This window comes from Escherichia sp. GZ89 (assembly GCF_019366485.1).
GTDB classification, from domain to species: domain Bacteria; phylum Pseudomonadota; class Gammaproteobacteria; order Enterobacterales; family Enterobacteriaceae; genus Escherichia; species Escherichia fergusonii.
The window spans coordinates 226,803-396,446 of the sequence record NZ_JAEOHX010000003.1 but is presented as its reverse complement, the minus strand read 5'-3'; the positions used below and the strand labels follow the sequence as shown (position 1 = coordinate 396,446).

The window sequence follows — 169,644 nt, the reverse complement described above, 5'->3', positions numbered from 1 at the left end:
AGTGAAACGCCGTAGCGCCGATGGTAGTGTGGGGTCTCCCCATGCGAGAGTAGGGAACTGCCAGGCATCAAATTAAGCAGAAGGCCATCCTGACGGATGGCCTTTTTGCATTGGTGCAGAAAATAATGCCGGGTGCAACGCATGGCGCGTTTTATCCAGCCTACTCTTGCTTATCCGTCCTGATTTTGCATCCACTCCACTACAAAATCAGCCAGCCCCTCAACATCATTGATATCCAGTAATGTGGCATTAAGCTTAAGCGGCACATCGCTGGCCACAGCAATAACATGTCTGTCTATTACTAATTCTTCCGGTCGATGTCCGGCCCCTTCACGAAAAAGCACAATCTTTGCGATCTCTTCATGCTTAAACCCTTCGACCAGAATCAAATCCAGCTTTGAGGTATCCATCCGGCTTGCGAGAAAATGTAGATCCAGTTCTTCTTCGTCTGGCGTTTCCGTCATCAAAGCCCATCGTTGCTGGCTGGCAACGATGGTTTGCGCCGCGCCAGCCTTGCGCAGTTCATAGCTATCTTTGCCTGGCTTATCAACATCCATATCATGATGCGTATGCTTAATCAGTCCCGGACGGATCCCTCTGGCGCATAATGCCGGGATCAGTTTTTTCAGCAGCGTAGTTTTTCCAGTGCCACTCCACGCGGCAAAGGCGAGTAGCGGTATCATTACTTTTCTTGCCATCGGGCAAGCTCCTCTGGCGTATTCACGTTCACAAATGCATCTTTATGATCGCTGAAATCAACCGCATGGCCGCCAGCCAGACGCATAAATGCCATTACCCGGCGTTCTCCTGCTTGCAGATATTCTAGTAATAAAGGCTCAATAGCGCGGTTTACCAGAGCAATAGTCGGGTGATCACGTTCACCGTCATGGACCCACACGACAGGCGCATCTTTGCGCTGATGATTAAGCCGGGCGGCTAAATCAGGGGGAATGTAAGGCGTATCGCACGGGCAAAACAAAAACCACTCACCAGGTTCCTGCTGCATTACTGAAAGCATTCCTGCCAGAGGGCCTGGGTAATCCGCCAGTGAATCTTCAATCACTTTCAGACCGCTTGCCTGATAGATTTCCTGATGACGATTAGCATTAACCACGACGTGAGAGAGCTGCGTCATAAGCGCGTCAGCGACATGTTGCCATAATGGTTTGCCGTTTAATTCAAGCAATCCTTTATCTACGCCGCCCATTCGTCTGGCTTTACCGCCCGCCAGCACAACGCCTGTTATCGTCGTCATCAGATTCACCGATATCGCCTCTTTTATTGTGGGATTGACCCTGCTAACGTGTCTGTCTCAAGAGTAAGGAGCATTACTATGAAATGTAAACGTCTGAATGAAGTTATTGAACTCCTCCAGCCAGCCTGGCAAAAAGAGCCAGACCTTAACCTGCTGCAATTTTTGCAGAAACTGGCGAAAGAGTCAGGTTTTGACGGCGAACTGGCGGATTTGACGGATGACATTCTGATCTATCACCTGAAAATGCGTGATTCCGCGAAAGATGCGGTGATCCCGGGTTTGCAGAAAGATTATGAAGAAGATTTCAAAACGGCGCTATTACGCGCACGTGGCGTAATTAAAGAGTAAAAGCTTGTAAGCGGCGCAACCAAAATCATCGTGAAATGATATCCTTCATCATTCGTAATGTTTTCCGGATGATGGGATGAACAACAGCGCTTTTACTTTCCAGACACTACACCCGGATACCATCATGGACGCTCTGTTTGAGCATGGGATCCGGGTGGATTCCGGTCTTACCCCGCTTAACAGCTATGAAAACCGTGTCTATCAATTTCAGGACGAAGAGCGTCGACGTTTTGTCGTCAAATTTTATCGCCCTGAACGTTGGACAGCCGATCAAATCCTCGAAGAACATCAATTTGCGTTGCAGCTGGTTAACGATGAAGTTCCGGTCGCAGCACCTGTGGCCTTTAATGGTCAGACTTTATTGAATCATCAGGGATTTTATTTCGCTGTTTTTCCAAGCGTCGGTGGTCGCCAGTTCGAAGCTGATAATATCGATCAGATGGAAGCGGTGGGGCGTTATTTAGGGCGTATGCACCAGACGGGGCGCAAACAGCTTTTTATCCATCGCCCGACCATCGGTCTGAATGAATACCTCATTGAGCCACGCAAGCTGTTTGAGGACGCTACATTGATACCTTCCGGGTTAAAAGCGGCATTCCTGAAAGCGACAGATGAGCTGATCGCCGCCGTTACAGCACACTGGCGGGAAGATTTCACCGTTCTGCGGCTACATGGAGACTGCCACGCCGGGAATATTCTCTGGCGCGATGGTCCAATGTTCGTTGATCTGGATGATGCACGTAATGGTCCAGCCGTTCAGGATTTGTGGATGTTGCTCAATGGCGATATAGCTGAGCTGCGGATGCAACTGGAAACTATTATTGAGGCTTATGAAGAATTTAGCGAGTTCGATATCGCTGAAATCGGACTGATTGAACCTTTACGCGCCATGCGTTTGGTTTATTATCTTGCCTGGCTAATGCGGCGTTGGGCTGATCCCGCGTTCCCGAAAAATTTCCCGTGGTTAACCGGGGAAGATTACTGGCTGCGACAGACGGCGACTTTTATAGAACAGGCAAAAGTTCTACAAGAACCCCCTTTGCAATTAACACCTATGTATTAATCGGAGAGAGTAGATCATGAAAAAGATTTGGCTGGCGCTGGCTGGTTTAGTTTTAGCGTTTAGCGCATCGGCGGCGCAGTATGAAGATGGTAAACAGTACACCACCCTGGAAAAACCGGTTGCTGGCGCGCCGCAAGTGCTGGAGTTTTTCTCTTTCTTCTGCCCGCACTGCTATCAGTTTGAAGAAGTTCTGCATATTTCTGAGAACGTGAAGAAAAAACTGCCGGAAGGCGTGAAAATGACTAAATACCACGTCAACTTCATGGGTGGGGATCTGGGCAAAGAACTGACTCAGGCATGGGCAGTGGCGATGGCGCTGGGCGTGGAAGACAAAGTGACTGTTCCGCTGTTTGAAGGCGTACAGAAAACCCAGACCATTCGTTCTGCATCTGATATCCGCGATGTATTTATCAACGCAGGTATTAAAGGTGAAGAGTACGACGCGGCCTGGAACAGCTTCGTGGTGAAATCTCTGGTGGCTCAGCAGGAAAAAGCCGCAGCCGACGTGCAATTGCGTGGCGTTCCGGCGATGTTTGTTAACGGTAAATATCAGCTGAATCCGCAGGGTATGGATACCAGCAATATGGATGTTTTTGTTCAGCAGTATGCTGATACTGTGAAATATCTGTCCGAGAAAAAATAATTCATTGTGAATTACATAAGGCCCGTGAATATTCACGGGCTTTTTTATTATTTAATAAATATAAATATATTCTGATATTTTACGTCGTTGCTGGACAATATAAACTCTGTAGAGGATATTCGCATAGCGATATACCAAATCGCGTTACTCTTCAGGGATAAAATATGATACGTAAATCAATTGCTGGTTCGGTTATTGCTGTTGTTGTCATTCTGGGTGGTGGTACATGGTTTTCTGGTATGAAAACTCAAACCAGTGTTGAGCAGTTTATTGTTGGTTTTAATAAAGCTAATAAAAGTAGTAATGGCGCTCATGATATGACGCTAAGTTGTAAAGATTATAAAAGAGGTTTTTTTAGTTCATCTTTTCAAGTAGCTCTGACCTTTAATAATGGTATTACAGATAGCGAAATTAAACCGGGTCAGAATATTATACTGGATGTAAATGTTGATCATGGACCATTTCCACTGGGTCAGCTTTCAAAGGGTAATATAAAGCCAACTATGGCAACGGCAAAGGTATCTCTGGCTAAGAATGAGGTTACACAATCCTACTACACTGCAACGAAAGGTAAGTCACCGTTCGTTGCTGATATCGTGGTTGCAATGGGTGGGGCGCTAACCACTGAAGTGAATATCACTCCGGCAACATTTCAGGAAGTCTCTTATAAAGATGGTAAGTTCACGTTTCGTGGTGATGACAGTTCGCCGTCAAATATGGAAGTAACTGGATACCTGAATAATATCATTGTAAATCTGGACTCCATAACCAAACTTACTGCAAAGTCGATGACTTTTAATTCATTATCTCGTATAGAGGAAATGAGATATCCAGTAGGAAAAGGTGATGTAAAATTTAATCAGGTTACGCTTCAGGGACTTGATGATGACATTACTAAAATTAATTCTTTTGCTTCAAAAATAATATTTGAACGCGCTAAGGATAAAAAATATATCAATACAAATTTCTCCTACGGCATTGATACCTTAAAAAAAGGCGATCAAAATTTTGGCAGTGGAGATATGTCGTTGCAATTTAATGCTATTGATCCACTCGCTTTTAGAGTTTTTATTGAACACTACAATATTTTATTACGCAAGCAATTGGCAAATAATCCAGATGTAATGAAAGATGAAAATGCGATGGATGATCTCCGGGTTGGGGTACTTGCAGAGAGTTTACCAATCTTGTTCAAAAGTGAACCTGTTATCCAGATCCCTGTTAAATGGAGAAATGCTGTAGGGGAATTGAAAGGTGATCTGAATATTGCGATGGCTGATGCTAAATCTGTTGATAATAGTATAAAGTCGTTAGATCTGAATATTTCTCTGCCACTTAACGTTATCGGGGAATTAGCGAAACAAATTCGTTTATCAGAAGGTAACAGCAGAGAAGCAGCACAGATAAAGGCCGAACAGGCGGTCGCAGAATTTAAGGATGTGGGTCAACAACTCGATTTACTTAAGTTTGATGAAAATACGGGGTCATTGCAAATTCACTATGGACAGGGAAAAGTAAATTTTAACGGTAAAGAAATGACGGATATGGAGTTTTTCATGCGCATGGCACGTTTGATGCCTTAATATTTATTACTCGCCTCGGGGATTTTCGGGGCGAGCAACTATGGTCAATCTCGCTGTTCGGAAGAGATAAGCGTATTCAGATACTGATCTTTCTCATGCCAGAGTGTATTTAACCATAGCTGAAAGCGGCGCTTAAACGCTTTATCGTTCACATAATCGCCATGTAATTCCTCAGCTATGGGCTGCAATTCAACCTTTACAACAATTCGCGTTAACTTCCCACTCAGCATATCGAAAAAAGGCTGACGATTGTTTTCTGGGTAACAGAGAGTGATGTTAAGCAATTTATCAAATTGTTTGCCCAGCACATTCAGTGCCATTGCGATCCCAGCTGCTTTTGGTGGTAACAGGTTTTTATAGGGGGAACGTGTCTGCTGGTGTTTCTCTTCAGTGAAGCGGGAGCCTTCGACAAAATTAACAATTGTGGTGGGATGCAGGCGAAACTTCTCACATGAGCGTCGGGTGGTTTCCACGTCCTTACCGCGCCGTTCCGGGTGACGGAGTAAATATGCCCGTGAATAACGTTTCATAAAAGGCATATCTAATGCCCAGCATGCGAGACCGATAAAAGGTACCCAGGCTAATTGCTGTTTAAGAAAGTACTTATTCATGGGAATGTGTTTACGGAACAGGACACAAAGCACAACAATATCTGCCCAACTGCGGTGATTGCAGATAAGCAAATACCAGTTTTTTTTGCTCAACCCTTCAAGCCCTTCGACCTTCCACTGGAGATGGGGATTGAGGTGCAACAATGCTGCTAATCCTTCACACCAGCAATACATCATGAAATTGCAAAAGAGCGACACTTTGCGCCAAACAATCGGTATAGGCAGCAAAATTTTCACAATTCCTGCAAGGATGATGGGAACGGAACAGAAAACAGTGACCAGGACGGTCAATACGATACTCAGCAAAATCGTTATCGCAGCGAGTATTCTCGTCATAATTTTATTTTTCAAAAAGTTAGCCATAGACAAGGCGCGAAAGCCGCGCAAGTGGCCGATTCTAACAGAAAACGGCGCAAATGATGGGTCTTAGTGACCAGGAACATGGAGTATATCTATCCACATTACAGTAATCATTAATATTGATAATGATGAAAGCAGGAAATTATATAATTAATTGAAAAATAGAGATAAATAGAATGATTCATCTATCATAGGAATATTAAAAATGAGATGTAAATAATTTATGCACAAAGTTATCCACAATATGTTTTGCGAGCGGGGCCGGAGAATAGCAAAAGATTTGCCCTAAAGAGAGTGAAAAACTCAAGTTTTGCCCCCGTATGTGGCATCCTTTACCCATAATCTGATAAACAGGCACGGACATTATGGTTCAGATCCCGCAAAATCCCCTTATCCTTGTAGATGGTTCATCTTATATTTATCGCGCATACCACGCGTTTCCGCCACTAACTAACAGTGCAGGCGAGCCGACCGGTGCGATGTATGGTGTCCTCAACATGCTGCGCAGTCTGATCATGCAATATAAACCGACGCATGCAGCGGTGGTCTTTGACGCCAAGGGAAAAACCTTTCGTGATGAACTGTTTGAACATTACAAATCACATCGCCCGCCAATGCCGGACGATCTGCGAGCACAAATCGAACCCCTGCACGCGATGGTTAAAGCGATGGGGCTGCCGCTGCTGGCGGTTTCTGGCGTAGAAGCGGACGACGTTATCGGTACTCTGGCGCGGGAAGCCGAAAAAGCGGGGCGTCCGGTGCTGATAAGCACTGGCGATAAAGATATGGCGCAGCTGGTGACGCCAAATATTACGCTTATCAATACCATGACGAATACCATCCTCGGCCCGGAAGAGGTGGTGAATAAGTACGGCGTGCCGCCAGAACTGATCATCGACTTCCTGGCACTGATGGGTGACTCCTCCGATAACATCCCTGGCGTACCGGGCGTCGGTGAAAAAACCGCGCAGGCACTGCTGCAGGGTCTTGGCGGGCTGGATACGCTGTATGCCGAGCCGGAAAAAATTGCTGGCCTAAGCTTCCGTGGCGCGAAAACAATGGCGGCGAAGCTCGAGCAAAACAAAGAAGTGGCTTATCTCTCTTACCAGCTGGCGACGATTAAAACCGACGTTGAACTGGAGCTGACCTGTGAACAACTGGAAGTGCAGCAACCGGCGGCAGAAGAGTTGTTAGGGCTGTTCAAAAAGTATGAGTTCAAACGCTGGACTGCTGATGTCGAAGCGGGCAAATGGCTACAGGCTAAAGGGGCGAAACCCGCAGCCAGGCCGCAGGAAACCAGTGTTGCAGACGAAGCACCAGAAGTGACGGCAACGGTGATTTCGTATGACAACTACGTCACCATCCTTGATGAAGAAACACTGAAAGCGTGGATTGCGAAGCTGGAAAAAGCGCCGGTATTTGCCTTTGATACCGAAACCGACAGCCTCGATAACATCTCTGCTAACCTGGTCGGGCTTTCTTTTGCTATCGAGCCAGGCGTAGCGGCATATATTCCGGTTGCTCATGATTATCTTGATGCGCCCGATCAAATCTCTCGCGAGCGTGCACTCGAGTTGCTAAAACCGCTGCTGGAAGATGAAAAGGCGCTGAAGGTTGGGCAAAACCTGAAATACGATCGCGGTATTCTGGCGAATTACGGCATTGAGCTGCGTGGGATTGCGTTTGATACCATGCTTGAATCCTACATTCTCAATAGCGTTGCCGGGCGTCACGATATGGACAGCCTCGCGGAACGTTGGTTGAAGCACAAAACCATCACTTTTGAAGAGATTGCGGGTAAAGGCAAAAATCAACTGACCTTTAACCAGATTGCCCTCGAAGAGGCCGGACGTTACGCAGCCGAAGATGCCGATGTCACCTTGCAGCTGCATCTGAAAATGTGGCCGGATCTGCAAAAAAACAAAGGGCCGTTGAACGTCTTCGAGAACATCGAAATGCCGCTGGTGCCGGTGCTTTCACGCATTGAACGTAACGGTGTTAAGATCGATCCGAAAGTGCTGCATAATCACTCTGAAGAGCTCACTCTGCGTCTGGCTGAGCTGGAAAAGAAAGCGCATGAAATTGCAGGTGAAGAGTTTAACCTTTCTTCCACCAAGCAGTTGCAAACTATTCTGTTTGAAAAACAGGGTATTAAACCGCTGAAGAAAACGCCGGGTGGTGCGCCGTCAACGTCGGAGGAGGTACTGGAAGAGCTGGCGCTGGACTATCCGTTGCCAAAAGTGATTCTGGAGTATCGTGGTCTGGCGAAGCTGAAATCGACCTACACCGACAAGCTGCCGCTGATGATCAACCCAAAAACCGGGCGTGTACATACCTCTTATCACCAGGCCGTAACTGCGACGGGACGTTTATCGTCAACCGATCCTAACCTGCAAAACATTCCGGTGCGTAACGAAGAAGGTCGCCGTATCCGCCAGGCGTTTATTGCGCCAGAGGATTATGTGATTGTCTCGGCGGACTACTCGCAGATTGAACTGCGCATTATGGCGCATCTCTCGCGTGACAAAGGCTTGCTGACCGCATTCGCGGAAGGAAAAGATATCCACCGGGCAACGGCGGCAGAAGTGTTTGGTTTGCCACTGGAAACCGTCACCAGCGAGCAACGCCGTAGCGCGAAAGCGATCAACTTTGGTCTGATTTATGGCATGAGTGCTTTCGGTCTGGCGCGACAATTGAACATTCCACGTAAAGAAGCGCAGAAGTACATGGACCTTTACTTCGAACGCTACCCAGGCGTGCTGGAGTATATGGAGCGCACCCGTGCGCAGGCGAAAGAGCAGGGCTACGTTGAAACACTTGATGGTCGTCGTCTTTATCTGCCGGATATCAAATCCAGCAACGGCGCGCGCCGTGCAGCAGCTGAACGTGCAGCCATTAACGCGCCAATGCAGGGAACCGCCGCCGACATTATCAAACGGGCGATGATTGCCGTTGATGCGTGGTTACAGGCTGAGCAACCGCGTGTGCGTATGATTATGCAGGTACACGATGAACTGGTATTTGAAGTTCATAAAGATGATCTTGAGGCGGTAGCGAAGAAAATCCATCAACTGATGGAGAATTGTACTCGTCTGGATGTGCCGTTGCTGGTGGAAGTGGGTAGTGGCGAAAACTGGGATCAGGCGCACTAAGATTTGCCTGAATAAGCCTTTTTTTCGTAAGTAAGCAACATAAGAAGACGCATTTTGTGATGGGTATTAGAAATTCCTATGCAACAGCTGAAAAAAAATTACAAAAAGTGCTTTCTGAACTGAACAAAAAAGAGTAAAGTTAGTCGCGTAGGGTACAGAGGTAAGATGTTCTATCTTTCAGACCTTTTACTTCACGTAATCGGATTTGGCTGAATATTTTAGCCGCCCCAGTCAGTAATGACTGGGGCGTTTTTTATTGGGCGAAAGAAAAGATCGTAATGCCTGATGCTTATCAGGCCTATGCCAGAGCCGGATACGCCACATCCGGCACAAGCATTAAGGCAAGAAAATTATTCGCCGTCCTGCATTTCTTCTACTGGCTGCATCTCGCTAAACCAGGTATCCAGTTTCTGCCGCAGCTTGTCCACGCCTTGTTTCTTCAGCGAAGAGAACGTTTCAACCTGCACATCACCGTTAAACGCCAGCACCGCTTCACGCACCATATTCAATTGCGCTTTACGTGCGCCGCTTGCCAGTTTGTCCGCTTTGGTCAGCAGCACCAGAACGGCGATATTACTGTCTACCGCCCACTCAATCATCTGCTGATCCAAATCTTTCAGCGGATGACGAATATCCATTAGCACCACCAGACCTTGCAGGCTCTGACGTTTTTCGAGGTACTCGCCGAGCGCGCGCTGCCATTTGCGTTTCATCTCTTCCGGAACTTCTGCGTAGCCATAGCCCGGTAAGTCAACAAGACGCTTTCCATCCGCGACTTCAAATAAGTTGATTAATTGAGTACGTCCAGGGGTTTTCGATGTTCTCGCCAGGCTTTTTTGATTTGTCAGTGTATTCAGTGCGCTGGATTTGCCCGCATTGGAACGGCCAGCAAATGCCACTTCGATCCCTGTATCAGAAGGTAAGTGGCGAATATCAGGCGCACTCATCACAAAATGCGTCTGTTGATAATTCAAGTTATTCAAAGCGGTCGTCTCCGTCAGTCAAAGCTTTGGGGCGATTATACCTGAACGGCAGCAAAAGACTGGTTTTTCGGCCAGGGGCTGGTGTAAGTTAAAGCCCTGCACTTTGTAAGACATTGACCATTGTACTTATGCGAAATTTAGGTGTGATTATCACGCTGAGTCATAATTTATATTAGTTAAATCATGTGATTACTTTTATATCTCATTCCTAAAATGTGGGCTTAAAGCCCCAGGGTTCTTGTGAGTTTTAGCGAATCGCGTAGAGTAACACCCATCGAGCGAGGACGCAGACAGGAATGATGACTCAGGACGAGGGTCAGGAACGCCAGGAGGCGAAGACACAGGAAGGTCAGGAAGACAAACGTCAGGAGACGTTAGAAAAGGGAAATGGAAATAACACGGAAGTTCCAGGCTAAGGGAAAAACAGGGCGTGTTGATAGCCAACAGGGATTGTAAGGCCCGCTGAGGGTTTTGAGTCAAGAAAAAAGGCGACAGAGCAATCTGTCGCCTTTTTTCTTTGCTTGCTTTCTGTTAGATTCCGCCGCAAATCTATACTGAATAAAACGGCTAAAAGACGAACCATTATGAAACCATCTTCACCATCACGCAGCAAAGGTCATGCAAAAGCGCGTCGCAAAACGCGCGAAGAGCTGAATCAGGAAGCTCGTGACCGCAAGCGTCAGAAAAAACGTCGTGGCCATGCGCCGGGCAGTCGCGCAGCGGGCGGTAACACCACGTCGGGCAGCAAAGGCCAGAACGCACCGAAAGATCCACGTATTGGCAGTAAAACCCCTATTCCATTGGGCGTGACTGAAAAAGTCACCAAACAGCACAAACCGAAGAGTGAGAAACCTATGCTTTCACCGCAGGCGGAGTTGGAGTTACTGGAAACGGATGAGCGTCTGGATGCGCTGCTGGAACGTCTGGAAGCAGGAGAAACCTTGAGCGCTGAAGAGCAATCCTGGGTTGATGCCAAACTGGATCGTATCGATGAGCTGATGCAGAAACTCGGCCTCTCTTATGACGACGACGAAGAAGAGGAAGAAGACGAGAAGCAAGAAGACATGATGCGTCTGCTGCGGGGCAACTAACGGATTGCCGCCGTGGGCCTTCCCGTTCTGCTGATAACCCTTCCGGTTATATGTTATCTGGTGTGGTTATTCGTTAAACTACAGCGGTTGTCGCGGCGACAAAAGTGGCTGCGCAACCGGCTGATGACTCGAAACGGGCATCCGCCGGTACGCCGTAGCCGCCAGAGACGCCATCGGAAGGAGTGAGCATGTCTGTACAGCAAATCGACTGGGATCTGGCCCTGATCCAGAAATATAACTATTCCGGGCCACGATACACCTCGTACCCGACCGCGCTGGAGTTTTCAGAAGACTTCGGCGAACAGGCGTTTTTACAAGCCGTGGCGCGCTATCCTGAGCGTCCATTATCTCTCTACGTACATATCCCGTTCTGCCACAAACTTTGTTACTTCTGCGGTTGCAATAAGATTGTTACTCGCCAGCAGCACAAGGCCGATCAGTATCTGGACGCACTAGAGCAAGAAATCGTCCATCGTGCGCCGCTGTTTACCAGGCGCAAGGTGAGCCAGCTGCACTGGGGCGGTGGAACGCCGACATATCTGAACAAAGCGCAAATCAGCCGACTAATGAAGTTGCTGCGCGAAAACTTCCAGTTCAATACTGATGCGGAGATTTCGATCGAAGTCGATCCGCGCGAAATAGAACTGGATGTACTCGATCATTTACGCGCCGAAGGCTTTAATCGCCTGAGCATGGGCGTGCAGGACTTCAACAAAGAAGTGCAACGTCTGGTTAACCGCGAGCAGGATGAAGAGTTCATCTTTGCACTGCTTAACCATGCGCGTGAGATTGGTTTTACTTCCACCAACATCGACCTGATTTACGGCCTGCCGAAGCAGACGCCGGAGAGTTTCGCTTTTACCCTGAAACGTGTGGCGGAACTTAACCCCGATCGTCTGAGTGTCTTTAACTACGCGCATCTGCCGACCATTTTTGCTGCTCAGCGCAAAATCAAAGATGCTGACCTGCCGAGTCCGCAGCAAAAACTCGATATCCTGCAGGAAACCATCGCCTTCCTGACGCAATCGGGCTATCAGTTTATCGGGATGGATCACTTTGCTCGCCCGGATGACGAGCTGGCGGTGGCCCAGCGTGAAGGCGTGCTGCATCGTAACTTCCAGGGCTACACCACTCAGGGCGATACCGATCTGCTGGGGATGGGCGTTTCAGCCATCAGCATGATTGGCGACTGCTACGCGCAGAACCAGAAAGAGTTGAAGCAGTACTATCAGCAAGTGGATGAACAAGGCAATGCGCTGTGGCGTGGTATTGCGCTAACGCGTGATGACTGTATTCGCCGCGATGTGATTAAGTCGCTCATCTGCAACTTCCGTCTGGATTACGCCCCTATTGAGCAACAGTGGGATTTGCACTTCGCTGATTACTTTGCGGAAGATCTCAAACTACTTGCCCCGTTAGCAAAAGATGGGCTGGTGGATGTGGATGAGAAGGGGATTCAGGTGACGGCGAAAGGTCGCTTGCTGATCCGCAACATTTGCATGTGCTTTGATACCTATCTGCGTCAGAAAGCGCGGATGCAGCAGTTCTCACGGGTGATTTAAAGAGTGAATGGCGCTTCGTTTACAAGGTAGAAAACGAAAGCGCCATCAATGTGCTGGGAACAAAGTTGCCTGGTACGCTACGCGTATCAGGCTTGCATGGCTGGAATCCCAGCTCTTTTCTCTGAGGATAATCTGTTAAATATGTAAAATCTTGTCAGTGTAATAAAGAGTTCGTAATTACTCTATTCTCTTATATTGCTGTTCTCATTCTCTCTTTAATCTGACGTTACGCTAATTCGTAATAATAATATCTCGCCCACTTAATAGTTTCTTAATACAAAGTCTGTACAAAGACAGGGTAACTTCAGAGGTAGTCGGTAATTTATGATGAACAGTGCAAATAAACTTAGTGTTATTATCCCGTTATATAATGCGGGAAATGATTTTAACGCCTGCATGGAATCTTTAATCGCGCAAACCTGGACTGCTCTGGAAATCATTATTGTTAACGATGGTTCAACAGATAATTCCGTTGAAATAGCAAAATATTATGCAAAAAATTATTCGCATGTTCGTTTGCTGCATCAGGCGAATGCTGGCGCATCGGTAGCGCGTAATCGCGGGATCGAGGCAGCGACGGGCAAATATGTCGCTTTTGTCGATGCTGATGATGAGGTCTATCCCACCATGTACGAAACGCTGATGACGATGGCGTTAGAGGATGATCTCGATGTGGCACAAGGTAACGCCGACTGGTGCGTACGTGAAACGGGCAGAACATGGCAATCTATTCCAGGTGATCGTATTCGTTCAACAGGCGTTTTAAATGGCCCGGAATGGCTGCGATTCGCGCTTGCTTCTCGCCGCTGGACACACGTGGTGTGGATGGGCGTTTATCGCCGGGAAATTCTTATTAAAAACAATATTAAATTTATTCCCGGTTTGCATCATCAGGATATTATCTGGAGCACCGAGGTCATGTTTAATGCCTTGCGTGTACGTTATACCGAACAATCTTTATATAAGTACTTTTTACATAATAACTCAATAAGTCGTTTGAAAAGACAAGGGAATAAAAACCTTAATTATCAACGGCACTATATTAAAATTACCCGCTTGTTGGAAAAGTTAAATCGTGATTATGCTGATAAAATTCCGATTTATCCAGAATTCCATCAGCAAATAAGTTATGAAGCATTACGTGTTTGCCATGCAGTACGAAAAGAACCCGATCTTTTTACCCGTCAGCGCATGATTGCCGAAATTTTTACTTCCGGTATGTATAAACGCATGGTGACTAATGTGCGCAGCGCTAAGGTCGGTTATCAGGTCTTGCTGTGGTCTTTGCGTCTGTGGCAATGGCGCGACAAAACATTGTCGCACCAACAAAATGCACGCAAAGCGCTTAATCTGAATTAGCGTTTGCGGTATTGGCGGGTGTCCTCCCCCAGCCTTGCCATTGATTGCGGATGTAGTTCACCAGCGTACTCTGACTGATGCTTTCGCTCAGCACGCTAAAGAATCGGTCAGCATAAACCGGCTCCAGCGGCTTCTTCGGTTTGCAGAGCTTCACGCCACGGAACGGATTACGCGGTGCGTCGGGCACAGTGTTTTTCGGCGGTGTAGACGTATCAACCTGCGGTTCATTCAGCAAGCTGCTGGCTTTCACCAGCGTAATGTCTGGCGGCAGGTTATAAACCATCTGTTGTAGCACGCGTACCGTTGAAGGGTGAGGATGCCCAATGGCAATGGTTGAACCGTTGCGACGCGCCAGGTCAATTGCGCGATTGAACTGCACACGGATGTCTGCTTCATTTTGCGAATCGTCGAGGAACACCTTCCGTTTAATAACCTTCACGCCAGTACCTTGCGCGGCGCGCATCGCCTGGGTATTACCGATGGTTACGCTGTCGAGGAAGTAAAGATTGTAACGCTCCAGCGCCTGCATCACTTTCTGCATACCAAACAGGTTAGAGGTCATCTTGCTACCCATGTGGTTGTTGATCCCCACGGCATAGGGCACGTTATTGACCGCACTACGAATAATGCGCTCAATTTCGTCGCTGCTCATCTCCGGGCGCAGCGTATTTTTCTCCAGCGGCTGTTTACTCAACGGTGCCATTGGCAGATGAATCAACACTTCGTGACCGCTGTTATGCGCTTTGGTCGCCATCTCTCTGGCGTGCGGTGAATCGGGTAATACAGCGACGGAGATAGCGGAGGGCATCGCCAGCACCTGGTTTTCGTTGTGCGGGCGATACCCAAAATCATCAATGACGATGGCAAGTTTGCCAGCAATTACGGGGGAGGAGAGCGCCAACAGAGCGGCAAGTGAAAGAATGTTACGACGAAATGGAAACAAAACTTATCTTCCCAACCACGGCTGTGGATTGACGGCCTGACCCTGGCGACGAATCTCAAAATAGAGTGAAGGTCTGCCCTGACCACCACTGCTGCCCACCAGTGCAATTGGCTGGCCCGCACGAACCTGCGAACCAACGCTCACCAGCGCGCTTTGATTATAGCCGTAAAGACTCATGTCGCCTTTACCATGCTCAACCACTACCACCAGACCGTAGCCTTGCAGCCAGTCAGCCAGAATCACCCGACCATCGGCAATGGCTTTAACTTCAGTACCTTCAGAGGCACCGATAACCATCCCTTTCCAGCGTAGTTCGCCCTGTAGCTGTTCACCATAGCGATGCAGCGTCGGCCCGCGAACCGGCCAGAATGCCTGACCACGCGGTGCACCCAGGCCACCAGTTCGGGACATCAGCGATTTTTCGCTTTCGGTAGGTTTGTAGGTGGTGCCTTTGCGCGTCGCTTCTTTCTGGCGGTCGCGAACCGCCTGGGCTTCGCGCGCTTCACGTTCAGCACGCGCTTTCGCCGCCGCTTCCGCACGGGCAATGCTGTTACGCAGACGAGATTCGTTGGCGCGCAGCTCGCTCAACTGTTGCTGACCTTGCTGGATGGAAGACTCCAGCCCTGTCAGCGTCTTTTTACGCTCGTTCAGCGCCTGAGTCAGCTTCGCCTGTTGGGCGCGCTGCTCATATAACAGCGTTTGCTGCTCGCTCTGTTTCTCTTCCAGCTCGGCGCGTTGCATAGCGACTTCTTCACGCGTTTGTTTCAACTGAGCAATGGTTTCTTGTCGTGCCTGGTTGAGATAACCGAAATAAGCCTGTAAACGCTGACCACGCTGGCTTTCTTCACCGCTGAGAATGAGCTGAATACCGGTATGCTCGCCCTGACGAAACGCGGCATCCAGTTGCGCGGCGAGGCTACGTTCTTGAGCGGCTTTTTGCTGCTCTAGTTTGGCAATCGACGCGTTCATCTCATCAATCTGTTTATTCAGTTGATTGAGTGTGTTTTGCGTTTCGCGCAGCTTGCGAGTGGCTTCGGAGATCGCTTCTTCCTGCTTTTTCAATTGTGCGAGCAGGCTTGCGCGTTGTTGTTGCTTTTGGCGTACCGCGCGCTCTTTCGCGGCGATATCGGCCTGAATAGATTTGAGTTGGTCGCGATCATCCGCGTGGGCGGAAAAGGCGCACAACAATACGCCAGCGCTAAGAACGCTGGCGTAGATGATGGGCCTGATTGCAAACCTGCGCGGTTTCACGGCCCGTGTCATGGTATTAATCGCCTTTCCCCTCATGGGGAGGGATTATTCCACGATGAACAGCGGCTTACCAGTCATCTCTTGCGGGATTTCCATACCCATCAGCGACAACATGGTCGGCGCGATATCAGAAAGTTTGCCGCCTTCAACCGCTTTCACGTTCTTATCGCCAACGTAAATCAGCGGAACTGGCAGGTTGGTGTGCGCTGTGTGCGCCTGACCCGTTGCCGGATCGCGCATCTGTTCAGCGTTACCGTGGTCAGCGGTGATCAGCAGTTGTCCACCTACAGACTCAACCGCTTTCGCAACTTCATCCACGCAGTGATCCAGCGCTTCAACGGCTTTAACCGCTGCTTCCATCACCCCGGTGTGACCTACCATGTCGCCGTTAGGATAGTTACAGATGATAGTGTCGTATTTGCCGCTCTTAATGGCCGCAACCAGTTTTTCGGTCAGCTCTGCGGAGCTCATTTCCGGCTGCAGGTCGTAAGTTGCCACTTTCGGCGAGTTGATCAGAATGCGATCTTCGCCTTTGAACGACTCTTCTACACCACCGTTAAAGAAGAAAGTGACGTGAGCATATTTTTCGGTTTCGGAAATACGCAGTTGAGTTTTGTCGTTTTTCGCCATCCACTCGCCGAAGGTGTTAACCAGAGAAGCTGGCGGGTAAGCAACCGCAGTTTTGATGTCAGCGGCGTATTCGGTCAGCATCACGAAATCGATGTTAACCACTTTCTTACGCGCGAAGCCGTCGAAATCAGCGTTCACGAAAGCACGAGTGATTTCACGCGCACGGTCAGCACGGAAGTTCATGAAAATCAGAGCATCGCCGTCTTCCATTGCCGCGTCTGGCTGACCTTCTGCACGAATAACGGTCGCTTTCACGAACTCGTCGTTTTCGTCACGAGCATAAGCAGCCTGCAAACCGGCAACAGCAGTGTCGGCCTGGAACTCACCCTGCGCCAGAGTCAGCAGGTCATACGCTTTTTCAACGCGATCCCAACGGTTATCACGGTCCATTGCATAGTAACGACCAATGATGGACGCTACGCGGCCTTTGCCCAGCGCGGCAAATTTCTCTTCGAATTTTTTCAGCGAGGATTCAGCACTGCGCGGTGGGGTGTCGCGACCGTCAAGGAATGCGTGCAGGTAGATTTTTTCTGCGCCGCGTTCCGCTGCCAGTTCCACCATCGCCATGATGTGATCTTCGTGGCTGTGTACACCACCTGCGGAGAGCAGACCCATAATGTGTACTGCTTTGCCTGCGTTTTTCGCTTTATCTACCGCGCCAGTCAACACCGGATTAGCAAAGAAAGCGCGATCTTTGATTTCAACATCCAGACGAGTCAGGTCCTGATACACGATGCGGCCGGCACCCAGGTTAACGTGACCTACTTCGGAGTTACCCATCTGACGGTCAGGCAGACCGACTTCCAGACCGGAAGCGTCGATCAGGGTATGCGGACGATTGGCCCACAGTGCATCCATTACCGGGGTTTTAGCACTAAAAATGGCGTTATCCTGCTGTTCTTCGCGATAGCCATAGCCATCCAGAATCACCAGTACCATAGGTTTTTTAGAAACCGACATTGCGACAACCTCATACTCAAGAGTCAAAATTTGCGTAATTTTACTACAGCTGAATCGATAAAATAGCCTCAGAAGATCAAATAAAGGAGAAGCTCGGGGAACGGCAACCACTCTTTTGTGATTTTTTTTCCGTGGCACCCCGCAAAAATGCAATCCAGTTAACGCGCTGGCTGTATTTGCCGCACCGCGCAGGTATACTCCTGTCCTGGTTTTTTTAATCACTACGTCGGGAGTTGTTACCCCCCATGCAAGAAATTATGCAATTTGTTAGCCGTCATCCCATACTGAGTATCGCCTGGGTTGCGTTACTGGTGGCGGTTTTATTCACCACCTTCAAAAGCCTGACCTCAAAAGTGAAGGTAATTACCCGTGGTGAAGCAACGCGTCTTATCAACAAAGAAGACGCCGTTGTGGTGGATTTGCGTCAGCGAGATGACTTCCGTAAAGGTCATATCGCGGGCTCCACCAACCTGTTGCCGACCGAGATTAAAGCCAACAATGTTGGTGAACTTGATAAGCACAAAGATAAGCCGATTATTGTGGTCGACGGTTCTGGTATGCAGTGTCAGGAAGCTGCAAATGCATTAACCAAGGCCGGTTTCGAGAAAGTGTTCGTGCTGAAAGAAGGCATTGCTGGCTGGGCTGGCGAGAATTTGCCTCTGGTGCGCGGAAAATAAGCTGTAGATTAACAACAGGAGCGAAGTCATGGCCAACATTGAAATCTATACCAAAGCTACCTGCCCCTATTGCCATCGTGCTAAAGCACTGTTGAGCAGCAAAGGTGTGAGCTTCCAGGAACTTCCGATTGACGGTGATGCCGTAAAACGTGAAGAGATGATCAAACGCAGTGGCCGTACAACGGTTCCGCAGATTTTTATTGATGCGCAGCACATTGGTGGCTGTGATGACTTGTATGCGTTGGATGCGCGTGGTGGACTGGATCCCCTGCTGAAATAACGTCTTATCGTTTACAGATTAATGAGTAGTTTTAAGGACAACACTAAAGGGTTTTTCAAACATGTCAGAACAAAACAACACTGAAATGACTTTCCAGATCCAACGTATTTATACCAAGGATATCTCTTTCGAAGCGCCGAACGCGCCGCATGTTTTCCAGAAAGATTGGCAACCAGAAGTTAAACTTGATCTGGATACGGCATCTTCCCAACTGGCAGATGACGTATACGAAGTGGTACTGCGTGTAACCGTAACGGCCTCTTTGGGCGAAGAAACTGCGTTTCTGTGTGAAGTTCAGCAGGGCGGTATTTTCTCCATCGCAGGTATCGAAGGAACTCAGATGGCGCATTGCCTGGGTGCATACTGCCCGAACATTCTGTTCCCGTATGCTCGTGAGTGCATCACCAGCCTGGTTTCACGCGGTACGTTCCCGCAACTGAACCTTGCGCCGGTTAACTTCGATGCGCTGTTCATGAACTATTTGCAGCAGCAGGCTGGCGAAGGTACTGAAGAACATCAGGATGCCTGATGAACCAACGTAATGCTTCAATGACTGTGATCGGTGCCGGCTCGTACGGCACCGCTCTTGCCATTACCCTGGCAAGAAATGGCCACGAGGTTGTCCTCTGGGGCCATGACCCTGAACATATCGCAACCCTTAAACGCGACCGCTGTAACGCCGCGTTTCTCCCCGATGTGCCTTTTCCCGATACGCTCCATCTTGAAAGCGATCTCGCCACCGCACTGGCAGCCAGCCGTAATATTCTTGTCGTCGTGCCAAGCCATGTCTTTGGTGAAGTGCTGCGCCAGATTAAACCGCTGATGCGTCCTGATGCGCGTCTGGTGTGGGCGACCAAAGGTCTGGAGGCGGAAACCGGATGTCTGTTACAGGACGTGGCGCGTGAGGCGTTAGGCGATCAAATTCCGCTGGCGGTTATCTCTGGCCCAACGTTTGCGAAAGAACTGGCGGCAGGTTTACCGACGGCTATTTCGTTGGCCTCTACCGACCAAACCTTTGCTGATGATCTTCAGCAGTTGCTGCACTGTGGTAAAAGTTTCCGCGTTTACAGCAACCCGGATTTCATTGGCGTGCAACTTGGCGGCGCGGTGAAAAACGTCATTGCCATTGGCGCGGGGATGTCCGACGGTATCGGTTTTGGTGCGAATGCGCGTACGGCGCTGATCACTCGAGGTCTGGCTGAAATGTCGCGTCTTGGCGCGGCGCTGGGGGCCGATCCTGCCACCTTTATGGGCATGGCGGGGCTGGGTGATCTGGTACTTACCTGTACTGACAACCAGTCTCGTAACCGCCGTTTTGGCATGATGCTCGGTCAGGGCATGGATGTACAAAGCGCGCAGGAGAAAATTGGTCAGGTGGTGGAAGGCTACCGTAATACGAAAGAAGTTCGCGAACTGGCGCATCGCTTCGGCGTTGAAATGCCAATAACCGAGGAAATTTATCAAGTATTATATTGCGGAAAAAACGCGCGCGAGGCAGCATTGACTTTACTAGGTCGTGCACGCAAGGACGAGCGCAGCAGCCACTAAACCCAGGGAACCTTTGTTACCGCTATGACCCGGCCCGCGCAGAACGGGCCGGTCATTATCTTATCGTGTGGAGTAAGCAATGTCGTGTGAAGAACTGGAAATTGTCTGGAACAATATTAAAGCCGAAGCCAGAACGCTGGCGGACTGTGAGCCAATGCTGGCCAGTTTTTACCACGCGACGCTACTCAAGCACGAAAACCTGGGCAGTGCACTGAGTTACATGCTGGCGAACAAGCTGTCATCGCCAATTATGCCTGCCATTGCTATCCGTGAAGTGGTGGAAGAAGCCTACGCCGCCGACCCGGAAATGATCGCTTCTGCGGCCTGTGATATTCAGGCGGTGCGTACCCGCGACCCGGCAGTCGATAAATATTCGACTCCATTGTTATATCTGAAAGGTTTTCATGCCTTGCAGGCGTATCGCATCGGTCACTGGCTGTGGAATCAGGGCCGTCGCGCGCTGGCTATTTTTCTGCAAAACCAGGTCTCTGTGACGTTCCAGGTGGATATTCACCCGGCAGCAAAAATTGGTCGCGGTATCATGCTCGACCACGCGACGGGCATCGTTGTGGGTGAAACGGCGGTGATTGAAAACGACGTGTCGATTCTGCAATCCGTTACCCTTGGCGGTACGGGTAAATCTGGCGGAGACCGTCACCCGAAAATTCGTGAAGGCGTAATGATTGGCGCAGGCGCGAAAATTCTCGGTAATATTGAAGTTGGGCGCGGTGCGAAGATTGGCGCAGGTTCCGTGGTGCTGCAACCGGTGCCGCCACATACCACCGCCGCTGGCGTTCCGGCACGCATTGTCGGTAAACCAGACAGCGATAAGCCATCAATGGATATGGATCAGCATTTCAACGGCATTAACCATACGTTTGAATATGGGGATGGGATCTGACGTCCTGTGATTGTGCCGGATGCGATGTAATCATCTATCCGGCATACAGTAACTAATCTCTCAACACCGCTCCCGGATACCCCAGCTGCCGCCAGGCTTCATACACCACGACCGACACCGCATTGGACAGGTTCATGCTGCGGCTGTCCGGCACCATTGGAATGCGAATTTTTTGTTCAGCGGGCAGGGCATCGAGAATGCTCGCGGGCAGGCCGCGTGTTTCCGGGCCAAACATCAGATAGTCGCCATCCTGATAACTTACGGCGCTGTGTGCGGGCGTGCCTTTCGTGGTGAGGGCAAACAGACGCTGGGGATTTTCTGCTTCCAGGAACGCAGCATAGTTATGATGACGCGTAACGGCGGTAAATTCGTGGTAGTCCAGCCCCGCACGGCGCAGGCGCTTATCGTCCCAGGCAAATCCCATCGGTTCGATGATATGCAGGCGAAAGCCGGTGTTGGCGCAAAGACGGATGATGTTGCCAGTGTTTGGCGGAATTTCTGGTTCGTAAAGTACGATGTTTAGCATACTGCCCCCTTAGTGCGGGGGCAGGATAGCAGATATTCATCTAACCCTTAAGCTGCATTCCCTTTCGCCAGTGGAGCCAGCGCCGCAGGCAGTGCTTTATCCAACTCCTGCACCAGCGAATCCTGACTAATTTCACTGATCGACTTCGCACCTGTCAGCGTCATTGCGACTTTCATCTCTTTTTCGATCAAATTGAGTAAATTAGCCACGCCCGCCTTACCAGCCGTCGCCAGGGCGTAAAGATATGCACGACCCAGCAGTACGGTATCGGCACCGAGGGCAATCATGCGTACCACGTCCAGCCCGTTACGAATCCCGCTATCTGCCAGAATGGCGATATCACCTTTCACTGCATCCGCAATAGCAGGGAGTGCGCGGGCAGAAGAGAGTACACCGTCTAGCTGGCGACCACCGTGGTTAGAAACCACAATGCCATCTGCGCCAAAACGTACCGCATCACGCGCATCTTCTGGATCAAGGATTCCTTTGATCACCATCGGGCCATCCCAGAAGTCGCGGATCCATTCAAGGTCTTTCCATGAGATCGAGGGATCGAAGTTATTAGCCAGCCAGCCGATGTAATCTTCCAGTCCGGTCGGTTTGCCGAGGTAAGCCGAGATATTACCGAGATCATGTGGACGACCATTCAGGCCTACATCCCACGCCCATTGCGGATGCGTCACCGCCTGCCAGTAACGGCGCATTGCTGCGTTCGGGCCGCTCATACCGGAGTGCGCATCACGGTAACGCGCGCCAGGCGTTGGCATATCCACGGTGAAAACCAGCGTCGAGCAGCCTGCTGCTTTTGCTCGCTCCAGCGCGTTACGCATAAAGCCGCGATCGCGCAGCACATACAACTGGAACCACATCGGGCGCTTAATGGTTGGTGCAACTTCTTCAATCGGGCAGACCGAAACAGTCGATAGCGTAAAGGGGATACCGTGCGCATCTGCAGCGCCTGCGGCCTGCACTTCACCGCGCCGCGCGTACATGCCGCATAATCCGACAGGTGCAAGTGCAACTGGCATCGACAGTTTTTCATTAAACAGCGTGGTTTCCAGGCTTAAATCAGACATATTTTTCAGAACACGCTGGCGTAGTGCCACCTGGGATAAATCTTCCACGTTACGGCGCAAGGTGTATTCCGCATAAGCGCCACCGTCGATGTAGTGGAATAAGAAAGGGGGCAAAGTGCGTTGCGCTGCGGCGCGATAATCGCTGGCTGCTGAAATAATCATGCTTCGTTCTCCCTGGAAATATCATTCTGGTCACCGGGCAGACGGGTAATACGTGCCTGGCGGGCCTGGTCTTCATCAAATCGTTTAATGGTGGTGTGGACAAAACTAAGGTGCGCCATCATTGCTTTACGCGCGCCATCGGCATCGCCAGCAAAAATGGCTTCCATCACCGCCTGGTGTTGCTCCGTGAGTTGTGAAAATACGGGCGGAACAAGGTACATACGCTGGCGACTCTGTTTTACCGATGAGTGCAGCACATCGAAGAAGCCGCGCATGGTTTGTAAAAGCACCACGTTGTGTGAGGCTTCAGCAATCGCCAGATGAAAGCGAACGTCGGCCTGGGAGGCGAGATCCGGGTCTTCGCTGAGCGTTGCGTCAAAGCAGAGTTTGATTTTCTCTTTATCGGCAGTTGTGGCACGCATTGCCGCATGCCATGCGGTGCTGGCTTCAATGGCGTGACGGGCTTCCAGAATATCAAAGCCATAATCGGGATCATCTGCCATCAGGCTTTTCAGCGGTTGGACGATATTTTGTTCAGACCACGCTTCATGTTGCCAGCGAACAAACGTGCCGCCACCACGACGGCTAAGCAACACCCCTTCGCTAATCAACTTAGCCAGCGCCTCGCGCAGGGAATTGCGCGAGACACCCAGTTGTGCCGCTAACTGGCGTTCGGCGGGTAATTTCATACCCGCTTCCAGTTGCTGCTCTTCAATCAGCGCTCGCACACGAGAGGCGACCTCGTCTGACAGGCGTCTGGGTATAACAATCATTACGGGATCATCCAGGTTAAAACATAGGCCTGAAGCGTGGTGATCACGCCGACCATGCAGGTGAATATCAGGCTGTGTTTGACGGTAAAGCGGAACAGGTCTGACTCCTTGCCAACAAGGCCAACCGCGGCGCAGGCGATAGCGATAGACTGCGGGGAGATCATTTTTCCGGTAACTCCGCCTGTGGTGTTAGCTGCCACCATCAGAACATCCGAGACGCCGATTTGCTGGGCTGCGGTAGCCTGTAAGGCAGCAAACAGGGCGTTTGATGATGTATCTGATCCGGTCAGGAATACCCCCAGCCAGCCAAGGAACGGCGAGAAGAAAGTAAATGCGCTTCCGGTATGCGCCAGAGCCAGAGCCAGCGTTGAAGAAAGCCCCGAATAGTTAGAGATAAAGGCGAACGCCAGCACCATGCCGATGGAGTAAATCGGCAGCGCCAACTCTTTCAGCGTGCTGCCAAAAGTCTGGATAGCCGCTGAGGGTTTCATTTTCAGCCAGACAATAGAGAGCAGGGCGGCAAACAAAATGGCAGTACCCGTTGCTGAGAACCAGTCGAACTTATACACCGCAGCGTAGGCTGTCGCTTCGTGTACCACCGGAGGCATACGGGCAACCAGTTTGTCGAGGAACGGAACCGGAATGTTAATCACCCAGTCATACAACGCGCCGCCAGGTGCAAACAGCGCTTTGAAGGGAGGAATACTCCATAAGGTGACAGTTGCTGTCAGGAACAGGAATGGTGACCAGGCGCGAACAACTTGCCCTGCGGTGTATCCGGTACGAGCCAGTGTCTGATCGACCTGCGACGCACCCAAATCGCCAAAGCGGAAAATACGCACTGGCTGCCAGCGTTTCAGGAACAGTGTCAGGCAAACCAGCGATACCAGCGAAGAGATGATGTCTGGCAGTTCCGGGCCGATAAAGTTAGAGCTGAGATACTGAGCGATAGCAAACGAACCGCCAGCGACCATTACTGCAGGCCAGGTTTCTTTCACACCTCGCCAGCCGTCCATAATCGCCATAATCCAGAACAGAACGATAATGGTCAGGAACGGCAGCTGGCGGCCTACCATCTGGCCGATTTCAAAGCTGTCCAGCCCGGTCACTTGCCCGGCAACCAGAATCGGGATACCCATCGCACCAAAGGCGACAGGCGCGGTATTGACGATCAGACACAAACCAGCAGCATACAACGGGTTAAAGCCCAGTCCGACCAGCAGAGCGGCGGTTATCGCCACTGGCGCGCCAAAGCCAGCAGCCCCTTCGAGAAATGCGCCGAAGGAGAAACCGACAATTAGCATTTGCAGACGTTGATCCGGCGTTATCGAAAGTATTGATGAACGGATAATGTCGAACTGCCCGGTTTTCACAGAGATTTTATAAACAAAGACCGCAGCGATAATAATCCAGGCGATGGGCCACAACCCGTAGAAGAAGCCATACACCACCGAGGCCAGCGCATTAGCGACAGGCATTTTGTAGAACAACAGGGCGACGGCAAGGGCGATAGCCACCGTCCACGACGCGGCGATATAGCCTTTTAACTTCAGCTTTATCAGCGCGAAGAAGAAAAAGAGAATCGGAAGCGATGCGATCAGGCTGGAAAGCCAAATGTTGCCAGCCGGATCATAGTTTTGTTGCCAGAGATTCATTGCAGGTCTCCTGAGGGCCGTGCGCATAGTGCAATGAGTCTGTGCTCACTTCTTCGTCACACTATGTGTAAAAGTGGCCCTGCCAATATTGTATTGTAGGGATAATGACAATGAATGGTTAATCAAATGTTATGTGATGGCAACATTAACAACGATGATTATTAATGAATTGTGAACCAATGGTCAGATAGGCGAGTAATTGGTAGGGCCAATTTTGGCGAGGCTTAAGGTTGATAAAGAAAAAGATTGGCAACGAAAAGGGCAATTCTCATCAGAGAATTGCCCTGGATTGTTGGCGACGTGAACGCCTTACCCTGCCTGCAAGAATGTGCAAATTTAAGTATTTGCGAACCATCTTCCAGGCTTGATAAGGTAACGTCTCAGGTAATTTGGCGTTTACCCTTAGCCACACTCATTCAATGGATGATTACCACTGAATACCAGCACCAATTGCGGCTGAGTAATCGCCCTGGCTATTGGTACTACCTTGTAATTTGTAGACCCAACGACCGTTGTCACTGACCATTGACACACCTAATGCCACGGCAGATTCACCGTTATATGTACCACCACCAATGGAGGCCATGTTAGCACCCGGTTCGTAAGCTTGCGGCAAGCCTGTCATCGCCATTGCAGAAGCGATACCACCGCTTAACTTGCTTTCGGTTTTCGACAGTTTGTGATCCATCTGAGCCATACGCTGATCGGTGTATTGCTTGTTTTCCTGAACGCTTTGCTTCAACTGCGCATAGTTCACTGCGTCGTTGTTGTTTACGCCAGCAGAAACATTGCTGATACGCGTTGTACCGCCACTGCCACCACCGAGGGTGATGTTGCTGTAGTCAACAGAACCATCGGCTTTGGTGTCGTAACGCACACCGCCTGCTTCGGAAGACTTCAACTGTGCCACGTTAACAGCATCGGTGTCGTTTTTACCTGCGGCTACGTTGGTGATACGGCGTTGATTGGTAGAGGAACCCACAGAGATCGTATTTTCTTCGGTTGCCACGGAGCCTGTACCCAGTGCTACGCTGTTATCTGCGGCAGCAATGGAGCCAGAACCAATCGCAACACTGTCTTTACCCTGGGCGTTAGCATCTACACCATCGGTGTTGGTCTTGAAGTACTTGGTGCTACCTGTGGTGACGATATCGCCAATACCATTTTCGATATTGGTCACGCGAGTATCCAGGTTAGTAACCTGAGTGTTCAGGTTAGTAATGCTCTGGGTATTTTGCGCTACGCGCTCATCGGTGACTTTCAACTGACCCACGTTAACTGCATCGGTATCCGCCGAACCTGCTGCGACGTTGGTGATCTGACGTTGACCGTCTTCGTTGCCGACAGAGAATTCACCTACAGAGTTCTGCGGTGCATCCATATTGTAGGCGGTGTAATTGGTTTGAGCGCCACGAGTGGTCGTAGAACCATTACCTATCGCAATACTGTTGACATGAATGACTTGCGCATTGCTACCGATGGCAATGCCGTTAAGTGCATTGGCCTCCACATAGGCACCATAACCGATACCAATACCTTTATCGCCATTCACAATGGTTTTCGCACCCATTGCCAGCGAGTCAGTACCTACAGCCAGTGAATCTTCTTCCGTTGAATTAGCGTGGTAGTATTTAGTCGGCGTGGTCGCGACTGCACCAATCGCATTCTGCAACTGGCGAACCGTAACAGCATCATGGGCCTCGGAACCATCGGCTACGTTGATGATTTGACGATATTTACCGTCATCACCAATAGACAACGCACCAAGCAGTTCACCGTCAGTTGTGTCATAACCAATCACAACACCTTCTTCCGACACGCTGGTGTCACGAGAACCTTTAACTATTTCGCGCTTGGAGACTGAACTGCTACCCAGAGCGATACCCGTATCAACGTCGCTGTAGCTGCCCTGACCGATGGCTACGCTGCTATCGCCTTTGGCAACAGAGTTATAACCCACAGCGGTAGAGCCAATACCTGCTGCGCTGGCATCGGTGAAGGTTAAACCGGTGTCATTGGTACGCACATAGTTAATACCTGCACCGTTTTCTTCGATGTAGTCCGTATTGGTGTTTCCGGCAAGCTGATTGATGATTTGGCTATTTTGCTCGATCAGCAGGTTAGCGGCATTCAGTTGAGAACCGTTAACTGCGTCGGTGCTGCCTTCACCAATGTTACCATCAGCAACGTTTGTGATGATGCTGGCTTTGCCATCATGGCTGGCGTTGTAGGCACCTTTGCCGTCATTGGCTGTTGCATCCCACAGCAGAGCGTTATCATCGAGTGCATCCAGAGCTTCACCGACATTGTTGTACTCGGCATTCGCAATGGTGTAAGTCGGCGCAGTGATAGTACCGTCAGCGTTAACTTCTGCATCACCGCCCAGAGCATCTGCGATATATTTATTAGTGGTATAGAGTTGTGAGCCGTTAATGGCATCGCTGCTGGTGGCGGAAATTGCACCATTTGCGACGTTAGTAATCTTACTGGCAGTGTTATCTACCCCACGACCGGCGCTGAATGCACCTTTACCGCCATTAGCTGTTGCATCCCACAGCAAAGCATCATCGAGAGTGGTGTCAATTGCCTCCAGAGCTTCACCGACGTTATCGTAATCAGCATTAGCAATGGTGTAAGTCGGTGCAGTGATAGTACCGTCAGCGTTAACTTCTGCATCACCACCAAGGGCATCAGCAATGTACTTGCTCGTGTCATAGAGTTGCGAGCCGTTTACAGCATCGCTACTGTTTTCAGAGATTGCACCGTCAGAAACGTTAGTGATCACGCTGGCTTTGCCATCATGCATGGCGCTGAATTTTTTCGCTGTAGCGTCCCACAGCAGGGCATCACCAAGTGAAGTGCTGAACGATGAGTTAATTGCATTCAGGGCATCACCTACGTTGTAGTATTTCGTCGAACCGATGGTGTAGGTCGGGCCGGTGAGAGCTCCTGTATCGCTGATATCGGCACCACCGCCGAGATAGGTTGTGAATGAATCGGCTAAACTATAAAGCTGGCCACCATTAATGGCATCGGTGCTGGTGGAAGATACAGTGCCTGCCAGTACGTTGGTGATTTTGCTGTCAGTACCGTTGGTGCCGTGTTTGGCGCTGAATGCTGTGCTATTCCACAGCAAGGCATCTTGTTTCAGGTCATACAACTGCGAGCCGTTCACGGCGTCAGAGCTGTTTTCATTAATCTGACCATCAGCAACGTTGGTAATGATGCTCGGAGTATTGTCTTTTCCATGTCCAGCACTGAATGCGCCAGCATTGGATTTAGCGGTTGCATCCCATAACAGGGCGTCGTTATCCAGTGCGGTAAGGGCCGCGCCAACATTAGTGTATTCATTGCCACCAATATTATATTTAGGGCCGGTAAATACGCCGGTATCACTTACTGTGGCACCGCCACCAAACGAGGTTGCAACTGAGTTACTTACACTATAAAGCTGGCTACCGTTAATGGCGTCATTGCTGTCAGCTTTGATCGTGCCATTTTTCACATTTACGATCTTGCGTTTTAATGAGTCGTTGCCGACAGAAACGCTATCCTCCAGATCTGCAATAGAGCCAGCCCCCAGTGCGACGGAGTTAATACCGACAGCGCTGGTATTACTACCAAGTGCAAGACTATTATCGCCTGATACAGCACTGGCCTTACCTAAGGCAATAGAGTTTAAGCCGCTTGACTGGCTGCCATTGCCCAACGCAATCGTATTTGCATCGCTGGCTTTGCTATTATGACCTATAGCAATGGCGTCAATGCCAGATGCTATAGCGGTTGCCCCCATAGCGATACTATATTCAGATTCGGCCTCACTGGCATCGCCGAGTGCCAGGCTGGAATCACCCAATGCCAGGCTTGCATTACCCAAGGCTGTAGAATTAACCCCCTTAGCTTGCGTTGCGGTCCCCAGTGACAAAGATTGATTACCCAATGCAAAACTGTTTACACCTAATGCGATGGTGTTATTACCTTGAGTGGTGCTGCCAGCGCCCAGCGCTATGCTATTAGCCCCTTTTGCCTTCGCACTATTGCCAATGGCGGTAGCATTTTCAGCTGCTTGGGTCTCTGCACCTATCGCAATCGCGTCGGCGCTGCTCGCCAGCGCACTCCGCCCAAGCGCTAAAGCATCTTCGCCAGTAGCTTGTGAAGAGTCGCCCAATGCCGCGCTACTCTTGCCTGAGGCGACAGCGTTATATCCTACAGCTGTCGCGCCAGCTCCCGAAGCACTGGCATCTTTAAAGGTCAGGCCTGTGTCGTTGGTGCGAACATAGTTGATGCCTGCGCCATTATTCTGGAGATAGGTTGTGCTGGTATTCCCGGCAATTTGGTTAATGAGCGTATTTGTGGCGTTCAGTTGAGAGCCGTTAACGGCGTCTTTACTGGTAGCCGAAATATCGCCATCTTTTACATTGATGATTTTGTTTTCTTTTTCAGAGCTGGTAATCGTACCATCGGCATTTTTGACAATATAGCTGGCGCTAAAAGCTGAGTTATTTTCATCCCAATGAAGAGTGTCATTGTCAATTCCTTGAAGCGCATCACCAACGGTGCTGTACTCACTGCGTTTAAGCTTGAAGCTTATAGCGGTTAAAGTTCCGTTCGAGGCGACACCGGCTCCACCTCCTAATCTTGTTGCTACCGATTGGCTGATGGCGTAAAGCTGGGAACCATTAATGGCTTCTTTACTGTCTGACGAAATCGCACCTGCCGCCATATTGACGATTCGACGCTGTAGCAAGCTAGAGCCTACCGACACAGTATTATCTTCACTTGCTTCAGAATCTGCACCAAGCGCAATACTGTTATTACCACCTGCAGAAGACTTACTACCTAAGGCAATGCTTCCCGTTCCGCCTGCTTTACTTTCGAAGCCTATTGCAATAGTGCTGTCTCCAGAAGATTTGCTATCAGTACCCAAAGCGAGAGCATTTATTGTAGACGCGTTACTGTTTAACCCTATTGCAACAGAGTTTGTGTTAGTTGCTTTGGCATTTTGCCCCAATGATAAAGAGCTCGTGCCGGACGCAGTTGCCATATATCCCATCGCAGTTGCATAATCAGCACTTGATTTCGTATTGCGTCCTAATGCGATAGTGTAATCTTTGTAAGCTTTCGTACCAGAGCCGATAGCCAAGGCGTACCCCGTATTTGATTCACCTACCCCTTGTGTCGCAGCTTCTGTATCTCGTCCAATAGCGATGCTATTCATATTTGCGGTTATAGCATTCGTACCCATAGCGATGTTGTACTCACCAGTAGCTTTTGCAACGTGGCCTACAGCAAGGCTTTCTGTCCCGGACGAAACACTATAGCCGCCAAGAGCCATGGAGTGGCTACCCGTAGCTTGAGCAAAATCCCCGACAGCGGTTGTATTTTTAGCGGTAGCCTTTGCTTCAACCCCTATGGCGGTTGAGTTTTCACCACTTGCCTCGCTCCGCGATCCGATTGCAGTACTCCGCGCGCCCAGAGCTTCTGCGTAATAACCCAATGCTACCGATGCGGCATCTTCTGTGGCACCTGTTAATGGGTTTTCTACGTTTGTAGTACCTGCATCTACTTTTGAGTTCTCCCCAAAAGCAACCCATTTATCGCCAGAACCAACTGGGGTACCTGGTGCGTTACCTGTAGCACTTGCCCCAAACGACGACCACAACCCACCCGCAACCAACGCAGAAATTAACAGCTTACTGCGCCCGCTCTTTTTCCCACGGCTTTTCGCCGTTTCACTGGCAACGCTGTAACTGCCCGTTGCTGGATTCCAGATAACTTTAAATATTTTGTTCATTATTGATGCTCTCTATTCCTTGATAGTAAGCGCAGAAGCTGCATTTATTTTTTGTTTTTTCGCTGCTGAGTTTCAGCAGGTTGAACAGTGTCGAACTGGATATTGGCCATATTGATGGACAACTTCAGATACTTCAGGTTATTAGGCGAAACTCCTTTTAATGTCAGATTAATGTCTTGCCATTGACCTGGTGTTAATTGCAGGGTGGAATTCATGGTGGTGTTGAAAAGTAATTGCTGCCACTTTGCCAGCGCTTTGGTATCGGTGGGTCTTTCATTGCCCCATGTAGCATGAAAGCCAATGTTTGATACGGGAACGCTTAAAAGGTTGACCAGTGAAATACGAATAACACTGCCATTTTCAACCGCATCAATAGCCAGCACTCGGCCTGCTAAACCGACAGAACCGTTATTTAAAATGAAGTATTTTGTTTGTGTCGGGTTAAATTCTGTGAAGACAAAGGTATCTTGCTGACTTTTAATGTCTTTAACGATTTGAGTTAGTGCTTTGGTGCTATTAATGAGTAATGTTTGCTGTTTATCAACTGTTGAAAAGCTAGTAGTTTGTTGTTTTTCAATGAGATCTAATCTTGCGCTTAGCTTTTCTTGCTGTAGTTGTAATTCATCTATTCGTTTGATTTTATCGACATAATCACAGCCTGTTAACGTACCCACCAACGATACAGTTAACAAACAAGTCAGTATTTTATTAACAGACATGGCAACATTTCCTTATCTAAATTCATCATGGTGAATGCTCACAAGATGAAAGGTCCGTGATATTAATGCTCAGCAACGAGCTATAAATCCTTCGAATGTATTGGGAAGGAAGTCATACAAAATATTTGTTTTACGAATATTAAAAGTTACTTAAACAATAAAATATGTCTGATTGTAGTTAAAAATATTAAATTTTTGCAGGATGCTAATAGTTATGGGTATAGGATGTCAAAAAATTAATTCCTGGACGGGCATGTATACGGTCTAATTATTTATTATCTAAATATATCCCGGCAGCATTCAATAAAAAAAGAGTGTTATCGTGAATGAATATGCATATGTTTAAGAGGATGAAATATTAAATTATTGATGGGGTATATGATTTGAGGGGGATTGAAATGATTTTTCAGATTATGGCTTATTACATGAAAGTTTGCTTGCCTGGAGGCGACAAAAGTTCGGGGTGAATACGGAGGGGAGGAGAGTTCCCGCACTTAACCTGTAGAGGATATGAATGCGGGAAGGTGTAAATCAGAATTCCGTTTTCGAAAAACCGGTCATCTCTTCAAGGCCCATTTCACGGCCTAACGCAGTCATTGGGTGGACGACAACCAACCCACGAACGCTTTTCTTAAGTTTGCCCATATCGGCTTGCTCTTTACGTGTGATGGCCCGGCGAAACGGCATTTTCATCAGCTTTTGCGCTTCTTTACTGAGTTTCTTGCTATGTACTTCACGCAGACGAGCAATTTCCGCTTCCAGCGTCGCTTTCTCTTTTTCCAGCTCAGCGTATTTATCGGCGGCTTCAACCAGCGACAGCTCTGCCTGCTGGTGACGGATCGCATCAAGACGATCGCTCAGGCGCTTAATTTCGTTTTTTTCGACTTCTTTCATGTGGTGTCTTCTGATAGATATAAGAATAACAATCCATAGTATGCGCGCAGAGCGACTTTAATCACAACTCATCGATTGAAAACCATTGCTTTTGTTAATCATCTTTTAACTGATCAGCCTGGTAATTTTATGATAGATAAGGATTTAAACTTAAAAAGCTGATGATAAAAGGCGTAGCCCCAGGCAGGGAGATAAAGCACGTTTTCCTTAATGTCACACTTTTTACCATCTACACTACAATCAGCGGCCGCGCATCCCGACGCGGAGAAACACGGAGGCCCGATCATGACAAAATTAGGTGAAAACGTTCCGCTTCTTATTGATAAAGCTGTCGATTTTATGGCATCAAGCCAGGCATTCCGGGAATATCTGAACAAGACGCCCCCGCGTAATGTCATTCCTGACAGCGTACCGAAGGAAAACGCGCAGGTGTATCTACAACGCCTTGATTATTATCGACAGCTCTATCGACCAAAACAGGAAGAGAAACTGTAAGCGGGAGTTTGTTTACTTCTGAAAGGCTTTTTTCAAGCTGATTGTTGAAATCAGCTCGGTCAGGGAAAGCACCATCGTTGAACGTACCGCCTGTTGATAGCGCTGAATCTGCATTGCGTACAGGCTGGGATCAGAAAGCTCAAACTGCGGTGGCGGCGGCAGTGCCGCCACACAGTGTAGCTCGCCAAATGGCCCCAGAATCTCGTCATCGGTAAACGCGTATTCGTTGCCGTCATGATTTAACTCTTCACGTAACGCCATCAGCAACTCTGCATCTTCATATTCATGGCGGCTAATTACGCCAAGCCCATAGATAAGTTTCAGGCGGACGGAGAGATCGCCCAGCGGACCGTCGCCGTCAAGCAACGGTTCAACTGCGTATTTCACCGCGTAATCGTCTTTACGGAAGACCTGGAGCACCAGAATATTCACCGCGTCGGTCAGGAGATCGACAGCGGTGATCAAAAAGCTCCGTACGGTTTTGCCAGCATTCAGACGCTCCAGCACACGGTTTTCAAAGGCCTGGGTTTGTTCCATTGTTGCCTGCATATCTGACAATCTATGTTTCAGGCGCAGGTTACCCTGCGGCCTGGTCTTACATCATTGCTTTTCGTTATAAACGCGTACCGCCTCAATGACGACATCGCTGTTAGCATCAAGCCCGGAAATCTCTGCCAGTGCGGCTTGCGGGCCTTTGTCAGCGATCAGTGCTGCCAGTTCCTGAGCCTGCGGATCATCTTCACTGCGGAAGTGCATTGCAGCGGCAATACCTTCAATCAGGTTTTTATGTGGCAGACCATATTCCAGCGTACCCAGCAGTGGCTTGATCAGACGGTCGCCTGCGCTCAGTTTACGCAGCGGCTGACGGCCTACGCGCTCTACATCATCTTTCAGATACGGGTTCTCAAAACGACCAAGGATTTTCTGGATGTACGCCGCATGTTTGTCCGCGTCAAAACCGTAACGCTTAATCAGTACCGCGCCGCTTTCTTCCATCGCCCCTTTTACCACCGCGCGGATTTTCGCGTCGAGAATCGCATCACGAATGGTCTGATGACCCGCCAGTTTTCCGAGGTACGCGGTTATAGCATGACCCGTGTTCAGGGTGAAGAGTTTACGTTCGACAAATGCCATCAGGTTGTCGGTTAACTCCATGCCTGGAATGTTCGGCAGCGCGCCTTTGAACTGGGTTTTATCAACAATCCATTCGCTGAAGGTTTCTACCGTCACTTCCAGCGGATCGTGAGTTGCCGAAGCCGAAGGCGGTACGATGCGGTCAACCGCGGAATCGACAAAGCCAACGTGTTCTTCTACCCACGCTTTGGCGTCTTCCGGCAGGGCGTTCATCACATGGCCTTTCAGCTGCGTGGTGCCGCGTACCATGTTTTCACAGGCGATAATGTTCAGTGAGGATTCATTACCTTGTTCTTTACGTTTCACCAGCCCTTTGGCGATTGCCGGGGCAATACGTTCCAGCACAACCGGGCCCACGGCGGTAGTGACTAAATCGACCTGAGTAATCAGATCAACGACATCATCACCAATGCTGCTGACAGCATTGACGCCAGAAACGGTATCTACCTGCTCGGTTTCACCGACCACATGAACCTGATAGCTATGACGGGCATTCAGGGCATCAAGTACCACCTGATTGACATCGGCAAACGTCAGTTGGATACCCGCGTCTGCCAGCAGTTTACCGATAAAACCACGACCGATATTACCTGCGCCAAAATGTAATGCTTTCATAGTATTAACCTTCATCAATGTTTTTACCCGAGAGGGCTGGGGTGAGGCATTTCCCTCACCCAAACCCTCTCCGTGAGGAGAGGGTAGGGTTGGATTACTTACGACCTGCCAGCAGTTCCAGCACTTCATCCACGCTGGTGGTGTGCGCCAGACGCTCGATGACAGACTCATCATCCAGTGCGTTGGTCAGGCTGGTGATAACCTGAATGTGCTCGTTGTTACGGGCAGCAATACCAATCACCAGACGGGCAATGTCATCTTCTTCTTCACCGAAGCGCACGCCTTCCGGGTACTGGCAGAACACCACGCCCGTTTTCAGTACGCGATCTTTCGCTTCAACCGTACCGTGCGGTACTGCGATGGACTCACCCAGATAAGTCGGGGTCAGTTTTTCACGATCCAGCATCGCCTGAATGTATTCCGGCTCAACGTAACCGCCTTTCACCAGCTGCTCGCCAGCAAAACGAATCGCTTCTTCTTTGGTTGCCGCTTTGCGACCAAGGAAGATGTTCTCCGCGCCGAGCTTGAACAGATTAGCACTGGAATCGTCAAAGCTGTCTTTCAGGCTGTCTTTTACTTTCTCTTCGTTTGCAGAGTGGCGCTGGGCAGCAACCAGACGTTCGGTCAGGCTGGTGTACAAGCCACTGTCGAGGAAGTTGGTCAGCGAAATATGCTGTGCCTGCGGAACCTGACGCATAGCGCGTTCGGTCAGGTCACGGTGAGTGATGACCAGGTCCACATCTGGCGGCAGGTTGTTGATCGCGCTGTTAGTAACAGAAATCTGCGACAGACCTGCATCCTGAATTTTCTTACGCAGCACGCCTGCACCCATCGCACTGGAACCCATACCGGCGTCACAGGCAACGATGATTTTACGTACGTGGCTCAGGTCGTTAGTCACATCGCCCGCAGACAGCGGAGACGCGCCTTTAGACTCAGCTTTCATTTCCTGAACGCGACGTGCAGCAGCTTCAATATCATCTTCTTCTTTCACTTTGCTGGTTTTCAGCAGAATGGCAGAGACAACGAAGGAGACTGCCATCGCCGCACACACACCCGCGATGTTAGCGAAGTAAGCACCTTTTGGCGTCATCGCCAGTACCGCAAGGATAGAGCCCGGAGATGCCGGAGAAACCAGACCACCACCCAGGATAGTCAGCGTGAACACGCCAGTCATACCGCCGAGGATAACGGCCAGGATCAGACGCGGATTCATCAGCACATACGGGAAGTAGATTTCGTGGATACCACCGAGGAAGTGGATGATTGCCGCACCGCCCGCAGACTGTTTAGCGCTACCACGACCAAAGAACATGTACGCCAGCAGCACGCCCATACCAGGACCTGGGTTAGCTTCAATCAGGAAGAAGATGGATTTACCCAGTTCATGGGACTGCTGAATACCCAGCGGCGAGAAGATACCGTGGTTAATGGCGTTGTTGAGGAACAGGATTTTCGCCGGTTCAACAAAGATAGACGCCAGCGGCAGCATGTCATGGACAACCATGAAGTTAACGCCCGCAGCCAGCATTTTGGACAGGGCTTCAACAATCGGACCAATGCCGAGGAATGCCAGAATGGCGAGGATCATCCCGATGATGCCAGCGGAGAAGTTATTCACCAGCATCTCAAAACCGGATTTGATCTTACCGTCTACCCAGCGGTCGAAGTGCTTAATGCACCAGCCGCCCAGCGGACCTGCAATCATAGAACCGAGGAACATCGGCATGTCTGCGCCGACGATAACGCCCATGGTGGTGATGGCACCGACTACGCCGCCACGTTCGCCGCCTACCAGCTTACCACCGGTATAACCGATCAGCAGCGGCAGGAGATAAGTGATCATCGGCCCGACCAGCTTCGCCAGCGTCTCGTTCGGTAACCACCCTGTTGGAATAAATAATGCGGTGATAATACCCCACGCGATAAACGCGCCGATATTTGGCATCACCATGTTGCTGAGGAAACGACCAAAGCTTTGCACTTTGATCTTAATATCGGATGACATAAAAACACCCCTTCTTATGTTTGCTGTCGCGCAGGCTGGAAGCCCGAGGTTTTTTGTTAATGTGGCGGCAGAGGTAGCCGGACCTTGTTGATAGTGCGAAATCTGGCACTGAATCGATCAACTGTCCAGTCGACGGCCTTTTGTGTGATTTTGATCACATAAATATAGGGGGTAGAGAGGTATTTGATGTGACCGTCGTCACAATAATGCTGTGTAAGAAAACCACAAACGGCTAAATTTGACCAAAAATGGCATATAAATGTGAAGTTACTCACATTTTTGTTTTGAAGGTTTGTTGATTGTTTGTGATCTGCATCACAAGATATTTTTACCTGCAATTATCCGAATGTGATCCCCGGCAAATTTTGCTGACTGGTTTCTTTCGCTCTGAAAGTGAGCAACTTCTCGCCAGCAAAAATTATCCTTTCGTTGGATGGCGAAAATTGCTGCCTGCAATTATGTTCAAATTATCAGCCTGACTTTCATCCGGCTGCCAGCCCACAACAACCCTGATTAACGTGAATCTGAGGCAGATATGTTTCTAAACTATTTCGCGTTGGGAGTGCTGATATTCGTCTTTCTGGTGATTTTTTACGGCATCATCGCCATTCATGACATCCCCTATCTGATCGCCAAAAAGCGCAACCATCCCCATGCCGACGCTATTCATACCGCGGGCTGGGTAAGCCTGTTTACCCTGCATGTTATCTGGCCGTTTTTGTGGATCTGGGCAACGCTCTACCAACCGGAGCGCGGCTGGGGTATGCAGTCACATGTTACGCCGCAAGGCAACGAGCCAGACCCGGAAATCGCCGCACTTTCGGCGCGAATTTCCCGGCTGGAGCAGCAGCTCGCCACTGACAAAAAACCTGATTACTCCGCGTTCCCGGAGATCTAATTATGGATCTATTGATTGTTTTAACTTACGTGGCGCTGGCGTGGGCGGTCTTTAAAATCTTCCGCATTCCGGTGAATCAGTGGACGCTGGCGACCGCGGCGCTCGGCGGTGTGTTTCTGGTGAGTGGTTTAATTTTATTAATGAACTACAACCATCCTTACACCTTTACGGCACAAAAAGCGGTGATTTCAATTCCGATTACGCCGCAAGTCACGGGGATCGTCAGCGAAGTCACTGACAAAAATAATCAACTTATTCACAAGGGAGACGTGCTCTTTAAGCTTGATCCGGTGCGTTATCAGGCGCGAGTGACACGGCTTCAGGCTGACCTGATGACAGCAACCCACAACATCAAAACGCTAAGGGCACAATTAGCGGAAGCCGTGGCGAACACGACGCAGGTATCAGCAGAGCGCGATCGTCTGTATAAAAATTATCAGCGTTACCTGAAAGGCAGTCAGGCGGTGGTAAATCCTTTTTCAGAACGAGATATTGACGATGCCCGACAAAACTTTCTCGCTCAGGATGCCCTGGTGAAAGGTTCGGTGGCGGAACAAGCACAAATTCAAAGTCAGTTAGACAGCATGGTCAATGGTGAGCAATCGCAAATTGTCAGCTTAAGAGCACAGCTGGCGGAGGCGGAATATAACCTGGCGCAAACTGTTGTGCGGGCGCCGAGCAATGGCTACGTCACCCAGGTGCTGATTCGCCCTGGTACTTACGCTGCTGCATTACCCCTACGCCCGGTGATGGTGTTTATCCCTGAACAGAAACGGCAAATTGTCGCTCAGTTCCGGCAAAACTCGCTGCTGCGTCTGGAGTCTGGCGATGAAGCCGAAGTGGTGTTCAATGCGCTGCCAGGGCAAGTCTTTCGTGGCAAGTTGACGCAAATTCTGCCCGTTGTTCCTGGCGGCTCGTATCAGGCGCAAGGGGTATTGCAATCGCTGACGGTCGTGCCAGGAACAGACGGCGTACTTGCGCTGATTGATCTGGAACCTAACGCTGAGGTTGATGCTCTGCCCGACGGCATCTACGCGCAAGTTGCTGTTTATTCAGACCATTTCAGCCACGTTTCCGTTATGCGCAAAGTACTCCTGCGTATGACCAGTTGGATGCACTATCTTTATTTAGATCATTGATATTTTATTGGCTGCCTTTTTTTTAACCCTGAGTCATACTCATATTTTGTTAACAAAAAGGAAACATAATGAAGCTCATCGGTAGTTACACCAGTCCGTTTGTCCGCAAAATTTCCATTCTCTTGTTAGAGAAGGGCATCACGTTCGAGTTTGTTAACGAACTGCCTTATAACGAGGGAAACGGCGTGGCGCAGTACAACCCGCTGGGAAAAGTCCCCGCGCTGGTGACCGATGACGGTGAATACTGGTTTGATTCACCCATTATTGCGGCCTATATCGAACATTTGAATATTTCCCCGCCGATGCTGCCAGATTCACCGCGAGAAGCTCTGAAAGTTCGGCAAATCGAAGCACTGGCAGATGGCATCATGGAGGCTGCGCTGGTCTCTGTACGCGAGCAGGCGCGCCCTGCCGCTCAGCAGTCGGAAGCCGAGTTGCTGCGCCAACGTGATAAAATCAACCGTAGCCTGGATGTGCTGGAAGGATATTTGCTGGATGGCACATTGAGGCACAACTCGTTTCATCTGGGGACAATCGCCATTGTCTGTGCGATTAGCTATCTCAATTACCGCCGTGTTGCCCCTGGCTGGTGTGTGGATCGCCAGAACCTGGTAAAACTGGTTGAAATACACTTAAATCGCGAAAGTTTTGCCCGCACCGAACCACCAAAGGCTTGATGCGCAATATGTCCGCCTGAACAATCTCACGTTACAATCCCCTTCATGTCGCAATCCCTCTCCGTTGGGGAGAGGGCACCAACTGCCGGGCCTCGTCATGACTACCGAAACGCGTTCTTTATTTAGCCAGCTTCCTGCTATCGATCGTCTGTTGCGTGATAGTGCATTTCTCACTTTGCGTGAAACTTACGGTCATACCCGAGTTGTTGACCTGCTACGTCAAATGGTTGACGAAGCGCGGGAAATGATTCGTGCAACCCAGGCCTTGCCCGCCTGGTGCGATAACTGGGCGCGTGAGGCAGATGCTCGCTTACAAAAAGAGGCGCAAAGCGCGTTACGTCCGGTAATTAACCTTACAGGCACGGTATTACATACCAATCTGGGAAGGGCGTTACAGGCAGAAGAGGCGGTAGAGGCCGTTTCTCAGGCGATGCGCTCGCCAGTGACGCTGGAATATGACCTGGATGGTGCCGGTCGTGGGCATCGTGATCGTGCTCTGGCGGAGTTACTTTGCCGCATTACGGGCGCGGAAGATGCCTGTATCGTCAATAACAATGCTGCTGCAGTGCTGTTGATGTTGGCTGCAACCGCCAGTGGTAAAGAAGTGGTAGTTTCACGTGGGGAGTTGGTGGAAATTGGCGGTGCGTTTCGCATTCCTGATGTGATGCGTCAGGCAGGATGCGCATTACATGAAGTGGGTACCACCAACCGCACCCATGCAAAGGATTATCGACAGGCCGTAAATGAAAATACGGCATTGTTGATGAAAGTTCACACCAGTAATTACAGCATTGAAGGTTTCACCAAAGCAGTGGATGAAGCAGAGTTGGTGAGTATTGGTAAAGAGCTTGATATCCCGGTGGTCACGGATTTGGGTAGCGGTTCGCTGGTTGATCTCAGCCAGTACGGCTTGCCAAAAGAGCCGATGCCACAGGAGCTTATCGCCGCAGGCGTGAGCCTGGTAAGTTTCTCTGGCGACAAGTTACTCGGCGGGCCGCAGGCGGGGATTATCGTCGGGAAAAAAGAGATGATTGCTCGCCTGCAAAGCCATCCGCTGAAACGAGCGCTACGGGCAGATAAAATGACCCTCGCCGCGCTAGAGGCCACTCTGCGTCTGTATTTGCATCCAGAAGCGCTTAGCGAAAAATTACCGACATTACGTTTACTGACTCGTCAGCAAGAGGAGATTCAGGTACAAGGGCAGCGGTTACTGGCACCTTTACTTGCACATTATGGCGAGGAATTTGCGGTTGCGGTAATGCCGTGTCAGTCGCAAATTGGTAGCGGTTCGCTGCCTGTTGATCGCCTGCCCAGTGCGGCATTAACGTTTACCCCACATGACGGACGCGGAAGCCGCCTGGAGACTCTGGCTGCCCATTGGCGCGAATTGCCCGTGCCGGTTATCGGACGGATTTACGATGGCCGCCTGTGGTTGGATTTGCGCTGCCTCGAAGATGAGACCCGGTTTTTGGAGATGTTGCTGAAATGATTATTGCTACTGCCGGACACGTAGACCACGGTAAAACCACGCTATTACAGGCAATTACAGGAGTTAACGCCGACCGCCTGCCAGAAGAAAAGAAGCGTGGCATGACCATCGATCTCGGTTATGCCTACTGGCCGCAGCCAGATGGTCGCGTGTTAGGTTTTATTGATGTTCCTGGTCACGAAAAATTTCTCTCCAACATGCTGGCTGGTGTGGGCGGTATTGATCATGCGTTGCTGGTGGTGGCGTGTGATGATGGTGTAATGGCACAAACCCGTGAGCACCTGGCTATTTTGCAGTTAACAGGAAATCCGACACTGACGGTGGCACTCACTAAAGCGGATCGCGTAGATGAAGCGCGTGTTGGTGAGGTTGAACGCCAGGTAAAGGAGGTGCTGCGGGAATATGGTTTTGCTGATGCAAAACTGTTTGTCACCGCAGCAACCGAAGGGCGGGGAATTGATGCCCTGCGTGAACATTTGCTCCAGTTGCCGGAACGCGAACATGCCAGTCAGCAAAGTTTCCGTCTGGCCATCGACCGTGCTTTTACGGTTAAAGGGGCAGGACTGGTGGTGACGGGCACGGCACTGAGCGGTGAAGTGAAAGTCGGCGACACGTTATGGCTGACTGGAGTGAATAAACCGATGCGTGTGCGTGCGCTTCATGCGCAAAATCAACCTACTGAATTCGCCCATGCCGGGCAGCGTATTGCCCTGAATATTGCTGGTGATGCAGAAAAAGATCAGATTAGCCGTGGTGACTGGTTACTTACCGATGCACCGCCAGAACCATTCACCCGGATTATTGTTGAGCTACACACTCACGAGCCGCTGACCCAGTGGCAGCCACTGCATATTCATCATGCTGCCAGCCACGTTACTGGGCGCGTGTCACTGCTGGAAGATAACCTTGCAGAACTGGTCTTCGACACCCCGTTATGGCTGGCGGATAACGACCGCCTGGTATTGCGCGATATCTCTGCCCGCAACACGCTGGCCGGAGCGCGCGTCGTGATGCTTAACCCGCCGCGTCGTGGGAAGCGTAAACCAGAGTATTTGCAATGGCTGGCTTCCCTTGCCGGGGCACAGAATGATAGCGAAGCGTTAAGCGTTCATCTGCAACGCGGCGCGGTTAATCTTCCTGATTTTACCTGGGCGCGGCAGCTGAGTGGTGAAGGATTGCGTCACCTGATTCAGCAGCCGGGCTTTATTCAGGCCGGTTATAGCTTGTTAAACGCTCCTGTTGCTGCACGCTGGCAACGGAAAATTCTCGATACGCTGGCAACGTACCATGAACAACATCGTGATGAGCCAGGCCCTGGACGCGAGCGTCTGCGTCGCATGGCACTGCCGATGGAAGATGAAGCTCTGGTGCTGTTGCTGATTGAAAAGATGCGCGAAAGTGGGGATATCCATAGCCACCACGGTTGGCTGCATCTGCCCAGTCACAAAGCCGGGTTTAGCGATGAACAGCAGGTGATCTGGCAAAAAGCCGCACCGTTGTTCGCCGATGAGCCATGGTGGGTACGCGATCTGGCAAAAGAAACCGGAACAGAAGAGCAGGCAATGCGTCTGACGCTGCGTCAGGCCGCGCAGCAAGGGATGATTACTGCGATCGTTAAAGATCGTTACTACCGCAATGATCGGATTGTTGAATTTGCCAATATGATCCGCGATCTCGATCAGCAAACCGGATCAACCTGTGCGGCAGATTTCCGTGATCGCTTAGGTGTTGGACGAAAACTGGCGATTCAGATTCTGGAATATTTTGACCGTATTGGATTTACCCGTCGTCGAGGAAATGATCATTTATTACGCGATGCGTTATTATTTCCTGAAAAAGAATGAAACAATTAATTCAAAATTAAAATGAATTAATACAAATATCTTATTGATATGAATAAAGCACAATAGATTTTTTAATCTAATGTGCTTTTTTATTCTTCTCATTCCATAAATAACAATGCTGATCATATTTTTGAGTCATACAACCTTGTAAGCTCCCCTTCCTTTATTATAAATAATCAGGAGAGTGTTATGGCAGCTTCAACCTTTTTTATTCCTTCTGTGAATGTAATTGGTGCTGATTCATTGAACGACGCAATGAATATGATGGCGGAATATGGTTTTCGCCGGACATTAATTGTTACTGACAGCATGCTGACTCAATTAGGTATGGCGGGAGATGTACAAAAAGCATTGCAAGAGCGTGATATTTTCAGCGTTATTTATGATGGTACTCAGCCTAACCCAACGACAGAAAACGTTGCTGCAGGTCTCAAACTGCTGACCGAAAATAATTGTGATAGCGTAATCTCCCTGGGCGGTGGTTCTCCGCATGACTGCGCAAAAGGTATTGCGCTGGTAGCGGCCAACGGTGGTGATATCCGTGATTATGAAGGCGTTGACCGCTCTGCAAAACCGCAGCTGCCGATGATCGCCATCAACACCACTGCGGGTACTGCATCAGAAATGACTCGTTTCTGCATCATCACCGACGAAGCACGTCACATCAAAATGGCGATTGTTGATAAGCACGTGACTCCGCTGCTTTCTGTCAATGACTCCTCGCTGATGATCGGTATGCCGAAGTCACTGACCGCTGCAACGGGTATGGATGCTTTAACACACGCTATTGAAGCGTATGTTTCAATTGCTGCAACGCCGATCACTGACGCTTGCGCACTGAAAGCGGTGACCATGATTGCCGAAAACCTGCCGTTAGCCGTTGAAGATGGCAGCAATGCTAAAGCGCGTGAAGCAATGGCTTACGCTCAATTCCTCGCTGGTATGGCATTCAACAACGCATCTCTGGGTTATGTTCATGCGATGGCGCACCAGCTGGGCGGTTTCTACAACCTGCCACACGGTGTATGTAATGCTGTTCTGCTGCCACACGTTCAGGTGTTCAACAGCAAAGTCGCTGCTGCGCGTCTGCGTGACTGCGCTGCTGCCATGGGCGTTAACGTGACAGGTAAAAATGACGCAGAAGGTGCAGAAGCGTGCATCAATGCCATCCGTGAACTGGCGAAGAAAGTGAATATCCCGGCAGGCCTGCGTGACCTGAACGTGAAAGAAGAAGATATTCCGGTGCTGGCAACCAATGCCCTGAAAGACGCCTGCGGCTTTACTAACCCGATCCAGGCAACTCACGAAGAAATTATGGCGATTTATCGCGCGGCGATGTAATCATCATTCCCCAATGGCTGGCAAATTGTCAGCCATTTTTTTCAGCTATCTCAAAATTTGCTATTTTTGAGAGAGTTTTAGTTATCTCTGTAATCCTTGCGCGTAAATTCGTGATAGCTGTCGTAAAGCTGTCACTGGCTGGCGAAGATTTGGCCAGTCACGTCTACCCTTGTTATACCTCACACAGCAAGGAGACGATCATGACCAACAATCCCCCTTCAGCACGTGTTCAGCCCGGCGAGTATGGTTTTCCTCTTAAGTTAAAAGCACGCTACGATAACTTTATCGGCGGCGAGTGGGTCGCGCCTGCCGACGGTGAGTATTACCAGAACCTGACGCCGGTGACCGGGCAGCTACTGTGCGAAGTGGCGTCTTCGGGCAAACGTGACATCGATCTGGCGCTGGATGCTGCGCATAAAGTGAAAGATAAATGGGCGCATACCTCGGTGCAGGATCGAGCGGCGATTCTGTTTAAGATTGCCGATCGGATGGAGCAGAACCTCGAGCTGTTAGCGACGGCTGAAACCTGGGATAACGGCAAACCTATCCGCGAAACCAGTGCAGCCGATGTGCCGCTGGCGATTGACCATTTCCGCTATTTTGCCTCGTGTATTCGGGCGCAGGAAGGCGGTATTAGTGAAGTGGATAGCGAAACCGTGGCTTACCACTTCCACGAACCGTTAGGCGTGGTGGGGCAGATTATCCCGTGGAACTTCCCGCTGTTGATGGCGAGCTGGAAAATGGCCCCTGCGCTGGCGGCGGGCAACTGCGTGGTGCTGAAACCCGCACGTCTTACCCCGCTCTCAGTACTGCTGCTAATGGAAATCGTCGGTGATTTACTGCCGCCGGGCGTGGTGAACGTGGTCAATGGCGCAGGTGGGGAAATTGGCGAATATCTGGCGACCTCGAAACGCATCGCCAAAGTGGCGTTTACCGGCTCAACGGAAGTGGGCCAACAAATTATGCAGTACGCCACGCAAAATATTATTCCGGTAACCCTGGAGCTGGGCGGCAAGTCGCCAAATATCTTCTTTGCTGATGTGATGGATGAAGAAGATGCCTTTTTCGATAAAGCGCTGGAAGGCTTTGCACTGTTTGCTTTTAACCAGGGCGAAGTTTGCACCTGTCCAAGTCGTGCCTTAGTGCAGGAGTCTATCTACGAACGCTTTATGGAGCGCGCCATCCGCCGTGTCGAAAGCATTCGCAGCGGTAACCCGCTCGATAGCGTGACGCAAATGGGGGCGCAAGTTTCGCACGGGCAACTGGAAACCATCCTCAACTACATTGATATCGGTAAAAAAGAGGGCGCAGACGTGCTCACCGGTGGGCGGCGCAAGCTGCTGGAAGGCGAACTGAAAGACGGCTACTACCTCGAACCGACGATTCTGTTTGGTCAGAACAATATGCGCGTGTTCCAGGAAGAAATTTTTGGTCCGGTGCTGGCGGTAACCACCTTCAAAACGATGGAAGAAGCCCTGGAGCTGGCGAACGACACGCAATATGGTCTGGGGGCTGGTGTCTGGAGCCGCAACGGTAATCTGGCCTATAAGATGGGGCGCGGCATTCAGGCCGGGCGAGTGTGGACCAACTGTTATCACGCTTACCCGGCACATGCGGCGTTTGGTGGCTATAAGCAGTCGGGTATCGGGCGCGAAACCCATAAGATGATGCTGGAGCATTACCAGCAAACCAAGTGCCTGCTGGTGAGCTACTCAGATAAACCGTTGGGTCTGTTCTGATGTGAAAAGCTGCCCGGTGTGTATTGCCGGGCACACTCAGGCATGGTTACTGCCCGTAATAGGCATTGGCCCCATGCTTACGCAGGTAATGCTTATCCAGAAGTTCGTTTTGCATCGCAGGGAGCTGTGGCGCAAGCTGGCGCGAGAACAGGCCCATATAGGCGCACTCTTCGAGTACCACGGCATTATGCACCGCATCGGCGGCGTTATTGCCCCAGGCGAACGGACCGTGAGAATGCACCAGTACCGCCGGGATTTGTGCCGGACTCCTGCCACGTTCTTCGAAGGTTTCAATGATCACTTTGCCGGTCTGGTATTCATACTCGCCGTTAATCTCCGCTGCGGTCATCTGTCGCGTGCAGGGGATTGCGCCATAGAAATAATCGGCGTGCGTAGTACCCCAGGCGGGGAGATCCAGCCCGGCCTGCGACCAGATGGTGGCGTGGCGCGAGTGGGTATGCACAATACCGCCAATTTCTGCATAGCGACGATAAAGCGCCAGATGCGTTGGCGTATCGGACGAGGGCTTTTTGCTACCTTCCACCACCTTGCCGCTGACTATCTCAACCACCACCATATCGTCGGCGGTCATCACGTCGTACTCGACGCCGGAAGGCTTAATTACCAGCCATTGCCGCGTCTTGTCTACCGCACTGACATTGCCCCAGGTAAACGTCACCAGATGGTGAGCGGGAAGCGCCAGATTTGCCGCCAGTACGTCGGCTTTCAGTTGTTCTAACATATAAATCCGGCCTCCTGCATACGCGCTTCAATCCAGCGCCGTGCCTGAATAATCTCCAGCACCGGCTCTTTGGCTTTTTCGGTCCACATCTCAATCAGAAATGATCCGCGATAGTTCAGTTCATGCAGCGTTTTGAAGATACCAACGAAATCGACGCAGCCTTCGCCAAACGGCACGTCGCGGAACTGTCCGGGGCTATGCTCGGTCACTGGCTGGGTATCTTTCAGGTGGATGGCGGCGATACGGTCAATGCCCAGTTTCAGTTCAGCGGGAACATCATTGCCCCAGGCGCTAAGGTTGCCGACGTCCGGGTAGACGGTGAACCACGGCGAGGCGAGCATCTCGTCCCATTTTTTCCATTTGCTGATGGAGTTCATAAACGCGGTATCCATAATCTCCACCGCCAGCATCACCTGCGCGGCGGCTGCCTGTTCAACCGCCCACGCCAGCCCTTCGGCAAAACGTTGCTGCGTGCCTTCGTCATGGGCTTCGTAATAGACGTCGTAGCCCGCCAGTTGAATGGTGCGAATACCGAGATCGCGCGCCAGACGAATTGCTTTACTCATGATCTCCCGTGCTCGCTGGCGTACCGCGTCGTCACGGCTACCAAAGGGAAAACGACGATGTGCGGACAGGCACATCGACGGGATCCCAACACCCGTTTCGATCATCGCGGCAACCAGCGAAGTCCTTTGTGCGGCGCTCCAGTCAAGGCGCGACAGACGCTCGTCAGTTTCATCCACCGACATTTCGACAAAATCAAAACCGCAGCTTTTTGCCAGCACCAGCCGCTCCGGCCAGGAGAGATCTTTCGCCAGCGCTTTTTCATAAATCCCTAACGGATGATTACGCACGCGCGCCTCCCCAGATAGCGTCGATTTGCGCATGGAAGTCGGCAGCTACCTGTGCCGGATTTGCTGCGCCTGCCAGTGCTCGTCCGGCAATAAATGCCTTCACGCGGCTATCTTTAAACAGCGGCAGGTCAGCAGGCGTAATCCCGCCGGTAATGGAAAGCTCAAGGCCGATATCGGAAAGCGCCTTCATGCGTGCCAGATCGGCTTCGCCCCACTGTTGCCCGCTGGCTTGCGCGTCACGGCCACGATGATAAATGGCCTGCCGCACGCCAATACGATGCCAGTCGCGGGCGTCGTCCAGCGTCCAGTTACCAAAAAGCTCTATCTGGATTTCACCACCGCAGCTTTGCGCCATTGCGTGGCCTTTTTCTACCGTCGCGAGCGGCGCAGCGCAGATGATGGTCATCCAGTTAGCGCCTGCGCCAAACGCCTGTTGCGCGAGCGTTTCACCAGCATCGGCGACCTTCCAGTCAGCAACGATGATTTTGTCCGGGCACTGTTCGCGCAAGGCTTTCACCGCGCCAAGCCCTTCGTTTAAACAGAGAATGGTGCCCGCTTCGACGATATCGACGCTGTCTTTTAACAGCGCAACGTCGCGCTGTGCGGCTTCAAGTGATGAGTGGTCGAGGGCCAGTTGCAGAAGTGGTCTGCTCATAATGTGTTCTCCTTAACGCGGGCATGAAAGCCCTGTAGTGCGGCAATGAGGTGCTGATAGCGTTGGTATTTTTGTTGGTAAAGCTGATGGGCGGTCATATCCGGTAACAGGGTGCGCACCGGGTGCTGTTGATCGCGCTGGGCTTCGCTGAAATCACGATAAACACCGGTGCCGACGCGGGCTGCAAGCGCCGCGCCAAAACAGCCGGTTTCTTCCACCTGCGGCAGTTCGATACGTAAGCCGCTGACGTCCGCCAGCATTTGCATCCAGACATCGGAGTGCGCCGGGCCACCAGTCACGCGCAGGGTGTGAACATCAGTAAAACGTTCGCGCATCCGGTTGAGATGGGTCATATGGCTGAACACCACCCCTTCATAGATGGCCTGCAACAGGTGCGCGCGGGTGTGAATAGCCTGCATCCCGTAGAAACCGCTGGTCATCTCAAGTCCGGCGTTGCTGCCGTACAGGAACGGCAGGAAAAAGAGATCGCCACCGGCTTTCGGTAAGCTGACAACAGCCTGGTTGATCTCAGCAAACGAGATTTCTCCCCACTGCGCGGTAAACCATTCGAGATTGCCGGAAGACGTAGGGCTGGCTTCGTGAACGATAAATTCATCGTCGTTAACGTAGCGGCCATAGACATACGGATGCGCTTCACCGTCACGCAAACCGCAGGTTATGCCGCTGGTCACCGCCCAGGTCCCCATCACCGCATTGAGGGTAAATTCGTCTTCGATTCCGGCGCAGAGTGCGGTAGAAACCACATCAAACAGGCCGCCGACAACGGGCGTACCCGCTTTCAGACCGGTCAGTGCGGCTGTCTGAGCGGTGATTTCCCCGCAGATTTCGGCAGATCCAACAACAGGCGGCAGGGCGTGATTGATTTCACTGATCCCCAGCCAGTCGGTGAGGCACGGGTCATATTCCCCGCGACTCATGTTGTAGAGATTGGATTCGGAAATATTGCTCTCTTCACAGCCTTTGACGCCGGTTAAACACCAACGCAGGTAGTCGTGCGTCATCATCACGCAGCCAATTTGCGCGTAGCGTTCTGGTTCGTGCTCTTTCAGCCAGCGTAACAGCGACACCGGATGCCCGGTCCACAAGGTTTGTCGGGTCAGCGGGTAGAGTTTTTCCGGGATGCTATCTTCCTGCCAGCGACGAACGATTTCCATCGCCCGGCGATCCGAGGACAAAATGGCGTTACCGAGCGGCTTGTCGTTTTTATCCAGCAAAAACAAGCCCTTTCCCTGTGCGGAGATACCGATGCCGACAATTTGCTCCCCGCTAACGCTGGAATGGGTAAGCAGGGAGCGAATGACAGCCATGCAGCATTGCCACAGTTCTGCCATATCGCGCTCTGCCCAGCCTGGCTGCGGGCTTAATGCGCACAGCGGCAGGCGCTGTACGCCTGCCTCCCGGCCTTCGCGGTCATACAGGCCGGCTTTCAGCCAGCTACCGCCACAATCTAACCCCAGCCAGTATTGCGTCATGGCTTATTGCACCTCATCCACGGCTTTCAGCAGGTCAGCGCCCTGCGGAACATCTTTTACAAACATGTCGCGGACCTGAGTACCCAGAGCGTCGCTAAAGGCTTTGCGATCAAGTTCGGTGATGACTTCCACGCCAGCGTCTTTCATGCCGTCGATGATTTTTTGCTGATTTTCGGCGACCAGTTTGCGCTGGTAGTTACCTGCTTCTTGTGCTGATGAGATAAGCACTTGCTGGAACTCCGGGCTTAAGCCATCAAATTTCGCTTTGTTGATCACTACCAGAAGCGGGGAATAGGCATGGTGAGTCAGAGATAGGTACTTCTGCACTTCATAAAATTTTGCCGACCAGACGACGTTGATGGGATGTTCCTGAGCGTCGATAGTGCGTGTTTCCAGTCCGGTATAGACTTCGGCAAACGGCATCGGGATAGGGTTAGCGCCAAATACTTTAAATGCGGCGATATTCATCGGGCTGTTGTTGGTGCGGATTTTCAGCCCTTTCAGGTCGCCAGGCGTTTTAACCGGTTGGCGTGAGTTGGTGACATCGCGCCAGCCGTTTTCCCAGTAGGCCAGTACTTTCAGTCCCTTACCTTCAAGGGAGGCCTTCAGTTCATCGCCGACTTTGCCGTCGAGTGTTTTATGCGCGTGGGCGGTATCGCGGAACAGGAAAGGAACATCAAGCAGGTTCATCACAGGTGATAATCCGGCAAAGTTATTCGAGCCAGACATCTCCATATCAATAGTGCCGCCACGCACGCCACTGATCATCGCTTGTGCGTTACCGAGAGTACTGTCCGGGAACAGTTTTAATTTCAGCTCGCCTTTGGTTCTCTCCTGCAATAAATCATTAAATTTTTTCGCCGCAATATGTTGAGAGTCGGTTTGCGATGTTTCATAACCGAAACGTAATGATTGTGTCGCCAGTGAAGATGTACTGAATGCAGCCAGGCCAGCAATGAATAATGCGTAGGTTACAGAACGTAATTTCATAATATTTTCCTTTTAATTAATCCATTTCAACGGGAGGATGATGAGATCGGGAATAAAAACAAATAAGGCTAATAAGGAATATAAAACCAGGACGTAAGGGAAAACGCCTCTGACTGCATCATCGAATTTGAGTTTAGCCACCCCTGAAATAACGTTAAGCACATTACCGATAGGCGGTGTAATTAAGCCGATTGAGCAGTTGATGATAAACATGACACCGAAATAAATCGGATCGATTCCTGCCTCTTTAACTAAAGGCATTAATACCGGGGTAAGAATTAACACCGTCGGCGTTAAATCCATGACCATGCCGACAATCAGGATAGCCACCATAATGACGATAAACAGCAGACGCGGTGAATCGACCAACGGTTGCAGTAAATCAGAAACCATCATCGGCAATTCAGCAATGGTAATCAGCCAGGCAGAAACTTGTGCCGAGGCCACCAGAAACATCACCACTGAGGTCGTTTTCGCCGCGCCAATGAGTACATGCCAAAGTGTGGCGAAGGTCATTTCACGGTAAATAACTGTGGCGACAAACAACGCATAGAAAGCAGCAACGGCCCCGGCTTCGGTAGGGGTAAACAGACCGGAGCGAAAGCCGCCAATAATAATGACCGGAAGAAATAGCGCCCAGATACCGGAAACAAAAGAGTGCCAGATTTCTCGTTTCGTTGCTTTTTGCTGACGGGGTAAATTAAGACGACTGGCCTGCCACCACCATGTGAGCATCAGCGTTGCGCCCATCATAATGCCTGGGGCAATACCCGCCATAAACAGCTTGCTGATGGATAATCCGCTGGAAACGCCGAAGATAATAAACGGAATGGAAGGGGGAATAATTGGCGCGATAATCCCGCCAGAGGCAATCAGCCCCGCAGCCCGGTTGACCGGGTAATTGGCGCTGCGCATCATCGGCACTAATAGCGCGGCAACGGCGGCGGTATCAGCAACAGCAGAACCAGAAAGGCTCGCCATAATCATAGCCGCCAGCACGCCGACGTAGCCCAGCCCGCCTGGTTTATGCCCCACCAGTTTCATCGGCAGGTCAACAATGCGTTTTGATAAGCCGCCCGCATTCATGATTTCACCCGCCAGTACAAAGAACGGAATCGCCAGCAGGGAGAAGCTGTCAGCACCGTTTACCAGCGTTTGCGCCATGATCTGGACATCAAACATATCCAGCCAGAACATAAGCGCCGCCCCGCACAACAGTAGCGACCAGGCAATAGGCAAACCGATAGCAATGCCACCCAACAGGCAGCCCAGAAAAATCAGCACAGCCATGATTAAGCTCCTTGCGGTGGCGGCGTTAGAGAATTGCTACGCGTGATGAGTTGATATAAAAGGCGCAGCTCAAAGAATGCGATAACGAGGCTGGTGGGCAGACAAGCGGCATACATCAGGCCGATGGGCAAGCCGAGGATCGGTGAATAATCGCTCCAGTCCTGAATTGTTTTTAGCGTTGCGCCCCAGGCCAGTGCGCCACAAATAAATAATATTAAGGAATGGGTGATCAGAGCGACTCGTCGCTGCCACGCGGGGGAGAGTTTCTCCACCAGAAAGGTAACCTGAACGTGGGCGTTATCCATAAAAGCCACAATCGCGCCAATAAAGGTTAACCAGACAAATAAATAACGCGACAATTCATCTACAGATAAAATACTTGTCTGAAAACCATATCTTAAAATAATGTTTATAAACACAATACAGGAAAGTACGGCGAGATTAATCGCCAGTATTGCTTCAAGTATTTTTTTCATAGCTATTCCTTGAGGCTATGTTTGTCATAATTCAAGTTGCATGTGCAGCAACCTGAATTATTAATATAGTTAGAGCAATAACATTACCCAGGCGTTCTGGCGTAGACGATTATTCGATTAATTTAGCGCCGTTAATGCGACTTTAACCACAACTTTTCGTATCTCAGAGGCTGTTTGCAGAATACAGCCTGGTCGATGAACATCCTGAGGAAAGAAAATAGCGTAGCTACCCGGTATCATTTCTATAAATGATTCATGTTCACTATCGTGATAAAAAATAATATCGCGCTGCTCTAATAGTGATTCGCTGACTTTATTATTTCCTGTATCAATAGCAATGCCGATTTTCTCTTTGCCCCACGCCAGAAATTGAATATCGATATACCGACGATGCACTTCCGGACGGTTTTCCTCTACTGCACGCGTCGTTAAGTCGATAATTTGTGCGTAAATATTTTTGCCGTCGATTTCGACAACGCCCGACTCCAGGACGTTGAAATCAGTGGCGCGCAGAAAATCGAGCGCCTTTTCAATAGCAGCGGGCAAACGGCACGGGTTAGGCTGCGCGATATGTCCAAAAATCATGGCTTATCTCCTTATAACGCCTGGATTTTTGCCCATACGCTGTCATCAACGGTAATACCGTTACGGCGGTTTTCTGCCAGCAGGGTGGTAAATTCGTGGCCGGGTAAGCGAATGGCCTGGTTTTCATCGGCGCGTTCAGCGGTAGTAACATAATCCATGATGCGTTGTAGCTTGGCATCGCGGGTGGCGCCGTCGATAAGCTTGTCCACTTCAATGGCGATAAAGATTTGCGATACGCCATATTCGTCGCTGTTATCCTGGGTGACTTCGGCAACGGATGCGCCGTCGGAAAGGAGAGTAGCGATCATATCCAGCACGATCGACATACCAGAACCTTTCCAGTAACCCATCGGCAAAATACGGCGATTTTTCTCGATAATGCCAGGTTCTTTGGTCAAATTGCCCTCATCATCAAAGCCACCATCGACCGGGAGCTGACGACCTGCAAGGCGGTTAACTTCTAACATGCCGTAGGAAAACATCGACATCGACATATCGACCATGGTGATTGGGGTAGAAGGAATGGCGACGATCAGCGGGTTAGTGCCGATGCGACACTCTTTTGCGCCCCACGGTGGCATTACGGCGATGGAGTTGGTCCAGCAAATGCCAATATAGCCTTTTTCTGCCGCCTGCCAGCCGTAGCTGCCGCCGCGCATCCAGTGGTTGGCATTACGCAACGCCACCAGACCAATACCGTGATCGGCAGCCAGTTCAATGGCGCGATCCATCATCTTTTTCGCCGTCAGATTGCCGATTGAACGCTGAGCATCCCATTGCTCGATAGCGCCAAGAGTGGTTATACGTTTGGCCTCGGCATCGGGAATGATATCGCCATTATCCAGTTGTTGGATGAAGCGTGGGAAGCGGTTAACACCGTGAGAATAAACGCCTGATTCGGTGGTGCGGGCAAACATTTCAGCACAGGCATCGGCGGTTTCAACAGCCACTCCCCGGGAAAGTAATACCCGATTGAAGGCTGCTTTTAACTGTTCAAATGACACTTTCATCCCTGGATTCCTTATTTTTGTGTGATCGCTTTTTTATCGCTAAATTTCACTATGCGAAATTTGATTTCAAATATATCGATCGCTATTTAACAAAGCAATCTGATTCATGGTTTTAAAAAATAAACAAAATCAATGTGTTGTAAATTATCTGTCGAGATCGTGAACTGCGACACACTTTGCGCTACCATCAGGGCGCGACAAAATGGGAAGCCGAATATGGGGAAAAAAGAGGGCGATATGACGCAAGAAAAAGAAAGGCCAGCCGGAAGTCAGAGCCTGTTTCGCGGTTTGATGTTGATTGAGATCCTCAGTAACTATCCCAACGGATGTCCACTGGCGCTTCTCTCTGAACTGGCAGGGCTGAACAAAAGTACCGTCCACCGTTTATTGCAGGGGCTACAGTCCTGCGGTTATGTGACAACAGCTCCGGCAGCGGGTAGCTACCGCCTGACCACCAAATTTATCGCCGTTGGGCAAAAAGCATTGTCATCGCTGAATATCATTCATATTGCCGCTCCGCATCTTGAGGCGTTGAATATTGCTACCGGTAAAACGATTAATTTCTCCAGCCGCGAAGATGATCACGCGATTTTGATTTATAAACTGGAACCCACCACCGGGATGCTGCGAACCCGCGCTTATATTGGTCAGCATATGCCGCTCTACTGTTCGGCGATGGGCAAAATCTACATGGCGTTTGGTCAGCCGGAATATGTGAAATCTTACTGGGAAAGCCATCAGGAGGAGATCCAGCCATTGACGCGTAATACCATCACTGAATTGCCTGAGATGTATAAAGAGTTAGCGCAAATTCGTGAAAGCAGCATGGCGATGGACCGGGAAGAGAATGAAATAGGTGTTTCCTGTATTGCTGTACCTGTATTTGATATTCACGGGCGGGTGCCGTACGCAGTTTCTATCTCTCTTTCGACGTCACGTCTTAAACAAATCGGCGAAAGCAATCTGCTTAAGCCGCTACAGGAAACCGCTCAGGCAATTTCCCACGAGCTTGGCTTTACGGTACGTGATTGAGCGAACGATCAAAACTTGATGAAATTCTGACAAATTTTTCTCGTACCCCTTTTTTGATCAAGGCGAGAATGATATTTCGTCTGGCACTCTTAGCGTTTTACGACGGGGGGAAGGGAATGAACCGATTTATTATGGCCGATGCTGGTAAGTGTATCGGCTGTCGCACCTGCGAGGTGGCTTGTGCGGTGTCGCATCAACAAAATCAGGATTGTGCCGCACTGTCGCCTGCCGAAATGGTGTCGCGTATTCGGGTAATCAAAGATCAAGCCTTTACCACGGCGGTTGCCTGTCATCAGTGCGAAGATGCCCCGTGTGCAAATGTCTGTCCGGTACAGGCGATTCGCCGTGAACGAGGGCATATCTTTGTAGAACAGTCGCGTTGTATTGGCTGCAAGAGCTGCATGTTGGCTTGCCCGTTTGGGGCGATGAGAGTTGTTGCGCAGGAATCTCAGGTGCAGGCGATTAAATGCGATCTCTGTTGGCATCGGGATAACGGGCCTGCCTGCGTTGAAGCTTGCCCGACACATGCGTTGCAGTGCGTGGATGCGATGCAAGTACAGCGTCAGCGGCTGCGGCAACAACCTGTTTAAAACATCCCCGGCCTGTTTCAGTGCCGGGGTGCTTGATTAATGACTTTCCGCCCAGGCGCGTTCAATCTCTTCTGCCAGAATCTTCACGCCCTCTTCAATTTTCTCCGGCTCTGGTACGTAGTTCATGCGCATACATTGGTGCGTATGCGGCCACGGTTTATCCAGCCCAGGGAAGAAGTAGTGACCGGGCACCATCAGCACCCCACGTGCTTTCAGGCGTTGATAAAGCTGCTCGGTGGTAATGGGTAAATCTTTAAACCATAACCAAAGGAAGATCGCGCCTTCAGGCTTGTGAATCAAACAGCGATCTTCTGGCAAATAGCGGCGAATAATCGCGATTGTCTGTTGAACGCGCTGAAAGTAAAACGGCTTAATCACCGTTTCCGACAGGCGCAGCAAATCATTACGTTTGATCATTTCACTCATCATCGCCGGGCCAATACCGCCAGGTGCGAGACTGATAATACCGTTCATATTGGTAATGGCAGTGATGATCTTTTCATTGGCAATAATAATGCCGCAGCGGGAGCCGGGTAGCCCCAGTTTGGAAAGACTCATGCATAACACGATATTGGGATTCCACAGCGGACGTGCTTCGCTGAAGATAATTCCGGGGAATGGCACGCCATAGGCATTATCAATCACTAATGGAATACCGTGTTGATTAGCCAATGCATCCAGCTTTATCAATTCGTCATCAGTGATCACATTCCCTGTCGGGTTAGTTGGTCTGGAGACACAAATCATCCCCGTTTCTTCGCCAATACGCAGATGTTCAAAGTCCACGTGATACTTAAACTGGCCTTCTGGTAAGAGTTCGATATTAGGGCGTGCAGAGACAAACAGATCCTCTTCCAGCCCGGAATCAGCATAGCCAATGTATTCAGGGGCTAACGGGAACAGCACCTTTTTGACGCGACCATCAGCGCGTCGTCCGGCAAACAGATTAAACAAGTAGAAAAATGCACTCTGGCTGCCATTTGTTAGTGCAATATTCTGAGGTTCAATATCCCAACCCAGCTTCTCACGTAGCAGTCCGGCCAGTGCTGTCAGCAGTTCTGTCTTGCCTTGCGGTCCGTCGTAATTACACAAGGCATCGGTGGCTTTGCCACTTGCCAGCATGTCTGTCAGCAGCGTCTGGAAGTAGTCGTGCATTTCCGGGATCTGCGCCGGATTTCCACCACCAAGCATAATCGCGCCAGGTGTACGTAAACCGTCGTTAAGATCTTCCATCAGCTGGGTAATGCCAGAATGGCGGGTAAATTTGTCGCCAAAAAGTGAGAATGTCATAGCGGATTTTCTGTCGAACTCAGTATCAAGGAAGGTAACAATAACGCTACATTTGGTGGGGTGCAAATCAGCTGTAAGCGGCGTGAGTGGCGGTTTATGCTGGGTACTTTCTATTATATAGAATTTGATTCTGATAAGGCTTCCCGGCAGTTTGCCACACGGGAAGCCAAAACCATTAATGTTGTCCCGCCCAGATAACCATCACTTTATCGTCGCCATGTTCGCGAACAAATCCGTAACCTTGTGGCAAAGATAACGTGGTTTGTTTGCCTGCGCCTATTGCCAGGTGACGGGCGCGGAACTGGCTGATGCGCTGCCAGTGCTTGACGCTGGCGGCGGATTTATTGCTGACATCCTGCCAGTTCATATCCGAACGAGTGCCTTGCAGCGGATCTGAACCTGTGGGGCCAAACGGACGTAAGGATTCATCACCATAAAAAATTTGCACTGCACCAGGGGCGAGTAAAAGCAGTTCTGCTGCTTTATTACCACCTTCCCGGAACAGACGAGTATCGTGTGAGGAGAGATAACTTAGTACGTTGAAATCCTGCAATTTCTCCGCCATTTGCTGCCAGATGTTGTCCATCTGTGCCAGACAATCGACCGCTTTCGCTGCTTGATCCTGATAATCGAAATTGATCATCGCGTCGAAGCCGTTGCGGTAGTAGTCGCTTTGCATCACGCCATGACCCCAGGCTTCTCCGGTCATCCAGAAGGGATTGTCATCTAACGCTTTTTCGGGATTAGCTTTCTTCCACTCGTTAAGTGCAGCACTGGCTTCGGTTTTTAGTTGTTGCCAGGCGGGCAACTCAACATGTTTGGCCGTATCCACCCGGAATCCGTCGATACCATAATCGCGTACCCATTGGCTTAGCCAGTGAGTTAAATAATCGCGCGGCGTATAACCATCGATGGCTTTGGCGTGGGTATCCGGTTTGTTTTTATAGAACACCGGCAGGCCAGAAGGGGTAGTGGATTCAGTTTTTATATCCGGTAGAAAGGCCAGCGACATGGTGAGATCGTCAAAACCGGGATTGTCGTAATCACCAATATCGGTACGGATCCAGTTTTTCCCCCACCACTTTTCCCAGCCTGTTTTGTCGCTGAAATTGATGTAATCGTTAAAGCTATGCCATGTTTGCCCGGCAGCAGGCTTCCAGTCACTCCAGCGGTTGCCCAGCGTTTTTTTCAGCTCGTCACCGGAAAGATATAACGCGCCGAACTGAAACTCCTGCATATCCGCCAGCGTGGCATAACCGGTGTGGTTCATCACGACATCAAAGAGAATACGAATACCGCGCTGATGCGCACCATTAATTAGTGTTCGCAGATCGGCTTCGTTACCCATATTGGCATCCAGATTCGTCCAGTCCTGGGTGTAATAACCGTGGTAGGCATAATGCGGGAAATCGCCTTTTGTACCGCCACCAACCCAGCCGTGGATTTGCTCAAACGGGGCGCTAATCCATAAAGCATTGACGCCCAGTTGCTGGAGATAATCCAGTTTGTTGGTCAGCCCGCGTAAATCACCACCGTGAAAGGTGCCAATTTCCTGCATGCCATCTTTATGGCGTCCGTAACTTTGGTCATTGCCGGGATCACCATTTTCAAAACGGTCTGTCAGTACAAAGTAAACCGTGGCGTTATGCCAGTCGAAAGAGGCGGGAGTATGCGTTTCCGCGCGTTCCAGGAGCAGTAAGCCGTTACTTTCATCTGCCGGTTTTAAGGTGATATGGCCATTTTTCACCGTAACGATTTGCTGACTGTAGTATTCACGTATCGCAGCGCCTTCAGGAAAGGTTTGGCTAACGTCCAGAGTGAGCGGTTGCCCATCCCATTTCGGGCATTCACGGATCAGATTTACTGCTGGTTGTGCTGTGCTGGTCACCGAAATCATCAACGTTGGCGTACCAGAGCGTGTATCAACTTGTAAGGTGTACTCGCCATCGCGGAATAATCGCCACTGGGGAGGTGTGCTGTCACAAGGTTTCAGGGAAAGCATCTGATTGAGTTTTATGGCATCCGCAGGTTGCCAGCACTGTTGGTCAAAATTTAACGTTAACGTGCGCGTACCTTTGGTCAACTGCGCGTGACTGGCATATGTACCTGTACTTTGTTCGTCAAAGGTGGGAAATCCCCCGGAAGTCCAGGTGGCGGCAACGGCAACGCCAGGCAGAAGTAGCAGAAAACAGGCGGCAAGTTTCATAATGGATGAGCTCTTATTGCTGCGAATTTCACCAGTTTGCCAGTGATAAGTCCGGTAAAACTCCTCCCTGGTAATCATTGCACGAGGATGAGGCGAAAGGGTGAGTATTTGGCCCGGGATTTAAGCGTATTTTTTGCGATAAACCCCACATTTTCTGCGATTTAGCACCAATCTGAATCGTTAGCACGTGACATAGTTTCAGAATTGGACTATTCCTTGGGGTGCTTTTGAGGGCTATTTTTGATATGATTTGAGATTCAACTCTCAAATTTGTGAAAAAGATAAGGTGTTGGAATGATTAAATCCGACCAGGAGACCTGATGATATTGACTCCCATGCGAAGATATGGGGCGATGATTCTTATGTTACTCACTTTGGTATTTTCGAGTGAGGTGTTAGCGAAGACGCACACGACAACAACGAGTCAAAAGTCCCACATAACTAAGGCTAGTAATAAGCAGGTAAGCAGTAAACAAGAGTATTCTCGCAATAGTGTAAAGAGCAGTTCACTTCCTGATTTGCGAAAATACCCTTCCGGAACACCAAGGAAAAAAGCGTTTCTCCGGACGGTTATGCCTTATATTACCAGTCAAAATGCTGCTATCACGGCGGAGCGTAACTGGCTGATTTCAAAACAGTACCAGGGCAAATGGTCGCCTTCAGAACGGGCTCGTTTGAAAGATATCGCCAAACGCTACAAGGTGAAGTGGTCTGGCAATACGCGAAAAATCCCGTGGAATACGCTGCTTGAACGTGTAGACATTATTCCTACCAGCATGGTAGCGACGATGGCTGCAGCAGAAAGCGGTTGGGGTACGTCGAAACTGGCACGTAGCAACAACAACTTGTTTGGCATGAAATGTGGCAAAGGTCGTTGTAATAATGGTCCGGGTAAAGTGAAAGGCTATTCTCACTTTGATTCTGTCAAAGAGTCGGTGAGTGCTTATGTCACTAACTTGAATACGCATCCAGCCTACTCGTCGTTCCGTAAATCACGTGCGCAGCTGCGTAAAGCGGATCAGGAAATCACCGCTACCGCGATGATTCATAAGCTGAAGGGGTATTCTACAAAAGGGCAGAGCTACAATAACTATCTGTACGCGATGTACCAGGATAACCAGCGCTTAATTGCCGCACATATGTAACCCTAAAAGCCGGAAGAACACGCTCAATGCGCTCTCCGGCTTTTTTGTATCTTTTAAATCACCAACACTTCACTATGCCGATCGCGATACTCTTTGGGTGTCGTGTCGTACTCTTTTTTAAACACTGAATAGAAATACTGTAGTGAAGGATAGCCACACATCTGCGAAATTTCGTTGATCGACAATGTGGTAGAGACCAACAGGCTACGTGCTTTCTCCAGTTTTTCAGCGTGAATGACGGCATGAATGGTTTCGCCCACTTCCTCTTTAAAGCGCTTCTCCAGGTTTGAGCGAGAAATTCCCACAGAATCAAGCACCTGATCAACCTTTATCCCTTTGCAGGCATGATTACGAATAAAGTGCATCGCCTGAATAACAGCGGGATCGGTCAGGGAACGATAGTCAGTGGAACGGCGCTCAATGACACGAACAGGAGGAACAAGGATTCGCTGTAACGGCAGTTCTTCTTTGTTCAGCAAGCGATGTAGCAATTTTGCCGCCTGATAGCCCATTTGCCGCGCTCCCTGAGCCACGGAGGAGAGTGCCACACGCGATAAGTAGCGCGTCAGTTCTTCGTTATCGATCCCAATAACACTTAATTTTTCTGGCACCGGGATATGCAGATGCTCACAAGCTTGCAGGATATGTCGGGCGCGGGAATCTGTGACGGCAATTATGCCTGTTTGCGGCGGCAAAGTTTGTAACCAGTCCGCCAGTCTGTTCTGGGCGTGTTGCCAGTTTTCTGGTGCGGTTTGTAGGCCCTGATACACCACTCCACGATATTTTTCTTTCGCAACCAACTGGCGGAAGGCATGTTCTCGCTCGGCAGCCCAGCGTTTGCCACTGGCAGCAGGCAAACCATAGAAAGCAAAACGATTGATCCCTTTTTCTTTTAAATGCAAAAAGGCGCTTTCAACCAATGCATGGTTATCTGTGGCGACATAATGTACATAAGGATAATTTTCTGCCAGATGGTAAGAACCACCAACGCCGACAATGGGAACATGAACATCGGCCAGTAAGTGTTCAATTTCTTCATCGTCGTAATCCGCTATTACGCCATCGCCGAGCCAGTCTTTAATGTTATCAATCCGGGCCCGAAAATCCTCTTCAATGAATATGTCCCATTCTGATTGTGATGCCTGTAAATATTCTCCCACGCCTTCAACAACCTGCCGGTCGTAGGCTTTATTGGCATTAAATAACAGAGTGATACGGTGACGTTTATCAAACATGTGAACATATCCTGCACGGCTAAATATGGGCGAAATGATATTATCACTACGATGATGCATTGCGAATTCACCATACTCAAAACTGGAAAGCAATTCCCATTTTTTATCTTCGGGTTATGGTTTTTTGTTTATTTTTTAATATTCGACAGCGATCAGCTTTTAATTTGTTGTTTTTGCGAGCCAGCGCACAATTGCGTATTCTCTTAATTCGGGTGTGAAATAACGTAATTGAGCATCAAATCAGGAAATTCCAGTATTAAGGCATCGAAGTTACTCGCCGTATTACCTGATTAGGGAGTTCAATATGCAGGCTTATTTTGATCAACTCGACCGTGTTCGTTACGAAGGCCCGAAAACCACTAACCCGTTAGCATTCCGCCATTACAATCCTGATGAGCTGGTACTGGGTAAACGTATGGAAGATCACTTGCGTTTTGCTGCCTGCTACTGGCATACCTTCTGCTGGAACGGTGCGGATATGTTTGGTGTTGGCGCGTTTGATCGCCCATGGCAACAGCCGGGTGAAGCGCTAATGTTGGCGAAACGTAAAGCTGACGTAGCCTTTGAATTCTTCCACAAACTGAATGTACCGTTCTACTGCTTCCATGATGTTGACGTGTCACCAGAAGGCGCATCGCTGAAAGAGTACAAAAATAACTTCGCTGAAATGGTTGATGTGCTGGCAGCGAAACAAGAACAAAGCGGTGTGAAACTGCTATGGGGTACAGCGAACTGCTTTACTAACCCACGCTACGGCGCAGGGGCGGCAACTAACCCGGATCCAGAAGTCTTTAGTTGGGCGGCAACACAAGTGGTTACCGCGATGGAAGCAACCAAACGCTTGGGTGGTGAAAACTATGTACTGTGGGGTGGTCGTGAAGGTTATGAAACCCTGCTGAATACCGATCTGCGTCAGGAGCGCGAACAACTTGGGCGCTTCATGCAGATGGTTGTTGAGCACAAACACAAAATTGGCTTCCAGGGCACACTGCTGATTGAGCCGAAACCGCAGGAGCCAACCAAACACCAGTACGATTACGATGCCGCCACGGTATATGGCTTCCTGAAACAGTTTGGTCTGGAAAAAGAGATCAAACTGAATATCGAAGCTAACCATGCGACGCTGGCAGGTCACTCTTTCCACCACGAAATTGCCACCGCCATCGCGCTGGGGCTGTTCGGCTCTGTTGATGCCAACCGTGGTGATGCGCAATTGGGCTGGGATACCGACCAGTTCCCGAACAGCGTGGAAGAGAATGCGCTGGTAATGTATGAAATCCTTAAAGCGGGTGGCTTTACCACCGGTGGTCTGAACTTCGACGCCAAAGTTCGTCGTCAGAGCACCGATAAATACGATTTGTTCTACGGTCATATTGGCGCAATGGATACTATGGCGCTGGCATTGAAAGTGGCTGCCCGTATGATTGAAGACGGTGAACTGGACAAACGTGTGGCGCAGCGTTACTCCGGCTGGAATAGCGAGCTGGGTCAGCAAATTCTGAAAGGCCAGATGTCACTGAGTGACCTGGCAAAATATGCCCAGGACCATAATCTGTCTCCGGTCCATCAGAGCGGTCACCAGGAATTACTGGAAAGTCTGGTGAATCATTATTTGTTCGATAAATAATCGTTAACAAAGACAGTCCCTGAGCCCGGTAAGCGGTAGCGATACCGGGCATTTTTGTAAGGAATGATCGCTATGTATATCGGGATAGATCTTGGTACATCGGGTGTAAAAGCTATTCTGCTCAATGAACAGGGTGAGGTTGTCGCGTCGCATACAGAAAAACTTACCGTATCACGCCCCTATCCTCTCTGGTCAGAGCAAGATCCAGAACAGTGGTGGCAGGCAACCGACCGTGCTGTAAAAGCATTGGGGCAGTTGCATTCACTACAGGGTGTTAAAGCGTTAGGTATTGCCGGGCAGATGCATGGAGCAACGCTTCTTGATTCGCAAAATCAGATTCTGCGCCCGGCTATTTTGTGGAATGACGGTCGATGCGGTGAAGAGTGTGCTTTGCTGGAGCAAAAAGTACCACAGTCTCGGGCTATCACCGGCAACCTGATGATGCCTGGCTTTACTGCGCCAAAACTGCTTTGGGTTCAACGTCACGAACCGGAGGTTTTCAGCCGGGTGGCAAAAGTGTTACTGCCGAAAGATTATCTGCGTCTGCGTATGACGGGCGATTTTGCCAGCGATATGTCTGATGCCGCAGGAACGATGTGGCTGGATGTGGCGAAGCGTGACTGGAGCGATGTCATGCTGGAGGCCTGTCAGTTAACCCGTGATCATATGCCTGCGCTTTACGAAGGCAGTGAAATCACCGGCACGTTATTACCGGAAGTTGCCCGTGCATGGGGAATGCCATCTGTACCTGTTGTTGCGGGTGGGGGCGATAACGCCGCAGGGGCCGTCGGCGTGGGAATGATTGACGCAAACCAGGCGATGTTGTCGCTCGGAACATCTGGTGTGTACTTTGCTGTTAGCGAAGGCTTTTTGAGCAAGCCGGAAAGCGCCGTGCATAGCTTTTGCCACGCATTGCCGGAACGCTGGCATTTAATGTCAGTGATGTTGAGTGCGGCATCATGTCTGGATTGGGCGGCGAAATTGACTGGTATGGAATCTGTTCCGGCACTGATTAACGCAGCACAACAGGCTGACGAAAAGGCCGATCCTGTCTGGTTCTTACCTTATCTTTCTGGCGAGCGCACGCCACACAATAATCCACAGGCGAAGGGTGTTTTCTTTGGACTAACCCATCAGCATGGTCCGGCGGAGCTGGCAAAAGCAGTGCTTGAGGGAGTGGGATATGCCCTGGCCGATGGTATGGATGTGGTCCATGCATGTGGTGTTAAACCGCAAAGCGTAACGTTAATTGGTGGTGGTGCGCGTAGTGCGTACTGGCGTCAGATGCTGGCGGATATTAGTGGTCAGCAACTGGATTATCGTACAGGCGGTGATGTTGGTCCGGCACTCGGCGCGGCCAGGTTGGCACAAATTGCCGTCGGCAAAGACAAGTCGCTGGCAGAATTGCTACCACAACTCCCACTGGAGCAAACCCATACCCCAGATGCTCAACGTCATGTGGCATATCAGCCACAACGTGACACTTTCCGTCGTCTCTATCAGCAATTGCTGCCTCTTATGGGGTAATAAATTCCCCTGTCTGTCCGGGCAGGGGAATTTATCCAATCTATATATTTTTTAAATCAATAAAAATTTAATATGAATGTATTCTGAAAATCATTTGTTAATGGTATTTTTCAGTTTTGTCTTGTGTTAGTTGCTCGTAATGTATCCCCGTCATAGAGATAGGGAGGTCACAATGCAAATTTCAAAGGCAGTAGCAAGAGTATTATTTTTTACTGGTGCGTTGGTCTACCTGGCGGGGCTATGGTATTCATGCCCTCTGTTGAGTGGGAAAGGCTATTTTCTGGGCGTGTTAATGACAGGCACATTTGTGACTTACTCATATCTACGTGCAGAAAGATTCAGCAATATAGATGAAACATTTTCTCGTATCTGCCAGTTCGTTGCACTACTTACTGTTGGTCTGTTGTTTCTCGGTGTCAGGAATGCCCCCATTAATGTTTATGAAATGGTGATATATCCTGTTGCTTTTTTCGTCAGTATATTTGGTCAAATAAAGTTAATGCGTGCGGAGTAATGTTATATTCTCACTGGTTCGAGTATAAGCCTGAAAGGTATTCTACTTTTCAGGCTAATGGTTGCTAACTGACCAGTCTTCTGCGATCAATTTTTTGTAATATTACAGAAAGTAATAAGCTACTGATCAGCGTAATACTAAATATCCAGAGTATATCCAGCAATGGCGATGTTTTAAATTCAAGACCACGGGTACGCAAGGCATGAATGATAAAAGCATGAAAGCCATATATTCCCAGAGAATGACGGGATATTAAGTTAAGTCCCGGAACTGTATGGGTATTAAGCGTATTTTTTACGAATGTCAGTAATGACACCGCACAAATAAATACCATCGGTCCACAGTAAAGATACCAGGTATCCGCAAAGTTGCCACGCCACTGTAATTCATACAGTGTGCCTCGTGAGATGATAAACACTCCTGCAACAAACAGTATTGCGCTTATCCAGGTTAGCGACCTCTTTTGGGTATTCATCATGCCGATAGCTCTACCTAACATGCCGTACAGAATGTAATAGACAGTATCACCGTTGATATATAAATTTATTGGTAGCCATTCGACTCCATCGATTTTTTGCGGTACTGTATTTGGATTAGCAATGATTCCGATAATAACCATCAGTATCAATAACATCTTACCGCTTATGTTTTTCACTTGAATAATCGGGGAAACGAGATATATCACAATAATGGCGAAGAAAAACCACAGGTGATAAAAAACGGGTTTTTGCAGCAGATTTTTGAGTGATAACTCAATATTAATCGATGTGAACAGCGAGATATATAACAGTGCCACAAGGCTATAAAAAATCAGGCACAATCCAATGCGTAAAAAATGGCGTGTTTGAGCGCTTCGTTCACCAAAGAAGAGATAGCCTGAGATCATAAAAAACAATGGTACGCTAACACGAGACGCGGAGTTTAGTACATTTGCCAAATCCCAACTTTCAGGGCTAATGCTATGAGCATTAGTGACATACCATGTGGTGGTATGAATCATCACCACCATTAAACAGGCTATTCCTCGCAGGTTATCAATCCAATAAATTTTGGGTGGCATCTGTGTCTCTGTGTCTGGTTAAAAAAATTCTGACCGATAAATCATTGAAGCATCGCACTGGATTAATCTGAGTTTTATGGCTACAGATTATAATGGCTTGAGTAAAATCTTACCCCTCAGCCACTATACAGAACTCAATAATAAGACTCACCTGCAAAAGACGGTAATTTGATGATGATGAAGTATTGCTTTCCAGCAATAGTACTTATGTTGATGGCAGGATGTTCAACACCACCACCAGAACAGAAAGCTCAAAGGGTTAAAGTTGATCCCATTCGGTCATTGAATATGGAAGAGCTATGCAGAGATCAGGCGGCAAAACGCTATAATACAGGTGCGCAAAAAATCGACGTCACCGCCTTCGAACAGTTCCAGGGAAGCTACGAAATGCGCGGTTATACCTTCCGGAAAGAGCAGTTTGTCTGTTCTTTTGACGCGGATGGCCATTTTTTGCATCTTTCCATGCGCTAAGGCCTGCCTTTTTCCCGTTTCGTACTGTATATCTTCCATCCAGCGGGTATACTGATCCCTTCCTTTAAATCCACACGTATCCAGCACGAAATAATATGCAAAAGTTTGATACCAGGACCTTCCAGGGCTTGATCCTGACCTTACAGGATTACTGGGCTCGCCAGGGCTGCACCATTGTTCAACCATTGGACATGGAAGTCGGCGCGGGAACCTCTCACCCAATGACCTGTCTGCGCGCGCTGGGGCCAGAACCGATGGCGGCTGCTTATGTTCAGCCTTCTCGTCGCCCGACCGATGGTCGCTACGGCGAAAACCCCAACCGCTTACAGCACTACTATCAGTTCCAGGTGGTTATTAAGCCATCGCCGGACAATATTCAGGAGCTGTACCTCGGTTCTCTGAAAGAGCTGGGCATGGATCCGACCATCCACGACATCCGTTTCGTGGAAGATAACTGGGAAAACCCGACGCTGGGTGCCTGGGGGCTGGGCTGGGAAGTGTGGCTGAACGGCATGGAAGTGACGCAGTTCACTTACTTCCAGCAGGTTGGTGGTCTGGAGTGTAAACCGGTTACCGGCGAGATCACCTACGGTCTGGAACGTCTGGCAATGTACATTCAGGGCGTAGACAGCGTTTACGACCTGGTCTGGAGCGACGGCCCGCTGGGTAAAACCACCTACGGCGACGTGTTCCATCAGAACGAAGTGGAGCAGTCCACTTACAACTTCGAATACGCGGATGTGGACTTCCTGTTCACCTGCTTCGAGCAGTACGAGAAAGAAGCGCAGCAGCTGCTGGCGCTGGAAAATCCGCTGCCGTTGCCAGCCTACGAGCGTATTCTGAAAGCCGCCCACAGCTTCAACCTGCTGGATGCGCGTAAAGCCATCTCCGTCACTGAGCGTCAGCGCTATATTCTGCGCATTCGCACCCTGACCAAAGCAGTGGCAGAAGCATACTACGCTTCCCGTGAAGCCCTCGGCTTCCCGATGTGCAACAAAGATAAGTAAGAGGCGGCTATGTCTGAGAAAACTTTTCTGGTGGAAATCGGCACTGAAGAGCTGCCACCAAAAGCACTGCGCAGCCTGGCTGAGTCCTTTGCTGCGAACTTTACTGCGGAGCTGGATAACGCTGGCCTCGCACATGGCACCGTTCAATGGTTTGCTGCTCCGCGTCGTCTGGCGCTGAAAGTAGCTAACCTGGCGGAAGCACAACCGGATCGTGAAATCGAAAAACGTGGCCCGGCAATTGCTCAGGCGTTCGATGCCGAAGGTAAACCGAGCAAAGCGGCAGAAGGTTGGGCGCGTGGTTGCGGTATTACCGTTGACCAGGCTGAGCGTCTGACCACCGATAAAGGCGAATGGCTGCTGTATCGCGCCCATGTGAAGGGCGAAAGCACCGAAGCACTGCTGCCGAATATGGTCGCCACTTCGCTGGCGAAGCTGCCGATCCCGAAACTGATGCGTTGGGGCGCAAGCGACGTGCACTTCGTGCGTCCGGTTCACACCGTGACCCTGCTGCTGGGCGACAAAGTCATTCCGGCAACCATTCTGGGCATTCAGTCCGATCGCGTGATTCGCGGCCACCGCTTTATGGGCGAGCCGGAATTTACTATCGACAATGCCGATCAGTATCCGGAAATTCTGCGCGAGCGCGGGAAAGTTATCGCCGATTACGAAGAACGTAAGGCGAAGATTAAAGCCGATGCCGAAGAAGCCGCGCGTAAGATTGGCGGTAACGCTGACTTAAGCGAAAGCCTGCTGGAAGAAGTGGCTTCGCTAGTGGAATGGCCGGTTGTGCTGACCGCAAAATTCGAAGAGAAATTCCTCGCGGTGCCGTCTGAAGCGCTGGTTTACACCATGAAAGGTGACCAGAAATACTTCCCGGTGTATGCGAACGACGGCAAACTGCTGCCGAACTTTATCTTCGTTGCCAACATCGAATCGAAAGATCCGCAGCAAATTATCTCCGGTAACGAAAAGGTTGTTCGCCCACGCCTGGCGGATGCCGAGTTCTTCTTCAATACCGACCGTAAAAAACGTCTGGAAGATAACCTGCCGCGCCTGCAAACCGTGCTGTTCCAGCAACAGCTTGGCACGCTGCGCGACAAAACTGACCGCATTCAGGCGCTGGCGGGCTGGATTGCTGAACAGATTGGCGCTGACGTGAATCATGCCACCCGTGCGGGCCTGCTGTCTAAGTGTGACCTGATGACTAACATGGTCTTCGAGTTCACCGACACTCAGGGCGTTATGGGTATGCACTACGCGCGTCACGATGGTGAAGCGGAAGATGTCGCCGTAGCGCTGAATGAGCAGTATCAGCCGCGCTTTGCCGGTGATGACCTGCCGTCTAACCCAGTGGCTTGTGCGCTGGCGATTGCTGACAAGATGGATACCCTGGCGGGTATCTTCGGTATCGGTCAGCATCCGAAAGGCGATAAAGACCCCTTTGCGCTGCGTCGTGCCGCACTTGGCGTGCTGCGTATTATCGTTGAGAAGAACCTCAACCTTGATCTGCAAACGCTGACCGAAGAAGCGGTGCGTCTGTATGGCGATAAGCTGACTAATGCCAACGTGGTTGATGACGTTATCGACTTTATGCTCGGTCGCTTCCGCGCCTGGTATCAGGACGAAGGTTATACCGTTGACACCATCCAGGCGGTACTGGCGCGTCGTCCGACTCGCCCGGCAGATTTTGATGCTCGTATGAAAGCGGTATCGCACTTCCGTACGCTGGATGCAGCGGCAGCACTGGCGGCGGCGAATAAGCGTGTATCTAACATCCTGGCGAAATCAGACGAAGTGCTGAGCGACCGCGTGAATGCCTCTACTCTGAAAGAGCCGGAAGAAATTAAACTGGCGATGCAGGTGGTTGTGCTGCGCGATAAACTGGAGCCGTACTTCGCCGAAGGTCGTTACCAGGATGCGCTGGTCGAACTGGCTGAGCTGCGTGAACCGGTCGATGCTTTCTTCGATAAAGTGATGGTAATGGTTGATGACAAAGAATTGCGTATCAACCGTCTGACCATGCTGGAGAAACTGCGCGAACTGTTCCTGCGCGTTGCGGATATTTCGCTGTTGCAGTAATAACGTCGTTATTAAAAAGCCTGCCATCTGGCAGGCTTTTTTATCGCTAAATAATAGAGCAACCTTTAATAATCTTCTGCTGAATAAAGATTGTCTCATATATTAATTTTATGAGATTTTTTTAGGATTATATAAAGGAGAAGAAAAGAACTTATTAAGCTAGAATAGCCACGGGTGCTTGAGACTGTTTGTCTCAGGTATTCACCGAAAGGCAGACAGAGAAAAGCCCCACCTGACTATAAATCAAAGTGAGGCCCCTCTATGCATAGACACCATAAGGTTAGCCTCTTACTCGTTGGAAATCAACACAGGAGGCTGGGAATGCCGCAGAAATATAGATTACTTTCTTTAATAGTGATTTGTTTCACACTTTTATTTTTCACCTGGATGATAAGAGATTCACTGTGTGAATTGCATATTAAACAGGAGAATTATGAGCTGGCGGCGTTTTTAGCCTGCAAATTGAAAGAGTAAGAGTCTTCGGCGGGAAGTTATTCCCGCCTTTCTTATGGCGTTGGGTATTCTCAATGCACCCTAATTTATTTCTTTAATGAATGCTTTTTTAAAAATACGAATGAATTTGGCTATTAAATAAGTTTTTAATCGGGAACAGGAATGGTTCGGAGCCTTCATGAATAAACTGCTTTTACTGTTGATAATGCTTTATCAACGACATCTTTCTCCTCGCAAAGGCTACCGCTGTGCTTACAGTGTGTTGTACCAAACGCAGGGATGTTCGGGAGCAGTCAAAGAGATTATTCAACAGAAAGGTGTTATTGCAGGCTGGGGTGAGATACGTCAGCGTTTTGCAGATTGCCGACTTGCAGCACAGACAATCAGGCAGAAGCAAGACCTGAACGAGGTAATACGTAAAAAGAAGAATAATGATTGTGATTGTTCCGGGTGTGATGGTGCGGTCTGTCGTGATTGCCACATCCCGGTGCCGGATCTGGATTATTCCTGGGACTGTTCTTCTCTACATATAAAGCGGTTTTTCCAATAAAAAAATCCCCGCCATTTGGCAGGGATCTTAGATTCTGTGCTTTTAAGCAGAGATTACAGGCTGGTTACGTTACCAGCTGCCGGGCCTTTAGCGCCGCTTTCGATGGTGAAGGACACTTTCTGACCTTCGTCCAGAGATTTGTAACCATCGTTCTGGATAGCAGAGAAGTGTACGAACACGTCTTTAGAGCCATCGTCAGGAGTGATGAAGCCGAAGCCTTTGTCAGCGTTGAACCATTTTACGATACCAGTCATTTTACCGGACATAGTGTATTACCTTTAATAATTAATTGTGCCTTTCGGCGATATGGCGTGCTTTACAGATTTTTGAAGCGTTAAAGGAAATGCACTACGAGGGGTATCAACGATAACTCTTGAAGAGGACTTGCCTTACTACACTGCTTTAATGGTCTGTACGTCAAACCGTTGAGTGCATTAAGCCACGTAACTTATGTAAAAGCAACTTTTATTTTTCTAACTTATGGTTAATTGTATGTAAAACGGTCCTTCGAACAGGACCGTGAATGTTAAAAAAAGAAATAAAATGCTATTCCATCAATTGTTTACTTAACGCCGGGTTGGCCTGGATCAGTCGCATCAATTTTAGTTCGGTGCTGGAAGGTCTTACACGTCTGGACTCCCATTCACGTACCATGGCAACTGAAACGCCTAAAACTCTCGCAAAATCATCAATCTTTAGCCCTGTACCTCTGCGTAATTGCTCAAATTCATTAAAAGCACAGGGTTTCTTCGTCAGGTTTGTTTTAGAAATTTCTTCTTTAAAAACAATTTGTTCAAGGTTGCTGAGCAGCTCAACCATTGGATCTTTATATTCCATTTAGAACTCCTCTAAATCACACAGCGGGATCGTGAATTTCATCGAAGCCAGTTAAGAATAGCCTTAATCAGATAAGCCGGGCGGGTATTTTTGCACGCAAATTGTGCAGATTCGTTTCAGCGATGGCGCAGACGTGATTTCCAGGACGCTAACAAATTGATATACGCAAATTTATTTTTTCTTCATAACCAATGTAAACTTGCGCAAATCTTAATCGCCTGGCGAAACAACTCTCGCCAGGCGATATAATCAGGCTTTTTGCGTTGCGCTACTCAGATCTTCCGTAGCGGATTGCGTCAGAGGCAACTGGCGCTTACCAACCCAATATTTCACCATGAGCGCCAGTGCTGATACCAGCGCCGGAATTGCCAGGAAGGTAAATATGGTTTCGAAAGACAGCTGGGCCTGCATTAAAAACGCGCCACTGAATGCGCCGAGGATCCCACCAAAGCGGCCCAGGCCTAACATCCAGGCAACGCCTGTCGCACGGCCCTGGGTAGGGTAAAAACCAGCAGCCAGAGCAGGCATTGATGATTGTGCGCCATTCATAATGGTTCCGGCGATAAATACCATCACTCCCATTAATACCAGGTTACTGGTGGAGAAACCTACCAGGCAAACAAAGATGCCTGTCAGTAGCCAGCCAACGGCGACTACTTTATTAGGGTTCAGTTTATCCATCAGCGCGCCAAGCAGCAGGACACCGATCCCACCACCAAGAGGGAATAGCGCGGTGATAATAGACGCCTGACTTAAGGTCGCGCCTGTTTCACGAATTAGTAATGGCAGCCAGCTGGTCAGCAGGTAAAAAATCAACAGGCCCATAAAATAGGTCAGGCATAGCATCACCGTTCCCACGGCGTAACGTGGGGAGAAAATAACACCCAGCGCCGATTTCTCTTTTACCAGCCCAGCCTCACGCAACACAAAATACGTTTGCTCAGGAACAGGGGCGATGCGGCGTAAAATAGTACCGATTTGCCGCTGAGATTTATTTTTCACCACCAGGTAACGTGCGGATTCCGGTAACAGGAAAATCAGAACGACAGCCAGAATCAACGGCATTATACCGCCGAGGATCAGTACGCTCTGCCATCCATAATGGGGGATAAGCCAGGCTGAAATAAATCCGCCCATCGAAGAGCCAATCGGAAAACCTACAAACATCAGGTTAACCAGTAAGGCGCGACGACGCTCCGGGGCATACTCGCTCATTAAGGTTGCCGCGTTAGGCATTGCCGCACCCAGCCCCAGCCCGGTTAAGAAGCGTAGGGCAGTAAGTTGATTTAACGTACTGGCAAAGGCGGTTAATAAGCTAAAACCACCAAATACCAGGATCGACATAATCAGTACTTTCTTGCGTCCAATACGATCCGCCATCGGGCCTGCGGTGAGTGCGCCAACAGCCAACCCGACCAGTGCAGCACTCATTACCGGGCCTAATGCTGACTTCTCTACGCCCCATTCCTGCACCAGGTCGGAAGCAATAAAACCGATAATTGCAGTATCAAAACCGTCCATAGCGACGGTCACAAAGCACAGTACCAGGATCATCCACTGGTAGCGGGAAAAAGGATGCTGATTAATAAATGCCTGAATATCAGTTGTTCTGTTTGTCATGCGATTATTCCTGCAAAGCAAGGCGGGCAACGGAGGGTGTTCTTATCTTCACGACCGCATTGGTGATTCAAATGTGCGATTACCGAACCTTTATCCGTTAATCGTTCATTTAATCAAAACATTGAAACTCCTGGTGGGCAATCGTCCTGCTGGCGATACCGGGCGATTATCGTACTGTTTAGCGCTTTGTAGAGCAGTGCAGGATGAAAAAGACAAATAAATCATAGTGATGTTATGACTCATGGCCATTGTTCTTATCGTGTTAAATGTGATGAAAGTAACAAATTTATAACATTTAAAAGTGCCAGCCAGAAAACGAATTTTTCCCTGCAAGATTATGCGGAAAGGGTATCCTGCAAGCCTGACCTGGACTATCCTTGTCAACGTCAGACACGCATGTGTCGTTGTGCGCATTTTTGGGTGAAAGGAGTATAAAAATGGCGACAGGTAAGTCCTGCTCTCGCTGGTTTGCGCCTATTGCGGCGTTATTAATGGTTATTAGCCTGAGTGGGTGTTTTGATAAAGAAGGCGATCAGCGCAAAGCGTTCATCGATTTCCTGGATAATACAGTCATGCGTAGTAATGAACGGATACCGACTTTAACTGCCGATCAGAAAAAGCAGTTTGGTCCGTTTGTTAATGATTACGCCGTTTTGTACGGTTACTCACAGCAGGTAAATCAGGCGATTGATTCTGGTTTGCGTCCGGTCGTCGATAGTGTAAATGCGATTCGTGTACCGCAGGACTATATGACTCAGCGTGTTGCACTGCGCGATCTGAATGGTTCATTAGGTGTGCTGGCGCAGCAATTGCAGAATGCAAAATTGCAGGCGGATGCTGCTCATGGCGCACTTAAGCAGTCTGAAGATTTAAAACCGGTATTTGATAAGGCATTTAATAAAGTGGTGACGCTTCCAGCCGAAGCACTGCAGCCGATGATCCCGGTAGCGCAGACCTTTACCCAGCAGCTGGTGCAGGTGGGTGATTATATTGCTCAGCAGGGTACTCAGGTTAGCTTTGTGGCAAATGGTATTCAATTCCCGACCTCTCAACAGGCAAGTGAATACAATAAGCTAATCGCGCCACTGGCAACTCAGCACCAGGAATTTATTCAAGCCTGGACGAAAGTAAAAAGCGCAACTGAATAATAATTTTAATGCCCGATAATGCTTCGGGCATTAATTAAGTCTATTTATTCAACAATCTGATACCGGAGTGGATATACCCCTCCGGTATTTTTTTACTTCGCGACTTGCGGATTCACGCAGTTCTTATCGACATTGCCCTGTAGCGCTGCGATCAGGTTGTCCACCGCACAAGCCGCCATGTTATAACGTGTTTCATGAGTGGCAGAACCGATATGTGGCAGTGCCACCACGTTTGGCATAGCAAGCAAAGGGGAATCTACTGGCAGTGGTTCCCGCTCAAACACATCCAGTCCGGCAGCGTGAATTTCTCCCTTCTGTAATGCGCTTATCAGGGCTTTTTCATCAACCACTGGGCCACGACCAGCGTTAATGAAAATGGCGGAGGATTTCATTTTGGCAAATTGTTCAGCACCGAAGAGATGATGCGTTTCTTCGGTTAACGGCAGAATCAGACAAACGAAATCAGCTTCCTGCAACAACGTATCGAGATCGCAATAGCGGGCGTTAAAGCGCTCTTCTGCCTGCGGGTGTTGGCGACGAGCGTTATAGAGAATCGGCATGTTAAAACCAAAGTGTGCACGCTGGGCCAGTGCCATACCAATGCGCCCCATGCCAACAATCCCTAAGGTCTTGTGATGTACATCACTACCAAACCAGTCAGGCCCAATGCTGGCAGTCCATTCACCGGCTTTTACGCGTTCTGCGACTTCCACCACCCGACGAGAAGTGGCGAGAATAAGCGCCATCAACGTATCCGCGACAGTTTCAGTCAGCACTGTAGGAGTATGCATCAGCAATACTTTACGGGCGTTAAGGGCATCAACATCAAAATTGTCATAACCTACAGAGATCGTTGACGTTGCCCGCAGCTTTGGCATTTTTTCCAGTAATGCATCATCCACTTTTTCGCTTGAACCCAACAGACCTTCCGCATTCGCAAACGCTTCTGCGTGTTGCTCTACCGTTTGTGGGCTCAGGTTGCTTACCTGCGTTACAGTAAAATGTTCCTCAAGGCGTTGCAGTAAATCGTCAGGTAACTTTTTATAAAGAATAATGGACGGCTTCATGCGAATCTCCGTGATTAATATTTAAGCGTGGCGCGCGCCAACGGGTAGCGGTTGATTGGCTGCTGGTTTAACAATCAATGTTAGCCATACAGAAACGAAAAGCGCTACCCCCATGAAAATGAATGATGCTGATGGGCTACCGGTTACCCCATTGAGATAACCAACAAACCATGAGCCGAGGAACGAGCCCAGCGCTCCCATACTGTTGATCAATGCCATTGCGCCACCGGCAACATTACGTGGCAGCATTTCTGGAATAATGGCAAAGAACGGACCATACGGGGCATACATTGCAGCGCCTGCGATCACCAGTAAGGTATAAGAAAGCCAGAAATTGTTAGCACCCACGGCCCAGGAGCCGATAAAGGCAATCGCGGCAATCAGCAGTGAAGGCCAGACAAAGAGCTTACGATTTTGCAATTTGTCCGATGCCCAGGAGACAATAATCATTGCCGCTGTCGCTGCCAGATAGGGGACAGAAGAGAGCCAGCCGACTTCAACCATACCCAGGTTTTCACCACCGCTACGGATAATTGATGGTAACCAGAGCACAAACCCATATACCCCGATGCTCCAGGTAAAATACTGCATACACAGTAAGATGACGTTACGGGAGCGGAAGGCTTCACCATAGTTACGAACGGCTTTGATACCTTGTTGTTCCTGCTCTAACTGTGCCTGTAACGCCGCTTTCTCTGATTCAGAAAGCCAGCCTGCCTGCGCAGGTTTATCTTTTACCAGCACCCACCAACAAAAGGCCCAGATGATGGCCGGCACACCTTCGATGATAAACATTTCGCGCCAGCCAAACGCCTGAATCAGGTAGCCAGAGACAACCGACATCCACAGCACTGTTACCGGATTTCCAAGGATCAGAAAGGTATTGGCACGTGAGCGTTCAGATTTGGTAAACCAGTTACTGATATAAATCAGCATCGCAGGCATGACCGCAGCTTCTACCACCCCGAGAATAAAGCGAATTGCTGCCAGTGCCGGAATGTTGCTGACCATCCCTGTCAGCGAGGCACAACCGCCCCATAAGATTAGACAGACGAAAATCAGTTTGCGGACACTACGCCGTTCTGCATATACCGCTCCAGGGATCTGGAAAAAGAAGTAACCGAGGAAGAAAAGGGCCCCCAGCAGCGACGAAATCCCTTTAGTAATACCGAGGTCTTCGTTGATGCCAGCGGCGGATGCGAAACTAAAGTTCGCACGATCAAGGTACGCCAGGCTATACGTGATAAACACGATAGGCATGATGTACCACCAACGTTTTGCTGCGTTTGTTGAGCTGTTCATAGGCCTGCCTCTATGCTTCAGGTTAGAGCGCCTCTGTAGGTAGGGACAGAGGAGTACGTATCAGATTGTTTTGTTACTCATTTTTATAGGGGAGTTACTCTCCCAGTTGTTCACGTGTCGGAAGCCCTTCACTGTCGCCCTGTACCTGAATCGCCAGTGCGCCAATTTTATTCCCCCGAGTGACCGCCTGATGTAGTGTGCGACCTTCTAATAGTGCACTGATAACACCACATGCGAAGCCATCTCCGGCCCCAACGGTATCGACCACGTTTTCGACTTTAACCGGGGCAACACTGCCCTTCTCGCCATCGGCTGTTTTATACCAGGCGCCATCAGCACCCGTTTTCAGTACAACCGCTTTGACGCCATGTTGAAGATAGAAATCGGCAATACCTTCCGGTGTCTGTTGTCCGGTTAAGATCATGCCTTCTTTCAACCCCGGAAGTACCCAGTCAGCCTGAAAAGCGAGGTGGTTTAGTTTTTCAATCATCTCGGCTTCACTCTTCCACAGCACCGGACGCAAATTGGGATCGAACGAAATAGTCTTACCCAGAGATTTCATCGTATGAGCTGCGTGATTAAGTAAGTCATAAGAGCTTGCAGAAAGTGCCGCTGCAACGCCGCTCAGGTGTAAATGACGTGCACTGGCAAACCAGCTCTCGTCATAGTCGTCCAATGAGAGATAACTGGCGGCGGAGCCTTTACGGAAATATTCCACAATGGGATCGGTTCCATTTTCAGTCTTAGATTTAAGCTGAAAGCCGGTTGCGTGGTCGCTATCGCAACTGACGCCACGGGCATCAATCCCCTCTTTTTGCAACGTATTGAGAACCATACGACCGAAGCTGTCATTTCCGACGCGACTTACCCATGCGACCTTTAAACCCAGACGTGCCAGGCCTGTTGCCACATTTAGCTCGGCACCTGCCACGCGCGTGATAAAATTTTCTACTTCCGCTAAATCGCCTGTTTGCGTAGCCACAAACATTGCCATTGCTTCACCGATAGTGATGACATCCAGCGAGTGTTTCATCTCTTCACTCCTTACGTAATAAATCGACATAACGGCGAGTTACGGCCGCCAAATCAGCCCCTTCCAGGGGAAATTCGATGCCACGTGGCACATCGGCAGGAAGCATCGTGAGTAGTTTCAGCCAGCCACTGTCAGCGTTGTCCGGGGGGACGGCACGAAAACTCTCTTTGTGAGGAAGAACCGCTTTAACATGGATATAGCCCACAGAATGGGCTAACTGATACGCCGCTTCTTCTGGTGAATCCCCCACCCACAGCCAGTTGCCCATATCAAAGGTCAGTTTGACTGGCAGCTCAAATTGCTGACAAATCTCCTTAAAACGCAGCATTGGCTGCAAGCGTCCGCAGGGGGTTTGATCATTTTCAACCACTAACGCCATACCACTGCTGGCAAGCCAGTCGCGTAGAGTATTGAGTTGATCAGGGTGACCAAAATGACCTAAAGAGACTTTCAGCCACAGAGATTTCAGATCCTTCGCTTCCTGAAGCAACTGAGGAAGTTGCGGGTTAAGATCGCCATTTTCTATAAATAACGGTTCGGGAGCGGAATAACAGGCCTGAAGTCCGGCATGTTCAATGGCGAGGCCCAGTTCCGCTAGTGCCAGTAAATCCGTAGAAGTAAACAGTTCTCGACGAATTTCAACGCCATCGGCACCGGATTTTGCAATAACCGGCAGAAGTGCTTTCTGCCCGCCTGCTGCCTGAATGTGCTCATAACCGTAAGCGGCGGTGACCACGAAAATTTTTCTCTGCATGGGAACTCCCTGGCTAGCGCGATTGATATAACGCTAGTTGGAACCGGTTCCAAAGAAAAGGGCGCTGTGTTGAAATTATGATCGCTATCACGAAGGAATTTAACGTGCCGTTGATCCGCGAACAATCAACTCGCCGGAGAAAACGTGCTCACGAATAGGCTCTGTAACGCCTTCAATACGGCGTACCACCTGTTCCACAGCCGCATAACCAATTTGCCAGGTCGGTTGTTTGAGCGTGGTAATCCCCACGCCTGCCAGTTCGGCCCATTCCAGCTCATCAAAACCAAGCAGGCCGATATCACTGCCCCAGTTCAGGCCAATACGTTTGAGCGCGCGTGCTACCTGTAGCGTTAGTGCGCCGTTTGCCGACATCACGGCTTTGCGCATTCCCCGATGTTGCTGGTGGAACTGGCGAAGCGTGTTTTCCAGAAGTGTATTCTCAGCCAGTGGAACTTCTGCATTCTGCGCTACAACACCCGGATAACGTGCCAGAGTAGCGTGAAAAGCATTTAGCCTTTCACGTCGCGTGTTTACCATTCCCAGCGGTTCGCTGAGAAAGAGTATGGCTTCAAACCCTTGCTCAATTAAATGCTCGGTAGCGGTAGTTGCAGCTTGCGTGTTGTCCAGTCCAACAACATCACAGGCAAAATCGGGGATCTTGCGATCAATAAGCACCATTGGCAGTGCCGACTGTTGCAAACGATTTAGCCCTTCTTCACGCATTCCTACGGCATTGACCACAATACCTTCCACCTGGTAGCTGCGTAGCAAATCGAGATAGTGTTGTTCCTGATTCACTTCATTGTTGGTATTACACACCAGGGGAGTGAATCCTTTATCGCGACAAGCCGCCTCAATGCCACTTAACACATTTACCGAGTAGGGGTTAGTAATATCGGCGATAATCAGGCCAATCAGCCGGGTACGGCCACGTTTCAGGCTTCGGGCCATAAGGCTGGGGCGATAATCAAGATCGGCAATCGCTTTTTCAATCCGCGCCAGCAATGCTTCGGAAAGCAGATGTTTTTCGCCGTTGAGGTAACGAGAGATGCTGGTTTTGCCGGTTTTTGCGGCTTTTGCGACATCGCTAATGGTGGGGCGCGTTGATTTTGCTGCCATAGGGGGATTCCTTGCCTGAAAGTGAGAACACCTTAACGCGAAAATTAGCGCTGGCAAGATGATAAATGTCGGATGACGAAACCGCCATCCGACATTGGGGAATTACAGCGGGCTTAAGGTAATTTCTACGCGACGGTTTTGTGCTTTACCTTCTGCGGTGCTGTTGCTGGCGATTGGGTTAGCCGGACCCATACCACGCGTGTTGATACGGTTAGCTGCCACGCCCTGAGTGATCAATGCGCTGGCAACGGAGTCTGCACGTTGCTGAGACAGACGCATATTCAGGTCGTATCCACCAGTGCTGTCAGTGTAGCCAAGTACGTTTACAGCGGTTTTCGGGTACTCTTTCAGTACCATTGCAACGCCGGTCAGCGTGTTCGCACCTGCCGGTTTTAGAGTGGCGCTGTTGCTGTCGAAAGTGACGTTATTTGGCATGTTGAGGATAATGTTATCCCCACTGCGGGTTACGCTTACACCAGTACCGCGCATTTTGTCGCGCAGTTTCGCTTCCTGCACATCCATGTAATAACCAACGCCGCCGCCCAGAGCAGCGCCAGCGGCTGCGCCAATCAGTGCGCCTTTACCGCGATCTTTTTTCGAAGAAGAGAGCGCGCCAATGCCTGCACCAACAAGTGAACCCAGACCCGCACCGATGGCAGAGTTACCCGCTTCGCGCTCGCCAGTGTAGGGGTTAGTTGTACAACCAGATACTGCCAGAGCACCGCTCACAATGGCGGCAATAAGATAAACACGTTTCTTCATCGTTAATCCTTAATAACCTTTTTATTCTTTGCCACGGTTGCCGTGGCGGGAGATTATGCCGTGTGAACATGAAGATTTTTCCTGGGATTACTCGGAAATTTGTAAGTAATATTTAACTGCTCAATACATCTAACCTTTCAGGAGCCTTTGGTTTGGCCAACTCATCCTCACGATATTCCGTTCTGACTGCCGCCCACTGGGGGCCCATGCTGGTTGAAACTGACGGCGAAACCGTGTTTAGCTCGCGTGGCGCGTTATCCAGAGGAATGGATAACTCCTTGCAGAGCGCGGTTCGCGACCAGGTTCACAGCAATACGCGGGTACGATTTCCCATGGTGCGCAAAGGCTTTCTTGCGTCACCGGAAAACCCGCAAGGCATTCGTGGGCAGGATGAATTTGTTCGCGTGAGTTGGGATGAGGCGCTGGATCTTATTCACCAACAACATAAACGCATTCGTGAGGCTTATGGTCCGGCGTCGATTTTTGCGGGTTCCTACGGCTGGCGTTCAAACGGCGTGCTGCATAAGGCCTCGACATTATTACAACGCTATATGGCGCTGGCGGGTGGATATACCGGGCATCTGGGGGATTATTCGACCGGCGCGGCACAGGCGATCATGCCGTATGTCGTGGGGGGCAGCGAAGTTTATCAACAGCAGACCAGTTGGCCGCTGGTGCTGGAACATAGCGATGTCGTGGTGTTGTGGAGTGCTAACCCTCTCAATACGCTGAAAATTGCGTGGAATGCATCCGATGAGCAGGGGCTTTCTTACTTTTCCGCACTGCGTGACAGCGGGAAAAAGCTGATCTGCATTGATCCAATGCGATCGGAAACCGTCGATTTCTTTGGCGATAAAATGGAGTGGGTAGCACCGCATATGGGCACCGATGTTGCTCTGATGCTGGGGATCGCCCATGCGCTGGTGGAAAATGGCTGGCACGACGAAGCGTTTCTGGCGCGTTGCACCACAGGTTATGACGTCTTCTCCTCTTATCTGCTGGGCGAGAGTGACGGAATAGCGAAAACTGCCGAATGGGCGGCAGAGATTTGTGGGGTTAACGCAGAGAAAATCCGCGAACTAGCGGCTATTTTCCAGCAAAATACCACCATGCTGATGGCTGGCTGGGGAATGCAGCGCCAACAGTTTGGTGAGCAAAAACACTGGATGATCGTCACGCTGGCGGCAATGTTAGGTCAAATAGGTACGCCTGGCGGCGGCTTTGGTCTTTCTTACCATTTTGCCAATGGTGGTAACCCCACGCGCCGCGCTGCGGTGCTTTCATCTATGCAGGGCAGCTTGCCAGGTGGCACCGATGCGGTAGATAAAATCCCCGTAGCCCGTATTGTTGAAGCACTGGAAAACCCTGGCGGCGCGTATCAACATAACGGCATGAACCGCCACTTCCCGGATATTCGTTTTATCTGGTGGGCGGGCGGCGCCAACTTTACTCATCATCAGGATACCAATCGCCTGATCCGTGCCTGGCAAAAACCGGAGCTGGTGGTGATCTCCGAGTGCTTCTGGACGGCAGCGGCGAAACACGCCGATATCGTTCTGCCTGCGACCACTTCGTTTGAGCGTAATGATCTCACCATGACCGGCGATTACAGTAATCAGCATCTGGTGCCGATGAAGCAAGTGGTGCCACCACGTGATGAAGCGCGTAATGATTTTGATGTTTTTGCCGGGTTGAGTGAACGCTGGGAGAAGGGCGGCTTTGCGCGGTTTACGGAAGGGAAAAGTGAGCTGCAATGGCTGGAAACGTTTTATAACGTCGCCCGGCAACGTGGGGCAAGCCAGCAGGTTGAATTGCCGCCATTTGCTGAGTTCTGGAAAGCCAACCAGTTAATTGAGATGCCGGAACACCCGGACGGTGAGCGGTTTATTCGCTTCGCTGATTTTCGCCGCGATCCGCAGGCACATCCATTAAAAACCGTCAGCGGTAAGATTGAAATCTTCTCGCAGCGTATTGCCGATTACGCTTATCCGGATTGCCCGGGGCATCCGATGTGGCTGGAGCCGGATGAGTGGCAGGGCAATGCCGAACCAGAACAGTTGCAGGTACTTTCTGCCCATCCGGCGCACCGCCTGCACAGTCAGTTGAATTACAGCTCTCTGCGCGAATTATACGCGGTGGCAAACCGCGAACCCATTACCATACATCCTGAAGATGCTCTGGCGCGCGGCATAAAAGAGGGGGATATAGTGCGGGTGTGGAACTCCCGTGGGCAGATCCTTGCCGGAGCGGTCATTAGCGAGGGAATTAAACCTGGCGTGATTTGCATTCACGAAGGGGCATGGCCGGATCTGGATTTAACCGCTGACGGCATTTGTAAAAACGGCGCAGTGAATGTATTGACTAAAGACCTCCCCAGCTCGCGGCTGGGGAATGGTTGTGCAGGCAACACGGCTTTGGCGTGGCTGGAAAAATACAACGGTCCTGAACTGCCACTTACGGCGTTTGATCCACCTGCCAGCTCATAATCCAGGTTGGGTGCTGGGTTTGTTCTTGCCATGCACTGTCAATAACACGGAAACCCTGCGCCATGTAGAAACGCAGTGCTTGCAGGTTTTCCTGGTAAACCTCCAGCATCAGAAATGGATAACGCTGTTGCACATGTTGCATTAGCGCTCTGCCAATACCGCGCCGTGCAGCCTTCGGCGCGACAAACATCGCGGCTAAAAAGCGATCTTCTATGATGCTGACAAAGCCCAGAAATTCGCCTTTCTCTTCCCACATCGAAGTTATTGCGTTGGCAAGGTAAACATCCCGCACCACTTGCAGGCTGTCATGCCAGTATTGTTCATCAATAAAAGGATGCCCCCAGGTCGTGCTTTCAATCCACAGATCTAAAATGGCAGGCAGATCGGAACTTTGCGCTTCACGAATCATTTTGGCCTCCCGGATGGCAAAAACAGCTTGTAACGTGGTCATTGACCAACCCACAGGCCTGCATAAATGAGTAGCAAATGGTAGTGCCGACAAACTTAAATCCACGTTTTTTCAGCGCTTTCGATAGCGCGTCGGAAGCCGGTGTTGAAGTGGGAATTTCGCTGAGAGTTTTGGCGTTACGAATCTGCGGTTGATGATTCACAAACGACCAGACGAAATCCGCAAACGGCTCACCGTTTTGCTCCATCTGCAGATATGCCCGCGCATTGCCAATAATTGCCTGGATTTTCCCGCGATGACGGATAATTCCGGCGTTCTGAACCAGGCGTTCGACATCTTCTTCTTGCATTGCTGCAACCCGAACGGGATCGAACTGATGAAAACAGGCTCGATAATTTTCGCGTTTTTTAAGCACGGTAATCCAGGATAATCCCGCCTGTTGCCCTTCAAGGCAGATCATTTCAAATAATTTTTTACCGTCAGTTTCCGGTACGCCCCACTCCTGATCATGGTAGGCGATGTAGAGCGGATCCTGAGTAACCCAACCACAACGTTCCATACTTTCCCTCGTATTTGTTGTTTTGTATAAATTTTGTTCTGCTTGCCTTGACGCGCCAGCTAAAAAGGCAATATTTAATACAGGGCTAACAGCCCGATCTCCATCACACAATGACAATAATAATGCCGAATTCGGCTCTTCTCTGGAGTCGTGTTGATGATTATAAAAATATGCAGTGGTCGCCGGGCGCTACGCGTCATGGCGAGCGTGATGATCTGCCCGTTTTTTTGCACCACAGCTCATGCCTGGCAACAAGAATATATCGTTGATGCGCAGCCAGGGCATAACTCTGAACGTTATACATGGGATAGCGACCACCAACCTGATTACGACGAAATATTGGCCCAGCGCATCCATCATAGCCAAAATGTACCTGGTTTGTCGGTTAGTCTGGCGGAAGATTCTCCCCTTGATGACACTCACGGTGTAACGCTTGGCTGGAACTTTCCTTTGTATGGTCAGGTGACCACCGGGCCGGTTGCGGCTTTGCATTATGATGGTACTTCCGCAGCGGTTTATAACGAATTTGGCGACAGCGCTATCGTGCAAACTGATCCGCTATGGCACGCGAGTGTCAGCACCTTAGGCTGGCGGGTTAATTCGCAATATGGTGATTTGCGGCCCTGGGCGCAGATCAGTTACAACCAACAATTTGGCGATAATCTCTGGAAGGCACAATCGGGATTAAACCGGATAATTGCCACTAATCAAAACGGCAATTGGCTGGATGTCACGGTGGGAGCAGATATGCTGCTTAATACCAATATTGCGGCGTATGCGGCTTTGTCTCAGGCAGAAAACAGCACTAACAATAGTGACTATCTTTATACCATGGGAGTGAGTGCCAAATTTTAACAATATGTTTACTAATGATCTTGTTCAATAACAATACTTGTGGCGATAGTAGGCGCTAACTTACATTTAGTATTTGTCATGTGAATATTTTGCGTGTCACTCATTCCTGAAATTAGGCATTTCATTCCATCCTGACGGCAGTTCATGCCGTTTTCTCCCTGCGCGAAATGCGCTTCGTTATTGTGACTGGCAGAGAATTTCCATTTATCACTGCAGGAAGACTGCCATGAACACTTCAAACTATCAGCGTACTCGCTGGCTGACACTAATCGGCACCATCATTACCCAGTTTGCACTGGGTTCGGTTTACACCTGGAGCCTGTTTAATGGCGCGCTCTCCGCCAAACTGAATGAGCCAGTTAGTCAGGTGGCTTTCTCTTTTGGTTTACTAAGCCTGGGGCTGGCTATCTCGTCTTCTGTGGCGGGTAAATTACAGGAGCGTTTTGGCGTTAAGCGCGTCACTATGGCCTCAGGTATTCTTTTGGGGCTTGGCTTCTTCCTTACCGCGCACTCAAATAATCTGATGATGCTGTGGCTAAGTGCGGGTGTGCTGGTGGGACTGGCAGATGGCGCAGGTTATCTGCTGACGCTTTCTAACTGTGTGAAATGGTTCCCGGAGCGTAAAGGTCTCATCTCCGCATTCGCCATTGGTTCTTATGGTCTGGGCAGCCTGGGGTTCAAATTTATCGACACGCAGTTGCTGGAAACGGTCGGCCTGGAAAAAACCTTTGTGATTTGGGGGGCGATTGCGCTGGTGATGATTGTCTTTGGCGCAACGTTAATGAAAGATGCACCGAAGCAGGAAGTAAAAACCAGCAATGGTGTGGTGGAGAAGGATTACACGCTGGCGCAATCCATGCGTAAACCGCAGTACTGGATGTTAGCGGTTATGTTCCTGACTGCCTGCATGAGCGGCCTGTATGTGATTGGTGTGGCGAAAGATATCGCTCAAAGTCTGGCGCATCTTGATGCAATTTCCGCGGCCAACGCAGTAACGGTTATTTCCATCGCCAACCTTAGCGGTCGTCTGGTGCTGGGTATTCTGTCTGACAAAATCTCGCGTATTCGTGTCATCACCATTGGTCAGGTGATTTCGTTAGTGGGTATGGCGGCACTGTTATTTGCACCATTGAATGCAGTGACATTCTTTGCCGCGATTGCCTGCGTGGCGTTTAACTTTGGCGGCACCATCACAGTGTTCCCGTCACTGGTCAGTGAGTTCTTCGGCCTCAATAACCTGGCAAAAAACTACGGCGTGATTTACCTCGGCTTTGGTATTGGCAGCATTTGCGGTTCGATTATCGCCTCTCTGTTTGGCGGATTTTATGTGACTTTCTGCGTTATTTTTGCCTTGCTGATTCTCTCTCTGGCGCTTTCAACAACCATTCGTCAGCCTGAGCAGAAAGTGTTGCGTGAGATACATATTTAAAACGATTTTTCACCAATAGAATAAGGGGGGACGTAAAATTCCCCCTGTTAACTAAAACTACTCGTGTTTAAACGTCATGGGATCACTTGAATATTTACCATCAATTGCAAGTCAGGTGACCCCCACATTTTTAACGGCCTCACTAAACCATAAGTCTCAATTCATACTTGCGCTTTTGTAAATTTGTGCTTCAGACACACGCTTTCCAGACACTTTTTCTTTAACCTGTGGTCTACTAGCCTGCGCTGTGGATTTCATTACTATCGGCAACCTCCGCGTATTTCACCTGCCAGGTCACATAGATCATCACGCAGGGATTTTTCACCTGTTTTTCCAGGGTTTGTTTGCATGAGATATATCAAAACGATAACGCAGCAAAAGCTAAGCTTTTTGCTCGCTGTCTATATCGGTCTGTTTATGAATTGCGCAGTCTATTTCCGTCGGTTTGACGGTTACGCGCATAACTTCACTTTTCTTAATGGCGTCTCGGCGGTTATCGAACTGGCAGGGACGGTTCTGGCAACCTTCTTCTTTTTACGCTTAATTTCGCTCTTCGGCAGAACGGCCTGGAAAGTGCTGGCTTCATTACTGGTGCTGATTTCTGCCGGGGCCAGCTACTACATGACATTTATGAACGTCATGATTGGCTACGGGATTGTTGCTTCGGTGATGACCACCGACATTGACCTGTCGAAAGAAGTGGTTGGCTGGACGCTTATCGCATGGGTTGTACTGGTGAGTATTATCCCGTTGCTATTTATCTGGATGAACCGCTCACAAGACACCTTCTTGCGTCAGCTTTGTACCCCGAAAACTCGCTGGCGTAGTGCGCTTACCGTGCTTTTGGCGGGCTTATTGGTATGGGGGCCAATCCGTCTGATGGATGTAGTGCAAAAGCGTGCAGACCGTTTGGCCGGAGTGGATATGCCAAGCTACGGCGGCGTGCTGGCGAACTCTTATTTGCCTTCGAACTGGCTTTCTGCGTTGGGGCTGTATGCCTGGGCGCAAGTGGATGAGTCGTCAGACAATCGGTCGCTGATGAATCCGGCAAAAAAATTCACCTATACCCCGACGCAAAATCTCGACGATACCTATGTGGTTTTCATTATTGGTGAAACCACGCGTTGGGATCATATGGGGATGCTGGGCTACGAGCGTGATACCACGCCGAAGCTGGCGAAAGAGAAGAACCTGGTGATGTACCGTGGTTATTCTTGCGATACTGCGACTAAATTATCACTACGCTGTATGTTTGTGCGTGAAGGTGGAACGGAAGATAACCCACAACGTACGCTTAAAGAGCAGAACGTATTTGCGGTTCTCAAACAGTTGGGCTTTAGCTCTGATTTGTACGCCATGCAGAGTGAGATGTGGTTCTACAGCAACACCATGGCTGACAACATTGCCTATCGTGAGCAAATCGCTGCTGAGCCACGTAACCGTGGGAAAGCGGTGGACGACATGTTGCTGGTCAATGAAATCGAGCGTTCTCTGGAGAAAAAGCCAGAAGGTAAGCATCTGATTGTCTTACATACCAAAGGGTCGCACTACAACTATACGCAGCGTTATCCGCGTGAGTTTGCCCAGTGGCAGCCAGAGTGCTATGCAATTGATCGCAAATGCCCACGAGCGCCGATGATTAACTCATACGATAACTCGATCACCTACGTTGATCATTTTATCGATACAGTGATCGACAAATTCCGCGATAAGAAGGCCATTATTTTCTATGCAGCGGACCACGGTGAGTCAATTAACGAGCGTGAGCACTTGCATGGTACACCACGTGAATATGCGCCACCGGAGCAGTTCCGCGTACCGATGATGGTCTGGATGTCGGATAAATATCTGGAGAATCCGGCCAACGCGCAGGCATTTGCGCAACTGAAAAAAGAGGCGGATATCAAAGTGCCACGCCGTCATGTGGAACTGTACGACACCATTTTAGGTTGCCTTGGTTATACTTCACCGGACGGTGGTATCAACGAAAACAACAACTGGTGTCGAATCCCTCAGGCGAAGAAAGCAGAAGCTAACTAAATGCACTGCTGAGTTTCTCGCCGATCAAAAGGCATTTTGCTATTAAGGGATTGACGAGGGCGTATCTGCGCAGTAAGATGCGCCCCGCATTCGGTGATTGGCGCAGCCTGGTAGCGCACTTCGTTCGGGACGAAGGGGTCGGAGGTTCGAATCCTCTATCACCGACCAAATTCGAAAAGCCTGCTCAGTGAGCAGGCTTTTTTGCATCTGTTGACCCGTCCAGGCCTGATAAGACGCCGCAGCGTCACATCAGGTAACGCCATCGCACTTATTGTCGGATGCGGCGTGAATATTTTATCTGACCTACCTCCATTTCCCTGCCAAATTTGCGCCCCACATCTCACTATCCATTAACGGATTTGTGACAGAAACCATTGTCTTTTTTTATATTTGCTTAAATCTTTTTTTGCGTTACTTATGGCTGGCGCTGGCATTTTCCCCTGTGCGTTTTAGCGTTCATGGTATTAATCGCTCAGATATCCACCTTTTCCTCAGATTTTTTTCATTAAATGCATAAAACTTAATCACCAAATGTTGCTAAATATTAAGCTGATTGTTCTGGTTATGTTGGAGTAGCACAAATTTCTCTGCTGCAAATAGTTGTTTGAAGTTTTTTTAATCTTTGTTTGTGGATTCTCACCGTTGGTGTAAATCCCGGTTGGCTGTATTGACGTTTTCACATTCTGTTGACAGATTGTAGGTCACGAGGGGCATTTTATGGAGGATCCGCACTGTTACACTGATGTTAATTAGTACGGCATCCCCACCTCATAACGTTGACCCGACCGGGTAAAAAACAAAAAAGGTCAGGCAGCGACAACCCACTGCAAAGGGTTAAAACAAAAAACATCACAATTGGAGCAGAATAATGCGTATTTCCTTGAAAAAGTCAGGGATGCTGAAGCTTGGTCTCAGCCTGGTGGCTATGACTGTCGCAGCAAGTGTTCAGGCTAAAACTCTGGTTTATTGCTCAGAAGGATCTCCGGAAGGGTTTAACCCGCAGCTGTTTACCTCCGGCACCACCTATGACGCCTCTTCCGTACCGCTTTATAACCGCCTGGTTGAATTTAAAATCGGCACCACTGAAGTGATTCCGGGCCTCGCTGAAAAGTGGGAAGTCAGCGAAGACGGTAAAACCTATACCTTCCATCTGCGTAAAGGTGTGAAGTGGCATAACAACAAAGAATTCAAACCGACGCGCGAACTGAATGCCGATGACGTGGTGTTCTCGTTCGATCGTCAGAAAAACGCACAAAACCCGTACCATAAAGTTTCTGGCGGCAGCTACGAATACTTCGAAGGTATGGGCTTGCCGGAGCTGATTAGCGAAGTGAAAAAGGTGGACGACAACACCGTTCAGTTCGTGCTGACTCGCCCGGAAGCGCCGTTCCTTGCTGACCTGGCAATGGACTTCGCCTCTATTCTGTCAAAAGAATATGCTGACGCGATGATGAAAGCCGGTACGCCGGAAAAACTGGACCTCAATCCAATCGGAACCGGTCCGTTCCAGTTACAGCAGTATCAAAAAGATTCCCGTATTCGCTACAAAGCGTTTGATGGCTACTGGGGCACCAAACCACAGATCGATACGCTGGTCTTCTCTATTACCCCTGATGCTTCCGTGCGTTACGCTAAATTGCAGAAAAATGAATGCCAGGTGATGCCGTACCCGAACCCGGCAGACATCGCTCGCATGAAGCAGGATAAATCCATCAACCTGATGGAAATGCCGGGGCTTAACGTCGGCTATCTTTCATATAACGTGCAGAAAAAACCACTCGATGACGTGAAAGTTCGCCAGGCTCTGACCTACGCGGTGAACAAAGACGCCATCATCAAAGCAGTTTATCAGGGCGCGGGCGTAGCAGCGAAAAACCTGATCCCACCAACCATGTGGGGCTATAACGACGACGTTCAGGACTACACCTACGATCCTGAAAAAGCGAAAGCCTTGCTGAAAGAAGCGGGCCTGGAAAAAGGCTTCTCCATCGACCTGTGGGCGATGCCGGTACAGCGTCCGTATAACCCGAACGCTCGCCGCATGGCGGAGATGATCCAGGCTGACTGGGCGAAAGTGGGCGTACAGGCCAAAATCGTTACGTATGAATGGGGTGAGTACCTCAAGCGTGCGAAAGATGGCGAGCACCAGACGGTAATGATGGGCTGGACTGGCGATAACGGGGATCCGGATAACTTCTTCGCTACCCTGTTTAGCTGCGCTGCCTCTGAACAAGGCTCCAACTACTCAAAATGGTGTTACAAACCGTTTGAAGATCTGATTCAACCGGCGCGTGCTACCGACGACCACAACAAGCGTGTTGAACTGTACAAACAAGCACAGGTCGTGATGCACGATCAGGCTCCGGCACTGATCATCGCTCACTCCACCGTGTTTGAACCGGTACGCAAAGAAGTTAAAGGCTATGTGGTTGATCCATTAGGCAAACATCACTTCGAAAACGTCTCTATCGAATAATTAAAAGCCATACCCGGTGGTGCTGTGCCTTTAAGTGCAGCGCCATCCGGCAGCAATACTTAATTCCTTGTCCTATAAGGGCGGGAATTGATTTGTGAGCAATACAGACTCGCAGTTCCAGGCTGCGGGTCACTACAGAGAATCCGGGTTATGTTGCAGTTTATTCTCCGACGTTTGGGACTCGTCATCCCCACGTTTATCGGTATTACCCTTCTCACATTTGCCTTTGTCCACATGATCCCGGGCGATCCGGTGATGATCATGGCGGGTGAACGTGGGATCTCCCCAGAGCGTCACGCACAATTGCTGGCAGAACTCGGCTTGGATAAACCGATGTGGCAGCAGTATCTCCATTACATTTGGGGTGTAATGCACGGTGATTTAGGCATTTCGATGAAAAGCCGCATCCCGGTTTGGGAAGAGTTCGTGCCGCGCTTCCAGGCCACGCTGGAACTTGGCGTCTGTGCGATGATTTTTGCTACCGCGGTCGGTATTCCGGTTGGTGTGCTGGCTGCGGTTAAACGTGGTTCTATTTTCGATCATACAGCCGTTGGCTTGGCGCTGACCGGCTACTCGATGCCGATCTTCTGGTGGGGCATGATGCTGATCATGCTGGTTTCGGTGCACTGGAACCTGACGCCTGTCTCCGGTCGCGTGAGCGACATGGTATTCCTCGATGATTCCAATCCGTTAACCGGTTTTATGCTGATCGACACCGCCATCTGGGGTGAAGACGGTAACTTTATCGATGCCGTCGCCCATATGATCCTGCCCGCCATTGTGCTGGGTACTATCCCGCTGGCGGTCATTGTACGTATGACGCGCTCCTCGATGCTGGAAGTGCTGGGCGAGGATTACATCCGCACCGCGCGTGCCAAAGGGCTAACCCGGATGCGGGTGATTATCGTCCATGCGCTGCGTAACGCGATGCTGCCGGTAGTGACCGTTATCGGCCTTCAGGTGGGAACATTGCTGGCGGGGGCGATTCTGACCGAAACCATCTTCTCGTGGCCCGGTCTGGGGCGCTGGTTGATTGACGCACTGCAACGCCGCGATTATCCGGTAGTGCAGGGTGGCGTATTGCTGGTGGCGACGATGATTATCCTCGTCAACCTGCTGGTCGATCTGCTGTACGGCGTGGTGAACCCGCGTATTCGTCATAAGAAGTAAGGGGACATCATGTCACAGGTTACTGAAAATAAAGTGATTAGCGCACCGGTGCCGATGACCCCGTTACAGGAGTTCTGGCACTATTTTAAACGCAACAAAGGCGCGGTTGTCGGGCTGGTTTACGTCGTCATCGTGCTGTTTATCGCGATCTTTGCCAACTGGATTGCACCCTATAACCCGGCGGAACAGTTCCGCGATGCACTGCTCGCCCCGCCAGCCTGGCAGGAAGGCGGCAGCATGGCGCACTTGCTGGGCACCGATGATGTGGGGCGTGATGTGCTGTCGCGGCTGATGTACGGCGCGCGCTTGTCGCTGCTGGTTGGTTGTCTGGTGGTGGTGTTGTCGCTGATTATGGGCGTTATTCTCGGCCTGATCGCCGGTTACTTTGGCGGTCTGGTTGATAACATCATCATGCGCGTGGTCGATATCATGCTGGCGCTGCCAAGTCTGCTGCTGGCGCTTGTGTTGGTGGCTATCTTCGGCCCGTCGATTGGTAACGCCGCGCTGGCGCTGACCTTTGTTGCGCTGCCGCACTATGTGCGCTTAACCCGCGCCGCCGTGCTGGTGGAGGTGAATCGCGATTACGTCACCGCGTCTCGCGTGGCGGGGGCCGGGGCGATGCGCCAGATGTTTATTAACATCTTCCCGAACTGCCTTGCGCCGCTGATTGTTCAGGCGTCGCTCGGTTTCTCTAACGCCATTCTCGATATGGCTGCTCTTGGTTTCCTCGGCATGGGGGCACAGCCGCCAACGCCTGAGTGGGGCACCATGCTCTCCGACGTGTTGCAGTTCGCGCAAAGCGCCTGGTGGGTCGTAACCTTCCCCGGTCTGGCGATCCTGCTGACGGTGCTGGCATTTAACCTGATGGGTGACGGTCTGCGTGACGCGCTCGATCCCAAACTGAAGCAGTAAGAGGTTCGAGATGGCGTTATTAAATGTAGATAAATTATCTGTGCATTTCGGTGACGAAAGCGCACCGTTCCGCGCCGTAGACCGTATCAGCTACAGCGTAAAACAGGGCGAAGTGGTCGGGATTGTGGGTGAGTCCGGCTCTGGTAAATCGGTCAGTTCGCTGGCGATTATGGGGCTGATTGATTATCCGGGCCGCGTAATGGCGGAAAAGCTGGAGTTTAACGGTCAGGATTTACAGCGTATCTCAGAAAAAGAGCGCCGCAACCTGGTGGGTGCCGAAGTGGCGATGATCTTCCAGGACCCGATGACCAGCCTTAACCCGTGCTACACAGTGGGTTTCCAGATCATGGAAGCGATTAAGGTGCATCAGGGCGGTAATAAGAGCACTCGCCGTCAGCGAGCGATTGACCTGCTGAATCAGGTCGGTATTCCCGATCCGGCATCGCGTCTGGATGTTTACCCGCATCAGCTTTCTGGCGGTATGAGTCAGCGTGTGATGATTGCGATGGCCATTGCCTGTCGGCCAAAACTGCTGATTGCCGATGAGCCGACCACCGCGCTGGACGTGACCATTCAGGCGCAAATCATCGAACTGCTGCTGGAGTTGCAGCAGAAAGAGAACATGGCGCTGGTGTTGATTACCCATGACCTGGCGCTGGTGGCGGAAGCGGCGCATAAAATCATCGTCATGTATGCAGGCCAGGTGGTGGAAACGGGCGATGCCCACGCCATCTTCCATGCACCGCGTCATCCGTATACTCAGGCATTGCTGCGTGCGCTGCCGGAATTTGCCCAGGACAAAGAACGTCTGGCGTCATTGCCTGGCGTCGTTCCTGGCAAATACGACCGTCCGAATGGCTGCCTGCTTAACCCGCGTTGCCCCTATGCCACTGACAGATGCCGTGCTGAAGAACCGGCGCTGAATATGCTCGCTGACGGGCGTCAGTCCAAATGCCATTACCCACTTGATGATGCCGGGAGGCCCACACTATGAGTACGCAAGAGGCCACCCTGCAACAACCGCTGTTGCAGGCTATCGACCTGAAAAAACATTATCCGGTGAAGAAAGGCATGTTCGCGCCGGAACGTCTTGTAAAGGCGCTGGATGGCGTTTCGTTTAATCTTGAACGTGGCAAAACGCTGGCAGTAGTGGGTGAATCTGGCTGCGGTAAGTCGACCCTCGGTCGGTTGCTGACGATGATCGAAACGCCGACCGGTGGCGAACTGTATTACCAGGGGCAGGATCTGCTCAAGCACGATCCGCAGGCGCAGAAGTTGCGTCGGCAGAAAATCCAGATCGTCTTCCAGAATCCCTATGGCTCGCTGAATCCGCGTAAAAAAGTCGGGCAAATTCTCGAAGAGCCGCTGCTGATCAACACCGGTTTAAGCAAAGAACAGCGTCGGGAAAAAGCGTTGTCGATGATGGCGAAAGTCGGCCTGAAAACCGAGCATTACGATCGCTATCCGCACATGTTCTCCGGCGGTCAGCGTCAGCGTATCGCCATCGCCCGTGGTCTGATGCTCGACCCGGATGTGGTGATTGCCGATGAACCGGTTTCCGCGCTGGACGTCTCGGTACGTGCGCAGGTGCTCAACCTGATGATGGATTTGCAGCAGGAACTGGGGCTGTCTTATGTCTTTATCTCGCACGACCTGTCGGTGGTTGAGCATATTGCTGATGAAGTGATGGTGATGTATCTGGGCCGCTGCGTGGAGAAGGGGACGAAGGACCAAATCTTCAATAACCCGCGTCATCCGTACACCCAGGCGCTACTCTCCGCGACGCCACGTCTGAACCCGGACGACCGCCGGGAGCGCATTAAGCTCACCAGTGAACTGCCAAGCCCGCTCAATCCACCGCCGGGTTGCGCCTTCAACGCCCGCTGTCGTCGGCGCTTCGGCCCCTGCACTCAGTTACAGCCGCAGCTAAAAGACTACGGTGGTCAACTGGTAGCTTGTTTTGCTGTTGATCAGGATGAAAATCCGCAGCGGTAATGTTCAAAACCGGAGCCTTGTGCTCCGGTTCCACTTTTTCGTTTGCGCTCACAGAGTGTGAAGCAGAAGACAAAAGAAATTCTCGTTGCGACTAAAATAGGGGTATCTCTTTTTCCATTGCAGAAATCACCACCTCGTTATTGCTCACGACAGGAGGCAAGCGTGGTTACGATCCGCTGGGATATAAAAACAATTGATCGCCTCTCAATGGTTGAGGATGTTCTCAAGGAGTTTTCCTGTTGCGATCTTAATATAGTTTCCATGAAAGTCACCCCAGGACGAATTCTCATAAAATCCTGGTGCCGCCAGGTGCAGGATATTCCTGTCCTCCAGACACGACTGGAACAGAATGCTGATATCGTTAATGTGGCTTATCTTTCTGAGACGGAAAATAGTCTTTCTTCTCCAGATTCAACGCGCCCACGGTATTTTTCTGACATTATTTGTAATAGCCCTGCGATGAAAATCGTTATTGATAAGGCTATAAAAATTGCCGATAGCAAATATACGGTATTAATCCGGGGTGAAACTGGAACAGGTAAAGATCTCCTGGCGCGAGCAATTCATAATACAGGTTCCCGACGTTTTTATCCTTTTATCCCTGTTAACTGCTCAGCATTACCAGAATCGCTGATGGAAAGTGAGTTTTTCGGCTATGAAAAAGGGGCATTTAGTGGGGCCGATAGCCAGGGTAAAAAAGGCCTTTTTGAGATGGCAGACAAAGGAACACTTTTCCTTGATGAGTTGGGGGAATTACCGCTTAATTTACAAGGTAAACTTTTACGGGTACTACAGGAAGGTGGGATTCGACGGGTCGGGGGTACGCAAATAATTCCAATTAATACGCGTATTATTGTCGCTACTAACGCTAACCTGGAAGAGATGATTGCTCATCGCACCTTACGTGCCGACCTCTGGTATCGAATCAATGTGCTTTCTTTGACTATACCGCCATTGCGTGAACGTCCTCAGGATCTCAATTTATTAATCCGTTATTTTGTACAGAAATATGCTAAGGAATTTAAACGGAATATCATTCTTGATAAAACTGCCTACGAAACTTTGCGTCAGCACACATGGCCTGGTAATGTCAGAGAACTGGAGAATACCATTATCCGCCTGATGCTAATGTGTGAAAACGATATTATTAGCAGTGATGATTTAGGACTGGATAAGGGGCTGTCTTCAGTATCAATAAACTCGCCAATTTCATTTAAAGATCAGGTGCTTCATACGGAGAGACAGTTAATAGAAAAAATGCTGGCTGACAATGTATCCTCGCGAGAAATAGCAAAAACATTAGGTGTTTCACACACGACAGTACTCAATAAAATTCATCGCTACCAACAGGGCATCAGCGCCGCCAGTGATTGACGGCGCGATTTAATATCACTCAATAAAAGTCAGGAAAGGTGTTAAACAGAGCAGGATACCGTAAAGTAAAATAAGCCAAATTTTCAGGCCTCGCAGTTTCTTGAGTTGCGGTACGTTGTATATCAAGAATACCGGAATAAGGCAGGCGACGATACCATAAAGTGGGCTCCCTAACTGGAAAAAAAATAACACCGAAACGCGGAATGATACCCAAATCACTAAGGTAATCACGATAAAAATACAGATGCTTACTGTCAGTAGCAGAGAATTAATTTTCTTTATATCCATGATGCGGCTTAATAAATTAAGAATAATGCCTTTTATCGCCTCATGAAATCCAAGATATATGCCAAAGAAAGCAGTTAACACAGCAAAAATATTCAACACTGTAGACGTAATATGAATAATATTACCAGGGATTACTTGCGCCGCCAGAGCCAGCGCGGAGATGTTTTGCTCAAATGCTGAAACAGCCTCTTCATGGCTGATAGAAAAAGTAAATGAAAAGGAAAAGAACAAAATTATCGTAATCAGGGTAATATAACTAATGCGGTGCGCCCGAATCACCATACGTGTTGCCAGCACCCGATCTGATTCTCTTTTACGATAGGCTATATTCATCGGATTAAGAACCTGAATAAACACAGCAGAGAAAAAACAGAATGGAATTGTTAACAGAACATCGCGGAAGAATACACCAACGGCAGGAAATGCACTGATATTACTCAGATTCCAGTAAGGGATCATGGCACAACCAAATATGATGATTATCCCAACCTTTACTACCACCATTGGACCGGATATTTTGAAAAGTAATTTTTCACCACAGGATGCAATTGCTACCAGAATAGAAAAAATCACCACTTTATACACAGTGGAGTGCGACAGATCAGCATCCACCAGACCAAATGTTTTTATATAAGAGGCACTGTCAAATATCACTGATAAAGAATAAATAAATATTCCATGGATAATCATTAAAAAATAGATTACACCAAGAAAAATTCCCCAGTTCTTCCCTAAGTAATGACTGATGATATCGGTGTAGTTATTGCATGTTTCGCTTTCTGACAAGGTTTTTAAGTATAATTCTTGTACGATATAGGTAGCGGGATAAGCAATAATCGCGGCAGTAATGAATACCCAAACACCTTTCAATCCAATTTGTACCGGCATTAATACCGTACCCGCACCGATTGCCATACCAATGCATAATAGTAACCAGCCAAAATCATATTTGGTGAAGGGTAATTTCTTCAACGATGATCGGGTTGTAGTTGTATTACTGCTTAATGGTACTGCCTTATCCTGCATATAGCCCCCTGTCTAAAATACATGCTCTTTTTGAGACAAGAGAGCATGTATGCTTCAAATTTAAAAAATACTCGTCATGCTTCAAGTTGCATGTGCTGCGATTACGGGGTACACGGTCCATCCATGGGCCTCACCCTTGACGGGTTTGTTACTCATCCCTGCCACTTACTGAAGTCAAGCTTCTGGGGATTCTCTCGCTTGTCCTGCAACTCGAAGTATGACGAATATATTAACCTCATTGACTAATATTCAGTGAGTTGCCTTTCTGATGGCTTGATCAAGGTCGTTAATGATATCTTCGGGATCCTCCAGACCTACTGACAGTCGAATAAGGCCATCGGTAATACCTGCTTCAAGCCGTTCCTCTGGTGCAAAAGGCGAATGTGTCATAGACGCAGGATGCTGAATGAGGGTTTCGGTATCACCGAGGCTGACTGCGAGGAGGCATAATTCTACAGAGTTGATCATACGTCTGCCAGTCTCAAGACCTCCGGCGATTTCAAAGCTGATTACGCCTCCCGGAAGACTCATCTGTTTTTTGCCCAATATATATTGTGGGTGGGAAGGTAGACCCGGATACCAGACCTGAGTAATTGCCGGATGAGACGCAAGGTAATGGGCAATTCTCAACGCATTCTGACAATGGTGCTCCATACGTATTCCCAGGGTTTTTACCCCACGTAATGTTAGCCAGGCGTCGAAAGGACTCAGGCATCCACCGGTAATATCCTTCAGACCGACAAATCGAGCCTGATCGATAAACTCCTGCTTGCCGATAATAACACCACCAATAACATCACCATGACCATTGATATATTTTGTTAAACTATGAATGACAATATCTGCCCCAAGGGTTAGTGGCTGCTGGCAATAAGGTGACATAAAAGTATTATCGACAATTAATATAACCCCACTTTGATGGGCAATATCAGCAACAGCCGCAATATCCACCAAAGACAGTGTCGGATTAGCCGGTGTTTCAATATAAATGACTTTCGTTTCCTGGCGTAGTGCTGCAACAATTTCCTCTGGTTTTGAGGCATTAACAAAACTGACATTAATACCAAATTTGGGAATGCTATGCTGTAAAAACGCATGAGTACAACCGTATATAGCACTGGCGGAAATAATATGATCCCCTTGCTGGCATAAAGTCAGCAACGTTGTGGTAATTGCTGAAATTCCTGATGCAGTCGCAAGTGCCGCTTCTCCCTGTTCTAATACTGCGAGTTTTTTCTCCAGGGCATCGACTGTTGGGTTGCCTAAACGCGTATAAATGTAGCCTGGCTCTTCCAGCGCAAAACGAGCAGCTCCTTGTTCGGCACTATCAAAGACAAAAGTAGACGTCTGAAAAATAGGCATACTCAAAGCGCCTGTTGAGGGATCAGGCTGCTGCCCAGCATGGACGATTCGGGTATTTATTCCATAATTTTGATTGTGGTTCATCTGCTCACCTGTCATCGAAAATAAAAAGGTCTTACTGGCTTAGCAAGCTCTGTGCCAGGTGAGTATTTGTTTTTAATCAGTGAGTTAATACTTATTATTTTCAACCAGCTGTCAGGAAACTTGCCAAGTGGCAAAAAAATTTCCAACAGAATTTATGGGTGTGAGTATTTATGACAGGGAATTGCGAGGCGATATGCAGAGTAGAATATTGCCTGCTGTCAGGAATAAAACGCTGCCGTAGAATCGCTGGCAAGCCGGAACAATCCGGTGAGGCGCAATGTTGCGGGGGCTTAATCCCTGGTGGCATTGGTTGCTGGAGAGAGAAAACCCCCGCACGTTGCAGGTATGCACCTGACAACACCACGGGGGCTAATCTTGACTCTAGACCATTCAAGAATAGCCGCGAAACGTTGTCATTACAACACAGGCGGCTATATGACGCTCGCAGAACTGGGCATGGCCTTCTGGCATGATTTAGCGGCTCCGGTCATCGCTGGCATTCTTGCCAGTTTGATCGTGAACTGGCTGAACAAGCGGAAGTAACGTGCCATGCGGGCGTCAGCTGCCGTAATGGCAATTTGCGCCCGGACCAGGCCGCAGGGGTGAAACTCTGCGGCCTTTTTCGTAAGAAAAATGCAACGGTTGCAAGCGGATAATATTCTGCGGAATGCACAGCACAGAGTGAAGAAGTGACGGATTCCGGAGCACAGAAACAGCCGTAGAATCAGCGGCAAGCCGGAAGAGTTCCGGTGAGGCGCAATGTTGCGGGGGCTTGATCCCTGGTGGCATTGGTTGCTGGAGAGAGAAAACCCCCGCATGTTGCAGGTATGCACCTGACAACACCACGGGGGCCATTCTTGCATCTAGACCATTCAAGAATAGCCGCGAAACGTTGTCATTACAACACAGGCGGCTATATGACGCTCGCAGAGCTGGGCATGGCCTTCTGGCATGATTTAGCGGCTCCGGTCATCGCTGGCATTCTTGCCAGTTTGATCGTGAACTGGCTGAACAAGCGGAAGTAACGTGCCATGCGGGCGTCAGCTGCCGTAATGGCAATTTGCGCCCGGACCAGGCCGCAGGGGTGAAACTCTGCGGCCTTTTTCGTAAGAAAAATGCAACGGTTGCAAGCGGATAATATTCTGCGGAATGCACAGCACAGAGTGAAGAAGTGACGGATTTCGTAGCACAAAAACGGTCGTAGAATCAGCGGCAAGCCGGAAAGGTTCCGGTGAGGCGCAATGTTGCGGGGGCTTGATCCCTGGTGGCATTGGTTGCTGGAGAGAGAAAACCCCCGCACGTTGCAGGTATTCACCTGACAACATCACGGGGGCCATTCTTGCATCCAAACAATACAAGAATAGCCGCGAAACGTTGTCATTACAACACAGGCGGCTATATGACGCTCGCAGAACTGGGCATGGCCTTCTGGCATGATTTAGCGGCTCCGGTCATTACTGGCATTCTTGCCAGTATGATCGTGAACTGGCTGAACAAGCGGAAGTAACGTGTCATGCGGGCGTCAGGCTGCCGTAATGGCAATTTGCGCCCGGACCAGGCCGCAGAGGTAAAACTCTGCGGCCTTTTTCGTTATTACTGTGGATAAGGCACCCAGTCGCCGCCGTTCAAACGAACATACGGTTTGTTCTGGTATTGAATCACCACTGCGTTTGAGTTCTCGGATACAGGGGCCGTCTGTGGCAAGCCACTGGTGAGTTTTTTCCAGTCCACATTGTCTTCGGTGAAAATCTTGCCATCAAGAACGCGAACCACCAGATCGGAGATAGCCAGGAAGCTGCTCGGTTGGTCAATAACAATCGGCGCACCCTGATGGGGTGATTTCATACCGAAGAATTTCACACCAACAGGCACATCAGTGATCGATGGGCTGGGAATATCACGCAGTCCTGAAACCTGCATTCTGTCCCCTTTCAGAGCGCCACCGTGTTCCGGCACCACCACTACCATCACTTTGCGTCCCGATTTCTCCAGTTCAGTGAAGAAGGCATCCAGTTCATCAAAGAATTTCTGCGCTCGCGCTTTGTAATCTGCTGTTTTGCTGACGCCCGGATAATGGTTGCCATCATGTAGCGGCAGTGTGTTGTAGAACGTGGCACTGCGGGTATTTTTGTCTTTCCCGGTGACCTCCAGCCAGCGATTAAGTACCGCTGTATCGTCATAGACTGGCGAGCCATCAAAGCCCAGTAAAATGACGGGAAGATTAGTTTGATCCATCAGCTCTGTTTGCATCCCTCCATTTTCACGGACTTCTTTCAGGAAGCCGCCAAATTGACCGTTATGTCCCATCATTAAGTGCTGGGTAAAGCCAAGTTTCGAAAGATTATCAAACAGATAGCAGTCATTGTTTGCTGGTTGATACAGATTGGTATGTGACGGTTGACCACAACTGGCACGTAGTAAACGAATTGCTGCCGGGCCGCTATACGACGTTGCTGAGTTGAAATTCTTAAACTCAATATCAAAATGCGACCATAACGGATGTGACATTAATCCTGCAGCTTCAATATCCGACCATGAGAGCGAGCAGATATTGATCACCAGCAGTTCAAACGGCTGAGCATCAGCCGGAAGCGCTGATGGGAATGTTGATTTACGTTTCGCCTCGGCATTATAGAAATTATTCAGCCAGGTATTGAGATTTGCCGTTGTCGGCGGTGCAGTTTGCGCTGGCATATCACCGACCACCGGAGCGCCACCCGTGGCTGCGACAGTCGCTGCGGCATTACCCCCTGTGGTGGTTACTGTCGTGGTAGGTTGACCGGCAGGCCATAAGGAGAAACTTGGGCCTGCCAGTGTCAGGACATTCAGCCATACCAGAATAGCAACCACAAAAACAGTAATACGGATCCACTGTGACAGGAAAAGCCACGCGATAAACAACACAAATACCGCACCTATCATCTGCCAGTTAATGAAACGCGTAACCAGGTCAATCAAATAATCGGTACTGAAACCCGCGACCTGTGAGCCCTGGCTCATAATACTTTCCGGGCCTGGTAACCATGTATCATGCCAGAACAACGCAAAACCAATCGGAAGAGCGATCCAATGGCGAAGGCGATGCAGGCTATAGCGTGGAATAGGCATTAACAAAAAGGCGGCAAACACCAGGTTGAGTAGCGGATGGAAGTTGAGATAACCCGCCCAAAGCAGACCGAACTTCACCAGAAAGTAGAAATTCCAGCCAGAAAGCCCGCGCCAGTACTGCCAAAGGGAAGATGGCATGGTTACATTATGAGTATGTTGAGTCATTTTTTGGTGGTCCTGACTTTAACCGTGCGGCTTAACGTTCCGGCTGGTTTGACATAACGAGGTCGGGCAAAGAATAACCGTGCGGTATCCCGCACTCGGCGTAATGAATGGCGCGCCAGATAACCCAGCGGGAAAAAAATCAGCGCACAAACTATAACAATTTCAATAATATCGCTGATATTCATCATGATGATTGTTCCACCGTATCATCCAATAAGCGCATGGGTTCCGGGATGCGTCGCCAGTTTCGTCCGTCATGTTCAGCGTTAATCACCGGGCTGGATGTTTGCGTTAATGGCAGAGGCGTTCCCCACTGTTCCGGTGCCAGAAGCCGCATTTGTACCAGCTCGGCTGTGATCTGGTCATCTTCAAACCAGACCATACGGTTAGAGAAAATGTCGCCCGTAGGTAGCGGGAAAATATGATTCAGGGCCGTATCGAGGTCATTGACCCGACAGAACGATAAAAATAGTACCAGTCGGTTACCACCAATCGTCATAATATCGCCAGTACGATTCGGACGGCATAGTGTCAGCGCTTGCTCAACACGAATTCCCGGTACCGGACGCAGAGCCACCAGCACGCCTTTGCCATGGGCTGGCAGCAACGTATTGTTCATCATGTTATTGACCGCCTCGCAGAACACATCCCACTTCTGAAAACCACGTAGTTTCAGCGGTTGCGTCATCGACAACAACGTAGTGATATCTTCGGGTACATAGCGACTGAATTGCTGCCCCTGAACGCTTTCGATCATTGTCAGGCAGCGCGAAAGAGGGGCATTCCACGGAATCACCATATTAGCGCCACAGCCAAGTAACAGACGTTCATCAGTGGCTCGCAGACTGGCGATATTCTCCCGTACGAGAATCTTCATGGCGCTGCCGCGTTGGCGACGAAGGGTATGGATGCTACGTGCCAGCGGTTCAATTTGACTGTTTTGCTGTAGAGAGAAAACAACTGTGGCGGCCTGCGCGGTACGCGCTTCGTTAAACAGGGCTTCGTTGTTGTCGAACACTTTCCAGTGCTCGGATAACGGTGGCGCACCCTCCAGCACTGCGACATTACTGAGAATAGTCTTTTCATCGCTACGCGGTTGAATCGCTGCTTCTTCTTGTTGCGCAAGTTCCCACTTACCATTTTTGTGTTCAACGGTAAGTTGCTGGCGGGCGCTCACGCCTTTTTCATTACACCAATAAGCAATATCCAGCAGATGCTGATCGCCCAGAAAACGTAAACTGGCGAGGCCGTAAAGGGAGCGATACTCCTCCATCAGCAGTGAAAATTGTTTATCGTTATTATTTCCGGGGTTAAAGATTAAAAGTGAACATTGATGGAATCTGCTCCATTTATTCATTTTCTCCAGCCAAAGCCTCAGACGCTCTGCGGGAATGTTTTGCCAGGCATTATTTGCGCAAACAAGAATAAAAAGGTAATTGTGAGGATCAACAGAACAAAGTAAATCGCGGGGCATAAAGTATAGCCCCCTTTCTGAATTTGGCATGGAAAATAATTTTATTTTTTCCGGGCCTTGAGATTCTTCTAATTTGAATAATTTCTGTGGTTCGCTACCCATGCTAATGGCCGCGACTTTCGCGGTTTCTGTCTGAGAAACAATCGTTTGATTCGCCAGGCTGATGGCATCTTCAATGCGATCAGTATTCACCCACCAGACACCGCCGGTTGGCATATGGCGTAGTTCATCCCATAAAGATGAGATACCTATAGAGAATACGGGGTTCACAGCGTCCCTCTTATCACCATTTTGTCTGATTATCAGTTTACTAGCGAAAGCTAAGAAATAAACCTACCATTGAAATTAAAAGTTATCAGATTTAGCATGTGAATCAATTCGGCAGGCAGGAAGCCTTGTAGTTCCTGCTTTTCTGTTTTTAACTTTTATTTTTTACAAAACTGAAGTTAAAAAACGAGCGAACCTTCAAATCGCGGTTATACATTAAAAAGAGCGGACTGCTGGAAGATGAAATTATCTACAGCATGGCGAGTATATTCCAAAGAGAACGACCCAAATGAATAACAACGAACCGGATGCTCTGCCTGATTCCGCATTAGGCTACACCTTTCAAAATGATTTTCTGGCGCTAAGTAAGGCTTTTTCTCTGCCAGAAATTGATTACGCCGATATCTCCCAACGGGAACAGTTGGCGGCGGCATTAAAGCGTTGGCCTTTGTTGGCTGAATTTGCGCAACAAAAGTAGGGGAGTCGTGAATGGCCGTACTGGGATTACAGGGGGTGCGGGGAGGTGTTGGCACCACATCCATCACCGCGGCGTTAGCCTGGTCGTTACAGACACTCGGGGAAAATGTACTGGTTATTGATGCCAGCCCTGATAACTTACTGCGCCTGCTATTTAATGTTGATTTCGCTCATCGTAACGGTTGGGCCAGGGCACTGTTGGACGGACAGGACTGGCGTGACGCCGGGTTACGTTACACATCTCAATTACACCTGTTGCCCTATGGACAACTGAGCGCTGAAGAGCGCGAAACGCCGCAGGCATGGCAAGAGCGCCTTGGGGGGATAATCGCTGGCCTCCAGCAAATTAAAGAGAGTGGTCGCTATTCATGGATTTTGCTCGATTTACCCGATGACGCCTCACCATTAACGCGGCAATTAGTGCATTTGTGCAACCATACACTGGCGATCGTTAACGTCGACACAAACTGTCATATTCGGCTGCATCAGCAGCAGCTGCCAACCGGTACGCATATTTTGATTAATGATTTCCGTGTTGGTAGCCAGATTCAGGACGATCTCTATCAAGTGTGGTTGCAGAGCCAGCGTCGCTTATTGCCGATGGTGATTCATCGTGATGAAGCGATGGCAGAGTGCATGGCGGCGAAACAACCCATTGGGGAATATCGTAGTGATTCACTGGCTGCAGAAGAGATCATGACCCTGGCAAACTGGTGTTTATTGCACTATTCCGGTTTGAAAACGGCTGGACAGCAAACGCCTGTCGGGAGCGTATCATGAGTATCCTGTCCCGGTGGTTGCTAATCCCGCCGGTCAACGCGCGTCTGGTTGAGCGTTATCGGGATTATCGCCGACATGGCGCTTCTTCCTTTAGCGCGGCACTTGCCTGCTTCTGGGTTATTCTGGCGTGGATTTTTATTCCACTGGAACATCCGCGCTGGCAACTGATCCGCGCTGAGCACAAAACGCTTTATCCTCACATTAATGCTTCGCGTCCGAGACCATTAGATCCACTGCGTTATACCATTCAGACGTTGTGGTTGATGGCCAGTTCATCGCGTACTCCACGCCAGAAAACACGCTGGCAAGGTTTCTCGCATCTGAAAGGTTTACGTGAACGCTATCATCAGTGGATGGATAATTTACCTGAACGTTTCAGTCATAACACGCAACATCTTGATGAGAAAAAAGAACTGGGGCATCTGAGCCCTGGTGCGCGGCGTTTTATTCTTGGAATAATCGTCACCTTCTCGCTGATTCTGGCACTGATTTGCATCACCCAGCCGTTTAACCCGCTGTCGCAGTTTATCTTCCTGATGCTGCTATGGGGCGTAGCGCTGATGGTTCGACGTATGCCAGGGCGTTTCTCGGCGCTGATGCTGATTGTGCTGTCGCTGACCGTCTCTTGTCGTTATATCTGGTGGCGCTACACTTCGACGTTGAACTGGGATGATCCGGTCAGCCTGGTGTGCGGGCTTATTCTACTGTTCGCTGAAACGTACGCGTGGATTGTGCTGGTGCTCGGCTACTTCCAGGTGGTATGGCCGCTGAATCGTCAGCCAGTACCACTGCCGAAAGATATGTCGCTATGGCCGTCGGTGGATATCTTTGTCCCGACTTACAACGAAGATCTCAACGTGGTGAAAAATACGATTTACGCCTCGCTGGGTATCGACTGGCCGAAAGACAAGCTGAACATCTGGATCCTTGATGACGGCGGCAGGGAAGAGTTTCGCCAGTTTGCGCAAAACGTGGGGGTGAAATATATCGCCCGTACCACTCATGAACATGCGAAAGCGGGCAACATCAACAATGCGCTGAAATATGCCAAAGGCGAGTTCGTGTCGATTTTCGACTGCGACCACGTGCCGACGCGCTCATTCCTGCAAATGACCATGGGCTGGTTCCTGAAAGAAAAACAACTGGCGATGATGCAGACGCCGCATCACTTCTTCTCGCCGGACCCGTTTGAACGTAACCTGGGGCGTTTTCGTAAAACGCCGAACGAAGGCACGCTGTTTTATGGTCTGGTGCAGGATGGCAACGATATGTGGGATGCCACTTTCTTCTGCGGTTCCTGTGCGGTGATTCGCCGTAAGCCGCTGGATGAGATTGGCGGCATTGCTGTCGAAACCGTGACCGAAGATGCGCACACCTCTCTGCGTCTGCACCGTCGCGGCTACACCTCTGCATATATGCGTATTCCGCAGGCGGCAGGGCTGGCGACCGAAAGTCTGTCGGCGCATATCGGTCAGCGTATTCGCTGGGCGCGAGGGATGGTGCAAATCTTCCGTCTCGATAACCCGCTTACCGGTAAAGGGCTGAAATTCGCCCAGCGACTGTGCTACGTCAACGCCATGTTCCATTTCTTGTCGGGCATTCCACGGCTTATCTTTCTGACTGCGCCGCTGGCTTTCCTGCTACTTCATGCCTACATCATCTACGCGCCAGCGTTGATGATCGCTCTGTTTGTGCTGCCGCATATGATTCACGCCAGCCTGACCAACTCGAAGATTCAGGGCAAATATCGCCACTCCTTCTGGAGTGAAATCTACGAAACGGTACTGGCGTGGTATATCGCGCCACCGACGTTGGTAGCGCTGATTAACCCACATAAAGGCAAATTTAACGTCACCGCCAAAGGTGGACTGGTGGAAGAAGAGTACGTCGACTGGGTGATCTCACGACCCTACATTTTCCTGGTACTGCTCAACCTGGTTGGGATTGCGGTCGGTATCTGGCGTTACTTCTACGGCCCTCCGACTGAAATGCTCACTGTCATCGTCAGTATGGTGTGGGTGTTCTACAACCTGATTATTCTCGGTGGTGCGGTAGCGGTATCGGTAGAAAGTAAACAGGTACGTCGTTCGCACCGTGTAGAAATGACCATGCCGGGAGCGATAGCACGGGAAGATGGTCATCTTTTCTCATGCACCGTTCACGACTTCTCTGACGGTGGGTTAGGGATCAAGATCAACGGTCAGGCGCAGGTTCTGGAAGGGCAGAAGGTGAATCTGCTGCTTAAACGTGGTCAGCAAGAGTACGTCTTTCCGACGCAAGTCGCACGCGTGATCGGCAACGAAGTTGGGCTGCAATTAATGCCACTGACCACCCAGCAACATATTGATTTTGTACAGTGTACGTTTGCCCGTGCGGATACATGGGCACTCTGGCAGGACAGCTACCCGGAAGATAAACCGCTGGAAAGTCTGCTGGATATTCTGAAGCTCGGCTTCCGTGGCTACCGCCATCTGGCGGAGTTTGCGCCTTCTTCGGTGAAGGGCATTTTCCGTGCGCTGACTTCTCTGGTTTCCTGGGTTGTTTCGTTTATTCCGCGCCGCCCGGCGCGGAGCGAAACGGTACAACCATCGGATCAGGCTTTGGCTCAACAATGATGATAACGCGATGAAAAGAAAACTATTCTGGATTTGTGCAGTGGCTATGGGAATGAGTGCGTTCCCCTCTTTCATGACGCAGGCGATGCCAGCAACGCAACCACTGATCAATGCTGAGCCAGCTGTACCCGCCCAGGCGGAGCAAAATCCGCAGGTAGGGCAGGTGATGCCAGGTGTGCAGGGAGCGGATGCCCCCATCGTGGCGCAGAACGGCCCGTCGCGCGATGTCAAATTGTCGTTCGCGCAAATAGCACCGCCACCGGGTAGCATGGTGCTACGTGGTATCAACCCGAACGGCAGCATTGAGTTTGGTATGCGCAGCGATGAAGTAGTAACGAAAGCGATGCTTAACCTCGAATACACGCCATCGCCATCGTTACTGCCTGTCCAGTCACAGTTAAAAGTTTATCTCAATGATGAACTGATGGGCGTGCTGCCAGTGACCAAAGAACAGCTGGGTAAAAAGACGCTTGCGCAAATACCCATTAACCCTCTGTTTATTACCGACTTCAACCGTGTGCGGCTGGAGTTTGTCGGCCATTATCAGGACGTATGCGAAAACCCGGCCAGCACCACGCTTTGGCTGGATGTTGGACGTAGCAGTGGACTGGATCTGACCTATCAGACCCTGAATGTGAAGAATGACCTGTCACACTTCCCGGTGCCATTCTTTGACCCGCGTGATAACCGCACCAACACCTTACCGATGGTCTTTGCGGGTGCGCCAGATACTGGATTGCAACAAGCATCAGCTATTGTCGCCTCGTGGTTTGGTTCGCGTTCTGGTTGGCGTGGACAGAACTTCCCGGTGCTCTATAACCAACTGCCGGATCGCAATGCCATTGTTTTTGCCACTAATGACAAACGCCCGGACTTCCTGCGCGATCATCCGGCGGTAAAAGCCCCGGTGATTGAGATGATTAACCATCCGCAGAATCCTTACGTCAAACTGCTGGTGGTGTTTGGTCGTGACGACAAAGACCTGTTGCAGGCAGCGAAAGGTATCGCTCAGGGTAACATTCTGTTCCGTGGTGAAAGCGTGGTAGTGAATGAAGTGAAACCGCTGCTACCGCGTAAGCCGTACGATGCGCCGAACTGGGTGCGTACCGATCGTCCGGTCACCTTTGGTGAACTGAAAACCTATGAAGAACAGTTACAATCCAGCGGTCTTGAGCCAGCAGCGATTAATGTTTCGCTAAACCTGCCGCCGGATCTCTACCTGATGCGCAGTACCGGCATTGATATGGATATTAATTACCGCTATACCATGCCGCCGGTGAAAGACAGCTCGCGGATGGATATCAGCCTGAATAACCAGTTCCTGCAATCCTTCAACCTGAGCAGCAAACAGGAGGCGAACCGCCTGCTGCTGCGTATTCCGGTATTACAAGGTCTGCTGGATGGCAAAACGGATGTCTCTATTCCGGCGCTGAAACTGGGCGCGACCAACCAGCTGCGTTTCGACTTTGAGTATATGAACCCGATGCCGGGCGGTTCGGTGGATAACTGCATTACCTTCCAGCCGGTGCAGAATCATGTGGTGATTGGTGATGACTCCACCATCGACTTCTCGAAGTATTACCACTTCATCCCGATGCCGGATCTGCGCGCCTTTGCTAACGCGGGCTTCCCGTTCAGCCGGATGGCGGATCTGTCGCAAACCATCACCGTGATGCCGAAAACGCCAAACGAAGCACAGATGGAAACCTTGCTGAATACTGTTGGTTTTATCGGCGCACAGACGGGCTTCCCGGCGATTAACCTGACGGTGACCGATGATGGCAGCACCATTCAGGGCAAAGATGCCGACATCATGATCGTCGGTGGTATCCCGGACAAATTAAAAGACGACAAGCAGATCGACCTGTTGGTGCAGGCTACCGAAAGCTGGGTGAAAACGCCGATGCGCCAGACCCCGTTCCCCGGCATTGTGCCGGACGAGAGTGATCGCGCGGCAGAAACCCAGTCAACGCTGACCTCTTCTGGTGCGATGGCGGCGGTGATTGGCTTCCAGTCGCCGTATAACGGCCAGCGCAGCGTGATTGCGCTACTGGCAGACAGCCCACGCGGTTATGAAATGCTTAACGATGCGGTGAACGATAGCGGCAAACGCGCCACCATGTTTGGTTCGGTAGCGGTGATTCGTGAATCTGGTGTGAACAGCCTGCGTGTTGGCGACGTCTATTACGTTGGTCATCTGCCGTGGTTCGAACGCTTATGGTATGCGCTGGCAAATCATCCGATTCTGCTGGCGGTGCTGGCGGCAATCAGCGTCGTGTTGCTGGCCTGGGTACTGTGGCGTTTGCTGCGTATTATCAGCCGTCGTCGTCTTAACCCGGATCATGAGTAATAGAAAATGAAAGTTATGCGTTGTGGAATCGTGATGATACTGATGCTGGCTGCCTTTAGTGTTCAGGCGGCCTGTACCTGGCCTGCCTGGGAGCAGTTCAAAAAGGATTATATCAGTCAGGAAGGGCGCGTCATTGACCCCAGCGACGCGCGCAAAATCACCACCTCCGAAGGGCAAAGTTATGGCATGTTCTTTGCCCTGGCGGCTAACGACCGTGCAGCTTTCGATAATCTTCTCGACTGGACGCAGAACAATCTCGCTCAGGGTTCTTTAAAAGAACGTTTGCCCGCCTGGCTGTGGGGCAAGAAAGAGAACAGTAAGTGGGAAGTGCTGGACAGTAATTCGGCCTCCGATGGTGATGTCTGGATGGCCTGGTCATTGCTGGAGGCGGGGCGTTTGTGGAAAGAGCAGCGTTATACCGACATCGGCAGCGCGTTGCTAAAACGTATCGCGCGGGAGGAAGTGGTGACGGTGCCTGGGCTGGGTTCCATGTTGTTGCCGGGCAAAGTGGGATTTGCTGAGGATAACAGCTGGCGTTTTAACCCCAGCTACCTGCCGCCGACGCTGGCGCAGTATTTCACCCGCTTTGGTGCGCCGTGGACCACGCTGCGCGAAACCAATCAACGTTTATTGCTGGAAACCGCCCCGAAAGGCTTTTCACCAGACTGGGTGCGTTATGAGAAAGACAAAGGTTGGCAGCTAAAAGCTGAAAAAACATTGATCAGCAGCTACGACGCGATCCGCGTTTACATGTGGGTAGGCATGATGCCTGACAGCGATCCGCAAAAAGCGCGGATGCTCAACCGATTTAAACCGATGGCGACATTTACTGAGAAAAATGGTTATCCGCCGGAAAAAGTCGATGTAGCTACGGGGAAAGCGCAGGGTAAAGGACCGGTCGGTTTTTCTGCCGCTATGCTGCCCTTTTTACAAAACCGCGATGCGCAGTCTGTTCAGCGTCAACGTGTCGCCGATAATTTTCCCGGCAGCGATGCCTATTACAACTATGTGCTGACTCTGTTCGGACAGGGCTGGGATCAGCACCGTTTTCGTTTTTCTTCAAAAGGTGAGTTATTACCTGACTGGGGCCAGGAATGCGCAAATTCACACTAAATTTTCTCACTCTTTCGCTTGGTCTTACGCTGATGCCGCTGGCAGTGGCGGCACCAACCGCTCAACAACAGTTACTGGAACAGGTACGGTTGGGCGAAGCGACACATCGTGAAGACCTGGTGCAGCAGTCGTTGTATCGGCTGGAGCTTATCGATCCGAATAACCCGGAAGTGATTGCTGCCCGTTTTCGTTCTCTGTTACGTCAGGGCGATATTAATGGTGCGCAAAAACAGCTTGATCGGTTGTCACAGTTAGCGCCGAGTTCAAATGCGTATAAATCGTCGCGGACCACAATGTTACTGTCTACGCCGGATGGTCGTCAGGCACTGCAACAGGCAAGATTGCAGGCGACTACCGGTCATGCAGAAGAAGCTGTGGCGAGTTACAACAAGCTGTTCAACGGTGCGCCGCCGGAAGGTGACATTGCCGTCGAGTACTGGAGTACGGTGGCGAAAATTCCGGCTCGCCGTGGCGAAGCGATTAATCAGCTAAAACGCATTAATGCGGATACGCCAGGCAATACAGGCCTGCAAAACAATCTGGCGCTATTGCTGTTTAGTAGCGATCGCCGTGATGAAGGTTTTGCTGTACTGGAGCAGATGGCGAAATCGAACGCCGGGCGCGAGGGAGCCTCTAAAATCTGGTACGGGCAGATTAAAGACATGCCTGTCAGCGATGCCAGCGTGCAGGCGCTGAAAAAATATCTCTCTATCTTTAGCGATGGCGACAGCGTAGCTGCTGCGCAATCGCAACTGGCAGAACAGCAAAAACAGCTGGACGACCCTGCTTTCCGCGCTCGTGTGCAAGGTTTAGCGGCAGTGGACTCTGGCATGGCGGGTAAAGCCATTCCCGAACTACAACAGGCAGTGCGGGCGAACCCGAAAGACAGTGAGGCACTGGGGGCGCTGGGCCAGGCGTATTCTCAGAAAGGCGATCGCGCCAATGCGGTGGCGAATCTGGAAAAAGCCCTCGCCCTGGATCCGCACAGCAGCAACAACGACAAATGGAACAGTCTGCTGAAAGTAAACCGCTACTGGCTGGCGATCCAGCAGGGTGATGCCGCGCTGAAAGCCAATAATCCTGACCGGGCAGAACGCCTGTTCCAGCAGGCGCGTAATGTCGATAACACCGACAGCTATGCAGTGCTGGGGCTGGGCGATGTGGCGATGGCGCGCAAAGATTATCCCGCCGCTGAACGCTATTACCAGCAGACGCTGCGTATGGACAGTAGCAACACTAACGCCGTGCGCGGGCTGGCGAATATTTACCGCCAGCAGTCGCCAGAAAAAGCCGAAGCGTATATCGCTTCGCTCTCTGTCAGCCAGCGGCGCAGCATTGATGATATCGAACGTAGCCTGCAAAACGATCGTCTGGCACAGCAGGCAGAGGCACTGGAAAACCAGGGCAAATGGGGGCAGGCAGCAGCACTTCAGCGGCAACGACTGGCGCTGGACCCCGGCAGCGTGTGGATTACTTACCGACTTTCGCAGGATCTCTGGCAGGCCGGACAACGCAGCCAGGCCGATACGTTAATGCGCAATCTGGCGCAGCAGAAGCCGAACGACCCCGAGCAGGTTTACGCTTACGGGCTGTATCTCTCAGGTCACGACCAGGACAGAGCGGCACTGGCGCATATCAACAGCCTGCCGCGCGCGCAGTGGAACAGCAATATTCAGGAGCTGGTTAATCGACTGCAAAGCGATCAGGTGCTGGAAACCGCTAATCGCCTGCGAGAAAGCGGTAAAGAGGCAGAAGCAGAAGCGATGCTGCGCCAGCAACCGCCTTCCTCGCGTATTGATCTGACGCTGGCTGACTGGGCGCAACAACGACGTGATTACGCCGCCGCCCGCGCTGCATATCAGAATGTCCTGACGCGGGAGCCAACTAACGCCGATGCCATTCTTGGTCTGACGGAAGTGGATATTGCTGCCGGTGACAAAGCGGCGGCACGTAGCCAGCTGGCGAAACTGCCCGCCACCGATAACGCCTCTCTGAACACACAGCGGCGCGTGGCGCTGGCGCAGGCGCAGCTTGGCGATACCGCAGCGGCGCAGCAGACGTTTAACAAGCTGATCCCGCAGGCAAAATCTCAGCCTCCGTCGATGGAAAGCGCGATGGTACTGCGCGACGGTGCGAGGTTTGAAGCGCAGGCGGGCGATCCAACGCAGGCGCTGGAAACCTACAAAGACGCGATGGTTGCATCCGGTGTGACCACGACGCGTCCGCAGGATAACGACACCTTTACCCGGCTGACCCGTAACGACGAGAAAGATGACTGGCTGAAACGCGGCGTGCGCAGCGATGCGGCAGATCTCTACCGCCAGCAGGATCTTAACGTCACCCTTGAGCATGATTATTGGGGATCAAGCGGCACCGGTGGTTACTCCGATCTGAAAGCGCACACCACTATGTTGCAGGTGGACTCGCCATATTCTGACGGGCGGATGTTCTTTCGCAGTGATTTCGTCAATATGAACGTCGGCAGTTTCTCCACTAATGCCGATGGCAAATGGAATGACAACTGGGGCACCTGTACGTTGCACGACTGTAGTGGCAACCGCAGCCAGTCGGATTCTGGTGCCAGCGTGGCGGTCGGCTGGCGCAACGACACCTGGAGCTGGGATATCGGCACCACGCCGATGGGCTTCAACGTGGTGGATGTGGTTGGCGGCATTAGTTACAGCGATGATATCGGGCCGATTGGTTACACCGTTAACGCCCATCGTCGGCCCATCTCCAGTTCTTTGCTGGCCTTTGGCGGGCAAAAAGACTCCCCGAGCAATACCGGGAAAAAATGGGGCGGCGTGCGTGCCGACGGCGTAGGACTAAGCCTGAGTTACGATAAAGGTGAAGCAAACGGCGTCTGGGCATCGCTTAGCGGCGACCAGTTAACCGGTAAAAATGTCGAAGATAACTGGCGCGTGCGCTGGATGACGGGCTATTACTATAAGATCATCAACCAGAATAATCGCCGTGTGACAATCGGCCTGAACAACATGATCTGGCATTACGACAAAGACCTGAGTGGGTACTCACTTGGTCAGGGCGGCTACTACAGTCCACAGGAATACCTGTCATTTGCAGTGCCGGTGATGTGGCGTGAGCGGACGGAAAACTGGTCGTGGGAACTTGGTGCTTCAGGCTCGTGGTCGCATTCGCGCACCAAAACCATGCCGCGGTATCCGCTGATGAATCTGATCCCGACTGACTGGCAGGAAGAAGCTGCGCGGCAATCCAACGATGGCGGCAGCAGTCAGGGCTTTGGCTATACGGCGCGGGCATTACTTGAGCGTCGCGTCACATCCAACTGGTTTGTCGGTACGGCAATTGATATCCAGCAAGCGAAGGATTACACGCCCAGCCACTTCCTGCTCTACGTGCGGTATTCAGCCGCCGGATGGCAGGGTGACATGGATTTACCGCCGCAGCCGCTGATACCTTACGCCGACTGGTAAGTTTTCAGATAGCGCCTCTCTTAATGCCGCTACGATCAGGTATACTCGGGCGGCAGTCTGGGATTTCCGGAGGGAGACAATTTGCGCGTTAGTCGTTCGTTAACAATCAAGCAGATGGCAGTGGTTGCGGCCGTTGTCCTGGTGTTTGTCTTTGTTTTTTGCACCGTTTTGCTGTTCCACCTGGTCCAGCAGAATCGCTATAACACGGCTACGCAACTGGAAAGCATTGCTCGCTCTGTCCGCGAACCTTTATCCTCCGCCATTCTCAAGGGTGATATTCCCCAGGCGGAGGCCATTCTCTCAAGTATCAAACCTGCTGGCGTGGTCAGTCGCGCTGATGTGGTGCTGCCTAATCAGTTTCAGGCGCTGCGTAAGAGCTTTATCCCTGAACGCCCGGTGCCGGTAATGGTCACTCGGCTGTTTGAGCTACCGGTACAAATCTCGCTGGGCGTTTACTCGCTGGAACGCCCGGCTAACCCGCAGCCGATTGCTTATCTGGTATTACAGGCGGACTCCTTCCGCATGTACAAGTTTGTGATGAGCACCTTATCTACGTTAGTGACCATTTACTTACTTTTGTCGCTTATCCTGACCGTCGCCATCAGCTGGTGCATTAATCGACTGATTTTACATCCTTTACGTAATATCGCGCGTGAACTTAACGCCATTCCGCCACAGGAACTGATTGGTCACCAGTTGGCGTTACCACGGCTTCACCATGACGATGAAATCGGTTTACTGGTACGCAGTTACAACCTTAATCAGCAACTTATGCAACGCCATTATGAAGAGCAAAGCGAAAACGCGCTGCGCTTCCCGGTGTCTGATTTGCCAAACAAAGCGTTGCTAATGGAAATGCTGGAACAGGTGGTAGCGCGTAAACAAACCACCGCACTGATGATTATCACTTGTGAAACGCTACGTGATACTGCGGGTGTGCTGAAAGAAGCGCAACGGGAAATCCTGCTACTCACGCTGGTGGAGAAGTTGAAGTCAGTGTTGTCGCCACGCATGGTACTGGCGCAAATCAGCGGTTATGACTTTGCGGTGATCGCCAACGGTGTACAGGAGCCATGGCATGCTATTACTTTAGGTCAGCAAGTACTTACTATCATGAATGAACGCCTGCCGATTGAATCTATCCAACTGCGCCCCAGCGGCAGCATCGGTGTGGCGATGTTGCATGGTGATTTAAGCGCTGAGCAACTATATGGTCATGCGGTTTCGGCAGCATTTACCGCAATGCGTAAGGGCAAAAATCAAATTCAGTTCTTTGAACCAAAACAGATGGAAGCCGCCCAGCAACGGCTGACCGAAGAGAGCGATATTCTCAATGCTCTTGAAAATCATCAGTTTGCTCTCTGGTTACAACCGCAGGTTGATATGACCAGCGGTAAGGTGCTGAGCGCCGAAGTTTTATTGCGGATGCAACAGCCAGATGGAAGCTGGGAATTGCCTGATGGCCTTATTGAGCGCATTGAATCTTGTGGGCTAATGGTCACTGTGGGCCAGTGGGTGCTGGAGGAGTCTTGTCGCTTGCTTTCTGCCTGGCAGGAACGCGGGATAAATATGCCGCTATCGGTGAATCTTTCTGCTCTGCAATTAATGCACCCGAATATGGTGCCAGAGCTGCTTGGGTTACTGAGCCGCTACCGTGTACAACCGGGCATGTTAATTCTGGAAGTGACAGAAAGCCGCCGTATTGACGACCCACATGCTGCTGTAGCTATCCTGCGTCCGTTACGTAACGCCGGAGTGCGTATTGCGCTGGATGATTTTGGTATGGGCTACGCCGGGCTTCGTCAGTTACAGCATATGAAATCACTACCTGTCGATGTCCTGAAAATCGACAAGATGTTTGTTGAAGGCTTACCTGATGATGACAGCATGATCCGCGCCATCATTATGCTGGCGCAAAGCCTGGGCCTGGAAATGATTGCTGAAGGTGTGGAGACAGAAGCGCAACGCGACTGGCTGGCGAAGGCGGGAGTGGGTATCGCTCAGGGCTTCCTGTTTGCGCGAGCTGTGCCAATAGATTTGTTCGCTGAACGTTACCTGGACTGATTACAAAACTTTAAAAAGGTCTGGCTTATGCGAGCCAGATCAAATTTTTTAACATTCTTGTTTCAAGTATGATCCAGGTACATTTCTGATATGTTGTGTTGGTGTTATTTTAGGGCCGCAGGTACCCCATAACCTTACAAGACCTGTGGTTTTACTAAAGGACACCCTATGAAAACCTCTCTGTTTAAAAGCCTTTACTTTCAGGTCCTGACAGCGATAGCCATTGGTATTCTCCTTGGCCATTTCTATCCTGAAATAGGCGAGCAAATGAAACCGCTTGGCGACGGCTTCGTTAAGCTCATCAAGATGATCATCGCTCCTGTCATCTTTTGTACTGTGGTAACCGGTATTGCAGGCATGGAAAGCATGAAGGCGGTTGGCCGTACCGGTGCCGTTGCACTGCTTTACTTTGAGATTGTCAGTACCATCGCGCTGATTATTGGTCTTATCATCGTTAACGTCGTGCAACCTGGTGCCGGAATGAACGTCGATCCGGCAACGCTTGATGCGAAAGCGGTAGCGGTTTACGCCGATCAGGCGAAAGATCAGGGCATTGTCGCCTTTATTATGGATGTCATCCCGGCGAGCGTCATTGGCGCATTTGCCAGCGGTAACATTCTGCAGGTGCTGCTGTTTGCCGTACTGTTTGGTTTTGCGCTTCACCGTCTGGGCAGCAAAGGCCAACTGATTTTTAACGTTATCGAAAGTTTCTCGCAGGTCATTTTCGGCATCATCAATATGATCATGCGTCTGGCACCTATTGGTGCGTTCGGGGCAATGGCGTTTACTATCGGTAAATACGGCGTCGGCACACTGATGCAACTGGGGCAGCTGATTATCTGCTTCTACATCACCTGTATCCTGTTTGTGGTGCTGGTATTAGGTTCAATCGCCAAAGCGACCGGTTTCAGTATCTTCAAATTTATCCGCTACATCCGTGAAGAACTGCTAATTGTACTGGGGACTTCTTCTTCCGAGTCGGCGCTGCCGCGTATGCTCGATAAGATGGAGAAACTTGGCTGCCGGAAATCGGTGGTGGGGCTGGTCATCCCGACAGGCTACTCGTTTAACCTTGATGGCACATCGATATACCTGACAATGGCGGCGGTGTTTATCGCCCAGGCCACTAACAGTCAGATGGATATCGTCCACCAAATCACGCTATTAATTGTGTTGTTGCTCTCTTCCAAAGGGGCTGCCGGGGTAACGGGCAGTGGCTTTATCGTGCTGGCGGCGACGCTCTCTGCGGTGGGCCATTTGCCGGTAGCGGGTCTGGCGCTAATTCTTGGTATCGACCGCTTCATGTCAGAAGCTCGTGCGCTGACTAACCTGGTCGGTAACGGCGTAGCAACCATCGTTGTTGCGAAGTGGGTGAAAGAACTGGACCACAAAAAACTGGACGATGTGCTGAATAATCGTGCGCCGGATGGCAAAACGCACGAATTATCCTCTTAATCTCACCACTTATGCCCGCATTCCCTTCCACGAGTGCGGGTGTTTGCGCATAATTGACCCCTGTGCCCGAATTCACCTCCTGGGAGAATTCGGGTTTATTTCACTTCTTCCGTGACATTTTCATGTTCTTGCGGTCTAACACGAAGTGTTTTTAACGTCATATTCAGGCTGACCACATCCGGCCAGTCTTTTATTACCAGGAATGTTGATCAGGGGTTCACATGCAGGGCACAAAAATTCGACTTTTAGCGGGCGGTTTGCTGGTGATGGCCACTGCTGGCTATGTGCAGGCAGATGCGCTCCAGCCTGACCCGGCATGGCAACAGGGGACGCTCTCTAATGGTTTACAGTGGCAAGTGTTAGCCACGCCCCAGCGACCAAGTGACCGCATTGAGGTCCGTCTGCTGGTAAATACCGGTTCGCTCGCCGAAAGTACCCAACAGAGCGGTTATAGCCATGCCATTCCACGTATTGCGCTGACACAAAATGGCGGTCTTGAAACCGCACAGGCCCGTTCATTGTGGCAGCAGGGGGTTGATCCTAAACGCCCCATGCCGCCGGTAATCGTCTCATACGATTCCACGCTGTTTAATCTTAGTCTGCCAAATAATCGCAACGACTTACTGAAAGAAGCGTTGTCGTATCTGGCGAATATCTCTGGCAACTTAAAAGTGACGCCCGAAACGGTGGCACATGCACTGCAAAGCCAGGATATGGTGGCAACCTGGCCGTTGGATACCAAAGAAGGTTGGTGGCGCTATCGGCTTAAAGGATCAACGCTGTTAGGGCATGATCCGGCAGATCCGCTGAAACAGCCGGTTGATGCAGAGAAAATTCATGAGTTCTACCAAAAGTGGTACACCCCGGATGCGATGACGCTCATTGTGGTGGGGAATGTTGATGCGCGTTCTGTCGCGGAGCAAATCAACAAGACATTTGGCGAACTGAAAGGTAAACGTCAAACCCCAGCTCCTGTACCGACTCTTTCCCCTCTGCGGGCAGAAGCGGTCAGTATTATGACCAATGCTGTACGCGATGACCGGTTGTCGATCATGTGGGATAACCCATGGCAGCCGATCCGTGAGTCTTCGGCCCTACAGCGTTACTGGCGTGCGGATCTCGCCCGTGAAGCGCTGTTCTGGCATGTTCAGCAAATGCTGAGCAAAAACAACAGTAAAGATATCGGACTCGGCTTTGACTGTCGGGTGCTTTACCTTCGCGCCCAGTGTGCAATCAATATTGAATCGCCCAATGATAAACTGAATGCGAATCTGAACACGGTTGCCCGCGAACTGGCAAAAGTACGCGACAATGGTCTGCCAGAAGAGGAATTTAATGCGCTGGTGGCGCAGAAGAAACTTGAACTGCAGAAGCTGTTTGCTACTTATGCGCGTGCTGATACCGACATTTTAATGAGTCAGCGGATGCGTTCGCTGCAAAACCAGGTGGTGGATATCGCGCCGGAGCAGTATCAGAAACTGCGCCAGGATTTCCTTAATAGCCTGACTGTTGAAATGTTGAATCAGGATCTGCGTCAGCAGCTCTCCCGAGAAATGGCATTGATTCTGTTGCAACCTAAAGGTGAGCCGGAATACAACATGAAGGAGCTGCAAGCGACGTGGGATCAAATTATGGCACCGAAACCAGCAGCCGCTCCCGCCGCTGTTGAGACAGATGACGTGCATCCGGAAGTTTCAGATATTCCGCCAGCACAGTAATAACAAGCCCGGTAGCATTTTCCCATGCTACCGGGTTTAATGGTAATTAATCAGTTAGCGTTATATACCCTCTCATATTTTTACGGGCACAGCGGTAGCGTGCGGCTAATCATAAATAATTCGCATAAACTCAGCACAAAGTGAGTTATGTGATTTATTTGCTGAATACAATATAAAGGTACTGGTCTTCGCGACTGTTGCAGAAGTTAAGTGTACTACAGTAAATTTTTAATAAGCCTATTATGAAAATATACTTATTAAGCATATTGTTCATATCACTCTGGACTCCGGTATATATCAAGTAACGCGTTCTGTATTTCTAAAAAAGAGAAAATATATGACCCTAAATGATAAATTTCATAAAAGCGCATTCTTATTAAAATAAACAGAAAAAAGCGGAAAATAAACTGATACAAATTGATAAGGAAGGAAGTTATGATCTAATAGAAGGAGATAAAATAACCATTAATTACGATGATTATATTCATCAGGCTCGGAAAAAATTCCCAGCATTACATAAAAAATTTATTCTTTATCGACAACAGCAATGTAGTTTCGTGTCCTTGAGACTTGGTACTGCGCCTGGCAACGATCATGCGATCGCTCGTCTTCACTGCCTGATCAATAGGAATTTCACACAAGTAAAATGATATATCAGGATTATAAAGAAAATGAAAAAACAAAACTACGTTATGAACCATAGGAATAATGTGGAAAGGTCAGTGTATATCGATGAATTAAACAAACTCATTTCTATTATAGAGTCTAAGAAATTGGTCGTTAAAGGATGTACTATTGATCAGATACAACAATTAGAGAATAAATACGGGGAATTACCGCTATTTTATAAAATATTTTTATCTTTACTTGGTGAAAGCGCTGGTAATTTTAAATAAGGTACAGATATCTTATTTAAAGACATTGATGATATAAATGAATGCACAATTGAATTGATGCAAGATAATAATATTGATGTTCCTTATAGTATGTTCTCGTTTTTATTGCATCAGGGCTATTCAGCATTGTTTTTTATTGAAAAAGATGATGATCCTTATGTATATTGTTATACCGAAGGTCGCGAAATAGAGAAAACTAAATTTGTTTTTAGTGAATATGTGTTGGCTGAAATAGATTTATATAAAAAATATCAGTGCGATATTTAATTATACTATAAATTAAGTATCTTAGATTGTGAGGTAACCTTCCATGACTTCGAAAAGGGTCAAAAGCGGCTACATCTCTGTACTGGAAGAGGCGGCTCGTAATGCAACGCGCATAGCATTCAAAGAAGTTTTGGCAAATGGCAAGACATGGCTTAATGCAGTTCAGATTAAAAATCTCACTTTGGGTACTATTATTAAAATAATGTCTGTATTTTCTTTCTCTATCTTGCAAGAGAGAAACCTGCTGACGGTTTAATAGTATCTAGAGCCGTAATTGATCGTTATTGTGCAAAGTTGCTTAACGAAGTGGATATGTTTTTACCACCGGTTGATTCATCCTACCCACGGCTTCAGGGACTTCTTTTATGATCAAAGTTTCAAACTTCCAGAATCAGCCATGTATTATTGTGAAGTTTATTTTATGGGTGCAGGAAAATTACGAGCATAATGTTAGTTGCAATAACAATACATTATCAACCAGCATAGTGATTGATTTTGAAAATGATAACTATATTGCCAGGTTTACCGTTTGGGATGATTTAAGTTGTATGTCAGAGGTTATATGCGTTGAAACGGGTGACTATAAATTAAATCAGCGAAATGAATTCTATACTTATGATTCACTAATGGTGATGTTTAATAATTTTATGGAGCACATAAAATAACTTGTACTAAGCAATAAAACTCTATTTATGATTACATATATAATTCATACTTAATTAATAAGAGAGAACATATGTATCGTGCAAAGGTTGTTTGGCTTACAGAAAAAGAAGGTGGTAGAAGGAGCGCTCCTCCCATCGGTAGATACTATTCCGTCTCCAGATTTCCAGATGAGCAAACTGACTGGCAAAATAATGCATGGAGTGTTGTTTTTGAATTGGAAAAACCTAATGTAACCGATGGATGTATCGTTTCAATGGGTGGCGTTCAGTTCCTTTTCGATACCGCCCCTGAAGAATGGATGACAAAATACGAGGGGTTCGAGATTTACGAAGTACCAAGAAAAGTCGCGGATGTATTTTTGGTTAAAAATTAATTTCATTTAATGATATCTTCTTGTGAGTTTAAATGATGCTTGACGTTTCTTATTTTTCAGACAAATGTGGTTGTGAACCGTCTATCCAGTTAAAAGATAAAACTATCAGTATGCTTGATGATGCTTTTATCTACTTGCGATCAAAGACAGGCGTATATATCGACTGTTATGGTAAAACCATTCTTTATCCTGAACATCAAAAAATAGTAATAGATTATCTTCGCGATAATAATAATGAAGAATTTGTTAAATTTATTAGATTTCTTTTGACTGCAAGCAAAAATCATGAAGTTGTTATTTTTGATGGTGATTAGTTCTCATTGGGTTATTGAAAGTATTTTCTGATAAACAGAGTGTGAAATGATAATCGAACTCAATACTTCAGACCTTAACAAAGCGATAAACAACCTTTTCCCATTTATTAGTCATGGTTTAACCGTGCCATATAAAAAAGGTCTTTCTGTAGAATCTATGGAGAGCATACTGGTAAATAACAATTATACCTTGAATTATTATACATTAAAAAATACGTTTGAAGACGATTTTTCTTATGACCATCATGCTGGGTTGATATTTATCCAAGAACTTTTCTTTCAGAAAGTAGCTTCACCATCAGATATTCTTTTTTTTACACCAACTATAGATACCCATATGAGAGTCAGAGGATTTATTATTCCATCTGATAAGTTACTTCATTTTTTACTCCATGAAAGTTGCGCATATTATAAATTTGGACTGGATATTACCGATAATGATCTTTACTTCTATCATTATGCTGAGAAAAAGTTTTATGGCGTGGAGCATAGTTGCCCTCCCTGGTGGGTATCGGTTTGACAAATTTTTAGTATGATGGGGAAAATAGAGAACATATCATTGCAATATTTACTCTGACCGAAAACATTTCCCTTCCTAAATTAAACGGCACAACAAGTGGTTATTCGCCACATAATAAGTCCGTCTATTGTACTAAATAAGGCGCGTTTATGTTCAGAATCTCTGCCATGGACAGAGACAATCTTACACCATTCCTTGCCAGGTGTTGGCTGTTGTAAGCTTGCCCAATGGGTAATTTTATTCCATAATGTGAAAACTACTTTTTTACACGAAATTGAGCGTTGTAATAATTTTTTCCGCGACAACGTATTTTTTGTTATAAATGGAAAGATTTCCGCACGGTGATTTTAATAAAATAAGTTTCTGAAAATGAAAACATTTAATTTTATCTGATAATGGTAAATTTATGCGTAAGATAAAATCTTATGGCTCATGGGGAAATAGTGTTTATCTCTATGAACCACATGATGATATAAACCATCTTAATGAATTAATGCGAAAAAATGGTGTCAAGGGAATAGTACTGTCATTAGCAGTAAATGATTTGGCAGTACTGACTAAATTAGATTTTCTCGAGGAAATACACATACCAAGTAATAATGTAAAAGATATTGAATTATTATACTCGTTCAATAAACTGCAACGCCTGCATCTATTAAATGATGATACCATAAGGATAGATTTATCCAATCTCCCACAACTTGAGGAAGCTGTGTTAATTAGGCGTAACGGTGTGGATAATATTTTTAATCATAATAGTTTGAAAAAAATTTTATTACTTGATTTTAAAGAAAAAAAAGAACATGAAGTATGTAGTTCAGTTCTGCAATCAATAGAGTTCAAAAATAGTAATATTCCGGCACTGCCTGCATTAGGTTTTATTGAGTCATTAAAAGAAATTATAATTTCAGGATTGACAAGGACAACTGATACAAAATTTTTAAAAGAACTAATTAATATTGAAAGAATTTCGATATCGGCATGCAAAAAATTAGAAGATTCATTAATCTCTGAGATAAGTCAACTGGCAACAATAAAAAGACTTGGTTTATCAAAGATGGGAGATATTTCAGGTATATCGTCATTAATTAATCTCAAAAATTTAGAACGATTAAATATTACTGAAAATACAAAAATAGTTGATGGTAAAATAAGTTTTTTACGCAACATGGGAAAGTTAAATTATCTTAACATACAAGGATATAACCATTACGATAGTAATGTCTGGACATTGATGGCAGATATCAGGAATAAAAACAATCTATCCTCTAAATTATTCGAGTAGAGTTTGCACGATTTTCCAGACCTGATAAAGTGTTTTAATTGGGCCCACATCCGGCATAAAAAAAGCGCACTTTGTCTACAATCCTGGCACCTTACAATTTCATCTCTTTATTACCGCAGTAAAAACAGGTTCTGGACAATCTTGACCAAAACTGGCAGCCCATGGAAATGCTTTTCCATTCTGCACATAGCGTTGCCAGAGCACATGGTTTAATGCCGGGTCGCGAAATTTTATCCAGCTGTTAGCATTACATAATATTGCGGCCCAGGATTGAGTTTTTGGATGCAATAAATCAGCGGCTTTTTCTGCCCACGCTACGGCCTGCCAGCGGTAATGCAAAAAATGCTCATCAGCGGTGGGGATGGCATGGTGAATACGTTGTTTTTCTTTACGACTTATCCACTGATCGTTATTGCTGTATTCAAAGGGTTCTGAATACTGCCCACTGGTAATGGCATAATCGGGATACATTTCATAAGCCACTAATTCGATACCACTGAAGCGCAAAAGCCGCGCAGCTTCGTATTGCGCCTGGGCGCGTTGCTTATCAGGGATGTTTTTATTTTTTGCTATCGCCATTAAATCAGCCAGTTTTTGTGCGGCCTGGCGATAATTGGGAATATCAAACCAATTGATGGCCTGCTGGTACTGGCCATGACGAATTAATCGTCTCCCTAATAGCGCACGTAATTTAACATCCGTTGGAACGATATCTGGCGAAAGATAATAACCGTCATTGTTATTATTTAAATCTACAGGTTTTAAAGGGTGCTGAGGTACCGGTACGTTTTTTTCAACAAATGCCTGTAACTCCGGCAAGGTCAAAACGTTTTCTGCAACCCAGGCTAAATCGGCCCAAAAGAGATCTTTGGCCTGGTAAAACAATGCGGTGGCCTGAAGATAATCATCGCGTTTTAATGCCAAAATCGCCTTCTCACTGGCAATACGGCAGGATGGGATAATAACTTTATCTCCATGATAATAAGGACTTTCCGGGTCCATACTTCCCCACACTTCATCGGTCGGGAACAGCGGGGCTGCGCGAGCATAGTGACGCGTTGCCAGTGGAATATCTCCGGCTCGTAATGCCATTTTTGCTTTTAACCATTCGCTTAATCCACTTTCTGGCGAATCCTGCAACAGCGTTTGTGCTAACAAATAATTTCCTGCCCGATACGCCAGTGCTGCCAGGCGATCGCTATAACTAAATCCTTTAACTCTGTGTTGACTTAGCAACTTAATTAAACGGTCGCGATGCGTTGGACAGGTATAATCTACAAGGTCTTCAGTACAGGCTTCGCTAACATACCCCCAGTCATGACGAATAAAGAGCTCTGCGATTACCAGTTGCTGAACCAGAGGATCATGAATAACCGACTCCAGCAGTGGTAAATTTTTCTCCCTGGTTAGATATAGCGAAATCATCCGTAGCGACGCTTTCCCGGAGGGCGAACCCTGGGCCGCTTGCCGGGCATACATTTTTACTGCCGCAACGACATCACCTTTTTTCAGATAATAATGCCCAATCTGACCGAGACTGGCGAGAGAGAGCAATTCAGGATCGGCTGCTCCATTACGTACTTCTTCAATGATTTGCTGATAACGCTGTATGGCCTGTTCAGCAAGTTGCTGATTAAAGCCGCCTTTATTGATTATAAGATCGAGCTCGTCGTCAGAGGCATCAAATCCCCCCCTTGCCAGACTATATAGCGCAGCAAGACGCCATTCTCCTTGCTCTGTTTTCGGCAAGGCTAATAATTGCTGAAAGTATGGGCTATCGTATTTTCCCTGATGGAAATCCTTAGCTCCTGAATAATAAAGTTCCAGAGCCCGATTTTGCACAGGAGGTTCAGCATCATTATCTGTCTGCGTTGCCTCTTCAGGCGTATTTTCTTGCCATACTGGTAAACCAGGATCGCGTTTAACCAACTGTTGTACTTCAAAGACAAAACTGCCATTTGGCATTTCCAGCAGTGCGCTATTGCGGTCAGTTAACAGATGATTGGGAATAAATGGTCCACAGGCATTAACGTTGGCGTTAATTAGCGAGAGAAATACAACAACGGAAAGCCGCGATATTTTAGGGGATAACATTGACTCTCCTTGTAAATTTGGGGTGCATCGCGCCCATCCCAGCGCACTGCTTTCACCAGCACGCAACTGCCTGGTACTGATGCGAATAAAACGTAACGAGGATGCGTTGGTTTGTGCCTGATAATGGCCTGCGCCATCAGCATATGTGCATTGAGCAGCAGGTAGCTCGATCTGTTGTGGCAATGGCGCGTCAATATCACCATTGTTTTTAATGGCCAAATCAATAAGTTGCTTGTCAGTCTGTGGCGAAATTATCAAAGACCAGCGCGGCGTCAGAGGTTTATGGTGAATAACGGCATCCAGGGTTGACAGGGACCAGGAACGGCGATCATTTGCCAGCGGGAGGCGGAACCAGATAAATCCCAGTAACCCTGAGGGCGGTTTTTGCTCCAGCTGTTGGGTAAAATCAGCCAACGTTTGTGGCGCCACACTCAGCTCCAGCAACTCTTGTGCGATATACAGTGGGGCTTCGCTTTCAATACGGTTATCGCGCGTCAGCGCAGAACCGTAAGCGGGCAGAGCGATGTAAAAAGGATGGGGAGAAATACGTGCATATTGCGTGCTCCAGCGCTCAGCCAGTTTACTGTCGAATAATCCCTGTTGCGGCGATAACACTGTATGCACCTGCAAAACAGAAATATCGGCGTTAGCCAGAAGCGAAGACAAATGTGGTGAATTCAGCCAGTCAGGTAATGCAGTAATACTGAGTTTTAATTCCGCGGGAAGATTCTGGCGCAATGTTCTTAGCAACTGTTGGTATTCCACCAATTTTGCCGTTGGCGCATCGTAATCAATTTCAATGCCAGCCAGCTTAATACCCGCCTCTTTCCACTCATTCATTGTTCGTACAATGTTCTGCACAACATTTTGTTGATTAACATGGGAGAGCTGACTGTCCAGTCGTGCAACCAGCCAGACGGGGCGACCCTCTTGTTTTATAAGTGTTTTATTAACGGCTGTGTAGCGTATACCTTCCTGAGGGTGAACTTGCAGCCCCAGAATGCGTAATGTTGAGAACAGATTACGGCTCTGTTTTAGTGCATCCTCATGTTGCGCGGTCCACAAACGCTGCCAGATATAGACTTGTTGATCGAGGGGGCGTGTTTTTTGCGGCATAAGCCGGGTCAGCAGCCCATATCCAGAGCCGATAAAAACGATGAGTGAAATGGCAAAAATCCATTTGCGAGAGGGCATTTGAACCCGCAATTCATGTGATCAATAACAGAAAGTATAATGCGGAACTATTTAGCGGAGAAATTATTCCATTAATATCTCCGCTATGATTGATGCGTTGTTTACTGAGGCATGGCTTCGCGAGGAATAATCGCCCCGCGATACTGAATAACGGTGCTGGCAGTCTGATGTCCGCGTTTTGCAGCGTCTTCAGCGTTGCCGCCTGTCAGGCGAACAGAGAGATAGCCTGCGCTAAAAGAGTCACCCGCTGCGGTGGTGTCAATGACCTTCTCTTTCGGCAGTTTCACCGCCGGAACGTCAATCAACGCTTCGCCAACAATAGAAACCAGGCAGGAGTCCGCACCGCGTTTCACAACCACTTCTTTCACGCCAGCTTTATGCGTTCTGGCAATCACGTCTTCAACCGGTTTGTTACCCCAGAGCGCATCTTCATCATCCAGAGTCAGGAAGGCGATGTCAGTACATTCCAGCATTTGCTGATAGACCTGTTGCGTCTCTTCTTTGCTGGCCCAAAGGCGCGGACGGTAGTTATTGTCGAAAATAACTTTGCCACCGTTGGCGCGGCATTCACGCAGTAGAGTCAGCAATTTCTCGCGACTCACCGGACTTAAAATCGCAAGGCTGATACCGCTCAGGTAGAGATAGTCAAATTTTGCCAGTTGCTGGCAAATGGCGGCAGATTGCTCGCTTTCCAGCCAGAATTTTGCCGCAGCTTCGTTGCGCCAGTAGTAGAAGGTGCGTTCGCCGGTGCTGTCGGTTTCGATGTAATAAAGACCCGGCAGGCGGTTTTCCATACGCTGGATCAGTGAAGTATCGACGTTTTCACCCTGCCATGAGGTCAGCATCTGCTCACTGAAACTGTCAGTGCCAAGTGCGGTGACATAGTGTACGGACAAATCCGAGGCCTTAACCTGACGAGCGATATAAACAGACGTATTCAGAGTGTCACCACCAAAACCACGGTGTACATCAGTGCCTTTCTCGGAAAGCTCAATCATGCATTCGCCAATGACGGCAATTTTTTTAGACATAGTTGTGCAACCTGCTCAGAAGAAAATTAGCGCTAGTGTGCGCTGCGGTAGGGGGATGGTCAACAATATTAAAACGCTGTTTTATTATTTTTTTGAACCAGTACAGATTCTGCAATGAATTCACTGATAACGGTGAGTAAAGTTCCGGACATGCGCGCCGATAACCATTGTTGGGTTCAGGCGCAAATACTTAATCACGGGACATTTGATGAAGCAGGTTATTCAGAAACTCAGCATCCCTGATACAAACATTGAAAGCTTACAGGAACGGCGCTTTTGGCTGCAATGTGAACGCGCTTATACCTGGCAACCTATCTACCATGTTCATGGGCGACTAATGGCTGTTGAGCTACTGACGGTAGTCACACATCCTGATAATCCAGATTTACGTATTGCCCCGGATCGGTATTTTGCAGAAGTTGCCGTCCGTCACCGCGTAGATGTCATAAAGGAACAGTTGCAAGCACTGGAACAAAAAGCGTCGTTTTTTCAAAAGAACGATCTGCTGGCCTCGGTGAATGTAGACGGCCCGACACTGCTGGCACTTCGCCAGCATCCAGAAATACTGGCATTTATGGAGCGTCATCCCTGGCTACGCTTTGAACTTGTTGAACATATCCGTCTGCCGAAAGAGGCCTCGCTGGCATCCCTCTGTGAGTTTGGCCCATTGTGGCTGGACGACTTTGGTACAGGAATGGCGAATTTCTCAGCCCTGAGCGAAGTACGTTATGACTACATCAAAGTGGCGCGGGAGCTGTTTATCATGCTGCGCCAGACCACCGAAGGGCGCAATTTGTTTAACATGTTGTTGCATCTGATGAATCGCTACTGTCGCGGTGTGATCGTCGAAGGTATCGAGACGCAGGAAGAGTGGCAAGACGTTCAGCGTTCACCGGCCTGTGCTGCACAGGGTTATTTTCTTTCACGCCCCGCCCCGCTGGATACACTGGAAGACGCCATCCTGTCGCTGTAGCTGCCTCATTTTATGCCTGGCTGGTCTATCTTTAGGACTGGCAAGGAATTAATTGAGGAAGCGAATATGACAAGAGCAGGCAAAATAACCGCCAGCATCGTAGGGGCTTTCTTGTTGTTGATCGTCGTGGCTATTGTGTTGATTGCGACCTTTGACTGGAATCGCCTTAAACCGACCATCAACCAGAAAGTCTCTACTGAACTGAATCGCCCGTTCGCTATTCGGGGTGATTTAGGCGTGATATGGGAGCGGCAAAAACAGGAAACCGGCTGGCGCAGCTGGGTGCCGTGGCCCCATATACACGCGGAAGACATCATTCTCGGCAACCCACCAGATATTCCCGAAGTCACAATGGTGCATTTGCCACGCGTAGAGGCAACACTGGCACCGCTGGCGCTGCTGACTAAAACGGTCTGGCTGCCGTGGGTCAAACTCGAAAAGCCCGACGCGCGCCTGATTCGCCTCTCCGAAAAGAACAATAACTGGACGTTTAATCTCGCCAACGATGACAACAAAGACGCGAATGCAAAGTCGTCGGCGTGGTCGTTTCGGCTGGATAATATTCTGTTCGATCAAGGGCGGATCGCCATTGATGACAAAGTAAGCAAAGCGGATCTGGAAATTTTTGTCGATCCGTTAGGCAAGCCGCTGCCGTTCAGCGAAGTTACCGGTTCGAAAGGGAACGCGGACAAAGAGAAGGTCGGCGATTACGTTTTTGGCCTGAAGGCGCAGGGACGTTATAACGGCGAACCACTCACGGGTAAGGGGAAAATTGGCGGTATGCTGGCGCTGCGCGGCGAAGGTACACCGTTTCCGGTACAGGCTGATTTTCGCTCCGGGAATACTCGCGTCGCTTTTGATGGCGTCGTGAATGATCCAATGAAAATGGGCGGGGTCGATTTACGGCTTAAATTTTCTGGCGATTCGCTGGGTAATCTCTATGAACTGACGGGCGTTCTGCTGCCCGATACCCCGCCGTTTGAAACGGATGGTCGGCTGGTAGCGAAAATCGACACTGAAAAATCGTCGGTCTTTGATTATCGGGGCTTTAACGGGCGCATTGGTGATAGCGATATTCACGGTTCTCTGGTCTACACCACCGGCAAGCCACGGCCAAAACTGGAAGGTGATGTCGAGTCGCGGCAATTGCGGCTGGCAGATTTAGGGCCGTTAATTGGCGTTGATTCCGGGAAAGGTGCAGAAAAATCAAAGCGGGCTGAGCAGAAGAAAGGCGAAAAAAGCGTTCAGCCTGCGGGCAAAGTGCTGCCTTATGACCGCTTCGAAACTGATAAATGGGACGTCATGGATGCCGATGTCCGTTTCAAAGGGCGGCGCATTGAGCATGGCAGTAGCCTGCCGATTAGCGATCTTTCTACTCATATCATCCTCAAAAATGCTGACCTGCGCTTGCAACCGCTGAAATTTGGCATGGCTGGCGGCAGCATTGCGGCGAATATTCATCTGGAAGGCGATAAAAAGCCGATGCAAGGGCGGGCAGATATTCAGGCTCGTCGGCTGAAATTGAAAGAACTGATGCCCGATGTGGAACTGATGCAGAAGACGCTGGGGGAAATGAACGGTGACGCGGAACTACGCGGTAGCGGTAACTCGGTGGCGGCGCTTTTAGGCAACAGTAATGGCAACCTGAAACTGTTGATGAATGACGGGCTGGTGAGCCGCAACCTGATGGAGATTGTCGGGCTGAATGTTGGTAACTACATTGTCGGTGCGATATTTGGTGACGATGAGGTGCGGGTGAACTGCGCGGCGGCGAATCTGGATATTGCCAACGGTGTGGCGCGTCCGCAGATTTTCGCTTTTGATACCGAGAATGCGTTGATCAATGTTACCGGCACGGCAAGTTTTGCTTCGGAACAGCTGGATTTAACTATCGATCCAGAAAGTAAAGGGATTCGCATTATCACGCTGCGTTCGCCGCTGTATGTGCGTGGGACGTTTAAAAATCCGCAAGCTGGGGTGAAAGCCGGGCCGTTGATTGCTCGTGGTGCCGTTGCGGCGGCACTGGCAACGCTGGTTACGCCAGCGGCAGCATTGCTGGCACTGATCTCACCTTCCGAAGGGGAGGCTAATCAGTGCCGGACAATTTTGTCGCAGATGAAGAAGTGATGATAGTTGCCGGATGTCTGACATCCGGCAGTTAAAACGACTACAACGACTGGTGCCGCGTCTCATGCGTTAACAGCAGGGCAATTAACGTCAGTCCGGCCATCGCCGCCAGATATAACCCCACCGCGCCTAACCCATAGTTAGTCTGCAACCAGGCCGCGATATACGGCGCAACAGACGCCCCGAGAATCGACGATACGTTATAGGAGAACGATGCTCCGGTATAACGGACTTCCGTCGGGAACAGCTCCGGCAGCAGCGCCCCCATCGGACCAAAGGTCAGGCCCATCAAACTCAAGCCCAGCAGCAGGAAAACAAACACCAATGCTGGATTACCAGAACCCAACAGTGGGTTAAAGGCAAACAGGGCAAACAGAATGATAAGCGTAGTGATCACCACCATACTTTTACGGCGACCAAAAGCATCTGCCAGCAGACCCGCCAACGGAACCATCACTGCAAAACCGATAACCGCCATCATCAACATCCACAGTACTTCGTTACGCGGTAAACCAAGGCCAACAGGCGCCGCTGCGGTACTGAAGGTCATTGAGTAGACAGTCATGATGTAAAACAACGTGTAGGTTGCCAGCATAATGAACGTACCCAGTACGGTTACGCGAACATGTTTAGTCAGCAATGTACCCAGCGGGATCTTCACCTGTTTTTTCGCTTTAGCGACTTTCTCAAACACCGGTGATTCATGCAGTGAAACGCGAACATACAAGCCAATAATGACCAGCACGGCGGAGAAGATAAACGGTACGCGCCATCCCCAGCTCATAAATTGCTCATCGGTCAGTATCCACGAAAGCAGCAGGAATGTGCCGTTAGCAAAGAAGAAGCCAATTGGCGCCCCCAACTGCGGGAAAGAGCCGTACAGTGCACGCTTACGCGGTGGCGCGTTTTCGGTCGCCAGAAGTGCTGCGCCTCCCCATTCCCCCCCCAGCCCAAGCCCCTGGCCAAAACGCGCCAGCGCCAGCAATAATGGCGCAAAAATACCAATGGTTGCGTAACCTGGCAGCAGGCCAATTAACACCGTGGAGATCCCCATCGTCAGCAAAGACGCCACCAGTGTAGTTTTACGCCCCACGCGGTCGCCGAAGTGACCAAACACTGCTGAGCCTATCGGTCGCGCCACAAAGGCGATGGCAAAAGTGGCAAGTGACTGTAATGTGGCGGCGGTTGGATCGCCCTGCGGGAAGAAGATATGCGGAAATACGATAACTGCCGCAGTGGCATAGATATAGAAGTCAAAGAACTCAATGGCAGTACCGATGAGTGAGGCGACCAGAACTTTATTACGCGAGTTTACCGGCGTGAATTCCTGGTTATTTTCGAGTGTTGTGGCTGTTGCTTGCATAATATTTTCTTATTTTTTGACGAACGAATGGTCATATTACGCACAGCAAAAGTGATATTTCAATGTGTAACAAAACACGTGAGCGGCCAAAATTCCGACAAAAAGGGGATAATGTTTGCGCGAACAGAATAACTTCCATGAAATGCTTCACACAATTGAAAATATAGTCAATAAAACTGGTTTTTAGTTAAATAAAAGTTAAGGACTGGATTTATATTCTGACTTGATGAATCGGGCTGGAATTTTACGTTTTTAATCAGCCCGATGAATAGATTATGCGTGGTTTTTGCCTGGCATTCGGGGATCGTCTTTATATTGCGCGGTAGCAATCCATGCCGCACAGAAAAGTGTCAGGCGGGCAAAGAAGTAGAAGAACGCCATCAGACCGAGTACCGAACCAAAGGCGGCACCGGAGGGGGATTTCATCAGCGATGGCAGAGTGTAAGTCATCACAATTTTGATCACTTCAAAGCCAATGGCGGCAATAAATGTTCCACGGATCAACGCTCTGCGACGTGGGCGATGGCGTGGAAGGCGCCAGAAAATCCAGAAGAAAAGCAGATAATTGGCAAAAATCGAAATAGCCAGACCAATTAAGCGCCATGTCGGTTTCAGCCACTCAATACTGTTGAGATGCAGTGTGTTAATGATCAATTGCTGCGCAGAACCGGCGATTGACGTGATGGACAGTGTCACGATTAAAGCAATCAGCAAGCCAATTAATGAGATAAAGTCACGCAGGTACTTCAGCCAAAACTTCTCCTGGTCCTGCGGTGTACGTTCCCAGACATCCCGTGACTGCGCACGGATGGCCTCACGCAGATTACCCATCCAGTTAATACCCGAATAAAGTGCGACAGCCAGCCCCACCAGACCAACAGTCGTACGCTGTTGCACGGCGGTATTAATGGTATTTTTCAATGTGGCGGCAAGGGCAGGATCACTGATGTTAAGCAGAATTTTATTAAAAATATCCTGTAACAGCATGGGGTGAGAAGCGAGGACAAAACCTGCCGCTGCAAATGACACCATCAAAATGGGGATCATCGATAAAAATGAGAAATAGGTGATCGCCGCACCGAACTGATTTCCAAGGCGATCGTTAAAACGTTCAGTAGCACGGATTAAATGTGCGATGGTTGGCTGGCGCTGAATTTTTTCTGCCGTGGAAGTCAATATTTTCAGCGTTTCACCGGCTTTACTGCTCGCCTCATTTTCGTAGTGCGCTTCGTTCTGCACGGGGTGAATCGGCTTATGTTCCAGTTCCTGAGTCGGACGTTTTAGATCATTTTCCTGCGTCATCAGGTTGTTGTTCCTTTTGTAGCTCATTTTGCAAAAAGTATAGCCTGGTCAATCCACATCGTTTTTCATTGACTTGCCCAGCCACATCCATAAAAAGATGTACACGACGGGAAAGATTGCGGTGATGCGGAGAGAGTTGCGCGATATAGCGGATCATGGCGTGAGCAGTGAGATCATCAGTTCTGGTTCATTCACCGCACCAACACGTACCACACAGTCAAAATTTTCATGAATAATATCTCTATTCTAAATAATTCGAGAGCATTTGCTGCAACCAGAATTATTTAGCGAAAACCGCACCTTGTGCGGGCGCAGTCACCGTATATAAATCAGAGCTTATCTTTTTCGGTAAAAAATAAGGAATTCCTTAATTAAAAGGCCCGATTGTGCCCTGACATGTAATTCTGCGACACGACATGTAACTATTTATAACCGTTACTTTTTTCCAGCGTGACTATCTGTAGAATGGCCCCCGCCAAATGGCGAATTCTTATTTTACCTCACGGGTAATACCCTTCCACTCTCTAAGACATTTATCGCATCCCGGTGGAGAAAGAGTTATGCAAATCGTAATGTTTGACAGGCAGTCAATATTTATTCATGGAATGAAGATCAGTTTATCGCAACGTATTCCAGGTATAAGTATCCAGGGTGTCAGTCAGGCAGATGAGCTCTGGCAAAAACTGACAGAAAACCCCGAGGCATTGATGATGCTTGATGGTGACCTGGAAATAGAGTTTTGTTACTGGTTACTTGAGAAGACTGTGCAACAATTTCCTCAACTGAAAGTGTTAGTTACAGCTTCTGATTGCGGCAAAAAAGGCCTGGCTGAACTCACTCAGTTCAATGTGCTGGCGGTCGTGCCACGAGACTCCGGTGCCGAAACATTTGCGTTGGCGCTTAACAGCGTTGTGATGGGAATGATGTTTTTACCCGGTGACTGGCTGAGTATGCCCGAAACCGAATCACGGGATATTAAAACACTGAGTGTCCGGCAGCGTGAAATATTAACGATGCTTGCCGCCGGGGAGTCCAATAAAGAGATTGGGCGGGCGTTAAATATCAGCACCGGAACGGTGAAAGCCCATCTGGAATCACTGTACCGACGGCTGGATGTTAAAAATCGTACCCAGGCGGCGATGATGTTAAATCACCTTTCCTGAATCCTGGGCTTAAAGCCGGGTACTGCCTGGCTTTAAGGTTCACCATAGAGGCTGATTAACCGCCGGACAACACCGTTCGTCCAGCCAAAACCATCCTGTAATGGATATTCACCACCGCCCCCTTCACGCGGTGTACCGCCCGCAATGTGATACTTCTCGATAAGCTTATGATGCTGTTGATAAAACAGGTTTACAGTTTGTAACCAGCTATGGGCAATTTCATCGCCAAGATGGTCATCACCATACATTTTAAAGCCCTGAATCGCCATCCATTGCAGCGGTGCCCAGCCGTTGGGTTTATCCCACTGTTCGCCTGTTTCATACTCTGTCGCTAATATGCCGCCTGGTGTTAAAAGACGGTTGCGGACAGCATCGCCCAACCGATCTGCCTGTTCATGGCTCGCCATACCAACATACAGCGGCACAATTGCAGCGGCAGAAAACAGAGCTAACTGCTCGCGTCGCCAGTCGTAATCACGGTAAATACCATTTTCATCATCCCAGAGATAACGGTTTACCGCATCGCGGCGGGCGTTGGCTTTCTGGCGAAACAGTGTTTCCGTCTCCTTATCGCCTTTTAGCGCTGAGATATTGGCGATGGCACTCTCCAGTTTGAACAGAAACGCGTTGAGATCGATGGGAATAAACTGTGTTGTGCGAATACTTGCCAGCCGTCCGGCATCACGTAGCCAACGGGAGGAGTAATCCCAGCCGGAAGCTGCGCCTGCACGCAAATCACGATACACCTCATTAGGAGGGCGACCAGAATGTTTTGCCGTTTCCACATCCTCCAGCCACGACTCATCGCGTGGGGTATCGCGGTCATCCCAGTAACGATTGAGCAGCGAGCCGTCAGGCATTCTTACCACATGACGATAGGCTTGATTAGGGATAAGTGACTCTGCGCCATCCATCCAAAAGGCATATTCCATTTTCAGATGGTCCAGGTAACGGCGTGCGCCGCGTACGCCATCTTCTTCAAACAGTTCCACCATCAAAGCAAAAACGGGTGGCTGCGAGCGGCTTAAATAGTAGGTACGGTTGCCATTAGGGATATGACCATAGTTTTCGATCATCCAGGCAAAGTTATCAGCCATGCATTTCAGCAAATCTTCGCGGCCACTTTCCGCCAGCCCCAGCATGGTGAAGTAGGAATCCCAGTAGTACGTTTCGCTAAATCGTCCGCCGGGAACGATATAGGATTGCGGTAGCGCCAACAGTGATGACCAGGGAATATGATCCTGTGGTTCGCGGGTGAGTACAGGCCAGAGCTGGTCAATGTGCTCTTTCAGAGAATTCTCCGGGTTTGAGACATACTCGCTGGAATAGACTTCCGGTAGCCAGAAGTGATTTTCCACAAACTGGCGTAAATCGAAATCCCGGTGACGACGGACTTTGCGATAGCGAATTAAAATATCGAGCGGGTCCATTTTCGGTGCGCAGTCAGGAAACGTTTTGCTGTCGGGAAAAATTTTCGCCGACTGCACGTGCTCAAACAGTTCGAGATAACGGTCGGCAGGTGTCAGAGCATCGGAGGCAGGAAGCCCCTCAATCATCTCTGGCTCCGGTTCTGCTTCTATCATCTCATCCAGTTTTAACTCATACGGATCCAGTTCATAGCAGAGATCGATCTCGATCATCAGTTCGTCTGGATTAGGATTTTGGATTTTCTGATTGAGCATAAGGATCCGACCTCCGAAATTGATCACTTAAAATCGGGTTTTCCTTTAAGGGTAGTCATTCGCTCCGATGGTGGGGGGACAAAGCGTGCGGTGGATCACGTTTCCTGACAGAGTAAAAAATATAACCCATTAATATAAATAGACATTAATGAAAAAATATTCTCTCGCTATTATTTATTTTCAGAAAATTCAATCCTTATGCCGCCCAAAGAATGATACGCCGTTGGCAAAATTTTTCAGTTTTAAAACAGGGCTTGAGTCAAATATCCCATAAGAATAGCCATACCTAATATAACCGTCAGGAATGCAGCTATCATCGGCATTCTGAACATAGATTTAAGTAATATCACTTCTGTCAAACTTGCTCCGGCACTGCCGATGATTAATGCCATTAATGCCCCCAGATCCATTCCTTTTGTCATCAAAACAGATGCCAGAGGGATAACTGCCTCAGCCCGGATATACAGCGGAATACCGACAACGGCGCTCAATGGGATGGCGAAGGGATTATCTGCCCCTGCATGAGCGGCAATCCACACAGAAGGGATAAAACCGTAAATAAATGAACCTATTAATACGCCCAACAAAAGATATGGCAGTACGTCTTTAAACTGCTGCAATGCATCTTTTATTGCTACTTTTATTGGAGAATTTGTAGATGAACAGCATGCCGATATTTTCTGCTCGTTTCGTTCTGTTTGTAATTTAATTATTGGCTTCGTTGTAGCACTACAGCAACTCGCTGTTATCGGCGTAAATGTCGTCCCCGGCGAAGTTTTGGCTGGAGAGCAACAATTTGCTGATGAGCTTTTACTGGCAATGATATGACGTTCAAATCTCAGAGAATCCAGGATAATACTGGCAAGTACGGAGATGCTGGCGGCGATAATTGCGTACAACAAGGTAACTTTCCAACCAAAGGTCACCCACATTAACCCGACGATAATGGGATTAAGTAACGGTGAAACAAATAAAAAAGTGAGAGTCGGACCAAACCCGGCTTTCGCTGACAACAATCCACGTAGCATGGGTATTGTCGAGCAACTACAGAACGGGGTAACGGCTCCCAACAGAGCAGCCAGGAGATAGCCTCTCCCTTTTCTGGCCCCCATCATCTGCTGGATTTTATGGTCTGGCACCTTTTGTCTTATCAGGCTGACACCGGCACTAATCACTATAAACAGCAAAGAAAGCTCGACGGTGAGAAACACAAACATCTCTGCGGCATCTTGCAGCATCGCAAGCCAACTACTCATACGTAACCTCATTGAATAAATCTATATTTCCAGAATAATCGAAATGAAATTCAGATCAAGATATTTCTGGTATTATCGAAATATCAACCAGACAAAGGGGGTGTCATATGCAGTTGGAAGAAGTTGCTAAAGCGCTGAAAGAGCTAGGTCACCCGACCCGTTTGTTCATATTCAAACACCTGGTCAAAGCGGGGGAACAAGGTTTGCCGGTCGGTGAGTTGCAAAAGCAGCTTGGGATACCCGGCTCTACACTCAGTCACCATATTTCAGCACTGGTATCGGTAGGGTTGGTCAAACAAAACCGTGAGAGTCGGACGCTGATGTGTGTTTCGCAATACGCAATGCTGGAAGCGATAATTGAATTCTTACGTGAGGAGTGCTGCGTAAACAGCAAAACAGATGGCGAAGGAGCCACGAAGAACAAATAAGGGGGCATATCCCCCTTTAGTTATTTCAACCGTTTACCCGCTTCATCAACCACTTTCTCGCCATCTTCCTTGGTGAACGCGCCTTGTTGCGCATCTGGCAGAATTTCCAGCACCACTTCTGAAGGGCGGCACAGGCGAGTTCCCAGCGGCGTCACCACAATCGGGCGATTAATCAGAATCGGGTGCTGAAGCATAAAGTCGATTAACTGATCGTCAGTAAATTTATCTTCTGCAAGGCCCAGTTCCTCATACGGCTCAACGTTTTTACGCAACAGCGCACGAACGGAAATCCCCATATCGGCAATGAGCTTGATCAGTTCATCGCGTGTGGGTTGAGTTTCCAGATAATAGATAATGGTCGGTTCTGTACCGCTGTTGCGAATCATCTCCAGCGTATTACGCGACGTGCCGCAGGCCGGGTTGTGATAAATAGTAATGTTGCTCATATCAGTATCTCATTACGATGTGAAAGAGAGACGAAGCGCCAGCGCGGCGAGCGTCACAAACAGCACCGGCAGGGTCATGATAATCCCTGTACGGAAGTAATATCCCCAGCTGATAGTCATATTCTTCTGCGAAAGTACGTGCAGCCAGAGCAGCGTTGCCAGGCTACCAATCGGTGTAATTTTCGGCCCCAAATCGCAGCCAATCACGTTGGCATAAACCATCGCCTCTTTGATGACACCAGACGCCGTGCTGCCATCAATGGACAACGCGCCAACCAGTACCGTCGGCATATTGTTCATAATAGAAGAGAGGAAGGCGGTGAGGAATCCGGTGCCGAGCGTCGCGGCCCACAGGCCGTTATCCGCCAGCACGTTGAGTACGCCAGAAAGATATTCCGTTAGTCCGGCATTGCGCAGGCCGTAAACCACCAGATACATGCCGAGCGAGAAGATGACAATCTGCCAGGGGGCACCGCGCAGCACTTTACCCGTATTAATCGCATGACCGCGTTTAGCGACGGCAAATAATATCAGCGCGCCCACTGCCGCAATGGCGCTTACAGGAATGCCGAGCGGTTCCAGGACGAAAAATCCCACCAGCAGAAGCAGTAAAACAACCCAGCCAGTTTTGAACGTCGCAGGATCTTTAATCGCATCTGCGGGAGATTTTAGCAGCGCCATGTCGTAGTTCTGCGGAATATCTTTGCGGAAATAGAGATGCAACATCACCAGGGTAGCCAGTATTGCAGCGATATCCACCGGCACCATCACCGAGGCGTATTCGCGAAAGCCGAGGCTAAAGAAATCTGCCGAAACGATATTCACCAGATTGGAGACAATAAGCGGCAGGCTGGCGGTATCGGCAATGAATCCGGCCGCCATAACAAACGCCAGCGTAGTGCCTTTGCTGAACCCTAAAGCCAGCAGCATGGCGATGACAATCGGCGTCAAAATAAGCGCCGCGCCATCATTGGCAAACAGGGCCGCAACGGTAGCACCGAGCAGGACAATCCAGGTAAACAGCAAGCGACCGCGCCCATTGCCCCAGCGTGAGACGTGCAGCGCCGCCCATTCAAAAAAGCCGGACTCATCCAGCAGCAGGCTGATGATAATGACGGCAATAAACGCAGCCGTCGCGTTCCAGACGATATTCCACACCACCGGAATATCGCCCGGATGGACCACGCCAGTAACTAACGCCAGTACGGCGCCCAGTGTCGCACTCCAGCCGATGCCTAAACCTTTCGGCTGCCAGATAACCAATACGATGGTCAGGACAAAGATAGCGCCCGCCAGTAACATCATGCCTCCCGGAAAAACACATTCGAATATTCATATGTGTTTAGATAAATTTTTTAACTACAAATATTCTTACTGTCTGCGGAACAATTTTGTCTGGCGAGGTTACGGACAATCACCTGAACCTTTTCCTGTTCGCATCGCCAGGCCTGCTCAATAATTTTCGCCGCCCATGCTGGAATATGCGGCGATAAACGGTAATGAACCCACTTTCCTTGCTTGCGGTCCAGCAATAGTCCACTTTCACGCAATAATGCCAGATGGCGGGAGATCTTGGGTTGCGACTGATCGAGGGCAGTGCAGAGATCGCAGACGCATAACTCTCCCAGCTCGCTGAGCAGTAAAACGATGCCCAGACGGGTTTCATCGGCAAGAATTTTGAAGAGTTGGATGGGTAACAGAAATGACATATTGCGCTCCTGATTGTTGCACTTAGTGTCTCTCTTCGAAGCGGATAAGTCAAAAACATATATGTTTTAACGAATATGTAAGTGTAGAGAAAGGTATAGGTGTGAATTAAGCGTTGGGTGTTCATTTGAAAGGAAGTCTGAATCAGGATGTAAAAAAACCGACTTTGCGTCGGTTTTTTACTCTTCAGCCAGAGTTGGTGGCTCTGGCTGGAGTGAGAATGCCCACATCTAACGGTTCAATACTATTAGCCAGTGGCTAACATTGCAAGCGTTAGCGATTTCTTCAGCTGGCGAAGGGACAGTTTGCTATACATGGTGGTGAAAGAGGATTGATATACTTTCATCGGGTCGCTGCCGTACCAAGCCTTGTCTGAATCCGGATGTAAAAAAACCGACTTCGCGTCGGTTTTTTTACTCTTCAGCCCAGAGTTGGTGGCTCTGGCTGGAGTGAGATAGCCATCATCTAACACATCAATGCTAATACCATACTGAAACTATTGCAAGGACATGCTGGTTTTATAACCCGCAAGTACTGTATGATTATCCAGTTGGCTCTGAGGCATTTTCACTCTGGCAATGCGCATAAACGCTTTCAAAGTCCTGATCAGTGGTACGGGTGGTGCCGTTAACTGATGCTCTGGCCGGAGTGAGATAGTCGTCATCTAACAATGAGGCATGCGCCGTGACAGGCAGTGGACGAGTAAGCGGATGCATTCTCACTCCATCGCATGGAGAAAACGGGTGATTGATAAAGCAATCATCGTTCTTGGGGCGTTAATTGCGCTGCTGGAACTGATCCGCTTTCTGCTTCAGCTTCTGAACTGATAGCGGAAACGTAATTAAGGGCTAAGAGCACACTACTCTTAGCCCTTTAACATTTAACGCATTGTCACGAACTCTTCTGCCGCTGTCGGGTGAATGGCAACCGTGTTGTCGAAGTCTTTTTTGGTTGCACCCATCTTCAGCGCCACCGCGAAGCCCTGCAATATTTCGTCCATACCAAAACCAATGCCGTGAATACCGACAATCTTCTCTTCTGGTCCAACGCACACCAGCTTCATGCGGCACGGCTGGCGGTGAGTGGTGACGGCGGTATACATCGCGGTGAAAGAGGATTTATACACTTTCACCTGATCGTCGCCGTATTGCTCGCGCACCTGCGGTTCCGTTAAACCAACAGTCCCAATCGGCGGATGGCTGAAGACCACGGTCGGAATGTTGCTGTAATCCAGATGCTCATCCGGCTTGTTATTAAACAGGCGTTCAGAGAGACGGCGACCCGCTGCAACAGCCACCGGTGTCAGTTCCACTGCGCCCGTGTTATCGCCCACCGCGTAAATACCTTTAACGCTGGTATTTTGATATTTATCGACGACGATATAACCTTTTTCGTTGGTTTTTACGCCAGCGGCTTCGAGGTTAATGTTGTCATTGGCAGGCTCGCGACCAATCGCCCAAATCAGGCAATCCACCGTTTCACTGCGACCATCTTCCAGCTCCAGCGTCAGGCTGCCGTCGGCATTTTTCACTACCGCTTTCGGGATGGCGTTGGTGTGCAACTGCGGGCCTTCGCTGTTCATCACTTCGACCAGCGTTTCAGAGATCATCGGGTCGAAGCTGCGCAGCGGCGCATGTTTACGAACAAACAGATGCGTCTTTGCGCCGAGGCCGTTAATCACGCCCGCCAGTTCAACGGCGATGTAACCCGCGCCAACAACCGCCACGCGCTCTGGCAAAGCAGGAAGGGCGAAGAAACCATCAGAATCAATACCGTATTCCACGCCCGGAATATCCGGGTGGCTCGGACGACCACCGGTGGCGATCAGGATATGATCGGCCGTGATGGTTTCGCCGTTTACTTCAATGGTTTTGGCATCAACGAAGCGGGCAAAGCCTTTGATTACATCAACGTTATTTTTACCGAGCACGTTTTCATAGGAGGTATGAATACGGTCGATATAGGCGGTACGGCTGGCGATCAACGTTTCCCAGTTGAACTTATTGATGGTGGTATCGAAGCCATAATCCGGGCCGTACATGTGGATCGCTTCACGGATTTGCGCCGCGTGCCACATCACTTTTTTCGGCACGCAGCCAACATTCACGCAGGTGCCGCCCAGTTCTTTGACTTCAATCAGCGCGCATTTCTGACCGTACATAGCCGCGCGGTTGATGGAGGCGATACCGCCGCTGCCGCCGCCGATGGCGATGTAATCATAGTGTTTAGTCATGACATATTGTCCTTATCGTTGATTACCGCGATTGTAGCGCGAGACGTAATAGGTGCCAGCGATGGCTGCAATTACTCTGGCACGATCCAGCTTACGGTGGCATGCCCGGTGCCAGCCGGAACCAGTTTGCTGTGCAACCACGGCAACACGTTATTCATCTGCTGTTCCAGCTTCCACGGCGGGTTAATCACAATCATGCCGGAAGCGGTCATGCCACGGCGATCGCTGTCTGGCAGTACCGCCAGTTCAATTTGCATAATCTTGCGAATACCGGTCGCTTCCAGCTCGTGGATCATGCGCTTGATTTGCTGACGCAGCACCACTGGATACCACAGCGCGTAGACGCCTGTGGCAAAACGTTTATACCCCTCGTTAATGCCGCTGACCACCGCCTGATAGTCGGTTTTCATTTCATACGGCGGGTCGATAAGGATTAAACCACGGCGGGAAACCGGCGGCAGCTTGGCTTTAAGCTGCTGGAAACCGTCGGCTTTTTCCACGCGCGCACGGCTGTCTTTCTGAAATTCAGAGCGCAGCAACGGGTAATCGCTCGGGTGCAGCTCGGTCAGTTGCAGACTGTCCTGCTCGCGCAGTAGCTGGCGAGCAATCAACGGCGAACCTGGGTAGTAACGTAACTGCCCGCTACGGTTAAAATGTTCCACCACGCTGATGTACGGTTCCAGCTCCGCAGGCAGATCGTCCTGCTGCCAGATACGGGCGATACCTTCGAGATATTCGCCGGTACGCTCGGCATGTTCACTGCCTAACTGATAACGCCCCGCACCCGCGTGGGTATCCAGATAGAGAAACGGTTTATCTTTCTCTTTCAGTGACTCGATGATCAGGCTCTGAACGGTATGTTTAAGGACGTCGGCGTGGTTGCCAGCGTGAAAGCTGTGGCGATAACTGAGCATGGGTAAAGGTGTTCCGGTAAGTATAAATCGGCCCGTATTCGGGGCGCACAAAAGCCTATCAGGACAGTATACCGAAAAGAGGCCGCCGCCGCGAAAGCGTAACGTTTCTCATTGAAATTCACTACACTTAACCCCATGCTACACACATTATGTAAAGCGCCTGTTGAGCGCTTCCTTAACCTCTTTAACCAGGACTGCGCTAATGACGAATCCGTTACTGACTCCCTTTGAATTGCCTCCGTTTTCTAAAATTCTCCCGGAACATGTGGTTCCAGCTGTGACGAAGGCATTGAATGACTGCCGCGAAAATGTGGAGCGCGTAGTAGCGCAAGGGGCACCGTACACCTGGGAAAATCTCTGCCAGCCACTGGCGGAAGTAGACGATGTGCTGGGGCGTATCTTCTCCCCGGTCAGCCACCTGAACTCGGTGAAAAATAGCCCGGAACTGCGTGAAGCCTACGAACAAACCCTGCCGCTGCTGTCGGAATACAGCACCTGGGTAGGACAACATGAGGGGCTGTATAAAGCGTACCGCGACCTGCGCGATGGTGATCATTACGCCACGCTGAATACGGCGCAGAAGAAAGCGGTTGATAACGCCCTGCGTGATTTTGAACTCTCTGGCATCGGTCTGCCGAAAGAGAAACAGCAACGCTACGGCGAAATTGCTACCCGTCTTTCCGAACTGGGCAACCAGTACAGCAACAACGTCCTTGATGCGACAATGGGCTGGACCAAACTCGTTACCGACGAAGCGGAACTGGCGGGTATGCCAGAAAGCGCGCTGGCGGCGGCAAAAGCCCAGGCCGAAGCGAAAGAACTGGAAGGCTACTTGCTGACGCTGGATATCCCAAGCTATTTGCCGGTAATGACCTGCTGCGACAACCAGGCCTTGCGTGAAGAGATGTATCGCGCTTACAGCACTCGCGCCTCCGATCAAGGCCCGAACGCCGGTAAATGGGACAACAGCAAGGTGATGGAAGAGATCCTCGCTCTGCGTCACGAACTGGCGCAACTGCTGGGCTTTGAAAACTACGCCTTTAAATCCCTTGCCACTAAAATGGCAGAAAATCCGCAGCAGGTGCTTGATTTCTTAACCGATCTGGCAAAACGCGCCCGTCCGCAGGGTGAAAAAGAGCTGGCACAGCTGCGCGCCTTCGCCAAAGCCGAATTTGACGTCGATGAGTTGCAGCCGTGGGATATCGCATACTACAGCGAAAAACAGAAACAGCACCTCTACAGCATCAGCGACGAACAGCTGCGTCCGTACTTCCCGGAAAACAAAGCGGTTAACGGCTTGTTTGAAGTGGTGAAACGTATTTACGGCATCACCGCTAAAGAGCGCAAAGATGTTGATGTCTGGCATCCGGATGTCCGTTTCTTCGAACTGTATGACGAGAACAACGAACTGCGCGGCAGCTTCTACCTCGACCTGTATGCCCGTGAGAACAAGCGCGGCGGGGCGTGGATGGATGACTGCGTAGGCCAGATGCGTAAAGCCGACGGTTCGCTGCAAAAACCGGTCGCTTACCTGACATGTAACTTCAACCGCCCGGTGAATGGTAAACCGGCGCTGTTTACGCATGACGAAGTAATCACGCTATTCCACGAGTTCGGTCATGGTCTGCATCATATGCTGACCCGCATTGAAACCGCCGGTGTATCCGGGATCAGCGGGGTGCCGTGGGATGCGGTCGAACTGCCGAGCCAGTTTATGGAAAACTGGTGCTGGGAGCCGGAGGCGCTGGCGTTTATCTCCGGTCACTATGAGACTGGCGAACCGCTGCCGAAAGAACTGCTGGATAAAATGCTGGCGGCGAAGAACTACCAGGCGGCGCTGTTTATTCTGCGTCAGCTGGAGTTCGGCCTGTTCGATTTCCGTCTACATGCAGAATTCCGTCCGGATCAGGGGGCGAAAATCCTCGAAACTCTGGCAGAAATCAAGAAACTGGTTGCCGTGGTACCGTCTCCGTCATGGGGCCGTTTCCCGCACGCTTTCAGCCATATTTTCGCCGGTGGTTATGCGGCAGGTTACTACAGCTACCTGTGGGCCGATGTGCTGGCAGCGGATGCCTTCTCACGCTTTGAGGAAGAGGGTATTTTCAACCGTGAAACCGGGCAGTCGTTCCTCGACAACATTCTGAGCCGTGGCGGTTCAGAAGAGCCGATGGATCTGTTCAAACGCTTCCGTGGGCGTGAACCGCAACTGGATGCGATGCTGGAGCACTACGGCATTAAGGGCTGATCATTCAGTGAAAATCTGTTTAATTGATGAAACAGGCGCCGGAGACGGCGCCTTATCTGTTCTGGCGTCCCGCTGGGGGCTGGAGCACGATGAAGACAACCTGATGGCGCTGGTGTTAACGCCGGAGCATCTTGAATTGCGTAAGCGCGATGAGCCAAAACTTGGCGGCATCTTTGTTGATTTTGTTGGCGGAACGATGGCGCACCGTCGCAAATTTGGCGGTGGGCGCGGTGAGGCGGTGGCGAAAGCGGTGGGCATTAAAGGCGATTATCTCCCGGACGTGGTGGACGCTACCGCAGGACTGGGGCGCGATGCCTTTGTGCTGGCTTCGGTCGGCTGTCGTGTGCGGATGCTGGAGCGTAATCCAGTCGTTGCCGCGCTGCTCGACGATGGCCTGGCGCGTGGTTATGCGGATGCGGAAATCGGCGGCTGGTTGCAGGAGCGTTTGCAGTTGATTCACGCTTCCAGCCTGACGGCGCTGACTGATATTACCCCGCGCCCGCAGGTGGTCTATCTCGATCCGATGTTCCCGCATAAGCAGAAAAGTGCGCTGGTGAAAAAAGAGATGCGCGTGTTCCAGTCGCTGGTGGGGCCGGATCTCGACGCTGATGGGTTGCTGGAGCCTGCTCGGTTGCTGGCGACCAAACGCGTGGTGGTAAAGCGCCCGGACTACGCGCCACCGCTGGCGAATGTCGCCACGCCAAACGCGGTAGTTACCAAAGGGCATCGCTTTGATATTTATGCAGGTACGCCGGTGTGAAAGTAAAGCAGGGTAGTATTATTGCTACCCTGTTTTCTGCAAGAATAATTAATGGCTTTCCGGCGTCGCAATCATGCGTTTCAGCCACGGCACCATCAACAGCATCACTACTGCAACGCCCAGCGTAACCAAGCCAATTTTACCAAACACGCTGGTATAGACGGGCAGTGTCTCAAGTGGATCGGTAATATTGTCTGGTACTGCGGTAAATGTTGCCACATAGCCGCCCAGCAAGAACGCGGCAGCCTGCGTCAGGAACCACATCCCGATAATAAAGCCCATCAAATGCTGCGGCACCAGAGCGGCAACCATCGCCAGCCCCAGGGCGCTAATAAACAGTTCACCCAGACTCTGGAACAAGTAAACCAGCACGATAAACCACGGCGATGTCAGCCCTTGTGTATCAGCAAACCACATTCCCGCAGCGGCGGCAGTAAGAAAGCCCAGCGAGCACATAAACATGCCGAGAGTAAATTTCATCGGCATCGAGAGATCTTTGCCTTTGCTGCCAAGACGGGTATAGATCGCAGCCAGAACAGGACTGGCAACCACCACCCAGAACGGGTTAAGCGCCTGGAAGCTGACCGGGTTGATGGAAAAGCCGAGAATTTCATGATGCACGTTGTTGATGGCAAAGAAGTTCAGCGACGTTGGCATTTGGGCGTAGAGAATGTAAAACACCACCGCTTCGAGCATCAGGACAAAGGCAACAAACATTTTATTGCGCCCGGTTTTATCCAGCTTGAGTGCCTGACGGAAGAAAATAAGGGTGACCACAATACACAGGGCAATCAATACCAGATTGGCGACTTCGACGTTGTGCATCAGCCAGGCGCAGACATAGACCATCGCGACCGTGCCAACCAGCACATAAAGCAACTTACTGAAACTCAGCGGTAAGAAGTCTGGCTCAGAACCAATATTTTTCACCATCCCACGGCAAGCAAAATAGACCAGCAGAGCGATTATCAAGCCTGCCCCGCATACGTTATAGGTTGCGGAATAACCATATTTCTCAGCAATAACCGGCGCGAGAGACAGCGACAGTAAAGAACCAATATTTATGGACATATAAAACAGCGTGAAAGCGCCATCCAGACGCGGATCTTTTGGCGGATAGCATTTCGATAACAGGCTCGCCGGGTTAGCTTTAAACAAACCGTTACCCACTGCGATAGTACCGAGGGCGATAAAAATCAGGTCAGGTTTGAGCAGGGAAATCCCGGTCATAAAATAACCGAGTGCCAGAACAATAGCGCCCAAAACAATGGTACGTTTTGTTCCTAACAGATGGTCACCGACATAACCACCAATCGAGATAAGACCATACACCAGGGCGGCGAATGCGCCGAAGGTGACAAATGCCTGTTCCTGGGAAAAGCCAAGTTGTTGAACAAAAAAAACCGCCAGAACGCCCTGAACGCCGTAATAGCCAAAGCGCTCCCATAACTCAACAAAGAAAATCATGAAGAACGGGCGCGGTTGCTGCATCAGGCCCGTAGGAGTTGTTGTATTCATATTTATTGCCTTCCAAAACCATCCAGAAAGTATGGACGCGTAAGCCAAAACGCGCGAAAAGTCGCGTTTACTATAGACTGTTGTTATTGGATGTGTGAATAGATTGATGCTCTGTTATTTCTCAAAACAATTAGTTGATCACACTAATTTTTTATATAAAAACAGAGTGCAATGCTAAATTGATTAGGACTTTTACGACAAAAAAACGCCCGCAGATGCGGGCGTAGTGAATGGCAGGAAAGATTATTCTTCTTCGTCGCGCAGTGGGACGATCAGCATATCTACGTGAACGGTATTGATCAGCTGTCGAGCAGAAGACATCAGCTTGCTCCAGAAGTCCTGATGATGGCCACAAACCACCAGGTCCATATCATATTTTTTAATAGCATCGACCAGTACCTGCCCCAGATCGCCACTGCCGCTCAGGGTTTCAGTGATTGGATAACCGGCGTTGGTGGAAAGCTCAGTCAGCGCGTGATGTGTCTCTTCGGAGATACGCTTTTGCATATCACCCAAGTTAACATCAATAAGCCCCGTGTATAGGTCAGAGTAATTTACATCTACGTGGATCAGGGATACTTTCGCGTTATAAGGACGCGCCATAGAGACCGCTTTCTCTACCAGAACTTTACTTTCCGGGGAGAGGTCAACCGCGATAAGAATGTGTTTATAAGCCATAGTGTTACTCCTTCCATAAAGTTGTCGATGACTAGCCAGCTAGCGTTTCTTGTGCCGTCGCGTCACCCGCGTCCTGCGTACTTCCAGCGCGGGGCTAGCCCAGCCGTAAACAATATTGATAAGACCATCCTTACATTATAGTGACCTTGATGATCCGTCAATCAACCTTGCCTGGCCTTCAGTTAAACAAATTTTCCAGTAAATTGCATTGATAGTAGTTATCCTTCTGGAAAAATTTTTACCTCATCTCCTACACTATTAATTAAGCCGTTCGGATATTTCTTCAATATTGAGCGGTTTTTGGAAGTACTCTTTCTGAACTCTATGAAAAGTTATCGGAGAGCGTTAACCCCGGAGAGGGGACTCCGAGGGTAGGTCGCCGGGGAGGAGATATGATCAGCACCGTCGCATTATTCTGGGGTTTATGTGTCGTTTGCATCATCAACATGGCGCGTTACTTCTCATCACTACGTGCTCTACTTGTAGTACTTCGTGGTTGCGATCCATTGCTCTACCAGTATGTTGATGGCGGGGGATTTTTCACCTCACATGGTCAGCCTAACAAACAAGTACGGCTGGTGTGGTACATCTACGCTCAACGTTACCGTGATCACCACGATGAAGAGTTTATCCGCCGCTGCGAGCGTGTCCGTCGTCAGTTCATTCTGACCAGTGCGCTTTGTGGGCTGGTGGTGATTAGTTTGATTGCATTGCTGATTTGGCACTAAGGATAAAAAAAGCGGGCCAGTTTCCTGACCCGCTCATTTCAATACTGCCTGTTAGATAAACTGCAGGGAAATCCAGTACAGACCACCGGAAAGCAGAATTGCTGCTGGCAGGGTAAATACCCAGGCCATCAGAATACTGGTCACCGTTTTACGTTGCAGACCACCTCCATCAACGACCATCGTACCTGCCACCGAGGAGGAGAGTACGTGGGTTGTGGAAACCGGCATCCCGGTGTAACTGGCAAGACCGATGGAAACTGCAGCTGTCATCTGTGCTGCCATCCCCTGAGCATAGGTCATGCCTTTCTTACCGATTTTCTCGCCGATGGTCGTTGCCACGCGACGCCAGCCGATCATTGTACCAATACCCAGCGCCAGCGCGACCGCCATGATGATCCAAATCGGCGCATACTCGATGGTGCTCAGCATATCGCCCTTCAGTTTCTTCAGCAGTCGTTGATCGTCTGGGCTTACGCCCGGCATTTTCACTACTTTATCAATGGTATCGGACACGCACAGCATAATGCGGCGCATCTGACTACGTTGATCAAGCGTCAGTTTGTCGTAGCTTTCCACATCCGTAGTCAACATGCCTTTCAGGCGAGTCAGCGCGTTGATGGTATTAGCCGGATGACAATGGAACTCTTCAGGTTTATCAGTACCCGTTTGCGGAATAGGTACGATTTGCTCAGTTCCTGTCACTTGTTTCAGCAACGCAGAATTCTGCTCAAAGTAAGCTTCTACGTTATTGATGGCATCACGAGTACGGGTGATTTCGTAGCCAGAGGCATTCATGTTCACCACGAAGCCTGCCGGAGCAACGCCAATCAGTACCAGCATAACCAGACCAATACCTTTCTGACCATCGTTCGCTCCGTGGGAGAACGCTACGCCAATAGCGGAAAGGATCAGCGCGATACGCGTCCAGAATGGCGGTTTTTTCTTACCATCTTTCTTTTCACGTTCTGCTGGTGTCAGGTGGATACGCGCACGCTTCTTGGTGCCGCTCCAGTAGCGACGTAGTAAGAAGATCAGGCCACCAGCAAATACCAGACCAACAATAGGAGAGAAAACGAGCGAACCAAAAATGCTCATTACTTTCGGGATGTTGAGTGCATCCACAACGGAGGTGCCGGTCATTAACGCATTGGTTAAACCAATGCCGATAATTGCGCCAATCAGTGTATGGGAGCTGGATGCTGGTAAACCAAAGTACCAGGTTCCGAGGTTCCAGATAATCGCCGCCAGCAACATAGAGAACACCATGGCAAGACCATGTGAGGAACCCATATTGAGCAACAAATCTGTTGGCAGCATATGCACAATGGCATAGGCCACACTGAGACCCCCAAGCAGAACACCCAGGAAGTTGAAGACTGCCGCCATTACTACTGCCAGCTGCGAACGCATCGCGCGGGTGTAGATAACGGTAGCCACCGCATTGGCTGTGTCATGGAAGCCGTTGATAGCTTCATAGAACAGCACAAAGGCCAGAGCAAGCAATAATAAAAGCCCGGTATGTAAATCCAGACCAGTAAACAAATGTAGCATAGGACGTTACGCCATTTTGAGGACATGAACGCGGCGCATTATCAGGGACTTTGGCGGCGCGGGCAAAGTGAAATCTGGACTTTTTTTGATTTGTCTCCTCCTTATTTACCTGCCACTAAAGAATTATCTTATATAATTCAGACAAATACTAAATTTAAGCAATATTGTTGCTGGTGCGACCACTTAGGAAACTTTACAATTCGCCCCCGTTTTTCAAGAGGAGTGCAACGTGGAAAGGTTTGATACCGTTATTATAGGCGCTGGTGCGGCAGGCATGTTCTGTGCTGCTCAGGCAGGGCAAGCAGGTAACCGGGTGCTGCTCATCGATAATGGTAAAAAACCAGGGCGTAAGATCCTGATGTCTGGTGGCGGGCGGTGTAATTTCACCAATATGTATGTCGAACCGGCTGCTTATCTGAGCCAGAACCCGCATTTCTGTAAATCAGCACTCGCGCGCTATACCCAGTGGGATTTTATCGATCTGGTGAATAAGCATGGCATAGCGTGGCATGAGAAAACGCTTGGTCAGTTATTTTGTGACGACTCCGCCCAGCAGATTGTCGATATGTTGGTGGCAGAGTGTGAACAGGGAAACGTGACATTCCGACTTCGCAGTGAAGTATTGAGTGTCTGTCGTGGTGAAGATGGATTCATCATTGAACTAAACGGTGCCAGCGTGGCGGCAGATAAATTAGTTATCGCCAGCGGTGGGCTTTCGATGCCTGGTCTTGGTGCCTCGCCATTGGGTTATAAGATTGCCGAGCAATTTGGTCTTAAGGTATTGCCGACCCGTGCCGGGCTGGTGCCATTTACCTTACATAAGCCATTACTCGAACAACTACACGTTCTGGCAGGCGTTTCGGTGCCATCCGTTATCACGGCGGAAAACGGCAAAGTGTTTCGTGAAAATCTTCTCTTTACCCACCGTGGCCTTTCTGGTCCGGCAGTGCTACAAATTTCCAGTTACTGGCAACCCGGTGAGTTTGTGACCGTTAACTTATTGCCCGATATTGATGTCGATGCGTTTCTCAATGAGCAACGCCAGGCGCATCCGAATCAAAGCCTGAAAAATACGCTGGCGATTCATCTGCCAAAACGTCTGGTAGAGTGCCTGCAACAGCTGGGGCAAATCCCGGATGTGGCTTTAAAGCAGTTGAATGTTCGTCAGCAGCAGGCACTTATCCCCACGCTCACCGAATGGCGTGTACAGCCAAATGGTACGGAAGGTTACCGTACCGCCGAAGTTACCCTCGGCGGTGTGGATACTAACGAACTCTCATCACGGACAATGGAAGCACGTAAAGTGCCTGGTTTGTACTTTATTGGTGAAGTCATGGATGTGACTGGCTGGCTTGGTGGCTATAACTTCCAGTGGGCCTGGTCGAGTGCCTGGGCCTGTGCGCAGGATTTGGTAGCTGTCCGAGGACAATAAAGTTGTACACAAAGCACTAAAGTTGTAACCATTCTCAAAAAACGACGCTAATGTTGTATACTTACTGAATGTGTGGTTATAGGGTTGGAGACTATAAAATGCACATATAGGTACGTATCAATGTCGTTTTTAGGGTACGATCATGGCTAGGGGTAGGCGTCTCAAATCCTATTTGGATTATGAAAATGCGCTAGGTGACGGCATAGGAGTGGGCTATGGCCAAAGTTATCAGCCCTGGCTTAGAGCTCAGGACGTTAAATCCCGTGGAAACCGTTCGATAGTCTTTGGCCTTAAGACGTTTCGAAACCATCATCTCCTTTCTTCTGTCGAAAGTAACTTTTTCTATCTGGCTGAGTTTAATGACTCGGTGATTGATATCCGGGAACAATTCCCACTCTTTCCTCTCCGGCTTACCCAACAAATAGCAAATCATCTACATTTTCAACATCCTATGGTGAGGGGAGTAAGAGGAGTACCTGTCGAAGTTCTGAATGTTATGACAACCGATTTTTTACTGACCTTGAGAACTCCTGAAGGCGGACTTCGATACAAAGCTATAGCAGTAAAACATAACGAGAGCATACCTGAACGCGAAGCCCAAAAACTTGAAATAGAGAGGATGTTTTGGCAGTTGATTGATGTTGAGTTTCAAATTTATGTTGGCTCGGAACTCAATAACGTCGTCGGTAAAAACATTTGCTGGGCTACTTCTGTATTAAGAGATGGTTCTGAATTTTATGATAAATATCCTCTTGATAAAATCCTATGGAAGCTTAAACCAGATGTTTATCCCATAGTAGGACTACGTGCAATGATTTCATCAATCTTTGGGGTAGATGCACAAGAAGCGATGATGTTATTGCAGGCAATGATTGGATTAAAAATGATAAATGTTGATTTATCATATCCAATACTCGAAACCGGTCTGATAAAGATAATTTCCAATGACCACTATATAGGACTGAACGCAAATGGATATTATTAGGAATTCAGTCTGGCTCTCTCAAGGCACTGATTTGCTTGCAGAGGGACTTTACCGTGTTTTGGATTTTGACAGAAAGGTCGATTTGTTAATTTTGTTTAAAATAAAATCAGAAAGAACGGGTAAGCCAATCCCTTTCTCATTTTCAATGTTTAAATATTATATTGAATCAAATAGCATAACTTGTAAAGATTATATATATCCTTCATATATGTTAGTAGATGAGAAAGAAATAACAGATAAAGACAGAGGAAGGCGAGATGAAAATTACAATATCATTAAAGATCTTGTAGATGACAGAATGTTTCTGTTCGACTATGCATTACATAAAAAGTCGCACCTTTTAATGGATTACTCCAGAAATAAAAAAATATCACAATATACTATCAGAACGCTTCTGGCGTTGTATTGGCGACATGGGCAGGATATTTATGCATTGCTACCCGCATTCTCGAACTGTGGCGCCGCTGGGAAAAGTAGAATCAAACATGAAATTAAACTTGGGAATTCCAAAAAAAACAGAGCATTACCTAATGAACGATCACGTGTTTTCATTCTTAATGAAAGAGATATAAATAATATTAGAAAATCTCTCATTACGTATCATTATAAAGTTAACGGAGATACGATAAAGAAAACATTAGAGAGACATATTGATTTGTATTTTAGGGATGAAATTAAAACAGCAAACCTAGAAAATAGAGCTCCATATGTTCCTTCTTTAAAACAATTTTCATACTGGAATAAAAAACTCTTCACTAAAGATTTCTCGATAAATAAGAAGAACACGAAAAAAGAAATAGACCTCAAAATGCGGGCGCTTTTAGGTAGTGTGGCTAATACAACTGTTTTGCCGGGTGATGTTTTCGAAATAGACTCAACTGTCGCTGATGTACATCTTATTTCGAGTTTAAACAGACGAAAAGTCATTGGGCGTCCTACTATTTATACAGTGGTGGATCGTGCAACAAGAATGATTGTTGGCCTTCATGTTTCTTTATACCATGCTTCATGGCGAGCCGCCCGACAAGCGTTAGCAAATTGCTTTATGCCAAAAAAAGAATATTGTAGATTATTTGGAATCTCTATTACTGATGATGATTGGCCTTGTTCTCACATTCCATTAACATTGATGTGTGACAACGGGGAGATGATTGGTCTTAAACCTCAGGAAGAGATGACCCCCCTGACAAAACTTGAGTTTGCGCCAGTCGGTAGAGGCGACAGAAAAAGCATTGTTGAACGCTGTTTCGGCATTCTGAATGATGAGGTTATTCATAGGCTTATTGGAACAACACGAAGGGGAAAGATTGTTAAAGGAGAGCCAACACCGCAATCCAGGGCTTGTTTAACGATTCAGGAGGTCACGTCTTTACTGATTCGGGAGATACTTGCACATAATCAGAGAACGTATGAGGAACTGGCTTATATCAATCCCTTACTGATTGAAAATGATCTCGTAATATCACCAAAAAATAGTTGGATGATAAGCTTAAAGCACGGGAGATTCAGCGCAAGAGCCGTTGGGGCCGACGAAGTGATCGCACGATTGTTAATCCCTGTGAACGCTAACATTACCGCCGGTGGGATTCAGTACAATAATCTTTTTTATGAATGTGATCCTGAAATTGCATCAGGTGTCAGAGTATTTGGAAGAACCACTTGTGAAGCAAGAATAGATGACAATTGCGTAGATTATATATATGTAAGATTTGACAAAAATAGCATTTTCAAAAAACATTACCTACTTAAGAAAAGAGATGTATTTAAAGGGAAAGCTCATCTTGATACAGATGTAATGGCTGATTGGGTAGATACTCAAAAAGAAATTAATTTATTTACTCTGGATTCGCTCAGCAATATCAATAATAAAGATGAATTTAACAGGAAAGGTAACGAAAGATTAAATGAAATATACGAATCTCGCCGGGTACATGGTAAAGATATTAAAAAGAACAGGAAAAATGAACTTGATTCATTAGGGCGAACTCATGTTGCTAATGGAAGATCTGAACCCCTACTTCCTTCATCCAGTAATGTTCTGCTTTTGCCTGGCCGGGAGGAGAAACAAAGATGGTTAAAAGGTAAGAAGAAGACTGAGGACGCAGAATAATGAACCTTATACGGCGCGTTTCAGCGATATATAAAGAACAGGAGTTACCTGAGTATCGTGGCAATCCCTTAATTGAAGCACTTCCTGAAGCGCTTACGGAAGATGAAGTACTTCTGGAAATGAGTTATTTCCCCGAAATTGACGAAAAAATCCGCTGGACTGCCCCGGCGAATGTTAGAGAGCAGTATGTCGAACGTATAAAGAAATTCCGTTGCCCTCAAACCAATCTTATCCAGGCTTATAAGATGATCTTACGGGCACTTAGGGAAAGCTATGCAGCTCGTAATCCTTTAAAAAGCGGAACAATTCAATATCTTCATTACTATGGAAATGAGCGTCCTGATATTGAGCCAGAAAGTGGATATTTTAAATCCCAGGCTGAAACTATTACGATAGTTGGAATGAGTGGTTCTGGAAAAACTACCATGATTGAGCAAGTCATGGATCATTTCCCTCAGATTATAGAACACAGCAGCTATAAAGGAGTTTTTCCCGGCTTCAGTAAGCAAATTGTATGGGTAAAGATTAATTGTCCATACAATTCAAGTGTGAGAGACATTTGTGAAGAGATTTTACAAAAATTAGATGATGCAATTGGTATTGAACGAACTACACCTGAGATTAGAAATGGTGCTCTGGCTCGCCAGATTGCACAAAGAATTAAATCATCATTTTTGGGTATCCTTGTTATTGATGAAATGCAGAGGCTTAAATTTTCAAGAACCGGGGGTGAGAGTAAGTTGATTGATTTTTTACATGAAATTGTAGATTCCATGGGGGTATCTATGGTTTTTTGTGGAAATCATCCTTTTGACGAGACGCTGACAAAGAAAATGAGAATTGCCAGGCGGGCAGAGTCTGGTGGTTACATGAAAATTAAGAATGTTAGATACGATTCACAAGACTGGCAATCGTTTATTCATTATTTATGGCCATTACAATGGACAAATGTTGAAACTCCATTAAATGATGAGTTAAACGAAAAATTATTCATTTTATCTAAAGGCAATATTGGATTGGCTCAGATGATTTATCGGGGGGCACAATTAAAGGTTATCGGTAGCGGCAATGAAATCATCACTGGCGCAGTCTTGTCGGCCTCTGTACCGGTACTCGTGAGTCATACGGAGGAATATAAGGATACTCCACTCCCGGGGGCCGCGACTGAAGATGAGGAAGCTAAATGGCTCTCTGCATCTAATGAGGGTGATGCTTCGGCTAAAATCATGGCAGAGAAGTCCCTAAAGTCTTTGATCCCTGGGGATATAGACAGGCCACAGCACAAGGAATTCGTAGGAAAAATAGACGAGGTTTTGCGCAATTTCGACGAGAAAATACTGTCTCTTGACCACGATCTTGTTATCAACAGAACAGCTGAAAAGAAAAATACCTACGATGCTCTTCAGCGTTGCGGGCTTATAAATATAGATCCACTTAATAAATTGTAATGAGGTAACAGTTCGTAACGGTCAAAGAGAGGTGTGGGAAATGAGAATGTTGCCTGTTTTGCCTGATGAATCCTTGTTCAGCCGGTTTTGTCGGACAACTACCGTGTACGGTATGTCCCCATCTTCTCTGTTAACGATCATTTTCAACAAACCTGATATGAACGTCCATCCAATTCTCAATTCAGGATTAAAGGCTATTTCTCTTCATACATCCGAAAGTGCAGATCAGCTCTGGCATGAACAGACTTTACTCCCTCTTTTTGCCTGGGCACTACCAATCAGTCGTAATGAAATTATGGATTTCAACACGACCCCTGCCAGGCTTAATCGATTGTGCCGCCTTAGTAATTTTTCACTAGGGCAGCGCACACTATTGAAGTTTTGCCCGGTTTGCGCTCGTGAAGATACTTTTCATTATGGTGTTACTTATTGGCATCTGGCGCATCAGCTTCATGGGGTTACAACCTGCCATCGGCATCCGGTAGCGCTTGAAAGCATCCATGTCCCTTCTTCACCGCACATACGTATTGGACTGATGCCTCCTGTTTCGTATACAGAACAACTTAGCAATGAGATAGACTTCGATTTTGCTAAGTTTTGTTATGAGTCCCTAAATATAATCAGAAGAAAAGATATTACACACCCCAATTACATGGATGTACTTAAAAAGTTGAATTTATTATCATTGGATGGAAATTTAAAGAAAAATGTATTCTACGCACATGTTTATGCTAAGTGCCAGTTATTTGGGGAGGGTTCATCGGGACTTATACCAACATCCCTAACTGATTATCATTACTGGGAGCCTATACTCAAAGACAAATGTTGTCAGCATCCCACAAAGCATCTTTTGCTTTGTTATTGTTTGTTAAATACTTGCTGGCCAACGTATGCAGGAAGTCGTACTAATAAAAAGAAAGAAATCTTTAAAAGTCATAAGAAATACAGTTTTCATATAGTTGAAAATAATACTAGTGTTAGCAACCTTGGGAAGGAATTTAGTCGCAGCAGATGTTACATTAAAACACTTATTTATAAAAAATACCTGAGGGCGTTTAAGCGAAACACAAAAATTAATATATTCACTGAATTGCTTATCAAGTCTATGGCTGTAAGGGGGTTTAGTCTGGCATCCATAGCTGAGAAAAACTCATTATCGGAAGGAGCTGTATCCTCTGTAATTTCATCTTGTTACGGTTTATGCTCATGGCGTAAAAAATGTAAAAAAGATTCTTTAAGACGGCGTCATAAGCAGAAAATATTAAGATTTATACATAATCAATCCGTTTCTATAACACGAAAGTTAGTCAAAGAAAGTTGTTATGCAAGTTTCTATTGGCTAAATAAACATGAATGTGACTGGCTTAATTCCTGTCTTCCTAAAACAATACGATGCTATAAAAATAAAAGAGTAGACTGGAGCGAGAGAGATATTATCTCATCATCATTAATAAATGATGTTTTATCTCAGGGGCAGTACTCGATGTCACTTACAAGTCTAGATGCTTTACTGGGAGGGCATGGCTGGCTTTTGAAATACAGAGATAAACTACCAATGACAATGATACTTCTCAGAAAAATGGAACTAATTAAATAAGAGGGAGTTATATGGTTTACGAAAATGAATTGTGGCACAGTTTTCTTCTGCGTTCACAGATAATGTATAACTTATCCAATTGCAGGAACATAATATCAAAGCATGGCGCACTAAGGTACGATGCCTTTCCTCGTTTCGAACTGATTGATATGTACAAATTGCATAGCTTGCAGGATATATATGACATTCTTGCCACTAGAAATGGTTATATACTAACTTCCAATATAGTGTCGTTATCTTCTGGTGTTTACGGGTATTTTAACGCTGTTGAAGATGCCTGTCGGAAAAATTTTCACATAACTAATTCATATCCATTGGTAAACATCTCAAACATTCGTTACTGTCACAAATGTATTGTTGAAGATATACACTCTAAAGGCATTGGTTATCTGCGTCATAGATGGTTGTTTGAATCTAAATGTGCAGTTCATAGTACCAGTTTATATGAGGTTTGTTTTGATAACTATTTGAATGCAGTGAAAGGACTTAGTGACTTAATTATAAGTGGAATAAATCCTCATGGTTATTGTTCCCTTGTGGTTGACGTTTCAAACCCTTTCAAAAATCCAGTGTATATATTACCATGTGCACGTAATAAAATTTTAAAATGGATTTCGGACAATAAAAATATGCTGATTTACTTTCTCTTTGATCTCTTCAAATGTAAGTCGCATTCAAGTTTATCTAAGGTTATCGAAGTCAAGATAATGCATGATAGATATATTTCTGCGGTGTTCAAGATGTTAAGTGAAGTTAATTTTTGTAATTTCAACTCATTTATTTCTGATATTTTTGAGGACGTAAGTTATGCCTCTATCGGACTTGATGATTATTCTGTTAATGTGCATTTTCTCAGGCTAAGGGCTGCAGATTGTAAATTTTGCCAGTTGAATGGTAAATATTTTTGCTCACTTTACAATGTAAAACTTCTTCGCTAATTTCACTTCATTTATAAAATACTAAGAAAGCTAGTTAGATAAGGTTTTATATTTTGACTGGGGCAGGAATAAATTATCACTCATAGAGTTTCCCTGGGGGTTACCACCTGTGTATGATGCCGGTTAGCAACAACGTCTAAAAGACCTGCGATCACGTGGGTCCCTCTCCAGCAAAGGGGCAAGGGGTGCTATATAACGGTGTACTGCTTACCCAATACGGCCTTGTATTTGAAAGATGCCGCATCTTGGCAAGATTCGTATTACAGCCTATAGTCTGTTAATGAGCATTACAGCCTATATGCTGTAAATCCCTGCGTTATGCTTGTTAACCCGTCGATACGGAAGGTCACTTATGAACACTCAATACGCTTTGAAGACTTTGAATCAGTTACGTCCTGTTTTAATCGGCTTTCGCAAAGCCAATGGACTGACGCAAAAAGATGTTTCTGAACGTTTGGGTATAACACAGCAAACTTATGCCCGACTAGAGGCCAACCCTGCAAGTGCGGGTTTTGAGCGTTTGTTTAGGGTGTTCAGCGTCCTTGGAGTGGAGATCGTACTTTCATCCAGGGAACCATTGTCAGATGCAAAGCCCGAATACGGAGCTATGCACAATTATTCTTCACTTCCAGCCAGGCGGGAGAAATGGTGACGCCTGGCGCTTCCCGGTCTAATTTTTCTTCAACAAGATTAACCCCTTAGCGGCCTGAAGTATCAGGTTGCGATAGAGCCTTTCATTTCTTCTGTTATGTTAAATACACCATTTTGAGCTATTTCGCTCGGCCTTAAATTATCTCTTCATTCTTCAGTGAAAATTTTATGTCGATCACATTATCGATGAATTTAGGAAATAATCCGTAAATGAAAATCTATCTTCTTTTAAATTCATCAGTGTCAGTAGCAAATATTACGCATAAAAGAATGGTTATTATTATCATTTAAATTATAAAGCTCATGAGTCAATTCCAAAAAATATAATAAGCATTGAAATCATTACCCGTGATTCTGGAGTTTTAACTTTGCCATGTAACCAACCACAAGTTAGTTTCCGGTGTTTTGAGGGGCAGTAAAGTTCTGAAAGCGCGACCAGATCATAATCCCGAAATGTCGTTAAGATATTCTGAATAACGGTTATCCCTGCTTGTTGGCAGGCATTTGAAAATATATTTTGTATTCAGGTTGCAGCAAAACGCTTTCTTACACACAGGACTTCATATGCGGCTCAGAAAATTAAAACTGAAAAACTTCAGAGGCTACAGAAACTCTACTGAAATCATTATTGATGAAAGCATGACGGGTATTGTCGGTCGTAATGACTTTGGGAAATCAACGCTTCTGGAAGCGCTGGCTATTTTTTTTGAAACAGAAGGAATGAAGGCTGACAAGAATGACATGAACTGTTTCAGCCTAAGAGAAGGGGACGGCCGTTTTGAAATAGCCTGTGAATTTGATGACCTGCCCGATTTTATCATGATCGACGACAGGGTGCAGACCACGCTCGCCTCAGAACATCTGCTGAATGAGGACGGCAATTTTGAAATCGTCAAAACGTTTAAAGCAACGACCTCAGGAAAACCGGAGCAGACCTGCATCCGCTGCATCCACCCGGATGAGGAGCCCCTGAGAAATTTACTGGGCATGAAAATTTCTGAGCTCAAGGCGGTGGGAAAAGAAGTTGAAAAAAATGTGGCGGATAAACGCACTGCATCGTTATGGCGTCAGGCCATCAGGGAAGCCGCAGCCCCCTATACCTGTTCGGAAATTATGCTGGATGTCGATAAAGAGTTCGGAACCGACACAAAATCATTATGGGGTAAGATCCTCGATTTGCTGCCCACGTATGCGATTTTCAAAGCCGACAGGGAAAGCAGCGACGGGGATTCCGAAGCTAAAAACCCCTTACAGCAGGCCGTAAAAGACGCTCAGGCTGCGCTGCAGGACAAAATTACAGCGCTGGAAAATGAGATTCAGGACAGCGTCCTGGATGTCGCACAGAGAACGCTGGATAAATTACGTGAAATGGCCCCCGAACTCGCCAGTGAACTGACTCCACGATTTAAGGAGAAACCCAAGTGGACCTTCAATTTCACCCTGGACGGGGAAAATGGCATCCCCATCAATAAGCGCGGCAGCGGGATAAGGAGGCTTATCCTGTTGAATTTTTTTCGGGCTGAGGCTGAAAAGAATGTCGCGGGGACGCCCAGAAATGTGATTTATGCCATAGAGGAGCCTGAAACGTCACAGCATCCGAACTATCAGATGATGCTGATGAAAGCGTTACTGGCACTGGCAGGCCAGCCGCACCGTCAGATTATCGTCACCACCCATGTCCCGGCGCTGGCCGGATTAATCCCTGTCGAAGGCGTACGTTATGTTACCCGAAATGAGGCGGGTGAACCCGTAGTAAAAATGCCGGATGACGCAGTGCTGAAGGAAGCCACTGAAAGCCTGGGGGTGCTGCCAGAGACCGGTATGGAAAGGGCGCAGGGGATTGTTCTGGTAGAGGGAAAGTCGGATGTTACTTTCCTGAGGCATGCGGCCAGTTCATTAAAACAGTCAGGTGCGCTGCCAGCCTCTCTGGAGGACGTGAAAATAGTGCCAGTCCTCATAGGAGGGTGTGGTAGCGTCAAACACTGGGTTACATTGAATCTGGCCAAAGATCTGGGGCTTCCCTGGTGCGTATTTCTGGACTCCGATATTGGGGGAGACCCTGCACAGGTTCTGTCCATCCAGAAGCGTAAAAAAGAAGTAGAGGAGGCCGGTAAGGTATTTTTCGCTACGCGCAAACGTGAGATAGAAAACTATCTGTGCCCGGATCTTATCGAGGAAATTACTGGTGTAGCCGTCACGTTTACGGACACCTGTGACGCTAAAAAAATAATCGGCCGGGCTGTGGGAATGAAACCCGATAATGTACTAGATAAATTCTGGCCTCAGATGACATCAGAAAGAATCATCTCAAGATCAACCTATCATGACGGAACGCAGGAGAGAAGCGAGCTGGTTGAGATCCTGAGCGACATTGTATCCATGACGAGATAATGTATTAAATAAGCATCTCAGGTGCATATATTCCGGTCCTCAACAAAGGACCGGAGTACAGAGTAGTAAAAACCCGCAATTAATCGGGTTTGAATTATATAAAGATTAACCGACTCCCGCGCCCAGGAACGATGTAAAATCACGCTTGTCGTGACATTTCTACAATGTTTACTTTTGACTATCAAGCCATTTATTCATCTGCTCAATTTCACCTTTTTGAGCTTTAATGATGTCCTGCGCGAGCTTTCTCATTTTCGGATCTTTTCCGTATTTGAGCTCGGTCTCAGCCATTGCTATTGCCCCTTCATGGTGCGCTACCATGCCTTTCGCAAAAGCCTTGTCGGGATCGGACTCATTTACGGCAGCCATCATTTTGTCATGCATGTCTTTCATGCCAGCCATATATTCCTGTGACGAAGCCGAGGTAGACATATCAGTCATTTTCATTTCTGAATGTTCTGCTGAAATCGCTGGCAGGGATAACATTAATACTGCAAATAAAGTGTTTCTGGCTTTCATAAAAAATATCCTTTTAGCGTTGATGCCCGTTAACTGTAGCAGAATCTGATAAAAATGCCCCCTGTAGGGGGCAAAGATGTTGCCATATATCCGGTTACGGAAAAATCTATCAAGGAAATAAGGACAGCACAGATACTTCCCTCGCCGTCAGCCTGCACTGAGCATGCGACGATGCGCTTCGGCCATGGCCTGATGTGGGCCAGACTGACCGTTATTCATAAATTCATGGGCAACTGCAGCTCTTTCATGCTCATTCATTGCCGCTAATGACTTCGACGGCCCGGTAGGGGAAACGGTCTGACTTCCCATCATCCTCTGATGACTTTCCACCATTTTCTGGTGCGCATCCGCCGACCCGTTCGTCATGGTTTCATGAGCAATAATGGCCTGTTCATGCTGGTCCATACCGGTCATACGAGGAGCAGTCCCCTGGATCCCGACAGGAGCCGCAGCAGACTGCATCTGGTGAGCAGGAGCCTGTGCATTGTTGACGCGATCATGGATATTCACGGTTTCAGTGGCCCAGGCCGATGAAATTAAACCAAAGCCCAGCAAAGATGCTAATACGATATTTTTCATGATAACTCTCCATTTCTGAATTAGTGATGTCCGGGGAAGTACAACCGGTGTTTTCAGTTCCATAACTGAAACAAGTTCGGCAGCGTTTATTTCTCCGGAAGAGGGCTGGATATTCATTTCCTGGCGTACTCTGACGCCGGGTATTGATGAAGCAATCCAGCCTTCCTGATAAGTTGCACTAATTATATCGAATGGCTTCTGTTTGCTGCATGACAGGCTAATGACATCTTTGTCATTTACATCTTTATTTTCAGCATTGGGTTTCCGGGATCATTTTCTCCAGTCTGGGCACGGATAAGATAAAACGCGTGGAGCGTACGTCTGATTCCACCTGCACTCTTCCGTGATGTGCTTCCACGATTGACTTCACAATCGCAAGGCCGATGCCGCTGCCTTCTCCTTTTCGTTGTCTGGATGGATCCACCCGATAAAAACGGTCAAACAGCCTTGATAAATGTTCTTCAGGGATCGGTTTCCCCGGATTTTCAATCACAAGGTCAAAAAAGCTCTCCTGCTCTCTTATTGAGACGGTGATTGCCTGTCCCTCCGGGGTATAACGCAGGGCATTGGATAACAGATTATTGATCGCCCTTCTGAACATTTGTGGATCTCCCTCAACCAGGCAGGGCATCCCGTTAAATTTGAGCGTGATATTGCGTTCTTCGGCCCAGGCTTCGAAAAACTCGAAGACTTTCATGACTTCCGCTCTGAGGTCAAACATGACCCTGTCAGGTATCAGCTGATTATTATCTGCCTGTGCCAGGAACAGCATATCGCTGACCATTTTGGTCATCCGGTTATACTCTTCAAGACTGGAATAGAGGACATCCTCAAGTTCCCTCTGTGTTCGATCCTGACTCAGTGCGATTTCAGTCTGCGTCACCAGATTGGTGATGGGCGTTCTGATCTCATGCGCGATATCGGCAGAGAAATTGGCCTGGCGGGTAAAGACATCCTCAATCTTTCCAATCATATGATTGAACGAGATAACCAGTTGCTCCAGCTCAATGGGAACGCGTGTCGGTTCCAGTCGCGCATCAAGATTCTCGGAGGTGATGTTTTTAATGGCATTGCTGACATTACGAAGGGGCAGGTGCCCCTGACGGACAGCGATTCGAATGATCAGAACAATCAACAGGCTTATCACGACGGCAATCGCAATCAGGTTCTTTTTCAGCGCATCGAGGTAATGGAGATGGAAATTAATGGATAGGCCAGTCAGCATGACATAGTTCTGCTGTTTGCCCTGAAATATCGCCTGACCAGAGGAGGCGATAATCCTGTATGTTTCCATCTTCATTTCGGACCCGGTATCCATCGGTCCCGCAGGATCCTCCACCGTCCAGAGAAAGACATCCCGTGCGCGGCTGTGCTCGCTAAAATCTGCTGAATTCACTGCCGGGCGTAGTGCCGCCCCCTGAGCTGAGCTAAAGAGCACTTCACCCCTGGGATTGAGGAGCAAAAGGGCAACGTTGCGGTAGCTGGCAATTGATTCCTTTATTTTGCTTATTTTTTTATCATCCGGATCCACCGGGGACTGCAGTATACGGTTCAGTGTGGTGCTGATTTGTTGAAGATCGCTGACATCCTGCTCGGCAAAATGATTTTCAACAGAATGCAGCATAAACCAGGTGAAGGCGATAAAAGCCAGTATCGTGGACAGGCTGATAAAAAAGGTCAGCCGCAGAGCGAGTGAGAAAGGGCGTCTGGAAGGTTTGCTATGCATCCGGGACCTCCAGCATGTAGCCCACGCCCCGGACTGTCTGGATCAGCTTTGTCCCGTAATCGTTGTCTATTTTAGCGCGGAGTCGCTTTACTGCGACATCGATCGCATTAGTGTCGCTGTCAAAATTCATGTCCCAGACCTGAGAGGCAATCAGGGAGCGGGGAAGAACCTCTCCCTGATGGCGAATGAAGAATTCCAGCAGGCTGAACTCTTTACTGGTGAGCACAATGCGGTTTCCGGCGCGACTGACTTTTCTGGATACGAGATCAATCGAGAGGTCAGCCACCTTAAACTGGCTTTCCGTGATCATCGTGTTTCCCCGCCTCAGAAGGGTTCTCACCCGGGCGAGCAGTTCGGCAAACGCAAAGGGTTTAACCAGATAATCGTCCGCACCCAGTTCCAGTCCTTTGACCCTATGTTCGATCGTGCCGAGGGCTGTCAGCAGTAAGACCGGCATACCCTTTCCGGCAGTGCGCAGCATGCGGATGATATCCCAGCCGTTCACATCAGGTAGCATGATATCCAGAATGACTAAATCATACTCGGCTGTCATGGCGAGATGATATCCGGTAAGACCATTATCAGCGTGATCCACTACGAACCCTGCCTCTCTAAGCCCTTTGCTGAGATATTCACCTGTTTTAATTTCGTCTTCGACGATCAATATTTTCATCTTGCTCCCCGGCTGGCTGCTAAGGTCATTCTATTGCGCCCACGATCGTTATCAACGGATTACAGCAAAAATGACAACATTGTCATTATCCTGTCACCCGACAAACAGAGTGCATTCTGTAAAGTAACCCTGGTAATACTCTGGACTTCATTTGAACCATTTACCAGGTCTGCCTGGACGAGAAGCGTTATGTTCAAATTAAAATTACTCAGCATTAGCACGATATTCATCCTGGCCGGTTGTGTCTCTCTGGCACCTGAATATCAGCGCCCGGCAGCACCGGTACCCCAGCAGTTTTCACTGTCCCGAAACAGCCTGACGCCAGCAGTGAATGGTTATCAGGATACGGGCTGGCGTAACTTTTTTGTCGATCCCCAGGTTACACGGCTGATTACTGAAGCCCTGAATAATAACCGCGATTTGAGAATGGCTGCCCTGAAGGTTGAAGAGGCCCGGGCCCAGTTCAACGTCACGGATGCAGATCGTTATCCCCAGCTGAATGCCTCATCCGGGATCACATACAGCGGTGGTCTGAAAGGCGACAAGCCGACCACACAGAAGTACGACGCGGGTCTGAAACTCAGCTATGAGCTCGATTTTTTCGGCAAACTTAAGAACATGAGTGACGCTGATCGCCAGAACTACTTTGCCAGCGAAGAAGCCCGTCGGGCCGTACACATCCTGCTGGTCTCCAGCGTTTCACAAAGTTATTTCAGCCAGCAACTGGCGTACGAACAACTCCGTATTGCGCGGGAAACGCTGAAAAATTATCAACAGTCCTATGCTTTCGTTGAGCAACAGCTCGTGACCGGGAGTACGAACGTTCTGGCTCTTGAACAGGCCAGGGGACAAATCGAAAGTACCCGCGCCGAAATAGCCAAACGAGAAGGCGATCTGGCTAAGGCAAACAATGCCCTGCAACTGGTGCTGGGAACGTACCGCGCACTTCCGTCAGAAAAAGGGATGAAAGGCGGGGAGATCGCACCAGTAAAATTACCACCAAATATGTCTTCACAAATTTTGCTGCAGCGACCGGATATTATGGAAGCGGAATATCAGCTGAAAGCGGCTGATGCCAATATTGGCGCAGCGCGAGCGGCCTTTTTCCCCTCCATTACCCTGACCAGTGGTCTTTCCGCAAGCAGTACGGAGCTGTCCAGCCTGTTTACGTCAGGAAGTGGAATGTGGAATTTTATCCCTAAAATTGAAATTCCTATATTTAATGCTGGCAGGAATAAAGCCAATCTGAAGCTGGCTGAAATTCGCCAGCAACAGTCGGTGGTTAATTACGAACAAAAAATTCAGTCAGCCTTTAAGGATGTTTCCGACACGCTTGCGCTGCGCGACAGCCTTAGCCAGCAACTTGAGTCACAGCAGCGTTATCTTGATTCACTTCAGATAACTCTCCAGCGTGCCAGAGGATTGTATGCAAGTGGTGCTGTCAGTTACATCGAAGTGCTGGATGCAGAACGTTCCCTCTTCGCTACCCAGCAAACCATTCTCGATCTTACCTATTCCCGGCAGGTTAACGAAATTAATCTGTTTACCGCGCTGGGTGGCGGTTGGGTAGAGTAAATTTATTTAATTAATCAGGAAATTAAAATGCGTAATTCACTTAAAGCCGTTTTATTTGGTGCCTTCTCTGTCATGTTTTCTGCCGGTCTTCATGCTGAAACACATCAGCATGGCGATATGAATACTGCCAGTGATGCTTCGGTACAGCAAGTTATCAAGGGCACCGGTGTCGTTAAAGACATTGATATGAATACTAAGAAAATCACCATTTCGCATGAAGCAATTCCAGCGGTGGGCTGGCCTGCAATGACCATGCGCTTTACTTTTGTTAATGCAGACGATGCTATTAATGCCCTGAAAACAGGCAACCATGTCGATTTCTCGTTTATTCAGCAGGGCAATATCTCCTTACTCAAAAGCATTAACGTGACGCAGTCCTGATTGGCTGTCCGGAGCGATTACATCCTGTGCGCCTGTACATTCACATAGGTATATGTGTGAGTTAACCGTCAGGCGCATATGCCAGGTGTTTTGATTTTTTAGCGGAAAATTGTATGGCTTCTTTAAAGATAAAATATGCTGCAATAATTATCAGCAGCCTCATAGCAGGGGGGCTGATATCGGTTACTGCCTGGCAGTATGTAAACTCATCACAAAAAACAGTACAAACCGAACAAAAGGCACCGGAGCGAAAGGTACTTTTCTGGTATGACCCGATGAAACCGGATACCAAATTTGATAAACCCGGAAAATCGCCCTTTATGGATATGGACCTGGTGCCAAAATATGCTGATGACAGTGGCGATAAAAGCAGTGGCGGGATCCGTATCGACCCAACCCAGGTTCAGAATCTGGGATTAAAAACGCAAAAAGTCACGCGAGGAATGCTGAATTATTCTCAGACAATCCCGGCTAATGTCAGCTATAACGAGTATCAGTTTGTTATTGTGCAGGCGCGTTCTGACGGGTTTGTCGAAAAAGTCTACCCCATGACGATTGGCGATCATGTGAAGAAGGGGACGCCACTTATCGATATTACCATTCCGGACTGGGTGGAAGCACAGAGTGAATTCCTTCTGTTATCCAGCACCGGTGGTACTTCCACGCAAATTAAAGGCGTTCTGGAACGGCTTCGCCTGGCAGGTATGCCGGAAGAGGA

The 169,644-nt window shown here is 49.0% G+C and carries 146 protein-coding genes, 1 tRNA gene and 1 pseudogene (1 of these 148 cut by a window edge); 82 read left to right on the top strand and 66 right to left on the bottom strand.

What is annotated here, in order from left to right; genetic code table 11:
* Positions 1-170 precede the first annotated feature (170 nt).
* Together mobB and mobA are read right to left on the bottom strand one after the other, a co-directional pair.
* Entirely contained in the window at positions 171-698 is a 528-nt protein-coding gene (mobB, locus tag K0335_RS08210) for a molybdopterin-guanine dinucleotide biosynthesis protein MobB (protein ID WP_000101974.1), read from the bottom strand.
* Positions 683-1,264, bottom strand: coding sequence for a molybdenum cofactor guanylyltransferase MobA (gene mobA / locus K0335_RS08205; protein WP_104920404.1), 582 nt, complete (start codon positions 1,262-1,264; stop codon positions 683-685). The genes mobB and mobA overlap by 16 nt, the downstream gene beginning before the upstream one ends.
* Before the next feature lie 69 nt (positions 1,265-1,333).
* Here mobA and K0335_RS08200 point away from each other — a divergent pair, with 69 nt between their 5' ends.
* The 4 genes from K0335_RS08200 (at position 1,334) to K0335_RS08185 (ending at position 4,892) form a co-directional block, all read left to right on the top strand.
* Positions 1,334-1,603 carry a YihD family protein gene (locus K0335_RS08200; RefSeq protein ID WP_001295263.1) on the top strand — a complete coding sequence of 90 codons (270 nt, stop codon included), beginning with the start codon at positions 1,334-1,336 and terminating at the stop codon, positions 1,601-1,603.
* Positions 1,604-1,679: 76 nt separating this feature from the next.
* Entirely contained in the window at positions 1,680-2,666 is a 987-nt protein-coding gene (gene srkA, locus K0335_RS08195) for a stress response kinase SrkA (protein ID WP_104920405.1), read from the top strand.
* Positions 2,667-2,682: 16 nt separating this feature from the next.
* Positions 2,683-3,309, top strand: coding sequence for a thiol:disulfide interchange protein DsbA (gene dsbA, locus K0335_RS08190; protein WP_000725353.1), 627 nt, complete (start codon positions 2,683-2,685; stop codon positions 3,307-3,309).
* Between the two features lie 164 nt (positions 3,310-3,473).
* Positions 3,474-4,892 carry a YdgA family protein gene (locus K0335_RS08185; RefSeq protein WP_160193763.1) on the top strand — a complete coding sequence of 473 codons (1,419 nt, stop codon included), beginning with the start codon at positions 3,474-3,476 and terminating at the stop codon, positions 4,890-4,892.
* Between the two features lie 44 nt (positions 4,893-4,936).
* Here the strand turns inward: K0335_RS08185 and K0335_RS08180 are convergent, their stop codons facing one another.
* Positions 4,937-5,866: an acyltransferase gene (locus tag K0335_RS08180; protein ID WP_001273375.1), complete on the bottom strand. Its 930-nt coding sequence runs from the start codon at positions 5,864-5,866 to the stop codon at positions 4,937-4,939.
* Positions 5,867-6,228: 362 nt separating this feature from the next.
* On the opposite strand from K0335_RS08180, the gene polA reads away from it, so the two are divergent.
* Complete coding sequence (gene polA, locus K0335_RS08175; RefSeq protein WP_104920407.1) at positions 6,229-9,015, top strand: DNA polymerase I; 2,787 nt, start codon at positions 6,229-6,231, stop codon at positions 9,013-9,015.
* 350 nt (positions 9,016-9,365) lie between these two features.
* Here the strand turns inward: polA and yihA are convergent, their stop codons facing one another.
* Complete coding sequence (yihA, locus tag K0335_RS08170) at positions 9,366-9,998, bottom strand: ribosome biogenesis GTP-binding protein YihA/YsxC (RefSeq protein WP_001061529.1); 633 nt, start codon at positions 9,996-9,998, stop codon at positions 9,366-9,368.
* Between the two features lie 296 nt (positions 9,999-10,294).
* Between yihA and K0335_RS08165 the strand changes: the two are divergent.
* The 4 genes and pseudogenes from K0335_RS08165 (at position 10,295) to K0335_RS08150 (ending at position 14,010) form a co-directional block, all read left to right on the top strand.
* Positions 10,295-10,464, top strand: a pseudogene (locus tag K0335_RS08165) (hypothetical protein).
* A gap of 118 nt (positions 10,465-10,582) precedes the next feature.
* Positions 10,583-11,089 carry a Der GTPase-activating protein YihI gene (gene yihI, locus K0335_RS08160; RefSeq protein WP_001300530.1) on the top strand — a complete coding sequence of 169 codons (507 nt, stop codon included), beginning with the start codon at positions 10,583-10,585 and terminating at the stop codon, positions 11,087-11,089.
* 188 nt (positions 11,090-11,277) lie between these two features.
* The gene (gene hemN, locus K0335_RS08155; RefSeq protein ID WP_000116116.1) at positions 11,278-12,651 is read left to right on the top strand and encodes an oxygen-independent coproporphyrinogen III oxidase; all 1,374 of its coding nucleotides are present in this window, start codon (positions 11,278-11,280) and stop codon (positions 12,649-12,651) included.
* Between the two features lie 324 nt (positions 12,652-12,975).
* Positions 12,976-14,010 carry a glycosyltransferase gene (locus tag K0335_RS08150; RefSeq protein ID WP_104917641.1) on the top strand — a complete coding sequence of 345 codons (1,035 nt, stop codon included), beginning with the start codon at positions 12,976-12,978 and terminating at the stop codon, positions 14,008-14,010.
* Here the strand turns inward: K0335_RS08150 and K0335_RS08145 are convergent.
* The 3 genes from K0335_RS08145 to gpmM are packed head-to-tail and all read right to left on the bottom strand — an operon-like array spanning position 13,997 to position 17,794.
* Complete coding sequence (locus K0335_RS08145; RefSeq protein WP_000483818.1) at positions 13,997-14,953, bottom strand: divergent polysaccharide deacetylase family protein; 957 nt, start codon at positions 14,951-14,953, stop codon at positions 13,997-13,999. The genes K0335_RS08150 and K0335_RS08145 overlap by 14 nt on opposite strands.
* Before the next feature lie 3 nt (positions 14,954-14,956).
* The gene (gene envC, locus K0335_RS08140; protein WP_000196245.1) at positions 14,957-16,216 is read right to left on the bottom strand and encodes a murein hydrolase activator EnvC; all 1,260 of its coding nucleotides are present in this window, start codon (positions 16,214-16,216) and stop codon (positions 14,957-14,959) included.
* Between the two features lie 33 nt (positions 16,217-16,249).
* Positions 16,250-17,794, bottom strand: coding sequence for a 2,3-bisphosphoglycerate-independent phosphoglycerate mutase (gpmM, locus tag K0335_RS08135; protein ID WP_001353573.1), 1,545 nt, complete (start codon positions 17,792-17,794; stop codon positions 16,250-16,252).
* A gap of 245 nt (positions 17,795-18,039) precedes the next feature.
* Between gpmM and K0335_RS08130 the strand changes: the two genes are divergently transcribed.
* From K0335_RS08130 to cysE, 5 genes are all read left to right on the top strand, one after another.
* Entirely contained in the window at positions 18,040-18,471 is a 432-nt protein-coding gene (locus K0335_RS08130; RefSeq protein WP_002431804.1) for a rhodanese-like domain-containing protein, read from the top strand.
* A gap of 28 nt (positions 18,472-18,499) precedes the next feature.
* Entirely contained in the window at positions 18,500-18,751 is a 252-nt protein-coding gene (gene grxC / locus K0335_RS08125) for a glutaredoxin 3 (RefSeq protein ID WP_001273797.1), read from the top strand.
* Between the two features lie 61 nt (positions 18,752-18,812).
* Positions 18,813-19,280, top strand: a complete 468-nt coding sequence (gene secB / locus K0335_RS08120; protein ID WP_000003375.1) for a protein-export chaperone SecB — start codon at positions 18,813-18,815, stop codon at positions 19,278-19,280.
* Positions 19,280-20,299, top strand: a complete 1,020-nt coding sequence (gene gpsA, locus K0335_RS08115) for an NAD(P)H-dependent glycerol-3-phosphate dehydrogenase (protein WP_104920408.1) — start codon at positions 19,280-19,282, stop codon at positions 20,297-20,299. The genes secB and gpsA overlap by 1 nt, the downstream gene beginning before the upstream one ends.
* A gap of 79 nt (positions 20,300-20,378) precedes the next feature.
* A complete protein-coding gene (cysE, locus tag K0335_RS08110; RefSeq protein WP_001277561.1) occupies positions 20,379-21,200 on the top strand; it encodes a serine O-acetyltransferase in 822 nt (273 codons plus the stop codon).
* Positions 21,201-21,252: 52 nt separating this feature from the next.
* Here cysE and trmL read toward each other — a convergent pair whose 3' ends face one another.
* From trmL to K0335_RS08075, 7 genes are all read right to left on the bottom strand, one after another.
* Positions 21,253-21,726, bottom strand: coding sequence for a tRNA (uridine(34)/cytosine(34)/5-carboxymethylaminomethyluridine(34)-2'-O)-methyltransferase TrmL (trmL, locus tag K0335_RS08105; protein WP_000932361.1), 474 nt, complete (start codon positions 21,724-21,726; stop codon positions 21,253-21,255).
* A 47-nt stretch (positions 21,727-21,773) separates the two neighbouring features.
* Entirely contained in the window at positions 21,774-22,964 is a 1,191-nt protein-coding gene (gene lldD / locus K0335_RS08100) for a quinone-dependent L-lactate dehydrogenase (RefSeq protein ID WP_104920409.1), read from the bottom strand.
* Positions 22,961-23,737, bottom strand: coding sequence for a transcriptional regulator LldR (lldR, locus tag K0335_RS08095; RefSeq protein WP_000635462.1), 777 nt, complete (start codon positions 23,735-23,737; stop codon positions 22,961-22,963). Before lldR ends, lldD begins: the two co-directional genes overlap by 4 nt.
* The gene (gene lldP, locus K0335_RS08090) at positions 23,737-25,392 is read right to left on the bottom strand and encodes an L-lactate permease (RefSeq protein ID WP_001055290.1); all 1,656 of its coding nucleotides are present in this window, start codon (positions 25,390-25,392) and stop codon (positions 23,737-23,739) included. The genes lldR and lldP overlap by 1 nt, the downstream gene beginning before the upstream one ends.
* A gap of 427 nt (positions 25,393-25,819) precedes the next feature.
* Positions 25,820-31,186, bottom strand: a complete 5,367-nt coding sequence (locus K0335_RS08085) for a YadA-like family protein (RefSeq protein WP_104920410.1) — start codon at positions 31,184-31,186, stop codon at positions 25,820-25,822.
* A gap of 44 nt (positions 31,187-31,230) precedes the next feature.
* On the bottom strand, positions 31,231-31,905 hold the full coding sequence (locus K0335_RS08080) for a DUF3251 domain-containing protein (protein ID WP_104920411.1): 675 nt from the start codon (positions 31,903-31,905) through the stop codon (positions 31,231-31,233).
* A 531-nt stretch (positions 31,906-32,436) separates the two neighbouring features.
* Complete coding sequence (locus K0335_RS08075) at positions 32,437-32,799, bottom strand: YibL family ribosome-associated protein (RefSeq protein WP_160193761.1); 363 nt, start codon at positions 32,797-32,799, stop codon at positions 32,437-32,439.
* A 285-nt stretch (positions 32,800-33,084) separates the two neighbouring features.
* On the opposite strand from K0335_RS08075, the gene K0335_RS08070 reads away from it, so the two are divergent.
* Complete coding sequence (locus tag K0335_RS08070; RefSeq protein ID WP_000163642.1) at positions 33,085-33,294, top strand: hypothetical protein; 210 nt, start codon at positions 33,085-33,087, stop codon at positions 33,292-33,294.
* Between the two features lie 12 nt (positions 33,295-33,306).
* On the opposite strand, the gene mtlR is transcribed toward K0335_RS08070, so the two are convergent.
* The 3 genes from mtlR to mtlA all read right to left on the bottom strand — a co-directional run bounded on the left by mtlR (position 33,307) and on the right by mtlA (position 37,051).
* Entirely contained in the window at positions 33,307-33,843 is a 537-nt protein-coding gene (gene mtlR / locus K0335_RS08065) for a mannitol operon repressor MtlR (RefSeq protein WP_002431803.1), read from the bottom strand.
* A 51-nt stretch (positions 33,844-33,894) separates the two neighbouring features.
* Positions 33,895-35,043 (bottom strand): mannitol-1-phosphate 5-dehydrogenase, encoded by a 1,149-nt coding sequence (mtlD, locus tag K0335_RS08060; protein WP_104920413.1) that lies wholly within the window; start codon positions 35,041-35,043, stop codon positions 33,895-33,897.
* A 94-nt stretch (positions 35,044-35,137) separates the two neighbouring features.
* Entirely contained in the window at positions 35,138-37,051 is a 1,914-nt protein-coding gene (gene mtlA, locus K0335_RS08055) for a PTS mannitol transporter subunit IICBA (RefSeq protein ID WP_104920414.1), read from the bottom strand.
* Between the two features lie 535 nt (positions 37,052-37,586).
* Between mtlA and K0335_RS08050 the strand changes: the two genes are divergently transcribed.
* From K0335_RS08050 to aldB, 7 genes are all read left to right on the top strand, one after another.
* Positions 37,587-37,949 (top strand): DUF3302 domain-containing protein, encoded by a 363-nt coding sequence (locus tag K0335_RS08050; protein ID WP_000479633.1) that lies wholly within the window; start codon positions 37,587-37,589, stop codon positions 37,947-37,949.
* Positions 37,950-37,951: 2 nt separating this feature from the next.
* The gene (locus tag K0335_RS08045; protein WP_104920415.1) at positions 37,952-39,088 is read left to right on the top strand and encodes an HlyD family secretion protein; all 1,137 of its coding nucleotides are present in this window, start codon (positions 37,952-37,954) and stop codon (positions 39,086-39,088) included.
* 68 nt (positions 39,089-39,156) lie between these two features.
* Positions 39,157-39,765 carry a glutathione S-transferase gene (locus K0335_RS08040; protein ID WP_000766678.1) on the top strand — a complete coding sequence of 203 codons (609 nt, stop codon included), beginning with the start codon at positions 39,157-39,159 and terminating at the stop codon, positions 39,763-39,765.
* 97 nt (positions 39,766-39,862) lie between these two features.
* Entirely contained in the window at positions 39,863-41,254 is a 1,392-nt protein-coding gene (gene selA, locus K0335_RS08035) for an L-seryl-tRNA(Sec) selenium transferase (RefSeq protein WP_104920416.1), read from the top strand.
* Positions 41,251-43,098 (top strand): selenocysteine-specific translation elongation factor, encoded by a 1,848-nt coding sequence (gene selB / locus K0335_RS08030; RefSeq protein WP_160193760.1) that lies wholly within the window; start codon positions 41,251-41,253, stop codon positions 43,096-43,098. Before selA ends, selB begins: the two co-directional genes overlap by 4 nt.
* A 189-nt stretch (positions 43,099-43,287) precedes the next feature.
* Positions 43,288-44,439, top strand: coding sequence for an L-threonine dehydrogenase (yiaY, locus tag K0335_RS08025; RefSeq protein WP_000741513.1), 1,152 nt, complete (start codon positions 43,288-43,290; stop codon positions 44,437-44,439).
* Positions 44,440-44,639: 200 nt separating this feature from the next.
* Positions 44,640-46,178, top strand: a complete 1,539-nt coding sequence (gene aldB / locus K0335_RS08020; RefSeq protein WP_001362511.1) for an aldehyde dehydrogenase AldB — start codon at positions 44,640-44,642, stop codon at positions 46,176-46,178.
* A 46-nt stretch (positions 46,179-46,224) separates the two neighbouring features.
* On the opposite strand, the gene araD is transcribed toward aldB, so the two are convergent.
* The 9 genes from araD to yiaK all read right to left on the bottom strand — a co-directional run bounded on the left by araD (position 46,225) and on the right by yiaK (position 54,273).
* Complete coding sequence (gene araD / locus K0335_RS08015) at positions 46,225-46,920, bottom strand: L-ribulose-5-phosphate 4-epimerase (protein ID WP_104920420.1); 696 nt, start codon at positions 46,918-46,920, stop codon at positions 46,225-46,227.
* Positions 46,914-47,774, bottom strand: a complete 861-nt coding sequence (locus tag K0335_RS08010) for an L-ribulose-5-phosphate 3-epimerase (RefSeq protein WP_104920421.1) — start codon at positions 47,772-47,774, stop codon at positions 46,914-46,916. Before K0335_RS08010 ends, araD begins: the two co-directional genes overlap by 7 nt.
* Positions 47,767-48,429 (bottom strand): 3-keto-L-gulonate-6-phosphate decarboxylase UlaD, encoded by a 663-nt coding sequence (gene ulaD, locus K0335_RS08005; protein WP_219393788.1) that lies wholly within the window; start codon positions 48,427-48,429, stop codon positions 47,767-47,769. Before ulaD ends, K0335_RS08010 begins: the two co-directional genes overlap by 8 nt.
* Positions 48,426-49,922, bottom strand: a complete 1,497-nt coding sequence (gene lyxK / locus K0335_RS08000; protein ID WP_104917645.1) for an L-xylulokinase — start codon at positions 49,920-49,922, stop codon at positions 48,426-48,428. Before lyxK ends, ulaD begins: the two co-directional genes overlap by 4 nt.
* A 3-nt stretch (positions 49,923-49,925) precedes the next feature.
* On the bottom strand, positions 49,926-50,912 hold the full coding sequence (gene yiaO / locus K0335_RS07995; RefSeq protein ID WP_000776908.1) for a 2,3-diketo-L-gulonate TRAP transporter substrate-binding protein YiaO: 987 nt from the start codon (positions 50,910-50,912) through the stop codon (positions 49,926-49,928).
* 12 nt (positions 50,913-50,924) lie between these two features.
* Positions 50,925-52,202: a 2,3-diketo-L-gulonate TRAP transporter large permease YiaN gene (gene yiaN / locus K0335_RS07990; protein ID WP_103253777.1), complete on the bottom strand. Its 1,278-nt coding sequence runs from the start codon at positions 52,200-52,202 to the stop codon at positions 50,925-50,927.
* 2 nt (positions 52,203-52,204) lie between these two features.
* Entirely contained in the window at positions 52,205-52,678 is a 474-nt protein-coding gene (yiaM, locus tag K0335_RS07985) for a 2,3-diketo-L-gulonate TRAP transporter small permease YiaM (RefSeq protein WP_000721660.1), read from the bottom strand.
* 117 nt (positions 52,679-52,795) lie between these two features.
* The gene (locus tag K0335_RS07980; protein ID WP_000576081.1) at positions 52,796-53,263 is read right to left on the bottom strand and encodes a YhcH/YjgK/YiaL family protein; all 468 of its coding nucleotides are present in this window, start codon (positions 53,261-53,263) and stop codon (positions 52,796-52,798) included.
* Positions 53,264-53,274: 11 nt separating this feature from the next.
* A complete protein-coding gene (gene yiaK, locus K0335_RS07975; protein WP_104920424.1) occupies positions 53,275-54,273 on the bottom strand; it encodes a 3-dehydro-L-gulonate 2-dehydrogenase in 999 nt (332 codons plus the stop codon).
* A 216-nt stretch (positions 54,274-54,489) separates the two neighbouring features.
* Between yiaK and yiaJ the strand changes: the two genes are divergently transcribed.
* Positions 54,490-55,305: an IclR family transcriptional regulator YiaJ gene (gene yiaJ / locus K0335_RS07970; RefSeq protein ID WP_219393787.1), complete on the top strand. Its 816-nt coding sequence runs from the start codon at positions 54,490-54,492 to the stop codon at positions 55,303-55,305.
* Between the two features lie 116 nt (positions 55,306-55,421).
* The gene (locus K0335_RS07965; RefSeq protein WP_001078806.1) at positions 55,422-55,895 is read left to right on the top strand and encodes a 4Fe-4S dicluster domain-containing protein; all 474 of its coding nucleotides are present in this window, start codon (positions 55,422-55,424) and stop codon (positions 55,893-55,895) included.
* A 36-nt stretch (positions 55,896-55,931) separates the two neighbouring features.
* On the opposite strand, the gene avtA is transcribed toward K0335_RS07965, so the two are convergent.
* Together avtA and malS are read right to left on the bottom strand one after the other, a co-directional pair.
* Positions 55,932-57,185 (bottom strand): valine--pyruvate transaminase, encoded by a 1,254-nt coding sequence (gene avtA, locus K0335_RS07960; RefSeq protein ID WP_104920425.1) that lies wholly within the window; start codon positions 57,183-57,185, stop codon positions 55,932-55,934.
* 175 nt (positions 57,186-57,360) lie between these two features.
* Complete coding sequence (gene malS, locus K0335_RS07955) at positions 57,361-59,391, bottom strand: alpha-amylase (protein ID WP_104920432.1); 2,031 nt, start codon at positions 59,389-59,391, stop codon at positions 57,361-57,363.
* Positions 59,392-59,711: 320 nt separating this feature from the next.
* Here malS and K0335_RS07950 point away from each other — a divergent pair, with 320 nt between their 5' ends.
* On the top strand, positions 59,712-60,536 hold the full coding sequence (locus K0335_RS07950) for a protein bax (protein WP_002431798.1): 825 nt from the start codon (positions 59,712-59,714) through the stop codon (positions 60,534-60,536).
* Positions 60,537-60,589: 53 nt separating this feature from the next.
* On the opposite strand, the gene xylR is transcribed toward K0335_RS07950, so the two are convergent.
* Entirely contained in the window at positions 60,590-61,771 is a 1,182-nt protein-coding gene (gene xylR, locus K0335_RS07945; RefSeq protein ID WP_000459815.1) for a D-xylose utilization transcriptional activator XylR, read from the bottom strand.
* Between the two features lie 304 nt (positions 61,772-62,075).
* Between xylR and xylA the strand changes: the two genes are divergently transcribed.
* The 3 genes from xylA to yiaB all read left to right on the top strand — a co-directional run bounded on the left by xylA (position 62,076) and on the right by yiaB (position 65,439).
* The gene (gene xylA / locus K0335_RS07940; RefSeq protein WP_001149554.1) at positions 62,076-63,398 is read left to right on the top strand and encodes a xylose isomerase; all 1,323 of its coding nucleotides are present in this window, start codon (positions 62,076-62,078) and stop codon (positions 63,396-63,398) included.
* Between the two features lie 72 nt (positions 63,399-63,470).
* Positions 63,471-64,925, top strand: coding sequence for a xylulokinase (gene xylB, locus K0335_RS07935; RefSeq protein WP_104920426.1), 1,455 nt, complete (start codon positions 63,471-63,473; stop codon positions 64,923-64,925).
* A 172-nt stretch (positions 64,926-65,097) separates the two neighbouring features.
* Positions 65,098-65,439 (top strand): inner membrane protein YiaB, encoded by a 342-nt coding sequence (yiaB, locus tag K0335_RS07930; RefSeq protein WP_001167262.1) that lies wholly within the window; start codon positions 65,098-65,100, stop codon positions 65,437-65,439.
* 64 nt (positions 65,440-65,503) lie between these two features.
* Here yiaB and K0335_RS07925 read toward each other — a convergent pair whose 3' ends face one another.
* Entirely contained in the window at positions 65,504-66,499 is a 996-nt protein-coding gene (locus tag K0335_RS07925) for an acyltransferase (protein WP_002432855.1), read from the bottom strand.
* Between the two features lie 171 nt (positions 66,500-66,670).
* Between K0335_RS07925 and K0335_RS07920 the strand changes: the two genes are divergently transcribed.
* From K0335_RS07920 to hokA, 4 genes are all read left to right on the top strand, one after another.
* Positions 66,671-66,970, top strand: coding sequence for a YsaB family lipoprotein (locus tag K0335_RS07920; protein ID WP_024256552.1), 300 nt, complete (start codon positions 66,671-66,673; stop codon positions 66,968-66,970).
* A gap of 95 nt (positions 66,971-67,065) precedes the next feature.
* On the top strand, positions 67,066-67,977 hold the full coding sequence (gene glyQ, locus K0335_RS07915) for a glycine--tRNA ligase subunit alpha (protein WP_001168544.1): 912 nt from the start codon (positions 67,066-67,068) through the stop codon (positions 67,975-67,977).
* A 9-nt stretch (positions 67,978-67,986) separates the two neighbouring features.
* Positions 67,987-70,056, top strand: coding sequence for a glycine--tRNA ligase subunit beta (gene glyS, locus K0335_RS07910; RefSeq protein WP_001291786.1), 2,070 nt, complete (start codon positions 67,987-67,989; stop codon positions 70,054-70,056).
* A gap of 321 nt (positions 70,057-70,377) precedes the next feature.
* The gene (gene hokA, locus K0335_RS07905) at positions 70,378-70,530 is read left to right on the top strand and encodes a type I toxin-antitoxin system toxin HokA (protein WP_001135731.1); all 153 of its coding nucleotides are present in this window, start codon (positions 70,378-70,380) and stop codon (positions 70,528-70,530) included.
* Here hokA and K0335_RS22660 read toward each other — a convergent pair.
* Positions 70,507-70,578, bottom strand: a complete 72-nt coding sequence (locus K0335_RS22660) for a hypothetical protein (RefSeq protein ID WP_216665726.1) — start codon at positions 70,576-70,578, stop codon at positions 70,507-70,509. The two genes, hokA and K0335_RS22660, sit on opposite strands and share 24 nt — an antisense overlap.
* A 109-nt stretch (positions 70,579-70,687) precedes the next feature.
* Between K0335_RS22660 and yidD the strand changes: the two genes are divergently transcribed.
* The gene (yidD, locus tag K0335_RS07895) at positions 70,688-71,059 is read left to right on the top strand and encodes a membrane protein insertion efficiency factor YidD (RefSeq protein ID WP_104920427.1); all 372 of its coding nucleotides are present in this window, start codon (positions 70,688-70,690) and stop codon (positions 71,057-71,059) included.
* Between the two features lie 53 nt (positions 71,060-71,112).
* On the opposite strand, the gene cspA is transcribed toward yidD, so the two are convergent.
* The 3 genes from cspA to K0335_RS07880 form a co-directional block, all read right to left on the bottom strand.
* Complete coding sequence (gene cspA, locus K0335_RS07890) at positions 71,113-71,325, bottom strand: RNA chaperone/antiterminator CspA (protein ID WP_000014594.1); 213 nt, start codon at positions 71,323-71,325, stop codon at positions 71,113-71,115.
* Positions 71,326-71,605: 280 nt separating this feature from the next.
* Entirely contained in the window at positions 71,606-71,896 is a 291-nt protein-coding gene (locus K0335_RS07885) for an HTH-type transcriptional regulator (RefSeq protein ID WP_000455800.1), read from the bottom strand.
* 249 nt (positions 71,897-72,145) lie between these two features.
* A complete protein-coding gene (locus K0335_RS07880; RefSeq protein WP_104920428.1) occupies positions 72,146-73,516 on the bottom strand; it encodes an MFS transporter in 1,371 nt (456 codons plus the stop codon).
* Between the two features lie 437 nt (positions 73,517-73,953).
* Between K0335_RS07880 and K0335_RS07875 the strand changes: the two genes are divergently transcribed.
* Positions 73,954-74,664, top strand: coding sequence for a DUF3053 domain-containing protein (locus K0335_RS07875; RefSeq protein ID WP_000190514.1), 711 nt, complete (start codon positions 73,954-73,956; stop codon positions 74,662-74,664).
* A gap of 92 nt (positions 74,665-74,756) precedes the next feature.
* On the opposite strand, the gene ghrB is transcribed toward K0335_RS07875, so the two are convergent.
* The 6 genes from ghrB to K0335_RS07845 all read right to left on the bottom strand — a co-directional run bounded on the left by ghrB (position 74,757) and on the right by K0335_RS07845 (position 80,701).
* Positions 74,757-75,731 (bottom strand): glyoxylate/hydroxypyruvate reductase GhrB, encoded by a 975-nt coding sequence (ghrB, locus tag K0335_RS07870; protein WP_000804666.1) that lies wholly within the window; start codon positions 75,729-75,731, stop codon positions 74,757-74,759.
* A 21-nt stretch (positions 75,732-75,752) separates the two neighbouring features.
* Positions 75,753-77,033 carry an MFS transporter gene (locus tag K0335_RS07865; RefSeq protein ID WP_001089078.1) on the bottom strand — a complete coding sequence of 427 codons (1,281 nt, stop codon included), beginning with the start codon at positions 77,031-77,033 and terminating at the stop codon, positions 75,753-75,755.
* Between the two features lie 94 nt (positions 77,034-77,127).
* Positions 77,128-78,066 (bottom strand): sugar kinase, encoded by a 939-nt coding sequence (locus K0335_RS07860; protein ID WP_000682866.1) that lies wholly within the window; start codon positions 78,064-78,066, stop codon positions 77,128-77,130.
* Positions 78,067-78,070: 4 nt separating this feature from the next.
* Positions 78,071-78,820 carry a sugar phosphate isomerase/epimerase gene (locus tag K0335_RS07855; RefSeq protein ID WP_104920429.1) on the bottom strand — a complete coding sequence of 250 codons (750 nt, stop codon included), beginning with the start codon at positions 78,818-78,820 and terminating at the stop codon, positions 78,071-78,073.
* A gap of 99 nt (positions 78,821-78,919) precedes the next feature.
* A complete protein-coding gene (locus tag K0335_RS07850; protein ID WP_000729229.1) occupies positions 78,920-79,939 on the bottom strand; it encodes a LacI family DNA-binding transcriptional regulator in 1,020 nt (339 codons plus the stop codon).
* A 102-nt stretch (positions 79,940-80,041) separates the two neighbouring features.
* Entirely contained in the window at positions 80,042-80,701 is a 660-nt protein-coding gene (locus tag K0335_RS07845) for an OmpA family lipoprotein (RefSeq protein WP_000747615.1), read from the bottom strand.
* Positions 80,702-80,853: 152 nt separating this feature from the next.
* Here K0335_RS07845 and bisC point away from each other — a divergent pair, with 152 nt between their 5' ends.
* On the top strand, positions 80,854-83,187 hold the full coding sequence (gene bisC, locus K0335_RS07840; RefSeq protein WP_104920430.1) for a biotin sulfoxide reductase: 2,334 nt from the start codon (positions 80,854-80,856) through the stop codon (positions 83,185-83,187).
* Here the strand turns inward: bisC and K0335_RS07835 are convergent.
* Both K0335_RS07835 and tag read right to left on the bottom strand, forming a co-directional pair.
* Positions 83,156-83,596: an N-acetyltransferase gene (locus tag K0335_RS07835; protein WP_000617495.1), complete on the bottom strand. Its 441-nt coding sequence runs from the start codon at positions 83,594-83,596 to the stop codon at positions 83,156-83,158. The two genes, bisC and K0335_RS07835, sit on opposite strands and share 32 nt — an antisense overlap.
* Positions 83,586-84,155: a DNA-3-methyladenine glycosylase I gene (gene tag, locus K0335_RS07830; protein WP_000438973.1), complete on the bottom strand. Its 570-nt coding sequence runs from the start codon at positions 84,153-84,155 to the stop codon at positions 83,586-83,588. Before tag ends, K0335_RS07835 begins: the two co-directional genes overlap by 11 nt.
* A 156-nt stretch (positions 84,156-84,311) precedes the next feature.
* On the opposite strand from tag, the gene K0335_RS07825 reads away from it, so the two are divergent.
* The 10 genes from K0335_RS07825 to K0335_RS07780 all read left to right on the top strand — a co-directional run bounded on the left by K0335_RS07825 (position 84,312) and on the right by K0335_RS07780 (position 96,406).
* Positions 84,312-85,010 carry an autotransporter outer membrane beta-barrel domain-containing protein gene (locus tag K0335_RS07825; RefSeq protein WP_046082928.1) on the top strand — a complete coding sequence of 233 codons (699 nt, stop codon included), beginning with the start codon at positions 84,312-84,314 and terminating at the stop codon, positions 85,008-85,010.
* Positions 85,011-85,236: 226 nt separating this feature from the next.
* Positions 85,237-86,439, top strand: coding sequence for an MFS transporter (locus tag K0335_RS07820; protein ID WP_001098078.1), 1,203 nt, complete (start codon positions 85,237-85,239; stop codon positions 86,437-86,439).
* Between the two features lie 348 nt (positions 86,440-86,787).
* The gene (gene eptB, locus K0335_RS07815; RefSeq protein WP_104920431.1) at positions 86,788-88,479 is read left to right on the top strand and encodes a kdo(2)-lipid A phosphoethanolamine 7''-transferase; all 1,692 of its coding nucleotides are present in this window, start codon (positions 86,788-86,790) and stop codon (positions 88,477-88,479) included.
* Between the two features lie 91 nt (positions 88,480-88,570).
* A tRNA-Pro gene (locus K0335_RS07810) sits at positions 88,571-88,647 on the top strand.
* Between the two features lie 700 nt (positions 88,648-89,347).
* On the top strand, positions 89,348-90,955 hold the full coding sequence (gene dppA / locus K0335_RS07805; protein ID WP_032304013.1) for a dipeptide ABC transporter substrate-binding protein DppA: 1,608 nt from the start codon (positions 89,348-89,350) through the stop codon (positions 90,953-90,955).
* A gap of 150 nt (positions 90,956-91,105) precedes the next feature.
* On the top strand, positions 91,106-92,125 hold the full coding sequence (gene dppB, locus K0335_RS07800; RefSeq protein WP_000938855.1) for a dipeptide ABC transporter permease DppB: 1,020 nt from the start codon (positions 91,106-91,108) through the stop codon (positions 92,123-92,125).
* Positions 92,126-92,134: 9 nt separating this feature from the next.
* Complete coding sequence (dppC, locus tag K0335_RS07795; protein ID WP_000084677.1) at positions 92,135-93,037, top strand: dipeptide ABC transporter permease DppC; 903 nt, start codon at positions 92,135-92,137, stop codon at positions 93,035-93,037.
* A 10-nt stretch (positions 93,038-93,047) separates the two neighbouring features.
* Complete coding sequence (gene dppD, locus K0335_RS07790; RefSeq protein WP_001196486.1) at positions 93,048-94,031, top strand: dipeptide ABC transporter ATP-binding protein; 984 nt, start codon at positions 93,048-93,050, stop codon at positions 94,029-94,031.
* Positions 94,028-95,032: a dipeptide ABC transporter ATP-binding subunit DppF gene (gene dppF, locus K0335_RS07785; RefSeq protein WP_219393786.1), complete on the top strand. Its 1,005-nt coding sequence runs from the start codon at positions 94,028-94,030 to the stop codon at positions 95,030-95,032. Before dppD ends, dppF begins: the two co-directional genes overlap by 4 nt.
* 162 nt (positions 95,033-95,194) lie before the next feature.
* Entirely contained in the window at positions 95,195-96,406 is a 1,212-nt protein-coding gene (locus K0335_RS07780) for a sigma-54-dependent Fis family transcriptional regulator (protein WP_181198553.1), read from the top strand.
* A gap of 15 nt (positions 96,407-96,421) precedes the next feature.
* On the opposite strand, the gene K0335_RS07775 is transcribed toward K0335_RS07780, so the two are convergent.
* Together K0335_RS07775 and megL are read right to left on the bottom strand one after the other, a co-directional pair.
* Entirely contained in the window at positions 96,422-97,720 is a 1,299-nt protein-coding gene (locus K0335_RS07775) for an amino acid permease (protein ID WP_160193754.1), read from the bottom strand.
* 249 nt (positions 97,721-97,969) lie between these two features.
* Positions 97,970-99,166 (bottom strand): methionine gamma-lyase, encoded by a 1,197-nt coding sequence (gene megL, locus K0335_RS07770; RefSeq protein ID WP_219393785.1) that lies wholly within the window; start codon positions 99,164-99,166, stop codon positions 97,970-97,972.
* Between the two features lie 435 nt (positions 99,167-99,601).
* On the opposite strand from megL, the gene K0335_RS07765 reads away from it, so the two are divergent.
* The 3 genes from K0335_RS07765 to K0335_RS07755 all read left to right on the top strand — a co-directional run bounded on the left by K0335_RS07765 (position 99,602) and on the right by K0335_RS07755 (position 100,673).
* Positions 99,602-99,709 (top strand): type I toxin-antitoxin system toxin Ldr family protein, encoded by a 108-nt coding sequence (locus K0335_RS07765; protein WP_000170738.1) that lies wholly within the window; start codon positions 99,602-99,604, stop codon positions 99,707-99,709.
* A 374-nt stretch (positions 99,710-100,083) separates the two neighbouring features.
* Positions 100,084-100,191: a type I toxin-antitoxin system toxin Ldr family protein gene (locus tag K0335_RS07760; RefSeq protein WP_000170738.1), complete on the top strand. Its 108-nt coding sequence runs from the start codon at positions 100,084-100,086 to the stop codon at positions 100,189-100,191.
* 374 nt (positions 100,192-100,565) lie between these two features.
* Entirely contained in the window at positions 100,566-100,673 is a 108-nt protein-coding gene (locus K0335_RS07755; protein ID WP_000170746.1) for a type I toxin-antitoxin system toxin Ldr family protein, read from the top strand.
* A gap of 86 nt (positions 100,674-100,759) precedes the next feature.
* Here K0335_RS07755 and bcsG read toward each other — a convergent pair whose 3' ends face one another.
* From bcsG to bcsE, 3 genes are read right to left on the bottom strand one after another with little or no spacing between them, the layout of a single operon-like run.
* Positions 100,760-102,439: a cellulose biosynthesis protein BcsG gene (bcsG, locus tag K0335_RS07750; protein WP_000192007.1), complete on the bottom strand. Its 1,680-nt coding sequence runs from the start codon at positions 102,437-102,439 to the stop codon at positions 100,760-100,762.
* Positions 102,436-102,627 carry a cellulose biosynthesis protein BcsF gene (gene bcsF / locus K0335_RS07745; RefSeq protein ID WP_000981122.1) on the bottom strand — a complete coding sequence of 64 codons (192 nt, stop codon included), beginning with the start codon at positions 102,625-102,627 and terminating at the stop codon, positions 102,436-102,438. Before bcsF ends, bcsG begins: the two co-directional genes overlap by 4 nt.
* Positions 102,624-104,183 carry a cellulose biosynthesis c-di-GMP-binding protein BcsE gene (bcsE, locus tag K0335_RS07740; protein WP_001070267.1) on the bottom strand — a complete coding sequence of 520 codons (1,560 nt, stop codon included), beginning with the start codon at positions 104,181-104,183 and terminating at the stop codon, positions 102,624-102,626. Before bcsE ends, bcsF begins: the two co-directional genes overlap by 4 nt.
* 286 nt (positions 104,184-104,469) lie before the next feature.
* Between bcsE and bcsR the strand changes: the two genes are divergently transcribed.
* The 15 genes from bcsR (at position 104,470) to K0335_RS07665 (ending at position 124,528) form a co-directional block, all read left to right on the top strand.
* Positions 104,470-104,658, top strand: coding sequence for a cellulose biosynthesis protein BcsR (gene bcsR, locus K0335_RS07735; protein WP_001063310.1), 189 nt, complete (start codon positions 104,470-104,472; stop codon positions 104,656-104,658).
* Between the two features lie 11 nt (positions 104,659-104,669).
* The gene (gene bcsQ / locus K0335_RS07730; protein WP_000279500.1) at positions 104,670-105,437 is read left to right on the top strand and encodes a cellulose biosynthesis protein BcsQ; all 768 of its coding nucleotides are present in this window, start codon (positions 104,670-104,672) and stop codon (positions 105,435-105,437) included.
* Positions 105,434-108,052, top strand: a complete 2,619-nt coding sequence (bcsA, locus tag K0335_RS07725; RefSeq protein ID WP_000025817.1) for a UDP-forming cellulose synthase catalytic subunit — start codon at positions 105,434-105,436, stop codon at positions 108,050-108,052. The genes bcsQ and bcsA overlap by 4 nt, the downstream gene beginning before the upstream one ends.
* Before the next feature lie 10 nt (positions 108,053-108,062).
* Positions 108,063-110,402, top strand: a complete 2,340-nt coding sequence (gene bcsB, locus K0335_RS07720) for a cellulose biosynthesis cyclic di-GMP-binding regulatory protein BcsB (RefSeq protein ID WP_219393784.1) — start codon at positions 108,063-108,065, stop codon at positions 110,400-110,402.
* Positions 110,403-110,408: 6 nt separating this feature from the next.
* On the top strand, positions 110,409-111,515 hold the full coding sequence (gene bcsZ, locus K0335_RS07715; protein WP_000867111.1) for a cellulose synthase complex periplasmic endoglucanase BcsZ: 1,107 nt from the start codon (positions 110,409-110,411) through the stop codon (positions 111,513-111,515).
* On the top strand, positions 111,497-114,970 hold the full coding sequence (gene bcsC / locus K0335_RS07710) for a cellulose synthase complex outer membrane protein BcsC (protein WP_219393783.1): 3,474 nt from the start codon (positions 111,497-111,499) through the stop codon (positions 114,968-114,970). The genes bcsZ and bcsC overlap by 19 nt, the downstream gene beginning before the upstream one ends.
* 81 nt (positions 114,971-115,051) lie before the next feature.
* A complete protein-coding gene (gene hmsP / locus K0335_RS07705) occupies positions 115,052-117,034 on the top strand; it encodes a biofilm formation regulator HmsP (RefSeq protein WP_104920200.1) in 1,983 nt (660 codons plus the stop codon).
* A gap of 168 nt (positions 117,035-117,202) precedes the next feature.
* Positions 117,203-118,489, top strand: coding sequence for a C4-dicarboxylate transporter DctC (dctA, locus tag K0335_RS07700; protein ID WP_219393782.1), 1,287 nt, complete (start codon positions 117,203-117,205; stop codon positions 118,487-118,489).
* A 221-nt stretch (positions 118,490-118,710) separates the two neighbouring features.
* Complete coding sequence (locus K0335_RS07695) at positions 118,711-120,207, top strand: pitrilysin family protein (protein WP_001163170.1); 1,497 nt, start codon at positions 118,711-118,713, stop codon at positions 120,205-120,207.
* Between the two features lie 671 nt (positions 120,208-120,878).
* Positions 120,879-121,103 (top strand): hypothetical protein, encoded by a 225-nt coding sequence (locus K0335_RS22465; protein ID WP_231825791.1) that lies wholly within the window; start codon positions 120,879-120,881, stop codon positions 121,101-121,103.
* A gap of 310 nt (positions 121,104-121,413) precedes the next feature.
* Positions 121,414-121,626, top strand: coding sequence for a hypothetical protein (locus K0335_RS07685; RefSeq protein ID WP_104920199.1), 213 nt, complete (start codon positions 121,414-121,416; stop codon positions 121,624-121,626).
* Between the two features lie 480 nt (positions 121,627-122,106).
* Positions 122,107-122,409 carry a hypothetical protein gene (locus tag K0335_RS07680; RefSeq protein WP_123059577.1) on the top strand — a complete coding sequence of 101 codons (303 nt, stop codon included), beginning with the start codon at positions 122,107-122,109 and terminating at the stop codon, positions 122,407-122,409.
* 32 nt (positions 122,410-122,441) lie between these two features.
* Positions 122,442-122,723 (top strand): hypothetical protein, encoded by a 282-nt coding sequence (locus K0335_RS07675; protein WP_223685632.1) that lies wholly within the window; start codon positions 122,442-122,444, stop codon positions 122,721-122,723.
* Between the two features lie 46 nt (positions 122,724-122,769).
* Complete coding sequence (locus K0335_RS07670) at positions 122,770-123,243, top strand: hypothetical protein (protein ID WP_160193748.1); 474 nt, start codon at positions 122,770-122,772, stop codon at positions 123,241-123,243.
* 406 nt (positions 123,244-123,649) lie between these two features.
* On the top strand, positions 123,650-124,528 hold the full coding sequence (locus K0335_RS07665) for a hypothetical protein (protein WP_219393781.1): 879 nt from the start codon (positions 123,650-123,652) through the stop codon (positions 124,526-124,528).
* Between the two features lie 99 nt (positions 124,529-124,627).
* On the opposite strand, the gene K0335_RS22460 is transcribed toward K0335_RS07665, so the two are convergent.
* Together K0335_RS22460 and K0335_RS07650 are read right to left on the bottom strand one after the other, a co-directional pair.
* Complete coding sequence (locus tag K0335_RS22460; RefSeq protein ID WP_231825789.1) at positions 124,628-127,816, bottom strand: DUF3142 domain-containing protein; 3,189 nt, start codon at positions 127,814-127,816, stop codon at positions 124,628-124,630.
* A gap of 101 nt (positions 127,817-127,917) precedes the next feature.
* Positions 127,918-128,847 (bottom strand): sugar kinase, encoded by a 930-nt coding sequence (locus K0335_RS07650; RefSeq protein ID WP_000037569.1) that lies wholly within the window; start codon positions 128,845-128,847, stop codon positions 127,918-127,920.
* 205 nt (positions 128,848-129,052) lie between these two features.
* Between K0335_RS07650 and pdeH the strand changes: the two genes are divergently transcribed.
* Together pdeH and K0335_RS07640 are read left to right on the top strand one after the other, a co-directional pair.
* The gene (gene pdeH, locus K0335_RS07645) at positions 129,053-129,820 is read left to right on the top strand and encodes a cyclic-guanylate-specific phosphodiesterase (protein WP_000977657.1); all 768 of its coding nucleotides are present in this window, start codon (positions 129,053-129,055) and stop codon (positions 129,818-129,820) included.
* Positions 129,821-129,886: 66 nt separating this feature from the next.
* On the top strand, positions 129,887-131,947 hold the full coding sequence (locus tag K0335_RS07640) for an AsmA family protein (protein WP_160193745.1): 2,061 nt from the start codon (positions 129,887-129,889) through the stop codon (positions 131,945-131,947).
* 40 nt (positions 131,948-131,987) lie between these two features.
* On the opposite strand, the gene K0335_RS07635 is transcribed toward K0335_RS07640, so the two are convergent.
* On the bottom strand, positions 131,988-133,310 hold the full coding sequence (locus K0335_RS07635) for an MFS transporter (RefSeq protein WP_001149028.1): 1,323 nt from the start codon (positions 133,308-133,310) through the stop codon (positions 131,988-131,990).
* Between the two features lie 273 nt (positions 133,311-133,583).
* Complete coding sequence (gene yhjD, locus K0335_RS07630; RefSeq protein WP_000191226.1) at positions 133,584-134,612, bottom strand: inner membrane protein YhjD; 1,029 nt, start codon at positions 134,610-134,612, stop codon at positions 133,584-133,586.
* 560 nt (positions 134,613-135,172) lie between these two features.
* Here yhjD and K0335_RS07625 point away from each other — a divergent pair.
* Entirely contained in the window at positions 135,173-135,775 is a 603-nt protein-coding gene (locus tag K0335_RS07625; protein WP_001167682.1) for a response regulator transcription factor, read from the top strand.
* 32 nt (positions 135,776-135,807) lie between these two features.
* Here the strand turns inward: K0335_RS07625 and K0335_RS07620 are convergent, their stop codons facing one another.
* Together K0335_RS07620 and K0335_RS07615 are read right to left on the bottom strand one after the other, a co-directional pair.
* Positions 135,808-137,457, bottom strand: a complete 1,650-nt coding sequence (locus K0335_RS07620; protein ID WP_000934198.1) for an alpha,alpha-trehalase — start codon at positions 137,455-137,457, stop codon at positions 135,808-135,810.
* A 242-nt stretch (positions 137,458-137,699) separates the two neighbouring features.
* Positions 137,700-138,713, bottom strand: coding sequence for a permease (locus K0335_RS07615; protein ID WP_141095965.1), 1,014 nt, complete (start codon positions 138,711-138,713; stop codon positions 137,700-137,702).
* Between the two features lie 107 nt (positions 138,714-138,820).
* On the opposite strand from K0335_RS07615, the gene K0335_RS07610 reads away from it, so the two are divergent.
* Complete coding sequence (locus K0335_RS07610) at positions 138,821-139,141, top strand: helix-turn-helix transcriptional regulator (protein WP_001175590.1); 321 nt, start codon at positions 138,821-138,823, stop codon at positions 139,139-139,141.
* A gap of 20 nt (positions 139,142-139,161) precedes the next feature.
* On the opposite strand, the gene arsC is transcribed toward K0335_RS07610, so the two are convergent.
* From arsC to K0335_RS07590, 4 genes are all read right to left on the bottom strand, one after another.
* Positions 139,162-139,587, bottom strand: coding sequence for a glutaredoxin-dependent arsenate reductase (gene arsC / locus K0335_RS07605; protein WP_104920190.1), 426 nt, complete (start codon positions 139,585-139,587; stop codon positions 139,162-139,164).
* A gap of 12 nt (positions 139,588-139,599) precedes the next feature.
* Entirely contained in the window at positions 139,600-140,889 is a 1,290-nt protein-coding gene (arsB, locus tag K0335_RS07600; RefSeq protein ID WP_104920189.1) for an arsenite/antimonite:H(+) antiporter ArsB, read from the bottom strand.
* Between the two features lie 53 nt (positions 140,890-140,942).
* On the bottom strand, positions 140,943-141,296 hold the full coding sequence (gene arsR, locus K0335_RS07595) for an As(III)-sensing metalloregulatory transcriptional repressor ArsR (RefSeq protein ID WP_000008961.1): 354 nt from the start codon (positions 141,294-141,296) through the stop codon (positions 140,943-140,945).
* A 540-nt stretch (positions 141,297-141,836) separates the two neighbouring features.
* Positions 141,837-142,010 (bottom strand): hypothetical protein, encoded by a 174-nt coding sequence (locus K0335_RS07590; protein WP_160193743.1) that lies wholly within the window; start codon positions 142,008-142,010, stop codon positions 141,837-141,839.
* Positions 142,011-142,037: 27 nt separating this feature from the next.
* Between K0335_RS07590 and dinQ the strand changes: the two genes are divergently transcribed.
* The gene (gene dinQ / locus K0335_RS07585; RefSeq protein ID WP_001295215.1) at positions 142,038-142,121 is read left to right on the top strand and encodes a damage-inducible type I toxin DinQ; all 84 of its coding nucleotides are present in this window, start codon (positions 142,038-142,040) and stop codon (positions 142,119-142,121) included.
* A gap of 53 nt (positions 142,122-142,174) precedes the next feature.
* Here the strand turns inward: dinQ and gorA are convergent, their stop codons facing one another.
* Together gorA and rlmJ are read right to left on the bottom strand one after the other, a co-directional pair.
* A complete protein-coding gene (gene gorA, locus K0335_RS07580) occupies positions 142,175-143,527 on the bottom strand; it encodes a glutathione-disulfide reductase (RefSeq protein ID WP_219393780.1) in 1,353 nt (450 codons plus the stop codon).
* 71 nt (positions 143,528-143,598) lie between these two features.
* Positions 143,599-144,441, bottom strand: a complete 843-nt coding sequence (gene rlmJ, locus K0335_RS07575) for a 23S rRNA (adenine(2030)-N(6))-methyltransferase (RefSeq protein ID WP_010326142.1) — start codon at positions 144,439-144,441, stop codon at positions 143,599-143,601.
* A 202-nt stretch (positions 144,442-144,643) separates the two neighbouring features.
* Between rlmJ and prlC the strand changes: the two genes are divergently transcribed.
* Both prlC and rsmJ read left to right on the top strand, forming a co-directional pair.
* Positions 144,644-146,686: an oligopeptidase A gene (gene prlC, locus K0335_RS07570; RefSeq protein WP_219393779.1), complete on the top strand. Its 2,043-nt coding sequence runs from the start codon at positions 144,644-144,646 to the stop codon at positions 146,684-146,686.
* Positions 146,687-146,693: 7 nt separating this feature from the next.
* Entirely contained in the window at positions 146,694-147,446 is a 753-nt protein-coding gene (gene rsmJ, locus K0335_RS07565; protein ID WP_000686614.1) for a 16S rRNA (guanine(1516)-N(2))-methyltransferase RsmJ, read from the top strand.
* 48 nt (positions 147,447-147,494) lie between these two features.
* On the opposite strand, the gene dtpB is transcribed toward rsmJ, so the two are convergent.
* The gene (gene dtpB, locus K0335_RS07560) at positions 147,495-148,964 is read right to left on the bottom strand and encodes a dipeptide/tripeptide permease DtpB (protein WP_046083701.1); all 1,470 of its coding nucleotides are present in this window, start codon (positions 148,962-148,964) and stop codon (positions 147,495-147,497) included.
* 243 nt (positions 148,965-149,207) lie between these two features.
* Complete coding sequence (gene uspA, locus K0335_RS07555; RefSeq protein ID WP_000323571.1) at positions 149,208-149,642, bottom strand: universal stress protein UspA; 435 nt, start codon at positions 149,640-149,642, stop codon at positions 149,208-149,210.
* 392 nt (positions 149,643-150,034) lie between these two features.
* Here uspA and uspB point away from each other — a divergent pair, with 392 nt between their 5' ends.
* Positions 150,035-150,370 carry a universal stress protein UspB gene (uspB, locus tag K0335_RS07550; protein WP_000626190.1) on the top strand — a complete coding sequence of 112 codons (336 nt, stop codon included), beginning with the start codon at positions 150,035-150,037 and terminating at the stop codon, positions 150,368-150,370.
* A 51-nt stretch (positions 150,371-150,421) separates the two neighbouring features.
* On the opposite strand, the gene pitA is transcribed toward uspB, so the two are convergent.
* Entirely contained in the window at positions 150,422-151,921 is a 1,500-nt protein-coding gene (gene pitA, locus K0335_RS07545; protein WP_000902800.1) for an inorganic phosphate transporter PitA, read from the bottom strand.
* Positions 151,922-152,150: 229 nt separating this feature from the next.
* Here pitA and K0335_RS07540 point away from each other — a divergent pair, with 229 nt between their 5' ends.
* From K0335_RS07540 to K0335_RS07505, 8 genes are all read left to right on the top strand, one after another.
* Positions 152,151-153,353: an NAD(P)/FAD-dependent oxidoreductase gene (locus K0335_RS07540; RefSeq protein ID WP_046077096.1), complete on the top strand. Its 1,203-nt coding sequence runs from the start codon at positions 152,151-152,153 to the stop codon at positions 153,351-153,353.
* A 142-nt stretch (positions 153,354-153,495) separates the two neighbouring features.
* Entirely contained in the window at positions 153,496-154,338 is an 843-nt protein-coding gene (locus tag K0335_RS07535; protein WP_000090707.1) for a TnsA endonuclease N-terminal domain-containing protein, read from the top strand.
* Positions 154,325-156,448, top strand: coding sequence for a transposase (locus K0335_RS07530; protein WP_000351433.1), 2,124 nt, complete (start codon positions 154,325-154,327; stop codon positions 156,446-156,448). Before K0335_RS07535 ends, K0335_RS07530 begins: the two co-directional genes overlap by 14 nt.
* A complete protein-coding gene (locus tag K0335_RS07525) occupies positions 156,448-157,896 on the top strand; it encodes an ATP-binding protein (RefSeq protein WP_058657096.1) in 1,449 nt (482 codons plus the stop codon). The genes K0335_RS07530 and K0335_RS07525 overlap by 1 nt, the downstream gene beginning before the upstream one ends.
* Positions 157,897-157,936: 40 nt before the next feature.
* A complete protein-coding gene (locus K0335_RS07520) occupies positions 157,937-159,493 on the top strand; it encodes a TnsD family Tn7-like transposition protein (protein ID WP_001324699.1) in 1,557 nt (518 codons plus the stop codon).
* Positions 159,494-159,504: 11 nt separating this feature from the next.
* Entirely contained in the window at positions 159,505-160,431 is a 927-nt protein-coding gene (locus K0335_RS07515) for a hypothetical protein (protein WP_000262423.1), read from the top strand.
* Positions 160,432-160,783: 352 nt separating this feature from the next.
* Complete coding sequence (locus K0335_RS07510) at positions 160,784-161,083, top strand: helix-turn-helix transcriptional regulator (protein WP_001097216.1); 300 nt, start codon at positions 160,784-160,786, stop codon at positions 161,081-161,083.
* 563 nt (positions 161,084-161,646) lie between these two features.
* Positions 161,647-163,473, top strand: a complete 1,827-nt coding sequence (locus K0335_RS07505; RefSeq protein WP_001239419.1) for an AAA family ATPase — start codon at positions 161,647-161,649, stop codon at positions 163,471-163,473.
* 168 nt (positions 163,474-163,641) lie between these two features.
* On the opposite strand, the gene K0335_RS07500 is transcribed toward K0335_RS07505, so the two are convergent.
* The 4 genes from K0335_RS07500 to silR all read right to left on the bottom strand — a co-directional run bounded on the left by K0335_RS07500 (position 163,642) and on the right by silR (position 166,970).
* Positions 163,642-163,992 (bottom strand): DUF305 domain-containing protein, encoded by a 351-nt coding sequence (locus K0335_RS07500; RefSeq protein ID WP_000647571.1) that lies wholly within the window; start codon positions 163,990-163,992, stop codon positions 163,642-163,644.
* Between the two features lie 147 nt (positions 163,993-164,139).
* Complete coding sequence (gene silE / locus K0335_RS07495; protein WP_032192123.1) at positions 164,140-164,571, bottom strand: silver-binding protein SilE; 432 nt, start codon at positions 164,569-164,571, stop codon at positions 164,140-164,142.
* Positions 164,572-164,821: 250 nt separating this feature from the next.
* Entirely contained in the window at positions 164,822-166,297 is a 1,476-nt protein-coding gene (silS, locus tag K0335_RS07490) for a copper/silver sensor histidine kinase SilS (RefSeq protein ID WP_000555737.1), read from the bottom strand.
* Positions 166,290-166,970, bottom strand: coding sequence for a copper/silver response regulator transcription factor SilR (gene silR / locus K0335_RS07485; RefSeq protein ID WP_000697965.1), 681 nt, complete (start codon positions 166,968-166,970; stop codon positions 166,290-166,292). The genes silS and silR overlap by 8 nt, the downstream gene beginning before the upstream one ends.
* A gap of 189 nt (positions 166,971-167,159) precedes the next feature.
* Between silR and silC the strand changes: the two genes are divergently transcribed.
* From silC to silB, 3 genes are all read left to right on the top strand, one after another.
* Positions 167,160-168,545, top strand: coding sequence for a Cu(+)/Ag(+) efflux RND transporter outer membrane channel SilC (silC, locus tag K0335_RS07480; protein ID WP_038988996.1), 1,386 nt, complete (start codon positions 167,160-167,162; stop codon positions 168,543-168,545).
* 27 nt (positions 168,546-168,572) lie between these two features.
* A complete protein-coding gene (cusF, locus tag K0335_RS07475) occupies positions 168,573-168,926 on the top strand; it encodes a cation efflux system protein CusF (protein WP_001246155.1) in 354 nt (117 codons plus the stop codon).
* Between the two features lie 113 nt (positions 168,927-169,039).
* Positions 169,040-169,644, top strand: partial view of a Cu(+)/Ag(+) efflux RND transporter periplasmic adaptor subunit SilB gene (silB, locus tag K0335_RS07470; protein ID WP_001398209.1) — the beginning only. It continues 688 nt past the right edge of the window; 605 of the gene's 1,293 nt are visible here — the first part of the coding sequence; the start codon lies at positions 169,040-169,042; its stop codon lies beyond the right edge, outside the window.

What these genes read in the sequence shown, in the direction of transcription:
- mobB (WP_000101974.1), bottom strand. Translation starts at nt 698, where the DNA reads ATGGCAAGAAAAGTAATGATACCGCTACTCGCCTTTGCCGCGTGGAGT.
- K0335_RS08200 (WP_001295263.1), top strand. Translation starts at nt 1,334, where the DNA reads ATGAAATGTAAACGTCTGAATGAAGTTATTGAACTCCTCCAGCCAGCC.
- srkA (WP_104920405.1), top strand. Translation starts at nt 1,680, where the DNA reads ATGAACAACAGCGCTTTTACTTTCCAGACACTACACCCGGATACCATC.
- dsbA (WP_000725353.1), top strand. Translation starts at nt 2,683, where the DNA reads ATGAAAAAGATTTGGCTGGCGCTGGCTGGTTTAGTTTTAGCGTTTAGC.
- K0335_RS08185 (WP_160193763.1), top strand. Translation starts at nt 3,474, where the DNA reads ATGATACGTAAATCAATTGCTGGTTCGGTTATTGCTGTTGTTGTCATT.
- K0335_RS08180 (WP_001273375.1), bottom strand. Translation starts at nt 5,866, where the DNA reads ATGGCTAACTTTTTGAAAAATAAAATTATGACGAGAATACTCGCTGCG.
- polA (WP_104920407.1), top strand. Translation starts at nt 6,229, where the DNA reads ATGGTTCAGATCCCGCAAAATCCCCTTATCCTTGTAGATGGTTCATCT.
- yihI (WP_001300530.1), top strand. Translation starts at nt 10,583, where the DNA reads ATGAAACCATCTTCACCATCACGCAGCAAAGGTCATGCAAAAGCGCGT.
- hemN (WP_000116116.1), top strand. Translation starts at nt 11,278, where the DNA reads ATGTCTGTACAGCAAATCGACTGGGATCTGGCCCTGATCCAGAAATAT.
- K0335_RS08150 (WP_104917641.1), top strand. Translation starts at nt 12,976, where the DNA reads ATGATGAACAGTGCAAATAAACTTAGTGTTATTATCCCGTTATATAAT.
- envC (WP_000196245.1), bottom strand. Translation starts at nt 16,216, where the DNA reads ATGACACGGGCCGTGAAACCGCGCAGGTTTGCAATCAGGCCCATCATC.
- gpmM (WP_001353573.1), bottom strand. Translation starts at nt 17,794, where the DNA reads ATGTCGGTTTCTAAAAAACCTATGGTACTGGTGATTCTGGATGGCTAT.
- K0335_RS08130 (WP_002431804.1), top strand. Translation starts at nt 18,040, where the DNA reads ATGCAAGAAATTATGCAATTTGTTAGCCGTCATCCCATACTGAGTATC.
- grxC (WP_001273797.1), top strand. Translation starts at nt 18,500, where the DNA reads ATGGCCAACATTGAAATCTATACCAAAGCTACCTGCCCCTATTGCCAT.
- secB (WP_000003375.1), top strand. Translation starts at nt 18,813, where the DNA reads ATGTCAGAACAAAACAACACTGAAATGACTTTCCAGATCCAACGTATT.
- gpsA (WP_104920408.1), top strand. Translation starts at nt 19,280, where the DNA reads ATGAACCAACGTAATGCTTCAATGACTGTGATCGGTGCCGGCTCGTAC.
- cysE (WP_001277561.1), top strand. Translation starts at nt 20,379, where the DNA reads ATGTCGTGTGAAGAACTGGAAATTGTCTGGAACAATATTAAAGCCGAA.
- trmL (WP_000932361.1), bottom strand. Translation starts at nt 21,726, where the DNA reads ATGCTAAACATCGTACTTTACGAACCAGAAATTCCGCCAAACACTGGC.
- lldD (WP_104920409.1), bottom strand. Translation starts at nt 22,964, where the DNA reads ATGATTATTTCAGCAGCCAGCGATTATCGCGCCGCAGCGCAACGCACT.
- lldR (WP_000635462.1), bottom strand. Translation starts at nt 23,737, where the DNA reads ATGATTGTTATACCCAGACGCCTGTCAGACGAGGTCGCCTCTCGTGTG.
- lldP (WP_001055290.1), bottom strand. Translation starts at nt 25,392, where the DNA reads ATGAATCTCTGGCAACAAAACTATGATCCGGCTGGCAACATTTGGCTT.
- K0335_RS08085 (WP_104920410.1), bottom strand. Translation starts at nt 31,186, where the DNA reads ATGAACAAAATATTTAAAGTTATCTGGAATCCAGCAACGGGCAGTTAC.
- K0335_RS08080 (WP_104920411.1), bottom strand. Translation starts at nt 31,905, where the DNA reads ATGTCTGTTAATAAAATACTGACTTGTTTGTTAACTGTATCGTTGGTG.
- K0335_RS08075 (WP_160193761.1), bottom strand. Translation starts at nt 32,799, where the DNA reads ATGAAAGAAGTCGAAAAAAACGAAATTAAGCGCCTGAGCGATCGTCTT.
- K0335_RS08070 (WP_000163642.1), top strand. Translation starts at nt 33,085, where the DNA reads ATGACAAAATTAGGTGAAAACGTTCCGCTTCTTATTGATAAAGCTGTC.
- mtlR (WP_002431803.1), bottom strand. Translation starts at nt 33,843, where the DNA reads ATGCAGGCAACAATGGAACAAACCCAGGCCTTTGAAAACCGTGTGCTG.
- mtlD (WP_104920413.1), bottom strand. Translation starts at nt 35,043, where the DNA reads ATGAAAGCATTACATTTTGGCGCAGGTAATATCGGTCGTGGTTTTATC.
- mtlA (WP_104920414.1), bottom strand. Translation starts at nt 37,051, where the DNA reads ATGTCATCCGATATTAAGATCAAAGTGCAAAGCTTTGGTCGTTTCCTC.
- K0335_RS08050 (WP_000479633.1), top strand. Translation starts at nt 37,587, where the DNA reads ATGTTTCTAAACTATTTCGCGTTGGGAGTGCTGATATTCGTCTTTCTG.
- K0335_RS08045 (WP_104920415.1), top strand. Translation starts at nt 37,952, where the DNA reads ATGGATCTATTGATTGTTTTAACTTACGTGGCGCTGGCGTGGGCGGTC.
- K0335_RS08040 (WP_000766678.1), top strand. Translation starts at nt 39,157, where the DNA reads ATGAAGCTCATCGGTAGTTACACCAGTCCGTTTGTCCGCAAAATTTCC.
- selA (WP_104920416.1), top strand. Translation starts at nt 39,863, where the DNA reads ATGACTACCGAAACGCGTTCTTTATTTAGCCAGCTTCCTGCTATCGAT.
- selB (WP_160193760.1), top strand. Translation starts at nt 41,251, where the DNA reads ATGATTATTGCTACTGCCGGACACGTAGACCACGGTAAAACCACGCTA.
- yiaY (WP_000741513.1), top strand. Translation starts at nt 43,288, where the DNA reads ATGGCAGCTTCAACCTTTTTTATTCCTTCTGTGAATGTAATTGGTGCT.
- aldB (WP_001362511.1), top strand. Translation starts at nt 44,640, where the DNA reads ATGACCAACAATCCCCCTTCAGCACGTGTTCAGCCCGGCGAGTATGGT.
- araD (WP_104920420.1), bottom strand. Translation starts at nt 46,920, where the DNA reads ATGTTAGAACAACTGAAAGCCGACGTACTGGCGGCAAATCTGGCGCTT.
- ulaD (WP_219393788.1), bottom strand. Translation starts at nt 48,429, where the DNA reads ATGAGCAGACCACTTCTGCAACTGGCCCTCGACCACTCATCACTTGAA.
- lyxK (WP_104917645.1), bottom strand. Translation starts at nt 49,922, where the DNA reads ATGACGCAATACTGGCTGGGGTTAGATTGTGGCGGTAGCTGGCTGAAA.
- yiaO (WP_000776908.1), bottom strand. Translation starts at nt 50,912, where the DNA reads ATGAAATTACGTTCTGTAACCTACGCATTATTCATTGCTGGCCTGGCT.
- yiaN (WP_103253777.1), bottom strand. Translation starts at nt 52,202, where the DNA reads ATGGCTGTGCTGATTTTTCTGGGCTGCCTGTTGGGTGGCATTGCTATC.
- yiaM (WP_000721660.1), bottom strand. Translation starts at nt 52,678, where the DNA reads ATGAAAAAAATACTTGAAGCAATACTGGCGATTAATCTCGCCGTACTT.
- K0335_RS07980 (WP_000576081.1), bottom strand. Translation starts at nt 53,263, where the DNA reads ATGATTTTTGGACATATCGCGCAGCCTAACCCGTGCCGTTTGCCCGCT.
- yiaK (WP_104920424.1), bottom strand. Translation starts at nt 54,273, where the DNA reads ATGAAAGTGTCATTTGAACAGTTAAAAGCAGCCTTCAATCGGGTATTA.
- yiaJ (WP_219393787.1), top strand. Translation starts at nt 54,490, where the DNA reads ATGGGGAAAAAAGAGGGCGATATGACGCAAGAAAAAGAAAGGCCAGCC.
- K0335_RS07965 (WP_001078806.1), top strand. Translation starts at nt 55,422, where the DNA reads ATGAACCGATTTATTATGGCCGATGCTGGTAAGTGTATCGGCTGTCGC.
- avtA (WP_104920425.1), bottom strand. Translation starts at nt 57,185, where the DNA reads ATGACATTCTCACTTTTTGGCGACAAATTTACCCGCCATTCTGGCATT.
- malS (WP_104920432.1), bottom strand. Translation starts at nt 59,391, where the DNA reads ATGAAACTTGCCGCCTGTTTTCTGCTACTTCTGCCTGGCGTTGCCGTT.
- K0335_RS07950 (WP_002431798.1), top strand. Translation starts at nt 59,712, where the DNA reads ATGATATTGACTCCCATGCGAAGATATGGGGCGATGATTCTTATGTTA.
- xylR (WP_000459815.1), bottom strand. Translation starts at nt 61,771, where the DNA reads ATGTTTGATAAACGTCACCGTATCACTCTGTTATTTAATGCCAATAAA.
- xylA (WP_001149554.1), top strand. Translation starts at nt 62,076, where the DNA reads ATGCAGGCTTATTTTGATCAACTCGACCGTGTTCGTTACGAAGGCCCG.
- xylB (WP_104920426.1), top strand. Translation starts at nt 63,471, where the DNA reads ATGTATATCGGGATAGATCTTGGTACATCGGGTGTAAAAGCTATTCTG.
- yiaB (WP_001167262.1), top strand. Translation starts at nt 65,098, where the DNA reads ATGCAAATTTCAAAGGCAGTAGCAAGAGTATTATTTTTTACTGGTGCG.
- K0335_RS07925 (WP_002432855.1), bottom strand. Translation starts at nt 66,499, where the DNA reads ATGCCACCCAAAATTTATTGGATTGATAACCTGCGAGGAATAGCCTGT.
- K0335_RS07920 (WP_024256552.1), top strand. Translation starts at nt 66,671, where the DNA reads ATGATGATGAAGTATTGCTTTCCAGCAATAGTACTTATGTTGATGGCA.
- glyQ (WP_001168544.1), top strand. Translation starts at nt 67,066, where the DNA reads ATGCAAAAGTTTGATACCAGGACCTTCCAGGGCTTGATCCTGACCTTA.
- glyS (WP_001291786.1), top strand. Translation starts at nt 67,987, where the DNA reads ATGTCTGAGAAAACTTTTCTGGTGGAAATCGGCACTGAAGAGCTGCCA.
- hokA (WP_001135731.1), top strand. Translation starts at nt 70,378, where the DNA reads ATGCCGCAGAAATATAGATTACTTTCTTTAATAGTGATTTGTTTCACA.
- yidD (WP_104920427.1), top strand. Translation starts at nt 70,688, where the DNA reads ATGAATAAACTGCTTTTACTGTTGATAATGCTTTATCAACGACATCTT.
- cspA (WP_000014594.1), bottom strand. Translation starts at nt 71,325, where the DNA reads ATGTCCGGTAAAATGACTGGTATCGTAAAATGGTTCAACGCTGACAAA.
- K0335_RS07885 (WP_000455800.1), bottom strand. Translation starts at nt 71,896, where the DNA reads ATGGAATATAAAGATCCAATGGTTGAGCTGCTCAGCAACCTTGAACAA.
- K0335_RS07880 (WP_104920428.1), bottom strand. Translation starts at nt 73,516, where the DNA reads ATGACAAACAGAACAACTGATATTCAGGCATTTATTAATCAGCATCCT.
- K0335_RS07875 (WP_000190514.1), top strand. Translation starts at nt 73,954, where the DNA reads ATGGCGACAGGTAAGTCCTGCTCTCGCTGGTTTGCGCCTATTGCGGCG.
- ghrB (WP_000804666.1), bottom strand. Translation starts at nt 75,731, where the DNA reads ATGAAGCCGTCCATTATTCTTTATAAAAAGTTACCTGACGATTTACTG.
- K0335_RS07865 (WP_001089078.1), bottom strand. Translation starts at nt 77,033, where the DNA reads ATGAACAGCTCAACAAACGCAGCAAAACGTTGGTGGTACATCATGCCT.
- K0335_RS07860 (WP_000682866.1), bottom strand. Translation starts at nt 78,066, where the DNA reads ATGAAACACTCGCTGGATGTCATCACTATCGGTGAAGCAATGGCAATG.
- K0335_RS07855 (WP_104920429.1), bottom strand. Translation starts at nt 78,820, where the DNA reads ATGCAGAGAAAAATTTTCGTGGTCACCGCCGCTTACGGTTATGAGCAC.
- K0335_RS07850 (WP_000729229.1), bottom strand. Translation starts at nt 79,939, where the DNA reads ATGGCAGCAAAATCAACGCGCCCCACCATTAGCGATGTCGCAAAAGCC.
- K0335_RS07845 (WP_000747615.1), bottom strand. Translation starts at nt 80,701, where the DNA reads ATGAAGAAACGTGTTTATCTTATTGCCGCCATTGTGAGCGGTGCTCTG.
- K0335_RS07835 (WP_000617495.1), bottom strand. Translation starts at nt 83,596, where the DNA reads ATGATTCGTGAAGCGCAAAGTTCCGATCTGCCTGCCATTTTAGATCTG.
- tag (WP_000438973.1), bottom strand. Translation starts at nt 84,155, where the DNA reads ATGGAACGTTGTGGTTGGGTTACTCAGGATCCGCTCTACATCGCCTAC.
- K0335_RS07825 (WP_046082928.1), top strand. Translation starts at nt 84,312, where the DNA reads ATGATTATAAAAATATGCAGTGGTCGCCGGGCGCTACGCGTCATGGCG.
- K0335_RS07820 (WP_001098078.1), top strand. Translation starts at nt 85,237, where the DNA reads ATGAACACTTCAAACTATCAGCGTACTCGCTGGCTGACACTAATCGGC.
- eptB (WP_104920431.1), top strand. Translation starts at nt 86,788, where the DNA reads ATGAGATATATCAAAACGATAACGCAGCAAAAGCTAAGCTTTTTGCTC.
- dppA (WP_032304013.1), top strand. Translation starts at nt 89,348, where the DNA reads ATGCGTATTTCCTTGAAAAAGTCAGGGATGCTGAAGCTTGGTCTCAGC.
- dppB (WP_000938855.1), top strand. Translation starts at nt 91,106, where the DNA reads ATGTTGCAGTTTATTCTCCGACGTTTGGGACTCGTCATCCCCACGTTT.
- dppC (WP_000084677.1), top strand. Translation starts at nt 92,135, where the DNA reads ATGTCACAGGTTACTGAAAATAAAGTGATTAGCGCACCGGTGCCGATG.
- dppD (WP_001196486.1), top strand. Translation starts at nt 93,048, where the DNA reads ATGGCGTTATTAAATGTAGATAAATTATCTGTGCATTTCGGTGACGAA.
- dppF (WP_219393786.1), top strand. Translation starts at nt 94,028, where the DNA reads ATGAGTACGCAAGAGGCCACCCTGCAACAACCGCTGTTGCAGGCTATC.
- K0335_RS07775 (WP_160193754.1), bottom strand. Translation starts at nt 97,720, where the DNA reads ATGCAGGATAAGGCAGTACCATTAAGCAGTAATACAACTACAACCCGA.
- megL (WP_219393785.1), bottom strand. Translation starts at nt 99,166, where the DNA reads ATGAACCACAATCAAAATTATGGAATAAATACCCGAATCGTCCATGCT.
- K0335_RS07765 (WP_000170738.1), top strand. Translation starts at nt 99,602, where the DNA reads ATGACGCTCGCAGAACTGGGCATGGCCTTCTGGCATGATTTAGCGGCT.
- K0335_RS07760 (WP_000170738.1), top strand. Translation starts at nt 100,084, where the DNA reads ATGACGCTCGCAGAGCTGGGCATGGCCTTCTGGCATGATTTAGCGGCT.
- K0335_RS07755 (WP_000170746.1), top strand. Translation starts at nt 100,566, where the DNA reads ATGACGCTCGCAGAACTGGGCATGGCCTTCTGGCATGATTTAGCGGCT.
- bcsG (WP_000192007.1), bottom strand. Translation starts at nt 102,439, where the DNA reads ATGACTCAACATACTCATAATGTAACCATGCCATCTTCCCTTTGGCAG.
- bcsF (WP_000981122.1), bottom strand. Translation starts at nt 102,627, where the DNA reads ATGATGAATATCAGCGATATTATTGAAATTGTTATAGTTTGTGCGCTG.
- bcsR (WP_001063310.1), top strand. Translation starts at nt 104,470, where the DNA reads ATGAATAACAACGAACCGGATGCTCTGCCTGATTCCGCATTAGGCTAC.
- bcsQ (WP_000279500.1), top strand. Translation starts at nt 104,670, where the DNA reads ATGGCCGTACTGGGATTACAGGGGGTGCGGGGAGGTGTTGGCACCACA.
- bcsA (WP_000025817.1), top strand. Translation starts at nt 105,434, where the DNA reads ATGAGTATCCTGTCCCGGTGGTTGCTAATCCCGCCGGTCAACGCGCGT.
- bcsB (WP_219393784.1), top strand. Translation starts at nt 108,063, where the DNA reads ATGAAAAGAAAACTATTCTGGATTTGTGCAGTGGCTATGGGAATGAGT.
- bcsZ (WP_000867111.1), top strand. Translation starts at nt 110,409, where the DNA reads ATGAAAGTTATGCGTTGTGGAATCGTGATGATACTGATGCTGGCTGCC.
- bcsC (WP_219393783.1), top strand. Translation starts at nt 111,497, where the DNA reads ATGCGCAAATTCACACTAAATTTTCTCACTCTTTCGCTTGGTCTTACG.
- dctA (WP_219393782.1), top strand. Translation starts at nt 117,203, where the DNA reads ATGAAAACCTCTCTGTTTAAAAGCCTTTACTTTCAGGTCCTGACAGCG.
- K0335_RS07695 (WP_001163170.1), top strand. Translation starts at nt 118,711, where the DNA reads ATGCAGGGCACAAAAATTCGACTTTTAGCGGGCGGTTTGCTGGTGATG.
- K0335_RS22465 (WP_231825791.1), top strand. Translation starts at nt 120,879, where the DNA reads ATGAAAAAACAAAACTACGTTATGAACCATAGGAATAATGTGGAAAGG.
- K0335_RS07685 (WP_104920199.1), top strand. Translation starts at nt 121,414, where the DNA reads ATGACTTCGAAAAGGGTCAAAAGCGGCTACATCTCTGTACTGGAAGAG.
- K0335_RS07680 (WP_123059577.1), top strand. Translation starts at nt 122,107, where the DNA reads ATGTATCGTGCAAAGGTTGTTTGGCTTACAGAAAAAGAAGGTGGTAGA.
- K0335_RS07675 (WP_223685632.1), top strand. Translation starts at nt 122,442, where the DNA reads ATGATGCTTGACGTTTCTTATTTTTCAGACAAATGTGGTTGTGAACCG.
- K0335_RS07670 (WP_160193748.1), top strand. Translation starts at nt 122,770, where the DNA reads ATGATAATCGAACTCAATACTTCAGACCTTAACAAAGCGATAAACAAC.
- K0335_RS07665 (WP_219393781.1), top strand. Translation starts at nt 123,650, where the DNA reads ATGCGTAAGATAAAATCTTATGGCTCATGGGGAAATAGTGTTTATCTC.
- K0335_RS22460 (WP_231825789.1), bottom strand. Translation starts at nt 127,816, where the DNA reads ATGCCCTCTCGCAAATGGATTTTTGCCATTTCACTCATCGTTTTTATC.
- K0335_RS07650 (WP_000037569.1), bottom strand. Translation starts at nt 128,847, where the DNA reads ATGTCTAAAAAAATTGCCGTCATTGGCGAATGCATGATTGAGCTTTCC.
- K0335_RS07640 (WP_160193745.1), top strand. Translation starts at nt 129,887, where the DNA reads ATGACAAGAGCAGGCAAAATAACCGCCAGCATCGTAGGGGCTTTCTTG.
- K0335_RS07635 (WP_001149028.1), bottom strand. Translation starts at nt 133,310, where the DNA reads ATGCAAGCAACAGCCACAACACTCGAAAATAACCAGGAATTCACGCCG.
- yhjD (WP_000191226.1), bottom strand. Translation starts at nt 134,612, where the DNA reads ATGACGCAGGAAAATGATCTAAAACGTCCGACTCAGGAACTGGAACAT.
- K0335_RS07625 (WP_001167682.1), top strand. Translation starts at nt 135,173, where the DNA reads ATGCAAATCGTAATGTTTGACAGGCAGTCAATATTTATTCATGGAATG.
- K0335_RS07620 (WP_000934198.1), bottom strand. Translation starts at nt 137,457, where the DNA reads ATGCTCAATCAGAAAATCCAAAATCCTAATCCAGACGAACTGATGATC.
- K0335_RS07615 (WP_141095965.1), bottom strand. Translation starts at nt 138,713, where the DNA reads ATGAGTAGTTGGCTTGCGATGCTGCAAGATGCCGCAGAGATGTTTGTG.
- K0335_RS07610 (WP_001175590.1), top strand. Translation starts at nt 138,821, where the DNA reads ATGCAGTTGGAAGAAGTTGCTAAAGCGCTGAAAGAGCTAGGTCACCCG.
- arsC (WP_104920190.1), bottom strand. Translation starts at nt 139,587, where the DNA reads ATGAGCAACATTACTATTTATCACAACCCGGCCTGCGGCACGTCGCGT.
- arsB (WP_104920189.1), bottom strand. Translation starts at nt 140,889, where the DNA reads ATGTTACTGGCGGGCGCTATCTTTGTCCTGACCATCGTATTGGTTATC.
- arsR (WP_000008961.1), bottom strand. Translation starts at nt 141,296, where the DNA reads ATGTCATTTCTGTTACCCATCCAACTCTTCAAAATTCTTGCCGATGAA.
- K0335_RS07590 (WP_160193743.1), bottom strand. Translation starts at nt 142,010, where the DNA reads ATGCATCCGCTTACTCGTCCACTGCCTGTCACGGCGCATGCCTCATTG.
- gorA (WP_219393780.1), bottom strand. Translation starts at nt 143,527, where the DNA reads ATGACTAAACACTATGATTACATCGCCATCGGCGGCGGCAGCGGCGGT.
- rlmJ (WP_010326142.1), bottom strand. Translation starts at nt 144,441, where the DNA reads ATGCTCAGTTATCGCCACAGCTTTCACGCTGGCAACCACGCCGACGTC.
- prlC (WP_219393779.1), top strand. Translation starts at nt 144,644, where the DNA reads ATGACGAATCCGTTACTGACTCCCTTTGAATTGCCTCCGTTTTCTAAA.
- dtpB (WP_046083701.1), bottom strand. Translation starts at nt 148,964, where the DNA reads ATGAATACAACAACTCCTACGGGCCTGATGCAGCAACCGCGCCCGTTC.
- uspA (WP_000323571.1), bottom strand. Translation starts at nt 149,642, where the DNA reads ATGGCTTATAAACACATTCTTATCGCGGTTGACCTCTCCCCGGAAAGT.
- uspB (WP_000626190.1), top strand. Translation starts at nt 150,035, where the DNA reads ATGATCAGCACCGTCGCATTATTCTGGGGTTTATGTGTCGTTTGCATC.
- pitA (WP_000902800.1), bottom strand. Translation starts at nt 151,921, where the DNA reads ATGCTACATTTGTTTACTGGTCTGGATTTACATACCGGGCTTTTATTA.
- K0335_RS07535 (WP_000090707.1), top strand. Translation starts at nt 153,496, where the DNA reads ATGGCTAGGGGTAGGCGTCTCAAATCCTATTTGGATTATGAAAATGCG.
- K0335_RS07530 (WP_000351433.1), top strand. Translation starts at nt 154,325, where the DNA reads ATGGATATTATTAGGAATTCAGTCTGGCTCTCTCAAGGCACTGATTTG.
- K0335_RS07525 (WP_058657096.1), top strand. Translation starts at nt 156,448, where the DNA reads ATGAACCTTATACGGCGCGTTTCAGCGATATATAAAGAACAGGAGTTA.
- K0335_RS07520 (WP_001324699.1), top strand. Translation starts at nt 157,937, where the DNA reads ATGAGAATGTTGCCTGTTTTGCCTGATGAATCCTTGTTCAGCCGGTTT.
- K0335_RS07515 (WP_000262423.1), top strand. Translation starts at nt 159,505, where the DNA reads ATGGTTTACGAAAATGAATTGTGGCACAGTTTTCTTCTGCGTTCACAG.
- K0335_RS07510 (WP_001097216.1), top strand. Translation starts at nt 160,784, where the DNA reads ATGAACACTCAATACGCTTTGAAGACTTTGAATCAGTTACGTCCTGTT.
- K0335_RS07505 (WP_001239419.1), top strand. Translation starts at nt 161,647, where the DNA reads ATGCGGCTCAGAAAATTAAAACTGAAAAACTTCAGAGGCTACAGAAAC.
- K0335_RS07500 (WP_000647571.1), bottom strand. Translation starts at nt 163,992, where the DNA reads ATGAAAGCCAGAAACACTTTATTTGCAGTATTAATGTTATCCCTGCCA.
- silE (WP_032192123.1), bottom strand. Translation starts at nt 164,571, where the DNA reads ATGAAAAATATCGTATTAGCATCTTTGCTGGGCTTTGGTTTAATTTCA.
- silS (WP_000555737.1), bottom strand. Translation starts at nt 166,297, where the DNA reads ATGCATAGCAAACCTTCCAGACGCCCTTTCTCACTCGCTCTGCGGCTG.
- silR (WP_000697965.1), bottom strand. Translation starts at nt 166,970, where the DNA reads ATGAAAATATTGATCGTCGAAGACGAAATTAAAACAGGTGAATATCTC.
- silC (WP_038988996.1), top strand. Translation starts at nt 167,160, where the DNA reads ATGTTCAAATTAAAATTACTCAGCATTAGCACGATATTCATCCTGGCC.
- cusF (WP_001246155.1), top strand. Translation starts at nt 168,573, where the DNA reads ATGCGTAATTCACTTAAAGCCGTTTTATTTGGTGCCTTCTCTGTCATG.